Here is a 230686-nt window from a genome sequence, read left to right as displayed (position 1 = left end):
AAATGAGTCAGTATTTTCCGACTATCATACTTTTATTGAGCTAGCTGGCGGGAGTTTTCCTAGTAAAGTAGATAGATCAAAAGCTCTGGAAGCCATAGATTCGGATGCAATCGATTGGTTGCTAACCAGAAATATCATAAGTGTGAATGACGACACCACATATTCTGTTGTAGATGAGTTTCTCCGAGTACGTGTTGTACTAGACTTACAAGAAACCAAGCTAGATGAAGTCGAATTAGAACTAATGAATCACGGCGAACTTTCATTGCCAGGACAATCGTTTGAAATGCTATATGAGAATACTGGTAGGGAAAATGTGTAGGAAGCGAGTGTAACACACACAAAAACCTCAATTGACGCTTTAAGCTATAAAATCAGCTATTGGTAACAGCAGTATAATATCTACTTAGCTGTTTCGCTCTGACTCATAAAACCTACAGCTTAAACTTTCTACGGCATAAAGGATAAACATCAAATATGGCGATTAAGAGTGATAGTAAGCAGCCTATGTAACTTCTCTTACTACGGGTGGTAGGCTGATGGCTAAGGAGTAAGTCCCACCCAATCCCCTACAACACTCTCCTCTACAATAGCTATATTGCTTGCTGGTAGCATTGCTGGCGAAGCTCTCCCCCCCACAGTGATTTCTTTAATGTCACCAAAAGCGAGTAGATTCCTACCTGCTTTCGAGTATAAATCTACTCGTTAGCTGGTGAGCAAAAGGATTAGTCAACGGTAAGGGAACGGTAAGGGCTGTAAAATCCACCAACCCTCTTCGGTACTGTAAGCGTAACGGTAAAGAGATGCTGAATCAGCAATATCTAACCTAGCCGTATTTACTTAACTTATCCATTTATTTTCCTGGCCATGTAAAATCACTTTTAGGTTCCAAGATACAATCTGAATCATAAGCAAACTGTCCGTTAGCTTTATTACGGCACCTCCATGTCAGATCACCATTCAGATCGTAGAACTGATCCCAGGCAAAACCCTGATCACTATATGCTGCATTTTTACTACTTCCACTACCGCTTCCGCTTCGACCACCGCCTGCTGCTATAAGCGCAGCAGTAATAATTAGTAACGCGCCAACTCCTATCGCAGCTATATTTTGATCTTTGACAAGTTCACTGCATTTTTCCGGCGTAAGATCACGTTTTTGGACCTGTAAAATCAAAGCCTGTAAATAAACAAACTCTTCGTGGTTAATTTCCTGCTGATTACGTTTATTTAATAAATTTTGATAGTCATTGAGGTAGTTACGACACAACTTGGCGTCACTAAGGTTATCGCCATCACTTATGACCTGAGTGCTTGTTGCAGCGCATCCTGTGATAAGGGCAACGATGAGTATACCGCTGATGATTTGCTGAAATCCTTTCACTGTTATTCCTGAAATTATGATATTGACGGGGAAAACCCAAGAAGAGTATTTGTAACACGTCTTTTAGACAGAATACTGTGACAAGAATCATGTCATGTAAGATTTAAGAACTTAATACAGAGAGATAAATGGGAGGATCTAGAGATAGCCAAAGCAACTAAAATAGATAAAATCAAATATATAACAACGCTCAGCGAGGTGGTGCGCTTTGTACCTCCTTCTTGCTTGACTTGTTACGCGCTGGACCTTCTAGCAGTCTAATGCCAAACATGAAGACTACTATTGCAGGGAACCCCAATATTACACCAAAGAAATGCTTGTAGTCCGATGATGCTGGGCAGCAACCATAGGGCTCTACAACCCATAGGAAACTGAGACAACATAATGCCCAACCTGAGCACGCAACAACAAAGGACATCAATTTGTACACGCTTAATATGGAGACGTCTTCGGTTGGAATACCTTTTTGAAAACCAAAATATCCAATACCAAGAACTGCGCACACGGCGCTTACTATTCCCGTGATTCCGTTTATTAATTCCCAATCCATTAGATACTCTGATTTATTAGTGAATGTAACTTTTTAATAATAAGCGCACGTATTTCTAACAATGTAAAAAGCAGGCACAGCTATAACAACGACTGTCTTTGCGCATATGCCTACACAGAAGAACCTCTAATAGCCTAATATGTAACTGATTAATAAAAAAGACAAGGAATGGAAGCGAGTGGCCGTTGGCGAAAGAAGCTAATGAATAAGCCTTATCTGAAGGCATATTAAGCGGCGCTGCAATCGCAAAGGAAGGAAGGCTAGTGACATCATAGATGTTTATAAAAAGCCTATCGGCCCCCACCCAATCCCCTACAGCACTCCCATTTACAGTAGCTATACTGCTTGCTGATAGCATTACTAACTAATTACTTAATCCCCCACAGAACCCCCTAAAGAAGATCTCTTTAATACGATCAAAAGCGAGTAGAGTCTCACCCGATTTCAAGTAGAAATCGACTCGTTAGCTGGTGGGAAAAAGGATTAGTCAACGGTAAGGGAACGGTAAGGGGGCTACAGCCTGAGCGAAGCATCATTAACAACTATCAATGATGCTAAGCACTTATAATTGGTCCCTTATCCTGAATAGTCATGGCTTTCCAGACAGCTTATTTCGAATCACACCACCAGGTGGAAAAGTCGTTACAAACGCGCCCTCTCTAGTGAAAAAAGAAATCAAGTTACCAGAGTGCAAAATCAGTATTCCTTCGTACATCACTTTTCCATCACTTGAGAGTAATGCTTTACAAGGCCCCCAGCGCTTTCCTTCGAGGGCTGCACACCCCTTTTCCGGATCCAGATAATCATCAATTCGACTTTCAGCAGAAGACTTTCCTACGCTATACGCGGCATAGGGTATAAGCAGCCAGGCAAAGCCCAATACAATAAGAAGATAAAGAATTGATAGCACTACATATGAGCCAAGACCTGTAAGAACTAAAGCCTGTGTCAGCTTGTTGTTTTCCCAATGAAGATAGTTCCAAAGCTTGGTTAGCAGTTGCCCGAACCATCCTTCAAAAGAGGGTTTAGGCAAGTCTCTCCTTTTTGCGAAGATATAGAGCCCCCCTACGCTTAACAGCGGTATAGAAATGACTTCGAGAACTGAAAGGGATGTTAACCAAGCCCAGCCTTCAATAAACAACGCATCTATAATGTGTGTGGTCGCGTAATAGGCGTAAATGTATGCTTCATGAGCAGCTATTGGAAAGCTACTGTTATCTACTCCGAACTCGTACAACAGCCCCTGATAATAACGCAATCCAAATAGATAGATTGCCGGACCAAACAAACCGATAACGGCAATGTAGTGATGAAGCTTGAAGCCTCCTTTTTCCTGCTTTGTTTCTTTTACAGATTCCAATTCTTCTGACACCGTAGCCACCATGCTAAATACAATTTCGGTGAGTATATATGGAAGACTTTGAGCATCAAGTTAGTAACTGAAATCCGGCAGTCACTGGCCAAAACTCAATCAAGTAAAAAAGATAGAAACGGTAAGCATGTGTTAGACGGGGGCCTTTTGAGGGGCCTACACCAACAAACAAAACACAAAAACCCAACCAATACATACAGTTAAAAAAACTATTCAGTAGACGCCACCCCACCAAATGCATAAAAAAAAACGCCCCACAGGCGCTATTCCTGTGGGTCGTTTTTTTATGCATTGCTGTTATGGTTGGGTGGCTTTAAGCACCCGCGGACCGGGTTCGAACCGAGCGAAGCGACACATTGCTGCGCTTTTTGCAGCAACCCGAAGGGTGAGGCGCGAAGCAGCGAATAACACCTGCCACACAAGTCACCTGCAGAATATCTTTGTACTTCAGAGACCGCACAACCTGAAAAATCACCTGCTGTTCAAACTGAAATTATCTTTGAAAACATCACAACCGCAATAAACTATCGGTGTATGTGCCACATGATATACAGCAAACGGTCAGGCATTCAGTCTAACAGGCAGATATCCCAACAGCTTCGCATCAGGCAAACAAGATAAAGCCAACTCAGCTCGCTTTTTCCATTAACAGATTCCACTCAACATCCGTTACGGGCATGATCGACAGGCGGTGACCTTTTTTCACCAGGCCGATTTCAGTGATTTCAGGCATCGCTTTAATGGTTTTCAGGGGCAGAATCTTGCTGAACTTCTGCTTCAGCTTGATATCGACCATCATCCAGCGGGGGTTATCCGGCGATGACTTCGGATCATAGTACTTTGATTCAGGGTCGAACTGAGTGTGATCCGGGTAGCTTTCTCTCACGACCTCAGCGACACCAACGATTCCGACATCTTTACAGCTGGAATGATAGAAAAACACCTGATCTCCCAGTTTCACCTGATCCCGTAAAAAATTCCGCGCCTGATAATTGCGGATTCCGTCCCAGTGTTCCGTCTGGTCAGGCATTGCAGCCAGATCATCGATACCGAAAGCATCAGGTTCAGATTTAAACAGCCAGTATTGCATATGTATCGCCTCAACATTCACCCTTAATAAGCACCTTTAAGCTTATTTGGGGTCAGGCATATTGTACAGACATAACCCACCAGCCAGATGATTGAAGACGTCTGATAACGAATCTATCAAATAATAATTATTCTCATTTACATTAATTCACAAACCCGCTACTATCGCCCCTCAGTTTCTGATCAAAAAACAAACAGCGCCAGAATTGGCTTGATATCTTCCAGACAGTTTCAGTGAGATCTTTGCCGTGGCAACTCCAGCTTTTCTTCACAGCCCCCCTCAAATAGCCCGCATTCAGCAGGCTCTGAATTTTATTGAAGCCAATCTGGATCAGCCCCTGAATGTGGATACACTTGCGGAAAAAAGCTGCTGGTCACGCTGGCAGTTCCAGCGCGTGTTCATGAAGGAAACAGGCATGAGCGTCGCTCAGTATGTCCGCGGAATTCGTCTCAGCACTGCGGCAAGGTTACTGCTGACAACGCCTCGTCGCCATCTAGATATTGCCCTGACTTGCGGATTTGAGTCAGAGATCAGCTTTAACCGCAGCTTCCGGAAAGAATATGAATGCACCCCGGGAACATACCGGAAGCGGGGCGTATTTCAGGGATTACGCCAACCGCTGTCTCTGAGCCGGCCTGACCGGATTAAAGCGGAACTGCCGCCAAAATTATTACAGGTTAAAATTGAAACCCGCCCCGCATCTGAGTTGCACGGTGTACGCGGATACTTTAACGGGCTTTTCTCAGCAGCACCCAATTATGAAAAAGTTATCCCCGAAATCTGGATGAACCTGGCCCGTTATGTCCCGATGGATACGTTCTGCCGTTTCGACAACATAGGTGTCATCGATCTTAATACGGAAGAAACAGCCAATAATATTCCCTACTGGGCCTGCTTTGAGAATCCGGCTCCGGGCATTTGCTCAGTACTTCAGACGATCCGGATCCCAGAACAGACATACGCAGTGATTCCCTATAAAGGCCATATCAAGGACTTTGATAAAACCCTCGAGTGGTTCCTGTTTTACTGGCTGCCGGAATCCGGATATCAGGGTATCAATGGCTTTGACCTTGAACTGTACGGCCGAAACTTCGACCCCAGCAGTGATGATGCCTATATGGAATACTGGGTACCAGTCAGCCTGGCCAACGATACGCTTCAGTTCTGAACGGCAACTTGCACCAAATGGTTAAGTCCGAAGTGTCACAACTCACTACCATTCACCGAAATAAGAATCGTTTTCTTTTATATAAACATTTTCTGTGAATCAGGTAACACCATGCTGTCTACAGGCTCTACTCAACTTCCGTCCGTGCCGGTTGCACGTCACCTGCTCGTACTGGCAACCGCCGCAGCCCTGCCGGCATCGGTACAGGCGGCCGACGCCAACTCTGCTCAGGCACTGAAACAGCAGAATGACGTTGTCATCACTGCACAGACTTACCGTAACACTGGCACCAAATCATCACTGGAACCTGAAGAAACGCCACAGGGCATCAGTATTATTGATCGTGAAAAGCTTGATCTTCGTGGTGTCAGTTCAATCAACGAAGCAATGCGTTACACCCCCGGCGTTAATACCGAGCTTCGCGGTGGCAGTGTTGTAAGGATGGATCAGTTCACGATCCGCGGCTTTGAAAACGCGCAGAATTTTTATGACGGTTTACAGTTGCTGTATAACGACTGGAACCTGCAGCCACAAATTGATGCCGCGGCGATCGAACAGATCGAAATATTTAAAGGTCCGACCTCTGTTCTTTACGGTGCCATGCCTCCCGGCGGGATGGTCAATATCATTGCTAAACAACCGAGCCATGAAGAAACCGGCAGCATTTCCGCCACAGTCGGCAGTGATAACCTGCAACAAACAACAGTGAATAAAACCGGCAGCTTCGCCGGACGGGATGACCTGTCCTATACATTCACCGGGCTGACCCGTAAGAAAGACAGCCAGGCAGTCACCGCCGATGAAGAACGCTACCTGATAGCAGGTTCGGTGGACTGGCAACTGACGGATCAGACCCTTCTTAATTTAAACCTGTACCGGCAGAAAGACCCGTCAGCCGGTATCTACAATACCGTACCGGCCGCCGGCTCTGTCTTCAGCAACCCTAATGGCAAGCTCGCCACATCAAGCTACGCCGGTGATGCTAACTGGAACGTTTACGAGCGGGATGTAACCTTACTTGGCTACAAGCTCAACCATACCTTCAACGACAACTGGAGTTTCCTGCAGAATGCCCGCTTTATGGACGCCGACGCACTGCAGAAAAACACCTACAACACCGGTCTGGCAGCAGATAACCGGACCCTCAACCGGCGTGCCTACCTGACCGACGAAACATCCAGGGGCTATACCGTCGATAATCAGTTATCCGGTAACCTTCAGTGGGGCGAAGTTGAGCATAACCTGCTTGCCGGGGTCGATATTCAAAAACTCGAATCCAACATTAAATACGAAGATGACGCAGCGCCGTCAATTGACCTGTTTGCCCCTGATCATCATCAGATCAACCCGGGGATGTCACTGAGTAATACCGTTTATAGCAGTGACTTTGATATTGACCGTAAACAAATCGGGGTCTATTTGCAGGATCAGATGCGTCTGGGTAACTGGGTGGTCATCGCCGGCGGGCGCTACGACGACTATGAGTCGACTGAAAAAGGCCGTAAATATAATGCTGCCGTAGACAACAAAGTTGATCAGACCAACTTTTCAGGTCGCATCGGCGCATTGTATAACTTCGACAACGGCATCGCTCCGTTCATCAGCTACTCGGAAAGTTTTGAGCCGGTCAGCGGCAGTGACCGTAACGGCAAGACCTTCAGACCCGCCACCAGCCACCAGTGGGAAACAGGCTTTAAGTTTGCCCCTCTGGGCGGCGATACAAATATGACCCTGTCAGCCTTCCGGATCATAAAAGATAACGTCCTGACCCGTGACCCGTCCGGCGGACCAAACGACCAGATTCAGGCCGGTGAAGTACGCTCTCAGGGTCTTGAGTTCGAAATCAGCAGCGACCTGACTGACAAACTCAGCCTGGACTTCACCGCAACCGTTCTGGACATGGAGTTCACCAAGGATAACAAAGGCCTGAAAGGCAAAACCCCTGTTTGGGTACCGGAAAGTAAAGCCACACTGTGGACAAACTATCAGCTCAGCAACGCCGTGCGCCTGGGCTCCGGTATCCGCTATATCGGTAAGACTCAGCTGGATGAAACAAACACCCGAGAGTTGCCTTCATACACCCTGGTAGATCTGGCCGTTAATCTTGATCTGGGGGCTTATAACAGCAGCCTTCAGGGCACCAGTTTCAACCTGTCAGTCAACAACCTGTTCGATAAGCGCAATGTCAGTTGCTATGACGCTAATAACTGCTGGTTTGGCGCCGATCGGACACTGGAAGCCACGCTGAAATATGAGTTCTGAAGCAATCAGGAAACCTTCCGGCGGCCAACCGCCGGAAGATCTGCGCCAACAGCTGTTCAGTTTTACCGAACAGCTTAACCCCGCGTTGCGGGGCTATATCGACCCACCGGGAAGCTTTGTCATTGCCGGGCACCACACACCCCTGAACAGTTTACAGGCACTCCATGCTTACTGGCAGGCACACTTCCCGGAAGCAGGCCGCAGCTACTGGTCAGTACGCAGTTGGGAATTACTGATCTGGCAACCGGTACTGATTGCAGTCACGGCGGTATACGGCTTGGCAGCTATTCCCCCGCTACAGCAGCTGACCCAAAGGCTGGATAAAGGCATCGTAGCAGGCTATTCGCTACCGGCCAGTTGCTGGTTCAGGGGTAATCATGCGCAACTGATTGTCCGGGCGGGCCGGGAACTCAACGCACTGGTTACCCCGCTGCTGGAACAACTGCAGCAGGTATGCACATTACGCCCCAAACTGGCCAGAGCGCTGCTCAGTGATCAATTGGTCAGCGCCCTTGCCCGGATTCCGGCGGTTTCAGGCCTGATCAGTGAAACGGACATTCGCGCCCAACTGCCCCTCTGGCTGGAAGCCACTGAGCTGCCTCCCCGGGGCATGCAAACCGATGCGAACTTACACATCACCCGCCTGAGTTGCTGCATGCATTATCGCCGGCAGGATGGCGAACTGTGTATCAACTGCCCCCGACCGGCACCGCTTTCAGCGGCATGACTGTGGATAATGAATATGTTTGAACTGAACGCTATCCGGGTGCACCGCAATGGCCGGAACATTCTCGATATAGATAGCCTGCAACTGGATACAGACAGCTTTACACTGTTGCTCGGCCATAATGGCTCTGGCAAGTCCACGTTACTGAATTTACTCGCCCGACAAACCACGCCCGACGAGGGAACGGTTCAGTTTAACGGCGTCCCACTGAGCAGCCTGAAACAACGGCAGCTGGCAAGAGAAATAGCCTACCTGCCGCAGCATTTGCCGGAGGCTCCGGGCCTGACAGTCAAAGAGCTGGTCCGTCTGGGACGCTTCCCCTGGCGGGGCTTACTCGGCAGATATACCCCGAAAGATACGCAGACAATCAACCATGCCATAGAACAGACCGGTGTCACCGGTTTCGCAGATACTCTGGTTGACCAGTTGTCAGGCGGAGAACGTCAGCGCGCGTGGATAGCAATGTTGCTGGCGCAGGAGTCGCCGCTGCTGATACTGGACGAACCCACTGCAGCACTGGATCTCGCCCACCAGTATGAATTGCTGAGCATGCTGAAAAACCTGCATGTGCAACACAACCGCGGTGTCATTCTGGTCCTTCATGACATCAATCTTGCCTTACGTTTCGCCAGCCAGGTCATTGCGCTGAAAGAAGGCTACCCTGCCTTTCAGGGAGATATCGCCCAGTTTGCCGATCAGCAATCCTTAAGTGATCTGTTCAACATACATCTGGAATTACTTGAGCGTGATAATCATAAGGTGGCAATCGTATGCTGAAGCTTCTGCTCACTGGCCTGCTCAGCCTCAGCACCGCTCTTCAGGCAGCCGTCACGATTACTGACAGCCGCGGACCACAGCCTTTCGACACAGTCCCTCAACGCATCGCCAGCCTTAACTGGACACTCACCGAGCAATTACTTGAGCTGGATATTCAGCCACTGGCGATGACAGATAAGGCGGGCTACAAGGTCTGGGTGCGACAACCGGCATTACCGGCAGGCATAGAGGAACTGGGCAGCCGCAGTGAACCTAATCTGGAAAAGCTGATACAACTGGCACCCGATCTTATACTGATCAATGAAGTACACAGCAGTTTGCTTCCCCGGCTGGAAAAAATTGCTCCGGTGATCTATTTCAAGACCTTCAGTGCCGATCACAGTAACCCTCTGGCCGCGATCAGTGTATACCGCCAACTGGCCCATCTGTTTGGTAAAGAAACACTTGCTGAATCCCGGCTGGAGGCAATGAACCACACCTTTGGCCAACTGCGCCGGCAGCTGGAGCGTGCCTATCCGGAGCAACTTCCACGGGTCACAACAGTACGTTTTTCAAACCCTTCTTCTGTGTATATCTATGGTGATAACTCAATGAGTCAGTATGCGCTGAAACAGTTGGGGATAACCGCCGCACTGCCCCAGCCCAACAGCCAGTGGGGGCTGGTTCAGAAACGGGTGCTTGACCTTAGCAAAATCCAACAGGGTACGGTGCTGTATTTCGAACCCTTTGCCCAATGGCCAAAACTAGAAGCCTCAAGGCTCTGGCAGGCCATGCCCTTCGTCAGGAAAGGCCGCATCAGGGCAGTCCCTTCGACCTGGACATACGGCGGCGCCATGTCGCTGAAGTATCTGGCGCAAGCACTGACAGACAGCTTACTGGCAATCGCTCCTGAAAAGCCCCTGCGGAGCGTTCAATGAACTCAGGAATATCAGCAGTACCCTCCTTTCAGGGAGTGGCCTGGCAGGCGGTCCTTTTTCGGCAACGCTACCTGTTCAGCCTGTTAATCCTGTTGCTGACCGGCGCTGCCTATCTGCAGCTCGATACGCCCTTATCACTCCACCAGCAATGGTTGCTGATCGCTGGCCGGACACCCGAACAGTTTCAGGAGTTTGTTTACCTGTTCGCTACCCTGCCCCGCCTGGCGATGGCGCTGATGGTCGGCGCTTCTCTGGGGCTGGCGGGCAGCCTGTTACAACAGGTCACCCGTAATCCGCTGCTATCGCCACTCACGCTGGGCACGTCATCCGGTGCATGGCTGGCACTGATTATTGTCAGCGTCTGGTTTCCCGGGCTGACTCCGGATACCACTTCGTTGCTGGTCATGACAGGATCATTACTGTCGATGGGGCTGGTACTGACCATTGCCGGCATTCGCCAATTGGCAGGGTTACCGGTAATTCTTGCCGGTATGGCGGTCAACATACTACTGGGAGCAATCACCAGCGCCATCATCCTGCTGCGCGACCAGTATGCTAAACAGCTATTCATCTGGGGAGCCGGGGATCTGGCACAAAACGACTGGCAATGGCTTGGCTGGCTGGCACCCAAACTGCTGATCGCGTTACCCGTCCTGATTTTTGCACCACGCTTATTGCAGCTGCTAAAGCTGGGGCAACAGGGCGCAGGTGCCCGGGGCTTAAGTGTCACACCGGCCCTGCTGATACTGTTTGCAGCTACACTCTGGCTGGTATCGGCATCGGTAACGGCGGTAGGTATCATCAGTTTTATCGGTTTGATCGCCCCTAACATTACCCGCCTGTACGGTGCCCGGACGGCGAGAGATCAACTCTGGCTCAGCACGATCACGGGGGCGCTGTTACTCCTTTTTGCTGATCTGTTTGCCCGGCTAATCAGCCTCTGGACCATCGAAATCATTCCTACCGGCACCGCTACGGCTATTTGCGGTGCTCCTGTCCTCATCGCGCTGGCCCTGAAAAAAATGCGCGCGGAAGATCAGCTCAGTCTGCAGGCATTGCCCGTCAGGCGTATACAGGTAAAACACTGGCTGCTGCTGGTGTCCGTTGCACTGTGCAGTTTTATTGTGGCCAGTGTGTTCAGCAATAACGGTGAACACTGGCAATGGGCATTGCCAGACGACGCACAGTGGCAGCTTCGCTCCCCCCGCATTATCGCGGCACTTGCTGCGGGCATTGCCATGGCGGTCGCAGGTACCTTGCTGCAGCGTCTGATTTACAACCCGCTTGCCAGCCCGGATCTGCTGGGCGTTTCTGCCGGTGCCAGTGCAGCACTGGTTCTGTATACCCTTATTTTCGGCGAACCGCTCACCAGTGCAGGACCGTTAATCGCACTGGCGGGCAGTGCCGGCCTCCTGCTGATTCTATTAGTTCTCGCTAAACAACAGCAGTTTTCTCCCGCCGCCATTATCCTGCTGGGCATTTCGCTCACCGCGCTGGTAGAAGCTTTAATACAGTTTGCTCTGGCCAATGGTAACGAGAATGTCTATGCCATTCTGGCCTGGCTGGCCGGCAGCACTTACCGGGTTGAAGCAACTCAGGCCACGGTTTTACTGACCGGGAGTTTACTGATCCTGCTGGCGGCCCTGCTCTGTAGCCGCTGGCTCACCTTACTGAGCATCGGTAAACCTCTGGCACAGGGACGGGGCATGCCTGTCACCACCAGCACCTGGGTTCTGCTGGCGCTGGTTGCATTTTCCTGCGCACTGGTAACGGCTTTATTAGGGCCGATCGGATTCATTGGTCTGCTGGCGCCTCATCTCGCCCGGTTGTCCGGTGCTCAGTCAGCCCGCAGCCAGCTAATCACCGCGGCTTTACTGGGTGCCAGTCTGCTTATGCTGGCTGACTGGCTGGGGCGGAACCTTGTCTACCCTGGCCAGATTGCCGCCGGCACCCTTGCTTCTGCGTTAGGCGGCTGTTACTTCATTTTTCTCCTGTTACGCTCAAAAATGCGCGCTTAATTTGCGACCGGATAGCAACGGGATCTCCACCCGCTGCTACCCGGTCCCCCCCTCTGAAAAACCGGCTTTTTCCGCATCGCCGGATTTCCCGTTTTGACAATCCTGAAAACACGTTGGCTGTCCGCTAATAGCGACAACAGAACCGTGCTACATTAAGCATATATCGGGGAATATGAACGCATTACACAGCAATACCTTACCTTTTATAAGGTAAAAGGACGATCAATGGCGAAGCTTTTAAACACCAGTGCGACCAACTTTGTTCTGGAAAATTTAATCAGTAAAGCGCGTAAACACGTTGTGCTCATCAGTCCCTATCTGAAGCTTAACAAGCGCATTAAAAAGCTCATTGAAGACGCGATTCTGCGCGGCGTCTCATTCCATATTGTCTATGGTAAACAGGAGTTACATGCTGACGAGAAAAGCTGGCTACTGAGCAGTACCAAAATCAAACTGTTTTTTTGTGATGACCTTCACGCTAAGTGTTATCTGAATGAAGCGTACAGCATTATCAGCAGCATGAATCTGTACGAGTTCAGCCAGGTACACAACTATGAAATGAGCATTTTACTGTCCAAAAAGGATGATAATGATGCCTATACCGACTCAGTTAAAGAAGCTGAACGCCTGATCCGAATGGGGCAGGAGCAGTACCAGATACCGGTCCTCACAGAGACAGAATCGCCTGCATACCCGCTGACACATCAGCAATCAGTTGTAGTAAAGCACGTCGGACGTGCTATTAAACAGGAAGAGAATGGCAAAATCAGTACGAACCTGCTGGCTTCGAAGTACAAAACCAATGCACAACGGCTGTTGGTGTCGTTGCGGGCATCCGGTTTTATCAGTACAGAAAATGGCCGGGATGAACTGACAGAAAAAAGCATGGATATAGGTGCAGAATTCCACGAAAGCTCCGCCGGGCATTATTTTCTCTGGCCGGCGGACCTCAATCTCCACACGATGCTGAGTAACTGATCAGCATTTTTCAGGCAGCGCACCAGCTGCCTTTTTTTCGTCAGCCGTTTTGTCACTATTATTCAAAATCAAACGACACGGGGTTCATGCCGCATGATTCAGATAGGCTGAAGGTGCAACCCCATAAGCTTGCCTGAAAGCCCGGTTAAAGTGGCTCTGATCGTAAAAACCGACCGCCTGACTGACACCTGCAATAGAAACACCCGGAGCCCCCAGCAACAGGCATGCCCGTTCAAGCCTGAAACGGATTAACCAGGCGTGGGGCGTCAGCCCTGTTGTTCGTTCAAAACGCCGGAGAAACTGAAACCGGCTTAGCCCGCATAAGGCCGCTAACTGTTCCAGTTTAATTTTCTCGCAGAGGTGCGCATTACAATACTCCTGCACCCACTGCCAGTGTCTCTGACTTAACCCCCCTTTTATTTCCGCAAACTGTACCGGCTGCAACTGGCGAACCATAACCGCCAGCAGTTCCAGCCAGCTACTTTCAGCGCCAAGAGAAACACCTTCGCCCTTAAGCAGGTTCTGATGCAGTTGCAACAGACCGTTCGCCAGCCCCGGGGCTTCCAGCATATCCCCCGCCAGCTCAGGGGTAAACAGCCGGCCGGACACGTCACTCATATCATGACACAGCAACTGGGGTGCCAGCCGGAATGTCTTCATCCGGTAACTGTCATTATCTTCACCATGCCCGTCATGAATTTCCCCGGGAGGCATGACTGAAATACGCCCATGTCCCAGCAGAACACTTTGCCCCTGGAACCGCTGACGTTGCACACCATCAGTGACAAGCCCAATGTGATAATCCAGATGATAGTGCGGATCAAAGTGAAAGTCGGAATAGCAGCCATCTCCCAGCACCAGTCCAGGCATCTCACTTACATGCTGATATTCAATTCGGTCTTGCATCTGCTTTTATATCCACAGCAATGAGTACGTCGGTATCGGCTTATCCGGTCACACCAGGTTCAGCGCTATCTATAACAGTTTCCAGACAAACCGGCTTGTAAAAAATTGCAATTTCATTATAGCCGGCTATTTAAAAGCAATTCTCAGGATGAGGTAAACACTCATTTTTTCCTGTGGTTGAATACTTTTTGCACAACCTCTATGATTTTTCCCCAGTTCAACAGCAGTTTTCACCGGATGAATCCCGGTTTACCGGTGTTATCTTGAACGACTGCCCCAGCCCCGGGGTCCCGGGTGTCATGGGGCTTTTACCTCCGCGACAAAAAAGCCCGCTATCCAGCAGGCTTATCTTCACCCCCCTGCCCGTTATAAAGGCAGATAATGCTTACTCCATTCTGTGGCGGCAACACCCTGTGCCAGCATGTCATCGACCTGATCTGCAGTAAAGTTAAGTGCCATCAGTAACCGGCGGGTATCTGCACCATATTTTGGCATCGTCGCGGGCAGTATCACGGGGGCATCAGCGGACCGGATCGCATTGGGTGCGATTAAATCAACGGTATATCCACAGGGGTGTTGGGCATAACGCACAAAGGCCACACTGCTTTCCCCGGCTAGATTTACCGCTTTATCAGGCCCGTCTGCCAACATCAGCTGACGTTCACGCCACTGCCCCATACTCAGCAATGGCTGACAGGCAATGCCTGCCGTCCTGAAAAGCCCTTGCCAATCGGCGACAGACTGGCTCAGAAACAAAGCTTCCAACGCCTGTTCCAGCACGGACAGATTATTGTGTTCTACAGCCTGACCGGTCAGTTCTGTAAACGTTCCAAGCTGTGTCGCCCGGTTAACCGCAAGGAAGAACCAGCCATCTACTGCCTCATAACAGCGATACAGCGCATCCTGCCCTTTTATATACCGGCCACTGGGTTCATTAAAAGGCGCCCTTTCAGGATAATCATACATAAACGGCACCTGTATCAGCTGCCCGGCAGCAATCAGAGAACTGCGGGCCAGCGAACCGCCGTTGCCACGGGCACGGTTTACCAGCGCCACGCCAATCGCATGGGCTGCACAGTAACCGCCCAGCACATCTATCGTGCCAAAGTGTGCATGCTCTTCCGGCGTTTCCATGCCACCACCGAACCGACTCATAATGCCCGTGGTTGCCTGCACCAGATCATCATACCCGGGGTGATCGCTGCGCGGACCCCGAAGAGGCCCGCCATAAGCATCAAACTGACACAGTATCAGCTGTGGATTAATGGCTTGCAGTGCTTCCATGGATAAGCCCAGACGTTCTAACTGGGCATCACTGGCATTAACGGTAATGACATCAATATCCGGCAGTAGCCGGGCCAGCGCTTGCCTGCCCTGTTCACTCTTCAGGTCCAGCAGCAGACTGTGTTTGCCCTGATTTGCCTGCATCCCAAATACCGTACTGTTCCAGGGATCCAGTGCAGGCTCAGGAGGATCAACACTGATTACTTCTGCCCCAAACCGGGACAGGGTACCGGCAATTGTCGGGCCGGCAATTACGTTAGTCAGATCCAGAATTTTTATGCCGTCCAGCCAGCCGGTCACTGTGCTCTGCGATCCCAAGCCGGTCCGCGGATTACGTTGCCAGCTTTCAAGTAACTCAGATACCCTGCCGTTATCCTGCCCCGGCAAACGGGCAGGTTGTTTATCCACAATCTCAGAGTCGCCTCCTAACCAGCAGATATTGCCCAGTTGACGCATGTTTCCGTAACGGGGGTCTTTAACTTCCAGGATACTGCCACACGCCAGAGCATGCTCTGAATTCAGCCACTCCTGTGTTAACTGATGGGCGCATCCGGGTACACCGGCGTCTCCGAAAATTTGCTGCCACTCATGCGCAGGCTTGCTGGCAAATACCTGCTTCATCCGGGTTGAGACAAACTCTGCCCAGCCTTTACTGAGCGGATACGAAACCAGCGTGCACTCTGCTCCCTCCGGCCATTCGTCCTGATCCAGATAAGCACTGTGGGTAGGAATGCCCGCCGCCTGAACCTCATTCCACAAACCAAGCACTTCCAGACATGCTCTGGGGTGACGGGTATGGGAAGAACAGACCGCGTAGAACGGACGACCATCAGCACAGACATAGGTGCGGTAAAACGGGTCCAGAAATTCCTGTAAGTCCGGATATTCAAGATTCAGCGGTTCTCCTGTGCGCTGTCGCCGCTCAATTTCCAGCTCCCGGGGTGACTTGTAACGGTCCGGCAAACCGTGAATAAACATTGAGTTATACGCCAACCCTTCCATCAGGGCCGCTGATACCGGTACCTCAATGCGGTCCCCCTTACCGTGACGATAACGGGCAAACAACGCCAGTGTGACAGCCGTCGCCCCCAGCACAGCCGCATAGGCCGATGCCAGTGGCAACGGCGAAAATGAAGGATTAATGCCCATCAGAATACGGTTCAGCCCCATATCCGTATACTGGCCCACCGCCGCAGCAATCACACCTTCCCAGGCAGGGGTGTCTGCCATTTGCTGATCTTTTTCAGAAAATCCCGGCAGGGACAAATACACCAGAGCCGGATTCTGCTGCCGCATTTTCTCAGCCCCCAACCCCAGGCGGGACATCACACCCGGCCGGAAATTTTCAATCAGTACATCGGCATTCGCCACCAGTTGCTGAGCAACAGACAAATCTTCCGGGGACTTCAGATCCAGTGTAATCCGTTGTTTGCCACGATTCAGAATTGCATCGGCCGGGTTATCCCAGCGCGGGCCTTCAGGGGGATCAATGTGAATGACTTCTGCCCCCTGATCCGCCAGCATCATCGCGACCGCCGGGCCCGCGATATACTGGCCAAAATCCACGACGCGATAGCCCGCCAGCGGCCGCTGAGTTGAAATGCTCTGTGTCATACCCGTCTCCGGTAATTCTGATTATTTTCACCGATACTAGAAAAAATCAGGAACGGCAGATAGCGGATAATTCAACACTGGCTGTACAACTTTTTTTAACACGCAGGTAACACTATATTTCTGGACATTTTCTGGATTTAATCTGTTAATAACAACAGCAACAGCATTCACCTTGCATTACCCGATCCGGAGCTAGCCATGGATACCTGGTCTATTAAAACTTTTTTAACACTGGCCGAAGTAAAGCGCCTGAGCATCTGTGCGGAACGGCTCTGTATCACAAAATCGGCGGTAAGCTCACGGATAAAACAGCTTGAAAGCCAGTTAGACCAGTCGCTGTTTGAACGCAGTACACAGGGTATGACCCTGACACTGGCCGGTGAGCGCTTTTATCAGCATGCCCAGATCATGCAACAGCGCTGGGAGCACGCTAAGGCCGACGTAAAACGCAGCGAACAGAGTGCCGGTACTCTGCGGATTGCCACCCACAATACCCTCGCCAGTGACTTTCTGCCCCGCTGGGGGAGTGAACTTCGCCGGCATGATCCGCAGCTGACGCTGCATATGAGTGCCTACTATTCCAGCGAAATAGTTGCCCAGGTTGCGGCCGGCACACTGGATATCGGACTGATTTTTGTTGCGGATGCGACGGCCGGACTGATTGTCGAACAGGCCTTTGCCGACGACCTGATCATGGTCGCCAGCAAGCCCCTGCTGACGCACCAGATCACAGCGGAAGATTATCTCTATATCGATTGGGGCTGGGGTTACAACGCCGCCCACTCTGAACGCTTGCCACATTTACAGAACAGCCTGCAGACCTGCGGGCTGGGAGAAGCAGGGCTCCCCTGGTTACTCGCTAACGGTGGCTGTGCTTACCTGCCAAAACGAACGGTGCAGTCCTACCTGCAGAGCCGCCGACTGTATCAGGTAACCGATGCACCGGTTTTTGAACGGCCAGTCTTTGCCACTTATGCCCGCGAACCCCATAACCCGGCTCTGGTCCGTCAGGCCTCAGATGCTCTGAAAATATTTACCCGCTGATCAGGAACGCTGGGCAATAAACGCTTCTATCGCGGCAGGATCAAGCAAACCGGGCTGAATCGCCACCAGTTGCCCCTGTGGGTTAAACAGCATATACGTAGGCGTTCCCCGCAGGCCTTCTTCGGTCAATTGCTGAAAGCTACGTGCAACCGTCTGAATCTCGCCGATCAGCGATGGAAATGTCGGCTTATTTTCAGCAACAAAGCCTTCAGCCAGCGCTTTATTCCCGTAACCATCAATACTGACACCGATCACCTCTGCCTGAGCATCTTTGTTACGGTCATGAAACGCTGAAAGCCCCGGCACTTCCCGCTTACAAAACTCACAGTCATGACGCCAGAAAATCACCACAGCCCACTTGCCGTTACCCACCTGCTGTTGCAAGGAAGTATCTTCGCCATCCCAGCTTTTCAGCGCCATTGCCTGCGCGCTCAGAGAAAACAGCATCATTAACCAGACTGTCACCAGTAACCGGCATTTACGCATCGTTATTACTCCTGTTTATTATGTCACCTGACTCTGTGATAAACCTCTGCGGGTGAAGTTCAGGCACCTGTTAGATGGATTTCCTATATACAAAGAACCCGCCGTCAACGCTTCCGCCCTCTGTGCAGATAACATAGAATTGTCCTGACTAATCCTGCCGCCAAAAACCAGAGGATCCCCATGGACAGATCAGCCATCGTTGCCGCCATGCGCGTTCAACCTGAAATTGATGTAACCGCTGAAATTCAGCGCCGTACCGACTTTATCGTGCAACGGTTACAGGCATCCGGCTGTAAGCATCTGGTACTGGGCATCAGTGGCGGGGTAGACTCCAGCACCTGTGGCCGGCTGGCTCAACTGGCAGTTAATCAGTTAAACGAAGGCGGTGATCAGGGCTATCGCTTTATCGCTGTACGCTTACCCTACGGCACTCAGAAAGATGAAGAAGACGCCCAGGCTTCACTGGACTTCATCCAGCCGAGCGAAAGGCTAACCGTGAATGTTCAGCCCGGCGCAGATGGCATTCACAGCGCAACCGCGGAAGCATTAACCGCGATCGGCAATATGCCGGACGACACCGGCAGGGTAGACTTTGCCAAAGGTAACGTAAAAGCACGTACCCGCATGGTCATTCAGTATGAAGTCGCCGGACTGCTGAACGGCTTGGTGCTGGGCACGGACCATTCGGCTGAAAACATTACCGGCTTTTATACCAAATGGGGAGACGGTGCCTGCGATCTGGCCCCCCTGTTCGGTTTAAGTAAGCGTCAGGTACGGGGGCTGGCGAAACAATTGGGCGCGCCGGCTCTGCTTGTGGATAAAACCCCAACCGCAGATCTTGAATGTGAAGCTCCGCAGAAAGCGGACGAAGCCGCTCTGGGCCTGAGCTATGATGAAATTGATGATTTTCTGGAAGGACGTCCCGTATCTGCTGCGGTTGAGTCCCGCCTGATCAGCATTTATCAACGCACAGAACACAAGCGCCAGGCCATTCCTACTATCTACGACTAAACCACCGGATCTATAAAAAAAGGGTAGCCGGTCAGCTACCCTTTTTTGTCATCATTCCCTGCTTAATCAATCCACCAGCCGGCCTGATAGCGTGTATAGCTGAGGGTCAATAATTGGCCGGCGCTGCAGTAAAATATCAGCCATTAAGCGGGTTGAAGCCGGCGCCAGTACCAACCCGTTACGGTGCTGACCGGCATTTACAAACAGGTTTTCATAGCCCGGAGCCGGCCCGATAAACGGCACACCTTCCGGAGACCCCGGACGTAATCCTGCCCAGTGGAATTCCACCGGATAATCTTTCAGTTTAGGGCAAATAGACATGGCAGTGGCATACAGAGAGTCATAGGCTTCATCGGTCGTCTGCTTATCAAAACCTGCCCGCTCCAGCGTGCTCCCTACCAGAATTCGCCCGTCATTCCGGGGAATCAGATAACGCCCCCCCATCAGCACAACCCGGTTAATCAGGCCTGGCTCTGCCTTAAATACCATCATCTGCCCTTTGACCGGCTCTACCGGTAAGTTCAGATTCAACTGCCGAAGCAACTCACCGCTCCAGGCACCGGCGCAGATCACCACCTGATCCGCATGATAATCCCCTTTATGAGTACGTACGCCAACAACGGTTTCTCCCTGCAACAGAATTTCACTCACCCGGTGCTCTTCAAGCAAGGTAATGTTTTCATCCATTTCAATGGAACGGCGCAATGAACGCCCTAAACGGGGATTACGGATACTGCACACTTCAGGCATCCACAGAGCCTGTTCAACGCCGGGGGCTAAGTTCGGCTCTTTCTCATATAAGAAACGGGCATCCACCTGTTCCATTGGCCGGTGAAACTCCGCTGCCCAGTTAAGTGCCGCTTCGGCATCATCCACAGCGGCCATAAACATGCCTTTTTGCCGCAATTCAGGATCAAAACCGGTTTCTTCCAGCAGCTGTTGTGCCAGATGCACATAAGAACTCTGCGACCAGGTTGCCAGACGGGTGACCGGTTCAGAATATCGCCACGGATATAGCGGCGAAACAATACCGCCCCCTGCCCATGAAGATTCTTTTGCACAGGCATTCATATCCAGTAACTGAACACTCATTCCTGCGTGTGACAGTTCCCGGGCTGTCATCATACCGATAACACCACCGCCAACAATTAATACATCAGACATGCCAGAATTCCTAAACCGGTCGACAAAATGCAGCCGTAACGCTGCAGTTCCCAAAATAAACGCGAGTGTAGCAGGAAGCTCTGCCCTGAGTATTGAGCTGGACCAATAGAGACTGAAAAGACAAAAAAAAACCGCTACACCCAAATCAGTGTAGCGACAGGACACCGGACAACAATGGCCAAATCCGGATGATTGAAGGTGCCATCAGCAAACCGGGCACCGGCCCACAGGCTTACCAGCATTCGGGGGGTGTTTTTCGTCCCAGATTATCAATCGTCATATCACCACAACGGTCACCGGCCATGGCATTTGCAGGACGCGCCCGAATCGTAAAGGTATTAGCCGTTAAATCACCGGGCGGTAATGCAAGGGCATAAAATGCCACGGGACCATTTTGTGGGGAAAGCACATAGGGCAACACAGGAACCGCGCCACTGGCGGTCAGGTAAGTGCCATTTAAAGTGAACTGCCGCTCCATGTGCTGTGCCAGTGCAATCAGATTCCCCTGAGCATCAGCCCGCCTTCCGGCGGCGACATATTCAAGATAACTTGGGTATGCGATACCCGCCAGAACTCCGACAATCGCCACTGCGATCATCAATTCAATTAATGTAAACGCCCGCTGAAGCTTCCAGTTTCTCACCGTACTTCCCTCCAGCCTATGCGACCACTGTTATCCTGAGCATTTAACTTAAGACACGAAATGCTGTTCGTACCGCTGTTATTCGAACACAGCAGCTTCAGGGGCGATCCGTCTGCATCCCGACCTGTCAGAACAACCAAGTTATTCATACCGTTGTTTTTTCCGTTCGTACGGATAGCAGAAGGCGGTCGCAGCTCAACCCGTATGACATTGCCATTCGCATCTGTTATCGGCACTTCTACCAGATCGTCCTCTGTGAACTGACCATCACGGTTATAATCGAACACAATTTTGTTAAATCCGGCACCTGAATTGTAATCCAGTGAAAACTGCCAGCTACTGCCACCGCCGGGTACACAGGGATCGACAGAGGGTATAACCGTATCCACCAGTAACTTCTGACCGAACTGTAACGTTACCTGAGTGTTGATCAGTTCACCAAGCCCTCCCGGGCCCCGGCGAGCGGGTAGCCAGGCCAGATCAAGGTACCAGCCTTTATGCGCCGGACTGATAGCATTCTGGGTAACAAACCGGCTGTCATCGCCATTTAAGTGAGCCTCCCAGATTATTTCCTGCTGCAGCAACTGACTGCGGTCATTCACCGGTACACCGACATCCACAATACCGTACAGCGTTTGCACCTGAGGATTCGAACCTACCTCCGCATCACTGGTCAGATAGTAACTGCCGGTACCAAACAGCACCATCAGCCGGTTTCTGGCGTCAAACCCGGCATTTACAGGTGCGGTGACTGGCTGACGGTTTCCCGCCGCATCTTTAGCAATAAATAATGGCACTGGAAGCGTACCCACTTTCAGACTGGCCGGTACGCCCCAATGACTGACATCCGACTGACGGATATCCAGCCGCCAGATATTCCCCCGCGTATCCCCCACTATAATCCGGTCGGCAATTTTATCCCCGTTTAAATCAAGCAGTAACGGCTGTCCAAGACCACCGGCATCCGGCAGGGTAAAACGTTTCATCACCGCGCCGTTGGCAACATTTAATATCCAGACAGAACCCTCTCTTGCGAAATTATCCGCATGAAAGCCACTGCTCACGACCACACCGAACCTGCCATTATTAAAAGCAGTTATTGTGGGTTGCTGTATCATGGCCCCCATATCTTCGTGCGAAAACTCCCACAGCACATCTTCTTTGGTCATATCGGCAGGATCACTGATATCCAGTAGCGAAACCCCTTTGCCTCCCGCACCCGGGGTCACGGCGGCAACTGTTTTCCAGCCGTCCGGTACTCCCTGAGACGGTTCATCTGGCGCAAACCATGCGTCGGATACGGCCGCTGGCCCGTCCACATAATAGCGGTGGCGATAACCGGGATAGGTTAGTTCCGCCAACCTGCTAAAAACGCCATTTGGCACATAGGCAAAGAGTTCTTTGCCTCCATGGGCATCCAGCCGGGCATCAAAGGCATGCAGCATGCCATCGTTAGCGCCGGCCAACACAATTGGCGGTTTAGTCTGATAGATTTGTGACGCCCGGTAAGCTTTATAAGCTGTCCGTACCGAATCACCAAATGCCGACCCCAGCCGGTCAAACCGGTAGTTTTTCCGGGCAATATACTCTGGCGAGGAATTGGTAATCCCCCCTAAACGGCTGCCACGCTGGCGGAATGGTCTGGCGGTATTCGTCAGGCTTTGTTCCTGAGTACGGCTGCCCCGTAAATACGCCAGCCGCTCGCGGCCAACAGTATTTGTCGTTAGCCCACCGGAAGCAGAAGTTTTAAGCAGATTCTGCTGTTCTGTACTCAGGCCAAGCCACTTGAATTCGGTGCCTCCGGTATGCAGAGTTTCACCGATGCCGGTAGTTGGGGCCGAATATACACTGGTAAAGATTTTACGCGCGTCCAGCGCCTGCTCTGACAGGCCATCCATAATCTGTGCGGCACTCCAGCTTTTCTCCCGTACAGAGACGCTGACACTGTCCACTTTCCATGCCTCCAGGTCACCGGACCATCGCGAAGATTCCATCAGCCCGTTAAACAGTGCCGTACCAGCAGTCAGCCGTTTACTGGTAGACCCAAGGCCTGAGGCTGCCCCGGTAATTGAATCGGCTATATCAGCAAACGCAGCTGTCAGGCCATCCACCATTTTGCGGGCATCACTGGCAGTATAATAATTATCGGTTCTTTTAAAAAAGTCAGATTCGTCAGTGCCGGGCTCCAACACATCTGTATTGGTATACCACCACCATTCAGGTAAGGGTGCCGCAGGGTTAGCCAAAGGCCCTAAGGCCTGCTGATCTTCATCACATTCATTACCTGTCGGAGAATAGCCTGCATCAGAACAGCGAGGATCTTTACGGGGTACAAATCCACCATACTTCGCTGCCAGCCAGTATTGATTTATTTCTCTTTTCCTAAGTGCCTCACCTTCCAGCACATCCATCCAGTAAGTCCGCATCGTCTGCATACCGGGCAGATCCAGGCGGAGATCCTGAGTATTGGCATGATATGCCAGTCCGGCCATGAAGGCAGAGTTGTGATTGGTGGAAAAAGAATCAGCCCCCGTATCGATACTGATACCTTCAAGTTCAGCAACCTTATCCGTCAGAGTAACAACATTAACAGTGTCGTCTCTACTTACTTCCGGAGGTTTAGAGGAAGGCTCTTCTGTCGTATTCGTTGCCCCTGGGAGGTTCTTGTCTTTGTGGGTATAAATATCGCCGATGCCCAGAATGACATTCTTCTGACAGGAAGACTGTATAGGGTCACGCCACTGCTGAATCACCGGAAAGTTATCCACCCACTTGGTGATTTCCGTACGGCCAGGTGAACGATTATGTGTAGGAGACCGGGTGTAATAGGCCTCAACATTGCCCTGGTTTTTAACATAGCGCAGGGCGCTATAATACAGCTCGCTGACCGGATCAAACCCTTTAAGCTGATTATTATTTAACTGGCCAAATTTATTCAGATAATTAATGACACCACTGTCCGCAATGTTCGTACCGTAATACTGGTTAGTTGCCCGTACATCATCCGGATCAGGATTCTGAATGAAAACCCCGGTGGTCGGGTCCCATTCCCTGTTGTTATTCACATAATCAGAAACGTCCGGATCGGTCGGCCCCACCCACTTCTGACGCGCCCGCAGTACACCACCATCCCGCAAACGATGGCCATCATTTAAATAGCCAAAAATGCTGTAGCGCAACTGGTTTGCATAGCGCTGGATCAGCCCTTCAGGCTTCCAGTTTTCACCATATTGAACGCAGTTATTTTCAAGCCCCTGAGCCGCGTCACACACTTTCACCCGCACGGTAACTGCATAAGTATCCCCGGTTTTCACTCCAGTGTTATCAAACACCTCGCCAACGTACCGGTAAGCGCGATCCTCCACTCGTCCAACATACCCGACAGGAATTGTGAAGTGCATTTCATTGCCGTGTCCTCCCAGAACTGTTGAAAAATCCCCCCCATTAAAAGCGGCATCGAATGGTGTTGCATTATTTATAGCTGCGGTCTCAGTGATGCTTCGGGAAACATTGTTATATCGACCGGTGTGTCTGGCTTTCTCTAACCAGGTTTCAGTCGGGGTATCTTTCACCCGGTAACCACCGGTCAACGCCCAGCGAAACGGATCGATAGTTTGGGTTGCTGCCCAGTTGAGGAAATTGCCACTCCAGAGATCACTGCCTGAGCATTTATTATCAGTTGCAGCGCCTTGTGGATAAAAATGCCTCTGACTTTCATCCGCAGCATTGTAGTTGTAGCGATAACATTTACCGGAATCAAAATATCCGACACTTTCCTTTGTTTCATCATAAGTGCTGCCTAAGTTTGCAAACGTCAGCACTGTTGGGTATTCAACAGAAGGGGTTAAGATGAGATTCCCCGGGACACTGGTCTGCCCCAGTGATAACGGCACTTGGGCAATTGAGGCACCTGACACCCAAGCAGAATGAAGCAGCAAAGCGCCAACAATCACACAGCACATGATCCATTTACTGCCCGCTGTATTTACCTGCATCATAAGAGCGCCTCCCTGGCACAATTAAGTTACCCTAGTGTATTAAAATGTAGGTTGATTCAAGCTCAACGTCTGAACGGCCGGTAAACCCCGCCGACGAGGCGGTTACCCTGATCATAACGCCCACGTCATCAGCCGTGACTGAAGGGCTGTTGGTTATTGGCGGGTCAAGTACCACTGCGCGCCAGGTGGGTACTGCCGCCGAAGAAAACGCACCTGCCGTGTAACGGCCACTGATCGGCTGCTCCGAGGTTAACAGACCTGCTAAATAATCCCGCCCGGCCTGCTGTTCACCCTGCCGCAGCGCCGCTTCAGCCGCATTGAATGCCGAGTGCTGATCACGCAGGTTACCGGACATTTTTTCCTGCATGGTCGTGCCCTGCATTGCACTTACCCCCACCAGAGAAAGCATCAGCAACAAAATCAGTGCCACCAGCAGGGCGACGCCTTTTTCGTATTGCTGACCAAAACAGTTTTTATTCATAGCAAGCGATTCCTTAAGGCAACCGTGGTCGCAAACTGATACGAAAGATCCTGCTCCCCCTGTACCGTCATATTTACCCTCACGGAGACAACATCATCCCACTGACCTGCTGCAGTTACCTGTGCCGCGGTGCGCGTATAGCTCAGCGCTGCGCCGGCAGCTGGCCTCAGTGCATACAAAACACTCATCTCTGTGATACCTTCCACCAGCTCCTGATCATTGGCTACGCCATTGTTAAAACTGAGCCCCCGTAACGCACTGATATTTGCAACCCGGTCGGAAGCGCCGACATAAAACAGTGTGCTGGAATAACGGGTGATTCGGGTCATATCACCCGCATAGTAAACATGGCTCAGGGGCTGAGTAGTGGCTGACAGGTTATTCAGACTTTGTCCGGTTGTCCCCCGCTGCAGATCATTAGTATTCGTTCCAGCGGTGTTCTGAAACAGATCACAGCCACCGGCATCTGAAAACACAAGCAGTGCTCCCGCACGTTCGCCGCCGGTGATCAGAAAACTTGTCGCACCGGTATCAACATTGGCAGAGAGCACTGCTGTTGAAGGAACCGCCGCATGTTTCACCAGCAGCAGATCCGTACCGGGGCGGTAGCCGGTAAGGTTATCTGTAAAAAACTGGCCGGCACCGTCTCCCCAACCTCTTAGAGGATCATTAAGGTCATAAGCAGCGGCCTGATAATTCGCGCTGCCGGTATCCAATAAATTATCTATATTACGAAAACAGTCACCTCTGTAACCGGCATTGCGCAGTTCCCGGGCAACGATTTCCAGAGCAAACCGGCCATTTTCCTGTACTCTTGAAAGGGCCGTGTTAAACACAAAACTGTGGGAGCTGCTCACAAATACAACCATTACCCCACCAACAATGATCAGCCCCAGCACCAGCGCGATCATCAGCTCTATCAGGCTGAATCCACCCTGATCTTTAACAGGTAACTGAACCCGCATGGCTAAAACTCCATCCGATAATTAAACCGAACCGGACCTGCCTGACTGCCACCATTAACGCCCGTGATCCGTGCACGGTCGTCGTTCCAGCTAATGGTAATCAATACTTCCCGGTCAGTTCTGGCAACCTGACCGCTGGCACCGTTGCCCAGCAGCGTGATAACCCTGTTATTCCATTCCTGCCGGTCGCCGCCAGCCGAAGCATCATCATAATCGCCATTCAGGGCAGAGGCCGGTGCTGCCCGGATTCTGTCAGCAAGGTCATACGCCAGAAATGTCGCCTGAGAGCGCAGATAGGAGCCGTTGCTACTTTTTAAGGCGACCGCCTGCAACGCGGCAACCGACAATAGCCCCACCGAAATAATGACCAGAGTAATCAACACTTCAATCAGTGTTGTGCCCTGTTGTTCAGCGCTGAGCCGGTTCAGAGATTCAGTCATCATCAGGTACACCCGTCATTCGGATCGTCATCATCGTCGACAACGGAAACCCGCCCGCTGGTATTCACAAACAGGCAGCGGGTGGACGATCCATTATCCGAATCCAGTTGCCCTGCTACGGTTGCCCGGCCTGTTGGCGCAAACACCAGACCGTTCGCCACGCCACCCACCCTCAGGTTAACGGCTTCCCAGCGGCGGATGACTTCCACTTCAGCAGCTGCCTGTAAATTAGCTCCGGCCTGCCGCGCAGCGACAACAATCCAGCCATCCCGCCAGTTGGCAGCAAAGTTACAGGCCTGATTATTCGTGCCCGCCTGACAGACAGCCGTCGTCGTCCGCCGGTTCACGGCTTCCGAACGGGCCAGCTGGATAGCAGAGGTTAAATTATGCGTAACCGACCTCAGTCGGGATGAATCGGTGAGTGCAGCAAGACCGGGCATACCCACGCCCAGCAAAATGCTCAGGATCGCAATGGCAACCAGCAGCTCGATTAATGTAAAACCAGACACAGGCATTCCTGCCTGGTTATGTTGAGAGGAGTAATCCATTACATCTCAGCGTCAAAAACAATCCATTGTTTTATCAACAAACAGCACATTGCCACTGAACGGCAGTCTCTGTTTATTAACCTTCTATGCTGAATTTTAATCTGTTGATATGAACGTAAGCAAAACAGGGAGGAGGGAGTTGTCCGGCACGCTATTGCCAGCACATGTGTGTAACGATGCCTTCTTCCCTGACTGACAGTATGCAATCCACAAACAAAACTCTGTGTAACATATTAGGCTATTGCCGTTAAAGGCACAATATAACTGCACTGGCAGGCGTCTTAAACCCCGCAGGCTCTGTGTTCGGTCAGTAATATTGCGAACACTCTGACGACAGCGGGCTCTTTAATCAGAGCCCAGGTTACGATACGGCTAACGGACTAATTACCAGCTGTTTTCTCCGGCATCGTTGGTATCTCCGTCATTATTGACATCCCAGCGGCGCGCTCCGGTTGAGGTGATTTCAAGAAATCCATCCCCCACCTGACCGTTAATCGGACTTGCCCGCAAGGTAAACCCCAGAGAAGCCGCTGAAACAATGGTCAGATTATAAAACTTATCATTGCTGCTGAGCGGAGCCTGGCTGGGAAATACTGTTGCCGCTGGCGCACCGGTATCACCCCCACCGTTCGCTGCGCCGGCATATGTCACCTGTTCAGATTTAAACCGCTCCATCGCACTGGCAAAGCTTAACAGGGCGCTCTGGGCATCCGACCTGCGACTATCGGTTATAAACCCCAGATAACTGGGGTATGCAACCGCCGCCAGAATGCCGACGATGGCTACCGCAACCATAAGTTCTAATAACGTAAAACCGCGCTGATTATGCATTTTCTTAATCTGACTCCTTCTCATACCAGTAGGTTCTGATGATTTGTCTTCCGGTATCAACATCAGATACTGACTCAGGCCCAACCATTACTGTTGGCTTACCGTCGACGGTATCGGTCACTGTCGGCTTAGACGGAATGCTGCCATTCTTTAACTGAATCACCCGGTCTTCTTTGGTGGTGGAACCGTCGCCATTAATATCACTGTTCGGCGTCGCATCAAGAATATTGACGATATATGCCCGTGCAGTACCCACCGCAGGCTGACAGCTGGAAGTCACGGCAGCATAAGGCTGATAGGTTGTGAATACCAACTGTCCATTAAGGGTGACACTTTCGGCCAAGACCTTCTCGCCGGTGTTTGTCAGACGGATATACCAACCGTCTTTTTTATTGGCATCCGTACTGGACAGTGCCGCTCTGGCAGTGGCCTGCTCGGTTGACGTACCTTCAACAATCAGGTTCAGCGTCGCATCATACATATCCGCTTCGGTCCGCTTCACGTAAGTCGTCGGCGGCGTGTAAATGTTATTAAACTGTTTCAGCACGTAAAAACGGTCTTTGATCGCCTCATTCAGTGGGTGAGCCCGATAACCGGAACCGACTGAAACGCCCATAAAGCGGTGGGCCCCATCGGCATTAATAGAAATATCCGGCGGATAATAAAAGCGTCGGTTACTCGCCTGAGTGTTTCCTGCGAAGTCGGCAATGACACCGCCTTTCACGAGGTCAGCTTTATCATCCACATTCTTCTGGTTAACGTCGAAACGCCAGATCTGCCCACCCATGTCCCCAACATAGAACTGGTCAACATACCCGTCTCCGTCCAGATCCACGGAGCTTATATCTGAAGGAATACTGTACTTCATATCCGTCAGGGGCAGGTTACTGTTGGCATCAATCCCCGCTGACCAGAACAAACTGCCGTCTTTAGCGTTTACCATATAAATGGCACGGCCCATTGTGTCGACAGTCCTGACATTGACTGAATCCTGGGTAGGGTCATACCCGCCGGCGAACATCAGCAGATCGTACGAAACATCATCAAACTTAACTTTGATCTTTTTAGGGGTCGACCAGGTCTGTCCCAGCTCGCTGAAACCGGTTGTACCACCGGGGCCACCGTTGATCTGCCACAGGAACTCTGGCGCGTTTCTGTCGCTAACATCCAGCGCATAATAGTTCCGGCCGCCTCTTCGCATGCCTGAATAGAGATAGACATAATCATCGTCATCGAAGTAATCGCCATCTGCGTTGTCATCATGGCTGCGAATAGTAATTTCACCGTCCATACCGTATGGGCGCGGAGATACAGTCTGGTTAGTATAAAAAGTATTCAGGTTCGGCAACAATTCTTTCGGAATAAACGCAAACTTTTCAATGCCGGTATCCGCATCAATGGCGTGTATGTAGCCTTCATTCGTGCCAAAGAAAATTGTACTGTCGAAGGTCTTGGCAACGGCATCAGAGTCATAGGTCACAATGACCGGCTTGGAATGCAACGGATCACCCAGCTCATTCCTCGGAGTGGTACCGTCAGGCTTCAGACCAATGGTCCAGTTCAGTAACTTATTGCGGTAGGTTGTGGTTTCTGACGGAATACCCAGCACGGTTCTGTCAATATCAGTATTTGCACTGTTAACCGGATAGCCACTCAACAACTCTGTGCCGTCATTCACCACCGGCAAACTGCCCATATAGGTGTAAATTTTACGGTCTACCGGCGCAGGCAACCGGGAGGCAGCACCACCAAGTTCTACCTTGCTGCCATCCGGGTCTGTCGACCAGTAACTTCTGGCATCATTTTTAAAGAAACCGGATGCCGGATCAATGGCCGGCTCACCATCAACATCAACTATCGTGGTCTGGGCACCGGCCAGCCGGTATTTTTTCAGATTGCCTATCCACTTAGCCGTTTCCTGGGGCTTGAACAGTGAGTAGTAAATATCATCCCGGTGGCTGAACCGGTTAAACTGATTCACCGTCACACTGGGTTCAACAAATGATGCATCCGCCGCTTTTATCGATTTAAGAATGGTTTCAAACACATCCAGCAGCTCTGCTGAAGAATCAGCCTTGTGAAAGCTGCCGCCGCCACTCTGAGCCAGGTCCCGGATCCAGTCGCTCGAGAAATTAAAGCCAATGGTATAAGTCTGGACAGTCTGATCGCCGCCCAGGCCTGATATCTGGTCGCTGTTTTTCAGATAACTGACCAATTCTTCACCGCAGTTTTCGGCACTGCTACCGGTGCTCGAACAGGCCTCAGAACCGGTATAGCCAAGCATATTTTCTATTTTTGAAACAGAATCATTGCGGTTGGTTGAGCCATCCGTCAGTAACACGATGTAACTCTTCTGGCATGACTCGGTAACAGGAGAAATATACACCGGGCTGCCGGTAATCTTTTCTTCTTTACAGTCACTGTCGTTCAGGTTGTCACTGCTACACCCTGTAGGCTGCACCAGTGTGCCGCCGGTGTATGACAAGGGGTGAGATACCCGGTTAGTTCTGCGGTTATCATAATAATAATCGTAATAGCCCCTTGATTTACCGTAATCCACCGCCCCGCCACGGTAGTACAGTGCCGCTTCATAAAGGGTATCTACAACCGGCGTACTGCCCTCTGTCGGAAGATCATTCACAAGTTCAATTAACTTAGAACGTACAATTCCGCCTGTCCCGACAGGCACATCATCCTTCTGAGCCAGAAACACCAGCTTAGGCATATACAAGGCTGAACCATCAAACGCATGGGCTGAACGTTCCCCCGTACCGGAAATCGTTAAAACGATGCTGTTACCCGGCGCCCAGCCCGACCGTGCAACCACCTGTTCGATTAACCCGGAAATATCCGGTGTACGGTGGACTTCATTTTCAGTATCCCAGGTACTGGTAATCGTCCAGGAAACAGAATTGTTGCCCGCATATATCTGTGAAGGTTTATGTGAATTACTGAAAGCAGGTGCATTATCTACATTTTCCGCTTTGATCGTCAGTTCAGCGGTACCGGTGGGATCGGTCTCATCCGTATAGAATTCGATATAAGCATGATTGATATCAGCCCCCTGCTTCAGCTGAACATTATTAAACCGAAGACCGACGATCTGATTGCCACGATTGTCATCAGTATCTGCCACTAACTCAAGGTCGCTGCTGTCGTAGTACATGCTGCCACTGCCATACTCTTCGACATCGTCATCGCCATTGGTAATGGATACAGAGTATTTCTTCACATTACAGGCGTCATCAGACACAGAATTGACGTCATACCGCACATCCAGCTGCACAGACTCCGTACTGCTGCCTTCAAAAGCATAAGCAAAACGCTGGCCTGAGCCCTTTACCAGCAATGTCAGCGCGTTCCCGCCACACCAGCCAGAACGGTTGGTAACTGATTCAATGACTGCTGACAGATCCGGCGATTCATAGGTCGTTTCCGCCGTCCAGCCAGGCGGTGACCAGCTCACCGTAGAAAGTGTCTTTTGCCGGGCGCCCAGGTTATTGTCAGTCGCTTCAAAAGCGGCACTGTCATCGGAATTTTCCGCCTGAACAATTAAATTAGTCGTTGCCGCTACATCATTACTGGCAACAAAACTGAGCTTCGCCGATGTAATATCCGCGCCCTGAGGAATAGTTAGCCCCTCAAAACGTAAGCCAACATAATCATTGGTAGCTGCAGGGCTGGTATAGGTGTAGGTGATATGTAACTTGGGTGCCGCTGAAGGCTCGCCATCAAACGACTCAAAGCGGCGAATATTATTATTACTTGTACCGGGGTCATCTTTAAGTACAAACACCATCCGGTCCATCGCATCCCAGTCTGCACGGTCAATAATCGCCTGAACAACACTCGTTATATCCGGCGATGTAACCTTTCCGTCAACAGGTGGTTCCTCTGTCAGCGTCCAGTTAACCTTTTGAGACGTCAGTGTTCGTGAAAGAATCTTATGCGAATTTGAAAAACGTTGGGGATCAGATGAATCTTCGCCGTAAATATCGATATACACCGGTCCTCTGAGGACTTTCCCGACTTCGAACTCCAGCCGTGCATCAGTGACAATTGCTCCCCGGGGCACATCCACATTGTTAAACTTCAGGCCAACTACACCGTCATTATTACCCCGGCGAACATAGTGCATATTCTTGTTGTTCAGCCTTAAACGGTTATTGCTGACTTCCTCTTCTGCATCATCTTCAGCATGAGCTACCTGAACAGTGACCGTTTCCGTAACCGTGACCGAAGGATGGGTGATCAGACTTAACTGGTCATTATTCAGAATAACGGAATTATCGCTCAGCTGTTCGGCATCATTTGCACCGCTTTCGATACTGGCCTGCGCAACGCCGGTCAGTACATCGTCGCCAACAACTGCCCCAATAGGCTCATCAATATAGGTAACAGGGTAGATGACCGGCCCGCCGGGATTATTAAACTGCATAAGGCCGGCGTTAATATCCTGAACATTGGTGAGCATCGAATTCATCGCAGCCTTCATGCGATCCATACGGGTTACACTTGTGCCGTCAGTCCATCCCATCGAACCGGAAGTATCCAGAACGAACAACACATTGGGCCGAACACTGATGTTTGTGTTCCCCCCAAAGTAGATTTCGGTATCGTCCGCCAATGCAGGAAATGCAGCATAAAACGCAAGCAGAATGCCTAAGGTAAAACTTTTCTGTGAAGATCTCAGCGTACCCATGGATCACTCCTCCGTTACGTACGAAATGCGGTAGATTCCCTGCACCAGCTCTGTAGCGGCCTCGTCATCAGCATCACCAAATGTATCATTGTCATCGATATATCCCCGGCCATCTCCCTGAAATTTATAAGAGATGGTGGAATCCAGGGAATATCCAACCGGAATACCCTTCCCCTGATACAGCAGGAAGCTTTCTGAATTTAAGCGGTTAATATTCATATTGAAGGACTGCACAGAAGAACTGCCACCTTCCCCGGCATCAATGGCTTCAAACATGGCATCATCCGTTTCAACAATTTCGTTCAGGCTGCTTTCCGCAGCCTGAAACGTCTGTCCTGCAATATGGGCATTAAATGCCATTTTTTCTTCAGATGAAGAGGTCATCACCGATGCCGTTACCAACACCGATACCATCGCAATCGCCAGCAAAGTGACGACCAGAACGATGCCGGACTGATTTCTTTTAGGATGTTCTGCGTAACGCTTCATCATATGCTTAATTCCGCAACTGCAACGTGGCTGAAAATACTTTCCGGAGCCGCCTGTCCTGCTGATAAGTCGAAGCGGCACCTGATACTGTATTGGGCAACACATCTGTATCGAGCATGCTATAGCGGGTCGTGTCGTCAAACTCTTTAACCGCATCATTAGATGTCGCCATAACAGCAATTCGCAGCGCAACAACATTGTCCATATCCAGGTTCGCATCATCGGCAGCAACAAAACGAACAGCATCTGTTGGTAAACGTTCACCGTAGAGCACTATCAAACGCTCTATCCCTTCAACAACTTCAAACTCTGCGCGCAACTGCCGGTCATACTTGAACAGTGCAAAAATGTCATTTCCCTGTGTTGTATCCCGGCCGGTATCCTTGACGTAAAAGGCATTGGCGAGAAACCCCATAACCAGCACATCCTTACTGGCTGATTCCGTATATGAATTATTAAAATCTCCGGTTCCGGTATTAAGGGTTCCGTCATGCTCTAAAGAGAAGTTACCCGGCAGCTGCAGGGATAAATCATTCGTAATTCTGAACATGTCCGCACTGTCGCAGTCAGTCACGATAACCGTGCCACCCTGCCCAAGGCCCAAGTCCAGATTATCAACAGGTAACGCCTGGTTCGCAGCGCAAGTGCCAGCCGGACAGGTAACATTCGTTGAACTCGCCGTTGCATGCTGGATATACACAACATCAGAGTCGTTCAGTGGCCCGCCATTAATATTTAATTCATCAGCCTGTGCAGGTCTCGCCGGACTCCACACCCCGTCGGCAGCAACTCGGAACCCCTGCAAAGGAATAATATTAGTATTGATGTTGGCATTTACTGCCAGCACATTCACTTCAACCGAATTGGTATCAATACACCCCTGATAACCGGCCAACCTGAGATTCTGAATTAAATAATTCACGGCAAACCGGCCATTTTCCTGCAGCCTGGCAAGTGCGCTGCCGCTTCGCGCAGTATCATTCAGGCTGATATAGACCTGAAACACCCCCAGTAACAAAAACGTACTGATCGCCAGCGCTACCATCAGCTCAATCAGAGAGAAACCCGCAGACCTGCTTTTCATCATTGAACAACTCTGAAGTTAAGCCGAAGCTGATGCGTTTCGATACCTGACAAGTTATCCCCTACGACATTCCAGTCATTTTCCTGCCAACTGATTGTCACCGCTATATCGCCTGCAGACACAGCAACGACCCCGATAGCGTTAGGAATAGTGGCCTGGTAGCCAGCGCCATTAACACCTATACCGGCAACATCCCGAAAATGCTCAGTCCATTCCCGGATATCCTGAGCCGCTAAATCCGTTTCATCACACCCGGCAACCGTTGTAATACAGTTAACGGCAGCCGGCGTATTAGGAATACTTGATGTATCAAGGGCATAGTTACCATCATCTGCCAGGGCAAAGTCCTTGTTTATACGGATACGGGAGGCAATATCATAAGCAAGGAAACTGGCCTGACTTCTTATATATGCACTTTGATTTTCACTCAGGCTGGTTATCGCAAACGCAGCAACACCCAACATGACCACACTGATCAGCACGATTGAAATCAGCACTTCAATCAGGCTTACGCCGGCACTGAAAAACCTGGGGGTTAAGGAGGACACGATACATTCCCTCCTCCACCGGTATGGTCATTCAGAATACCGTCATTATTTTCATCCACAGCCATGCGCACCGAACCGGATAAATTAATCACGACTGCCCTTGCTTCCGCATCTACCCCGTTGCCGTCACACAGCACGAAAGATCCCGGCCGGGCATTCCCCCCTCTTAACTCTCCACGGGAATTAAACTGAATTCTGCCGGCCGCAAATGCAAAGCCACTTCTTCTCAGAGTATCCTGGCTCCCCAGCGCAGCAAAAACCTTCACGATACGGTCACCATCCCCTGCATCAACAACAGCATCCGCATCTGCGTCATTAAAAATAATCCAGCCATTTTCCCAGTTGGCCCCTGCGTTACAGCTGGTGCCGTTACTGGAAGAACAAATAGTCACTGCTGTTGACAGTTTGCCGGCCTCGGTTCGCCCTCTGGCCAGGCTGCCCATAAAAGTGTTAACAGATGACGCCAAACGGTTATTGCTGATAAGGGGTTCATAGCTGGCAGTCACCACCAGCAGTAACACAGAAAACACTGCTACAGTGATCAACAGCTCAACAAGCGTGAACCCTCGGGCAAACCGTGTTCCTGCTTCGTTTTTATGAAAACGCCCCATCACATCCAAACTCTGATAAAAGTTAAACCGCCCAGTCTAAAAACGAGTAAACACCATAAACAACGTGTTACATCATAGGTCAATAGCCCCTAGCACACAACAAGATCACTTTCCATCCCTAAAGCCAGTACAAACTCAGTATCAGTTGGTAAATTAAAACAGCGCTGTTTTAAAACAGCATATAAAAATCAGAAATTAACTGCCGAAAACCGGCAGGAATCAAACTTAAAAACGCAGACACTTAACACTCAATTTCTTGCAAGAAACCGATGAAAGGCTGATTTTATACTCCTCTAAATGGGCAGTAATCACACAGCACTCAGAGCGCCCTTCATGGGGTTCCCGTTATATCGCCATACCTCACCCGCCCAAGAATATTCACGACCAGTTCTTGCTTCAGGCTGCCGCAGACAACTGTAAAAGTGCCGTTGCCACCGCCCCGGAGTATGCCGTCAGGGGTAAAACTCAGGAAATCCCCCCTGCCACTGATTTCACAACCAGAAGCCGCACTCACACCTTGTTTGAGTAACCGGTCACTATCATCAAACCACTGGTTATTATCCGTATCAGCAAACAACAACCAGCCAATACTCCAGTTCCCCGCGCTGTTAATCCGGCTACCGGCACATTGCGACTGCTGATCATCATCCCGACGGCAGAGCACCACAAACTGCCCCAGCCGAATAGCATTCGCTTTGGCCGCAGCAACCAGCGCCACCAGTTGCCGGCTGCTCCCCTGAATATCAAAGTGTGCCTTGATACTCTGATAATTCGGAACAGCGACAGTGACCAGTAACGTGACAACACTCAGAATCACTAACAGCTCTATCAGGGTGAACCCCCGAACAAACCTGCCCGGTTGCTGTTTGCAATCTGAATACATACTCTCAGTCCCTGAGATATTCTGCAGCCAAAGAATCAAACAAATGTATTAAATCATCATCTTACATAGCAGAACAGTTTTTAAACAGATATTCCTTTATGTCCCGAACAGGAAAAACCAAAACCTCTGCTCTATATTTACATAGCTGAGCTGAACATCAGTAAAACGTAATCATGGATGAATACACAAGGATACCGTCATGAGCCCAAAAGGATTTACGCTCATTGAAGTACTGGTCGCCCTGAGCCTGGCCAGTATCACTTTAATTGCCATCAGCGCATCGCTGCTTTACTCAAACCGACTTGCACGATTTTCCTTACAGGAGGCCCAGGCATACAGCCTGATTCAGTTTATGGCCGGCCACATACAGTCAAATCCGGCAGCAGCTACCAGCGGTGTGTTTCAGCAAGCGGCCAGCCAGCATACTGCGTGCTATCAACTTAGCGGCTGTACAGCAGACGATATGGCAAAACATGCTCTGTATGACTGGCAACAGCGAATAACACAGACACTGCCCTCCGGGGCAGGAATTATATGTCCCACTCCACCGCCAACAAGCCTGCGCTGCAATCTGTCTGACAGAGCTCTGGTGTTAGCTATCCGGTGGCAGGCCCCTTCCGGAGAATACAGCGTATATCAGCCTGTCAGTTTCTGATATGCCCGGCAACAAACAACACGGGTTCAGTCTGGTTGAGCTGATGATTGCCACAGCACTCAGCTTACTGCTGATACTGCTCACCACTCAGTTTGCCCTGATCAGCCACCGCAGCTTTCAGATGAACAATGCTCATCAGGAATTAGCAGAAAGCGGCTGGACTGCCCTGCATTTTTTGCGTCAGGATATTCAGCAGGCAGACTACTGGGGCTGTATCGGAAACAGGAGCACTGTCTATAACGGATCCAATAACAGCGTTTACTCGCCGGCATTTGCCATTACCGGCGAAGATGATTCAGGCATTAACCGGAGTGATATCATCCGTATCATCAGAGTCACGGAACCGCCGGTGCTGACTGACCAGCGTATGCAATACACCGAAAGCCCGGTAAAACTCAGACGCACACACTTTCAGCGCCGCCAGACAGTGGTCATCACAAACTGTGTGAACAGTGACATATTCACCATCACTGACGCATCCGGCAACCAGCTTGGTCATGCGCAAAGCCAGGACACCCGGGGCAACATCTCTGCCCATCTTCAGCATGCTTATCCCATAGATTCCCGCATATACCGGGTTGTACGAATCACATACGAACTGCGGCTGAGCAACGGTATACCGACACTCTACCGTCAGCACGATACCGCCCGCGCCCAGGCACTCCTGGAAAATATTGAACAGCTGCAATTTCTCTATGGCGAAAATACGGACAACACTCCCAGGCCGGAGCGTTACCTGCCCATCAGTCAGATTACCGACCCGACACAAATTCAAAGCATACAGGTCACCCTGACCGCACGCTCCAACGACCGGATTCAGCACAATAACACCGAGCCGTTCAGACAAAGCTTTAGCGCAGTCATCCCGGTCTTTAACCGCTTACAGAATGAGTAACTGACATGAAAAACAGGCTTACCGGCTTCAGCTTTATTGAGCTGATGATTGCACTGACCATCATCAGCATACTTATATTGCTGGCTTATCCCTCATATATTCAGCACCGGCTTACCGCAAACAGAGAACAGGCAAAACAACTGCTTCAGGCCTGCGCGACAGAGCTCACCCTGTACCACAAAACCACGCAAAGCTATGAGGACATAGCCCTTCAGCCACTGCCATCACCGCTGCAGAACGTCTGCAACACTCCTCATATTCAGACACTGAAACATGAGAGCTATCAGCTAAAAGCCCTGTCTGCCAACCTGCATACTTACCAATTAATTGCACAGCGGCAGGGGTCGCAAAGCAACGATATCTGTGGCGACCTGACCATTGATCAGCACGGCAAAAAAACCTTACAGAACACGCAAGACGCATCACTTGAAGACTGCTGGTAAATGAACATTCGAACCACCCAACAGGGCGCCGTCCTGTTTACCTTACTGCTGTTTCTGCCAGTGATTGGCTGGCTGAGCAGCATCAGTTGGCAAAGCATTCAGCTTCATCTGGAAACCACTGACCGGCACAGCGAGCAGCAGCGCCTGATCACTCAGGCTCAGCAAGCTCTGTACCGCACGGAAAATATATTGGAAACAGAGTACCACCAGCCTTTTGACCGGCAATGCAATGCTGGCCGGTGTAACGCAGTTATATCACCAGATGAAAGCACTTTTCAGGTATTGAGGAACGGACAAAACCCCGTCACCACGCAGCATTATCTGCTGGAGAAAAACCGGCAAAGCAACCTGAGCAGCGGAGTAACGGACAACCGCTATAAGATCCACATACTGATCAAACACTCAGATACGCAGCAGAAAATACACTTGTCCGCGATATATAAGATCAGGCAAGGAGCAGCCATCAGACAATCATGGCTGCTGGAGAAAACAATCTGAAAAAGAAGGGGTGTTACTCTGCAGATTCCACAGCAACAATTTTGACGTCAAACAACAGTGTCTGGCCTGCCAGCGGATGATTGAAGTCCACCGTTACCTGTGCATCATTAAATTCACTGATCACACCTGGGAGCTCGCCGTTTCCGGCATCACTGAACGAGATCACCAGTCCTGGTTCAAGCTCCATGTCTTTAAACTGACTGCGGGGGAAGGTCTGCATATTGTTTGGGTTAGTCATCCCAAACCCTTGCTCAGGCAGAATCTCAAACTGCTGTTCATCGCCGCTGTTCAGCCCCAGAAGCACCCGCTCAAACCCTTCCAGCATTTGTCCGTCGCCCATTGAGAAACTTGCCGGTTCAGATTCGAAGTTAGAATCCACGACCTGGCCGTTCATCAGTTTAATTGCGAAGTGCAACGTGACCTGGCTGTTTTCAGCAATTGAACAAGAAGACATACACCACTCCAGTTTATAACGGCTTCAGTTAAGGAAACCGAACTATTTCGATTCCTGACGGAACATATCCACGATCAGCATGAAGGCACCGCAGGATATTGCCACGTCGGCAAAATTAAAGGCCGGGAAATACGTATTCTGATAATGGAAAGACAGGAAGTCGATCACATAACCATAGACAACCCTGTCAAACAGATTACCCAGAGCGCCGGCCATCACCAGTGCCAGCGCACAGCCCAGCCAAACCTGATTGCGGGGTGTACGGTACATCCACACCAGCAGCACACCGCTCATACCCACTGCCACAACAGTGAAAAACCAGCGCTGCCAGCCTCCGGCATCTGCCAGAAAGCTGAACGCAGCGCCCTTGTTGTATAACAGTGTCAGATCAAACACCGGCAGTTGCGGATGCGGTATGCCATAAGGCAACACCGAATCCGCCAGCGTTTTAGTCGCCAGATCAAAACCCAGCACCAGCAGAACCAGCCATAGCCATACCAGCGCTGTAGAACGAAACATTGTCATCCTGTGATCCTGTTATCTGTGCCCGAATTAAGCAAAGCTGCGCTGTTCGCCAGCGCCGCCGACATTCTCAACACAGCGGCCACACAGTGCTTCATGCTCTGCGTTCTGTCCCACGTCTTCACGGTGGTGCCAGCAACGGTCACACTTAGCCTGCTCAGACTTCACGACCTGAACACTCAGACCTTCCAGCTCAGTCGCGACGGCATCACCGGCTTCAGCCAGCGGACGCACGGCTGCCTGAGATGTAATCAGTACAAAGCGCAGTTCATCTTCCAGCTTATTCAGCTGAGCCTGCAGCTCAGGGGCACAGAACAGGGTAACCTCTGCTTCCAGACTGCCACCGACGTTACCGGCGCTACGCTGGTTTTCCAGTTCTTTATTCACCGCAGTTTTCACCGCCAGAACCTGTTGCCAGAAATCACGGCCCAGTTCAGCATCAGCATTCAGATCAGACAAACCTTCATACCAGGTCGTCAGCTGAACCGACTCAGCCCGCTCACCTGGCATCTGCTGCCAGATCTCATCAGCCGTAAAGCTCAGAATCGGCGCAACCCAGCGTACCAGCGCTTCCATGATGTGGAACAGTGCAGTCTGGCAGGAACGACGGGCAACAGAATCTGTCTTCGCGGTGTACTGGCGGTCCTTAATGATATCCAGATAGAAGCCACCCAGATCCAGTGAACAGAAGTGCGATACTTTCTGATACACCTGCAGCATCTGGTACTGATCATAATGACCAACCAGCTCTTCCTGCAGCTGTGCGGTGCGGTCCACCGCCCAGCGATCCAGCGCCACCATGTCTTCCGGTGCTACCAGATCCGTTTTCGGATCAAAACCGCTCAGGTTGGACAGCAGGAAGCGGGCGGTATTACGGATCCGGCGATAGGCATCCGCCGTACGCTTCAGAATCTCATCCGACACAGTCATCTCAGAGCTGAAGTCAGTAGACGCAACCCACAGACGCAGAATATCCGCACCGTACTTATTCATTACTTCCTGTGGCGAAACAACGTTACCCACAGACTTGGACATCTTACGGCCGTCACCATCCACAGTGAAACCGTGCGTCAGTACCTGCTTATAAGGCGCGGTACCTTTAATCGCAATCGCCGTTTTCAGGGAAGACTGGAACCAGCCACGGTGCTGATCAGAACCTTCCAGATACATGTTAGCCGGGTATTCCAGCCCTTCTGTACGGTCCAGCACAGAGTAGTGCGTCACACCGGAATCAAACCATACATCCAGGGTATCCAGTACTTTTTCATACTGATCCGCTTCAGCACCCAGCAGGGATTCAGCTTCCAGATCAAACCAGGCATCGATGCCGGTCTTTTCAACTTCCAGCGCCACCGCTTCAATCAGTCGCGGCGTTTCCGGATGCAGTTCACCGGTATTCTTATTTACAAACAGGGCAATTGGCACACCCCAGGTACGCTGACGGGAAACACACCAGTCAGGGCTTTGCTCAACCATCGCCTCAATGCGGTTCTGGCCCCAGCCCGGGAACCATTCAACCTGTTTGATAGCATCCAGTGCTTTGGTCTTCAGACCTTCCTTGTCCATGCTGATGAACCACTGTGGCGTAGCACGGTAAATCAGCGGCGTCTTAGTCCGCCAGCAATGTGGATAACTGTGATTAAACTTCTTCTGGATAACCAGACGGTTATTCGCTTCCAGCGCCGCAACGATCTTATCTTCTACTTTGTACACGTGCTCACCGGCAAACTCGCCTGCGGCCTCTACAAATACACCGTTACCGGCAACAAGATTCAGGGTACCGATATCGTAGGCACGGCCTACGTTAAAGTCTTCCACACCGTGATCCGGTGCAGTGTGTACTGCACCGGTACCGGCATCGGTGGTAACGTGATCACCCAGGATCACAGGTACCTGACGTTCATAGAACGGATGTGCCAGCATCTGACCTTCCAGCGCCTGACCTTTACAGCGGCCAACCACCTGATAATCTTCAATGCCATAGCGACCCATGGTGTCTTCAACCAGCGCTTCTGCCAGCAACAGACGCTCAGTACCGGCACCGGCATCACACTGTACCAGCACATAATCCAGCTCAGCGTTCAGAGAAACTGCCTGGTTAGCCGGCAGGGTCCACGGCGTTGTTGTCCAGATAACAACTGAAGCTTCACCTTCACCTGCTGGCTGACCAAAACAGCCAAGGAATGCATCAGCATCCAGTGGTGCAAAACGCACATCAATGGCCAGCGAGGTTTTATCCTGATATTCCACTTCCGCTTCGGCCAGCGCAGAACCGCCCACCACACTCCAGTAAACCGGTTTATAACCTTTTACCAAGTGGCCGTTTTCAGCAATTTTACCCAGCGCACGGATGATGTTCGCTTCGGTGCCGAAGTTCATCGTCAGGTACGGATTTTCCCAGTCACCCAAAACACCCAGACGGATAAAATCTTTCTTCTGGCCGTCTACCTGACGGGCAGCGTACTCACGGCACTTCTTACGGAAATCTGAAAAAGACAGCTTCACACCGGCTTTGCCGTGTTTCTTCTCAACGTTGTGTTCAATCGGCAGACCGTGGCAGTCCCAGCCCGGCACATACGGCACGTCAAAACCGTCCAACGTACGGGACTTAACAATGATGTCTTTCAGAATCTTGTTAACTGCATGACCAATGTGGATGTCACCGTTCGCGTACGGCGGGCCATCATGCAAAATAAATTTTTCACGACCTGCGCTGACCTGACGAATCTTCTGATACAGATCCATTTTCTGCCATTGTTTTAGCATCTGCGGCTCTTTCTGAGCCAGATTGCCACGCATCGGAAAGGCCGTTTCCGGCAAGTTCAAAGTCGCTTTGTAATCGGTCATCGTGGTATCGCTTCTGGATCTCTGTTTATTCTCGTCAGACCTTTACAGTCTGAATAAGATATCTGTTAATTCGGTTTTATTGGCTGCCGGCAAAAAATGCCCTGGCAGCATCAATATCTGCAAAAATCTGTGCTTTCAGTGCATCCAGACCATCGAACTTTTGTTCGCCCCGGATGAAATGTTTAAATTCTACGCTCAGCAGGCGGCCATACAGGTCACCGGAAAAATCAAACAGGTGCGCTTCCAGTACCGGCTTAGTACCGTTCACCGTCGGCCGCATGCCGACGTTGCACACGCCTTGCAGCGTCTTGCCATCACTGAGATGCGCATTGATGGCATACACCCCTCGCAGAGGGCAGGGAAACCGGTGCATCCGCACATTGGCGGTTGGCACACCCAACTGACGCCCCAGCGCCTGACCATGCATCACCCGCCCGGTAACCCGGTAATTACGTCCCAGTAAACGGCTGCTAAGGGCCAACTGGTTGTCTGCCAGCGCTTTGCGAATACGGGTGCTGCTCACCCGCTCACCATCTACGTCAAAGGTCGCCGTGTTTTCAACGCTAAAGCCGTGCGTCACGCCACTCTGGCAGAGCATCTGATAATCCCCGGCACGGTCGCAGCCAAACCGGAAGTCATCGCCCACCACCAGATGCTTGATCGCCAGGCCGTTCAATAGCAACTGCTGCACGAAAGCCTCTGCAGTCATTGCACGCAGGCGTTCATTAAACGTCAGGCACACAACCCGGTCGACGCCCTGCTGTTCCAGCAGGCGCACTTTCTCGCCAAAGCGTGTTACCCGGGGCAGCGCCTTATCACCACAGAAAAACTCCTGCGGCTGGGGCTCAAAAATTATAACCACCGACGGTAGCTGCAATTCAGCCGCTTTACGCTGCAACTGACCCAACACCTGACGGTGTCCCAGATGAACACCGTCAAAATTACCAATCGTCGCGACGCAGTCACGGTGCGTATCACGGAGATTGTGCAGGCCTCGAATCAGTTCCATAAACAGCGATCAACTCATCAGTAGCAAAAAAATCAGCGCGGAATTATACCTCAGATAGCGGCCCCGGAGTACTCCGATACCTGACTATTTTTTCGGCATTTTCAGGGCCGTAAATGGCGCATCCGCAAACCGGTCGCCAACAGGGCTACCAGATAAACCAGCCCCCCCAGCCCAACCAGCATAGCCATCTGTCCGACCCGCTGCCACAGGGTGAAGTCAAGCCACAGGAACGCATCGGCAGCCAGCCAGTACAACAGCCCGACCATCAGACCATTGGCCAGCAGAATCCGCACCGCCATCAGCCCCCAGCCCGCCTGCCAGACAAACACACCATCACGGCGCAGCCCTCTGAGCAGCAAACCGGCGTTCAGAAAAGCCGACAGTGTTGTCGCCAGCGCCAACCCGACGTGATCGAGCGGGCCGATAAGCGCCAGATTCAGCGCCATATTCACAACCATCGCGATAATCCCGATCCGCACCGGTGTTTTTGTGTCCTGACGGGAAAAATACCCCGGCGCTAATACTTTGATCAGCATGAATGCGATCAGACCACAGGCATAAGCCCGCAGACTCATCGCCGCCATCATGACATCCCGGTCCTGCATTTCACCGTAATGGAACAACGTCGCGATCAGCGGCTCAGCCAGTATCAGCAACGCCAGTGCCGCCGGCACACCAATCAGCAGTACCATCCGTACCGCCCAGTCCAGGGTTCGGGCAAAATGCTCAGTGGATTTTTCAGCATGCTTGCGGGACAGACTCGGCAAAATCACCGTCGCAATGGCGATACCAAACACCCCCAGCGGCAATTCTGCGAGCCGGTCAGAATAATACAGCCAGGACACACTGCCGGTTTGCAGGAACGACGCCAGCAATGTATCCAACAACAGGTTTATCTGGCTGACCGACACACCAAACAACGCCGGAATCATCAGCACCATAATCCGCTTTACACCTTCGTGCTGCCGGTCCACCCGCGGACGGGGCAACAACTGAAGGCGCCACAGAAACGGCATCTGGAACAGCAACTGCACACAACCGGCAATCAGCACCCCAAGCGCCAGCGCCATGACCGGCTGATCAAATACCGGCTGCAGCCAAATGGCCGCGCCGATCAGGGATAAGTTCAGTAATACCGGTGTAAACGCCGGAACAGCAAAACGCTCATAACTGTTCAGCACACTGCCCGCCAGCGCCGTCAGTGAAATCAGCAGCAGATACGGAAACGTCAGGCGCAACATATCGACCACCAGATCGTAACGCTCCCCGCCCTGCAGATAAAAACCTGGCGCAAACACCATCGCCAGAAATGGCGCCCCTAACACCCCCAGCGCCGTGACCAGCATTAACACCAACCCCAGCGTACCGGTTACCCGGTCAACCAGAGCCTTAACCGCCGCTTTATCCTGCTGAGAACGGTATTCCGACAGCACAGGTACAAATGCCTGGGAGAACGCCCCTTCAGCAAACAGCCGGCGCAGGAAATTGGGAATTTTGAACGCCACAAAAAATGCATCAGCACCGCTGCCCGCGCCAAAAAAATTTGCCACCACGACATCACGCGCCAGCCCCAGCACCCGCGATAACATCGTCATCAGGCCCACCACCGCACTGGATCGCAACAGACCCGGAGAAGTGTTTTTCTGTGCGGCTGAACCCTGCCTGCCCTTGCTGTTACTCAAGTTTTCGCCCTGTTGCGTCAAAAATTTTCCGTCCGATGATAACGCCTCAATAATTAAATTGCTGCATTTATTGACAGACGACCTACAAACAGGAATAATTTCGCGTCTCAAAAAACGATGCCGGCACCTCCCCTTTTAGCAGGGTTATTTGCCGGGTAATTTGAATTTATATATTAAAGGAGTCGGATCGTGGCAAATTCCGCAGGATCCCGCAAACGCGCTCGTCAAGCTGAGAAGCGCCGTCAACATAACGCTAGCCTGCGTTCCATGGTTCGCACCTACGTTAAGAAAGTAACTGCAGCTATCGAGTCTGGCGACCACGCTGCTGCAACTGCTGCTTTCGTTACTGCTCAGCCAATCATGGACAGCGCAGTAAACAAAGGCCTGTTCAACAAGAACCAGGTTGCACGTAACAAGAGCCGTCTGAACGCCCGCATTAAGCAGCTGGCTGCATAAGCGCTTTTGACGCATTCAAAAAAACCGGCTTTTGCCGGTTTTTTTATGCCTGCCATTTACAGCAGAGAATTACAAAATATCAGGCCAGCACCAGATTATCCCGGTGAACCAACTCTTCCTCACCCATAAACCCAAGCACTTCCACAATATCACCGCTCGGCTTACCGATAATTCTTACCGCATCTTCAATGCCGTAGTTCACCAGACCGCGCGCCATCACCATACCCGACTCATCCACCAGAACAACCATCTCACCACGGGAGAACTCACCCTCTACCGCTTTCACGCCGGCCGGCAGCAAACTCTTACCACCTGATACCAGCGCCTTCACAGCACCCGCATCCAGCGTCAGAATACCCCGCGCTTGCAAATGCCCGGCAATCCACTGTTTACGGGCCGCCATCGGCGTTTGTTCCGGCACCAGCAAGGTTCCCAGATCCTCAGCCGCTTTCAGCCGTAACAGCACTTCATCTTCACGACCGCTGGCAATAACCGTTAACGCTCCGGAGCGGGCCGCCAGCTTGGCCGCACGCACCTTGGTAGCCATTCCGCCACGCCCAAGCTTTCCGCCATCACCGGCCATCGCCTCGAGAGACTGATCACCGGAACGGGCCTCAGAAATCAGCGTAGCATCCGGATCATGACGGGGGTCTGCAGTAAACAACCCCTTCTGATCCGTCAGCAGAATCAGCGCATCCGCCTCAACCAGATTGGCAACCAGCGCCCCCAGCGTATCGTTATCACCGAAACGGATTTCTTTGGTAACCACGGTATCGTTCTCATTCACTACCGGCACAACCCCCATTGAAATCAGGGTCCGCAGGGTTGCCTGAGCATTCAGGTAACGCTTACGGTTAGAGTGATCCTCATGGGTCAGCAATACCTGCGCCGCATGCGTATCATGGCGTTGAAAATTCGACTCATACGCCTGCACTAAGCCCATCTGCCCCACAGCGGCTGCCGCCTGGAGCTTATAGACCTCATGGGGACGGTCAGGCCAGCCCAGCCGGGTCATACCTTCAGCAATGGAACCGGATGATACCAGCACAATTTCCACGCCATCGCGCTTCAACTGCGCTAACTGGTCAACCCAGCGTGAAATCGCTGCCTGATCCAGCCCTTCACCGTCATTGGTCAGCAGCGCACTGCCTATCTTCACTACCCAGCGACGTGTTTTACCAAGCTTACTGCGCGCCTCGCTCACCATTTACTCCCGCACGTATTCCACTTCAACATCGTAATCGTCGTCATCAAAGTCATCGTCATCCAGACCGTCATCATTACGGCGTCTGGCACGCGCTTCTTCACGCATCTGCTCAATGCGCTCACGACCTTCCCTATCAATCATCCGGCGAACGTCCGCCTCTTCTTCAGCCAGCTCCGGATTTTCAAGCAGTGCTTCAGCACGGGCATCCAGATAACGCTGAATATCCTGCACCAGCGCCTGAGTACCGTCTTTATTCAGTGCAGAAATCCGATACACCGGACCTTCCCAGCCCAGCGCATCAACTACCGCCTGACAGCGCTCTTCACGCTCATCTTCCGGCACCATATCCAGCTTATTCAACACCAACCAGCGCTCCTGATCCGCCAGAGTCGGGCTGAACTTCTCCAACTCATGCGCAATCACCTGCGCCGCTTCAGGCGGCGTCAGCTCATCCCAGGGCGCCATATCAACCAACTGTAAAAGAATACGGTTACGGGCCAGGTGCTTCAGGAAACGAATACCAAGACCCGCCCCTTCAGCCGCACCTTCGATAATCCCCGGGATATCTGCAATCACAAAGCTGCGATGCTTTTCAGTACGGACCACACCCAGATTCGGTACCAGCGTGGTAAACGGATAATTGGCTACCTTAGGCTTTGCCGCCGATACCGACCGGATAAAAGTCGACTTACCGGCATTCGGCAATCCCAGCAGACCAACATCTGCCAGCACTTTAAGCTCAAGCTTCACGTTACGCGTTTCACCCAGGCTACCATTCGTGGTCTGACGTGGCGCGCGGTTCACACTGCTTTTATAACGGGTGTTACCCAAGCCATGAAAACCACCCTGAGCAACCTTCTCAACCTGACCAATTTTAGTCAGATCCGCCAGCACCTCATCAGTGTCCACATCAACAATTGTGGTCCCCACCGGCACCTTCAGAATCAGGTCTTCGCCTTTCGCACCGGTACAGTTACGACTCATACCGTTCTGGCCGTTTTCTGCTTTATAACGGGGCTGAAAACGGTAATCGATCAGCGTATTCAGTGACTCATCCGCCTCCGCATACACCGACCCGCCATCACCGCCATCACCGCCGTCAGGACCACCTTTAGCAACGAATTTTTCACGGCGGAAACTCATGCAACCATTGCCGCCCTTTCCTGCTTCAATGGTTATACTGGCTTCATCTACAAACTTCATTATTCATCCCTCCGTTCAGGATCGGATGTCTCTCAACTCACTGTTGAAAACACTCCCTCAGAAGCCCTTTCAACAGCACGCCACCAGACATCATCATTACAATATACTGCCGCTCTTCCAATTAAGCAGCTAATTCGCTGTCCATACACACAAGACATAAAAAAAGCCCCGCCGCGGCGGAGCTTTTTAAATACGTTTAAAGCTCGATTAAGCGGTTTCGATCGTGATGTACTTACGCTTTTGCGGGCCTTTAACAACAAATTTCACAACACCGTCTGCTTTTGCAAACAGAGTGTGGTCTTTGCCGATACCTACGTTTTCACCAGCGTGGAACTTAGTACCGCGCTGACGAACCAGGATGTTACCAGCTGCAACAACCTGACCACCGTAACGCTTAACACCTAAGCGTTTCGACTCGGAATCGCGACCGTTACGCGTACTACCTGCTGCCTTCTTATGAGCCATCTGTCAGTCTCCTATCCAGGTTATTAGGCGTTGATGCCAGTGATTTTAACTTCGGTGAAGTGCTGACGGTGACCCATCTGCTTCATGTGATGCTTACGACGCTTGAACTTCATGATATGAACTTTCTTAGCGCGGCCGTGATCAACGATCTCACCAACAACTTTAGCACCAGCTACAACTGGAGCGCCGATTTTAACGTCGTCGCCATCTGCTACCAGTAAAACGCGATCGAATTCAACGTTTGCACCTGCTTCAGCGTGCAACTTTTCAACTTTCAGCGTCTGACCTTCTTGAACACGGTATTGCTTACCGCCGCTCACGATTACTGCGTACATTTCTTTCTCCGGTTTAAAACCCGCCCTGCTACTGTTTGTAAGAAGCCTATTTCTAATGGCAGCGCCATATAATAGGGAGCGAATTTGGATGGGTTAGGGCGCGAGATTATATACAAGTCAACTGACAACCACAAGCCCATTACTGCTTACCCAGAGGCTTTTCTTGACACTGCTATTCAACCCCCCTAGCATGCTGGCCTAACTTCCGTATCAATAATACTATGCGACATGCAGCCACATCAGCTAAACCCTCTTATTGAACCGCAGTTTGAAGCGGTAAATGACTACATAATCAACCACTTGCATTCGGGTGTTCCGCTAGTCGAAAAGATTGGGCACTACATTGTAGAAAGCGGTGGCAAGCGAATTCGTCCGCTGCTGGTATTACTGGCAGCCAATGCCGCCAATTATGAAGGCGAGCAGCACATTTCACTGGCCGCCGTCATTGAATTCATTCATACCGCCACCCTGCTGCACGACGACGTTGTCGATAATTCAGATTTACGTCGCGGCAACTCAACAGCCAACGCCAAGTGGGGCAATGCACCCAGTGTCCTGGTCGGTGACTTCCTGTACTCCCGCGCATTCCAGATCATGGTTGAGCTGAACAGCATGGAAATAATGAAAGTTATTTCCGACGCCACCAACATCATCGCAGAAGGCGAAGTATTGCAGCTGCTGAACGCGAAGAACCCGGACACCACAGAAGACGCCTACATGCAGGTAATTCTGGGCAAAACCGCCATGCTGTTTGAGGCTGCTACTGAATCCGGCGCCATTCTAGCCGGAGCAGACAAAGCACAACAGGAAGCGCTGCGACTGTTTGGCCGCCACATCGGCATCGCCTTCCAGATCATCGACGATGTGATGGACTATCTGAGCACCGCTGAAGAAATGGGTAAAAACGTCGGCGACGACCTGGCCGAAGGCAAAGCCACACTGCCACTGATTCACGCTATGCGCGAAGGCACTGACGAACAGCGCAAGCTGATCCGCAAAGCCATCCGTAAAGGCGGCCTGGACGACTTACAGCCGGTACTGGACATCGTTCACGCCACCGGTGCCATTGAATACGCACGCAGCCAGGCATATCAGCAGGCCGACCTGGCAATTGCAGCGCTGGATGCCCTGCCCGACACATCTTTCAAAGCAACCATGATTCAACTGGCAGACCTTGCCGTCAGACGGAAAAGCTGATCAGTTTCAGGCCTCCCTGCACAGGAGGCCTGATCTTTCTGACAGCAGCCTCCGGCAAGCACTTAATTGCAATAATAATTCTCATTTATGCTGCACAACAGCAATAATACGGATTTTAGCAATTCAACCCGTGATACTGGCGAGTTTAGCCGGTATAATCAGCCGATATTTTAGCTTCAATTTACGGATCTACAGTTCAAATGACTAAACCTTCTTCTTTTAACCGTGACGAACTGCTGTCATGTGGTCACGGTGAGATGTTCGGCCCAGGCAATGCCCGACTCCCGATTGACAACATGCTGATGATGGACCGCATCATCAATATCAGCTCCGAAGGCGGCAAATACGGCAAAGGCCAGATCATTGCTGAACTCGACATCCACCCGGACCTGTGGTTCTTCCAGTGTCACTTCCCTACCGACCCTGTTATGCCAGGCTGCTTAGGCCTGGATGCAATGTGGCAGCTGGTAGGCTTCTACCTGGGCTGGCGCGGCAACCTGGGTCGCGGTCGCGCACTGGGATCCGGCGAAGTAAAATTCACCGGCCAGATCCTGCCGACAGCTAAAAAAGTTACTTACACCATCGACCTGAAACGCGTCATCGAACGTAAACTGGTTATGGGCATTGCTGACGGAACCGTTTCAGTTGACGGGCGCGACATCTACAGCGCCACCGACCTGCGTGTAGGCCTGTTCACGTCTACCGACAATTTCTGATTGCGGATCACCAGCAACTCTTCACAGCCTGCTTTTTAACTGAAGGCAGGCTAAACACAATTTACGAGTAATACAGAGAGGCATCCTATGAGACGCGTCGTAGTTACCGGAATGGGTATCGTTTCTTGTCTGGGAACAGATAAAGAAACCGTCTTAGATTCACTGCAACAGGGCCGTTCAGGTATCAAGTTCCAGGAAGAATATAAGGAGATGGGCTTCCGCAGCCATGTCGCCGGTAGCATTGATCTGGATTATAGCGACCTGATCGACCGCAAACTGGTTCGCTTCATGGGTGATGCTGCTGCATATGCCTACCTTTCTATGGACCAGGCCATCAAAGATGCCGGCCTGACCGAAGAACAGGTATCCAACGTTCGTACCGGCCTGATCGCAGGCTCCGGCGGCGCATCTTCAGCTGATATCGTTGAAACTGCCGACGTTCTGCGCAGCAAGGGCGTACGCCGCGTAGGCCCTTACCGCGTAACCCGCACCATGGGCAGCACCGTATCTGCATGTCTGGCAACGCCGTTCAAAATCAAGGGCGTGAACTACTCAATCACATCCGCCTGCGCCACCAGTGCGCACTGCATCGGCAACGCGATGGAACAGATCCAGCTGGGCAAGCAGGACATTGTATTTGCCGGCGGCGGTGAAGAACTTCACTGGTCACTGAGTGTCATGTTTGATGCAATGGGCGCCCTGTCCAGCAAATACAACGACACGCCGGAAAAAGCTTCCCGCGCATATGACGCGAACCGTGACGGCTTCGTTATCGCCGGCGGTGGCGGTATGCTGGTACTGGAAGACTACGAACACGCCAAGGCCCGTGGTGCTAAGATCTACGGCGAACTGGTTGGTTACGGCGCAACGTCCGACGGTTACGACATGGTTGCCCCTTCCGGCGAAGGCGCACAGCGCTGCATGGAACAGGCAATGAGCACCGTTGAAGGCGACATTGATTACATCAACTCTCACGGCACCTCTACTCCTGCTGGCGACATCCAGGAACTGAAAGCCATGAAATCAACCTTCGGCGACAACATGCCTCCGGTCAGCTCCACCAAGTCACTGACAGGTCACTCTCTGGGTGCAACCGGTGTACAGGAAGCGATCTACAGCCTGCTGATGATGGAAAACAAATTCATCTGCGCATCCGCTAACGTAGAAGAGCTGGACCCTGCCGCAGAAGGCCTGCCAGTTGTTACTGAGCGCAAAGACAACGTTGACCTGCAACGCGTCATGTCTAACAGCTTCGGTTTCGGTGGCACCAACTCCACACTGGTATTCCAGAAGCTGGACAGCTAAGCACACCGAATCCTATAAAACGGGGCACATGCTCCGTTTTTTTTCGCCCTGAGTATTTCAGCCCTTTCCCTGAGACAACAGCTGCGGATACTTACGCAAATATGCCCGTAACTGATGATAAGTAAGCCCCAGACTCTCAGCCGTATGTTTTTGCTGAAAGTGATTAAACTGTAATGCCCTGCCGATCAGCCGCTGCTCAAAATGAGCCACCTGTTCTTTAATATTCCCCGCAGCCACTTCATACTCACCCTGACCGGAACCCGCCTCAGCAACTGAGTTAACAGACGGAACATGCACTGACTTATCCCCAGGCTCATCCCAGGGCGAAGCAAACGGATCCGTTACGATGTCTGACAGAGGCCGCTCATAATCCTGATGCCGGTAAACGCTACGCTCAACGGCATTCTTCAGCTCACGGATATTGCCGGGCCACTGATACCCCTGCAACTGCTGCTTTGCCGCCGCAGAAAAACCGGCAAACACAGGTCGGTCCAGCTCCCTGCACATTGCCATTGCAAAGCTTTCTGCTAACAACAGGGCGTCGCCTTCCCGCAACCGCAGCGGCGGCAAATGCAACACATCAAACGCCAGCCGGTCCAGCAAATCAGCCCTGAACTCACCGTTAGCAGCCATGGCGGGCAGATCCGCATTGGTCGCCGCCACAACCCGCACATTTACCTGCAAGGTTTCCTGCCCACCTAATCGCTCTATCTCACCATACTCAATTGCCCGCAACAGCTTTTCCTGCACCCTCAGCGACGCCGTTGCCAACTCATCCAGAAACAGCGTGCCTTCATCAGCCCGCTCGAAACACCCCTTCACCTGCTTGTTGGCACCGGTAAACGCCCCGGCCTCATGGCCAAACAGCGCTGACTCCAGCAACGACTCACTCAGCGCTGCACAATTCAGCTTTATAAACGCCTGATCCCAACGCTCTGACAAATAATGCAGACGCTGCGCCATCAACTCCTTCCCCGTCCCCCGCTCGCCGATTACCAGCACCGGCTTATGCAACGGTGCCACCAGACTTAACCGCTCCAGCACCTGATCCAGAAGCGCCGACTCACCAATAATCGCAGGAATATCCATAGTTAAAATAGCCAAACATATAGTTTATTTGACTTAATATTAGCCAATTTAACAAACAAATAACAGTCAAAAAATACCACCACACAACGCATATCTATTTATTTTCAATGAGTTAGAAGAATTCCTGAAGAATTGGCACGCTACTCGCTATATACAGACCAGAACTTATATTTCAGGCAACACAATTAAGGAGATAACCATGGGCATTTTTTCCCGCTTTCAGGACATCGTAAACGCCAACCTGACATCGTTACTGGACCGCGCTGAAGATCCTAAAAAAATGATCCGTCAGATGATTCAGGAAATGGAAGACACCCTGATCGAAGTACGCAGCACATCCGCGAAGATTATCGCCGATAAAAAAGAACTGGAACGCCGCATTCAGATGCTCCGTGAAGAAGCCGGCGACTGGTTAAGTAAAACCGAACTGGCCATCAGCAAAGGCCGTGAAGATCTGGCAAAAGGCGCGCTGATTGAAAAACGCCGGGCAGAAGAAGCGGTTGACGCCGGCAATGATGAACTCAGCTTCCTGAGCGAACAGCTGGATGTACTCAACGACGAAATCAGCCAGCTTCAGGAAAAACTGGCCAGCGCCAAAGCCAAGCAGAAAGAACTGCTGGTACGGGAACAAACCGGCAAATCCCGTTTGGAAATCCGTAAGAAAACCAACCGGGAAACCCTTAACCGCGCATTTGAGAAGTTTGAACAGTATGAGCGCCGCCTCGACGACCTTGAAGGCCAGGTAGAATCATATGATCTGGGCAAAACCCAGAAAGCCAGCCTGGCGGACGAAATTAATGATCTGGCAACCGCAGATGACATTGAACGTGAGCTGGACGCAATCAAGAGCAAAATTAAAAACACAGCTGAATAGGCGAATACACGATGACAGCAATGGCGTTTTTCTTTGTGCCCTCCGTCATTTTCCTCAGTATCGTCGCCCCTCTGTGGCTGATACTGCATTACTGGAGCAAGCACAAATCTAACCGGGGGCTTTCAGATGACGACCAGCGTCTGATGGAAAGCCTCACCCATACAATAGAAGGGCTGGAACAGCGAATCGACAGCCTGGAACGCATCCTCGACGACCAGCATCAAGGCTGGCGACGGGAAAAGCACTGATCAGGAGATCATTATGCAGGACAACACAGCAAACAAAGCTAACGGTTACAACCGTAACCTGTACCGCAACCCTAAACGCGGCCCGCTGGCCGGGGTCTGCACAGGGCTTGCTGAATACTTTGAGATTCCGGTCTGGGTAGCCCGACTGATTGCAATCAGCCTGTTTATCTTTGTCTCACAGCTGTTTGTAATCGCCTACATTGCAGGCATTTTCTTACTGGCTAAACGCCCTGAAAGCCACTCACATACGCGCCGGCAACCACATCATGACAACGGGCTGTTTAATTACCAAAAGCCCGCCAGCGACCGCCTGAAGGACATTCATGAACGTTTACAGGCACTGGATAAGAAACTGAGAGGCATGGAAGGATACGTAACCTCCAAGAAGTATCAGTTCAACCGGGAAATAAACGACCTGTAACGGTTTGCAAGACACAAAAAACCCCGCCAGAGCGGGGTTTATTTTTGTCTTCAGTCGACCACTTTCAGCGCTCTAAGCTGCGCCTCCATCCATTCCACCGAGGGATCATGCAGCGCATCAACGGTCGGCTCATCCAGCTCAACCGGCTTACCGATTATGACCTTCACCGTTCCCGGCCGTTTAACAAAGCTCTTACCCGGCCAGTACAAACCGGCATCATGCACCAGCGGGACCAGCGGCACATTATTCGCTGCTGCCAGCATGGCACCGCCCTTATTAAATTTCCCTAACTGACCAACCGGCAAGCGGGTTCCCTGCGGGAAGATGACAATATTAATCCCTTCCTGCAGCCGCTCTTTACCCTGGGTAATCAGCTGCTTCAGCGCACCGCGGCGCTTACTGCGATCCAGCGCGATTGGCTTTAACATACCCAGCGCCCAGCCGAACCCCGGAATGCGCAACAGCTCCTGCTTCAGCACAGTGCACTGCGGGCGGATCAGCGTCTGCAAAAAGAAGGTTTCCCACTCACTGGAGTGGTTAGCCACAACCACATAGGCACCGTCTTTTGGCAGGTTTTCGCGGCCTTCAATTTCAACTTTAACGCCACAGGTAACCCGCAACCAGAACATACAGAAGAAATTAATGACGGTAATCAGCCGGAAACGTGCCCGGAATGGCAGCGCCCAGCCCACACACACGCAAAACAGTGAATAAACAAACATCACCGGGTAAAACACAGCATAAAACAGGCCGGCACGGATATAGGATAAAACCGAAGCCGACTCGGTATGAGGCACTTGCTCAGCGGTCACGATAGTGAATTCCTTGAAAGATATTTAAACGTCAGCCTGCCAGTGTCCGCTTTTGCCGCCTTTCTTTTCCAGCAGCATTACATCAGACATGACCATGCCTTTATCGACAGCCTTACACATGTCATAGATAGTCAGACCCGCCACCGACGCTGCGGTCAGTGCTTCCATTTCGACACCGGTCTGGCCAGCAAGTTTACAGGTTGCATGAATAACGATGCAGCTGTCTTCCGGACGGGGCGTCAGCTCCACTTTAACCTTACTCAGCATCAGCGGGTGACACAGCGGAATCAGATCGGCACAACGTTTAGCTGCCTGAATACCGGCAATGCGGGCAACCGCAATGACATCGCCCTTTTTATGCTCACCGGCAGTGATCATATGCAGGGTTTCCGGGAGCATCTTTACCACCGCCTGAGCAGTCGCTTCACGGCTGGTTACTGCCTTTTCAGACACATCCACCATATTGGCGTGCCCGTTCTCATCAAGATGAGTCAAACCTGTCATACACCCTCCTGCAGGGTATGTTTATTCTTAACCGGGTTAGCATACATCTGACGCAGAATCTCTGCGGCCGTCGGCTCCAACCCCTGCAAACGCTCTTCGAACTGATTACGTTCCTGCGATGACGCTTCTGCGTTATCTTCACCGGCAGCAATCAAATTGGAAGGATGCAAATAATAGTTTTCAATAATCTGACGATCAATCTCTGCTGCCAGCTCTTCCGGGGTTTCCATGTCCCGGATCACGTTTCCGAAAGCAACATGGACATGCCCTTTATTCCCGGTGATGCCCTGCACAATGCTTTCAATGTCTTCGTACTGGCCTTTCTCGTAATTGCCGTCCTGCTGCTTGGCACACAGCTCATTCGCTTTTGCAGAATCGCAGGGATCGTACTCATATGAAATTGAAACCGGCACAATGTTAATCCGGTTCAGAAATTCTTTGAAGGAACGCTCTTTACGGTGTGACATATAGAACATTTTCAGGATCGCCGGATCAGTCGCATCGTTGCCGTCTTTCGCCCGGCCTTCACGCTGTGCAATCCACACACTGTGCTCGTCCTGCACCAGCGAATGATCAATATATGCTGACAGCTGCCCCAGCGCGGTTAATACCTCACGGCCTTTTGCTGAACGGTTCACAATAAAGCTTTTGTTCAGACGCATCAGGTCCGATACATAAGGCTTACGCAGCAGGTTATCGCCAATCGCAATACGAACTGTATTGCGGTCATTCTGATGCAGTACCCAGTTTACAAACGCAGGATCCATCGCTATATCACGGTGATTGGAGATAAACAGATAGGCTTCGTCACTGTCGAGATTCTCAAACCCGGAACAGCTCAGGCGAGTAGTGGTCCGGCTGATCATTTTTTCCATATAACCGGCAACCAGACCCTGAAAGTCCGCGATGGCTTTAACTTCATCAGTTTTCTGTGCCAGAAAAATACGGATAGCTGGCTTCAGCAGAAAACCCAGCCAGGATGCCAGCTGTGGAAACTGGTAGCGGGTAATTGCCGAAATAAACTCATCGTTACGGATCAGTTTATTCAGAACAAGATTTACTTCCCTGTCATGATACGGACGAATATTCTGATACGGATCATTCGGGGTGTTAGACTCGGCCATTAAGGCTCCTCAGCGAACTACAAACTTAAACAGTCTATTTTACCGCGAGACGCCAGAGATTTCAGTCCATTTCTTTCTTCTTTTACCAACCTTTCGTCATAAAATGCCCCGAACTCCCCGAAAATCCGCCTCTCAGACCTGCCGCCACTTCAAAGAGGGCCAGTTCGCATTCATCGCCGCTGCCGACAACAAAATTGCAGTCACACCCAGCCACTGAGAAACACTTAGCAACTGATCATAAACCAGATAATCCACCATGATGGCTATCGCCGGATACAGAAAGGCAAGAATGGCAATCAGCGCCACCGGCAACTTCTGATAAGCGGAATACAGAAAGATATACATCATGCAGGTATGCACCAACCCCAGCACCGCCAGATACCCCCACTGTTCAGCTAACACGGGTAACTCAGCGGTATTCAGTACCGGCCACAACAACAGAACACCAATAAATACATGCAACAGCGCGATCACTTCCGGCCGGACATCAGCAACCCGCCGGGTTAACAACGTCGTCAGGGCATATAACACAGCCGCCCCCAGCGCCATTAGAAAGCCCAGCAACTGCTCTGAATCAGCCAGCCCGCTCCAGCGAAACTCTATAATCAGCAACAATCCGGTGAACGCAAACAGATACCAGGGAAGTTTTTTCAGATCGAAGGTTTCCGCAAACAGAACCCGGGCCAGTAACAGTAAAAAAAATGGCTGGGTATGATACACAGTGGTCGCCAGCGAAATTGAAGCATACCGGTAGGACCCAAACAGCAACAACCAGTTAGCGACCAGCGCCACACCCGCCAGCGAAGCAAACAGCAGATTACGTCCTCGCAACGGCCACGGGCTGAGAAATCCCCGCCACCAGCAATAAAGCCCCAGCCCGAAAAGTGCAAATACACAACGAAAAAAAACGATATTCCAGACCGGCAGATCCGCCTCCACCACGAAGAATCCCAGTGTACCGGAAAGCCCCATCGCCAGAACCATCTCTGCAATCCCTGTTTGCCTGCGGCTTAAGTTCATCGCTCCCACCCAATACATTGCCTGAAAAGAATAAACAGTTTACGCCCAACAGAAAAATCATCTATAAATAAACACAGGCAAAATCAGCCCATAACCTTATTTTTAACGGACAAATCCACGATATGCCTTCATCTTCAAAGACATTCACACCTGATGGTATCGATATTGAAATTATCAGCATCCTTGCAGAGAATGCCCGCCTGCCGGTCAGCGCACTGGCCAGCCAGATCGGCATGTCTGCACCCAGCATCACTGAACGCATAAAAAGACTGGAAGAACACGGCGTGATCAGCCGTTACACCATCGAGGTTAATCTGGAAAAGCTTGGCTTTACGCTGACATCTCTCGTCAGGGTAAAACCCCTGCCCGGACAGCTACATCAGTTGGAAAAGCGCCTGACCGCCATGCCCGCCTGCATTGAGTGCGACAAAGTAACCGGTGAAGACTGTTTTATTATTCGTCTGGTATTACGTTCGATCAGCGACCTGGACGAACAGCTCAACCATATTGTGGAACTGGCCGAAACCAGCAGTGCAATTGTAAAGAAAAGCCCGGTACCGCGACGACTTCCGGCACTGGTACGCGGCTGAATCAGCCGCCGGTCATATTCATGAAACGGACGATCTGCGGCTCAGCTTCAAGATCAAAATAATGCCGTTCCGGCTTCAGATCCATCGACTCAATCAGCTTCTGCTTAAGGAGTTCGTTATCACCCGGATGACTGCGCATTACTTCCCGCAGATCCATCGAGTGCTCGTTCCCCAGACACAGTAACAAACGCCCTTCAACGGTTACCCGTACCCGGTTACATTCGCCGCAGAAGTTATGACTGTGGGGTGAAATAAAACCAATCTTACTGCGGCTGTCGCTCATCCGGTAATATTTGGAAGGCCCGCCGGTTTTTTCAGTACTGGAAAGCAGATCATATTCCTGGTTCAGCATTTCCAGAATTTCGTCGCTGGAACAGTATGACTCAGCACGGTCGTGCTCAGTAATTGCCCCCAGCGGCATCTCTTCGATAAAGGTGATATCGATTTCCCGGTCACGGGCAAACTCCACCAGATCGACCACCTCATCATCGTTACGCCCTTTGAGCACCACGGCATTGAGCTTAATGCCGTTAAACCCGGCTTCACAGGCCGCATCAATGCCCGCCAGCACCTGATGCAAACGGTCACTGCGGGTCAGACGCTGAAATTTATCCCGCTGCAGGCTGTCCAGGCTGATATTCAGACGATCCACGCCAAAACGCTTCAGGTCTTTCGCCATTTTCGGCAACTGAGAACCGTTGGTGGTGATCAACAACTCAGCCGGCAATTGACCCATTTTTTCAATCAACCCCAGAACACCTTTACGCACCAGCGGCTCTCCGCCGGTCAGACGCAACTTATTGACCCCCAGATCAGTAAAACTTTTCGCCAGATTATAGATTTCTTCCAGTGACAGAACCTGCTCACGGGGCAGAAACTCCATCTCTTCAGACATGCAGTAAACACAACGGAAATCACAGCGATCAGTCACCGACAGACGCACATACTCGACCCGGCGGCCGAACTTATCGATTAAAACTGGCTGAGAAGATGTCGATTCTGTCATAACTGCAATCCGCCATACTGGCTTCTGGTGAGTAAATCAGTGAGAATGGACCGCCTTCGTCAAAGAAGCGAAGCATTACTCACAAACCCGATTATACCTCTATATAGCGCTAAAACTCATACCATAACGCCATATATAGAGCTGCTTATTCTAAGAGTCAAACAGACCTATGTACATGCTATTAAAACATCTGCACATGACCTGTGCCATGCTAACCCTGATTTCATTCGCGATTCGCGGCTTCTGGATGCTGACTGATAACCGCCTGCTACAGCGTCGCTGGGTGAAAATTGCACCGCACATCATCGATACTTTACTGCTGGTGACGGCGGTTGGCCTGACGATCACACTCAGCCAGTATCCGTTCACCGATGCCTGGCTAACGGCTAAACTGGGTGCTCTGGTTGCTTATATCGTACTGGGAACAGTAGCACTGAAACGCGGTAAAACCAAAGCGGTACGCACCGTAGCGCTGCTACTGGCACTGGCTTGCTGGGGGTATATCTTTGCCGTGGCACGCAGCCACATGCCTTTCCCCTGGTAAGCCATTGTTCTGACTTACCTGATGAGCAGCTCCAGCCGGAGCTGCTGACAACCTTTAAGGCCGGATATCCTGTTCAACCACCGGCTGATACAGGGTTTTAACCACATTGATCAGCTCATGCCGCCACGGAATCTGCCGAATGCCAAATGCGTTCAGCAACTTCTTACAGACCAGTACGGAAGATGCCGGCCGCTCGGTATCCGTGCCGTAATCCTTTGACGGTACCGCCCGGATTTCCTGCGCACGAAATTCTTCATACTGACCGGCTGCTGCCAGCACCGCTTCACTGAATCCGTAACGGGAAGTCACTTCAGCGCCGCAATAATGATAAGTACCCCAGGCATCTGCACCGTTATGCACCTGCTTAAGCATGGCAACAATCACCCGCGCGATATCCGCAGCAGAGGTGGGACAGCCACGGCGGTCATCCGCAGCGTCTATCACATCCTGTTGCCGTGCCTGACGCAACGCCCGCTGCATATAGTTATCGCCAACCGGGCTGAATACCCAGCTAACCCGCAAAATCAGATGCCGTTCCAGTTGCTGACGCAAGGCTTCTTCACCGCGCCACTTACTGTCGCCATACACTCCCAGAGGTTTGGCTTCATCGGATTCCGCATAACCGCTGGCATAATGGCCATCAAACACATAGTCCGATGATAAATGCAGCACGGCGATATCCCGGGCAGCACAGCAGGCCGCCAGGGTTTCAACCGCTTTGGTATTGCGCCGGTAACACTCATCAGGATCACGCTCTGCCTGATCCACGTCGTTATAACCGGAGGTGTTGATCACATAGTCAGGCTGAACTTCATCAAGCCGCTGCTCCAGTGCCTGACGGTCGTTGATATCCAGCTCTGCGTCACTGAAGGGTACCGGAATATAAAATGCATCGGCCTGGGCAGCCAGATTCAGGAAATACCCGATCTGGCTGTCGGCACCAATAATGAGCAATTTAGCTGGCTGGGATATAAACGCCTTCAGCATAACTGACTATTACCTCACAACAGAAACAATGGATCAGAACGGGATGTCGTCGTCGAAATCATCCATGCCCGGTGCAGGCTGCGGGGCCGGAGCCTGCTGCTGAGGCGGCTTCTGGTATTGCTGCTGAGGCGCCTGTTGCTGAGGGGGTTGCTGATACTGCTGTTGCGGGGCCTGCTGCTGAGGCGGTTGCTGATATTGCTGTTGCGGTGCCTGTTGCTGCTGTGGCGCCTGCTGCTGATAGCCACCCTGCTGCTGATAACCGCCATTATTGTCGCCACGGCCATCCAGCATCTGCATTTCGCTGGCAACGATTTCGGTGGTGTAACGGTCCTGACCGCTCTGATCCTGCCATTTCCGGGTCCGCAGTGAACCTTCCAGATACACTTTAGAACCTTTACGCAGGTATTCACCGGCAATTTCTGCCAGACGGTTAAAGAACACCACACGGTGCCATTCGGTACGCTCCTGCTGCTGACCTGTCTGCTTATCTTTCCAGCTTTCAGACGTCGCTACAGTAATGTTGGTAACCGCGTTGCCGCTGGGCATGTACTTAGTATCCGGGTCATTACCCAGGTTACCAATCAGAATGACTTTGTTAATACCGCGTGCCATTGAATTCTCCACTCCCCCCAGCGTCCTGCGGGGCTATATTACATCTGTTGATCTTGGTTCGGCCCCGGACGGTGGCCGATTCATTTTCCTGGCGCCAAGCATAGCATATTTACCCCTCTGAACACTCATCAATTATCTGTATAAATAAACAGCTTTTTAGGGTGCTTTTATATAGCATCTGCCTCTATAATTGACTCCTTTTGCGCACAAGTCGGACATACTGATGGAACAAATCCTGGTTCGCGGGGCCCGTACCCACAATCTTAAGAATATCGATCTGGAAATTCCCCGCGATAAGCTGGTTGTTATCACCGGGCTTTCCGGGTCAGGCAAGTCATCGCTGGCATTTGACACCCTCTATGCAGAAGGCCAGCGCCGTTATGTTGAATCGCTGTCGACCTATGCCCGGCAATTCCTGTCGGTCATGGAAAAGCCCGATGTCGATCACATCGAAGGCCTGTCACCGGCAATCTCCATCGAGCAGAAGTCTACTTCTCATAACCCCCGTTCTACCGTGGGCACCATTACTGAGATTTATGATTACCTGCGTTTGCTGTTTGCCCGTGCCGGTGAGCCCCGCTGCCCGGACCACGACCTGCCACTTGCCGCCCAAACTGTCAGCCAGATGGTTGATCAGGTATTAGCCTTGCCGGAAGGCAGCAAGCTGATGTTACTGGCCCCCATTGTTCAGGGCCGCAAAGGTGAGCACTTACACACCATAAGCGAGTTGAAAACCCAGGGGTTTGTCCGTGCCCGTATCAATGGTATTGTGGTTGATATCGACAGCGCGCCGGAACTGGACAAAAACAAGAAACACGACATTGAAGCCGTGGTTGACCGGTTTAAAGTCCGCCCGGATTTACAGGCCCGTCTGGCGGAATCATTCGAAACCGCACTGAACCTGACCGATGGCATTGCCACCGTTTGCTACATGGACGGCGATGGGGAAGACATGGTGTTCTCAGCCCGTTTTGCTTGTCCGAAATGTGGCCACAGCATCCAGGAACTTGAACCGCGGATGTTCTCATTCAACAACCCTCACGGGGCCTGTTCTTCCTGTGACGGCCTGGGTGTAAAACAGTTCTTTGACCCGAAAAAAGTCGTCAGCGATTCAAGCCTGACACTTTCTGAAGGGGCAATCCGGGGCTGGGACCGCCGGGCACTGTATTACTTCCAGCAGTTAAAAGCCGTTGCCGCCCATTACGATTTTGACATCAACACCCCGTTTGGCGAGCTTAGCGCCAAGCAGCAAAAGGTCATTCTGCAGGGCAGCGGTAAAGACAATATTGCCTTTAAGTACCTGAATGACCGGGGCGATTCCATCAGCAAATCCCACCCGTTTGAAGGGGTACTGAACAACCTGGAACGCCGTTACCGGGAAACCGAATCAGAAATGGTCCGTGAAGACCTGTCCAAATACATCAATATGCAGTCCTGCCCGTCCTGTGACGGCAGCCGTCTGCGCCGCGATGCCCGCCATGTATTCATTGCCACCGAGACCCTGCCAGAAATCGTTGAGATGGCCATCGGTGACTGCTATGACTACTTTGAAACCCTCAAGCTAAGTGGCAAACGCGGTGAAATCGCCGACAAGATCGTCAAGGAAATCCGCCTGCGGCTGGCCTTTCTGGTCAACGTGGGTCTGGACTACCTGTCACTGGAACGCAGCGCCGAAACCCTGTCCGGCGGCGAAGCCCAGCGAATCCGTCTGGCCAGCCAGATCGGTGCCGGCCTCGTCGGCGTAATGTACATTCTGGATGAACCCTCAATCGGCTTGCACCAGCGGGATAACGACCGCCTGCTGAAGACTCTGGTTCATCTGCGGGATCTGGGTAATACCGTCATCGTAGTGGAACACGATGAAGACGCTATCCGTCTGGCGGATCATGTTATCGACGTGGGCCCGGGAGCCGGGGTACACGGCGGTGAAATCATCGCTCAGGGTACGCCACAGCAGGTAATGGATAACGTGAACTCCATTACCGGCGACTACATTTCCGGCCGCCGTAAAATTGAAATACCCAGCAAGCGCAACACACCGGATGGCCGCTGGCTGAAACTTCTGGGGGCTACCGGTAACAACCTTAACAAGGTGAATCTGGAGATTCCGCTGGGTCTGTTAACCTGTGTAACAGGGGTCTCCGGCTCCGGTAAATCCACCCTGATCAACGGCACGCTTTATCCGCTGGCAGCCACCGAACTGAACAAGGCGACTACCCTTGATGCCGCCCCGCATCAGGAGATTGACGGCCTGAAACAGATGGATAAGGTCATCGATATTGACCAGAGTCCGATTGGCCGAACACCGCGCTCAAACCCGGCAACCTACACCGGCATTTTCACTCCGATCCGGGAACTGTTTGCCGGCACCCAGGAAGCCCGTGCACGGGGTTACAAGCCCGGCCGCTTCAGCTTCAACGTCAAAGGCGGCCGCTGTGAAGCCTGTCAGGGTGACGGGGTCATCAAGGTAGAAATGCACTTCTTGCCGGACGTATACGTGCCCTGCGACGTCTGTAAAGGCAAACGCTATAACCGCGAAACACTTGAAGTGAAATACAAGGGTAAGAGCATCGACGAAGTACTGGAAATGACCGTTGAAGACGGCCGTGAATTCTTCGATGCAATTCCGGCACTGGCCCGCCGCCTGCAAACTCTGATTGACGTAGGTCTGAGCTACATCCGTCTGGGTCAGGCTGCTACTACTCTCTCCGGCGGTGAAGCCCAGCGGGTGAAACTGGCCAAGGAACTGAGTAAACGGGACACCGGCAAGACTCTGTATATTCTGGACGAGCCGACCACCGGCCTGCACTTCTATGATATTCAGCAGCTGCTGAACGTGCTGTATCGCTTACGGGATCACGGCAACACCATTGTGGTCATCGAACATAATCTGGATGTGATTAAAACCGCGGACTGGATTGTCGACCTGGGGCCGGAAGGCGGCACCAAAGGCGGCCACATCATCGCGACCGGCACCCCGGAAGACGTTGCCGCTACCGAGCACTCCTACACCGGCCAGTTCCTTAAGCCGTTGCTGGAACGCTAACCTCTGTCAGACCATGTTTCTGCATCGCCCCGGTCAGCCGGGGCGACAGAAACAGATAGTCGGAAACATTTCGCTCCACCAGCCCGTCCAAAAGCAAATCTGCTTTCAGAGATTCATCCAGCGTTGCAATCCCCCGCATCAGGCTCTGGCGGATCTCTCCGGCATAGCCGCTGACTCCGCTGATCATCGGCAGACAGGGCGTCGGCTCACTGAAACCTATCACCTGCAAGGTTTCCGCTGCCGGCTCATAACGCTGTGCCAGCGCCCAGCTCACTGCGTCTATTGTCGCGATATCTGCCTCTCCTGCTGCCAGCATCTGCACTGAACGGCGGTGGCTGCCGGAAACACTGAAACTCCCCAGAGATTCAGCAGCAAGGCTGTAAAGCAGCGCAGAAAAACCCGACTGAGAATCCGTTGCGTTCACTGCGGCCCGCAGCGGCACCGAAGGCTCTGCAAGCCTGCAACCACTGAGACAAACAGTATCGGCATTCACCCCCGGCGCTGCCACTATCACGCTGTTGTACTCCCCTGCACCGCAACCTTCCAACCGGTAAACGGGACTGCCCAGTAAAGAGGTCTGCTTATACAGCCCCTGCGCAAAGGGTAATCCACAGGTTTGTCCGATCAGTAAATCCGGTGAACACCATTGCTGCACAAGGTCACCGCCCCCGGTCAGTGTCTCAGGTACAGTAATTTCAGCGGCAAGATCCTCCCGCAATACCCCAGCCAGATGCTGCCACACAGCGGCATGCTGGTCCTGCAGTTCCGGCCAGTCATACATAGGTAAGCGGGCAATCATCCGACCACCTCGCCGGAATTCTGCTGAACCGGAGTATCCTGCGTAACCGGCATCTGCGGATGGGATACCGGCTCTTTAGCCTGCAAGAAATATTCTTTAAACACCTGACGATAATTGTCATACCGGTACTGCTGGTTATCCGCCAGAAACTGTTCACGCTGTTCCCGGTACAGCGCCGGCAAACGGTACCAGGCCACACCGGGACACTGGTGATGCACGGCGTGAAAATTATTGTTCAGAAACAGAAAGGCCAGCGCCCCCCGGTCTTCAACCACTACGGTACGGGCCGCCACCGCAAAGTGTGCCCGGTGTTCCAGAAAGGTACGAATCTTGAGAATCGACAACCCCCCGTAGGCACACAGTAAATATATCCAGAGACTCACCTGCGCCACTTCAGCCAGCCACCACAGCACCGGGAGCAACCCCAGCAGATGCATCAGATACGCGCGGATCACCGGCCAGTCACCGGACATCACCGCCCGCAGATCACTCCGGTAGAACAGCCACATAGACAACGCCGGACCAATCAGCATCCGCCCCAGCAAACTGTTATTAAAATTGTAAATATCCCTGACGGCCGTCGGCATCGCCTGCCACCGTTGCGGATCAACATAATGCGACTCCGGATCATCGTAGGGGTCCGTCAGATTTTCATCCTGATGGTGAATAAGATGGCTGTCCCGGAAGCGCTCATAAGGCAGAAAAATACCGATTGGCAGGAAGACCAGCAGCTCATTCAGCCAGCGCCAGCCGGTAGGATGATTATGTAACACTTCATGCTGTAACGAAGATTGCAATGCCAGAACCACCGGTAAACTCAGCCATACAAGAGCACTCCACTGCACCGCTGACATTGCCAGCCACCAACTGCCGTAACAGGCAATTATCAGCAATAAAGTTGGCCACTCAATCCGGAATCTGCATTTGGCAGGCATAACTATCTCCTTAAGTATCAATAAGAAAAGCATATGCCCTGACATTCGGTGAGGCTATTTGTGAATTTGTAATTTATGCATAATATTTACAGCATTAATGTTATTTTGTTGTATAAATACATAAATCGTTACTTTTACAAAACAACAGGTGATCAGCATGGATAAACGGGAAATTGCCCCTGTGTTTCGTGAGCGTCTGAAAGATTTGCTGGCACAGTCCGGCCTTAACCCGAGCGAGTTTGCCCGCCAGTGCCAGCTGGACCGCTCGGCCATGAGCCAGTTTCTTGATCCGGCGAACCTGCGCCTGCCCCGTGCCGAAGCACTGATGCGCATCGCCGCCGCCCAGGGTGTGTCAATCGACTGGCTGCTAGGTGTGACCGGTGCCAGCGATGCCAGCCTGCAGGTATCCAGCAGTGCTGAAATTGAACTGATACCGGATCAGGCCCAGCATTCCCCCCTCACCCAGTGGCGGGCAGAAATTAACGGCGGCAAAACCCGCTATGTGCCGGCTTATCTGCCGGACATGCTCAGCCTGCCGGAGCTGGTCAATCATGAGCTGGAGCCTCACAGAGCCTCAGCCCGGTACAACTTCGGGGAAGATTTACTGAAAACCGTTCAGGAACGGGGTAATGATCTGGAAATATGTATGCCAGTACAGGCCCTTCATGAACTGGCACAGGGTCAGGGCATCTGGCAGAACATTCCCAGGCCGTTACGGCTCGCCCAGTTTGATTACATGGCCCGGCTCATTGATGAACACTATCCGACCCTGCGGGTACATTTTTATGACCGGCTGAAACACTATTCCGCGCCATTAACCGTATTCGGCAACCAGCGGGCAGCGATTTATCTGGGCGGTACCTATCTGATGGTCACCGGCAGTGAGCAAATCAGCGGGCTGTCCAGACACTTCGATCATCTGGTGAGAGTTGCCGACATACTGCCCCATCAGGCCAGCCAGCTGTGTCTCGAAATTAAACAAACCGTCTAATGCTGCAGGGCATCCAGTAAGTGCTGGGTAATCTGCCGCAACAGCGGCTGCACATGGCACAGTTTTTTAGGGTCGATCTGATAGGCATCAAAACGCTTGGCAGTGAAGGCATCATCCGCCAGATAAGTACCCTGTGACAGTTCCAGTTGCAGGCTCTCAATACCTTCAGCCGGCTGACCGAAATGACGGGTGATAAAGCCGCCTTTAAAGCGGCCATCGGTTACACAGGTAAACCGGCCATCAGCACAGGCCAGTGCCTCCAACTGCGCCGTTAAGCCAAACCGGCAACTGGCACCGCTGTTGCTACCAAAATTGAAATCCGGCAAACGGCCATCGAACAGCATCGGCACCCGTGGTGCAATACTGTGCGCATCAAACAGCATCGCGTTGCCATGCACTGCCTTCAGTCGGTCCAGCTCGTTACGGATCTGCTGATGATAAGGCCGCCAGATCTGCTGCTTGTAGCGCTCCCGTTCATCTTCATCCGGTTCCTGTCCGGGTAAAAACAGGCTGTCATCGGTAAAGCTGATGGCCGGAAACAGCCCCGTCACCTTGCCCGTATACAAAGGCTTGTCATCCAGCGAACGGTTCAGATCAAGCACATAGCGGGAATAATTCGCACGGATTACCCCCACCCCCAACTCACTCAGAAAACTGTACAGTTCAGGGATAAACCAGTCGGTATCGGCCAGTTGCAGGGCCGATGCGGTCAGCCCACTGGCGACGGCATCGGTCAGTTGTAATCCTGAATGCGGCATGCTGACCAACAGCGGTGTTGTCCCCGGCGTAAACTCAAACGGATCAGATATCACGGCGTACACCTCGCTTCACTCTGGCTTTGTTAAGGCGTCCCCCTAACCAATAGCTTAGCTCAGCAGGTGATTCTATGTTCCAGCAGACGAAATCAGCCTGCTTACCCGGTGTTAGCGTACCGTGGGTTTTATCCAGCCCCAGCGCCCGGGCAGCGTGACATGTCACGCCTGCCAGCGCTTCTTCCGGTGTAAAGCCGAACAGGGTGCAGGCCATATTCATCATCAGCCGTAACGAGCGTACCGGCGATGATCCCGGATTGCTGTCACTGGCCAGTGCCATCGGCACATTATGATCCCTTAACAACTGCACCGGCGGTTGCCGGGTTTCCTTCAGCACATAAAATGCACCGGGCAGAATCACGGCCACGGTGTCATTTTCCGCCATTGCCGCAACATCTTCCGCGGTAGCATATTCCAGATGATCCACTGACAACGCGCCCAGTTCTGCAGCCATTTTGCTGCCCCCCAGGGCCGATAACTGCTCCGCGTGCAGTTTCAGGGGCAAGCCCAGCCCGGCAGCGGTTTGCAGATAACGTTTAATCTGTGCCGGCGAAAAGGCAATTTTTTCACAGAAACCATCCACCGCATCTGCCAGTTGCTGTTCGGCTATTGCCGGTAACAGGGTTTCGCACAGGTAATCAATGTACGCATCCCCATCACTGAATTCCGGTGGCATTGCATGGGCCGCCAGACAGGTCGTCAGTATTTCGACCGGCCAGTGTTCCTCCAGACGTCTGGCCACCCGCAGCATTTTGGCTTCGTTTTCCAGATCCAGTCCGTAACCGGATTTAATCTCCAGGGTCGTCACACCGTCCGCCATCAGGTCCTGCAACAGGCTTTCAGCACGCTGCTGCAGCTCTGATGCACTGGCCTGTCGGGTGGATTTAACCGTGTTAGCTATGCCGCCACCGGCCCGGGCAATTTCTTCGTAACTGGCGCCCTGTAAGCGCAGCTCAAATTCCCGGCTGCGGTTTGCGCCAAACACTATATGCGTGTGGCAGTCGATCATTCCGGGAGTCACCCAGCCACCTTCAAGGTCGGTTTTCTGTGCGGCCTCTCCGGCAAAGTCTGCATAACGCCCTACCCAACTTATGACGCCGTCATCGACCGCAATCGCGGCGTCTTCAATGGTGTTATAACAACCGTCAACCATGGTGACTGCATGAAAACCATGCCACAAATGCTGACACGTCTGGCTAGACATCCTGATACTCCTGTTTAGCTCTGTCCCAGTGAAGGCAACAGCTCTGCCGGCATAGATTCGTTATGCGGTGCTTCGGCAAGCAGGGCATTTGCCTGGGCGATATCCTCAGCAAAATACCGGTCCTGATCATAGAAAGGCACTCTGGCACGTAGTGCTGACTTGGCCTGTTCCAACCGCTCGGAGGTTTTTACCGGTGCCCGGAAGTCCAGCCCCTGCGCGGCACTGAGTAACTCAACCGCAAGAATCCCCCGGGTATTTTCAGCCATATCCCGTAAACGCCGGCCGGCAAAAGTAGCCATGGATACATGGTCCTCCTGATTGGCAGACGTCGGTAAACTGTCCACCGATGCGGGATGCGCCAGCGTTTTGTTCTCACTGGCCAGCGCCGCAGCGGTTACCTGCGCGATCATAAAGCCGGAGTTCACCCCGCCGTTATCCACCAGAAAGGGCGGCAGGCCGGACAGACCGCTGTCTATCAGCAGGGCAATCCGCCGCTCTGCCAGCGAGCCGATCTCAGCAATGGCCAGCGCCAGATTATCCGCCACCATCGCCACCGGTTCAGCGTGGAAGTTGCCGCCGGAAATAATGTCATTTTCAGCGGCACAGACTAAGGGGTTATCCGATACGCCATTCGCCTCGATAACCAGTACCTGCGCAGCATGCCGGATCTGATCCAGGCAGGCTCCCATTACCTGTGGCTGGCAGCGCAGGGAATAAGGATCCTGCACTTTTTCACAGCCCACATGGGAATCCCCCAGCTCGCTGTTATCACTCAACAGGCTGCGATAGGCCGCTGCTGTATCGATCTGACCAATCTGACCACGGGCGGCATGAATCCGCGGATCAAACGGCCGCCGGCTGCCCAGCGCGGCTTCCACCGACAGTGCACCACACACCACGCCGGACGCGAACAGATCTTCCGCATGAAACAATCCTTCCAGCGCAAAGGCAGTGGATGCCTGCGTACCATTGAGCAATGCCAGACCTTCTTTGGGGGCCAGTGTCAGCGGTTCGATACCGGCGATCGCCAGTGCCGCCTGACCGGAAATTTCTTCACCTTTATAACGCGCCCGGCCCTCACCCAGCAGCACTGCACTCATGTGCGCCAGCGGCGCGAGATCCCCTGAAGCGCCTACCGAACCTTTACTGGGAATGCAGGGAAACACTTCGGCATTCAGCAGGCTGATCAGCGCTTCAATCACGGTCAAACGCACACCGGAATAGCCCCGAGCCAGACTGTTAATCTTCAGCACCATCATCAGCCGGACGGTGGCATCATCCATCAGCACACCGATACCGGCAGCGTGGGACAGTACAATACTGCGCTGCAGGGTTTGCAGATCTTCACTGGCAATCCGGGTATTTGCCAACAGGCCAAAACCGGTATTAATGCCGTACACAGTACGGTCTTCTTCTATTACCCGGTTAACCACTTCAGTACTGGCATCAATCGCCGCCACCGCGGCAGTATTGAGCCCCATCCGCAAGCGCCGGCGGCTGATCTGCCGCAAATCCGTTAGCGTCAGGCTGCCGGGAATCAGTTGTAACTCAAACATGTTCAGTGTCTCCTATACCTGCCTGATGCTCCAGCGCCTGAAGCACCTCCGGATCAGCCAGTAATGCATCTAATTGCTGAATATCTTTTGCCACCCAGCGCTCCCGGGTGTAATGCGGAATATGCTGGCGAATACGCTGCCAGAGTAACTGGCCACCCCGGCTGAACAGATGCTTGTCCTGCGGGTGATCGGCAGCAATAAAATCAAAGGCCTGGGCAGCGCACATCAACTCAATAGCCAACACTTTCTGTAAGTTTGACTGCTGCTTAAATAACCTTAAAACCGCGCTGGTGCCAAAGCTGAGATGATCTTCCTGCAAGCCTGAAGTGACATAGTTATCCACCGATACTGGCTGCGCATGACGGCGATTCTCCGCACTCAGGGATGCACTGACATACTGCACGATCATTAAACCGGAGCTGATCCCGCCTTCATCGGTCAGATACCCCGGCAACCCGCTGATTTGTGGATTAAGTAAACGGTAAGTACGCCGCTCGCCCGCCGAGGTCAGTTCAGCCAGTGCCGGCGCCAGTCCGTCGCTGGCCAGCGCAAGGCTTTCTCCGTGAGGGTTGGCCTGAGAAACCACCCGGTAGCCGCCATCTTCCTCCAGAATCAGGGGATTATCCGTGGCAGCGTTCAGTTCCCGGTTAACCAGTTCACTGAAATGTTGCCACTGCTGACGGCAGGCGCCTTGAATCTGCGGAATGGAGCGCAGGCTGAGGGCATCCTGGGTCCGCTGGCCCTGCCGGGATTCCAACCAGCGACTGTCTTTAAGAAAACCACGTAAACGACGGCCCACAAGGCTGACCTGCGGCGAAGCCTTTAATGCCAGATTAGCTGCTCCCAGAGCCGCCAGTTGCCCGCCACAGGCTTCAAAGCTCAGTGCAGCACTGAGATCAGACCAACCCAGTAAATGCTCACTGTCGGCGGCCACCAGACACGCTAACCCGGTCATACAGGGGGTACCGTTCACCAGGCTCAGGCCGTCTTTCGGCCCGATTTCCGGTACTTGAATGTCCGCCTGCTGAAACGCCTCGGTTGCCGGTATCAGCTGCCCCTGGTACTCGACTTCGCCTACCCCCAGCAGCGGCAGGGCGATATGTGCCATATGGGTCAGATAGCCGACTGACCCCTGCTCCGGCACCTGCGGGGTCACGCCATTATTTAGCATTGCCAGCAGTGCCGTGACAATGTCCGGGGATATGCCGGAATACCCGTGACTGTAATTGGCAATGGCCGCGGCCATAATCGCCCGGACCTGACGCCGTTCCAGAACAGGCCCCACACCGCAGGCATGATTCAGAATCGTCCCCCGCGACATTTCGGCCAGCTCTGCCGGTGCCAGCAGATGATTACAAAGGTCTCCCAGCCCCGTCGTAATACCGTACGCCCGTTCACCGCGCTCAACCATATCTATGACGGCGCTGCGGGCACGCGCCATCCGTTGCCAGCGTTCCTCGCTGATGTCCAGCGTTGCACCATCAGCCACGGCCAGCAGGTCCTGCCAGCACAGCCGCTGATCAAATATCACCTTTGCCTGCATACTCATTCCATTATTATTGTTTTGTGCCTCACCGCTATCGGACCGGCACTTTTAATATAGATTTCAGAAACAAACAGTTACAGGTATTTAATCCAGCATTGGCAATTTCAGCCCCTGCTCCTTCGCACAGGCAATCGCTTCAGAATAACCCGCATCCGCATGGCGCATCACACCGGTGCCCGGATCATTGGTCAGCACACGGGCAATTCTTTCGTCCGCCTCTGCGGTGCCGTCGCACACAATCACCATGCCCGAATGCTGGGAAAAGCCCATGCCAACACCGCCGCCGTGATGCAGTGATACCCAGGTTGCCCCTGAAGCGGTATTCAGCAGAGCATTCAGCAAAGGCCAGTCTGATACCGCATCGGAACCGTCACGCATGGCTTCTGTTTCACGGTTAGGGCTGGCCACCGAGCCGGAATCCAGGTGATCACGACCAATCACTACCGGGGCAGACAACTCACCGCTGCGCACCATTTCATTGAAGGCTAAGCCCAGCTTTGCCCGCTGCCCCAGTCCAACCCAGCAAATACGGGCCGGTAGCCCCTGAAACTGAATCCGTTCACGGGCCATATCCAGCCAGTTATGCAGGAGTTTATCGTCCGCGATCAGTTGCTTAACTTTCGCGTCAGTTTTATAAATATCGTCAGGATCGCCGGACAGCGCCGCCCAGCGGAACGGACCTATGCCCCGGCAAAACAGCGGCCGGATATAGGCGGGCACGAATCCCGGGAAATCAAAGGCGTTATCCACACCTTCCTCAAGGGCCATCTGGCGGATGTTGTTGCCATAATCAAAGGTAGGAATACCCTGTTGCTGAAACGCCAGCATGGCACTGACCTGAACCGCCATAGACTGCTTGGCCAGCCGGGTAATTTCAGCCGGTTCGGTATCGGCCCGGCGACGATACTCTTCCCAGCTCATCCCCTGTGGCAGATAGCCGTTCAGCGGATCATGGGCCGAGGTCTGATCGGTAACCATATCAGGGCGTACGCCCCGTTTAACCATTTCCGGAAGAATGTCAGCGGCATTGCCACACAGGCCGACCGACACAGCACGCCCCGCAGCACAATGTGCTTTAATCCGGGCCAGCGCATCATCCAGATCCGTTGCCTGTTCATCCAGATAACGGGTCCGCAGGCGGAAGTCGATCCGGCTTTGCTGACACTCAATGGTCAGCGAACAGGCACCGGCCAGTGAAGCCGCCAGCGGCTGAGCACCGCCCATCCCGCCAAGCCCGGCGGTCAGAATCCAGCGGCCACGCAGATCGCCGTCGTAATGCTGACGCCCGGCTTCCACAAAGGTTTCGTATGTCCCCTGTACGATGCCCTGACTGCCGATATAGATCCAGGAACCGGCGGTCATCTGGCCATACATTGCCAGCCCGCGGGCATCCAGTTCATTAAAGTGTTCCCAGTTAGCCCAGTGTGGTACCAGATTTGAATTGGCGATCAGCACCCGGGGGGCATTTTCATGGGTTTTGAATACCCCAACCGGCTTACCAGACTGCACCAGCAACGTCTCATTAGCCTCCAGCTCTTTCAGGGTTGCCACCAATTTGTCATAGCTTTCCCAGTCCCGTGCGGCACGGCCAATGCCTCCGTAGACCACCAGCTCATGCGGGTTTTCAGCCACATCAGGGTGCAGATTATTCATCAACATCCGTAACGGCGCTTCTGTCAGCCAGCTCTTGGCATTCAGTCGGCTACCGGTCGGCGCGATAATATCCCCTTCACGGATTCGGTTAAGAGTGGTCATGGCATGCTCCTGCAACACGTAAACTGTTTATTTTAAAACTAGCATACATGTATATACAACTTAAAATCAAACACTGTCACTGCGCTTTTTAAGCATAGCGGATCAGAGAGATTTCAGGTGCTGCGTCCGAAATGGCCAAATAACTGGAAGCGACTCCCCGGAGACAGCAGCCGGGCACTGGCCACCAGCTCCCCACGGGACCAGGTGCGGCGCTGAATCTGCAGGCAGGGCTCAGCCACATCCATCTGCAGCCATACTGCCTGCTCAGCGGTCGCCAGCACCGCTTCCACCAAATGCTCACCTTCCGTTAAAGGGGCAATCCGGCTCAGATACGCCGATGGTGTGATGGCCGTAAAATCCTGTTGAAGGTATTCCGGTGCCAGCTCGGCATTAATCACCCGGGATTCAAGCTGGATCGGCAGCTGATTTTCAAAGTGCAGTAACAGAGAACGGAATACCGGGTGCCGGGTACGCACGCCTAACCCGGTTGCTTCCTGTTGCGAAGCCTGCGCCCGCTCCAGACACAGCACTTCAGCCCGGTGCTGATTACCCCGACTGGCTATTTCTTCTGCAATATCATGAATTTCCGATAAAGCGGACGGCAGCTTCTTTTCTGCAACAAAGGTGCCTACCCCCTGCTGGCGCTGCAGAATGCCTTCCGTCGTCAGCTCCCTTAACGCCCGGTTTGCCGTCATTCTGCTGACTTCAAGCGCTTTCACCAGCTCGGCTTCAGAAGGTACCCGCTGTAATGCTGCCCAGCTACCGTCCCGTACCCGGCTGGCAATTGCCTGCTTCAGTTGTTCATACAAGGGACCGTTCCCTTCTGTCAGGCTTGTTTTCAGTTCATCGGCTAAATGTTGAGACTGCTGGCGCATCCGTTACTCCGCTGGCGTTTTAACAGCACAGAATGAAAATCCATCACCCTCTGCCGGTTTAAGCATCACTGAATTATACGGCAAAAGCTTGCAACACCAAGACAAAAGGTTGTATATACAAGATAAACAATAAACAAATACGGATTTATCCGTCGCGGAGCCAGCATGTCTCACCAAAGGTTCTTTGCCCCTCTGGCCCTGCTGCCTGACGGCTGGCAGGAAAACGTTCTTATAGAAATCAGCCAGGGCCTGATTACCCGGGTGGCAGCAAATCAGCCCCAGCCAGCAGACGCCTCCCTGTTAAACGGCCCGGTATTACCGACCATGGCCAACCTCCACTCCCATGCTTTTCAGCGGATTATGGCCGGCCTGAGTGAGGTCAGTCTGGACCCGGATGATAATTTCTGGAGCTGGCGGGACACTATGTACAAGCTGGTTGCCCGGCTCACCCCGGATGATGTGGAAATCATTGCCACCGAGCTGTACATCGATATGCTCAAAGCTGGCTACGGGCAGGTAGTGGAATTTAACTATCTGCACCACGCGCCCGGCGGGCAACCGTATGCTGATCCGGCAGAAATGAATCTTCGCCTGCTACAGGCTGCAGACACAACCGGGCTTGGCATTACGCTGGCCCCGGTCCTCTACAGCTACGGCGGGTTCGCAGAGCAGCCCTGCAACGAGGCGCAACAACGCTTCCGGCACTCAACCGGTGAATATCTGAGATTGCTGGAAAACCTGTCCCGGCAAACAGCCTCTGCGCCCCTGACCCGGCAGCTGGCCCTGTGTTTCCACTCAATCCGGGCGGTTACCGCAGAACAGATCAACCGGGTACTCGGTGCACAGCAGCAACCTTTACCGGTACATATCCACATCGCCGAACAGCAAAAAGAGGTCCGGGACTGCCTGGATCATTATGGCCAGCGACCGGTGGAATGGCTGTTCAGCAACACGGACGTCACACCGGACTGGTGTCTGATTCATGCAACGCACCTGGACCCTGCCGAGATCAGCCAGCTGGCCCGCTCCGGCGCCGTTGCCGGCCTGTGCCCGACCACGGAAGCTAATCTGGGGGACGGTATATTTCCCGCCCAGAGCTTTTTCGCAGAACAGGGACGCATCGGCATCGGCTCAGACAGCCACGTGGGTTTATCGGTAGCAGAGGAGTTGCGCCTGCTGGAATACGGACAACGGCTTCAGGCGCGGCAGCGTAACCGGCTGTACACTTCTGAACAGCCCGCTGTCGGAGACTATCTGTTCAGCGCCTGTCTGGCAGGCGGCGCTCAGGCTGCAGGTATAGAAAGCGGCTTGCGTCCCGGTGCCCGGGCGGATTTCATGACGCTGGACAACGGACTGGCAGAAATCGCCGGCGCGCAACCGGCACAGTTACTGAACCGCTGGATTTTCGCCTGCCGGGAAAACCCGGTGAAAGATGTCTATATCGCCGGACAGCAAAGAATTTTTGCCGGACAACACCCCTTACAGCAACGCAGTCGCGAAAATTACATCGCCCTGCAGCGACGCCTGCAGCTCTGACGCCCGCTGATATCTCCCCGGCCGCCCTGCAAAGTTATCTTGCAGGCCGCTGTAACCTCATATAATGGGGACTTGGCCGCTATTAAAACAAACGATTGATGTGCTAAAACTTTATCTGTATGGCAGCGGCTGAACATCAGCCGCGACAGCCAGCTCAGGATGAGCGTAAGGGCAACCATGCCGGAAACACTGTTACAGCGCTTCCGGCCTGATCAGATAATTACTCACGGACTGCATCATGACCTCAACACTGAAGGCGACTCACCTGCTTAGCATCATGCTATATGCCTTCACTGTCGGCCTGACACAACCGGCTTACAGCCAGACCGACATGCCAACGTTTAATCAGGCGTTCGACCAACACCCTGCCACCATGCTGTTAATTGATCCGGACACCAACCGTATCGTGAATGCCAACGCCGCTGCGGCAAGCTTCTATGGCTACTCGGAAACCCGGCTGGAATCAATGACCGTGGCAGACCTGAACATGCTGACACCGGAACAGGTTGCTGCAGAAGTTAAACTGGCCCGGCAGGAAGGCCGGCGGTTTTTTATATTCCGGCATTCAATGTCCGATGGCAGCAACCGGAAAGTAGAAGTCCGTACCGTGCCGCTGAATATTGACGGGCAGGTTTTACTGTACTCCATTGTCACGCCGGTCACCGCAAATATGGACAAGGTCATCAGCCATTATCAGGATCAGCTGGAAGCCATGGTTGATGTCCAGACCGACCAGATAGCCTCAAAGAGCCGTCAGGTTATCTGGGCCATGGGAGGCTCAATTGCCTTACTGCTGATACTCATAGTCCTGCTCTATAAATCCATGCGCCGGGGCCAGCAAGCCCGCCGCAAGGCAGAAGAAAATGAAGCCACCCTGTCATCCATTTTTGACGGCATTTCTGACGCAATCATCTGTGCAACGCCGGACGGTAAAATATTTAACGCCAACCGGGGCAGCGAAGCCCTGTTCGGCTACCCCCTGAATGAGCTGATATCCGGTGATGCACAGATGCTGTATAAACAGGCTGCCGACGCCGATACCTATCAGGATCTGCAGTACTCAGAAGACAGTCATAACCCTGCTATTTACGAAACAGAGTACCGCCGCGCAACCGGCTCCTCATTCCGCGGCGAAACACTGGCGACCGTCATTGCCGACCCGCAGGGAAATCCGCTGGGATATATACGGGTCATCCGGGACATAACCGAGCGAAAAAAATCTCACGAAAAGCTGCGGCTGGCTGCCAGTGTGTTTAAACACACCAGCGAAGGCATCATGATTATCAGCCCACAGGGAACCCTGCTGGACACCAACGATGCCTACACCCGGATCACCGGTTACAGCCACAATGAAGCCATCGGCCAGAATATCCGTGATCTGTTCTGGGAATTTCACGATACCGATGATGCACAGCGGATGTACCAGTCACTGCAGGAACACGGCCACTGGGAGGGTGAGCTGGAAACAAGTCACGCAAGCAATGGCTCCCGCACCCTTAAGCTGACCATCAACGCCATCAGGGACTCAGAGAAAAGCCTGCGCCAGTATGTTGCGCTGTTTTACGATATCACCGATCAGAAGCTCAAAGATGAACAACTGCGCAGCATCGCGCACTACGACTCTCTGACTAACCTGCCTAACCGGCTGTTACTGGCCGACCGCCTTGAACACGGCATGTTGCAGATAAAACGCCGCGACCTCAGCCTGGCAATTGTATATCTCGACCTGGACGGCTTTAAGGCCGTGAACGATACCTGGGGGCACGAAGTGGGTGACCTGCTGCTGGTCGAAATTGCCCGACGGATGAAGTTCGCTCTGCGGGAAACCGATACCGTTGCCCGCCTGGGCGGGGATGAGTTCGCCGCCATCTTTGTTGACCTGCCCAAAGGGCTGCCTTACGAAATTTATCTCTTACGCCTGTTAAAAGCGACCAATGAACCGGTCTATATCAACAACCTTGAACTGAAGGTATCCGCCAGCCTGGGGGTGACGTTTTATCCACAGCAGGAAGACATTACCGCCGAGCAACTGCTACGTCAGGCCGATCAGGCCATGTATCAGGCCAAGCTGGCCGGCAAGGGCCGCTACCACATTTTCGACTCTGATCTGGCGCGGAATATAAAACATCAGCATGAAGAAATTGAACGCCTGAAACAGGCTGTCAGTAACAATGAATTTGTACTCCACTACCAGCCTAAGGTGAATATGCGCACCGCTCAGGTGTTCGGGGTTGAAGCGCTGATTCGCTGGCAGCACCCGACAAAAGGCCTGTTATTCCCGGCTGACTTCCTGCCCCTGACGGAAGAACATTCACTGGCGGTGGACATTGGCGAATGGGTAATCGACGCGGCATTACGCCAGCTCGCACGCTGGCACAGTCAGGGCAACATGCTGTCCGTCAGCATAAATGTCGGGCCCCGGCAGCTGCAACAGGACAACTTTACTGAACGGCTTGAAGCGCTTCTCGGCCGCTACCCGCAAATTGATCCGGGTTATATTGAACTGGAAGTGCTGGAAAGCAGCATTATCAGGGACTTGAACAAGGTATCCCGGACGATGCACCGGTGTATTAAGTTAGGGGTCAACTTTGCGCTTGATGATTTCGGTACCGGTTACTCATCCCTGCGTTATCTGAAAGACCTGCCCGCCAGTACGGTTAAAATTGACCGGGGCTTTGTTTTCGACATGCTCAGCGATACGGAAGACCTGACGGTTCTTAAGGGCATCATTCAGCTGGGTAAACTGTTCAATAAACAGCTGGTAGCAGAAGGGGTGGAAAGCGTCCGCCACGGTGAAGTACTGCTGTCACTGGGCTGCGATCTGGCTCAGGGCTATGCCATCGCCCGACCGATGCCTGCCGAAGAAATATCCAGCTGGATCGCCCAGTGGCAGTCGCCTGCCCAATGGCTGCCTGCGCCGGAAACTCCGCCGACAGACGTGTTACTGAAGTAACTTTTCAGCAACTTACAGGCACAAAAAAAGGCGCTGTCAGCGCCTTTTTTTATCAGCAGCGAATTAACGCTGAGGACCTGCCAGGATGATCGCTTCAGATACACCGTCAAACTTCTCAAAGTTTGCAGTGAACTGACCGATCAGGTCGTTGGCAGTTGCATCATATGCACCTTTATCTTCCCAGGTCTCACGTGGATTCAGCAGTGCGTTATCAACGCCCGGCACATCCTTAGGAATTGTCAGGTTGATACCTTCCAGGTGTTCAGTTTCTACGCCAGCCAGTTCGCCATTCTGGATGGCGCTGATAATGCCGCGGGTCGTCGGAATGCTGAAGCGGCTACCAACGCCGTAAGCACCGCCGGTCCAGCCGGTGTTAACCAGGTATACCTGGCTGTCAAACTCTTCAATACGCTTGATCAGCAGATCAGCGTACTCGCTTGCCGGACGCGGGAAGAACGGCGCACCGAAGCAGGTAGAGAAGGTAGACTTAATGCCACCGCCTGAACCCATTTCAGTAGAACCAACCAGTGCGGTGTAACCGGACAGGAAGTGGTAAGCAGCCGCTTCTTTAGACAGGATAGACACCGGTGGCAGTACGCCAGTCAGGTCACAGGTCAGGAAGACAATCGACTTAGGTTCGCCACCCATGTTGGTCGCAGAACGCTTTTCAACATGCTTCAGGGGATACGCGCAACGGCCGTTTTCAGTCAGGCTTGTATCGGCGTAATCAGCTACACGGGAATCATTCAGCGCAACGTTCTCTACGATCGCACCGAAACGGATTGCATCCCAGATGATAGGCTCGTTTTTCTGGCTCAGGTTGATGGTCTTGGCGTAGCAGCCACCTTCCAGGTTAAATACCACACCTTTGCCCCAGCCGTGCTCGTCATCACCGATCAGGTAACGGGACGGGTCTGCAGACAGGGTTGTTTTACCGGTGCCGGACAGGCCGAAGAACAACGTCGTGCTGCCGTCATCGCCGATGTTGGCAGAGCAGTGCATTGGCAGCACGTCTTTTTCTGGCAGGAGGAAGTTCTGAACAGAGAACATGGCCTTCTTCATTTCACCGGCGTAACGCATACCGGCCAGCAGAACTTTACGCTTAGCAAAGTTGATGATCACACAGCCTTCGCTGTTAGTACCATCGCGCTCAGGCATACATTCGAAGCCTGCAGCGTTAAAGATTTGCCATTCTTCTTTCGCTTTCGGGTTGTACTCTTCCGGACGAATGAACAGGTTCTGGCCAAACAGGTTCTGCCAGGCAGTCTCGGTGCTCATTTTTACCGGCAGATAATGATTAGGATCAGAACCTACGTGAACAGTAGAAACGAAGTGTTCGCGCTCGGCCAGATGCTCTTCCACACGGTTCCACAGTGCGTCGAACTTGTCGGCGTCGAACGGACGGTTAATCGGGCCCCACTGGATAGCATCAGAAGTGCTGGGTTCATCAACGATGAAACGATCCATCGGTGAGCGGCCTGTACGCTTGCCGGTCTTTACGACCAGAGCACCAGTATCAGCCAGGGTACCTTCTCCCCGCTGAATAGCTCGTTCTACTAACTGAGCCGGGCTCATATTGACGTGTACAGTGTTCACGGTGTCTTTGCTCATTATTGGATTCCCTTGGCCTTCAGCCAAAAAAAATAATTACCTGGAAAGTTATTCGTCTCCGTGCGCAATCAGTTGTTTTTACAACCAACTACCCCCATGCACAGAGGAGTAAAACGGTTTCGTCCACCTCGGACACTCGTGGGCGGATCTTATTTTTTATAGGACGCGTATTATGTCAAAAAAGAGTCTGAAAAACTATGACTGAGAGCCATTCCTATTTGCTTAATCGCAGGTCCATTAGTCGCTTTCTGTCAGCTTTAACGGGATGAGTTTTCACATCCCGGAATAAGCTGGCCAGCCTGTCAGTGCACCTGATCAGAAGGCTTTACATTGGCAGTCGCAGAAAACATTTGGGTGATATCGGCCTGATCAAACTGATAGTTTTCGTTACAGAACTGACAGTTAACTTCGATCTTGCCTTCTTCGCGGATAATATCTTCCAGTTCGTCCTGGGTGAGATACTGCAGCGCATGGCCGGTTCGCTCACGGGAACAGTCACAGTTAAAACGTAACAGTTCCGGCTCATATAAGCGGCATTCTTCTTCATGGAAGAGACGTCGTAAAATAGTCTCATTGTCCAGGTTCAGCAGCTCATCATCACTTAAGGTGGCCGCCAACTGGCTGAAATGCTCCCACTGATCTTCCCGGTCGCCTTCAACCGGCATCACCTGAATCAGGAATCCGGCCGCCTTGTCAGCCCCTGTTGCCAGATGAATCTGGGTTGGCAGTTGCTCAGAACGGGAGAAATACGCTTCCAGACACTGACTCAGATGATCACCTTCCAGCGGCACCACACCCTGATAGCGCTTGCCACCTTCAGGCTCAATGGTGATAACCAGCTGGCCGTCCTGAATCAGCTCTCTCAGATCGGCTTCTTCCGGCAACTCACCTTCAAACCGGGCAATGGCACGCAAATCACGCTGGTGATTACACTCAGCCATCAGCGCTTTCACACTGTGATTACCCTGCGCCTGCAGCGATAAACGCCCTTCAAACTTCAGGGTCGCGCTCAACAGGCTGACCGCCGCCATCATTTCACCCAGCACATTCCGGATAACCTGCGGATAGCCGTGACGCTGCATCGCTTCCTGAAATGAAGCTTCAACACCGGCCACAACACAGCGGATGTCGGCGTTATCAAAAAGGACCCGTTGAATCTGATCTGGATTGCTCATGTTACTCTCAAACAAACATACAATAATAAAGCTGACGTCGCGCAATCACCGGACGGATTACTGGCAGCCGGAAAAAAATAAGGGCGGCATTCTAACACATTACTGTACGAAAAATGTGCGGCTACTGATCCTTAAACTGCATTATCCGCCGGCGGTCACGCTTATTAGGCCGTACGTCAGGTCCCAGATTACCGCGCATGGCTTTACGCTGTTCAGCTGTCAGCTCACGTTTAGCCTGACTGTCCGGGGTTTCGCTGTAAAGTTTCTGGGCTTCCGGCGCACCCCGCCGCTGTCCTGAGATCTCCACAATAACAACCGTCTTCTCATCAAAGCCCTGACGAATCACCAGCTGCGCACCCACTTCTACAATCCGGCTGCATTTAGCCCGCTGGCCTTCATAGTGTACTTTGCCGCCTTCAACAGCCTGCTTGGCAACCGCACGGGTTTTAAAAAACCGTGCGGCCCACAGCCATTTATCCAGACGAACTTTTTCATCTGCACCTTTGTCGGCAGCCCCTTTAGTCTTTGCTGAAGTCTGTTTAGCCACGGAAAATCTCGTCAAAGTGATGGATGGCAGCGAAATCATCAATTTCGCGTTTCGGTTGCTGACTATCCGGCTGGTAAATACTCAGCAGGTAACCGATGCCGAACTGGCGGGCAGATTCCAGCACCTGCAGACTGTCATCCACCAACAGCGTCGTGGCCGGATTAAACGGCTCAACCTTTTGCATTTCGTGCCAGAACTGCGGATCTTCTTTCGGCAGGCGGAAATCATGGGAAACGATAATATCGTCCACCAGCGTATCCAGCCCGGTTTCCTGCAATTTCAGATTCAGCCCGTCACGGTGGGCATTGGTCACAATCAGTGTACGCATCTGCCGCGCCCGCAGGTGAGCCAGGAAATCTTTCACATGCGGCCTGAAGGAGATTTTTGCCCGAACTTCCTGCTTGAGCTCTGCGACATTGATCTTCAGCTCACTGCTCCAGTAGTCCAGACAGTACCAGTTCAGCGTCCCCCGTTCTTCGCGCAGGCGCTGAAGCAGCCATGCCCGGGTTTCAGCAGCATCGGTCTGATGCAGCTGGGCATAACGCATCGGTACATGTTCAAGCCAGAAATAGGTATCAAAGTGCAGATCCAGCAAGGTGCCGTCCATATCCAGCAGCACGGTGTCTATATTTTGCCAATCCATAGGAAAGTTACAGCCAGAGAGTTAATATTGTTGCCAGCAGCTATCAGTATAATCCACCATAGCTCACTCACGAAGTACCCGGTCAGCCCCGGTACCATTAAGGAAGCGCAAGAGTATGCCCGTAAAGCCTGAAATATTGAAGATCAGCCAGCCATCACAAAGCCGGTTATTCAAAGTCGAAGCGGTTGATTTACGTTTTTCGAACGGCGTGGAACGCACCTATGAACGTCTGGCAGTCCGTGGTAACGGCGCTGTTATGATCGTCGCCCTTGATGATGCCGACAATATTATCCTGATCAAAGAGTACGCGGTGGGCGTTGAAGATTATCTGCTCACCCTGCCCAAGGGTCTGATCGATCCGGGCGAAGATGCGATGATTGCCGCCGACCGGGAACTCAAGGAAGAAGCAGGCTTTGGCGCCCGCAACATTATCAGCATCAAAGAGATGACTTCCGCTCCGAACTATATGGGCCACAAGATCACCACCGTGCTGGCCCGGGATCTGTACCCGTGCAGACTGGAAGGCGATGAGCCCGAAGAAATGGAAGTGGTCCGCTGGCCGCTGGCGCAGCTGGATGAACTGTTTGCCCGGGATGACTTTTCCGAAGCCCGTACAATTGCCGCGCTTTATATGGTCCGTGACCGACTGCAAAAAGGCTGCTAAAGCGTCGCCATCAGGGGTTAAGGCACTGCTTTGACCCGACCCGGACAATGCCCTCTATTTTCTGCTGCATGGCAGGATCAGTCACCGTCTGGTTCATAATCTGCTGTACTTCACGGTCACTGAAGTGCTTATGAACATAATCTGCAAGGCAACTGCACTGAGCATCTGTCGCCCCCTCAGAGGTCATACAGGCATCTTTAAAAGGCTGCCAGGTGCTCGACGTCAGGTATTGGGTTTTCATGGTATACACCACTAAAAGTACCGCGCTGATCCAGAGAAAAATCTTACCCACACAAGCCACCGTTATTATTATTTTTTACATACAGTCAGGCGTCCTATTCTTTCAGAAGCACGCCCTTGCTGTGAGAAGACTTTAGTCTATACCGGCAAAACACTGTTACTCGACACAGATCTGTCTGACATCTATCCGGTAACCGTCCGGGTCAAAACATACCGGCGCTTCTGCTATCGTCTGATCCGTCAGCGCCAGCAGCCCCGCCTCATTCGTCACCAGTTCGATGCCAGCAAAACCGGTGTCGGCAGAGACATCATAGGCAAATGCATCCTGCAGTTCCGTGCCCCAGTTATGCTGTAACTCAATGAGTGTATAAGGCCGTTGCCAGAGCCATTCACGGTTACCCACCGCACAGACATCATCTTCAGGCAAAACCTCATCACTGTAGCCGAGGAAATACAGAGTAAAGCCGGCAAACTCAACGTCCTGACGGGACAGCAAACGCATCCCCAGCTGTTCATAAAATGCCACACTGGCCTGAGGATTTTTAACCCGGTAAGTAATCAGTGAGAACACCGCTTCGCCCCCCAGTGGGTAGCGGTTATCCCGGGAACCGGGCCGGTGATTAGCTTCAAAGTGATGCTGGATCAGCTCAACACAGTGACCGTCCGGGTCATTAAGGTGGCACAGATAAGCAACATCCGGGACCTGACGGGCCGGTGTCACCTCAATGCCTTTTTCTGTCAGACATGCCCGGGCAATATCCACATCCGCAACTGCCAGGGCAATTTTCCAGTAACCGGCCGGCAAAGTGCCGGGTAAACGCTTAAAGCCCTCGTTTTCAATCAGTTCCAGCAGAGTGGGCGGTGTACTTCCTGAGTCCCTCACATAGCCCAGCAAACAACAGCGCTGGCCTTGCTGCTGATACTGACTCACCAAAACCATGCCCAGACAGGCCTGATAGAACGCGGTGCTGCGGGCGAGGTTCGCCACCTGTAAACTGTGTTTATGAATATGACGCATAGCCGTACCTTGCTGAAACAGGGGATACTTGATCAGATATACAGCAGCAAACCGGGGCCGGCCTTGCCGTTAATGGGTAATGATATCAACCGGTTCCGTTACCGGAAGCGTCGCTGCCAGATGCCAGTCAGCCGCCTGCATAACCTGATGTAACATATGTTCAAACGAGTAACGCTGGCTGGGAGGCAGGGTCAGGGTCAGCCCTTCGCCGTCCGCCGGTAACATCACCAGCTTCACCACTTTACCATCAATCTTGACATCAATACGCTGAATGAGAATACCCTCTTCACCCAGCGGATAAAAATCTATAGCAGCCTCTTCGAAGGGGGTATCAAAGTCGGCGCTCTGAATCGCCCCCTGCTTCTCCATATCCCCCAACACCTGACGCTGATCCGGGGCAAGATGGCTGTCACTGTTCTCGGTCGGGAACTCCTGTTCAACAAACAGATTACTCATGCGTAACGCTAACCGGCGCGTCCACCAGGCACGGTATTCCCTGCCCTGATCGGTCGCCCGGATCAGAATCCGGTCTTCCGCCGAATCATAGGTCATGTTTATCTGGTTACGTAACTGGCCTGACATAAGTATCCCTTTTATTTCCGGCTACCGGCGTGTCCTACCCGCGGGTACGGATCGCGGCTACCGCATCAAACACCTCACTTAAACAGGTTACCACCTGATCAGCAGTTTCACCTGTTTTATGAGTCTGTTGCTGTAAATTCACCCAAATAGTCCGGATGCCCAACTGCTGGGCACCGGCCACATCATGATCGGGGTTATCTCCGATATGAATCACTTCAGCAGGCTGTAACTGTTCACTGGCAAGCATCTGCTCAAACATCGCAGGATGAGGCTTTTCATGGCCGACCATGTGCGCATTCAGCGCGAAATCAAACCATTCGCCAAGCCCTGCCCGGCCCACTTCTGCGTTACCGTTACTCAGAGCCCCTATCCGGTACTCCTGCTCTTTCAGCGCACTGAGCATGTCCGTCACATGCGGAAAGAAAGTCACTTCATTACGGGCTGCCAGAAATATATCAAACGCCGGAGGGACAAGCTTTTCTATTTCCGCCTCACTGTAACCGGCCTGACGCAGGCCGATTTCAAGCTGCCGCAAACGAATCAGCGTTACGCTGTGGGCGGTTTCAGGATAGGCTTCCAGCACCTGCTCACGCAGGGCAGGAAAGTCACTGACGGCATGCTGCCGGGTAAACCCCGGGGCATGCTCATCCAGCCAGCCATAAAGCGTGTTATTGGCATGGGTAATGACCGGATCAACCGCCCAGAGGGTATCGTCCAGGTCGAAAGTAATACATTTAATCATTGCTGTCCTGTTTGTGTTTTTGACGGGCAGACTGGCGCTTTGCCCGGGGATGCGCCTGATCGTAAACATCCAGCAAATGCTGAAAATCCAAATGGGTATACACCTGAGTGGTCGCGATATCCGCATGGCCCAGTAACTCCTGGACCGCCCTCAGATCACCGCTGGACGCCAGCATATCACTGGCAAACGAGTGCCGCAGACGGTGCGGATAGACCCTGCTGTCACTGCCCTGATACTCCCCCCAGCGTGCCAGCCGCAACTGCACACTGCGGGTCGAGATCCGGCCACCCCGCTGGCTGACAAATACCGCCATTTCTTCCGGTCTGGCCAGCTTATCACGGCATGCCAGCCAGTGCTCCAGCGCATCCATCGCCTTACGGCCAACCGGCAGCAAACGCTCTTTGCGTCCTTTACCGGTCACCCGCAGACTGGCATCCTGAAGATCAAGATCATAGAGATCCAGACTCACCAGTTCAGCCAGCCGCATGCCGGATGAATACAGTAACTCCACCATCGCATGATCCCGCCGGCTGAGGGGATCTCTCCCTAACGGTTTATCAAGTAAGCCGGTCAACTGGTCCGGATCAAGCACCTGAGGTAAACGTTTCGGGCTTTTCGGGGCACGGATTCCGGCTGTAGGATCAGCCTTGGCTAACCCTTCACGGTGCAGATATTTATAAAAGGTTCGGATCGCCGACAGGGCACGCTGAATGCTTTTCCCTCCCAGCCCCTGATGATGCACCGCAGCGACAAAACCACGGATGTGCAGGGGTAAAACCTTATGCCACGGGGATTCATTCAGGCTGAAAACCTGTTGCGACTGCAGGTATTCCCACAGCCTTTGAAGGTCACGCCGGTAGTTATCCAGCGTGTGAGGAGACAGCTGCCGCTCGGCGCTCAGATAGGCAAAAAAACCTGACCGCGCCTGATCCGGCAACTCAGCCGTCAAGCTTAGTCCCCGGTCCGGCGTAATATATGGGAAACAACCCGGCTCAGCACCTGACCAATGTAATCCAGAAACAGGGTTCCCTGATTACTCTGGAAGTATTCGCTGTCATAGCTGCCAATCGCCAGCAGGCCAATGGTTTCACCCTTCACCAGCGGTACCGCGGCAGCGGACTTCACTTTAAAGGCATGCTCTTTAAACAGCAGTTCATTCTGCAGTTCGGTCAGGTTGCCGCAGCTGGTCTGAGAGCTGTTTGCCAGCCCATCAATCACGGCAGCATCTTCACGGGGCATAATCCGCAGGTTATTCACATCGTCCCGGGCAGGGCCGAACAGCAGTAACGCGGTGGTATCACTGTGAAATTCTTCACACAGGCATTCTTCGACCGCCACTGCCACGTCATCCAGGGTTTCTGCTTCCAGTAAAGAAACCACCATCTTTTTGGTTTTCTTAAACTGGATTTCATTTTCCCGGGCGACCCCCACCAGATCACTCAGATAATCATACAGCTCACGGTTTTTTTCCCGTAACAGAGATGTCTGCCGCTCAACCAGAGAAACGGTGTTGCCCCGCTGATGGGGCACGTACAGTTTCTCCAGCAGTTGTTCATTTCCGGTAAAAAAATCCGGATGCTGCTTCAGGTAATCAATAACCTGCTGTTCAGATACTTCGCTCTGAACGTCGACTGCATCAGCTGTCATAAATAAATCTGCCCTTCAAATACCGTTGTTGCCGGTCCGGTCATCATTACCGATGAATTATTACCCTGCCAGGAAATACTCAGGCTGCCACCCGGCAGGTGCACCGTAACTGTTTCGTCCAGCAGGCCACGTAACTGCCCGGCCACCACCGCGGCACAGGCACCGGTTCCGCAAGCCAGAGTTTCTCCTGCGCCCCGTTCAAACACCCTTAAGCGCACTTCATCACGGGCAACCACTTCCATAAAACCGATATTGGCTTTCGCCGGAAAATGGGCATGTGCTTCCAGCACCGGCCCCAGCGTTTCAACCGGTGCGGTATCGACTGAATCGACCACCAGCACACCGTGAGGATTGCCCATAGATACCGCACTGATCTCATGAACCGAGCCGGCCGCTTCTATCGGATAAACAGCCGACTGCTCAGCAGACTGAAAAGGGACTTCTCCGGGAACCAGCACAGGGGCGCCCATATCCACTTCAACGTCCTGACTGTCAGTCACCGTCAGATAGATTTCACCTTTCTGGGTTTCAACTGCAATCCGGTCTTTAGCCGTTAAGCGCTTATCCCGTACGAACTTGGCGAAACAGCGGGCACCATTGCCGCAATGTTCCACTTCACTGCCATCGGCATTATAAATGCGGTAACGGAAGTCCATATCAGGATTCGTCGGCGGCTCAACAATCAGTAACTGATCAAAGCCCACGCCGAAATTACGGTCAGCCAGCTTTGCTACCAGCGCAGAATTCAGCCTGATCTTCTGGGTTACCATATCCAGCACCAGAAAATCATTTCCCAGGCCGTGCATTTTTGTAAATCGGACTAACATAGTGTTCTCTTACTTGGTGTAACTGCCCGGGGTCAGCCGGGCAACAGCAAACCGGTAGCAAACGGCCTTTATGGCAGTAACTGCTCGCCCCGTAACTGATCGGCCAGGGTTTCACGCTGACGGATTACATGGCTGCGGTTATCATCCACCATGACTTCTGCGGCACGGTTCCGGCTGTTGTAATTAGAGCTCATAGTAAAACCATATGCACCTGCAGAACAAACCGCCAGTAAATCACCTGGCTGAATATTCAGGTCCCTGTCTTTGCCCAGGAAGTCTCCGGTTTCACAGACAGGCCCCACCAGATCGTATACGCGGCTTTCACCTTCTTCACGGACCTGTGCAGGAATGATATCCATATAAGCACTGTAGAGCGACGGACGGATCATATCGTTCATCGCCGCATCTATGATCGCAAAGTTCTTATGCTCGGCACACTTCAGAAACTCAACCTTAGTCACCAGAATACCGGCATTCGCCGCAATAGAACGTCCCGGTTCAAAAATCAGCTTCAGCGGGCGGTCACCCAGCTTATCCAGTACTTCTGAGATATATGACTGCGGTGTCGGCGGCACTTCATCGGTATAACACACCCCCAGACCGCCGCCCAGATCAAGGTGCGAAATCGTAATCCCCTGCTCCGCCAGCGCATCTATCAGTACCAGCAGACGGTCAAGCGCATCAATAAAGGGCGCAGTTTCTGTCAGCTGCGAGCCGATATGGCAGTCCAGCCCCTGAATGTTCAGGTGGCTCAGGCTGTTGGCGTAGGCATAGATACGGGCCGCATCTTCAATGGCAACACCAAACTTATTATCTTTCAGGCCGGTAGAAATGTACGGGTGCGTGCCCGCATCCACATCCGGATTAACCCGCAGGGAAATCGGTGCAACCTTCCCCATCTGCTCAGCAACGCTGTTCAGACGGTCCAGCTCAGCTTCCGATTCGATATTAAAACAGTGAATACCGACTTCCAGTGCACGGCGCATTTCAGACTCACGCTTGGCCACACCGGAGAAAACAATCTTATCCGCCTGCCCGCCAGCCTGTAGCACCCGCTCCAGCTCACCTTCCGAGACGATATCAAAACCTGCTCCCAGTCGGGCCAGTACGTTCAGCACGGCGATATTAGAGTTCGCTTTCACCGCATAACACACCAGCGCATCCCGGCCTTCAAGTGCCTCGGCATATGCCAGGTAAGCACGCTCCAGCGCATCCCGTGAATAGATGTAGGCCGGTGTGCCAAACTCTTCTGCAATGGCACTGACTGCGACATCTTCTGCAAATAAAGCACCATTTCGGTATTCGAAGTTATCCATCTTATTTTTCTACTTCTGCTGCTTGCGTGTAGCCACGCAAAGAAATTTAGTTTTGCTCCGTCTGCGGAGCCTCATCCGGCAGATACAACGGTCCTTTCTGACCGCAGCCCGCCAATAAAATACAACTGATAAACACAGCAACCCAGCAATGTTTCATCGTCAGATATCTCTCTGGTGATTAGTCTTCCTTTACGCAGCCACAGATCCTGAAACAGGTTTCACCTGCCACCCCTGCCTTGCGCACAAATAACGCACGATTATACCCACAGCTACACCAGAAAAGTACTGCATAGCCCCTCTGCATGTGCAAATTTCCGCCCCTTATCCCTGAATGCAGCCCGCCGGCTTGCAGCCGGCATCCACTCCGCTCTAAGATGAAGCCGTATCACAGCTGTAGCCGCGGGACAGATTTTTATGAAAGACCCTGTACAAAATACCGTTTACGGTGATTTTAACTGTCCGTTTTGCTACGCACTCCACGAGCACCTCGCAGCACATGACTGGCTGACTGACGTCCGCTGGCAGTTAATCGAACACGCACCCGATGCACAGATCCGGGAATTCACACTGGATGAACAGGTTGAACTGGCCAGCGAAGTTGCGATCGTCCGGCACCGGGCGCCTGAGATACACATTGCACTGCCACCGATACGTTCCAATACCCGCCGGGCCAACCAGCTTAGCGCCAGCCTCGAACTGATATACCCGGAAAAAGCGCCGGCCTTTCGCCTCGCCGTTTACCGGGCACTGTGGCAGCAGGGCCGGGATATTGCTCAGGAACAGGTGTTACTGGAGATCCTTACCGAATGTGGCCTGACACCCAGCGAGATACAAAGCGACAATCTGGCACAACGTGAAGCACTGCTCCTGAAATGGCAAACAGGCTGGGAAGATCCTGCCTTTCAGCGACGGATTCCGATTTTGCAGCACCATAACCGCCGCGCCATGCTGGGCCTTTCCAGTATCACTGAAATACTGGCTTACCTGAGTGGTGACGAGAAAATGCTTTCCTGTGAAGTTGCCAGTTGCAGCTTCAAACTCCGACCGATAGTCGCCCTGCTGGGATCGCTGACCGAACACTGGCACTTTATTGAGCCACTGCGTAACGAATACGATATCCGGGTACTGGGCAGCTATCAGCAGCTTGCCGACCACCTGAACGGTCCGGAAAATCCTGACCTGATACTGCTCACCGGCACACCGGACAGCGACGCTAACCTTGCCTGTATTGAACTGATTCAGCAACGAAACCTGCAGCAACTCTCCGTTGTTTTTTTAGATACCGGTTATGTATCCACGACTGAAGCACTCAGTTACCGTCTCTGTTACAGCGACTACCTGTACCCCGAGTTACAGCCGGAAGTGTTTGCTGCCAGAGCCCGTCGGCTCATCACACTGAAGCAGCTTGCTGACCAGTATCAGCAACTCTCTAACCGGGATCACCTGACTCAGCTGTTTAATCGCCGGGAGTTCGAGCATCTTCTGGAACTTGAGTGGCTACGGGTTACCCGCGCGAAAAGACCACTCTCGGTGCTGATGATCGACATTGATCATTTTAAACGTTACAACGACCAGTACGGTCATCTGGCCGGCGACAACTGCTTGCGGGAAACAGCCAAACTGATCGCAAAATCAGCCAACCGCCCGGCGGATATGGCATTTCGCTATGGCGGAGAAGAATTTATCCTGCTGCTACCGGAAACGCCTCAGTCAGGCGCTATCAGAGTTGCTGAAAATCTGCAGCAGCTGCTGCGTGATGAAAACCCGCACAGGGATGACGACACCATTCGTAACATCACGGTCAGTATCGGCATCGCAACCTCTGCCAACGTTCATGATCCGTCACCTTACGACCTGGTGCAGCTGGCAGATGAGCAATTACTGGCAGCTAAAGCCGCCGGGCGGAACTGCCATCTGGCCACCGAGCAAAGTTAAGATATTCCGGGGGAACTCCTGGAATAATAATCGCTCTCAACAGAGCATCTGTATATAATCGGCCCACTTTACAATGCCAGGTAAATATCCATTATGAATGAATCCGAATTTAATCAGCGCGTCGACGATACTTTTGTAGCCATAGAAGAAGCACTGGATGAAGCCAGCACGGATCTGGATTATGAAAATAACGGCGGCGTGCTAACCGTTATCTGTGAAAACCAGACGCAGATTATTTTTACCCGCCAGACCCCTGTTACTCAGCTATGGCTGGCAGCCCGCAGCGGCGGCTTTCATTTCGACTATGCTGAAGACAGGCAAACCTGGGTGCGTGACAGCGATGGTGAAACCCTGCAGGCTGTACTGAACAGTGTGTTTGCCGAACAGGCCGGCGAAACTTTTGAATTTGATATCTGAACGGGATAACACATGTCTTTCAGCAACGCTCTGCAACGTCATCAGGAACTGTTTAATAAGCTGGACAGCATTCAGGCGGATACCGAACTGCTTGCAGAACACATCACCGCCACATTTGAAGCCGGTGGCAAACTGATCTTCATGGGCAACGGCGGCAGCGCGGCAGACAGCCAGCACCTGGCGGCAGAATTTGTCGTCCGGTATAAAGCAGAACGCCGGCCGCTGGCGGCAATTGCCCTGACAACAGACACATCCATTCTGACCGCACACGCTAACGACTACGACTTCAGCACCGTGTTTACCCGGCAAATGCAGGCGCTGTGTCAGCCAAAAGATCTGGTCATCGGTATTTCCACATCCGGTAACAGCGCCAACATTATTGATGCCATTAAAGCGGCACAGAGTATCGGTGCCACCTGCTGGGCCTGGACCGGCGCCAGCGGCGGAGAATTAAAAGATATTGCCGACCATTGCCTGTGTGTCCCCTGCAATGAAACCGCACGGATTCAGGAAGCCCATATTTTCATAGGCCACTGGCTCTGCGAAGAAATGGACCGGGTCAGCACTGAAATCTGACCGGCACAGCGCTGGAAACTACAACCCGGTAACCAGCGCTAACAGTCTGTCGAGGGCGCCGCGATTCGCATCCAGATACGCCTTCCCTTTTGCCCCCATTTCACGGGCCTGATCCGCATCCTCCAGCAAGGCGTTCAGACGTGATTCCAGCGCCTGCGCATCCGCTAGCACATTCAGGCCACCAGCATCAGCCAACTGATCCGTAATCTGCAGGAAATTGAAGTAATGCGGGCCGACCAGTACCGGCCGCGACAACAAGGCTGGCTCCAGCGGATTATGGCCGCCGCGTTCAATCAGGCTGCCACCGACAAAAACGATGTCTGAAGCGGCACAGAACCCCAGCATTTCACCTAAGGTATCCCCCACAAACACCTGCGTGCTTTCATCCGGGGTATCACCGCTGCTGCGCCGGCACACTTTAAGGCCAGCCGCTTCAGCCTGATCCCCCGCAACAGCAAACTGCTCAGGATGACGGGGCACCAGTACCAGCATCAATGCCGGAAACACGCTAAGTAACGCCTGATGAACGGCAATGATCTGACGGTGCTCATCGTCATGGGTACTGGCCGCCGCCCAGACCGGACGCTGCTCACCCCACTGACTGCGCAACTGACTGCCCAGCAGGGTTTTGCTCTGATCCATCTCAATATCAAACTTAATGCTGCCGGTTACCTGTAACTTGTCTTCCGCCAGCCCCAGCGCCCGAAAACGTTCACCATCCACCGCATTTTGTGCAGCAATGACCGTCAGCTTCTCCAGCATTGGCCGGGTCAGGCCGCTGAACCGCTGATAGCCTTTTGCTGACCGGGCCGACAGACGGGCATTCGCCACCAGCACCGGCACCCGATGGTGATGGCAGCTGTGAATCAGGTTCGGCCACAATTCCGTTTCCACAATGACACAGGCACGGGGCTTAAAGCGCTTGTGAAAACGGGCCAGTGCGTCCGGCAAATCGTAAGGGCAGTACACATGAGTAACCCGGTCACCAAACATCGACGTGACCCGTTCACTGCCGGTGGGCGTCATGGTCGTCAACAGCACGGGCATCTGCGGGTACTTCGCCAGAATACGCCCGACCATCGGGGCGATGGCAATGGTTTCGCCAACGGAAACACTGTGAATCCATAAAGGCGACGGCGGTACCTTTATATCATCCGGACAGAACCCGAACCGCTCCCCCCAGCGTTGCCGGTACGCGGGGGATTTCCGGCCCCTGCGCCAAAGCAGTAAAAGGATGACCGGTGTCAGCAGATAAAGCACCAAACTGTATAAAATACGTAGCATAAATCCCGCAACACCCCATCATATGCAACTGACGACAAATAAAGAGGTCAGATTCTATCAGCCCCGGCAGAATTAAACAGCGCACAGCGATCCGGCATTGCTACCTTCAGCCACAAAAAAGCAGATATAATCATTGCTATCACAGACTTCACTTAGCGACATCATGCAGACCATTCACACAGATCTGATCATACTGGGCGGCGGCATTGCCGGCCTCTGGTTATTAAACCGCCTCAGGACACAGGGCTATCAGGCCATTTTACTGGAAACAGATGAACTCGGCGGCGGTCAGAGCATTCGCTCTCAGGGCATTATTCACGGCGGTACCAAATATGCCCTCAACGGCGCGCTGACCCAGGCAGCTAACGCCATTGCTGATATGCCTGCCCGCTGGAAACAGTGTCTGCAGGGGAACGGGGAAGTCGATCTCAGCAGCGCAGAAGTTCTGTCTGAGGCACATTTCCTCTGGTCTAAAGGTTCACTGGCCTCCAAGATGACCACCTTTTTTGCCAGTAAAGCCCTGAAAGGCCGGGTAGATGATATCAGCCTGCAGGACCGGCCACAGGTATTCCAGCACAAACAGTTTCGCGGCAGCCTCTACAAGCTGAACGAACTGGTCCTGAATGTTCCCAGCGTGATCCGTGCCCTCAGCACGCCCCACGCGGATTACATATTCAGGGTGAACAGGGATGACCTGGACATCAGCTGCGACAAAGGTGAAATAACCGCCCTTGAATTGCCATCACAACAACTGCGCCTGACTGCACAGCGTTATATCCTGACCGCCGGCGAAGGCAGCGAACAACTGCTGAATGAATGGCAGATCAGCCAGCCGGAAATGCAGCGCCGGCCATTACACATGGTCATTGTCCGGCACAGTGCCAACCTGCCGGTCTTCGCCCACTGTATCGGCGCAGGCAGTAAACCGCTGGTGACCATTACCAGCCACCCCACCGACAATGGCGAACAGGCCTGGTATCTGGGCGGTGATCTGGCAGAAACTGGCGTGCAGCGCTCTGAAGATGAGCAAATCAGCTATGCTAAAAAACTGTTACAGGACTTGTTGCCTTGGGTTGAACTGCCAAACGCCCGCTGGGGCACCCTGCGGATTAACCGTGCTGAGCCTAAGCAATCAGCCCTGAGCCGTCCGGACAGCGCCTTTGCCCAGCCCGTCGCCAACGGCATCATTGGCTGGCCCACCAAGCTGGCACTGGCACCGGATATGAGTGATCAGGTGCTTAGCCTGCTGAATGAACAGGGCATTAAACCGACGGCAACCGAAACCGATATTCCGTTACCCCGACCTCAGATAGCCGCACCGGTATGGGAGACATTATTTTGATCAAAACCAGACTGGCAGGTACCGATCTGGACATCAGCCCGGTAGGGCTGGGTACCGTTAAAATTGGCCGTGATCAGGGCGTTAAGTACCCCAATGGATTCACGATTCCCGATGACCGGCAGGTCGCTGATCTGCTGGCCCTGTGCCAAGATCTCGGCATTAATCTGATTGATACCGCACCGGCGTACGGCACCAGTGAAACCCGGCTTGGCCCGCTGCTGCATGGCCAGCGGGACCAGTGGGTTATCTGCAGCAAAGCCGGCGAAGAGTTTGATAACGCCACCGGTGAGTCTGCCTACATTTTCACCCCTGAGCATATCCGCAGCAGTGTAGAGCGCAGCTTACGCCGGCTGGAAACCGATTATATCGACCTCCTGCTGATCCACTCTGATGGCAATGATATGCAGATCATTCATGAATTCGGCGCGCTGGATGTCCTGAATGATCTCAAGGCTGAAGGCAAAATACGTGCAGGGGGCATGTCTGGCAAAACCGTTGAAGGGGGTATTGAAACCCTGAAACGGTCTGACTGTGCCATGGTCACCTACAACCTTAATCAGCCGGATGAAGCACCGGTACTTGATTATGCCCACCAGCATCACAAAGGCATTCTGATCAAAAAAGCCCTGGCATCAGGACACCTGTGCCTGAACGAAGGCGAAGATCCGGTACAGGCCAGCTTTAATTTCATTTTCCGTCACCCCGGAGTACACAGTGCCATAGTGGGTACAATCAACCCCGATCATCTGCAAAAAAACATCGCGGCGGTCAAACGCGCGATAGAAACCATGGTATAAATAATCTGACCTGATACTTTTTTGCACAAAAGGAGCGCCGGCAATGATCATTACTCACAAAGATCCCCGGCAGTTCCATACCCGTTCCGTTGAACTGGCGCCCTACCGACACGGCATCAACATCACCGCCGTGGGAGAACGGATCAACTTTAATAGCCTGCAAAAACGGCGCAAACCCTGTCAGAGCAAAATCCCCGGAACATTCGCAAACCTGGGGGTATCGGCACAGGTTCACCTCCGGACAGATAACACCGACTATCTGATTCTGGTCAGACAGTTCAAAGACGATCACTGGCAACTGAAACTGCCTTCCGGCTATATCCCCGATGAGCAACTACACAACCCCTATCTGACACTGGCACAGGAAATTGCTGAAGAGTGCTTACTGGAAAACGGCCCGGCCTTTGCCCGCTGCCGCCTGAATAATGATCTGCTGGCCCCCGCCTATAAAGAGCTGACCTATTGCAGTGAAGTGTTACTGGAACTGCAGAGCAGCCCCTGGAACCCGTTACACCTGCCCCAGACAGACATCTACATGAACGAACGCCTGCTGCCCGGCAATCCGATGCTGTATATCCACAGCCAGACATGTTCTGCACAACTGGTTTATCCATTAGAAGTGACCCGGTTGCCGGATACACAACTGTCTCTGCTTCACGCCGAAGAAGAATATAACTGGGAAACGGAACAGCTGGACGTGGTTCTGAATCAGGAGTTATGGCTGGCTAAACTGGATAACCGGCAGATATATGCGCTGGGAAAATTTATTGACGGGCGTTATCAGCAACAGCCAACACCCGCCAACACCCGCCTGAGTGAAGTGTTTGCCCATCAGGGCTGACAGGATCAGTCGTCGTTGTTCTGAATTTTTTCAACAATGGCCGTGGTAGAACAGTTATCCAGGAAAGACAGCACTTTCACTTCACCGCCATAACTGCGCACAAACTCACCGCCAACAACCCCGTCAATGCCGTAATCACCGCCTTTCACCAGCACATCCGGACGTACCTGTTCCAACAGGCGCTCAGGGGTATCTTCATTGAAACTTACGACCCAGTCGACGGCCTCCAGCCCGGCCAGTACCGCCTTACGCCGCTCCACCGGATTAATCGGCCGGCCTTCACCCTTGAGACGCTTAACAGAATCATCATCGTTGATCGCCAGTACCAGCCGGTCACCCTGCGCCCTGGCCTGCTTCAGATAGCCCACATGCCCGGCATGCAAGATATCAAAACAGCCATTAGTAAAGACGATTTTCTCACCGCTGGCGCGAGCATCATCCAGCGCAACCAGTAACTGTTCATCACTGACCACACCCCGTTCTGCACCCAGCTCACGGTTTACGGTCCGGCGCAATTCCGGTGCACTGATCGCCGCAGTCCCCAATTTGCCGACCACAATGCTGGCCGCCATATTTGCCAGACCGGTCGCCACTTCCAGCGGCTCACCGGCTGCCAGCGCACTGGCCAGCGTGGAGATTACCGTGTCACCTGCGCCAGTCACATCAAAGACTTCCCGGGCACGGGCGGGAAAATGAACTTCCCCTTCACCGGCACGGATCAGGGTCATCCCCTGCTCGCTGCGGGTAACCAGCAGCGCCTCAAGCTCCAGATGCTGAATCAGTTGCTGCGCCTTACTGACCAGTTCCTGCTCAGACCCACAGGCCCCCACAACCCCTTCAAACTCACTTAAGTTAGGTGTCAGTAAGGTCGCTCCGCGGTAACGGTCAAAGTTACTGCCTTTTGGATCCACCAGTACCGGTACGCCGGCTGCTTTTGCCTGCGTGATCAGGGCCTGCGGATCACTCAGGGTACCCTTGTTGTAATCGGACAGAATCATCACGCCGACATTGTTCAGCAGGGGCCCTGTCTGTTGCTGTAGTGCGTCACTGTAATTCGCCGCGAAAGGCTCTTCAAAATCAAGCCGGATCAGTTGCTGATGACGGCTCATCACCCTGAGCTTGGTAATAGTAGGTTCACTGCTGCTGACACAGAACCGGCAGTTAACCCGCGCAGACGTCAGCTGAGTTTCCAGCGCGCTGCCGGCCTCATCTTCACCTACCAGACCAATCAGTGATACACCGGCACCCAGCGCTGATATATTCAGCGCCACGTTCGCCGCACCGCCGGGACGGTCCTCACTCTGTTCAACTTTTACCACAGGGACCGGTGCTTCCGGGGAAATCCGTGACGTCGGGCCATGCCAGTAGCGATCCAGCATAAGATCCCCTACCACCAACACCTGTGCCTTATCAAAACGAGGCATTACAAACTTCATGAATTTTCACCTTGTGTAAACTGATCCGAATGGCCGTCTTGCGCCACCGATTGCTGTTGTTCGCTGAACTGCATACTGTGCAGTTTTGCATAGACCCCGGCCTGCGCCAGCAGTTCCCGGTGCGAGCCCTGTTCGATGACCTGACCGGCATCCATCACCAGAATACGGTCCGCGGTTTCAATGGTTGATAACCGGTGTGCAATCACCAGCGTCGTACGCCCACGCATAACGTTTTCCAACGCATCCTGAATATGCCTTTCTGACTGGGTATCCAGCGCTGACGTCGCTTCATCAAGAATCAGAATGGGGGCATCTTTGAGAATGGCCCGGGCAATCGCAATGCGCTGGCGCTGACCGCCGGACAGCAGCATCCCGTTTTCACCGATCATCGTATCCAGACCATCAGGCAGGTTCCGGGCAAACTCCAGTACATGGGCAGCTTCAGCTGCGGCCAGTACAGCCTCTTCAGAATGTTCAGCCAGGGAGCCATACGCGATATTCTGCGCGATGGTCCCTTCAAACAGCACAACCTGCTGGTTCACCAGCGCAATCTGACGCCGCAGATCTGTCAGGGGAATGTCACCGATGGCCACGTTATCAATCAGTAATTCACCGCGGGTCTGATCGTAAAAACGCGGTAACAGGTTAGCCAGTGTGGTTTTACCGCTGCCTGACTTGCCAACCAGCGCAATGGTTTCACCCGGCTGAATATCCAGATTGATATTCTGTAAGATGTCCCGGGCGCTTTCTTCATACCGGAACCCCAGCCCCTTAAAGGTAATCCGCCCGCTGATACGTTCTACCGCATGCTGCCCGGTATCTTTTTCCGCATCAGTATCAATGACCTCAAACAGACTGTGCGCTGCCGCCAGACCTTTCTGTACCGTCGCATTAATCTCGGTCAACTGGCGTATCGGCTTCGCCATCAGTGAGGCTGCAGAGATAAATGCAATAAACTGTCCGGTGCTCATTTGTTCTACCAGACTCGGCTCCATCGCCAGAAAAGTAAGCACCGCAATAACACCGGCCACCAGCATCTGTACAATCGGGGTCGTCACCGACTGGGTCACCACCATTTTCATAAACTGCTGACGGTTGCGCTGACTGGCCTTTTCAAAGCGTTTTGTTTCCGACTCGGTGCCGCCAAAAATACGTACCACCTGATAACCTTTAATGGCTTCCGCTGCAGAGGCGGTAATATCTCCCACACTGCCCTGAACGTTTTTACTGATACGGCGCATGCGTTTCGAAGCATATCCCACCACCACGCCAACCACCGGGCCTATGACCACAAACAACAGCGTCAGCTTCCAGTTAAGATAGAGCATGTACCCGAACAGCCCGATGACGGTCAGGCCTTCCCGGATGGCAATCTTCAGGGCGTTAGTGGCCGCCCCGGTCACCTGCTCAACGTTATAGGTAAGCCTGGCCAGCAGGTCGCTGGAAGAGTTCTGATGGTAAAAACTGCTGGGCAATACCAGCAGTCGGTTAAACAGATCCCGGCGAAGAAAATGCACCACGTAGCGAGCCACATAGGTCAGACCGTAGTTACCCAGAAAGGCCCCGACACCCCGGACAAAAAACACCAGCAGAATGCCTAAAGCCAGATAGCCACGGTATTCATACTGTCCGTTTTCGATCGCATCGACGAACACTTCCAGCCATTTTGCAGCGGCTGTTTGGGTACCTGCATAAATCAGAAATCCGAAAACACTTAATAAAAAAGCCCAGATGTAAGGCTTAATGTAACTAAGCAAGCGCAGATAAATTTCAAGGCCACTCTGTTTATTCGCCAACGCGCAGATCCTTCACTCATAAAAACTGACGTATCGGCCAAAAAACCGGCACGCACTAGTGTTATTGACAGGCCAACTTTATAATAGTGGACCTTTTAATTTGCCAATTTTACAGTAACTGAGTGGTTTGTGGATAACAAAGAACTAACCTGGCGGAATTTTTTAGCCCCTAAGTACTGGCCGGTCTGGCTGATGATCGGTCTGCTGCGAATCACAGCGCTGTTACCCTTCTCTGCTGGTATTACCCTGGGCCGCTGCATGGGCAACCTGCTGTACCGGGTTTTGCCGAAACGAAGGCACATCACTGAAGTCAATATCCGCCTGTGTTTTAAGGAGCTGGACAAGCGCCAGCAACAGCAGATGGTCCGTGAAGTCTTTCAGAATAACGGCATTGGCCTGATTGAAATGGCCTGGGCCTACTGGGGCTCAAAAGCATTTTTCCGCAGCATCACAGCCCTGAAAGGGGCCGACATTCTGGATGAAGCCCTGTCACAGAACAACGGCGTAATTCTGATGGGCGGGCATTACTCACATATAGACCTGTGTGGTCTGTTGTTTTCATTTTACGGCCGCCCGGTGAGTACCCTGTACCGCAAGCATAACAACCCCTTACTGGAAATGTTTTTTTTCAACGGCCGGCAACGCTTCAGTGAGCCGCTTGAACGCTCAAAAACCCGCCTGATGTTGCGCCATATGCGTAAGAACAACTGCATCTGGTACGCACCGGATCAGGATATCACCAGTAAAGATAAAGTATTTGTGCCCTTTTTTGGTCAGACGGCGGCAACCATAACTGCAACGACTAAAATTGCCCGGTTAAACGGCTCTCCGCTGTTACTGCTGAGCTGCCTGAGAAACCCTGATGATAAAGGCTACACCCTGGAAGTCAGCCGGGTTGAGAACTTTCCTTCAGGGGATGAAACAGAGGATGCCCGGCTAATCAATGAAGCGCTGGAGTCCAGTATCCGTAAGGCCCCCAGCCAGTATATGTGGGTTCATAAACGTTTTAAAACCCAGCCTGACGGCAAATCGAAACTCTACAAGTAAACATTATGAAATTATTCTCTGGCAATACACCTCTGCAGCCGGCACAAAACAATCCGTCCCTGCCCCGTATTTTTTTGATTTCTGTGTTTGGCTTAACACTGCTGTCCAGCTTCATGCGGTTATGCTTTTACCTGCTCAATCAGGACACCTTCGCCCTCAGCAGTGTTGAAAATACAGCCCTGGCATTTGTGCACGGCATCCGCTTTGACCTTGTCAGCATTATGCTACTCCTCAGCCCGTGGCTGCTGGTTGCCATGCCCATGTATGTGTTCCGCTGGAACAGATTACTGCAGTTCAGCAGCCGGGCGTATATGCTCTTTGCCAGTTTGCTGGTCATCGCCCTGAACCTGATGGACAGTGTGTATTTTCCGTTTACCGGCCGCCGGTCAGGCATGGAAGTTCTCAGCTTTGCCAGCGACCTGCAGGATCAGACTGTCCAGTTGGCGCTCCAGTACTGGTACATGATCATCATCGGGCTGGTTATCCTGATCGCCAGCCAGTACTGCCTGCAACCGGCTCTCGGCAGAACAAAGAGCAACAGCCGCTGGTACTTACGTTTTACGTATTGCCTGATTCTGGTGCTGGTTACCGCAGCACTTGGCCGCGGCAGCACCGGCCCCAAACAGCTCAAGCCTATTCACGCATTTTCCTGGCCGGAAGCCTCTGTCGGTAATCTGGTCCTGAATACGCCATTCATGCTGATGCGGCAACGGCAGCGCAGTCTGGAGAAAGTGGACTATTTCAGCGATGACCGGCAAGCCTACGAGGCGCTGGACCGGGCAGTGCCGGCGCAGGCGAAAGCCCCCACTAAAGACAATGTGGTCCTGATCATCCTTGAAAGCTTTTCGATGGAATATCTGAACCTGGAAGACAACCCGCAGAATTACGCGCCGTTTTTACAGACGCTGATGGCAAAAGGGCTGGTATTTGATCAGGCCTATGCCAATGGCCGCCGTTCCATTGATGCATTGCCCTCAATCATTGCTGGCCTGCCTAATTTTACCAAAACTCCCTATGTCCGTTCCTCGTACCAGAGCAGCAACCTGATCGGTATTGGCAATATCCTGCAGCAGGAAGGCTACGACAGTGCTTTTTTCCATGGCGCCAATAACGGCAGCATGTATGTTGACTCCATTACCAAACGCTTAGGGTTCGAGCACTTCTACGGCCGCAGAGAATACCCTCATGAAGAAGATTTTGATGGCAACTGGGGTATCTATGACGAACCTTTCCTGCAGTTCTCCGCAGACAAAATCAACCAGTTACAGGCGCCTTTTATCGCTGGTATCTTTACCCTGAGCTCACATAATCCGTATAAAATGCCACCGCAGTATGAAGGTCAGTTCCAAAAGGGCGAACTGCCAATCCATGAGCTACTGGGTTATGTTGATTTTGCGCTGGAGAATTTTTTCAAAAAAGCATCCACCATGCCGTGGTATGACAATACACTGTTCGTGATCACCGCCGACCATACCGCCAAAGGCAGCAAACTGAAGTACAACACAGCACTGGGCCAGCACCAGGTACCGATTATTCTGTATCATCCGGCCGGCCATATTCAGCCAGAGCGCAGCCAGCGGATCGCGCAGCACACGGACATTCCTGCCACGATTATTGACTACCTGGGGCTGCAGAAAAAGTACTTCGGCCAGTTGCTGCCTTTCAGTACCAGTCTGATTTCACCGGTACAAAAGCCCTTTGCATTCTTCCAGGAAAATAATCAGTACTACCTTATCCGGGATAATCAGGTACTGGTCAGTTCGAAAGATTTTGCCCGGCAGGAGTTGCTGCCATTCAACGGTACCGCGGCAGATAGCCTTAAGAAAGCCCCCCTGACCGACTATACCAAGGCGCTTATTCAGTACTACAACAACGGACTGATAAACAACACCCTGTACGCACCGCTAAAACAGCCATAATACATGTCAGGCAATCATCATTACTGACATGTAGAATATCTTACCTTAGCGCTTTATTTTTAACTCACTATACATACTAAGTTTTATACGGCTGATCGAACTCAGGGTTATTAACAAGATAAAAAGAATTAAGCCAAAAAAGCATGGTAAGCTGCCCATGCCCAAAAGGGTTATCAGTCAATCCTGCTACCACATAAACCATAACCATCGAAAAGGATAGCAACCCACCCAGCGTCTTATATCTGACAAAGTAGTAGCAAAGATAAAACATCGGTAATAACAACAAGACCAGCCCTACCCAGCCTCTTTTAACCAGCGTTGTTAAAAACTGCATATGATAATGTGAAGGCTTAAACTCAACCAAAGGTTTCATGGTAGGATCATCAGTATCAGCATACTGCTTCAAAAACTCATCCATATATCCCTTACCCAAACCAAAAGCAGGAGACACTTTAGACAGTTCGATGGCAGCTGACCACATCTTAATTCGTAAACCGATAGAGCTACTATAATCACCATCAGCTATTCTCACAAACTCATTTTGAGTCTGAATTATCCGAGACTCAACCTTAGGATAAACAACAGCGCCTAATGAAAAAATCATAAAAATAGCAGCCAACGCATACCTTTTACTAAATTTTTTCCAGTCGAAAATAATTAAAAACGAAACAACACCTGACACCAGAAGAGCTAAAAAAACTCCTCTTGACTGACCTATCAATATAGATAGTAAAGCTAAAGAAAAACAAGAAAGATAAATTAGTCGCGTTACCTTATCAGTTTCAAAGCAAATCAGAACTAATGAAAAAGCAGCCAACACAGCTGAAAATGTAGTAAAAGGTATTACATTTATACCCCATCCACGCCTGCCTTCGCCTAAAATGATTGCAAAATAAACTGCAGATATAAAAACAAATACTGAGCCAATAACAACAAGCCACTTCAGATTGTTCTTCGTACAAATAGCCTTGGGCAAAAACAGCATAAATGTCAATATAAAGAGCATACTCACTAAATTACTATTGCTATACCCAATAGTAAAATAGCTACCAATGCCATACACAAAAGCAGCCAGCAAAAACCACAGTATTTTATTCTCTGTAAAGTTACTGACTATTTTTTTTCCGCCACCAAACCTATAACAAGCTAAGATAACAGATACAAGTATCATTACTCCGATTTGCTTTCGACCGCTGGAAGAAGCGAACAAGCCAGAAAATACCCACACACAAGGCAGAAAAACAAAAAAGCACACAAAATCAAAGCGTTTCATACTAAGCATAAAAAAACCTAAACAGCCTTAAAAAAGGATTTCACTTTCATTTTCAACAAAAACTTAACATTGAACAAAAACCGTCCCAAGCGATAAAATCCTCGATACGCTTCAGACCTTACCTTCATTAAAAACGTTGTGTTTTTCTTATCTTTCCTGTTACCAATAGTTGATTTAGTAACTCTGCGCGAAATGATACTTGGATAAACTGAATAAAGCGGAGTATTTGTCAACCACTCATTTTCCATCAAATCATCAACAGGTTGATAAAAACATGAGCTGCAATCCAGATAATGTTTAGCAACATCAGGAGAAATCATATAACCTGATGTGCCTGATGCCCCTTTCTTATATTTAACAATTTCAAATTCTTCATTTAATCTATGGACTGAAAAATAATCGTAATCAAATATACAGCCTAGTTTAATAATACCTAAACCTTCGACTCTTTTACCTAATAAACTTAAACTATTACGAATACTACTATTAAGCTGCAAGTTATCCTCTAAAATAAGCAAAGGCTCTTCTAAATCAACACATTTCTGCCATAACGCACGATGACTTGCAAAGCATCCTAACTCTGGATCGGTAAGAACATATCCCTTTTTCTTCAGAGTTTCCTCTTTATTATATCGGCTATATATATCACTAGTACTCAGATCAACCGCATCAAAAAACTCAAAAGAGACATCATCCTCATCAAGCATTTGACGTACAACTTCCCGCCTCTCTGTTGATTGCTTTAAGCTAATTACAAATACTTTCATCAAAAATTCTCAACTTACGATATATACTTTGACCCATCAGGCATATTAATAATGCGACTAAAAACCCGCTACTTTAATTGCATCTTCATATAAAGCCTCATAGGAATCCGCCATTGCGGTGACCGAAAATAACGGTAACTGCTGGCTGGCCTGCTCTGCCAGCAAACCGGACAGCGTTGCATCCCCCTGGAGACGCTGAATGGCCTGATTCAGCCCCCGGGAATCCCCCGGTGGCACCAGCAACCCGGTCTTTTCATGTGTCACCAGATCAGGAATGCCCCCGACATCCGAAGCGATAACTGGCACTTTCTGCTCCATCACATCCAGCAATACAGAACCTAACCCTTCATTCTGCGAAGGAAATACAAACAGATCCATACAGGCGATGTAGTCACCAACATTATTCACATAGCCCTCAAAAATGATGTTATCCATCCCTTCAGCCTGCTGCCGGTAAGCCTCTTCGTCCTTCCCTTTCCCCAGCAAAATCAGGCTGTAAGGCTCGTCTTCCGGCAGCTCTTTGAAGGCTTCGATAAGATACTTCTGACCTTTATGGGTATTATCCAGCTCACCGATATTGCCGATCAGGTAACGGCCGGCAAACCGTTCGCGGAGGGCAGCCACCTGATCCGGATCAGGAGAGAAATGGGTCGAGGCACTAGGGATGACATCCACCTGGGCATCCGGGGAACGCTCCAGAATCATATCCCGGATAACCGAAGACAGCGCCACACTTCTGCTGGCACGGGCATACATCATCCGGGTAAAGAAATTATCTTTTATCGTATTATCCACCCGGCGGGTAACGATGTACTTTACCCCGAACAGGCAATTCATCAGACAGGCAACCTGGGCTCCCTTGGTCTCATGCGCGTGCAATAAATCCGTATCCCGCAGCGCCCGCCAGCCGGCAATATACGGCTTACTCAACGCCACTATGGTCAGCCCTGGCACCGAACGGCAACGCTGCGCCAGTTCAGAATCGTGCCGGACAAACAGTTGCTGTGTATAGCCACGTGCAGCCAGTGTTTCAATCAGCAGCATGGTCTGACGTTCACCGCCGCGAAAACCTTTGGCGAAATTTAAATGAGCAATCCGTTTCACGCTATACCTCAGGCTTGCGCAGGTCTGCACGGTCTTTATTGGCTTCGTACAGTTTCAGATATTTATAAAAGTTGGTCACCATGTGTGACACGGAAATAACCAGACCGGGATAGCCATCAAGGAACCCCAGCTTAAACAGGTATTTTTTCAGGAAAGAAAACCAGGCGCTGATCACAGCCTTAACAGGAGAAGACTGCTTTTTCCCGCACCGCTCCTGTGCAAACAGCGTTGAATAGCGATCTGCTTTTTGCAGAAAATCGCCCAGGTTTGCATACGGATAGTGCTTCAGAATGCCATCCAGCACTACAACATCAAAACCCTCATCCAGCACGAACTCATGGACTTTATAGTCGTTAAAATTCGTCTTTCCCCGGTGATAAAGACGGGTCAGATGTTCCTGCTTCCAGCAATATCGGATTTCATGATCCCGGTAATAATTCACCCGCACAAGACGGTAAACTTTTTCCGGTTGCAATTCGACAGATGCAATAGCACTCAGTAACTCCGGGGTCACCACCTCATCTGCATCCAGCGACAAAATCCAGTCATGGCTGGCAAAGGAAGCGGCATGATTTTTGGTTTCACCAAAGCCGTAAAACTCACCGCACACCAGCTTCACATTGGCATACTGGCAGGCGATCTCTTTCGTAGCATCGGTTGAACCGTTATCGTATACTACTACCTCGCTGAAATCCGCCAACGAATCCAATGTTTTCGGCAGTGAGCCGGCGGCATTTTTAGCGATAATGACACAGGAAATGTTATTCACAGAGGGTTGCAACCAGGGAAGGAATGTAGTCCGGACAATACTAACCAATGACCCCAGGCATGACAACTCCGGGGCGATCAGAGTCCTAACATTGATACATCTCAGACACTCTCCCGTTCTTGGCCAGGGCTCCGAGCGCCGCTGTTACCTGCATCCGACTGACGACAGTAAAGTCATTAAAGTCGCGTTCAAAGGCGGGAAAAACAGAAAGCAAAACCGGATTGAAAGTGTCTATTATCAGCATCTGTTGGCAGCAAAAGCAGACCTGAGTATGCTCGCCGGCTACTTCGGACAAACTGAAACAGATCTGGGTCCAGGCCTCATTTTTGAGCGGGTATGCAACCATGACGGCAGCGACGCAGTCAGCCTGTTGGAAGCCCTTGAGCAGAAGCGCCTCAGTGAAGCACTTATCCGGACCTTACTTGAACGACTCGCGGGCTACCTGCATGAAAATTCAATCCTGTTTGTCGACGTTGGCTTTGCCAATATTTTATTACCCCTACAGGAAGACGGCAGTTACCGGATCAGTGTGATAGACGGGATCGGTTCACGGCATCCGGGCTTGAAGTTTTTCATTTACCGCCACTGCCGGCCACTGCGCACCTACAAAATCAGAAAGCAGTTAAACGTCATACAAGCCCGTTTACAGCAGCATCTGGAAAAATTTCCGGCCAGTTGATCCGGGATCACAACTTAACGGCACACCCGATATCTGAACGTTAACGCTTCATGATATTATGTGACCAATTTTTAGCCGTCAGAATTTTAAAAGAACATATGTATCAGTTACGTTACCGAGAGCTCAGCCGAACTATTTTTGAAACTGTTCTGGCGGCGGTCATTATTTTACTGCTGGCCCGCCTGGCCATGTTTATTGCCTTTGTGGATACCGACAAACTGGCAGGCAAAGAAGCCGATCTGATAAAACTGTTTACAACCGGTTTATTGTTTGACCTCAAGGCCAGTACTATTTTTATGGTCCCGGTGTATTTAGCCGGCCTGGCATTTGCCGCCTTTGGGAAATTCTGGAAAGGCTTCAGCGCCTTCGCCCGCGGCTACAGCCTGCTGGTCATTTTTGGCTTCACCCTGATTTCTATCAGTAATTATTATTACTACGAAACCTATCATAACCATTTTGATATTTTCATCTTTGGTCTGGCGGAAGACGACACCGCCGCCGTACTGGCAAATATCTGGCAGGACTATCCGGTTATCCGGGCACTTCTCGCAGCCATCATCGCCACCTTCCTGCTCCGGCTTCTGTCTGCCAAAAAGCCGGTCACGACGGTCTGGTCAAAAACCACAGCGATCAGTTACGGTCTGATATTCTTCAGCCTGTTTGCCGTAGCTTCCCGGGGGTCTGTAGATACATTCCCACTGCGCCGGAGTAACGCGCAGATTTCTGATCTGAACATCCTGAACAAACTGACCCCTAACGGTCTGATCGCCATCAGTTGGGCGAACAAAGATAAACGTAAAGATGCAAAGTTCGATGCCGTTGAGATTGCCGACGTTGAACAGCTGAACATGAAGCTCTTTGGCAATAAAGCGCTGCAACAAACCTCAGCCATCAATCCGTACCTTGAAGCGCAGCCACCACACGTCATTCTCGCGCTCATGGAAAGCATGGGGTCCAACATTCTTGAGTTGGACAATCCGCAGAATAATGACCTTCTTGGCTCACTGCGGCCACACTTCGAATCTGACTTTTTATATAAACGTTTCGTCTCTGCGGGTAATGGCACGGCACCGTCCCTGGCAGCTATTCTGTTCAACAGCCCGGTTCCCAGTATCAGTCATTCCTCTGCTCAGAAAACCCCGCTGGCCGGCAGCATTTTCCGCCCCTACAAAAAAGCCGGTTATAAAACGGTTTTTATTTCCCCCGGCAATATGATGTGGCGTAATCTGGTGAACTACCTGCCATTACAGGGCGTTGATAAGGTCTATGATCAGAATTTCCTGATGAAGGAATATCCTCAGGCCAAAGGTCAGCTAACCGCCTGGGGAGTACCGGATGAATACGCCTTTAAACTGGCCAAAAAACTGCTCGATGAATCAGAGCAACCGCTATTTATCAACATCCTGACAGTCAGTAACCATCCGCCTTATTTCACTCCGGATACCTACACTGCGGGCCCGGTTGAAGTATCAGCTGAATATCAGGCACGGGCCGGGGGCGGAGAGATTGAACTGGATAATATCCTTAACACCTTCCAGTACGCCGCGGACAGCCTCGGACGCTTTATCGGTGCCGTAAAAGCCAGCGATAAACTGGCCGATCACACCGTCATCGCAGCTACCGGCGACCACCAGATGCGCCGCTTTGAAGCAAAGCTGCCGGAAGAATCCATGCTGGACAGCGCCGTACCATTTTACCTGCGAGTTCCGGACAGTATCCTCAACAGCCGGGAATTTCTGTACGACAACCGACGAATTGGTTCACATAAAGATATTATGCCAACGCTTTACAACCTGAGTCTGAGCGGCAGGCAGTACTTCACTATTGGTGGCCGGGATCTGCTGATGACCCGGGACGACCCGCAACGTAACTTCGGTTATAACGAATCAATTTGGATAAACAGTGCAGGCACTGTCAACCTGTACGACACCAGTAAACTCTATCCATGGCACAACGACACTCTGATGCTTGATGCAGCGGTAAGTAACTCCCATCTGTCACAACAGAAAATTTCGATGTTCATCGACTTACAACGCACATTTATAAACTGGGAAGTAACACAGGCAAATGCCTTGTTATCAACACCTGTAAAACAATGAGCAATCTGAATGTTGTTACTGCAGGCCGCTATTACCTCAGTTTTGTCCTGAGTTTTTTTGTACTGGTCAGTGTCACCTTCGAAGGCAGCTATAACCTGGCCAGCCTGTTAATTCTCGCCAGTTATGTATTTTTTTTCAGCAAACAAGTGCGGCAGCAAATTAACCTGAGCCGCCCGGAAAAACTGCTCCTCATCATTTCTGCACTCTATGTGTTCAGCTTCATCATGGAAGTCGTCCTCCACGACGTGAAACCGAGAATACTGGATGCCCCGGCGAAAGTGCTTCTCTTAATACCGGCCCTGTTGCTGTGTAATGCCCTGCGTCCGGGCCGGCAACAACTGATTTACAGCTTTATGTTCAGTGCTGTCGTGCTGCTAATGCAGTCGGTGTACGAAAAATTCTATCTGGGCGTTCCCCGGGTGAACGGTGACGTCAACGCTATTCAGTATGGGGCGATTGCAATTGCAATCGGCACAGCCGGCATTGCTCTGTGTGCTACACGCAATACAGACTCCCACCGCCAGGTTATGCTGTATGTGCTGTGCTGCCTGCTCTGTTGCGGCGCTGTTTATGCGGGGATTTTATCTCAGAGCCGGGGCAGCATCATTGCCCTTCCTTTGCTGGCACTTTGCCTGATCGCCCTGCAGGTACATAAGTTCAGATTCAGCCTGAAAAAAACTGTTTTAGTGATTTTTGGAGGCTGCCTGTTAGCCAGTGTTACGTTACTACTGAATTCAACAACAACTGAACGGCTGGAACGTGCTATAGCAGAACTGTCAACTCATGATGCTCAGGCCAATACTTCAACCAGTATCCGCCTCAACCTGTGGCAGATTGCCGGTGAGGTTGCCGCAACATCGCCTGTAACAGGAGTGGGAAAAAACCGATTAATCGAATACAAAGCACTACAGGTTGATTCAGGGCGCTTCTCAGAGTCCATTACACAATATGACAGTTCGCATAATGCCTACATGAATACCGTCGCCCGCCGCGGGCTGATTGGTCTGGCGATTTTATGCGCCTTCCTGTGGCTACCGGTTTACATTGCTGCTGCAGCGATCCGCCGGGGCAGCGCTGAAGAAAAACCCTACGCTTATGCCCTGCTTTGCTTTGGACTGGTGTTCGCTATTGCCAACCTGACGCAGGATATGATCTTCCTGAATAACGGCATCATCATGTATACAGGCCTGCTGATTATCCTCAGCCAGATGCTGTTTCAGGTACAAAACCGGCCATCGGCCAGCGATTAAGCTGGCCCGATTAAACAGACCGGATCAAACAGACCGGACCAGATAAGCAGGGTCAGGACCCACCTGCAGGTCAGCACCTGCAGGCTCACCAAACAGATCAAACGCCGTCTCGCCAGGCCTAATCAGGCTTGCCACTGGCTGCTGTCCACATTCACTCCAGACCACACGGCCTTTGCAGCCCTGCTGAATAAACTCAAGAGAGTGCCAGCCATCAGCTTCCGTATAGCGAAGCTGTTCAGCACCGCTTAAACGCTGCAGCATCGCCTGATACACCTTAAACGCAGTGCGGTAGCGGATACCCTCCCGGTTATCGATCAGACCATAGCCCGGCGCAATTAACTGGTGCCAGTAAACCGTCTCGACCTTGCCGCTGGCCAGCGCCAACAGATGGTAACGCAATAAAAAGCGGGCGTAATCCTCTTCACCGACACACTCTGTCTCACTGGTCGGTGCCCAGGGTGCGGTGCCGGATAACGGCCAGTTCACTTCTGTGAGCAATATCCGCTCAGAGCTTTTCGGGCTTAACCGGCAGATACTGTGCAACAGGTGGATCTTGTTAACTGTATCGAAGATCCCCAACTGGGTATTTTCCGGAGCCCCCCTGCGGTCGACATAGAGCAGTGAAGAAACCTTGTCAAAACGCACATTGGCACGGCTGAACATCGCCCGGATAAGGTAGTGATATTCAAAGTCGATAACAGAAGGCCCAACTAAGGTCAGCTGCGGGTACTTCTCATCTTTAAGTTGCTGAGCAACCTGGTAAAAGTCCAGATACTGCCTGACCGAGAAAAAACCCCACTTGGTACGGTTGATGGTATTGCCCACCTGATACTCACTGCACAGACCACTGAAGGCGGAGAATACATCCTCCAGCACAGCCCGCAGCAACCGGTGGTCATTAATACAGTCAGCATCCTGTACCAGGGTAATGAGAATATGCCGTCCCTGACAGCGTTTCACAAAGGCCAGATACTCATCCTTGCGCCGGGTATAATCACTCAGGAAGACTCTGATCTGCACAGTCTGACAACCCAGCTCATCAAGCAGCCGGAACTGCTCTTCACCTTTATCCAGATTGACACACAGCCCAAAAAACGACTGATCAACCTGCTGCATGCCGGTTTTACGGTTAAAGAGAAAGTGCAGCAAAGCAATGGGAAACACCATTAAACTGGCGATAAAAAGCTTAATCAGATCTTTCCGGTGACGGCGTTTCATCCGTTTTTTGTATGCCCGGTCCCGTATAGGATAGGGCTGATCGGAATGATGATCCCAGGGATGCTTATCCATATGGCAGCAATCAGCCTCTAGTCGGTTACCGGCTTGCCCTTAAGCCGCTTCTTAAAGTTTTTAAAGGTTTTATTCTGCTCGGAAAACTTTACGACGTTATCCGCAAAGCGTTTACCCACCTTCATATGCAGGGCATATTCTTCGGCAATCACAGCCAGATCTTCCGGCGTTGCCCACAGTTTGGCAAAGCCCCTGGCACGGTCAGTATCCGACAATGCCGAAATACTCAGGCGGTTCACATCCACCACTTTAAAAACGAACTCATCCCCGTCCCGCTTCACCAGAATATTGCCCGGTGAATAATCCCGGTGGAAAAAACCATCGTTATGCAGTTTCAGCGAAAATCGCGCAAAGCCCCTGAGTATCTGATCCCGATCAGGGAAAGCCGCATCCAGTAAAGGCTCACGGATAGTAAAGTCGTAATCAAAGGCTTCGCTCAGATAATAACTTTGCTGCAACAAAACGCCCTGCCGCTGTTCCATATATGCCACCGGGCAGGGTGCGTAATCTTTAAGAAGAATGGAGTTATGGTAAGACTTATAGGCTTTGGATGCGCGCAACAGCCCATAAATCGCACTGGCAGGAAAACCCGGTACTTTAAAGGCCTTCAGCACATAGCGCTTATCCTGCAGCGTGACGATACGTAACTCATTGCGGGCTTTATGGATCGACTCTGCAGAGCCGGCAAACAACCCCTCAAGGTTCTCTATTTCAGTTTTCAGATCATTAAACTGCTGATTAATCTGTAATTTAATCCGCATCACACTTCCCCGGCCTGAGACTCACTCCGGCGGAGTGTTTCCTGTAAATGCTGCCATACAATATCTGCCGTCAAAGGCGCAAATACCTGAGGTTCAGCCTGAAGGTCCACTACAGGCTGCCTTTTAGCCTCCAGTGACAACTGGTTTTTTCCGTAGCCGCCCACCAGTCCGGGATCAGTCGGCCCGAATAAAGTAATGTTCGGCCGGTCAAGTGCCGCCGCCATATGTGACAAGCCGGTATCAACAGACACGCAGGCAGTTGCCCCGGCGATAACCGCAGACACATCGTGCAGATTCAGTTTCGGCAGAATATCCACAAACGGATTATCAGCCGCCAGGCGCTCTGCTCTGGCCAGCTCGTCAGCAGTCACCCAGGGTAATTTAACTCTGAAGCGCTCACCCGCTGCCAGCTCAATCAGTTGCTGCCAGTATGCTTCGGGCCAGTGTTTGTCTGCACGGGTGGTGCTGTGAAGAAAGACCAGATACGGCTGCTCATCCTGTGTCTCCTGCGAGAAGTGCTGACGAATGGCAAAATCACCCTTTGCATCCGGAAGGTCATACCCCAGTGATGAGGCAAATAATTGCCGGATTCGCTCGACCGCATGCTGCTGCCGGGCTACCGCGAAGGTGTTGCGGTAACAACAGGTTGCCAGTGACTCGGTCACCGACGCCTTGTCATAACCACAGGTGACACCCTTCGCTAAGCGGGTGACCAGAAACGCACTTTTGATCAGCCCCTGAGCATCAATTACATAATCATATTCCCGTGCTTGCAGTGCCTGCTTATAGGCTTGCCATTCACCGCTTTTCCAGGTCTTCAGAGGCTGCTTACGCCAGCGCCGGATTGCCACGGGAATCACTTTATCCACTGCGGCGTGCCAGCGGGGGATCTCAGCAAACCCTTCTTCAGCCACCCAGTCAAAGCGAATACCGGGAATCGCCTGCACTGCATCCGTCAGAGCTGGCAAAGTGTGAATGATATCGCCCATTGAAGAGGTTTTTACCACTAACACTCTCATGATAATTGCTGCTCAACCGCTTTAAATACCGATGCCGGGCTGATATCAATCATGCTCTGATGATATCCCTGATCAGCATCCCCTTTGCGAATTTTGATATAGCCATCAATCAGGCGGATAATTTCAACCTTATCCGTTAACGGCGGGGTAAAATCAGGGCTGGTCGGTCCATAAAGCGCCACCAGTGGAGTGCCTAAAGCTGCGGCCATATGCATCAGGCCGGAATCATTACTGACCACGGCCCGGGCACCTGCCAGCAAATCAATGGCCGCCTGCAGTGACGTTTTGCCGCATAAATCTACGCAAGCCTGTTTTTCCGCCTCATCCAGCTGGGCCAGAATCTGTTCACTGACCGCCTGATCATTGGCAGACCCGAAAATACACACCTGAAATCCCGCACTGATCAGTTGTTTCGCCAGCTCAGCATAGTGATAATCCGGCCAGCGCTTGGCCGGGCCAAATTCAGCGCCGGGGCATAAGCCGATATAGTTATTCGTCAGCCCATGGGTGACCTTCAGTTCTGCCTGAGCCTCATAATCAACCTGCAATTCAGGGCGCATGATATTCGACAACGCTTCACCTGTCGCACTGGGAGCCTGTGCCAGCGCAATGTACCGCTGCACCATCAGCGGAAACGCTTTCTTATCCAGCGGTCTGAGATCCGTCAGCAACCCGTAACGCAACTCGCCTTTCCAGCCGGTGCGCACAGGAATACCCGCCATCCACGGGATCAGCGCGGATTTCAGGGAATTCGGCAAAACCAGCGCCCGGTCATAACGGCCCTTCAGGCCTTCAGCAACCTGTTTACGTACTTTCCACTGTAACCGCCCGTGCCCAACCGGCATCGCCACCGTGTTATCTACCTCAGGCATACGCTCCAGTACCGCCCGGCACCAGTCCGGCGCCAGTACATCAATCTGGCAGTCTGGCTGCTGGGCCTTCAGTAAACGGTACAGAGACTGACTCATCAGCATGTCGCCTACCCAGGAGGGCCCTACTATCAGGATTTTTTCAGCCATCATTTGCGCCTTCTTGCTGCGGATTGAGGTAACGGTCAAATAAACGCCGGTAACTGTCCGGTAACCGGGTATACGGCACTACTTCACCACCTTCGGGCAAGATAGCGCTCTTACGTTCGAAATCGATATGCAGGTAACTGAGGTCCGGGAACACCAGTACTGCATTAGGGTCGTTATGCAGGGTTTTCATATACGCTGAAATCACTCTGAGCCGTTCAGGATCAATAGGTTCCCGTAAATTCTCACCATCAATATTACTCACTGGCCGGGTATCCATCAGCCCCAGAACGGTGGCAAAAATATCTGCACTGCTGACCGGCCGATCGGTGTTCACCTGCATTTTGTCTGCCTCCCTGGCAGGCGGCACAGCAAACATTGCATTATGTGTGGTACCCAGGCCATAGCCATAGTTGTATGGCGAATTCTTGGAATCGATATTCTGGCCGTGATCTGTTGAAAAGAAGATCCAGGCATCAGGATCATCCATCCTGACCTGTTTGATTAACTCACCGAAGTAATGATCACTGTAAGCCACTGAGTTGTCATAGGCATTCACCCCATTCTCATCCTCTTCCGGGAGGAACTTTTTGAACGCGTCCGGTGAATGTTTCGCATACGGGTAGTGATTGCCGTTCATCTGAATAACCAGCATATAAGGCTCGTCAGACTGTTTAGCCTGTTCAAGGAATGGCATCACCCCTTTCTCTAAAACCGTCATATCATCGGCGCCGATCGAAACCGAAATATTACTGCTGAAGTCAGTCCCTTCCTTAAAATAATCCAGATCACCGTCCAGGAACAACTGATCCACATTACGCCATTTAAAATCCTGCGCGGTGATCAGTGCGGTCTGGTAGCCCGCCGCCTTGGCGTAATTGAAAATCGTCGGTACCGAATACACTCTGCCGTGAGGATCAATCCCCTGCAGGCCTGTTAACATATAGGGCACAGAGCTCAGTGTCTTGGTACCAATACTCACCGCATTGTCATACAGAACAAGCTCTCCGGCATCCTTTAAACGCTGCAGGTTTGGCGTGGTATCACGGTCGTAGCCGTACACGCCCATCTGACTCTTGGTGAGGGACTCGCCCACCACAAAAATAATATTAGGCGCATCTTTTGCCGCTACCTGCTTTTCAAGCACCGGTTTTTCAACCAGCTTGGCGGCAAACACCTGCTGTTCGATCAATCCCGGAAACGTACCTATATACGCCAGACTGCTGAACTGGAATTTAGTGACGCCGTACCAGTTAAACGCCAGCAACAGAAACAGCAGGCTGCCAAATACGCCGGATATCCCCCGAGCCCACCAGCGGGGCTTCAGCGGTAAGCGCAACAGGATCAGCAACAGTGGCAGCTCCAGCGCAATCAGCAACAACGGCTTAAAGACTGCGGCGTTATCCACCCACAGCATCAGGGTCAGCAGCGGATCTTCGGCGACAAAGCGTAAATCAAAGACGGATACAAAATTCCGGTACACCGCAAAAAAGGATAACTGTATCAGCTGCGGAATCAGGATCAGCGCAATGATCACTGTCCGGCCCACGACGGTGCGCAGGGGAAGCAACAGAATAATCAGTAACACCAGCGCCAGGCTGCTCAGGCCGTAGTTAACCAGGAAGCGTTTCCCCTGGACGTTTTCAATCAGCCAGCCCAGGTCACGCACCAGCACTAAATCAAAAGCCAGAACCAGCAGCACAATGGCACAGAAGGCACGCTTAGGGGCAGCCATTGCCGCGGCAGAAAGTCGGGAGAAAATATTTTGCATAACGTCTGAAAAAGCCTGTGATTACCGTTTTTTCACACCGGAAATCTGTTTTGTAACATCTCAAAAATACCGTCTGATGCGATTATCAGAACTGAGCCGCAAATAATACTCGCTGACAGGCCAAGTTAACACCGATCTGCTGCGAAAACCCCGCTTTCAGCGGCTTTTAAAGGTATTTTTCAACTTCATGACGAAACAGCCCCCTTCAACAACTGGTTTCATGCATTTTTGTAAGCTGGCCAATTCCCTTTTTCAGCGCCGGTGTTACAATCAGGCTCTTTGTATTTAATCGAGGTTTTGCACGACGCCCTCGCCGGCAGCCGGCTAAATAGCAACGCCCATTCCCCGCACAGATGTAGCAGTTTTTGTGCAGGCATCCAGTATCCACTGAGGGCTTTACTCTCATACCGCGTGCATTCGCCTTAGCTTGTTAGACGTTTTAATTTTCCGAGGTAGTCAATGGCCGCGTTTGGTACTGTTTTTATGCCTGAAATGGCAATTTCACAATTCGATGGAACCCGCTGGAGCGATGCTGAAGTGGTCAGCAGCAACAGCATCCAGATGCACCCCGGCTCGCACGTATTACACTACTCAAGCACCTGCTTTGAAGGCCTGAAAGCGTTTCGTCACGCAGACGGTTCTATCCAGATTTTCCGTATGGATAAGAACATTGCCCGCTTCGCCCAGAGCAGCCGCCTGCTGGCAATGCCTGAGATTGATGAAGCAGCCACTGAAAAAATGATTCTGGATATCGTTGGCCGTTTCGCCAGCGACGTACCTGAACCGCCGGGTTCTATGTATATCCGTCCGACCCACGTGGGTACTGAACCGGCTATCGGTAAAGCGGCAGCCCCGACAGCCACCTCTTTACAGTATATTTTGCTGTCTCCGGTGGGTGATTACTTCTCCGGTGGCGATACTACTTTACGTCTGTTGCTGGAAGAAAACGGTGCCCGCTGCGCGGCCCATATGGGTATGATCAAGAGCGGCGGTAACTACGCCAGCGCCCTGAATCCGATTATGCGAGCCAGGCAGGACGTTCAGGCCGATCAGGTGCTGTTCTGCCCGAATGGTGATGTTCAGGAAACCGGCGCAGCAAACTTTCTGCTGATCGACGGTGACGAAGTAATCACCAAGGCACTGGATGAAAGCTTCCTGCACGGTGTTACCCGCGACTCGATTCTGACCCTGGCCCGCGACATGGGCATGAAGGTTTCAGAGCGCGAATTAACCGTAGAAGAGCTGCTGGAACGGGCTGCCAAGCCAGGCTGCGAAGCAGCGCTGTCCGGTACCGCAGCAGTACTGACACCGGTAGGCACCCTGATCCATAACGGTCAGGACTATAAGGTTGGTAACGGCGGTGTCGGCGCGACCACCGTGAAACTTCGTCAGGCACTGAATGCGATTCAGTGGGGCCAGGCTGAAGATAAACACGGCTGGCTGACTAAGGTGTAATACCTGCCTCTGAATATAAAAAAGCGAAGCTGGCAGCTTCGCTTTTTTTTGCGCTAAAGAAAGTTACAGCGGATGCTGCAGTGAAGTGCTTTCCAAGCCGGGAGGAATATCCTGCCCCATCGCCATCCGGGACAGTTCAGGCGCCATTTTACGGTCTTCACGGGGCGCCATGCCAAATACTGCCCGGTAGCGCCGGGAAAAATACTCCGGCGACCGGAAACCACAGGCAACCGCCACCTCGACCACGGTCATCTGAGTTTGCTTAAGCAGTTGTCTGGCACGCTCCAGCCGTAAACGCAGATAAAACCGTGTCGGTGTATCATGACAATGCTTACGGAACAGCCGTTCCAGCTGACGTAACTGTATACCGCTGAATGATGCCAGCTCGGAAGCGGTCAGCGGTTCTTCCAGATTCTGTTCCATCAGTTCAATCACTTCAGCCACATCCGCATGCCGGACGCCAAAACGTTCCACTGTCTGCATCCGCTGCAGCTGACCGGGCTGACGCATACCATCATGCATAAAGGCATCACATACCTGACTGGTGAGGGCGTCCCCGTGGCGGTTCTGGATCAGATGCAGCATCATATCCATGGCCGAAATACCGCCGGCACAGGTCAGCCGTTTATCGTCCGCCTGATACAATTGCTCTGACGTTTTCAGCCGGGGAAAACTTTCTTCGAACGCTGGCCGCGCTTCCCAGTGCAGCGCCACCCGGTGTTCATCCAGCAAGCCCGCATGGGCAAGGGCATAACAGCCGGTTTCTATCCCCCCCAGCACAGCTCCCTGACGGTCCAGCCGCCGCAGCCAGTTAAGCAGGGCTTTATTCAGCCCGGCTTCGGGCTCAAAGCTGGCGCAGACAAACATATTCGGAAATTCGCCGACCTGATCAATGCTGCTTTCAACCGCAACCGGAATACCGCTGCTGGACGTGACTGACTCACCGTTCAGCGAAAAGAAGTGCCAGCTGAACAGCTCACCACCAAAGCGATTAGCCACCCGCAGTGGCTCCAGGGCACTGAATAACGACAACATCGAAAACCGCGGTTGTAACAGAAAACCGATTTTTTCAGGTACAGCCTCTGCCGTCATATCAGCACCTCTTTACGCAATATCATTACCGCTCTTACTTACCCTGCCATACCGGATCGCGCTTTTCAGCAAACGCCCGGGGGCCTTCCTGGGCATCTTCCGAGTGCAAAACATCCGGATAATGTTTCAGCACACCGCTGCGAATATGAGCATAGCCCTCTTCAACCGTCATTTCAGCGGTTGTGCGGGTAATCTCCTTAATCGCAGCAATGGCCAGCGGTGCACTGGCGGCGACCTGCTCCGCCAGTTCACGGGCGCTGTCCATCAGCTGTTCACCGCTGACAACCTTATTCACCAGCCCCCAGCGGGCCGCTTCTGCCGCCTCCATGGCCCGGCCTGTCATCAGCATTTCATTGACAATTGCAGCCGGCAAACGCTTTGGTAAGCGCAATACCCCGCCACTGTCGGCAATGATCCCCAGCCCGGCTTCCGGCAATGAGAACATGGCATGCTCCGCACACACAATCATATCCGCCGCCAGGGCCAGTTCAAAGCCTCCGCCAGCGGCATAGCCATTCACCGCTGCGATGACCGGTTTATCAAGATCAAAAATTTCCGTCAGGCCGGCAAAACCGCCTTTGCCAAAATCAGCATCGGCCGCCTCACCTTCTGCCGCGGCTTTCAGATCCCAGCCCGCGGAAAAGAACCGCTCACCGGCGCCGGTAATAATCGCCACCCGCAGTTCCGGGTCATCCCGGAAGGCCAGAAAGGCTTCCCCCATTGCTGCACTGGTTTTGGCATCAATGGCATTCGCCTTTGGCCGGTTAAGGGTAATTTCCAGAATGGCGCCGTTACGCACCAGTTGTAATGCTTCACTCATTGCCTTTATTCCTCACAAATTCGGATGTAGGTATCCGCCGCATACGCCCCTAAACCCTCAGGTGCCACCAGCAACGGATTAATATCCAGTTCCAATAACGTATTCCGGAGCTGACCGGCGTATTCCGCTACCGCCATAACAGCGCTTACACAGGCCTCAATATCACCACGCTGCTTGCCGCGAAAACCTGTCAGCAACGGCGACATTTTCAGCCCACTGATCGCTGTACGCACCTCTGTTTCAGTGGTAGGCAACAGCAGGGTCGCGCTGTCTTTCAGCAACTCCACCATAATCCCGCCCGAACCGATCACCAGCGACGGTCCAAACTGCTGATCACGGGTCACGCCGATCAGCAATTCACCGACGGTTTCCGTCAGCATCTGTTCCACCAGAAACGCATCACTCAAATGGGCCATTCGCGATATCGCTTCCCGAACATCATCAGCAGACTGCAAAAACAGCTGTACAGCCCCCTGCTCAGTTTTATGCACGATGGTATCACTGACCGCCTTGATCACCACCGGATAGCCTATGCGCTCGGCACACCTGACCGCGTCGTCAGCATGGCTGACCAGCTCACCTGCCGGGATCTGCAGGCCATAACCGGCCAGTGCCTGCTTGCCCCGGTACTCATCAATGTTCCGTCCTGCCGGTTCGTCAGCAAAAGGGGCACTGCGCAACAGCGCTAAAGGGGCGGGTTGCTGATGTTTCAGTCCGATCTGATACGCGGCAGATAATGCTCGTAAGCAGGTGTCCAGACCTATCATTGGCACCACCCCGGCCTGCACACAGGTATCAATCGCCGACTGGGGCAGACATTCCGGCAAAGATGCCAGCAGAACCCCCTGATGACCGGTCGCCCGGCTGGCATTGATCAGCCCGTGCATGGCCGCATCCCAGGGGGCCGGATCGGCATCCGCAAAACTTGGCCAGTCCAGCAACAGCATGGTGGCATCGTAACCGGCGCTCATCATGGCACTGAAGGTTGCCGTTTTACGGGCCTCATCGCCCCAGATGAAGGTGTGATAATCCAGCGGGTTTTCCACCACCACGTATTCACTGAGGGTTTCCCGAACCCGCGCCTGATGTTCCGCCGTCATCGCCGGGAACGTCAGATCATGCCGTTCGATCAGATCGGCCATGACCCCGGCCTCACCGCCGGAACAGCTCATTGATGCGACCTTATTACCCTGTAATGGCCCCGCAATGGCCACCAGCTTCAGGGTTTCAATCAGCTCTTCCAGGGTATCAACCCGGGCTATTCCCAGGCGTTTGAACAGTGCATCAAACAGCTTATCTGAACCGGTCAGCGAACTGGTATGGCTCATGGCAATTTTAGCCGCTGCTTCACTGCGGCCGTTTTTAGCAGCCACCACCGGGATCCGTTTCTCCAGCGCCCGCCGGCACACCGCATCAAAATGATGGATATCAGACAGCCCTTCGATATGCAGTCCGATCGCGGTAATGCGCGGATCGTCCAGCAGCGCGTCCATCACATCCGCCACGCCAACATTTGCCTGATTGCCCATGGTAAACATGAAGGCCAGCGGCAGCCCGCGTCGCTGCATGGTGATATTCAAACCGATGTTACCGCTCTGGGTAATCACCGCGACGCCCTTATCCACCGCCTGGCTGCCATGCTGATCCGGCCAGAGCACCGCTTTATCCAGACAATTAAGCACACCGTAACAGTTTGGCCCTATCATCGGCATACTGCCGGCGCGTTCCACCAGCAACCGCTGACGTTCAGCACCTTCGTCGCCCACTTCAGCAAAACCTGAGGCATAAAGTACCGCCCCGCCGCAGCCAATCTCATTCAGCTGGCCGACGATACTCATAGCAGCATCAGCATTCACGGCGACATAGGCGGCGTCGGGCACGCCCGGCAAGTCGGCAATGCTGGGGTAACATTTAACACCGGCCATCTCAGTATGCGTGGGATGCACCGCCCAGATCTCACCGTCAAAACCCAACTTCTGACTTTCTACAATCGCATAGCGGGCACCTGCCCCGCCAAACACCACAATAGAACGGGGTTTGAGCAGGCGGGCAAAACGGCTCTTATCAATTTCAGACACAGACACCTTCCTTCTGCCGGGCAGTGTTAAGCTTCCAGCGGACGCAGCAGCGCACGGGAAATGATGTGACGCTGAATTTCACTGGTACCGTCCCAGATCCGCTCAACCCGGTGATCCCGCCAGATCCGTTCCAGTGGCAGTTCGTCCATCAGGCCCATGCCGCCGAGAATCTGAATCGCCTCGTCGGAGACCATACCCAGCATTTCAGTGGATTTCAGTTTTGCCATGGCTGCATCAGTATCAGACATATTGCCCTGATCCAGCTTCCAGGCGGCATGCATGGTCAGTAACTCTGCCGCTTTCAGTTCCAGCGACATATCCGCCAGCTTGAACGAAACCCCCTGAAACTTTCCGATCGTCTGGCCAAACTGCTTGCGTTCCGCCGCCCAGTCAGCGGCAATTTCCAGTGCGCGCTCGGCACGGCCCAGACACATCGCCGCCACCGACAAACGGGTGCCGCCCAGCCATTCATTGGCCACATCAAAGCCGTGATCCTCCACCCCCAGAATCTGGGACTCATGGATGCGGCAGTTATCAAAATTCAGAATGCAGTTCTGATAGCCCCGGTGAGAGACGCTGTTGTAACCCGGCTCAACGGTGAAGCCCGGCGTGCCCATATCCACCAGGAAGCTGGTAATTTTTTTCTTCGGTCCCCGTGGAGTGTCTTCCACACCGGTAGAGGCAAACAGAATCACGAAGTCCGACACATCCGCGTGGCTGATGAAATGCTTGCTGCCGTTAATGATGAAATGATCACCGTCCCGCTCCGCACGGCACTTCATTGAACGCACATCGGAACCGGCATCCGGCTCGGTCAGCGCCAGACAGTCCACCTTTTCACCGCGAATAGCCGGTTGCAGGTATTTCTCCCGCTGCTCACCTTCACAGGCCAGCAAGATGTTACTCGGGCGGGCAACAATGTACTGCAGGGCGAAGCTGGCGCGGCCCAATTCTTTCTCCAGCAGTGTCAGCGTTACCGCATCCAGACCGCCACCGCCCAGCTCTTCCGGCATATTGGCGGCATACAGACCGCAGTCCAGCGCGGCCTGTTTAATCTTTTCATGAATCTCATCGCTGACCACACCGGTCTGTTCCACTTCCGCTTCATGGGGATACAGTTCCTGTTCCACGAATGCTTTAACAGTGTCGATGATCATCTGCTGTTCGCTGCTGACGGAGAATTCCATAAGGGCACCTTCTGATATTTTTCGGTTAAGCGAACAGCAGCATCCCTCCGGCCAGGCGGATCAGACAATCATTCTATTCGCTGAAAACAGTTTGCCGCTTCTCACGGCAGGAAATTTGGGTTTTAAAGCAGGTCTTTTAATCAGACCTTTTCATCAGGATTTGTCATCAAGACTTTGCTTTCACGGCCATTACCCGGCCGACCTGCGCCGGTTTAGGCATGTCGGTGTGACGCTGCATGATTTTTTCAAGCACGGCATGTACTTCTGAGCGGATCGGTGCCGTTTTACCGGCCTTCATATCCACGTGCAGCAACATCTGCTCAGTGGTTGCCAGCAAGGCATCAGTCTCACCGTGATACATACTGTGGAAAAAATGCAGGCGTTTTTCATCCAGTCCCAGCAACTGGGTGGTGAAATACAGCGGCTCACCTTCTGAGGCTTCCAGAAAGTAATTGATATGGGTTTCAACGGTATAAAAAGAATTGCCTGAAGCCCGGTAGGTTTCATCGATTCCTACATACCGGAACAGAGCATCGGAGGCATCGCCAAAGGCAAACAGGAAGAAGGACTCACTCATATGGCCGTTATAGTCCACCCAGTCAGGGGATACTTCACAGCGGTAGAGCTGCAGCGGTGTGCCGATTTCGCTGCCTTCGGCATAGCGCTGGTATTCGCGGGTCAGATAAATTTCGTTATCCATGAGCGTCTCCGGAAAAGATATTCAGCCCGGAAGCTGTTCCGGCAATGCTGAATATCCGGTTTATTTTTGTTATCGGATATACGCCATTCTGGCTTCTGACAGCTTAGCCGACATGACTTAAATGTCACATTTACCTGAACTCAAACGACACTAAAACGTATCAGTCATGCATAAAAAAACCGCCGGTGGCGGTTTCATTGCAGCACTGAGGTGATCACAGACCGTCTGGCAGCGGCTCCCTGAATATTACGGCGTTCCTCTCCGGGCGGTGTGCCAAAAAAATCCCGGTAACATTTACAGAAATAGTTTTTATTAGCGAACCCGCACGCCAGCCCGATCTCAAGCAACACCATATTGGTCTGCCGCAATAACTGCTGCGCCCGCTGTAAACGTAACTGCAGATAAAACCGGGTAGGAGTGGTTTGCAAATATTTCTGAAACTGACGCTCCAGATGCCGGCGGGAGACGCCCACCAGTAACGCCAGCTCCGCCGTGGTAATGGGTTCTTCCAGATTGGCTTCCATCAGCGCCATGGCTTCGATCAGCTGCGGTTGTCCCACCCCCAGATAATTCTGCATAGGCGCCCGCTGGCTGTCCTGCTCATCGCGGATACGTTCACAGTTAAGCTGTTCTGAAATCGCCGCACACAGCTCGCCTCCCTGATGGTAACAAATCAGGTACAGCATCATATCCAGCGTAGCGGTCGCGCCGGCACAGGTAAAACGGTTACGGTCAAAGACAAACAGCTTGTTGGTGACCTCTACCTGAGGAAAGCTTTCCCGCATAACCGTCAGATAATCCCAGTGCACCGTACAGCTGTAACCGTCCAGCAAACGCATATGGGCCAGCACATAACTGCCTGCATCCAGCGCCCCCAGCTCCAGCGGATAGCTGCGCCGCTGTTTAAGACGCGCCAGCAACCAGGGCCGCAACAGATCCGTACAGGTCAGTTGCGGGCTCTCTCCCGCACAGATAATGACCGCATCAAAATCCGCAGCCGTTGCCAGCGGCGTATCCACCGGATACGGCATACCGTCAGCAGACAATACCCGCTCATCCGCCAGACTCAGGGTGGTCCAGTGATAAAGCTGTCGCCCGCTGATCCGGTTAGCGCTGTTCAGCGGTGTAATCACCGACGCCAGTGACATAATCGAAAACCCGGGCAGCAGTACTAACCCGACCCGGTAACAAGTGTCCTGACCCAGCGCACGTAGCATCAGCCTGACTCCTTCTGCAAACGCAGAGTTAGCACAATTAGCACCACCGCGATGACTCCCGCACTGAGATACACGGCGCTGAAGTTACCCAACAGGGTTTTACTCCAGCCGCCCAGAAAATTTCCCAGCATCGCGCCACCGGCCATGGCAAAATTTGCCCCGCCAAACAAACTGGTGGCCAGTGCTGCCGGGTATCTTTTGCCAATATACGCCGGAACCATGGCGAAATATCCGACATAAGCGCTGCCGAATAATCCCGCTGCGACATATAACCCCGGAATATCCGCATCGGCACTGACCAGCGCAGCAGCGATCAGAAAAGCCAGACACATCAGGGTGATGACCGGACGAATGCCCAACCGGTCAGCCAAAATGCCACAGATGACACCGGCAAACATCCCGACCGCACCGATGATCATCAGCAAATCACCGCACACTTGTACGCTCAGCTGCCGGTCATCCCGGGCATACATCGCCAGATAATTCATAAATGCGATGAAACTTATCCCCGCCAGAAACACCCCCGTCAGCAGCCCCCAGGGCCGGGCTTCCCGCAACAAAGGTAACTGGCTGAGAATTCCCGGCTGTTCAGCAGCAACCGGGGCTTTCTGCTGACGCAGCATCACCACGGCAGCCAGCAGAGTGATCAGTAAAGTTAAGCCTCCCAACACAAACCACACCGGACGCCAGCCATAATCCGGCAGTAACCAGGGCAGCACCAGCCCGTTAATGAAGATGCCATAACTGGTGCCGCTGCCAATCAGGCCCATCGCCTTGGCCCGGTGCTGATAATCAATGTAACGGGCGATCAGCCCGACCATAGGGGTCCAGGCCGCCGCGGCACAGGCTGCCAGCACCACCAGTAACAGCGCAATTAACCAGACCTCACTAGCAAGCCCTAACAAGAGCAAACTCACGCCACAGAGTGCTGCGGCGCTAAGCACAACCCGGATTTCCCCCCAGCGCGGTACCAGCGCACTGCTGCCCAGAGACGCCCCCAAAAACCCCAACTGCGCAAGGGCAATCATGCTGCCGACAGCGGTATAGCTGAAACCCAGATCCTGACGCATATCCGTCGCCAGCGCTGAAAACAGATAGAGCCCAAAGCCAAACGTCGCAATGATAATGGCGGTACAAAGCAGTACCAGCGCCAGCCGGAAACCGGCGCCGAAACTGTTGTCGCAGGATATTTCAGAAGCGGAAGAAACCGGCACGTACTACGTCTTTTTACGGGATGCAACGAAATCCGCCAGCGCCTGACGGGTCTCGGCAGACTGGAAACATTCCAGATCAAACCGGGCTTCCAGCGCCAGCGTGTCTTCAAAACCGGCTTCACTGGCACCGTAGAATGCGGCCTTGGTACGGGCCATGCCACCCCGGGACCAACTGGCTACTTTCGCCGCAAAGGCATGGGTATCCGCCAGAAACTCTTCGTCAGCCGTCACCCGGGTCACCAGACCGATGCGCTCGGCTTCTGCAGCACTGAGCGGTTCCGCATCCAGTGCCATATGCAGGCTGCGGCCAAAGCCGATGATCCGCTGTAACAGAAAGGTCAGACCGCCGGTAGGGCTGAAGCCCAGTGGCGCATCCGGCAGGCCCAGTTTTGCAGACGCCGCAGCAACCCGCACATCACACATACAGGCCACTTCCAGACCACCGCCCAGCGTCAGGCCATTCAGCGCAGCAATCACCGGTTTATCCAGTGCACGTAATTCCTGTGTCAGACGCTGATAATAATTAGCCGTCACATGGAACTGCTCATCGGTACTGCCATGCATTTCCTTGATATCACCGCCAACGCTGAATGCCCGGCCCGTGCCACAAATCACCAGCACGTGGACATCTGCATCGTTGCGGACCTTATCCACAACCTCCAGTAACCCTGTCAGATGCTCATCATTCAGCGCGTTCAACGCCTCAGGCCGGTTCAGTGTTGCCCAGGCCACCTTATCCTGAACCTTGTATTCAATTGTCATACTGGTCTCCTGCTCAGTAATTACGGATAACCCGTTTAGTTTTATGTTCCGAGGCGATTTCACCGGCTTTAACAAACTCAATGCTGGCGCTGAAGCCCAACTGTTTATACAACTGCAGGGCAACGTCTTCTGTCAGTTGCGGCAACGCGCTGGCGGGCTGATCAGAAGCCACTTCGATTTTCAGCACCGGCAGGTAATCAATCGGCGGCGCCTTATCCAGCACCATCTGGAATTCGCCGGTCAGGCGGGGCTGCATTGCCAGCAGGGTTTTCTGAATGGCCATCGGGAAAATATTCACCCCCTTAATGACCACCATATCGTCAGTACGACCACGGGTATGGAAACGGAAGCCGGTACGGCCGCAGGGGCACGGATCGGTGTACACCTCCACGTAATCATGGGTACGCATCCGGACCAGCGGACTGGCTTCACGGTTGATGTTGGTAAACACCAACTCACCGATCTGCCCCTGTTCCATGGGAATCACTTCTTCCGTATCCGGGTTTATCAGCTCAGCAATGACCTCTCCCGCACCGCTGAAATGCAACCCGGTATTATGCCCACACTCGGCACTCTGAACACCCAGTTCAGCCATCCCGTAAAGGTCATGGGCTTCCATCCCCCAGAGATTTTCGATCCGCTCCCGGTAGCCCGGCACCTGCATCCCCGCTTCACCGGAAAAGAAACCTTTTTTAACGTTCAGATCCCGCAGGTTAATGCCCATGTCCTCAGCAACAGTGGCCAGACGGACCGCATAAGAAGGCGTTGAATACAGCGCTTTGGCAACTTTCATATCTGCTTTCATATCCAACAACCGCCGGGAATTACCCACACCGTAAGGCAATACGGTCGCGCCCAGGGTTTCAAACGCCATATGGTCCGTCACACCGCCGGCATAAATGCTGTAGTTAAAGCAATTCACCACGAAGTCTGAGGGCCGGCACCCCATTGCCCACAGTGCCCGTGCGCCCATTTCGTTGTATCCCCGGACGTCATTCTGCGTCCAGGCAAGGCGCATTGGCTGGCCGCTGGTGCCGCCGGTGCCAACGATCCGGATAATGTCTTCCATGGAGGCACACTGGTTAGGCCCGATCAGCTCGCCGTCCCGCTGAGTTTGCGCCAGCTCGGTTTTTTCAGTGAATGGCAACTTAGCCAGATCTTCCTGACACTGGATGTCCGCAGGTTTCAGGCCAACGCTATCAAATTTTTTGCGGTAATAAGGACTGGTGGCATAGACGTACGCCATCTGTTTCTGCAAGGCAGCCGACTCAAGCTTACGCAGCTGCTCAGCGGGCAGCGTTTCCAGAGTTTCATTCCAGTAAGGGCGGGGCATGGCAGTCTCCTTATTATTTTTCTGCAAAGTACCACTGGGAGTCATACCCGCAGATCAATAAAAGCGACGGCCTGTTATAAAATTACGCCAGCCTCAGACAACCCGCTTTTGTACAAAGCCGGCCAGTAAGTTCAGCCCCTGCTCATAGGTTTCGTCATCCACACCATTAACACTGAGCCGGCAATGACTCAGAGGGTCGTCCAAAGGATTTACCGCGAAATGCCGGGCCTCAGCAACATCCACCCCGACAGCCTTCAGCCCCCGGATGTCCACCACGGTATTCGCCAGCCAGTGGTGCGGTGATGTCAACGGCAACTGCAGCCCCAACCGTTTATTCAGCAGAGAGTTACGCCGTTTCATTTCCGCCAGACAATGCTGAATCGCTTTATCGATCAGGCCATGTTCAATGGCGGTAATGATATGGCTGGCAGCACTGGCGGACACCAGCCAGGCGGTTTCGACGATATTCTCCCGTAACTTATGCAACACCGGATTGGCAGAAGCGATAAACGAGGCCCGGTGTCCGCCACTCAGGCACTTGCTGAAACCGGATACCAGCAGGCTGTGTTGCGGAATATACCCACTGACCGGTGCCGGCGTGTCGAACATGCCGTAAATGTCTTCTTCCACCAGCAACAGATCCAGACGGCGGATCTCATTCGCCAGTGCCCGGCGACGGGCTTCCGTCTGGGAAAACCCCAGCGGTGAATGATGGGAGGGAATCGTCACCAGCATACGGGCGCCGGTCTGCCTGGCTGCAGATACCAGTCCTTCCGGAGTAATCCCCTGCTCATCGCCTTTACAGGTAAACAGCCGCAGGCCCCGCTGCTTGGCTGCCGTGATAATGCCGGGTGCGGTAAATTCATCCACCAGAATGGCATCGCCGGCATTGAGTAACCGGGTAAAAATCATCTGTAGCCCATACTGACAACTGGGCAAAGCCAGTATCTGATCCCCATAAAACGTAACCTGCCGGCAGGCATACAGCCACTGGCTGACAGCACGCTGGAAACGTTGTACCAGATCATTGCTGATGTATTCGTAATACTGCGGGGTATTGGCCAGGGTGTTGGCCGCTTCAATCTGCTTATTAAGCTTCAGAATAACCTCATCACAGCGCAGCTTATTGATCGACAGATTAATCTTCAAACCGTCACTCACGCCAATTGCCTGCGCGAACATGGCCGCATTGCTGTTGCCCAGCACATAGGTACCACGGCCAATCTGCCCACCGACAAGGCCCTTCTGCGCGGCCCGCTGATAAGCACGGGAAACGGTTGTGGGATTCACCTCCAGTTTATATGCGAGGATTCGCTGAGGCGGCAGACGGTCCCCCACTTTCAGTTCATGCCGGGTAATTGCCTCTTCTATAGCAAAAACCAGTTCGTTCACGCCCATCCGGACGCCGGTGTTTTCGGGATACCACATATTGTATGTCATGCAATAAAAAAATTGTGTCATGCAATATAGCATGCCAGAATTTCTTAACACCACAGGACAATCAATACGCGGAGCACAATATGTCCCCCCGACAGATAAAAACATGGCTGTACTTCCTGACCCAGGGTATCGCGCTGACCTGTGGGGTCATTTCCGTTTCCGTGTCACCGATTGTCGGTAAAGCACTGGCACCAAGCAGCGAGTTATCCACGCTGCCCTACGGCATTCAGTTTGCCACCGTCATCGCCTGTTCCTATGTGCTGGCCATGCTGATGCAGCGTTTCGGGCGGCTGAAGATCTTTCTGGTCGGCAGCCTGACTCTGTTTCTGGCCGGCATTGCCGGCTACATATCAATCCTGCAGCAATCATTCAGCATCAACCTGCTGGCACACATTCTCTTCGGGGTCAGCCTGAGCACCTTCGCCTTCTTCCGCTTTGCCGCGACCGAGGGGCTGGATGATTCATTGAAGTCCCGGGCGCTGTCACTGGTAACTCTGGGCGGGATTCTGGCGGCATTCGTCGGCCCGGCCATCGCCAGTAACAGCCGCAGTTTTATTGTTGATCAGGAATTCGCCGCCAGTTATCTGTGTTTTTCAGCGCTGGGCATTTTTATGGCCCTGCTGCTGGGCGCTGTCGCACGGCTGTCTCGTCATGAACGCCACACTCCGCCGCCAACATCAGAGAAAGACAGCGAATCTGCAGCGCAGTCACCGGTAAAACAACCGGTTCCTTTACTGCCTTTACTGGTCGCCATCTACGCTTCCGGGTTCGGTTACATGATCATGGCAATGCTGATGATGCAGTCTTCTCTTAAACTCAACGCCCTGCAACTGCCCTTCAGCGATATTATGCAGGTCATCCAGTGGCACGTTATCGCCATGTTCCTGCCATCGCTGTTTATGGGCCGGGTCATTGCCCGTACCAGCGAAAGCACGGTTATTTTTATCGGCTACCTGGTGATGCTGGCTTCCATGCTGATTGCTATTTATCAGCCAACCTATAACGGTGTGCTGGCGGCGCTGATAGGCATCGGGCTGGGCTGGAACATGTTATATGTAGGCGGCAGCAGTCTGGTAGCCCGCCTGCCCGGAGATGCGCACCGCATGCAGGGAATCAACGAATCCGCAGTGGCGTTTCTGAATGCCAGCGGCGCATTTTCCGCCGGGGCACTGTTTGTCTGGATCGGCTGGGAAAACTCTAACTGGCTGGCCATATCATTACTGACACCCGGCATGGCTTTACTGGCGTGTCTGAAGTTGAAACTCCGCCAAAAACACGCCGTAACAATCGGCTAACGACTGACTCAGGAAGCACTATGTCTGACACCCAACATCCGCAGTTTGCCACCCAGGTTATCCACGCCGGCGAACAGAAAGACCCGGCCTACAACGCCATTATGCCCCCTGTGGTTACCGCCAGTTCATTCATCAAGGAGAACATTGGCGCCCAGCAGGATTTTGGCTACAGCCGTGGTGAAAACCCAACCCGGCATGCACTGGAAACCTGTCTGGCGGCACTTGAAGGCGGTGCCGGCGCCATCGCCTGTGCATCCGGTATGGCGGCAACGGCTTCAGTCATGGAACTGCTGCCCCGGGATGCCCATGTCATCGTCACTGCCAGCGTCTACGGCGGGACTTTTCGGCTGCTGGAAGAATGCCGCAGCAAAACCTCCGGGTTCACCACCAGCTATGTTGACCTGAACGATCTGGCAGCGGTAGAAGCCGCGATTCAGGAGAATACCGCCCTGATCTGGATCGAAAGCCCTACCAACCCTTTGCTGAAACTGGTGGATATGCAGGCACTGGCGGATCTGGCCAGAAAACATCAGATCCTGACCTGTGTGGATAACACCTTTTCATCGCCCTGGAACCAACAACCGATAAAGTTCGGCATTGATCTGGTGATGCACTCCACCAGCAAATACATTGGCGGACATTCGGATCTGATCGGGGGTGCCGTGGTTGCTGCCAATGCTGAATTACATCAGCGGTTGCAGTACATCGCGATGGCGGTCGGTGCCATTCAGGGGCCATTTGACAGCTACCTGGCCCTGCGCGGGCTGAAAACGCTGGATCTGCGTATGACCCGCCAGAGCAGCAACGCGCTAACCATTGCAGAACACCTGCAACAGCACCCGGCCATCGAAGACGTCATTTATCCCGGGCTGCCCAGCCACCCGCAGCATGCGCTGTGTAAACAACAGATGAAAACCGGCGGCGCGGTGGTAACGGTGCGTCTTAAAGGCGGCCTTGACGAAGCCAAAGCGGTTATCGGCCGGCTAAAATACTTCGTACTGGCAGACTCGCTTGGCGGCGTAGAGAGCATGATCAATCATGCCTTCACAATGTCACACGGCGGTATGCCGGTTGCAGAGAAGCATGCGATAGGCATTACCGAAGGCCTGCTACGCCTATCGGTTGGCGCGGAGGCAGTGGATGATCTGATCGCCGAACTGGATTATGCGCTGGAAGCAATTTCAGGCTGACAAACAAAAAAGCCCGTTGAACAAACGGGCTTTTTTCTTTTCAGGTACTTAACCGTGCCGGGCTTCCAGTAACTCCCGCAGCGGTGCGGGCAGGCAGCTTCGAACAGTGGCTGTAATACGCGTTTCATTCTTTTGCCAGAGAATCCCCAGATAAATAATCCCCAGACCAATAAAGGTCAGCGCAATCGGAAATAACCAGCTGTCTTTGAACACTTCGTTCGCCAAATGCCCCAGATACAGGCAGCAGCCTATGGCACCGAACACCACAAACACTTTGCGCATCAGCACGGCACCCAAGCCAATCATCAGGATGTTGATACAAAAATAGAGAAACTTATTCAGCTCGCTGTCGGAATGCTGGGCGGTTAACCCGCCCCAGAAAGCGATAACCCCGAACAGATACAGCCAGAAGGCATAATCCAGACTGCGGCGGGCACGGATATCCACCCACAGGGCAACAACGGTGATTCCCAACCCGAACCAACAGGTGAATAATCTCTCTGCCCGCCAGGGTAAATCACTGCCGAGCACCAGTTCCGCCAGATCCATAGACATGTACCAGAGCGTGACCGCCAGCGGCATCATCAGAAACGGAAAACGGTAGCGGAATAACAGCACGGCCGCCGCCAGCAAGGTTGCCAGCTCCATATATATCCACAACAGTTTTATATGCCGGTGGTATTCCTTATATACCGAGTCATCCGGCCACCAGCCTATACCCTGTTGAAAACCGTAAACCGCCAGCGGTGTCAGGGTCAGCACAAAGGCTGCACAGATACCGGCGGGAATCAGGTGACCGGTATTCCGGAAGCGATTGGTCAGTAACAAACCTGCCACTGCATATACCGCACACAGGGCGACAATGCCCCAGCCGCCAAATGCTTCCCAGCCCAGATTCATGAACAGGCTCATGGCCCCAATGGCAATCAGCCCTCCGAGATAATACAGCACATGGGTAAAATCAAACTTTGGCTGCTGACCATGTGCGGCATCCCACTCCCGCAGGTACTCCAGCAGGGGCGCCAGTTGCGCTTCCCGCAACAGCCCTTTGCTGACGGCATCTTTTAAGCCTGATGCTGAAACCGGCATAACCTTTCCTCCTGAATCAGATACATCAACAGTGTGGCACATACAGCTTGCCCATTACTGAATCGCAGGACCTTTTCCCCGGTACTGTTCGCTGTTTGCCAACGCTCAGTATTACTGACTGTCGGCCAGTAAATCCGGGCTGGCCTGACGCAGTACCTGCTGCTGCCAGAGTCCGGTCACTGCTTCACGGTAATCTTCCAGATCGTGATCACTTACCGTGTTGGATTTATCCTGCAGGGTCTGCCGATGCCCCAGCGCCCGAAAGGCTTTATAGGCCTCACGCAGGGTTTCTGCTTCCGCCGGGGCAATCACTCCACTGACTTCCATGGCGTCCAGAATGCGGATGTTGTCGGTGAACTCCATCAGGTTCGGATGTTGTTCCGAATAAGCCAGTGCTGAAAACTGCACCAGAAACTCGATATCCACAATGCCACCACGGTCCTGCTTGAGGTTAAATGCCTGCTCTGCTTCTTTCTCTGAAGAGCCCAGATGCGTGCGCATCTTTTCGCGCATTTTCACCACTTCATCCGCCAGCTCCCGAGCATTACGGGATTTTCCGATGATCTGTTCACGCACCGCTTCGAAGCGTTTTGCCAGTTCTTCAGAACCGGCAATGACCCGGGCACGGACCAGCGCCTGATGCTCCCAGGTCCAGGCTTCTTTCTGCTGATATTCTTCAAACGCCCGTAAAGAGCTGACCAGCAATCCGGAGTTACCGCTGGGACGCAGGCGCATATCCACTTCATACAGTTGCCCGCCCGCCGTAAAGGTATTCAGAATGTGGATAATCCGTTGACCCAGACGGGTGAAGAATACCGAGTTGGCAATAGACTTATCCCCGGGGGTAAACAGGTTCAGTTCTGCATCATGGACAAACACCAGATCCAGGTCGGAACCGTAGGACAGCTCTATACCGCCCATTTTGCCGTATCCCACGACGATGAAATCCGGATCACAGGGCACACCGGCAGTTTTGAAGGGCACGCCGTGTTTTTCGGTCATCAGACGCCAGGCCATATCCAGCACCACTTCCAGAATGGCTTCCGCCAGCCAGGTAAGGTAGTCACTGACCTTCATTAACGGCAGGGCACCGGTAATATCCGCCGCCGCCACCCGCAACGCGTGGGCGCTTTTAAAGTACCGCAGGGCTTCCATCAGTTGTTCGGTGTCTTCTTCGGGAATCCTCAGCAACTGCTGGCGCAGCTCCGCCCGCAGCTCATCTTTAGTGGGCGGGTTATACAACGCCCGCTGGTCGATCAGTTCGTCCAGCAGTACCGGTTGCTTGGTCAGGGTTTCCGCAAACCAGGCACTGGCGGAACACAGACGTACCAACTGTTTCAGCGCCCCGGGATTTTCCGCCAGCAGCACCAGATAAGCAGACCGGCGCAGCACGGCCTTAATCAGCTGAAACACCCGGCCGAGAGTTTCTGCCGAGTTTTCCACCAGGGCAACATCGTGCATCAGCCGGGGCAGTACCGCACATAAACGGTCCCGGGCAATCGCCTGCATCATCTGCACGCCTCTGCTGGATTTCAGGTCATTAAAATATTTGCAGGCTACTTCCGGCTCATCAAAGCCGTGCTCAGCGAAGACATGCAGCCTGCCGTCTTCTTCATCTTCAGCCTGCCAGAGCAGCAGCCATTCTTTATCCTGCTGGTGATCTTCCCCGTCATCGTCTTCCGCCGGGGTAATCACATGTCCGAAATGCTCGGTTACCCGGTCCCGGTGCTGATCCAGTTGCTGCAGAAAATCGTCCCAGCCTGAACAGCCCATGCTCCAGGCCAGCCGTTGCTGTCCGAGATCATCCTGCGGCAGTTCCTGGGTCTGTTTATCCGCCACCGCCTGAATACAGTGCTCAGCATTACGCAGGAAGGTGTAGGCGTCGGTCAGTTCGGTGACGGCCGGCTGCGGCATCCCCACAGACGCCGGCAGTAACGGCAGAATATTCAGCAACTCCCGCTGCTGTAGTCGCGGATCACGGCCCCCGCGGATCAGTTGAAACGCCTGAGCAATGAATTCCACTTCCCGGATACCACCGGCGCCAAGTTTTACATTGCCACTCAGGCCTTTACGCCGGACTTCCCGGTTGATCATTTCCTTCATGCTGCGCAGGGACTCAAAGGCGCTGAAGTCGATGTATTTGCGGTACACGAACGGACGCAGAATATCCTGCAGCTCCGCACCTTTTATTTTATCGCCGCCAACCACACGGGCTTTGATCATGGCGTAGCGTTCCCAGTCCCGCCCCTGATCCTGATAATACTCTTCCATTGCCATGAAACTGCATACCAGCGGTCCGCTGGCCCCGTAAGGGCGTAAACGCATATCGGTGCGGAACACAAAACCGTCGGCGGTAATATTGTCCAGCGCCTGAATCAGTTTCTGACCTAAACGGCTGAAGAAGTCCTGATTGGCCAGACAGCGGCGACCATCGCGGGTTTCGCCTTTTTCGGGGTAAGCAAAAATCAGATCAATATCCGATGACAGATTCAGTTCATGAGCTCCCAGTTTACCCATCCCCAGCACGATCAGTTGCTGCGGTTCGGCCGGATGACCTTCGGTAGCATAACTGTACGGCGTGCCCCAGCGGCGGCAACATTCGGCATGCAGCCATTGCAACGCCAGATCAATACAGGTATCAGCCAGATCCGACAAATCACCGGTGGTTTCCCGCATATCAGCAGCGCGGGTCAGGTCCCGCCAGATAATCCGTACCATCTGGCGCTGGCGAAACTTGCGTAACACCTGCTGCAACTGTTCTTCATTTTCCACAGTTTCCAGCTGAGCACTCAGTTGCTGCTGATAATCCGCCAGCTGAAATGAGCGGTACAGATCACCGCTTTCAAGCAGTTCAGCAAAAACAGCCGGCTGACGGGTAAACTGGTCCACGGCATAGTCACTGCCCACCACCACTGTCACCAGATCAGCTGTCTGAGCAGTATCCAGCTCCTCCAGCGCACAACGCTCTTGCAGTTGCTGCCAGCGGTTATGCACAAATTCCTGAAGGGCAGTCGGTAATGCATCTGTCTGCGGTATAGCCATGTTCCGTCACTCTTGTCGTTCTTTTCGGATAACCGTTACCGGCTAAACTAAAGTTTTTTGTATTTCTGTCAGTCAGATTCAATTTACCTGATATCGCTGCATCTGCCTAACGCTGATCCCGGCAAGCATGAGATAAGTCACTGATCCTCTGGCAGTTCTGCTCAGCCGGCAGAACTTTTACGGGAAATTTCAATAAATATAATTTTTTTTGACCTGATCACCTTTTAAGAAATTCTAATAAAAATCATTAGATTCATGCACTTACAATGAGGGTTCCAAAATTTGTCAATTTTAGCCTTCTCTAATGTGTCTATTTCGTGACATTTTTACTACAAAGCAATGAAAAGGCCGCGTATACTCGCGCCAATTTTGCCCTGAGCGAGAATAAAAAAGAGACCTGATATGGTTACTAACAATTCGATTTTTCAGCTGTTTGCCAGCTCCCCATTCAAGCCGATGCAGGAACACATTGCCAAAGCGCATGCCTGTGCCATTGAACTGATCCCATTCTTCGATGCTGTAATGGCAAACGACTGGGAAAAGGCTGAACGCCTGCAGCAAAATATCGCGCGTCTGGAAAATGAAGCCGATACTCTGAAAAAGGATGTTCGCCAGCAACTGCCCCGTGGCCTGTTCCTGCCGGTACCCCGTACCGATCTGCTGGATCTGCTGCGCATGCAGGACAAGATCGCCAACCGTGCGAAAGACATTGCCGGCCTGATGCTGGGACGTCAGATGAGCATCCCTGAAGCAATCCAGCCAATCATGAAAGAATATCTGGCAGTTTCTCTGAAAACCTCCGCTCAGGCGCTTTCTGCCCTGAACGGTCTGGATGAGTTGGTTACTTCAGGTTTCAGCGGTCATGAAGTGGATCTTGTGGAACAGATGATCCACGAAATCGACGACCTGGAACACAACGCAGACGAAATGGAACGTCAGGCCCGTTCGGCTTTATTCACGGTAGAAAAAGAACTGCACCCGATTGATGCTATGTTCCTGTATCAGGTAATTAACCTGGTAGGTGATCTGGCAGACAAAGCACAGCAGGTCGGCAGCCGTTTACAGCTGCTACTGGCCAAATAACATTTTCTAATTTTTCCCGATAGGAAATTTCCATGACCATTATCGCAGAATACGGTGACATCCTTGTCATCATGGCATGTATTTTTGGCTTCTTTATGGCCTGGGGCGTCGGTGCGAACGACGTTGCCAACGCAATGGGTACCTCAGTAGGTTCCAAAGCACTGACGCTGAAACAGGCGATCCTGATCGCTATTATCTTCGAGTTTGCCGGTGCCTGGCTGGCAGGCGGTGCAGTAACCTCTACCATCCGTAAAGGCATTATTGATCCTGCCTTATTATCCGGCACACCTGAATTGCTGGTGTACGGGATGCTCTCAGCCCTGCTGGCAGCGGGTATCTGGCTGCTGATCGCAACCTTCTTTGGCTGGCCGGTATCAACCACTCACTCTATCGTTGGTGCCATCGTGGGCTTTGCAGCGGTAGGTATCGGTGTTGATGCGGTTAACTGGGGTAAGGTATCCAAGATCGTTGCAAGCTGGGTGGTATCGCCGGTCACCGCCGGACTGATAGCCTTCTTCCTCTTCCGAAGTGTGCAACGGCTTATACTCGACACAGAAGAACCCTTTAAAAACGCTAAAAAGTACGTGCCTTACTATATTTTCCTGGTAGGTTTCATGATCTCTATGGTGACCTTCACCAAAGGTCTGAAGCACATCGGTCTGGACCTTGGCTTCGGCACCAGCTCCCTGATTTCTGTGGGTGTGGCACTGCTGACTATGTTCCTGGGCATCGCTATGCTGAAGAAAATCCATGCAAGCAAAGCCGATGACAAAGACTATCACTTCGCCAGCGTTGAAAAAGTTTTCGGCGTACTGATGATGTTCACTGCCTGCGCCATGGCATTTGCCCACGGCTCTAACGACGTTGCTAACGCCGTTGGCCCACTGGCAGCGGTTGTAGGTGTGGTAGCCTCTGCCGGTGAAGTGGCTCAGAAGACAGCCATGCCAGTATGGATCCTGCTATTGGGCGGCGGCGGTATCGTTGCCGGTCTGGTGATGTACGGCCACAAAGTTATCGCGACTGTGGGTAACAACATCACTGAACTGACACCAAGCCGTGGCTTCGCTGCCACGCTGGCAGCAGCGACTACAGTAGTATTTGCATCAGGTACCGGCTTGCCTATCTCCACGACCCACACTCTGGTAGGTGCGGTATTGGGTGTAGGTCTGGCACGTGGCCTGTCTGCCCTGAACCTGCGCGTGATCGGTACTATTTTCGCATCTTGGGTGGTGACTCTGCCTGCTGGTGCCGGTCTGGCGATCATGTTCTTCTTTATGTTCAAAGGCATGTTTGGCTGAGCCACAGTCTTTGGAGATTTAAAAAGCCGGCCTGTGCCGGCTTTTTTCGTTTCTGGACGCTCCGCTCTAAAGCCTGCACAATAGCCTGTACACGATCTTTCCCCTGCGACGGAGTTGCTATGTCTAATGTGCCTTCCCTGCTTACCATGCTGACCGAGCTGATCGGTACGCCCTCCGTAAGCTGCACCGCGCCGCATCTCGACCAGAGCAACCTTGGGGTCATTCACAAGCTCGAAGCCTGGCTGAGCGATTTAGGCTTCAGCACCGAAATCATGCCCCTCCCGGGCCATGAAGGTAAGGCCAATCTGATTGCCACCCTGGGCAGCGGTCCCGGCGGGCTGGTGCTGTCCGGCCACACCGATACCGTGCCGTACAATGCGGAACGCTGGAACAGTGACCCGTTTAAACTGACCGAAAAAGACAACCGCTTTTACGGCCTCGGCAGCTGCGACATGAAAGGTTTTATTGCCATCGCCATTGAAGCGGCCAAAAGCTTTGCTGACCAGCCCCTGCAGCAGCCTCTGATTATTCTCGCCACTGCCGATGAAGAAAGCTCAATGGACGGCGCTCGGGCGCTGGCGGAAGCCGGCTACCCCAAAGCCCGTTATGCAGTTATTGGTGAACCCACCGGACTGAAGCCAATCCACATGCATAAAGGCATGATGATGGAAGGTATAAAGATTACCGGTAAAGCCGGCCATTCATCTGATCCTTCGCTGGGGAACAACGCACTGGAGGCCATGCATTCTGTACTCGGCGAGCTGATCAGTTTCCGTCACGAATTACAGCAAAATTATCAGAACAGTGCCTTTCAGGTGACCGTTCCCACCCTGAATCTGGGGTGTATTCACGGTGGCGATAATCCTAACCGTATCTGTGGCAGCTGTGATCTGGAATATGATTTACGCCCTTTGCCGGGCATGAATATCGATAACCTGCGTGCCGCCATCGACCAGCGCCTGCAGCCCGTTGCGGAACGCTTTGGTGTCAGTATCCGCAATCAGCGTCTGTTTCCGGAGATACTGCCTTTTCAGAACGACAAACAATCTGAACTGGTCCGTTGTGCTGAACAGCTGACCGGCCACACTGCCGACACCGTTGCCTTTGGTACTGAAGCTCCGTTTCTGCAGGCATTAGGGATGGATACCATTGTCATGGGGCCCGGCTCCATTGATCAGGCCCACCAGCCGGATGAGTATCTGGCAATGGACCAGATCCGCCCCACCGTGGATATTTTGCGGCAGTTAATTGGCAAGTATTGCCTCTGAATCTTGCTTTTATCCACAGAACACTTAGCCTTACACACATAAACTGCTAACTGACTGATTTATCATTGTGATCGACGACCTGACCCAATATCTGAACTGGTTCCGCCACAGTTCCCCGTACATCAACGCACACCGGGGTAAAACCTTCGTGCTGATGCTGCCGGGCGATGCACTGGCGGATGACAACTTTGCGAACATTGTTCATGACATCACCCTGCTCAACAGCCTGGGGGTGAAACTGATTCTGGTTCATGGCTCGCGACCACAGTTACAGCAGCGCCTGGAAAGCCAACAGATTGATACCCGGATCCACCATGACCTGCGCATTACCGATGCACCGGTCCTTAAGTGCGTCATTGAAGCGGTCGGCTACCTGCGTACCGAGATCGAAGCAAAACTGTCTATGGGGGTGGCAAACTCCCCCATGCACGGTGCTCAGATACGGGTCTGTGGCGGTAATTTCGTCACCGCCAAACCGGCAGGTATCTATGAAGGCGTAGATCTGTGTAACACTGGTGAAGTGCGGCGTATCGATCACGAAGCGATCCGTTATCAGCTGCAAAACAATCACATTGTACTGCTCTCACATCTGGGCTATTCACCTACCGGCGAGATATTCAACCTTGCGGTGGAAGACGTAGCGACCCAGACGGCAATCGCCGTTAAAGCCGACAAGCTGGTTCTGTTCGGCGCGGATAACGGCGTCACCGACAGCAAGGATCAGTTACGCTCTGAATTACTGGCGGACACCGCCGAGCGCCTGGTCAATCAGTACCGGGCACGGCTAACCGACCCGTCAGAAACCTCTTCTGATATTTCCCGGCACCTTGCCGCTGCCGCTCAGGCCTGTAAACGCGGCGTTTCCCGCAGTCACCTGATCAGCTACAGAGAAGACGGCGCACTGGTCACTGAACTGTTCAGCCGTAACGGCACCGGTACCATGGTGATTGAAGAGTCGTACGAACAGGTTCGCCCGGCAAACATCGAAGATGTCGGCGGTATTCTGGAACTGATTCAGCCGATGGAGGAAGCCGGCGTGCTGGTGCGCCGTTCCCGTGAACGGCTGGAAGCGGAAATCAGCCGGTTTACCGTCATTGATCTGGACGGTGCCATCATCGGCTGTGCCGCATTGTACCCGTTCTCTGAAGAGCAGACCGGTGAACTGGCCTGCGTTGCGATAGCCACTGATTACCGCGGCGGGAACCGGGGTGAAAAACTGCTGGAAGGTATCGAACAGGCGGCGCGGGAACAAAAACTGGAGCGGCTGTTTGTGCTGACAACCCGGACCGCACACTGGTTTTTAGAGCGCGGCTTTATCCAGATGAACATTCAGGATCTGCCCGGTGAAAAGCAGGCGCTGTATAACTTCCAGCGTAACTCTAAGGTATTTGCCAAACAGCTTGTCTAGACTGACAGGCTGAGTAACTGATTTTAAAACCGCGCCGGCGAGGAGGCTGGCGCTACACAAGGAACGTTCCCCATGTCGCATAATATTCCCCAGCACCCAACGGTGCACCCCTTTGAATTTCATGGTAAAAGCGGTGAGTTCTTTAAAATCTGGATCGTAAACATCTGTCTGACAATACTAACTCTGGGCATTTATTCTGCCTGGGCGAAGGTCCGTACCAGTCAGTATTTTTACGGCCATACCACGCTGGCCGGTAGCAGCTTTGAATATACCGCGAAGCCGATGACAATCCTCAAAGGCCGGCTGGTCGCGTTCTTCGTGATTATTCTTTATTCACTGAGTACCAGTTTTTTCCCGCTGATTACCCCCTTATTTATTATCGCGTTCCTGATCATTCTGCCCTGGCTGATTTGCCGTTCCCTGAAGTTCCGGGCGGTTAACTCCCGTTACAGAAACCTCAACTTTAACTTTCATGGCACGTATGGACAGGCGTTCTGCAACTATCTGCTGTTCCCGTTACTCAGCGTATTCACGCTGTATCTGATTTACCCGCTGATCATTGCCATTCAGAACCGCTGGTATGTGAATAACAGCAGTTACGGCCAGACTAAATTCACCAGCAACCTGAGCGCCAAACCTATTTTCTTTGCCTGCTTCATTGCAGCACTGGTCATCATTGTCGCATTCGCCGGTTTCTTCGGCCTGATTCTGGGCGGCAATCTGATCAGTGATATTGAAAATAATCCACTGGCACCGTTTCTCGGGATAGCCCTGCTGCCCGTTTACTACGGCGTATATGTCTATGTTCATGCAAAAATCGTCAATGCCACCATGAACAGCACCAAACTGGATCAGCACAGTTTCGAAAGTAACCTGAAAGCCTCTAAACTCCTCTGGTTACTGATCACCAACACACTGGCTATTATGGTCAGCTTAGGCCTGCTGATTCCATGGACCCACATTCGCATGGCCCGTTACAAAGCGGATTGCACCCAATTTGTTGCCACCGGTAATCTGGATGAATTCACCCGTGACGCAGCAGGGCACCAGAACGCGCTGGGCGAGGAACTCGGCGACGTTATGGATCTGGAGTTTGGCATCTGATGCAACTTTCAGGCAGGCTCTTTGATGGCCACACATCAAAGAGTCATCCGGCGGAATTGTCGGTGACGGATCAGGGGGATGTCCGTATCGAGTGTCCCGAACTGAGTGTCAGTGGCTGTCACTGGTCTGAGCTGACGATCAGCCCGCGGATAGGCAGCACCGCCCGTTATCTGGACTTACCGAACGGGCTGCGCTTCGAAACCCGGGACAACGATCAGGTCGATCAGTTAATCGGCCAGTTTGCCGGAGATGACCGCCTCAGCTGGATTCACCGGCTGGAAAACAGCTATCGCTATGCGTTCCTGTCGGTCATTTGCGTGGGGCTGTTTATCTGGTGGGGCATTAATTACGGCCTGCCGTCTGCCGCCCGGCAGGTGGCTTTCCTGTTGCCGGTCAGCGTCAATGAAGAGGTCAGTAAGCACACCCTCAGCACGCTGGATAAGTATATCTTTGAACCCTCCGTGCTGGAGGCAGAACGCCGTGAAAAACTGCGCAAAAATTTTGCCACACTGGTCGCCAGCCGCGACGATGGTTTCAACTATCAGCTGCATTTCCGGAACGGCGGCATTGTCGGCCCGAATGCGTTTGCCCTGCCCGATGGCAGCATCATTTTCACCGATCAGATCATCGAACTGGCCGGTGACGATGAAGAACTGATTGCGGTGATGAGCCATGAGATCGGTCACGTTAATATGCGCCATGGCCTGCGCCGGGCACTACAGAGCAGTGCACTGCCACTGATCATTATTGTCGTGACCGGCGATATGAGCACCGCCAGTTCAGTGCTGGCGGCCCTACCGACGATTCTGGTGGAAAGCCAGTACTCACAGGCCTTTGAACTGGAAGCGGACGCCTTTGCGAAAGATCTGCTGCAACAGCATCAGCATGACCCCATGAGCCTTGGCCGGTTGTTGGAACGGTTAAGTGAGGAACATGAAGCAGGCACCAATGACTGGTTCTCCAGCCATCCGCCGACCCCTGAACGTATTGAAAAATTGCGTGACTGATCAGCTGTTCGGTCAATAACTCAGCGGCAGCATCAGGCAAAACAGTGCGCCGCCATACTGCGACTCAGAAATCCGCAGTTCACCGCCGTAACTGCTGAGAATATCCACCGCCACCGACAGGCCAATGCCCTGTCCGGGAGCGGATGTATCCGCCCGCTGACCACGCTTAAGAATGGTCTGGCGCAGTTCAGGTGAAATACCTGCACCGTCATCGGCAATGTCGATGCGCAGCATACCGTCAGCCTGTGACATACGGACACTCACCCGGGAATCGCCGTACTTGAAGGCGTTTTCCAGAATGTTTCCCAGCAACTCCATCAGATCCCGTTCATCCGCCGCTAACTGTAAATCTTTCAGTTGCAGCTCAACTTCAACACCCTTATCCCGGTAAACCTTCTGCAGGGCAGATGCCATCCGTTTGATCAGCGGCTCTACGGCAACCCGCTTTGCCAGCCGGCGTCCCTGACTCTTCACTGCACGGGCCAGCTGGTACTGAACAATCTGGTCCATCCGTACAACCTGATCATTGACCAGATTCTGGAAATCAACATAATCCAGACCTTCCTGCCGGGCCCCGCGGATAACCGCCAGCGGCGTTTTCAGACTGTGGGCCAGATCCCCCAGCGTATTCCGGTATCGCTCACGCTGTTTACGTTCGTTCTCAATCAGTAAGTTCAGATTGTCTGTCACCACCTGCACTTCGCTGGGATATTCACCCTGCAGGCGGTCACTGTGACCGTGCTCTATCGACTTCAGGTCCCTGGCTAAACGGTTCAGGGGCATCAGGCCCCAGCGCATGATAATGGCTTCGACGAGCAGGAATAAGACAATCGCCGCTCCCAGCCAGCTCCACAGCCGGGTGTTGAAGGCTTTCTGTTCTGCTTTCACGAAGCTGTTCGATTCCAGCACGGTAAACAGGTAACGCTTCCCGACGCCGTCAATATCCCAGAGCAACCCAAACTGATACACAAACAGGGCATCATCGCTCAGCTCATAAAACGACTCCATACCGGTCTCAAGTTCAGTCCGGCCCAGGCGCTCCAGCAAGTCATCACTGAGCAACTGGCTGGACTCTGAACGCCACATCAGGCTGTGACTGTCGCCATGAAGAACACCGTACAGGCCGGACGCTATCTGGTTATAGCGCGGCTCACGCAGGGTTGCCGGCATATTAATGCCTTCGGAGGTAGGTTCTGCAGCTCCCAGCAAGAGGTACAGCTGCAGCTTTAAGCGCTGTTCTTCAGCCGTTGCCAGGCTGTGGCTGAAAGCCTGCTGGAGCGCAAACCCCGTCAGGCCAAAGAAAACCGGCAACAGCAGAAGAGATGCGAGCAACAGACGTGCCCGCAAAGATTTTGGCATCATGCCTGATCGGAAGTTAACGTCAGATCAAAGCGATAACCCAGGCCCCTTACCGTCGCGATAGGTTGCAGGGTCTGATCCGGATCCAGCTTTTGCCTCAAACGACGGATAAACACTTCAAGCACGTTAGAGTCACGGTCAAAGTCCTGATGGTAAAGATGCTCTGTCAGCTCCGTCTTGGAGATCACTTTACCGGCATTCAGCACCAGATACTCAAGGGTACGGTACTCGTAGCTGGTCAGTTTAACGGTTTCGCCGTTAAGCTTAACAACCCGACCACTGGTATCCAGCTGTAACGGTCCGAATTCCATCATAGGTTTGGCATGACCGGCGGCGCGGCGCAGCAGGGCATTCAGACGGGCCAGTAATTCTTCCATGTGAAACGGCTTAACCAGATAATCATCCGCACCGGCTTCAAGCCCTTCGACCTTATCCTGCCAGTCACCACGGGCAGTCAGGATAATGATCGGAAAATTCACATCTTCGTCGCGCCATTTCCGGATAACTTCAACCCCGGAAAGGCTCGGCAAACCAATATCAACAACCGCCAGGTCATACGGAAACTCTGTTCCCAGATACACAGCTTCCTGACCGTCTTCCGCTTCTTCCACGGTATAGCCGGCATTCGACAGTGCGGTGACCAGCTGGCGTCTTAAATCACTGTCGTCTTCAACAACCAGAAGTTTCATCCATCACTCCTTAAAATAAATACCCGTTAGCGGGCTAAACAGAGGCAATATATACCAGAGAAGAGACCAGATTGCGCAGACAGATGCAAGTTACAGTTCTTTTCCTGAACTGGCATCAATATCAACATTTTTTACCCGACCATCAATCAGTAAGCGAATCTGATGTACCTTCCGCCCTTCTTTACTGACGGTTTCAGCCTTCACCACTTCGCCGCCATACTTAGTATTCACCTGCTTGGCAGCTGCCTGCAGACTGGTGTCAGCAGCCAGAACAACCACTGCGGTAGAGGGTACAAATAACTCTGCACTCGCCTGACCTGCCAGTATCCCCAGAAAAATAACCAGCATCAGGGATTGGAAAGTATTTTGCAGAGCTTGGTACATACTGTTTTCACCTTAATTCGATTCTTATCGGGACAGGCCCGCTATTGTTGGCTCGGTATCAGGTTCCATATGAGGCGCGTACTTCCTTATCTGTCAGCAATGATTATTTGCCGCGTAATAAATGCCCACGCATTATACCTGCGAAGCGGCGTGTTAAAACCCAAAATGGGTAACTCGGCCACCAATCAATAATATGACGATATCTGCACTCTGCGCCTGCCAGTAATTATCTTGCCGCACCACTTAATCAGGTATTAACTGGGTGCCTGTCCGCTTGTCCCGGACGACAATAAGCATTGCCTGATACGGTCAGGTTTCACTGATTCAGAAAACATTATTTTTTGTGCTACAACACATATAGCACATTATGAACCGGGCACAGATTGCCCCTTCAAACACAGACTGCAAAGAATCTCAGCGCACTTAAGCACCGGAGGAATTCAAACAAATGTCTGAACTAATTATCATTCATACCGGCCGCTTTTCTGGCCCGTAAAGACAGAATGACAAGACGAATGTTATACGCAAACCCCAGCCCTAAGGCAATCACCATTGTGACCAGAAATACACTCCCCAGAGCAGGGCTTTGCAGCCACCAGGCCAGCCAGAGAGACAATACACTGATAAGCGCAACCGGAATGCCGGTTTTCATCAGCCGCTGTAACCAGCGGTCTGCTGTCAGTTTCTGAACATCACTCATACTTCTAACCTCACGGTGGCTGCGTTTGCTATACAACTAAAAGACCTCTGATTATAACGGCTAAACCGGCATTTTTTTCAGCTATCTGTATGCGACTTTCTGGTATACTCCTGCAAAACAATAAGAGCCTGTGCCGTGCCTCTGACGTAGTCATACTGTTCTGGCCAGAGGCTCGCTACCACTGATTCGAGGATCTGTGCATGCCACAATACCGTTCCAAAACATCGACCGCCGGCCGTAACATGGCAGGTGCCCGCGCCCTGTGGCGTGCGACCGGCATGAAAGATGATGATTTCCAGAAGCCAATCATCGCGGTTGCTAACTCTTTTACCCAGTTTGTACCCGGCCACGTCCATCTGAAAGACATGGGACAGCTGGTTGCCCGCGAAATTGAAAAAGCCGGCGGTGTCGCCAAAGAATTTAACACCATTGCGGTGGATGACGGTATCGCCATGGGTCACGACGGCATGCTCTATTCCCTGCCATCCCGTGACATCATTGCCGACTCTGTTGAATACATGGTTAACGCCCACTGCGCCGATGCGCTGGTCTGCATATCAAACTGTGACAAAATCACACCGGGCATGCTGATGGCATCCATGCGTCTGAATATTCCGGTTATCTTTGTGACCGGTGGCCCGATGGAAGCAGGTAAAACCCGACTGGCAGAACACAAACTGGACCTGGTTGATGCCATGGTACTGGCGGTAGACCCGAACGCTTCTGACGAAATGGTTGACGAAGTAGAACGTTCTGCCTGCCCGACCTGCGGCTCCTGCTCCGGTATGTTCACCGCGAATTCCATGAACTGTCTGGCGGAAGCTCTGGGTCTGGCGTTGCCGGGCAACGGCACCGTGGTCGCTACGCACGCCGACCGTGAACAATTGTTCCTGCGCGCCGGCCACCGCATTGTTGAAATGGCCCGCAGCTACTACGAAGACGACAACGAGCGGGTACTGCCGCGCTCAGTTGGTTTCAAGGCTTTCGAAAACTGCATCACCCTGGACATCGCCATGGGCGGTTCCACCAATACAATACTGCACCTGTTGGCGATAGCTCAGGAAGCTGAAATCGATTTCACAATGAAAGATATCGACCGGCTTTCCCGGGTTGTGCCTCAGTTATGTAAAGTAGCACCAAACACTCCGAAGTATCACATTGAAGATGTCCACCGTGCCGGTGGTATCATGGCGATTCTTGGCGAGCTGGACCGTGCCGGCAAATTGCATACTGATACCCCGACCGTTCATTCCGACACTATGGCTGACGCGCTGGACGAGTGGGATATCATGCGTAACCCGTCCCCTGAAGTGGTGGAATTCTACAAGGCAGGTCCTGCCGGTATCCCGACTCAGCAGGCATTCAGTCAGGCAACCCGCTGGCCTACGCTGGACGGCGACCGTGAACACGGCTGTATCCGTTCTATCGAACACGCTTTCTCGCTGGAAGGCGGTCTGGCGGTACTGCACGGCAACATTGCTGAAGACGGCTGCGTGGTTAAATCTGCCGGGGTGGATGAGTCCATTCTGGTATTCGAAGGCCCGGCACATATTACTGAATCTCAGGATCAGGCCGTTGCCGACATTCTGGATGATAAAGTGAAAGCTGGCGACGTGGTTATCGTTCGCTACGAAGGCCCGAAAGGCGGTCCCGGTATGCAGGAAATGCTCTATCCGACCTCTTACATCAAGTCAAAAGGTCTGGGTAAAGCCTGCGCACTGCTGACCGACGGCCGTTTTTCCGGCGGTACTTCCGGCCTGTCTATCGGCCACGCGTCTCCTGAAGCAGCGGCTGGCGGCGCAATCGGCCTGGTACGCAACGGTGACCGGATCCGTATCGACATTCCAAACCGTACCATTGATGTTCTGCTGTCCGATGAAGAACTGGCTGCCCGCCGTGTGGAACAGGATAAGCTCGGCTGGAAACCGGTTGAAGATCGGCCACGCAAGGTATCAGCTGCGCTGAAAGCCTACGCTAAGCTGGCCACTTCAGCAGACAAAGGCGCAGTACGCGACCTGTCTCAGCTGGACTGATCAGGCATCACGAAAAAAGGCAGCCACCTGGCTGCCTTTTTTATTGCCCACATAAAAGTTATTCAGATAACGAAGCCAGCACCTGTTCGGCCCAGTCCAGGCTATGCCGGTAAGCCACTTCATAAAAACGCTTATCCAGCAGCCCCTGTATACTGTCCCACTCACCGCGCTCATAGGAAGCCACTTCTTCAAGGACGGTTCCCATCTGATTCTCACGGGTCAGAATTGCCTGCTTAATGTCATCCCGCAGCGGCACCTGATCCATCAGATAACCCATATCCATGTCCATCATGGCATCCAGCTGAGAAAGCAAGCCCACCATAAAGAAGTTGATCGGCGCTTCATAATTCAGCATTTCTGCCAGTAATTCGCACATCCGTCCACGGATCAGCATCATCCGGGTCAGTTCCGCCGGCTTACCGGACTGGCCGCTGAGCAGGAATAAGGTTGCCCACTTTTTCACCTGATTCATGCCTATCAGGGCAACGGCATGGGAGAGTGACTGAATTTCTTTGGGGGTCGAAAAGGCGGCAGAATTCACCAAACGCAGGATTTTATACGTCATGTTCGGATCATTGATCACGATCTGCTCAACCGAATCGGCACTGGCATTCGGATTTTCCAGTTCTGCCAGCAGCTGCATAATCATCGCTTTCGAGCTGCCCAGCGCCTTGCCTTTGATATCCACCGGCTTACACAGGAAAAACCCCTGAAAGAGTTTAAAACCCAGTTCCAGACAGCGGCGGAAATCGTCCTGGTTCTCAACCTTGTCGGCCAGTAAATCTACATGATAAGGACGTACAAACTGAATCAGCTTCTTCAGCTGTTCAGTGTTGTGTTTCTGAATATCAATCTTAACAACGGTCACCGCATCCAGCAGCGCGGTTTGCTCCTTATCTCCGTTGTAATGGGTCAGCGCCAGACGATAGCCCTGTTGCTTCAGTTCTTTCGCTTTTTTAATCAGCTCTTTAGAGGCGCCATCTTCCCGTAACAGTTCAAAGACAAAATGCTCTTTTGGCAACGCCGGAATTGCACCGGACAGCAGCATTGCTTCCGTTAACTTGATATAGAAAGGTAGCCGACGGTTTTCCCCGTCCTCAGTCGTCACAACTGCGTAGCTGTTCAGAATGACTGACGAGGTGGCTTTTTCATCGGTAAATTCAGCCGGCAACATGCCGTCTTCCGTCCGGTACAGCAGACCATAGGCTTCAACATCCTGATTTTTATTAAAAACCGGCTGCCGCGCCATCAGCACCTGAGAGCTTTGGCCGGTCTCATTCTGTGCATTCATCATTATCCCGCCGACATTCTTAAATTAGTCATATAGTTCCGCTTATGGTCCCGCTTTATCAGCACCAGTATACCCGGGGGAATTCCCCCTCATAAGAGATTAAATGCTTAATATTACTCAATTCATGCACTTTTTATTCACCTGACTCGAACAACACCGGGCAAGATTCCTCAGTTTGACAGCAAAGCTGTTCAGAGCGGTTGAAACCCTGAAGCCACTTCGACTACTCTGTGACCTCAGTTGAGCATATGCAGGACGCAATATCAGCAACCTAATACAGAGTGCTCCCACAGGCATTATTCCGACCTTAACGGCAACGGCGATCACTCAAAAAGATTTGTAAGCCGGCATTTTATATATGACATCTATTTCCCGACGTACCAACGTCCATTACCTGATCGCGCTGCTACTGTTCTCGTTTTACGGCATTCAGGTATGTCCGTTCCTCGATTCACTCTCACCACTGCAACTGTTACTGCCCATTCTTATAGTATTCAGCCTGCAATGGGGGGCCCGCCTGCTGCTGGAAAATACCGTAAACCGGCAACCTCTGAAACGACAGGTCAGTTATCAGTTCAAACTCGATATGGGACTCTTTCTGGCCGGATCACTGGCACTGGGTACCTATAATCTGGCGCGCTATAACTTCCCACTGGAAAGCGGTGGCAAAATTCTCATCGGCATGGGCATTCTGGGCTTTATGATTGCCTGCGATCTGGCGCTCGCCAGAGAACACAAAATCGCTGCCCGGCTGCAACAGACCGGTGAACATATCGAACCGGATGAAACCCCTTACCCGCTGACCCAAAAGTTTTCCTGGTTTGCCACGGTCTGTGCATTTTCAGTGGTCGGCGTCGTCTTTCTGGTCATCAATAAAGACCTTGAGTGGCTGATTCACACCGGCGATGCAATCCCGCTGCAAACATCCCAGCGTTACATTCTGGCTGAGATCTCTTTCATCGTTGCCATCATCATGGCGTACATTCTGACCATTATTACCGGCTATGCACGCAACCTTAAGTTCTTTATCAGTACAGAGAATCACGTGCTTGAACGGGTTTCCAAAGGTGAGCTGGATGTCGAAGTGCCGGTGACCAGCAACGATGAGTTTGGCCTGATGGCGATGCGCACCAACAACATGATCAGTGCCCTGGAAAGCCGGACCCAGGAATTAAATATTACCCGGGATGCCAGTATCCTCGGGCTCGCCAGCCTGGCGGAAACCCGCGACAACGAAACTGGCGGCCATATTCTGCGGACCCAGAACTATGTCCGGGTGCTGGCGGAGGCGTTGCGGAAAAACAGCCTTTACAGCGATGTGTTAGATGACTACACGATCGAACTCTATTACAAGTCCGCGCCATTACATGATGTGGGCAAGGTCGGCATTCCTGACCGGATTCTGCTGAAGCCCGGTAAGCTGACCGATGAAGAATTTGCCATCATGAAACAGCACCCGCAGATCGGTGCCGATGCTTTGGCGGTGGCGGAAAACAAGCTCGGCACCAACTGTTTCCTGAAGTATGCCCGGGAAATCAGCCTGACCCACCATGAAAAATGGGACGGCAGCGGCTACCCCAACGGCTTAAGCGGTACCGACATTCCGGTTTCCGGCCGTCTGATGGCCCTGGCAGATGTGTATGATGCGCTGATTTCTGCGCGGGTCTACAAACCTGCTTTCAGCCACGAAAAGGCGAAGCAGATTATTCTGGAAGGCAACGGCAGCCATTTTGATCCGGACGTCATAGACGCCTTTCTGGCCGCCGAACAGCAGTTTATTGAAATCGCGGATCAGTTTGCTGATAAAGCGATGAAGCAGGCCAGCTGATTAGCTGACCACCGCGATTGCCAGATCCATCACATTGGTATTGGTCGGGCCGGTAATAAAAATATCTCCGCAATTACGCAGATAAGTACCGGCATCAGCCCGCTGCAGCGCATCCCGCGCAACGGCGACATCGGTCACGGTTTTACCGTCGATAATGCCACCGGCGGCATCGGTCGGGCCGTCACTGCCATCGGTTCCGGCAACCAGTACATGAATATCATGACGGCCCCGGATACCCTTCGCCAGCCCCAGTGCCAGTGCCTGATTGCGCCCGCCACTGCCCGGATTCTCCGGTAATTCAACGGTCGGCTCACCGCCAAAGATGTACACGCCGGGAGAGGCATCCAGCAGCTCATCCGCCAGGTTCGCTGCCAGTTGATTCACATCCTGATACATACATTCACGGTTCGTCTTCACGGTGAAGCCCATGGCCACAGCCTTTGCTTCCACTGCATCACGGGCCACCTGATTGGTCCCGATCAGTGACACACTGGCGGTTGCAGTTGCCCGGTAAGTATCCCCGGTACCGGAACCGATCACTGCGATGTCGTCGCCTTCCACATCGGAAATTGCCAGCACCCGCACCTCAGCGCCGTTAAACGCCGCCAGTAACTTACCGTCCTTGATCAGCGAGGTTTCTTTACGCCGGGCATTAATCTGACCGATGTTATAACCCGCTGCCAGCATTTCACTGGTCAGCGCCTGCCACTGTTGCAGGCTGATATCCGCCGGCAGAGACTCCGCCAGCGCAGAGGTACCGCCGGAAACCAGCAACAACAACCTGCTGCCGGACGGCATCCCGGCAACCGTATCCAGCGCCGCCTGACCGGCAGCCAGGGATTGTTCATCCGGGACCGGGTGCGCGGCTTCCATCACGGTGACCTGCGGGTGCTCATGCATCGCCTGATCAGTATGCTGATATTTGGTTACCAGTAATGCCGGGCAGGGCTTTGTCAGTGCATCCAGTGCACCGGCACACATACCGCTGGCAGCCTTGCCCACAGCCACAATCTGATCCGGCTGAAAGTCAGCCATTTGCGCTACCGCGTTACGGGTAGCAGAAAATCCGGACACTGCATCCACGCCCGCAGTGAACATCGTCTGCAAGTCCTGTCTGATAGTGTTAGCCACGTCCTGTCTCCTGGCGATGTATATCAAATAAAACAAATAAGCCGCTTCAGGTGTCAGTCCTGAAACGGCTTGAGAATAACAGGCTGCAAAAGAATCCGCCTGTCAGCAGCAGCTATGTTTGTCACCGGTCAGCCGGAAAAACACAGCAACCGGCTGCCGGTAACAGCAGCCAGCGTAACTGCCGTTACTTACTGAACGGTCCCTGCAGGCCGTTCTGCTGCAAAACCGAACCATAGATGTTGGACTGCAGGACCATCTGCTCACTGTATTCAGCAATCAGTGCCGCACGGCGGTCAGCATCCTGAGTGGCATTAATTGCACCCCAGTAAGCTGCCATCATGTGCGCCGCATCGCTGAGCTGCTGCAGCTGGGCATCGTCCAGATTAGCCACGCTGCTGGCAGATACTTTGCCGACACCGTTAACAGTCTTTGCACCGGCATTGCTGTAACCTTCCGGCAGATCACCTTTCAGGTTAGTCACTTTCGCAAACTGGATCACACCGTAGATCTGATCCACTGCCTGCCTGGCACCTTCCACACGGGACATGTGCTCAGTATCGGCGGCAGCATGCGGCAGCAGTTCCATTTTGCCTTCGTGCTTGTGGTGAATGTTACGGTACGGCACCATAGGGCCGGACAGCTCACCGCTGGCAGGATCTTTAAACAGATCCGCATCAATCGCTGCATAGCTGATCTGGCCAGAGCTCAGAGCTGCATCCAGCGCATCAATATCAACCACTTCACCACGGTCGTAGTTAACCAGTACCGCACCCTGCTTCATGGCAGAGAATACGTCAGCGTTAATAATACCGGCATTGCTGAACACACCCGTGTCCGCATTCAGTGCACCCAGACCGGTGTGCGGGCTGATCACATCAGCATCTTTCGCTGCTTCAACAATCGTCGCGGCAAAGCTGAAACCTTCAGACTCAATCCACTGACGGTGCGCTTCACGGGCATATACAGTCACCTGCATTCCGAATGCGGCACCCAGCTTAGCCACTTCACGGCCGATATTACCGTAACCGATCACCGCCAGACGCTTACCTTCCAGCTTGGTCGTCGGGTATTCCGCCAGGTTCTTACCGGTATCAAACTCACCGGCAACAACCAACTCATGCATCTTCTCAACCTGCAGATCAGGCAGCACCTTCAGCAGCGCTTTCATCGCGGTCTGTGCAGTCGCACGGGAGTTAAAGCTCGGTGTGTTCATCAGCGGTGCAACACCGCCATCACCGTTACCGCCACCCCAACTTGCAGACCCCATGTTACCGGTGCCGGCACCGATACGGACGCCACCCAGCTCAAACTTAGCTGCCGCCGGCAGGAAGGTCGCCGCAGCAATTACTGCGTCGTACTGACCTTCGCTGGTCTGTGCCAGAAGCTCATCTTCACGGCTCAGTTCAGGCTGGTAGAAGAAGTGCAGCTTACCTTTCGCCAGTGCTGCTTCATCACCGACAGGACCCAGATGAAATTCACCGCCTTTGGATTCAATGTAGGCTTTAACTTCGCTGTAATCCGCATTGCCATCGGCATCGAAAACCATACCGATCAGGTCTGCAACCAGCACTTTGTAGGCACGGTTGGCATCATCCACACGGGCATTGCTGCCTGCCGCTGCAGCCACAGCGCTGTCATAGCTTTCACCGGCCGCGTCCAGCAGTTCTTCGATCACTGCAATTTTAGCGCGCAGGTAGCAGAACTGAATATTTTCCAGCAGGGCAGAAATATCGTCCTGTGGGCGGATGCCGCCGATCCAGGCACGATAATCCCCCGGAGAACCCGGGAATGCGTTTACATAACGGGCAACGTCCAGACCTTTTTCATGGCTGCCGTCACTGTGGGTAATACCTTCATAGCCCAGCATTTGCTTGGACTTCACGATGATACGCTCGTGCACCGCCGGATCATCGATATCAGAGTCCGTTACTTTCAGCAGGGTTACTGCAGCACCGCGGGCCGTTTCGTTTTCAACACCCAGCTGGAACAGGTCACTGGCAGCAATCCAGTTATTCACAATGTCACGGTTTGCACGGGAACGGTCGTTCAGTGTCTTAACATCACCGATATTCTTTTCGTTACGCAGAATCGCAAAAGTCGTTTCTGCAAACGCCAGGGTGCTGAACGTGTTGATGATACCGCCTTTCATGACGTCATTTGCAGCGTCATAGATCGGGCCCAGCTCAGTGGTTTTTTCACTGGTCAGTGGCATCTTGGCATCACGCGGTACCGCAATCTTCAGCTGACGCGGAATCGCCCAGGAAGGATCTTTCTGATTTTCATCAATCAGGTTAATGGCAGCCGGTGTCAGGGAAATAACGTAGTAACCGGACACACCGCCAATGGCTTTCTGGAACGGCATGAACATGTTGCACTTAACCATCATCTGCTCAACCACGTCATCCGCCCATGGCATCGCGCCCAGCAGGGAAGTCGCATCGATGATGGCATGGTGTTCAGCCGGATTCATGTCAATCCAGGCCAGCAGGTTACGGATTTCTGCTTCCGTATAGGTCGTCGCACCGGTCGTTTCATGACCCACACCGAAGAACAGCTTAACACCGCGTTCTTTCAGGAAATCTGCACTTGGGATGCTACCTTCACCTTCGGCGAAGATCAGTCGGTTTTCATCACCGTTTGTTGCAAAACGGTGCAATTCAGTCAGCTGAGTTCCCCAGGACTGACGGAAGAAGCCACCGGCTTTCGCTGCGTCAGACTCAGGCTTTGGCGTATCAACAAACACGATCTGATCAGGATCATTAGCTGTTACCATGTGGATAGCGGCAGCCGTAAAACCGCTGTGACCACCACCCAGACCTACCGCCATTTTATTCGACTTAGGGAAGCCGAAATAACGGTGAATCTCACGCATCATATCGTTAAGTACTTTATCCGCCGGATAACCACGGTGCATACCACGGCCAATTTCAGCAGTGGTGAAACTGCCGATACGGTTACCCTTGTCATCCAGTTTCGGATAGTTAGCTTCCAGCCAGGCATCAAATTCAAAACGCAGCAGACGGGCGTCGACTTCGTTCAGTGTCATATCAGTGATCGGGCCAACGCCGAAGAACTGGTTTTTAGTCGTTGGCGGCAGACCGTTACCGGTCAGTGAGATCGCCGTATCGCGTGCGCTTTTCAGCTGCTGGATAGAAGCCATATGTTTATTACCTGCTAAAACTGTGTATCAAAAACAACACAAAATCTCTGATTTTGTCCTGTTTCTGCCGTAAGTCTCGTTTGTGGGATTGGTACTTATAGCAAAAACATTTCCTAATGGGAAATAATGTTTCCTATAGTAAACAAAATTTATCAAATATGGCCGTAAGTGATTGTTACATGCTATGCCAGCCAATGAGCATCAGCACACTTAAATACGACGAAACGATAGTCAGTTACGACAACGCACCGATAAATGGCACAATTTACTTAACAGCACATAAGAATTTTTCAGGGTACAGACACTGAATGGTCAGACCAGTTTATGATAACGAGTATCGTTACCATTAAAACTTTGTTCTACTCAGACCATTACTCAGGACATCAGAGGCCACAATATGTCAGCCATTGTTGAAATTAACGATTTAAAAGAACTGGCCCGTAAACGGGTGCCAAAAATGTTTTTTGACTACGCCGACTCAGGTGCCTGGACAGAAAGCACCTACCGCTCGAATGAAGCGGATTTTCAGCAAATTCTGCTGCGCCAGAGGGTCGCTGTTGATATGACGAACCGCTCGTTACAGAGCACTCTGGTCGGACAAAACACAGCCATGCCAGTGGCTGTCGCCCCCACCGGGCTGGCAGGCATGCAACATGCCGATGGTGAAATTCTCGCCGCCAGGGCCTGCGAAGCAGCTGGTATCCCTTATACCTTATCCACCATGAGTATCTGTTCACTCGAAGACGTCGCTTCAGCCACTGAAAAGCCCTTCTGGTTTCAGCTGTATATGATGAAAGACCGCGGCTTCATTGAGAGCCTGATTCAGCGCGCAAAAGACGCCAGATGCTCAGCCCTGGTACTGACGTTTGACCTGCAGATCCTTGGTCAGCGGCATAAGGATCTCAGAAACGGTCTGTCTGCACCGCCCAAGTTTACTCCCAAGCACATCTGGCAGATGGCAACCCGGCCCGGCTGGTGCCTAAAAATGGCAACCACCCGCCGCCACGGGTTCGGCAATATCGTCGGCCATGTCAGCGGCGTGGACGACCTTTCATCCCTGTCATCATGGACCGCCAGCCAGTTCGACCCACGCCTTTCCTGGGATGATATTGAGTGGATCAAAGCCCGCTGGGATGGCCCGCTGATCCTTAAAGGCATTCTGGATAAAGAAGATGCCATCCGGGCCGCCGACAGTGGCGCCGATGCACTGATTGTTTCCAATCACGGTGGCCGGCAACTGGACGGAGCCCGCTCATCCATCCGGGCGTTACCGGAAATTGTGGCCGCTGTTGGGGATAAAATAGAAATTCATTTTGATGGTGGCATCCGCTCCGGCCAGGATGTACTCAAAGCCCTGTGCCTCGGTGCGAAAGGGGTGTATATCGGCCGCCCGCACCTGTACGGGCTGGGAGCCATGGGTCAGGCAGGGGTTACCAAAGCGCTGGATATCATCCGTAATGAGCTGGATATCACCATGGCCCTGTGCGGCGAACGGGACATTACCCGGGTCGGTATGCACAACATCGATCCGATATCCCCGCTGCTCAAAGACTGAACCCAAAGACAGCTTGTAAGCCAGTGCTGCCCATAAAAAAGAGTCCGCCCATAAAAAAAGAGTCCCGCCCATAAAAAAAGAGTGCCTCAGCACTCTTTTTTATGATCAGTCGATGCGGGTAAACATCAGGTCCCACACACCGTGGCCCAGCCGTTCACCACGGCGCTGGAACTTGGTTACCGGACGCCATTCCGGTTGCGGAGCATACTGTCCCTGACCTTCGGCATTTTCATACCCTGGCGCGGCACTCATGACTTCCATCATATGTTCAGCATAAGGCTCCCAGTCGGTTGCCATATGGAACTGACCTCCGACCCGTAACTTCTTACGGATGGTTTCAGCAAATGCAGGCTGCACAATACGGCGCTTGTTGTGCTTTTTCTTATGCCACGGATCCGGGAAGAACAGCTGTACGGTTTCCAGGCTGCCATCCGGAATGGATTTAGCAAGCACATCCAGCGCATCGGTACAGAATACCCGCATATTGGTCAGCCCGCCTTCGCTGGCATTATTCAGCAAACGGCCGACACCCGGGCGGTGCACTTCAACACCGATGTAGTTTTTCTCCGGCATCGCCTCCGCCATCGCCACCAGCGAATCGCCCATGCCAAAGCCGATTTCCAGCACCACCGGTGCCTCACGGCCAAACACTTCGGTCAGGTCCAGCATTCCCTGCTCAACGTCCAGCCCCATGGTTGGCCATACTTCGCTGTAAGCCCGCTCCTGGCCTTCAGTCATGCGTCCGCCACGAACAACAAAGCTGCGAACCGTACGCATGTACTTTTCACCTTGCTGAGTCTCATTCGGGGTGGAACCGGTTTGATTTTCTCCGGGATTTTGCGGGTCGTTGTGCTCTTGTGACATGCGTGCCTTCAACTAACTAAAATTCCGTATTGCTCTGAAGCAACACTGCGCTGGAAACAAAAACGCACGACCTGAGCCGTGCGATTAACTTTGCCATGAAGGATAAGCCTGAATCAGCCGACGATCAAGCCTTCCATCGGTGAAGAAGCACTTGCGTACGCTTTCTTCGGCATCCGGCCTGCCAGATAACCTTCCCGGCCGGCTTCGATGGCTTTTTTCATTGCGCTGGCCATCAGAATCGGATTCTGAGCAGCGGCAATTGCAGTATTCATCAGTACGCCTTCACAACCCATTTCCATTGCGAATGCCGCATCCGACGGTGTACCCACACCGGCATCAACCAGAATCGGCACATTGGCGTTTTCCATAATGATGCGAATATTATGCGGATTCAGAATGCCCAGACCGGAACCGATCAGCGAACCCAGCGGCATGACGGCTACGCAGCCCATCTCTTCCAGCTGCTTGGCAACGATCGGATCATCGTTGGTGTATACCATCACTTTGAAGTTATCTTTGACCAGCTCTTCAGCAGCTTTCAGCGTTTCAACAATGTTCGGATACAGGGTTTTCTGGTCACCCAGTACTTCCAGCTTCACCAGATCATGACCGTCCAGCAGCTCACGGGCCAGCTTACAGGTACGCACAGCATCCGGTGCATCATAGCAGCCGGCGGTGTTTGGCAGAATGGTGTACTTCTCCGGAGAAATCACATCCAGCAGATTCGGTTCATCAGGATTCTGACCGATATTGGTACGGCGTACCGCCAGCGTCACAATCTCAGCACCGCTGGCTTCAATTGCCAGACGGGTTTCTTCCATATCCTTGTATTTACCCGTGCCTACCAGCAGACGGGAGTTATACGTTGTACCGGCAATTACCAGCGAATCATTCTGTTGCTCAGCCATGTCAATTATCCTGACTTAATATTCTTATTAACACATTGCCCGACCAGCCGGCAGCAATGTCTGTTTATCGGTTACGACGCCTGTACGGATGTGGCTCAGCCACCACCGATCGCATGCACAATTTCAACCCGATCGTTCGCTGCCAGCGTGGTTTCTGCATGCTGGCTGCGGGGAATAATTTCCAGATTCAGTTCGATTGCCACACGACGCTCTCCCAGGTCCATCTGCGTTAACAGCGCGCCCAGGGTCATGTTGTCTTCAACGTCAATGATGTCGCCATTTACTTGGATTTGCATTGATCTTAGCCTAACAGTCATTAAGTTTTTCAGGGGCGCGGAACACAGCCAGCGCCAACATCAGCCAGCCTGCCAGAAACAGACCGCCGCCTAACGGAGTAATCATGCCCAGGGTTGTTATTCCGGTGAATGCCAGCATATATAAACTGCCGCAAAACAATAACATACCACCCGTAAACAACCAGGCTGCCAGACGCAGGCTCAGACGACTGTGCCGCTCCAGCATTATCCCGACCGCCAACAACGCCAGTGTATGAAACATCTGATACTGCACCGCAGTCTGCCAGATATCATAGTAACGTTCGCTCAGCTGACTGCGCAGTGCATGGGCAGCAAATGCCCCCAGCGCAACCGCCAGCATGCCACTGACAGCAGCAATCATCAGACTCAAACGGGCACTCATTTTTCGGCTCCTCGGTCGGGGCAGATATTCTAGCGGGAAAGTACTGCCGGTGCAGCAACCAGAAACGGGGAAGTGACTGATCCACACAGACAAAAAAGCCGCAAGCTCCTGAAAAGCTTACGGCTTATTGTTCATATTCTTGGACTAAAGTGGGTATCTTGCTTTGCAGAGTAACTAACGGCTCATACACGTCAGGCCTCCAGCATCGCCACCTTAATCTTTTTCATGGCATTCTTTTCCAACTGCCGGATCCGTTCAGCGGATACCTGATACTGGGCCGCCAGTTCATGCAAGGTGGATTTTTCTTCCGTTAACCAGCGCTGTGCCAGAATATCCTGACTGCGTTCATCCAGCTGTGACATCGCTGTCGCCAGACGGGTGTTGGAATCATTTTCCCAGTTTTCATCTTCAACCTGACGGGCCGGATCATTGGAGTGATCTTCCAGGAAATATGCCGGAGACTGATAAGCACGCTCATCATCATCCCCAACCGGCGCATCATAAGCCATGTCTGAACTGCTCATCCGGCCTTCCATCTCACGGACGACGGCCTGATCGACCCCCAGATCTTCAGCAACGGCTTTGACTTCATCGTTGGTCAACCAGCCGAGGCTCTTTTTCTTGCTGCGCAGGTTAAAGAACATTTTGCGCTGGGCTTTAGTGGTCGCAACTTTTACGATCCGCCAGTTACGCAGAATGTACTCATGCATTTCAGCTTTAATCCAGTGCACAGCAAAAGACACCAGCCGGACACCGACATTAGGATCGAAACGCTTAACAGCCTTCATCAGGCCCACGTTACCTTCCTGAATAAGATCTGCCTGAGCCAGGCCATAACCGGAATAGCTCTTGGCCACATGCACAACAAAGCGCATGTGTGACATTACGAGACGGCGCGCCGCCTCAAGATCATTGTTGTAATACAGACGTTCCGCCAGTTCGCGTTCTTCTTCCACTGACAATACAGGGATAGCGCTAACCGAGCGTACATATGCCTCGAGATTCTGACCCGGGGATAATGCTTCAACGACTTGCAGGCTTTTGCCCATTACACGACCTCAATTTCTATAAAACATCAGGGTTTAATAAAACTTCACTATACAGCTCCTAAGTAGACTTAACCCTGATGGAAAAGTTCAATGGCGCTGTCCGTCACTTTATCCACAAGACTGTGAGACAAAAACGGATGAGTAAAAATAGCGGTGCCCACTGTAAAAGGCAAGGGCCTGTGGACAGTTTCCGCCCTATTCTCAGTATTATTCCGGATACAGCCGCTGTCAGGTTGGCTGAATGGCCCGTAAATGTCGTCCGACAGCCAGCCAGGCACCCAGCGATCCGAGCAGTATACTGGTTAAAAGTAACCAGAATGTTTCAACAAACCCCAGCCCGGACAGTTCAAAGTTACTGCTATAGAGGGTGATCAGACGGGATACCGGTGCATCCAGTAACAGCAAACTGATCTGCACTAACAACCAGGCAAGAATTCCCCCGGCAATGCCAAACCAGAATCCGTCATACAAAAAAGGACGCCGTACGTAAGCATCAGTCGCCCCGACAAGCTTGGCAATGACAATTTCTTCCCGCCGGTTTTCAATGGTCAGGCGGATGGTGTTACCCACCACCAGCAATACCGCCAGGGCAAACAGACCGGATAATACCCAGACGCCCCGTTGCGCCAGCACCACGAAAGCCTCAAGACGCTGCACCCAGAGCATATCCACACTGGCTTCTTCCACCTCATCCAGCGCCTGTAACTGCGCCTGAAGTACCGGCACAATCGCAGTGGATAAATCTTTCGGCAGCACCATAATCACTGCCGGTAACGGGTTAATCTCAAGAAAATCAAACACCTCACCAAAGCCTGAGTTCTGTTTAAACTCCAGCATCCCCTGTTCGGCGCTGATCAGTTCGGTGGCGGCAACATTCTCCAGAAGTAACAACTCGCGGCTGAGCTGCTCAGCCCTGACCTCATCTACAGTTTCCTGCAGATACAGGGCAATGCGCGGATCCCCCTGCCAGCCATAACTCAGCGCCTGCAGATTTTTTAATCCGGTATACAAAGTCGCCGGTAACGCCAGCGCAATGGCCAGCACCGCCAGGGTCATGAGGGTGGTCAGCGGTGAACGCAGCAGCGAATCAAAAGATTCCCGGGCCACATCACCATGGTGACGCAGGTAACTGCGGCTTTTATCTTTTACTTTAAGGCGGTGCTGTTCCGCACCACGGGCGACCTTACCATCACGTTTCTGGGTGGGCTGCACCCGGGAAGCACCCTTAGGTACTCCGGTACGGGGTGTACGGGACTGATTAGCCATCGTTTACTAACCTCCCCCGCTGAAGCGTAAGTACCCGGTGCGGTAAACGGCCGATCAGCCCCAGATCGTGGCTGGCAATCAGTACCGTCGTTCCTACCTGATTAAATTGCTGAAACAGCCGCATGATTTCGACCGACAGTTTCGGGTCAAGGTTACCGGTCGGCTCATCCGCCAGCAGCAACTGGGGTTTATGCACAATCGCCCGGGCAATGCCGATACGCTGTTGCTCACCGCCGGATAACACCACCGGATTCATTTTTTCTTTGCTGAGCAGCCCCACTTTATCCAGTGCGGCGCGTACCCGGCGGGCAGCATCATCCGGATCGTATCCGCAGATGCGCAGCGGCAGGGCAATGTTATCGAAGACTGAGCGGTCAAACAGCAGCTGATGGTTCTGGAACACCACCCCGACTCGGCGACGGTGATAAGGAATCTGCCGGTGGCCTAAAGTAGCCAGATCCTGATCGCCCACTAATACCCGGCCATTGGTCGGCCGTTCCATCAGCATAATCAGTTTCATCAGGGTACTTTTTCCTGCCCCGGAGTGACCGGTCAGGAACGCCATTTCGCCCTGCTTCAGGCTGAAGTCCACCTGACTCAGAGCATCATAGCCATTCGGGTAACGCTTACTGACATTATCGAAACTGATCATGAAGCAGCCTTTTACTGTGCTATGTCACCGGATGAACGCTTAATCAAACAGCGCCTTAACAAACTCATCGGCCCGAAACGGACGTAAATCGTCCACCTGCTCGCCTACACCAATAAAACGGATAGGCAGCTCAAGCTGTTTGGCAATGGCAAAGATAATACCGCCTTTCGCGGTACCGTCCAGCTTGGTCAGGGTTATGCCGGTGACACCGACCGCATCTTTAAACTGGCTGGCCTGATTCATCGCGTTCTGGCCGGTGCCGGCATCCAGCACCAGCATCACTTCATGAGGGGCAGAAACGTCCAGCTTTTTCATGACGCGGACAACTTTTTCCAGTTCCTGCATCAGGTGATCTTTGTTCTGCAAGCGACCGGCAGTATCAGCGATCACCACATCAACATTCTTTGCCTGCGCTGACTGCAACGCATCATAAAGAACAGAGGCGGAGTCAGCACCGGTATGCTGTGCCACGACAGGTACATTGTTACGATCGCCCCACACCTGCAGTTGCTCTACCGCCGCTGCACGGAAGGTATCACCGGCCGCCAGCATGACCGACTTGCCTTCGGCCTGAAAACGTTTGGCAAGTTTACCGATGGTGGTGGTTTTACCCACACCGTTTACACCTACCATCAGGATCACGTAAGGCCCGTTGCTGTTATCCACAATCAGAGGTTGCTCTGCATCTGCCAGCAGAGAAGCAAGTTCTTCTTTCAGGGCAACATACAGCGCATCAGCATCAGCCAGCTGTTTACGGCTCACCCGGTCGGTCAGACGTTTGATAATCTCGGTTGTCGCTTCTACGCCAACATCGGCCATCAGCAACTGGGTTTCGATTTCTTCCAGCAGATCATCATCAATTTCTTTCGCGCCCAGGAAAATATTTCCAAGACCTTCGGTCAGATTCGCCTTGGTACGGGTCAGGCCACTTTTAATACGGGCAAACAGACCTTTTTTCTCAGCCTTAGGTTCCGGTGCTGGCTCTGGCTCTGGCTCTGGCTCTGGCTCTGGCTCTGGCTCTGGCTCTGGCTCTGGCTCAACAACAGTTTCGGCAACCACAGGCTCAGACGTGACTGGCTGCTCTGCCGCTTCCGCCGGAGATTCCTGCACCGGTTCTGCAACGTCAGCAACCTGCTCTGCCGCTTCCACCTGAGCATCCTGCGCTGGCTCAGCAACGTCAGCAACCTGCTCTGCCGCTTCCGCCGGAGCATCCTGCGCTGGCTCTGTAACAACAGTAACCTGTTCTGCCGCTTCCGCCGGAGCATCCTGCGCTGTCTCTGTAACAACAGTAACCTGTTCTGCCGCTTCCGCCGGAGCATCCTGTGCCGGCTCAGCAACATCAGTACCCTGTTCTGCGGGCTCCAGTGCCGGTTCAGGAACGTCAGCAATCTGGTCTGCAGATTCCGCCGGAGACGCCTGCGCTTCACGCACAGGCTCTGATATTTCAGCCGGTGCGGACTCACGGGCCTCGGCTTCCGGCTGCTGCAGCTTTTCTTCACTGGCAGTATCTGATGAAAATAATGACTTTAACTTTTTAAACATTGCTATTCCTGTCGGCAATCTTCAGGGCGACACCACAGTTGCGTGTCCCCCCGGGTAATTCTGATACTTCCGGAAATGTGCTGATCAGCATAAAGAATCTGATACCGGAAACAGCACCTCTGACTGAGAAAAAGCAGCATACTTCTGGCCGGAAACGGCCACTGTACTGCCTGCTGCATCAGGCGCTGAGAAAGTGCGCTATGTTACCATACGGTGCTTATTTAACCACGCCCCGGACCGACATTCCTGAAGCGGCATTTTCAATGCCATTATCCGCACCCGGCAAAAGCCTTGCAGGGCTGCGAAAAAAGCCAAAACATGTAACTATGCAGCACAATACTTAGCCTTCAGCCAGCAATAAAGGTGCCTCACGCAATGGCAGATACATACAAACCGATGTTCAACCGTACCTATCTCAAAGTACTGCTGTGGATAGTTGCCATCGCCATTGTTTTTTTGTCGGCCTCCGGACGTGATACTAACCGCTACCTGAACATTGAAAAAACCGAGAATAAGCCCGTTTATTTTACTGAACCGGACGACGCCGAAATACTGTCGGTACAGATGATTTTTGGCCTTGGACCGGCGCTCAGTGACGAACACAAACTGCTGCACAAACTGCTTTCCCGGCGTCTGCAAAACGTTCTGATCAGTCCATCGGTTACCCGCCTGCTGTCCCCTGTTCAGGCAAGTCTGCAACAGACGCTTCAGGACGACCGGCTTACCCTGCTGTTCAGTACCCGAACAACCGATACTGATCAGCTTAACCAGCTATTACCCCAACTGCTGCAAGCGCTGAATAACAGTGACATAACAACCGCCACCGACGCCGAATGGAACCGTTTGAAAGCGGAGTTATATCTGGAAAACCAGACCGCCGAAAACCGCCTGCTCAGCGCATTCACTGGTACCCTGAGCGACACCTCCTCCGTCCACCCGCTGCAACGTTTCCCCGCCTGGGCCCGTAACATATTCAGCAACCATAACCTGACACTGGTGATATCCGGTCCGGACGCTGCAGCCGCCGCCCGGATACTGGCTGAAGATCTGCCTTCCCAGGAACTGGCCAGGCAGACACTGAGCACACCCGCCAGCTTTCAGCAACGCCAGACGCTGCCGACAATCGGTAACGAAGCCTACGCACTGGCAGGGTTGTCATTACCCGGCAGGCAAAGTGACACTTTCATGGCGCAGCTGATCGCCGTTAAAAGCCTGCAACAAACCTTGCCGGCCCTGCAACCTGACGTATCAACCCGTTTACTGTGGAAATCACTGGATCAGCAGGGATATTTCGCCCTGTTACTTTATGGCCAGCGCCCCCCGGCAGACACATCAGCGCTGACCCAACTGAACCGGCGCCTGCTGGAAGCCACTGATTCCAGCGTCATCAGTGCTACCCGCGATAGCATTAAGGAAAGCTTCCTCGAGCGTATGAGCGAACAGCAGGCACAGCTGGGATTACTGAACACGCTGGCGTTTTACCGGCTGCCGACTGACTATATATCCGAATTTGCTGACCGGCTTGCCGACACCTCTGACGAAGCCGTTCTGGACCAGCTGCAGACCATGCTGAACACGAATAACCAGCAATTTTTTTATCTGCCCGCCCGTTAACGTATAATCCTGCGGCCCAATTATCAGATCAGGAAAATCAGCGCATGTCCCGACGAGCGCCTGGCCGGCGGCCAGCCACACAAAAAACCGGCACACCTAAAAACGGTCATCAGCAACTGCGGATCATCGCCGGTGAATGGCGGGGCCGAAAACTGAGCTTTCCGGCGATTGAAGGCCTGCGCCCAACCCCGGACCGGGTCAGGGAAACCCTGTTTAACTGGATTTCTGCCCACATTCCGGGGGCAAAATGTCTGGACCTGTTTACCGGCAGTGGTGCACTGGGTCTGGAAGCGCTGTCCCGCGGTGCCGGCCAGACCACGATGGTTGATCTGTCCGGTGTCGCCACCGGCCAGCTACAAAATAATTTACAAACCCTTAAAGCCACCAATGCCACCGTGGTGCAGGCAGACGTACAGCAGTGGCTCAGCCAGCAAACAGACAGCCTGCAATATGACCTGGTATTTATGGACCCGCCATTCCGTAAGGAACTGGCCGCCAGTTGCTGCGAAAAACTTGAAATGCAGGGATTACTGGCGCCCCGTGCGATGATTTACGTGGAAACCGAATCAGAACTGAGTGTGTTACAGGTTCCGGACAACTGGCACCTGCACCGTGAGAAACACGCCGGACAGGTGACATACCGGCTGTACATCAGAGAAGCGGCCGGGGCTTAACGCACCGGCAATGCATCATCCAGGTAATACTGGGTCTGCATCTGTTCCAGCTGATTCAGGGTCAACCCCTTATCCAGCATAAAACTGACGTTAAAACGCTGACCGGGGCGTAACACACCTTTGTGATGTCCGACAAAACGATAGGTTTTACCTTTGCTGTCCCGGGCGATAATTCCCACGACTACTTTATGCAAACTTACCCTGCCGGTGTAATGCCAGCGGGTCTGCCAGCTGCGGTCATTCAGACGGCGTTGCTCTTCCAGCCGCAGCTGTTGCTGCACTGACCGGACAAACTGCGCCTGCTGCGCCTGACGGTATTCTTCCTGTTTGGCCTGCTGATGCTCGGACATCACCCCCACAGCCGTCGACAGAATAGCAGCAAGCCCGCCGCCCTCTCCGGCACTTTCCCCGTGCCGGTTACTGCGTTTCTGCCACAGAACATTATTATCCAGCAACTGATGCGCCCGGGGGTTCACCTGACCGGAACGGTAATACTGCTTAACTTTATCGGCAACCGCCTTCGCTTCTGCGGCCCGCTCGGCATTTACCGGATGGTCATGAGCAAACAGACTGCGGGCATTTCCCTGCTGCTGATACTGACGCTGCCAGATATGGCTGGCTGCATAAGGATCGTAACCGGCCAGTGCCGAATACAGAATGCCAATACGGTCAGCTTCCCGTTCCCGCTCATGGGTAAATGCTGCCTGATAGCCCTGACGGCGCACAGCACTTGAAGAGGTCAGGACACTTAACTGCTGATGCGTCTGCCGTTCAGCCACATGATTCGCCACCGTATGCGCGATCTCGTGACCAACCACCGCCGCCACTTCGGCATCGTTTAACTGTTTCATCAGCCCAAGATGCACCACGATATAGGTGCCGCCGGTCGTAAAAGCGTTAAATGAATCCCGGTCAATCAGCACCGGCTTCCAGCGCTCCTGACGTAAATGAGAGATGGGATGAATACGGTCGAAAATACGCACCAGTCGCTGATACTGCCGGGCATCCAGTGCCGCATCAACCCGCCGGCCCTTTTGCCGTTCATCCTGCAGCATTTTGTCAACATACTGATTGCCCTGCGCTATTTGCTGGTTCCGGTTCGCGGTACTAAGCGCCCGCTGCCCGGTCACACGGTCAGTTTCGGTGACCGCCTCTGCAACGTCATACAAGCCTTTATCAATGCTCTGTAGCACCTGACAGCCACTTATCAGCAGCGAGCCCAGCAACACCATCAACACCTTCAGAGAACCGGCGCGACAGTTCAGGCTAAGATATTGAAATACTATCATTTAGAGAATCCCGTAAAGCAAACGCGGTTATTTCGCATTGGAATTAAAAAAACACTGCTTATAACCAATTATCAATTTTCCATTCCATTATTGTATTTGTGAACTCCCTTTAATTCAGCTAATATCGCGCACTTGCGGATTTGCTAAAATTCATTTATGCAGAACAGCTGTGAATTAAACATGAACACTGCGGTATACCCGGGTACTTTTGACCCGATTACAAACGGACACAACGACCTGATCGAGCGGGCTTCCCGTATATTCGACCGGGTAATCGTTGCGGTTGCGGCAAGCCCGAAGAAGGCACCATTACTGCCGTTAGATGAACGTGTTGAGTTAGCAAAGGTTGTTACCAGCCACCTCGACAATGTCGAAGTCGTTGGCTTCAACTGCCTGCTTGCAGAACTGGTCACCCAGCATGACGCCAATATTATCCTGCGTGGGTTAAGAGCAGTCTCTGACTTTGAATACGAGTTCCAGCTGGCCAATATGAACCGCCATCTGGCACCTGCCGCTGAGAGCCTTTTTCTTACACCGGCAGAACATTTATCTTTCATCTCCTCTACCCTTATAAGGGAAATCGCGAGCCTGGGAGGAGATGTAGAACAATTTGTGCACCCAACGGTTAATCAGGCACTGAAGAACCGTTTCGGGCACTAATACTAACAGCTAGTGAGGTAGCTACGATGTCATTAATCATCACAGATGAATGCATAAACTGTGACGTATGCGAGCCAGAGTGCCCGAACGAGGCAATCACTCCGGGCGACGAAATCTACGAAATCGATCCGAAGAAATGTACTGAGTGTGTCGGCCACTATGACACTCCGCAGTGTGTTGAAGTATGCCCCGTTGACTGTATCCCTAAAGATCCGGATCACGTTGAGTCTGAAGACCAGCTGATGGAAAAGTACAAGCAGCTGACCGGCCAGTAATTCACACACTGACCGCTTATGAGTACAAAAAAACCTGCCACTGGCAGGTTTTTTTTCGCCCCGGCTTATCTGCCACCCAGGACTTGCTGCAGCCAGCCAGTATATTCAGCATATCCCGCCGCAGAATAATTCACCGACGCCGGATTCATAAAACCGTGCAGATAAGGCGCACGGGATAAGCTGACCTGCGGATAAGCACTTAATGATTCAGCAAAATCAGCCACTGAAAAATGCCTTTCAGATGCCGGTATCACCAACGTCACAGGCCGCCGGGGTGCTGAGCCCAGAGCATGGCGAATCTGATTGCCGTAAAACCCGATAGCATAGCCCGCCTTATCCGCAACACCGCTTCCCAGCACCTGCCAAAGCGCTGCAGCGCCAACACTGAAACCTATAATGCTGACCGATTCATCAGCCGTCATCAGACAATCTGCTAACCGGGCCGCATAGACATCAATCCCGGACACACGCTGAAAGTGCGCATACGCCCGGGACTCATCCTCAAAGCACATTTCAGTGCCGTCGTAAGGGTCCAGGATCAACCAGTCGCCGGGCAGCTGATCCGCCAGTACCTGCAGGGCACTGGTATAGCCGAAAATATCAGACAGAATAATGTGCGACACAACCACTCCGTTTATCAGCATTACAGAATGGCTGCACTATGCACCTGACAAGCTGAAATCACAACGCCGCTGTGTACCGATAGCGCCGGACAGTATCAGCCGTCCAGATCCATCAGTACCCGCCTGCCTTCAACCTTTACAGGATAGGTTTTCAGGTTCACGCAGGCCGGTGCACTGAGGGCTTCGCCGGTACGAACATTAAAGCGCCCCTGATGTAACGGGCACTCGATGACATCATCAACCACCAAACCATCCTCAAGATGCACTTCTTCATGGGTACACAGGCCTGCTGTCGCAAAGTAGCCCTCCTCAGTACGGTAAATCGCAAAGGTTTCATCACCGTGATCGAACCGCATGACATCTTCTTCATCAATATCTTCAATGTCGCATACATCAATAAAATTCATATTCTGGCTCCGGGCTGATATTTACGCAGCGGACTGCACCGGCTCTGCGGCCAGTTTATTAACAAAATACCCCTGCTGGCTGCGCTGCATGCGGATGGCATGAACAATTTCAGCCATCACGGCATCCAGGCCATCAAGGGGTTCCGGCAACTGATCTTTCACCGCCGCGTGTAACTTCTTTAAATTATAGAAAGGCACCAGCGGGAACATGTGATGTTCCACATGATAATTCATATTAAAGTACAGAAATTCAAATAAAGGATGAGTATAGAAAGTGCGGGTTGTCATGCGATGATCCTGAATATCCATTGCCAGCCCGGCATGCTGGGTGACCCTGAACAGCCCCACCACAGGGCCACCGATCACCCGGGGCAACATCAGTAATAAAAACGGTAACCAGCTGGCCGACAGCAGCGACCAGCCAATAACCAGCACATAACCCAGCGCCATAAGGCAGGCGTTACGCTGCGCCTGTGGCATCTCCTGCTGAGGAATGATGCCGCGAATCCGTGCCACTTGCTTACCACAGCAAAGCATCAGTATTTCCGCATAGTAACGGTGCATAGCCCCCACTCCGCTCAGCTGAACAAGAAATTCCTTCCAGCTAAGGGGATTCGCCAGCGCCAGCTCACTGTCGCCTTTATTGAAATGGGTATAGGTATGATGCCCGGCGTGCCCCCAGCGGGCCGCAACCGGCTCCATCTGCATCATCCACCCGGTGATGAACAGACTCACTTCATTCAGCCAGCGGGTGCGGAATGGCGAGCCGTGACACAGTTCGTGAACCGCTGAAGTCGCAAAGGCAAACACGGCACAGTACAGCAAATAAAACAGCCACCACCAGCCGGTATCCCAACTGAGCACAACCGTGGCCGCCAGCCCTGCCAGCAGACCAAAGAACAAACCAAACTGCAGCAGCGCCGGCTTATTATCCCGGCGCATCAGCTGCTTCAGCACTTTCTTATCTATTTCAGGCTTATACCAGCCCTGCCCCTGGCTCATAAGAACATCCTCGTTTTTTATTGTTGTTACGGGATCAGATTGCAGAACAAATTTATGACAATCAACAAAGTTATGTCAATGAACATAATTATTATCATCAGCATATTTTTTCAGCAGGCAGGTTATAATGAACAGCATACAACACCGAAGAACTGGCGCAGACAACTGATATGCAAGCAATTTCCCGTCCACTTACTCAGGCAGAAAACCGCGAATACCGGCGTAAAAGTTTATTAGAAGCAAGCGTCAGAACGGTTGCTGAACAGGGTATTGAAGGGGCAACCATCGCAAAAATCTGTGCTGAAGCCGGTGCCTCCAGAGGCATGAGTGCTCACTACTTCAGCAGTAAAGAAGATTTGCTGGCAGCCTGTCTGAGCAAAATGTTTACTGACGCTTTGGACATCAAACGGGAGATCGGTGCAGATACAGACAGTGACCCACTGACACTGATCCACCGGTGCGCCGCCGCCAGCTTCCGACCACCAGGCTTTGATAAAAACGTTCTGGCGGCCTGGCAGGCGTTTACCAGCGCCAGCCGCTATACCCTGCGATACCGCGAGATTATTCAGGAAAACAGCCAGCAAATGATGGCGTTTTATCTGCGCCTTTTCGGTGAAGCCGCAAAGACAACGCCGCTACACCTGCCCGCTGAACAGGCAACCCGGGGGCTGCTGGCACTGCTCGACGGTTTATGGAGCAATATCGCGCTGAACAAGCATGCACTCAGCACCGATGACGCTATCCAGGCCTGTAACAGTTATATCCGCGGCTGCTTCAGGCAGTGATTCCGAACCATCAACAAGCACAAAAAAACCGGCATTAGCGCCGGTTTTTTATTGTCGGGTGAAGGTTACATTTTATTGATTTCAATGCTGCCTTCATTGGCGATGTAATCATCTTCATCCTGCAGCGAAAAGTTCATGGTATCATCTTCAGGCACTACTTCAGACTCAGTGGCATTCAGCTTGATCATCAGGCGCAGGTCGTTGGCTGAGTCCGCATGGGCCAGTGCCACATCATAATTGATAATGCCTTCCTTGTAGGTGTCGTACAGTGCCTGATCAAAGGTCTGCATGCCCAGATTAGACGACTTCTTGATAACCTCTTTGAGCTCATGCACTTCGCCCTTACGGATCAAATCCTGAATCAGCGGCGTATTGATCATCACTTCAATCACCGCCCGGCGACCTTTACCGTCACGGGTTGGCAGCAGCTGCTGGGCAACAATCGCCTTAAGGTTCAGGGACAGATCCATCCAGACCTGCGCATGGCTTTCCGGCGGGAAGAAACTGATAATCCGGTCCAGCGCCTGGTTAGCATTGTTAGCGTGCATGGTTGCCATACACAGGTGGCCGGTTTCAGCGAACGACAGACCGTACCCCATAGTATCGGAGCTGCGGATCTCCCCCATCAGGATCACATCCGGTGCCTGGCGCAGGGTATTCTTCAGTGCGACCTCAAAAGAGTCAGTATCCAGCCCAACCTCACGCTGTGTAATCAGGCTTTGTTTGTGATCATGGATATATTCAATCGGGTCTTCAATGGTGATGATATGGCCGCCGCTGTTGCTGTTACGGTAATCAATCATCGACGCCAGCGAGGTGGATTTACCGGTACTGGTGCCACCCACAAACAGAATAAGCCCCCGCTTGGCCATCGCCAGATCTTTAAGCACAGCCGGCAGGTTCAGCTCTTCCATGGTCGGTATGCGGGTATTGATACGCCGTAACACCATCCCCGGTGAGTTACGCTGATAAAACGCACTCACCCGGTAACGGCCTAATCCCTGAGCGCTGATCGCAAAGTTACACTCGCGGGTACTTTCAAACTCAACCAGTTGCTGGTCATTCATCGTACTGCAGGTCAGTTTACGGGCCTGATCAGGCTTTAACGCTTCCTTGGTTAACGGCTTCAGCGTACCATCGACCTTGATACTCGGCCTGGCACCTGCGGTCACAAACAGGTCTGAGGCACCGCGATCATTCATAATCTTTAAGAGCTGAGTAATATCCACCTGGTTCTCCAACCAAAAGTCGCAAAATACACGGCAGCCATCTATGCCTGTCAGCGCTTACAAACCTGCGCCCGTGCAGAAAAAATCAGTTAGCCGTCAACTACTACAGACTGTGACCAACACATCATTAAAAGTTCATTGGATTCATAGCCTTTTCGCGCGCGGCTTCGCGGCTGATCAGGCCTTTATTAAGCAGATCTGTCAGCGACTGATCCAGGGTAACCATACCAAATGCAGCACCGGTTTGTATTGCAGAATACATTTGTGCGATTTTGTCTTCCCGGATCAGGTTACGGATCGCCGGCGTGCCCACCATAATTTCATGGGCAGCGACCCGGCCACCCATCGGCTTTTTCAGCAGCGTCTGGGAAATAACCCCCTGCAGCGACTCTGACAGCATCGAACGTACCATGGCTTTCTCAGCTGCCGGGAATACATCCACAACACGGTCAATGGTTTTAGCGGCTGAGGTGGTGTGCAGGGTGCCGAACACCAGATGACCGGTTTCCGCCGCGGTCAGTGCCAGGCGAATGGTTTCAAGGTCCCGCATCTCACCGACGAGGATAACATCAGGGTCTTCACGTAAAGCAGAGCGCAGCGCTTCATCAAAGCCCAGAGTGTCGCGGTGTACTTCCCGCTGGTTAATCAGGCTCTTTTTACTCTCGTGAACAAATTCGATCGGGTCTTCAATGGTCAGAATATGATCCTGACGGGTTTCATTGATGTAATCGACCATAGCCGCCAGGGTGGTACTTTTACCGGAACCGGTCGGCCCGGTCACCAGCACCAGTCCGCGGGGTTTTTCTGCCAAATCCTGAAAGACCTTCCCCATCCCCAGATCTTCCATCGTCAGCACTTTACTCGGGATGGTCCGGAATACCGCCGCTGCACCGCGGTTCTGATTAAAAGCGTTAACACGGAAACGTGCCAGCTTAGGTACTTCAAAAGAGAAATCCGTTTCCAAGATCTCTTCATAATCCTTACGCTGCTTATCATTCATAATGTCATATATCAGCGTGTGAACCTGTTTATGATCCAGAGAAGGCAGCTTAATCCGCCGCACTTCACCGTCGACCCGGATCACCGGAGGCATACCGGCAGAAATGTGTAAGTCAGACGCGCCTTGCTGAACCGTGAATGAAAGTAACTCGGTAATATCCATAATGCCTCAGTACATCAACAGGGTGTAAACACTTGTAATATAAGTGTAGCTATTCAATCGCGACTCTATATGTAGCAGAATATAAACTTTCAAGCCAATTTTCCTTAAACGCCTGTATGATAAACATCACTGACAACCTGAATACGGTGCGCCGGCAAATTCAGCAAAGCGCTGAAAATGCCCGCCGTGAGCCCTCCGAAATATGCCTGCTTGCAGTCAGCAAAACCCGTCCGCCAGAGGACCTGCGTCAGGCTTACGAAGCAGGACAGCGGGATTTTGGCGAGAACTACCTGCAGGAAAGTCTGGAAAAAATTGAACAGCTTCAGGATCTGGATATCTGCTGGCACTTCATCGGTCCGATTCAGTCCAATAAAACCCGCCCTGTCAGTGAAAGCTTCAGCTGGGTCCACAGCGTTGATCGCCTGAAAATCGCCCAGCGACTCAGCAGTCAGCGGCCGGAGCATATGCCGCCCCTGAACATCTGTCTGCAGGTCAATATCAGCGGCGAAGACAGTAAATCAGGTATCCTGCCGGAAGACGTAGTCTCACTGGCCGGCCAGATACTTCAGTTGCCAAACATTCGTCTGCGCGGCCTCATGGCAATACCCAGCCCCTGCGAAGACCCAAATCAACAAGCTTTACCCTTTCAGAAGATGGCTCAGTTGCTGGCGGATATCCGTGCGGCTAACCCGGAAGCCCAACTGGACACCCTGTCGATGGGAATGACCGGTGATATGACAGCAGCAATCAGCGAAGGCTCCACCATGGTCCGGATTGGCACGGCGATTTTCGGTGCCCGCGACTACAGCCAGAAAGCCTGAATAACCGATTACAATTAAGCTGCGTAACAGCAGCCCGATAACAAGGATACATTTATGAGCGCGCAACCCACTCTGGCCTTCATCGGCGCGGGCAACATGGCCCGGGCAATCATTGGCGGACTGCTCAACAGCGGTTATCCGGCTGCCAGCATCTGGGCCACAGCAACCCGCACCGAAAGCCTTGCAGACCTCAGCGCACAGGGCCTGCAAACCACCACAGATAATCAGGCTGCATGCGCTGCCGCAGACATTGTCGTACTGGCGGTAAAACCGCAGATTCTCAAGGGCGTGGCACAGTCTCTGACAACAACGGTTCAGGCCAGCCAGCCGCTGATCGTTTCGGTGGCAGCAGGTATTCGCTGTGACAGCATGGACACCTGGCTGGGCGGCAATACAGCCATTGTCCGCTGCATGCCTAACACTCCGTCGCTGGTGCAAACCGGCGCCAGCGGCCTGTACGCCAACGACAAAGTTACCGCGGAGCAGAAGCAACAGACCGAAGCCATCCTGAAAACCATCGGCCTCGCCCTGTGGGTACAGCAGGAAACGGAACTCAGCGCCGTTACCGCAGTCTCTGGCAGTGGCCCTGCATATTATTTCTATGTCATGGAAGCTATGGCCGCCGCCGGTGAAAAACTGGGCCTGAGCCCTGAAGTCGCCCGCGAACTGACCCTTCAGACCGCGCTGGGTGCCGCTAAAATGGCCAGCCAGAGTGATGTCGATGCAGCAGAACTGCGCCGTCGGGTAACATCCCCTAAAGGCACCACCGAACAGGCGATCATGAGCTTTGAACGGCAAGGGCTGGAAGACATGTTCAGCACGGCTATGCAGGCCTGCTACGACCGTGCCGAAGCAATGGCAGAAGAATTAGCTAAATAGACAGCCCTATTCTGTTCATAGACAGCTATAAAGGCTCTATACTCGTATTCATACAAACAGATTTAACAGGAATTGAATTCATATGGGACAGGATCCGACCAGCTCCATCATCCAGTTGATCATACAGCTCTACGTCTTCATTATCGTATTGCGTTTTTTGCTGCAGGTAGCAAAAGCCGACTACTACAACCCGATCTCCCAGGCAGTCGTTAAACTCACCGCCGTGCCACTGGCGCCGTTACAGAAAGCCGTACCGCGGATTGCCAGCATCGATGTCACCCCGCTGATACTCGCGTTTGTCGTCAATGCTGCCGGCTGGCTGCTTATCCTGACACTGAAAGGCCACGGAGTAAGTGCAAACTTACCGGCTATTGCCGTTATCTCAGGTGTCTCAGTACTGAGCACTATACTGGATATCTATTTCTGGGCGGTGCTCGGATCAGTGATCATCAGTTGGGTGGCACCGGGCAGCTATCACCCGGGCCCGCAGTTGATCACCCAACTGACCGAGCCGGTATTCAATCTGGCCCGTAAAGTTGTCCCTTCACTGGGGGGGCTGGATCTGTCGCCAATCCTTATTTTCATTATCATTCAGATACTGAATTCCCAGCTAAAAAACCTGACAGCCATGGCCCTTTAAGCACACCGCCATCAGCCGCCGCAGCACCAACTGCGGCGGTGTCCTCTATAATGGAATAAAACGCCGGGAGCTTCTGACTGAAGTCACACGCAGTGAATCACCGGCGGAGCAGAACAGCAAAGGAACACCTCACCGGTAATCCGATGCGGGAATAAAGGTTACAACATGAAACACATCAACTACTTCAGAACCCTGGCCGTCACCGTACTGGCCCTTGGGCTTACCGTGTTCAGCCAGCAGTCACTGGCAGAACAGAAAGTTACCCAGGGAAAATACGAAGTACATTACAACGCCTTTAACAGCACATTCTTGCAGCCAAACGTCGCGCAGAGCTATGGCATCCAGCGTGGTAAAACCCGGGGTCTGCTGAATGTTTCAGTATTGGAAAAACAGGCCGACGGTTCAACCAAACCGGTTGTTGCCGTTGTCAACGGTAAGGCAACCAACCTGACATCACAGGAACAGGCGCTGAAATTCCGTCAGATCCGTGAAACCAATGCCCTGTATTACATTGCCGAATACGCATTCACAGACGATCAGGTATTACGCTTTAACCTGCAGGTGCAGGCTGACCCGGAAAGTGCCGCCACCAATATTAAATTTGAACAGCGCTTCTACGCCGACTAAACACAGCAGGGAATATTGCTAAATGACTCAGAAGATCGTGCTTGCCAGCGGCAATCAGGGAAAACTCCGAGAGTTCAATCAGGTACTGGGAGAACTGGGCGTTGAAGTCGTCCCCCAGTCTGAATTTAACGTAGAAGATGCGGAAGAAACCGGCCTGAGCTTTGTGGAAAACGCCATTATTAAAGCCAGGCATGCCTGTGAGATTACCGGCTTACCGGCACTGGCAGATGACTCCGGCCTGGAAGTGGACGCCCTGCTCGGGGCCCCGGGTATATACTCAGCCCGCTTTGCCGGCCCCGGTGCCACCGATGCCGACAACAACCAGAAGCTGCTACAGCAACTGGCCGTGCGGGACGAACCGCGCACGGCCCGGTTCCGCTGCGTCCTGGTCTATATGCGCCACGCCAAAGATCCGACACCGCTGATCTGTCAGGGCAGCTGGGAAGGTGAAATCTTGCGCAAACCCTCCGGCGATAACGGCTTCGGCTACGACCCGCTGTTCTATATTCCGGAACTGGACAAAGCCTCAGCAGAACTGGCACCGGCTGAAAAAAACAGCCTCAGCCACCGGGGTAAAGCGGTTCGGCAACTGATCGAAAACATACCCGCTTACCTGTAACCTCAATGCGGGCTGTACCGACAGGTAAGGCCCGCCGGAAATCCGATGTCACTGCAACTGCCCCCGCTCTCCCTGTACATTCACATTCCCTGGTGCATTCGCAAATGCCCGTATTGTGACTTCAACTCCCACGCGGTTAAACCCGGTGATAACAGCGGCACCCTGCCGGAAGCGGACTATACCGCCGCCCTGATGCGGGATCTGGAAACAGAGCTGGGCTATATCCAGGGACGGGAAATTGAAACCATCTTCATTGGTGGCGGCACGCCCAGCCTGTTTTCACCACAGGCGTTGCATGAAATCCTTCAGGGAGTGGCAGCCCGCACACCGCTGGCGGCCGGTGCAGAAATCACCATGGAAGCCAACCCCGGTACCTTTGAACAGGAACGCTTTGCCGGATTCCTCGAAGCGGGCGTTAACCGCCTGTCGATCGGCATTCAGAGTTTTAATGATCAGCACCTGCAAACCCTTGGCCGGATTCACAACAGCGACAATGCCCATCACGCGGTGTCTGCTGCACGTCAGATCGGCTTTACCAACATCAATACCGACCTGATGCACGGCCTGCCGAACCAGACCCCGGAGCAGGCACTGGAAGACCTTCAAACCGCCATTGATCTGGCACCGGATCACATATCCTGGTATCAGTTGACGATCGAACCCAACACCGAATTTCACAGCCGGCCGCCACGCCTGCCAGAAGATGAAACCCTCTGGGACATTCAGGAACAGGGGCAGGCACTGCTTGCAGCACATGGCTACCAGCAATATGAAATATCGGCTTACAGCCAACCCGGCCGCCGGGCCAGACACAACCTGAACTACTGGCAGTTCGGTGATTATCTGGGCATCGGTGCCGGTGCACACGGCAAACTGACACTGGCAGGCGAAGACCGGATAATACGACGCTGGAAGCAGCGCCAGCCCAGGGCCTATATGCAGGCAATTGACCCCATCAGCGGTCAGCAGACGATCGCCAGTGAAGAACTGCCCTTCGAATTTATGATGAATGCCTTACGCCTGCACGACGGCGTCAGCACGGATCTCTATACCCCGGCCACCGGCATGCCCCTCAGCCAGATCGACACAAAGCTGACAAAGCTTCGTCAAAAAGGTCTGTTAGTCGATAACCCCGGCCGCATCGCGCCGACGGAACAGGGTCGGCTGTTTCTCAATGATCTGTTAGAAAGCTTTCTGGAAGACTGAACCGGTGGCCCGGATACAGCTCATTTATGACCGTTCCTGCCCGGCCTGCGAGCATTACACCCGCTTGCTTCACATCCGTGAAGACATCGGAGCACTCGAGCTGATTAACGCCCGTGAACATCCTGAATGGGTAGCGACCCTCAGGCAACAGGGCATTGATCTGAACAACGACATGTTACTGAAGCTGGATGATCAGGAGTACCGTGGCGCTGAAGCCCTGCATATGCTGGCTCTGCTCGGAAGTGATTCAGGCCTGTTCAACCGCCTGAATCACTGGCTGTTTCGCTCGACATTCAGATCAAAGCTCTGTTATCCCGTCATGCGACTGGGACGCAAACTGTTACTCTTAATCTTACGACGCAAAGGCATTGAATAATGAACGGCCCTGATGGCAATCCTGAGATTTCGCTGGCCACCTCTTCAGACAGCCACCGCCTTGCGGATATCTTCCATGCGGCGGTACACGCCATCGACCCGGGCCTTTACAGTGAAGCTGCACAGGAAGCCTGGGCACCGACGCCACCGGATTACCCAATGTGGCAAAGCCGTATGCAGGCTGAAGATCAGCGCTGTACATTTGTTGCGCGCATTGCCGGTGAAATTGTTGCCTTTATGGAATACCTGCCGCCCGGTTCTCCGGCCAACCCGGCACCGCACACTGGCTGCGGCTATATAGACTGTACCTACACTCACCCGGACTATCAGGGTAAAGGCATTGCCGGTACTTTATATCGCCATCTGGAAGCACATGCACAAAAGCAGAAAACAAAGTTTCTTAAAGTAGACGCATCGAAAGCAGCGGAAGCGTTTTTCGTCAGAAGAGGCTTCACCGCCGGGCAGGAAAACCGGATTATCCGTTGCGGTCAGACGCTGACGAACGTCGCAATGCACAAAGCGCTTCAGGCCTGAACCTTATAACAGGCCATCCACCAGCTTGGCACAGACAAAGTCGTTATTCGACAGACCGCCGATTTTATGGGTGCTGTAGCGAACCAGACAATGGTTATACCCGACTTCCAGATCCGGATGGTGACCTTCCCGGTGGGCAATAAACGCCACTGCGTTTACGAATGCCATGGTCTGATGATAATTTTTGAACCGGTAGTCCCGGTAAATACTGACGCCTGCCAGATCAAGCTGCCACTCAGGCAAGACCTCATCAAGCAAACGGTTCGCCGCCTGAGCAGTTAAAGCCTCAGTCGTAGCACTGCAGGGCTCACAATGCCCTTCAAGGGTTATTTGAGTCACCATATTTCCCCTCAAGTGATCGCTCCGCCAGGAGCAGTCATAAACGGTTACCCCTTAAGTATAGCCCTGATTCAGCAAGTCATTGATACCAGTGGCAAAACCCGGAAACGCCCGGAAAGCGCCGCCAACCGTACGACTTAAGTCTGAAACCATCCTGCCAGGTACCCTGCCGACACCAACTTTCACAATATGAAAACGCCTGAATTCCCCGGAATATAAGGACTTAGCAACTCCGATCAGAAACAGCGTTTTACAATAGGAAACTTTTCTCATACCTTAGCACCACGGGTAAGGACAGTAAGCTTTGTTTCCTGTATCTTTACGCACTTGCAACATAGAAGCATCATTTGCCGGTAATAGCACTCACCCGGCCACATACACTGATGCTGCCGGTATCAGGCAATAATGTCGCCCAGCACAGCGACGCCGGATACCGATATAAAAAAATGATAACGACGGATCCGGCCGCCTCTCTCCGGAACCGGCACACATACAATGGGGCACATCCACATGACTCAAAGGGTTAAGGTTGGCGATCTAGACGTCGCTAAAGTTCTGTACGACTTCATTAACGAACGGGCACTTCCGGGCGCTCAGGTCAGCCAGGAACAGTTCTGGTCAAAGCTGGATGCTATCGTTCACGATCTGGCGCCGCGTAACCGTGAGTTACTGGCCAAGCGTGAAACTATTCAGGCGCAAATCGACGAATGGCACAAAGCCAACCGTGACAACGGTTTCGATTTCCCGGCCTATAAATCCTTCCTGCAGGAAATCGGTTACCTGCTGCCTGAAGGTGAAGACTTCTCAGCCACCACCGCGAACGTAGACCCTGAAATGGCCACTATGGCCGGTCCGCAGCTGGTTGTGCCTATCATGAACGCCCGCTTCGCACTGAACGCAGCTAACGCCCGCTGGGGCAGCCTGTACGATGCACTGTACGGCACTGATGCTATCAGCCATAAAGGCGGTGCTGAGCCGGGTAAAGAATACAACCCGGTCCGTGGCGAACGGGTTATTAACTATGCCCGTGAACTGCTTGATCAGGCTGCACCGCTGGCCGGCGCCAGCCATAAAGATGCGCAGGGCTACAGCCTTCAGGACGGTAAACTGACCGTCGCACTGTCAGAAGGCAGCGCTGAACTGCAGGACAACAGCCAGTTAGTGGGTTACCTGGGCGATACCGAATCACCGGACAGCATCCTGCTGGTGAACAACGGTATGCACATTGAAATCAAGATCGACCCGAGCAGCCAGATTGGTCAGCAAGACCCGGCCGGCGTGTGCGATCTGGTACTGGAATCTGCCCTGTCCACCATCATGGACTGCGAAGACTCCGTTGCCGCCGTTGACGGTGAAGACAAAGTCGTTGCCTACAGCAACTGGCTGGGCCTGATGCAGGGCAACCTGACCGAAGACGTTACCAAGAACGGCAAGACCTTCACCCGCAGCATGAACCCGGACCGCACCTTCAACGGTGTTGACGGTGCTGAAGTAACCCTGAAGGGCCGCAGCCTGATGTTCGTCCGTAACGTTGGCCACCTGATGACCAATGAAGCGGTACTGGACAAAGACGGCAACGAAATCCCGGAAGGCATTCTGGACGGTATCGTTACCAGCCTGATTTCCAGCCATGACATCAACGGAAACAGCGAACGCCGCAACACCACCACCGGCTCCATGTACATCGTTAAGCCTAAGATGCACGGCCCGGAAGAAGTGGCATTTGCCAACGAACTGTTCGCCCGCATCGAAGACGCGCTGAACCTTGAGCCACTGACCCTGAAAATGGGCATCATGGATGAAGAACGCCGCACCACAGTTAACCTGAAAGAATGTATCCGCGCCGCGAAAGACCGCGTGGTATTCATCAACACAGGTTTCCTTGACCGTACCGGTGACGAAATTCATACCTCCATGGAAGCAGGTCCCATGATCCGCAAAGCGGACATGAAAGGCACCAAGTGGATTCATGCATACGAAGACTGGAACGTAGACAACGGTCTGGGCTGTGGCCTGCAGGGCCGCGCACAGATCGGTAAAGGCATGTGGCCGATTCCGGATCAGATGTCCAACATGCTGGCGACCAAGATCGGCCATCCAATGTCCGGTGCGAACACTGCATGGGTACCCTCTCCGACCGCCGCAACGCTGCACGCCCTGCACTACCACAAGGTCGATGTATTCGCCCGTCAGAACGAACTGATGAGCCGCCCGCGCGCCAGTGTTGATGACATTCTCGACATTCCGGTTGCCCGTGATCCGAACTGGAGTGCAGAAGAAATTCAGCAGGAACTGGACAACAACGCACAGGGCCTGCTGGGCTACATGGTACGCTGGGTTGAACAGGGTATCGGCTGCTCCAAAGTACAGGACATCAACAACGTTGGCCTGATGGAAGACCGTGCGACCCTGCGGATCTCCGCGCAGCACATGACCAACTGGCTGCACCACGGTATCTGTACCAAAGAACAGGTCATTGAAACCCTGCAGCGCATGGCCGTTGTAGTCGACGGTCAGAACGACGGCGATCCGCTGTACCGTCCAATGGCTACTGACTTCGATGCCAGCGTTGCCTTCCAGGCAGCTCTGGAACTGGTACTGGAAGGCTGCACCCAGCCAAGCGGTTACACCGAGCCGGTTCTGCACCGTCGTCGCCTGGAATTCAAAGCCAAGCACCCGGCATAAGCTACCCGCTGACTGCAGACACCTAAACATCCCGCCCCGGCGGGATGTTTTCGTTTTAGCCCCCTTTTGCTGCCAATTTCCGCTATAATCCCGGAAATTATTTCCCCGGTGCACAAAGCACCCCGATTCTGAGATTCAAAACCTGTGACCGATACCCTGTTCAGCTCCCTGAAGCTGCCCAAACCCATGCTGGATAATCTGGCTGACCTTGGCTACAAAACCATGACGCCGATACAGGCGCAAAGCCTGCCACATGCACTGGACGGCAAGGACCTGATCGCCAAAGCCAAAACCGGCAGCGGTAAAACCGCCGCCTTCGCCATTGGCCTGCTGCTGCGTATCAAACAGCGGGACTTCGGTACCCAGGCCCTGATCCTTTGTCCGACCCGTGAACTGAGCACCCAGGTTGCCAAAGAACTGCGCCGTCTGGCCCGCTTCCAGTCAAACCTGAAAGTTGTCACCCTCTGCGGCGGCCAGCCTATCGGCCCGCAAATCGGCTCACTGGCCCACGGCGCGCACATTGTCGTTGGCACCCCCGGCCGCATTCAGGACCACCTGCGTAAAGGCACCCTGAATCTGGAACGCTGCCACACTCTGGTACTGGACGAAGCCGACCGCATGCTCGACATGGGCTTCAACGAACAAATCAATAAAGTCGCTGACTACACGCCCCGCAGCCGCCAGACGCTGCTGTTTTCCGCCACCTATCCGGACAACATCCTTAAGCTGAGTAAAAACCTGCAGCGTGATCCGGTCGAAATCAGCGTGGAAGCGGTTCACGATCAGGGCAAAATCAAACAGATCTTTTACTGCCTCGACGGCGTCGACAAACCATCCGGACTGACCAAATTGCTGGCCACTCACCCGGCAGACTCCATCGTGCTGTTCTGTAACACCAAGGCCCAGTGCAGCGACATTGAAGAATATCTGAAAAACCTTGGCTACTTTGCCAAAGCCCTGCACGGTGACCTGGATCAGCGCGACCGGGATCAGGTACTGGTTCAGTTTGCCAACCGCAGCTGTACCATTCTGATCGCCACCGACGTTGCCGCCCGTGGCCTGGATATCAGCGACCTGGAACTGGTGATTAACTACGACCTGCCTCGTGACCCGGAAATCTACACCCACCGGATCGGCCGTACCGGCCGGGCCGACAAGCAGGGCACTGCCGTCAGCCTCTACAAGCCATCTGAACTGTACAAGCTGGACGCCATCAGCGAATACCAAAACAAAGAACCGGTCTGCTTCAGCATTCCTGAACTGGAAGTGGTACATGCTGAACCGCCAAAGCCCGCCATGCGCACTCTGGCCGTTCAGGCCGGCCGTAGAGACAAGATCCGCCCCGGCGATATCCTCGGCGCCCTGACCGGCGACGCAGGCATCCCCGGCAGTGACGTTGGCAAGATCGACGTCAGTGACTACAGCACCTATGTGGCCGTCAAACGGAGCGAAGCCCGCAAGGCACACAGCCGTCTGCTGGACGGTAAAATCAAAGGCCGCCGGTTTAAAGTCAGAATGCTCTGATCCCCAAAACCGTCACATACCTGAATATTCAGTAATGCATCTGTAGCAATCATGCATGTATACTGTGAACGACAGCATGAAAATTTCCGACGTACGCCACTCAGGGCTGTCGGAACTTCACAGCTCGAAATTAAAGGAGGCATCCTATGAAACCGGCGAAGAACCAACATCCAAAGTTTATTGAAGCAATGCAAAAACTCTCTGCTATGACGGAGGAAGAACGCCTGTCTGAAGCCAACAAGGAACTGTTTGAACAAGCCATTGAATACGCGCCACTTGAAGCCCAACCGGCCCTGCTGGCAATTCAGAAAAAATACGATGCCTTAGCGCTGCACTAAGGATTAACCCGGCCGGTGAGAGTTGTTCACCGGCCACGCCCCCTCCGGTTCCGCCCACACTCTCAAACTCACAAATAAAACCCGTTAAGGCAATAATTCTGTTGCTTTTTTTAAGCTACACGTGTTTAATGTGCGCCGTTGCCCGGATAGCTCAGTCGGTAGAGCAGAGGATTGAAAATCCTCGTGTCCGTGGTTCGATTCCGCGTCCGGGCACCAACAAATTCTTAAAGAATCCCAGTCTTTCTTTTCACGAAGAACACTGGGATTTTTTTATGCCTGAAAATCACGCGTCGTGGTTCGGCTTATTCGACACCTGGCGTCCGGGCACCAACAAATTCTTAAAAAATCCTAGCTTCGTGCTGGGATTTTTTATGCCTGAAAATCACGCGTCGTGGTTCGACTTATTCGACACCTGGCGTCCGGGCACCAACACATTCTTAAAGAATCCCAGTCTTTCTTTTCACGAAGAACACTGGGATTTTTTATGCCTGAAAATCACGCGCCGTGGTTCGGCTTATTCGACACCTGACGTCCGGGCACCAACAAATTCTTAAAGAATCCCAGTCTTTCTTTTCACAAAGAACACTGGGATTTTTTATGCCTGAAAATCACGCGTCGTGGTTCGGCTTATTCGACTCCTGGCGTCCGGGCACCAACACATTCTTAAAGAACCCCAGTCTTTCTTTTCACGAAAAACACTGGGATTTTTTATGCCTGAAAATCTTCCTGCCGGAGGATGCAGTTTTATCCGGGTGCGGTCTGCCCTTTTATGCATCAGTGCGACGTTAAGCTCCTTCCCACAGCATCCTGCCTGCAGCTACAATTTACAACGCCCATTTGCTCAGTTGTCTGACCTGACCATCATTTCGCACACGGTCTTCATGCAGACTGATAATGAATTGCCCCCAAATTCTGTGGATAACCCTGTTCGCAAGATGAGTATGAACCTGATCCTAACTGAACAGGCATGACGATGGCGTTAACGGTCAATATCTGACCACAACAACTTCAACGTCTCTTAATCCAGAGTAAAAGCTGAAAAAGGGGCTGTTAGCCCCCTTCTCTGATCCTGTTATTTACTATGCGGCAGTTCATCACCTGCAGATACTGAACAAGCTCCTCAGGCAACTTCAGCGACTTTTTCGGCTATCAGTTGTCCGGTTGCATGCATCATGTTCTGATCATCAACCACCTTATCGCGGCCCGATGCTTTCGCCTGATAAAGCAGATCATCAACGCGCTTCAGGGTCAGCTCAATATCTTCACCTGTCTTATACTGGGTCACGCCAATACTCGAGGTGACATAAAGGCTCTCACCGTCATTCAGCGGAATAGCTTTATTACGAATGGAATCAGCGACACGCTGGGCAACCTGGGTGGCTTCCCCAAGTGACACCCCGGGTAAAACAGCGACAAATTCTTCGCCACCGAAGCGGGCAATAATATCTGTGTTACGTAATTCCTGCTTCATAATCCGGGCAACGGTCACCAGTACCTGGTCACCCACCGCATGGCCGTGGTAATCATTAATACGTTTAAAGCGGTCCAGATCAAACATCATCACAGAAAATGGCTGTAAATCCTCTGCCGATTTTTTTTGCTCCTGACTGGCCTGGCGTAGCAGCACTCTGCGGTTGATTAATTCGGTTAAGGGATCCACTGTCGATTCACGATACAGTTTCAGAAGCATCAGCAATTGCCCGGTCTGAAGCCACAGGCTGATACCGGCAAACAGAGATAACAGCCAGAGCGTATTGAACAACGCATAGTAATCGCCATTAAACCGGTTCGCTTCAAACAGCGCGACAGGGATGATAATCACGCCGGCCAGAAACAGGCCGCCACTCACTGTCAGGGGGAACAGCCCCAGCATTGCCATTATCAGGTAAGGCATCATGCTGAAAAACAGGGGGACACCAGCATCAGGAGTAATGCTGAAACTTTGCATGCTGCTGAGATAGAAAACCGTTGGCACCAGAAATGTCAGCGTGATGATGATGCGGATAACAGCAACAGAAACCTGACGGTGGAGAACATACACAAGCAAAAACAATGAGGCTGACAATGCGATACGGGCTTTAAGTAAAAACTGCGCCTGTTCAGATGGCAGGGTCAGAAAATCAAACAGTGCAAATACCGGCACCATAATGGCAAAAAACAAGCACATCAGCTTCAGACGAGCAGCGACGTAACCGTAACGGGTCTGGGTAAAATCTGCAGAATGAAACCGGCTTGAAACAGCATCCGCTCTGGCGTGACTTATGATGGATAAATACAGGCTTTGCTTTGCTGGCCGCTGACTGTGCTTGCGTCGCTCGGGCTCTTTTCTTTGAGTGTCTGTTTGTCCGGACATGGCAAGATAATTCCTTTTTTAACTCTTTTTCAGAGAGTTCTTATTTTTATTCAGAAATGAAGGCGTAGCAGCTATCTTTTGGAAACTGTTTTAAATCAGAACAGTTTAGAAACCGCCTTACTAAGCAGTTGATTTGAAACAGTTGTTTGCTTTTCTTTGCAACTGATACGCGCTACGCGTGTTGGATTCTAGCGTTCAGATAAGGCGTTTTCCCTGCCTTACATCAATCTTTCCTGACTCTTTAAAGCCTGTTGAATAAATCCATTCAGGCAGCCTACAGGATGATAAAAATAAGCCTTATACCATTGCGTTTCCGGAGTCACTGAACCCGTCTGTCCTGCCAACAGGGGTCTTCTCCAACTGACCGGTATAAACATCAGAAGACAACTGATCCGGATATCAGATCAGTATCCAGCCGGTAAAGTGAGTGCAAGGCCAGCGTCTTAAAATGATAAATCACCGACGCCTTACCTTTCAGTCTGATCTGGCGTGCAATTTCCCGGTAGGTCCCGGTGCTTAAGGCGGGGCTATAGCCGCCCTCTGACCGGGCCAGGATAAGAGTGCGCGATAGTTAAGAGCACAGAAAGCCGAATTATTCAGCGATGACGGGAGCGCTTTGCTGCACTCAGCTAAGATAGATAACCGGTTTCAGGCTTTCAGGAACTGAAAAGACTGATGTTCGTAATTCGGCTTAGCCGGAACCGGGCAACATCATTTCAAGCGTCCGCAAACTCATCCCGGTGATAGCCCTGTACATACAGCAGGGTTGTCAGATCCGTATGCCTGATACAGAGGTCCACAACCGGCTCCAGCACCTCTTTAGGCTGATAGCCGACGGCCAGCCCCGCATGAATTAGCATATCAATATCATTGGCACCATCGCCCACCGCACAGACCTGTGCCTGCTGTAACTGTTGTTCACGGATCAGCCTGAACAACGCAGCCTTTTTCCCCTGACTGTCAATCACCGGCTCAAGCAGCCGTCCGGTGAGTTGCTGCGCTTCTGTCTCCACCCGGTTAGCACTGCTGTGATCAAAGCCACATAATTCCATGACATGATCGGCAAAGATCTGAAAACCTCCGGTTACCAGAGCGGTATAAACCCCGTGTTTTCTGAGTGTTTTTATCAGGGTGACTGCACCGGGATTCGGCGTAATGCTGTGACACAACTCTTGCATTAAAGACACCGGCTGGCCTTTAAACGCTGCGATCCGCAACGCCAGCGAACGGCTGAAATCCAGCTGGCCGGCCATTGCCTGCCGGGTAATCGCTACAACGGTGTCTTCACAACCGATTACCCGGGCCATTTCATCCACCATTTCCTGACGGATAATCGTGGCTTCCATATCCGCCACCAACAGTTTTTTCCGGCGGTGTGCCGTTCTCTGCAGCAGACAATCCACTGGCCAGTGCTGCTGTTCCAGCCTCCCGGTCAGCAACTGTCCCGATGCTGCGGTGATGTCATTAAAGTAAAAGTCTGCGGCTTTATTCTCCGCCAGCCACTTAAACCCGGGAACGGCCAGACTCTCCGCAGCACTCACACGCCCGACCAGGGCTTTAATCTGCTGCCACAACTCAGGCTGTTCTGACCGGGTAACAACGGTTAATACCTGTGTAGATTCCACCTGCGGCTCCTTCTGCCTGTCAGCATCTGTCTTATTCTGATAGCCACCAGTGTGGCAGTGCCGCGCAGGATTTAACATTGCACTAAGGCCAGTAATTCACAGGCAGAAACACCCCTGACACGCACTAAAGTCATAGTAAACAGCCGCTTTCACCCCATCTCTATTCCTTAAGTTTTATAACTAAAGTCATAGCCAGCTATAAAGTCACAGGTCACTGTTAATATTAAGGTTTTGGTGGCATCCTAATCCTGCTTAAGTTGTTCTGTGAAGATACTGACCATGTTAAAAATTTTAGTAGCTGACGATCATGATCTGGTAAGAGAGGGGGTAAAGAATACCCTGACAGAACTGGATTCTGAGTTAATCCTGCTGGAAGCCGACAGCGTTGCCAGCGTTCTGCAACAACTGCCTGAACATGAAGATATCGATGCGATACTGCTGGATCTGGGCTTACCGGACGCCTCACAGTTTTCCGGTTTACTGGCCATCAAGCAGCAGTTACCCGATGTTCCCGTGGCTATCTTATCGGCGCATGATGATGAAGAATCTGTCCGGGGAGCTCTGGAAGCCGGGGCTGATGGTTATATCCCAAAATCCGGCAGTAAAAAAGTTATGCTCCACGCCCTGCGGCTGATGCTGGATGGCGAGGTGTATCTGCCGTCACTGCTCCTGCACAGCCAGCCTTTGACAGCCGCCCCCGTGGCGCCAGCAGACACCGACGTCAGGCGTGACACTGTCACCGGCTTAACCAGACGCCAGCTGGAAGTACTGGACCTGATCGCTCAGGGTTTATCCAATAAAGAAATAGCCCGGCAACTTTACTGCACCGAAGGCACAATCAAAGCCCACGTCACCGCTATTTTAAAAACCCTGGGAGTGAGCAGCCGGGCTAAGGCCGTTGTTGCTGTCAGGGAACTTTAAGCGCCTCATCCTGGCGCTGTGACTGGCGCAGCAACTGACGCAGTAATGCGGCCAGCTTCCCGGGCCTGACCGGCTTGGTCAGAAGACTGGCATTCAGCCGGGCGGCCGCCTCTCTGGGCTCGGATGCGGTATCAGCCGTCACAATAATCGCCGGAAGGTCCGCTGAAAATGCCTGCCGCACCAGCCCGACAACCTGCTCGGCAGTGGTATTTTTATCCAGATGAAAATCGGTAATCAGCGCCAGTGGCCCGGCCATTCCGGCAAGGCGCTGAGGTGTCAGGTCTTCCGGACCGTGGAAGGCTTCCACACAACATCCCCACCGGGACAACATCTGACTCATGGCCTGCAGCACCTGCGGGTCATTTTCCACCAGTATAAGGGTCTGCCCCTGCAGCGATGCTGCCCCTCCGGCAACCATTTCAGTACCACCGGCCGGCGTATCTGCCAGACCGGCCGGCACCCTGATTGAAAAGCAGGAACCGCGGCCCGCTTCTGAGACAAGCTGCACCGGAGACGCCAGCAACCGGGCCAGCTGATCCGTAATTGCCAGCCCCAGCCCCAGCCCCGAACGGCCGTGTTGCTGTGATGAGTCACACTGATAAAACTCACCAAAAATAACCTCCTGCTGATCCGCCGGAATACCAATGCCCGAGTCATGCACCTGTATACTGAGATGCGCGCCCCGGCGTCTGACACCGATCAGAATGCGCCCGGTCAGGGTATAACGGACCGCGTTCGCAATGAAGTTACGCAACACACGTTCAAGCATGGCCGGATCACTGTAAACCCGCACGGAAGTAGGCACGCTGCGCAAATCCAGCCCTTTTTCCCGGGCAGTCACAGAAAACTCACTGCTCAGCCGTTGCAGCAGACTGTTCAACTCAAAGTGCTGTAATTTGGGCGTCACCGCGCCGGCATCCAGCCGGGATAAATCAAGAATGTCGCCAAACATCTGACTCATGTTCTGGTGGGCACTGTAAATATTGGCCACCAGCCCGGCGAAATCCTGCTGCCGGGCTATCTGGGTCAGCTCATCCAGAAACAGCCCCATGGCGTGTAACGGTTGCCTCAGATCATGGCTGGCAGCCGCCAGGAATTTCGACTTTGCCTGATCGGCTGCTTCAGCTTTTTCCATGGCAGAACGCAGTACCTGCTCAGCAAGCTTACGCTCATTAATCCGGGTATGAATACCCACTGTCCCGCCCCGGTCGGTGCGTTTCTCCAGCAGCGACAGCCAGGTACCGTTCGCCAGCTTAAGGTCCAGACTGCTGATCCGGCCTTCTTTCAGCGCCTGTCTCTGCTGACGGTAATTTTCCGGTTCGGCAATCTGTTGCCCGTTAGTCAGTAAATCCAGTAACTGCTGCAGATTAGTGCCGGGTTTCACCTGTTCATCACTGAAACCGTACAGTGCCTGATACTGTGTATTACAGAGAATCAGGTTGTCATGCGGATCAAAGAGTACAAAACCCTCCGGCGCACTTTCAATGGCATCCATCAGCAGATCTTCCGCTTTTTTTGCCTGATTGCGGGTGCTTTTTAAAGCCTCTTCCCGGTCCTGAATGGTTTCCACAAAGATCCGCAGCGCCTGCGCCATATCGGTAATTTCATCGTTACCTTCCAGCGGAATCGGCTGATTGCTGCCCTCGGCATGGGCATACATATTATTTTTAAGGCGCTGCAGGCGGCTGATAACCGAACGGTCAATATACAGAAAGATAATGCCACCACCGGCAATACACAGCAGTGACACCAGCACCAGCAGGGTAATCCGGTTGGCAGCCTGCTCCTCTATGAGGCGGTTCTGCTGAACCACCCGTGCCTCGATATCCTTTACGATGGTGGAAATCGCCGCCCGAAAACGATGTGCAACAGTACGGTGATGACTGAACATACCGTACAGTTTTTCTTCATCAGCAAACTGCGCGGCGATGTTTGCAAAGATCCCCTCTTTGCCGGTAATCAGTGCCTCCACCGGTGCCAGTTGTTCACTGAGCAATCCGGCAACCTCTGCGGGCAGCGTCGCGGTGGTCATCTGCAGGTCACGCCACTGCTGCCGGTAAGTGCTGAGCTGGCGGCGTAATACCACTTTATGCTCAATGGAAGCGGTCTCATTGATCAGAATCACCAGCCCCTGAAACTGATTAACCCAGTGCTGCAACTGACGCGCCTGGTCACTGCTGAGGCCCCGGCCGGCCTCCTGAGGGTTTTGTAAACGGTCTGTCTGTTCATATATACCGGCCCTGAACTGTGCCAGCCGGCGTAACGCTCTTTGCTGCTGACCGTTACGTTCAATCTGCTGGCTGACGAGTTCACCCAGCTCCCTGAAACTGCCGTCAAGCTCACGCCGGTAACTGTTCAGGTGCTCGATCTGCTGGGCGGAAATACCCACCGCCGACAGCTTACTGATGGACCGGCTCATCAGCCCGTTCTGGTCCTGAATCTGTAACAGAATGGTTTCTTTCGCCTGCAGCGTCCGGGCCGCCAGCAACGAAGGGGCAAACGCCACCAGTGAAGCACTGTGCTGCCCCAGCTCTGAGGCCGTAATGATCGTCGGCAGGCCTTCATCGGTAACAAAGTCGAAACGCTGCTGGAAGCCGCGGAATGTATTCACCGAAATCAGGCTGACAATCAGGGTAAATACCATCATGGTGGCCAGTCCGGCAAACATCCGGATGGTAATACCGTAATGGCTCTTCCGGTCGGGAAAAGCCGGAGAAAGGCCCTTATCGGAGCGGAGGCGCATAGAGCAAACCTCCCTGGCTCCACAGGGCATTTTTCCCCCTTGGCATAGCAAAGCCTGAGCCACTGCCAAAATTACGCGCATATATCTCCGCGTAACTGCCAACATCCCGGATCACCCGGAACGCCCACCGGGCATCCAGCGCCAGCGCCTCTGCCGGCACGCCTTCCCCGGTGACCAGACGGCGTGCCTCAGGTGCCAGCACACTGATATCCAGCTGCTCAATATTGGTTCGGGATAACTGGTAATGTTCGGCTATCAGGGTGCTGGCGATTACCCAGCGCACCAGATCAAACCACTGGGGATCATCATCCCTGACCACCGGCCCCAAAGGTTCCCGGGATACCACCTCAGGTAAAATGACATACCGTTCGGGATCATCCACCAGCCCCAGTAAACCGCCCTGTAAATCAGAGCGTTCAGAGGTCATCAGATCACACTGTTGCTGTAAAAAGGCCTGCCAGCGGCCCGCCTGGGTTTCTACCGGCATAACGTCCAGCGCCAGGCCGTTAGCCGCGATAAAGTTTTGCAGGTTGCCCAGACTGGTGGTTCCCCGGGTAACGCACACCCGGCTGCCCGCCACATCATGAATACTGCTGAGGTTTAACTTTTTATGTGCCAGAAAGACTTGCTCGTCATGCAGGGTCGTCCCGGCAAAATGAACCTTAAGGCTGACATCCCGGGCAAAGGTCCAGGTGGTGGTACGGATGAGCAGATCGATTTCATTGTTGGCCAAAGCACGAAACCGGCTCTGGCTGTCCAGGGGGACAAACTGGACCGCTTCAGGGTCCTGCAGGGCAGCAGTGGCAACGGCACGGCAAAAATCGACATCAAACCCCTGCCAGATACCCTGTTTATTACGGGTAGCAAAGCCAAAGTCGTCGATACCTACGCCACATAGCAGGTAGCCTCTGTCACGGATATCGTCCAGCGTGCCGGCCTGAAGCGCCGGGCTGAATAAACCGGCACTGATGATAAGGCCTGTGAGCAGGCGGAAAAGTGTTTTAATCATCAGCATACATCCCGGCACAGATAAGCAATCGTAAGCGATAGCATAAACATAATCACGGCGGTGTAAATGGCCCTTCACCGCCGCTATCCCTGCAGCCGGCCGCCGACCAGAGTTACGGCCCGGCAGGTAACGGCTCAGCCCGGAGGTCAGTGGCCGAGTATCTGACTGAGGAAAGCCTGGGTACGGTCAACCTGAGGATTACTGAAGAAACTGTGCGGGTCATTTTCTTCAACGATTTCACCGCTGTCCATGAATATCACCCGGTCAGCCACTTCTTTGGCAAAGCCCATCTCATGGGTCACGCAGACCATTGTCATGCCGTCTTCAGCCAGCTCAACCATGACATCCAGTACTTCTTTGATCATTTCCGGGTCCAGCGCAGAAGTTGGTTCATCAAACAGCATAACCTTAGGGTTCATGCATAAAGACCGGGCGATCGCCACCCGCTGCTGCTGACCACCGGATATCTGCCCCGGGTATTTATGGCTATGCTCAGCAATTTTCACCCGGGCAAGGTAGTTCATCGCCATTTCCTCGGCATCTGCAAGGGGCATCTTGCGGACCAGCGTCGGCGCCAGTACCAGATTCTCAAGGATGGTCATATGCGGGAACAGATTGAAGTGCTGGAACACCATCCCCACATCACTGCGGATTTTTTCAATGTTACTGATGTTGTCGTTGAGCTCGACGCCTTCAATCACAATATTCCCCTGCTGATGTTCTTCCAGCCGGTTAAGGCAGCGGATCAGGGTAGACTTTCCTGACCCTGACGGCCCGCAAAGCACGATGCGCTCACCTTTATTGACATGAAAATCGATATTTTTCAAAACATGAAAATCACCGTACCACTTGTTCAGTTTACTGATCTGAATAATGGTCTCAGCGCTGTGCTGCTGCCCCCTAGGAGACATTTCAATAGCCGTATTCATAGCAAATCACCTGATGCGTTCAGACGCGTAAATTAATTGTTATTCTTTGGCCCGGCAGACTCTAAATGCTGGCCGTAACGGCTCATGCTGTAGCAGACCAGCCAGTAGACAAAGGCACCAAACACATAAGACTCCGCTTCAAAGCCCAGCCACTCAGAATCCTGAGTAGACGACTTAAGCATGCCCAGGAAATCCAGCAGGCCGACAATAAGCACCAGTGAAGTATCTTTAAACAGCGCGATACAGCGGCCAATCAGCGGGGGTAATACATGCCGCAACGCCTGCGGGATCACCACATAAAACATAATGTGCCGGTACGGCAGCCCCAGCGCTTTGGCAGCCTCGGTCTGGCCTCTGGGTACCGCCTGCAAACCGCCCCGTACCACCTCTGCCATATAGGCCGAGGAAAACAGAATCATGCCGATCTGGATACGCAGCAGGTTATTCACATCCATGCCTTCAGGTAAAAACAGCGGCAACATCACTGATGCCATAAAGAGGATCGTAATCAGCGGCACACCCCGAATGGTCTCGATAAAGCTCACGCAGGATATCTTGATCACCGGGGAATCCGAAAAGCGCCCCAGCGCCAGCAGGATGCCCAATGGCACCGAAACAATGATGCCCACCGCCGCCAGTAACAGGCTCAGCATCAGACCACCCCAGCGGGACTGATCCACTTCCGGCAGGCCTAAATAACCTCCCCCGATCAGCCAGTACGCGATAAACGGCAACACCAGCCAGAACGCCACCATGCGGATCCCCCGCACCCGGCGGCTGACGGTTAACCAGATGACCCCTAACAGCAGCAGAAAAGACAATACCGGCCGCCAGATTTCCTCAACCGGATAGATACCGACCATCAGAATCCGGAAATTGGCACCGATAAATGACCAGCAGGCCCCCACACCTTCAACCCGGCAGGCCTCACTGTCCCCCTGCCAGACCGCATCAAGCAGCCCCCAGCGAAGCAGCCCCGGTACCACACTGAAAATTAATAACAGCGACAGCAGCGTCAGCACTGTGTTAAGCCAGCCATCGAAAAGGTTCGTCCGGGCCCAGTGAACGGCACCTTTGAGCTCTTTCGGCGGCGCCAGTGCCGGCTGCGGGGTAAAGGTCCGCTGAGCGGTTTGAGTTATATCAGACATAGCAATCTCTCCTTTACCGCTCGACCATCTGAACACGTGCGTTCAGCCAGTTCATAAATGCTGAAATCAGCAGATTGATCGCCATATAGACCGCCATCCACATACCTATAATTTCAATCGCCTGGCCATTCTGCCCGATGATGGTACCGCCCACCGACACCATATCCGGATACCCGATTGCCACCGCCAGCGAGCTGTTTTTTACCAGGCTGGTGTAATCGTTCGTGGTCGCCGGAATAATGACCCGCAACGCCTGCGGCAGGACCACCCGCAACATCACTTTGCCCGGTTTAAGGCCCAGTGCCTGAGCCGCTTCAACCTGGCCTTTTGAGACGGACTGAATACCACTTCGGACGTTTTCACCGATGAATGCCGCGGTATAGAGCACCAGCCCCAGCAACAGCGCCAGAAACTCCGGCCGCAACGACAGACCACCACGGTAGTTAAACCCTTTCAGTTCCGGATTTTCCCAGAGCAACGGCTGCCCGGTGAGCAGGTAGGTCAGGGCCGGCAATCCCAACAGCAATACCAGAGAAATCCTGAAGCTGGCCAGCTCCTGGCCGGTACGCTCGGTATAACGCTTCGCCCAGCGACGGAATCCCCAGCAGAGAACCACCGCCAGTCCGACACTGAACAGCACCAGTCCAAAGCCGTCCTGCGGTAAGGGTTTTGGGAAATAAAAACCACGGATGTTAAGCAGTATGCCTTCCGTTAACAGCCAGCTGCTGCGGGCACTTGGCAGGCTTGATAACACCACCACATAAATAAAGATCAGCGTCAGCAGCAAGGGTACATTACGCAGTGTTTCCACATAGATGGCAGCCATCCGGCACACTAGCCAGTTACGTGACACCCTGGCAATGCCTATCAGCACACCGACAACCGTCGCCAGTATGATGGCAAAAAATGCCACATACAGGGTATTAACCACCGCGGTAAAAAACGCCCAGCCATAACTGTCTGTAGGGGTATAGCTGATCAGCGCATCACCGATGGGCAAGCCTGCTTCTTTATCGAGAAACTCAAACCCTGATTCAATACCCCGGTTTTCAAGGTTCACCTGAGTATTATGAAAAACTGAATATGCCAGATAAAAAATCAGCGCCAGAAAAACCGCCTGCAAAACCAGATCCAGCCGGAACCTGTTACTACCGGCACTTGCCGTAAGTTTATTTAACATGTGGTATTAACCTCAGAATACCCTGACGCCAACGGATATCCGGTTCCCTTGCAGGGTTGTGGATTCATGGCGGTTATCGCGTATAACCCGGGGATTACGATGCGGATGTATTGCAAATACCGAATACGGCGGGACAGCCGTACCCGGCAGGGACATTAGCCGTTCAGAGGCTTAGCGGATTGGCGGCGAGTAGAACAGACCACCCTGGCTCCACAGTGAGTTAATACCGCGGTCCAGTTTCAGACGGGTATTCTCACCCAGGTTACGGTCATAGATTTCACCGTAGTTACCGACAGCAGCAATCGCACGCTTCAGCCAGTCCTGATCCAGACCTATATAGCCGCCCATATCACCGGAAACCCCCAGCATACGCTGGATAGTCGGGTCCTGAGATGAACTGGCCAACTGATCAACATTCGCCTGAGTCACGCCCTTTTCTTCAGCTTCGATAAGGCCGTTAATCACCCAGGTAACTGCATCTTTCCACTGGTTATCCCCATGGCGTACCAGCGGCGACAGCGGCTCTTTCGAAATCACATCGTTTAAAATAACGTGATCATCACTGTTCGGCAGGGTTGAACGCCAGGAAGCCAGCTGGCTCATATCGGTTGTGAAAGCGTCACAACGGCCCTGTTTATAAGAATTGAACGCTTCTTTCTTACCTTCAAAGACCACCGCCTCGATGTTGATGCCGTTGGCCCGGGCGAAATCCGCCAGATTCAGCTCAGTGGTTGTGCCTGTTGTTACGCAGACTGAAGCACCGTCCAGCTCTTTCGCCGACGTCAGCCCCAGCGCCTTATTGACCATGAACCCCTGGCCGTCGTAATAAACGATTGCGGTAAAATCAACGCCCTCTTTGGTGTCGCGCTTCATCGTCCAGGTCGTGGTTCTGGAGGTCATATCAACCTGACCGGCAGCCAGGGCAACAATCTTTTGCTTGGACGCCAGTGGCACAAATTTAATTTTTTCCTGGTCACCCAGAACGGCGGCAGATACCGCACGGCAGATATCGACATCAAGGCCCACCCAGCGGCCCGACGCATCCGGGTTAGAAAAGCCCGGTGTGCCTTCACTGACACCGCAGGTCAGTTCATCTTTTTGCTGAATATCAGCCAGAGTGCCGGCGCTGGCCGGTAATGCGCCGCACAGTAGAAGTCCGAGCATGGCCGTTTTAATTTTCTGCATATCTGCCTCCCCAAAGGGTTATTATTTTTAAATGCTCCGCAACACACATGCGTAATCCCGAAGCCTTAAACTAGTCTCAGATAAGCGTCAGACAAAAAACATTGCACTCAAGTTGATAATTCAGCACCGGCACTGCCGAATAGTCGTATATCCCTGCTGAAAAGTTATATGACTAAAGCTATAGAAACCCGCCCCGGCAGCCGGCAACAGCCAGTGAAATAGCAGACAGGAAATTCACATCGTTGAGTGACCCGTCTGAGCAATCCCGGCCTGCCGGTAAAAATGGCCATTCCTGTCAGCGAAGGCTTGCAGGCTCAGGTGCCGTCGTCTGATAGTCCGGCAGGGCCTGGTAATACCCCTGTTTAAACGCCAGACTGCCCCACATGGCATTGGCGTGAGCGCGCTTAATATCCGCGTCACTGATGTTCGCCGGCGTTAAGCTGTCCGCCTGAGGATCATAGGCGTAGGTAGAAATCCCCTGCCCGGGCCGGATAACCACAACCTCATTATCCGCTTTCATCCAGCCAAAGTTTTTGCCCCGCTGCATAACCGCCCGCTGTTTACCCACAGGAATATCCCGGGTTAAATCATTGCCGATCATCGGGTTCTGGCTGCTGATCCCCGCCAGGGACAGCAAGGTTGGCGGTAAATCAATCTGTGATGCCAGCCGGTTATCCTGTCTGGCCTCAATGCCGCCGCCAAAGATAATGGCAGGAATCTTAAAATGCCCTACAGGCACCGGTAAGCTGCCCGAGGCTCTGGAATCATGATCAGCCACGGCGATAAAGACGGTCGAATCCCAGTAGTCTGACTGCTTCGCCTGTTCAACAAACTGCCCCAGTGCGTAATCCGCATACTTAACCGCATTCTCAACAGTGGCGGCAGGCTGGTTATAAGGGGTTATTTTCCCCTGCGGATATTCAAACGGCGTATGGTTGGAAGAGCTGAACACCAGACTGAAGAATGGCTGCTCCTGTTTCGACAGGCGGCTGAACTGCTGGTGAGCTTCTTTGTATAAGTCCTCATCCGACGCCCCCCAGGAGCCAACAAACTGAGGATTTTCAAAACGCGGTAAGTCCTGCATATCAGTAAAGCCATTCCCGAGGAAAAAGCTCTTCATGTTGTCAAAATGGCTTTCGCCACCGTAAACAAACTGAGTGTGATAACCGTTGGACTTCAGCACATCAGCAATCGTAAAGAAATTCGTCTGGCTGGCCCCTAACTTAACCACCGCCCGGGCCGGAGTTGGCGAAAAACCGGTCGTAATGGCTTCAATTCCCCGTACCGAGCGGGTCCCGGAGGCATACATCCGGGTAAAGCCCCAGCCCTCCTCCATCAGCTTATCCAGATTGGGAGACACATCGATCCCACCCAGACTTTTCACATAGCGGGCGCCATGACTTTCCAGCAACAGAATCACAATGTTTTTCGGCTTACCCTGATAGCTGGCATAGTGATTTGCCAGTGTCGGCCGGGAACCGGGTATAAACGCACCTTTATCCACAACCATTGAGGCTTTTATTTCTGCGATGATTTCCTCTTTCGGCATCCCCGGGTAATAGCTGAACGCACTGGCTTCGCTGCTCATCTGTTTCGCCGCAAATAACACCGAATACCCGGAATTCAGCACCAGATCATTCATCAGGGGGTCACTGGAAAACGACACCATCGCAGGGTTAAGAGGCCGGTGGCCTAAGGATGATCGCGCTCCCAGTGCCCCTATAAGCACCACCGCCACCAGAATCAGCGGCCGCCAGTACCACTTGGGATAACGCAGCCCCGATACCAGATAACCGCTGAACCGCCAGCCCAGCACAAGGCTAATAACGCTAACGGCCAGACTCAGTGCCAGCTCAAACTTATAACCGGTCCAAAGCATGCTGAACACTTCTTTGGGGTAAATCAGGTACTCAATAAACAGCCGGTTCGGTCGCAGATCGTATTCCAGAATAAACGTTGGCGTCGCCGATTCCATATAGGCAACAAACCACAGCGCGGCGGTTATCCAAATCCTTAACAGGTAATTCAAAACCCGGCCAGCAAGATGCTCACCACTGAACAGGCTGAGCAACATGGCCGGTATCAGCAACAGAATACAGACCGATGCGATATCAACCCGTAAGCCACTGGCAAACACCGTCAGCCAGCCATCCGTGGCGCTTACCCTTTCAGACAGCCAGAGCGCCAGCCCCAGCCGGGAAGCGGTTATCAGCAAAATTAAGACAAAACCCGCCATCACCACCGGGTACACCGGCCCCAGCGTGAACTTAAGTTTATTCATAGGAATGACCACACCCTTTACATACGGAATATGACGGCTGAACGATGTAAGCAGAGCCTGAAACAGCATCGCAGGACCAGACAGAAAGATCGGTAAGGTGTGTAATTCGGTACCGGAATCCGGGGCTGACTTACCCACCGGCGCCGATGTTAATCACCGGGGTGTGGAAATTTTGTGAACCGCAACCGGCGGCTCATACAGATGAAAGCAAAGACAAAAACGGCATATAAAGAGGGAGAAGTCAGACAAAGAACACTGAGAAACAGGCCGGCAAGAAACGGCAGGCACATCTGCAGATATGCCCGCCATGCAGCGTTATGATTTTGTGGTTACACGCTGCTCGGTATGGGAATAACTGTCACCACGAAAATGCAGGTACTGACCGTTGAACAGGTCATAAACCGTAAAGCACTTCTTTTTACCCGCGTTATAGCCTTCCCATGTACGGCAGACAGTATCGTCCTCCAGCCACCATTTACCCCTGGTTTTCTTACCCCGCCAGTCGGAGATGGCCTCACCGCCCTGCATATAGAGGGTCGTCCCCGGCTCGCCTTTATGAATCCAGCTGAAGGTACCGCCGGCAAAGGTTGATTGCAGCGCCGCTTCATCCAGTAATCCGGTATCGGGCTTTTCCGGTTTGGTCTGACAACCGCTGAGCAACAGGCTGATAAGAATTGAGAAATACATCAGAATTTTCATGACATCATCCTTCCTTGTCATTATGACCACAGCGGCCGGCTGAGTGCCGGTAGCGGGGTCTGTTACAGGGTCCATTCCTGCTCTTAAGCCTATCAGAAAATTTGGAGAATGCCGGTGCACAGGATATACCCGGTGAAGAGAACAATCACACTTGCCCACAGAAGCTGAGGATAACTCTGTGGGCAAGGTGAGCATGAATGGTTACAGCGCTGTTTCAGCGGGAAAAGCGCCGGTCAGGTTATATTTCAGCCATTCTGACTGCCGGCCGGTGCTAACAGCCGTTCATAGTGATCCAGCAGATAATTGCGCACCAGAAGCGGGTTCTGCTGCAGATATTCATTGGCGGTTTCCGGCAGTTCATTCAACTGTTGCTGGCGGGCACTGTATTGCTCCAGCACCAGCCGGTTATCCTGCCAGTACTGTTCAATCTGCTCAGCCTCTGGGTGCAAGGTACCGTTATCCAGAGTCCCCAGTGACCGGCCGGCAAGATGGTTATCCACCATATCCTGCAGGCTGAATCCCCCGGTACCTGAGGTCAGGGAAAAACGTCCGGAAAACTCACTGAACATATGGTTGGTCAGGGTTTGCATCTGCTGATACAGCGAAGCGCGCTGATCACTGAACATTTCCCGGGCAGCAATCTGATCCAGCCCGTCCAGATCCTCCCAGCTTCGGGCAGAATCGTCCATAATCAGCCGGATACTTTCACCCAGTTCAGGTTTGTACTGGGTCACGTCTTCGCGCTCAAGCTGCTCAACCGTACCTGTGCCGGTATCCCCAAAACCAACCGTTACCGGCCGGTACTCACTGCCCCGCTCTGCCGGGCCCGCCGCATACGCGTTTTTCAGTTTATCAATCACCTGATTTACATCATCGGCCGGTTGAATATCCTGGCTGCTGAGCCAGCCCTCCACCTCTTTCGGAAAGCTTTCCAGCGCCTGATAACTCTCCGTCATGGTATTAATCTGGGGCTGGTGTGCGCTAACAAAACTGTCGATAACATCACTGTCCGGATGCAGGCTGCCGTCCGGCATCTGAGCGGCCGGTTTACCTTCTTTAATGTTATCCAGCACCTGCTCAGCGCTGATTGCCGGACTGCCTTCGGGCAAGTCCACCTGACGGAACTGCTTTTGCAAGTTCAGAAAGCTGCCCAGATACTGGCTTGCCAATTGCTGGCGCTCGGTAACCATCTGCTGCTGGTATTCTGCCGCCTGATCCCCGGCGGCACTGCCTTCTGCGCGGTATGCCTGCCACTGGCTGTGATCTTTTTCGCTCCAGAACATGACTCCCGTCACGCCATAGAGTTCACCGTCGGCATTTTGCCGGAAGCTGCCGACAGTCATACTTTCCCGGCCAATTAAGCCATTAGCCTTAAGCTCATCCACTTCAGACAAGGCCTGAAAACTGGCCATATTGCTGCTGTTAACAACTTTTTTAACCGGCGGTAACTGATACGGATTCTGAGACGCCGTCTGCACGACGGCACTGTGTGTATTCATTGTCTGATTCCCTGACAAAGTAATGATTGGCTGATTCAGATGTTCAGAAACAGCAAAATTCATTCCATCAGCGTTCAGAACAGTACTCAGACTGAGCCCGGCAGCCGCCGGCCCCCTGCAGCACGCTTATTCAGAGGTCTGGAAAATATCCACCAACCATTCCCTGAATGCCCGGCCGTGTAATTTGCCCTCGCCGGCACGTGCGGGAACGGCAAGATAGTGCCGCTGAGTGATTGCCACCGGATCACCGACAATGCTCAGCGGCCGGCCACTGTCGATCGCCCCCCGGGCAAAGCGTTCGAGTACCACAGCACAGCCCAGATTATTCGCCACCAACTCTGCGGCCGCCACGAAAGTATCCACCTGTAAATGTACCTGACGGCTGTCCTGATGCAGCTGAAAAGGGCTCAGATAATGATCCCAGTGATCTTCATAGCCCAGAATGTGCACTGACGGACAGTTCAGCAGGTCGGCAGGCCCGTTAATCTGTCCGGCCATTTGGTGACCGCACACCGGCACTAAACGCTCCTCAGACAAAACCAGTGAAGCCTGACCGGCCGGCTCGGTGGCCGCCAGCACAATATCAATATCCACATCTTCCGCATCCAGCCCGTCCGGCCAGATGGAGGTAATGAACTTGATACTGACATCCGGGTACTGCTGCTTAAAACTGCCCAGCTTCGGGGCCAGCCAGACAATCAGCGCCACGGACGCCCGCACCACCAGAGTGTTACCCGTCTCCGTACTGAACAGGCCGTCTGTTGAAACCGAAAGATTACGCAGCGATTCACGTACCGCCGGCAAATACGCTTTGCCAATATCGGTCAGATCAAGGCTTTTCGGCCCCCGTATAAACAGCTTCTGCCCCAGCTTGGTTTCCAGCGATTTTATCTGAATACTCACCGCCGTCTGGGTCAGACCCAACTCTTTACTGGCCGCCGTAAAACTCAGATAACGGGCCGTCGCCTCAAAGGTTCGCAACCAGTTCAGATTAATATTTCGGTTCATCCTCACCCCGTCATTTCTTCTCGGTTCAGCACAGCCTTTACCAGATACCGGGCATAAAAAAATTATGCCCATTGGCCATGTTTTTTTCGTTGTTCATTTTTAACCGCTCTTCACATACTAACTGTATCACTCATTGCCAGTGAAGCCCTGATCCGGCCTGCTCCGTGCAGTCCGACATATAAAAATAAGCATAAACAGGAGATGCGGTATGACGGCCCAGCCTTTTATTCACAGTGACGACTTCATTCTTAGCCTGGTTGATCTTGAGCGTTACCCAATCGAAGACCTGACCCGGGGTGCCGGTGCTGAATTTCTTGCCGCCTGCCAGCAACAGATGGAACAGGTCGGCTGGTGCAGCTTTGCCGACTTCATTAAGCCAGAACGGCTGGAAGCTTTGGCAGCAGAAGCGAATAACCTTTTGCCGGCAGCGGAAGAACTGGTGATCAAACGTAACATTTATCAGGGCGCTGCCAATGCGAATCTAGCAGACGATAACCCCGCCAGTAAAGAATATACCCACAGGGCACTGCAACTGGCCGATGATCAGTTAGCGGAAGGCACCCTGATCAAGCAGTTATATAAATCCGACCTGCTCACTGACTTTATCCGGCAAGTGCAGAAGAAACCCACCCTGTACCGCTGTGAAGACGAATTTCAGGCCCTGAATGTTGTCGCGCTGGAACCGGGCAGCTGGCATGCCTGGCATTATGACACCACGGAGTGCACCGTCACACTGCTGCTGCAACCGGCAGAGAAAGGCGGTGAGTTTACCTTTCTGGCTAACTCCCGCACCGATGATGACGAAGACCATGAAGCCGTCGCCCGACTTCTCAGCGGCGACACTTCCAAAGCCAACACCCTCAGCAGGGGTGCCGGTACCCTGACACTGTTCCGCGGCGGCTACTCTCTGCACGGCGTCACTGAAATAGAAGGATCAAAACCCCGTATCAGTGCTATTCTGACGTACGCAGAAGAGCCCGGCGTGGTGATTGATGACGATATCAACATCCGGATTTACGGCCCGCGGGCGAAAAAAATTATTGAATCCCGTCAGGGCTAAACAGATTCCAAAAACAAAGAGATCCTAAAAAGGGACCCAACATGAATACAGCTCTACTTGTGATCGATGTGCAAATGGCACTTCTTGAAGACGACAATAACGGTGCCAAGCGCTCAAACCCTGCGGCAGCCGACAATATTACCCGGCTGCTGACCGCCTTCCGTGAAAAAGGCGACGCGATTGTGCACGTACATCATCATGGCACCGACCCGGAAGACCCGTTCTTTTCAGAAGCCCCCGGCGCAGCGGTGCAACCTTTTGCAGCCCCACAGGGGGATGAGCCGGTGGTCATTAAATTCGGCAGCAGTGCCTTTGTAGGTACCGAACTGGAACAGATGCTACGGGCACAGAATATTGATCAGGTGGTTATCTGCGGCGCAACCGCCAACCACTGTGCGGAATCCGCGGCACGCTCAGCGAGCAACCTTGGTTTTGACACCCTGTATACCGCCGACGGCGTATGGGCCTATGAAGCCACCGGCCCGGACGGCATCACCCACAGTGCGGAAACTATCCATTCTGTCAGCCTTTCTACCCTGCAGGGCGAGTTCGCAGACGTACTGACAACCGAGGAAATACTGGCAAAGGTCTGATCGGCCCCGAACAAAACAGGGGAGCATTATTCTTATCTCCCCTGCAGTTCATTCCCACAGAAGCCGGATAACGGGATACCGCCTGTCCGGCCCCGCAGTTCCGAATCAGCCAAACTGTTTCAGGATAGACATATACTTGCTGACTTCAGCCGAGGTACGCTGTTCCGGGCTGAGCTTGTCCGCAATGGTGAGTGCGGTCTGCACATCCTTCAGGGAGTCTTTCTCTTTATCCGTCAGAATATCGGCCTCATCACTCTTTAAAAAGCTCTCCAGCTCGGCAGCAGCCGTGGCCGGATCCACCGGGAAGGTTTTGCTTTTCGAACCGTCCAGGTTATCCAGAATTTCTTTGGAGTTTTCCAATAACTTCAGCAGCCCGGAAACACCGTCTTCATCTTTCACCCGCTCCGAGATGGCATCAATGGCACCTTTCAGCCCGCCAACCGTATCTGTTGAGCCGGTCACGGAATTCAGTCCGCCCGCCAGTTTAGACGCTTCGCTTTCGGTAATGAGGCCCAGCTCAGACAAGCGGCTGAGAAATCCGTTGGTAATCTTAAAATCCGAGCCGGTAATGTCGAACTCTTTATTCAGCTGGGCAAACTTTTCACCCCGGGAGCTGAAGACCTGCTTCTCTTCACTGGCTGCGGTAGCCGGTGCCGCTGTCGTGCCGGTTGTTTCGGTTGCTGTTGTCTGAGTGGCTGAACTGGCAGCGGTATCAGTCTGTGCCGGCTGGCTGGTTACCTGTGGAGAGCTCGTCAAAACCTGCATAATGTATGTCCTTATTGGTTACTGCCTGATGCTATACAAAATTAATGCCAGAAAAGCCTGCTCACGCCGTTTTCCCGGCAAACGGCTGTAGACCGCTACCTCGCCCTGAAAAGTCGCCGATAACAGCGGCATAAGTCACTGAAAACCGGCAAACCGGCGGCAAGATCAGGCCTCCCGGAACTGCAGTGCGGCCAGACGTTTATACAGCTCAGAGGTCTCCAGTAAGGTTTCATGGGTCCCTTTCGCAGCCACCCGCCCCTGATCCATCACCACAATCTGATCCGCATGCAGAATGGTGGATAACCGGTGGGCAATAATGACCGTAGTACGGCCCTCCATCAGGTTATCCAACCCCAGCTTGATGGCATGTTCGCTTTCAGTATCCAGTGCACTGGTGGCTTCATCCAGTAATAGAATACGCGGATCATTCAGAATTGCCCGGGCAATGGCGATCCGCTGCTTTTGCCCGCCGGATAACCGCACACCCTGCTCGCCCAGATCACTGCGATAGCCATCCGGTAAACGGCGGATAAACTCATCTGCATAGGCCGCCGTTGCTGCCGCCTCAACGTCTGCATCCGTGGCGTCCGGCCGCCCGTAACGGATGTTATCCAGTACGTTTGCCGTAAACAACGAAGGCTGTTGCGCCACCAGCGCGGTTTGCTGGCGTAATTGCTGCGGGCTCAGCTGCCGCAGATCCGTATCCGCCAGACAAACAGCCCCTGCCTGAGGATCATAAAACCGCAGTAACAATTCAAATACAGTAGACTTACCCGCCCCGGAAGGCCCCACCAGCGCAGTGATCTTACCTTCCGGAATGTGCAGGCTGAAATTCTCCAGCGCCGCCTGTTCCGGACGGGAGGGATACCTGAAGGTAACATCTTCCAGGCTCAGGCTGGCATCCAACCGGGCAGCATCTTGCGGCTCAGCCGGCGACGTGATTTCACTCTTGGCATGCAGCAATTCCATTAGCCGTTCAGTCGCCCCCACGGCCCGCTGCAGCTCGCCATACACTTCAGACAGCGTGCCAGCTCCCATGGCAACGATCAGTGCATAAAATACAAATGCTCCCAGATCACCGCCGCTCATCACCCCGGTAATCACATCGTAACCGCCGATCCAGAGCATGCCAGACAGAGCACTGAAAACCAGCACTATCACCACCGCCATCAGCAACGCCCGCTGGCTGATCCGCTGACGGGCAACCGTAAATGCGGTATCCACCTCCCGGGCAAAGGCGCGGCTTTCCTGCGCTTCCTGGGTGTAACTCTGCACGGTTTTAATCTGCTGAATCGCTTCACCGGCATAGGTGCCAACATCGGCAATGCTGTCCTGGCTTTTACGGGCCAGCGTACGGACCCGGCGGCCAAACAGCAGCACAGGCAACAGCACCAGCGGCACCCCGGCAACAATGATCAGGCTAAGTTTCACATTGGTGACGAACAGCATCACCAGCGCACCTAAGGTGGTCACAATGCTGCGCAGCGCCATCGAAAAAGAGCTGCCGATGATCGACTGTAACAAAGTGGTATCTGTGGTGAGCCGCGACATAATTTCGCCGCTGCGGTTAATTTCAAAATAACTGGTATGCAAGCGCATCAGGTTATCGAACACCGCCTGGCGGATATCCGCCGTGATCCGCTCCCCCAGCCAGGAAACCAGATAAAAGCGAACAAAGGTGCCGCCGGCCATCAGCAGCGCCATCACAATCAGCACGATGATGGCCTGATTCAGCTGCGCCACCGAGCCGGCAATAAAGCCATTGTCGATGACCAGCTTAACTCCCTGACCGATCGCCAGCGTTACCCCCGCGGTGAACAGCAGGGCCACTATCGCCCCCAGCCACTGCCGCCGGTAGGGCAACATGAACTGCACCAGTTGGAACAGTGTGGAAAGTTTGCGGATTTTACTCAAGATCTCAATCCTGTATTTATCTGAAAAGGCTTAACAGCCATAGGCGGCAGATTATCAGAAAACGCCCTGAATATACGTTCTCGGTTTATTCAATCAGCTAACCATTTATGAAATAAATACAAAATTCAATAATACTCCTTACTGCAACAACAGTGCAGAGCCCGAGCCTTTAGACATTCTTACGAACAGCTTAAAACTCCGTTTACTAACCGTGTCAGTTCCCCTGTATTAGCCGAATCAATTTCTACAGGCAGATACTTCTCAGGCACATCCTGATAACAAACAGGTCTCAGAAAACGCTGAATAGCAGCAGTCCCCACTGAAGTGCTGCGACTTTCTGAAGTCGCCGGATACGGCCCCCCATGAACCATCGCATGACATACTTCAACTCCCGTTGGATAACCATTAAACAGAACCCTGCCCGCCTTAAGTTCACAAAGTTTCAGCAAACTACTAACCAGCTGTTCCTGCTCGTTATCATGACACTGAACCGAAGTTGTCAGTTGCCCTTCCAGTTCTCCGGCAACTTTTAACATCTGCTCTTCATCCCGGCACCGAACCACCAGGGAACAACTGCCAAAAACCTCTTCACTCAAGCCTTTATTAGCAAAAAAAGTTTCAGCGCTGGTTGCCAAAAGTACTGTCTGACACTGATTTGGGCCTGTCTGGCACTGACCTTTAGACAAAACATCAACCCCGACAGTCTGTACCATACGTTCAACCCCCCTGACATAAGCCTGATGAATATCAGAGGTCAGCATAGTCTGACTGGAACTCTGCGATAGAAGAGCACAGCACTCTTCAATAAACTGTTGTAACGGTTGACCATCAACAGCGATAACTAAACCGGGATTAGTACAAAACTGTCCGGCCCCTGCTTGAAGGGAACCACAAAAGCCTGTAGCCAGCGCAACCGGATCAGAAGCGAGTGCTGCCGGCAACAGAAAGACCGGGTTAGCACTGCTCATCTCGGCATAAACCGGAATTGGTTCGGGACGTTCAAAAGCAGCTTTCATCAAAGCAGTGCCGCCAGTCCGTGATCCGGTAAAGCCAACTGCTTTTATACGTGCATCATTAACCAGCCCGGTACCAACCCTTGTACCGGAACCATACAATAGTGAGAACACTCCCGGATGCAACTGACACTGTTTGACCGCAAGCTGGATAGCACGGCCAACCAGTTCTGAAGTACCGGGATGAGCAGAATGGGCTTTAACCACCACTGGCGCTCCGGCAGCCAGTGCTGATGCTGTATCACCACCGGCAACAGAAAAAGCCAGTGGAAAATTGCTGGCGCCAAATACCGCAACTGGCCCAAGCGGAATATGACGCTGGCGCAAATCACTTCGTGGCAACGGCTGCCGTTCAGGAAGAGCAGGATCAATACGCGGAAAAAAACCTCTTCCCTCCCGCACAACACCGGCAAATAAACGTAGCTGCCCTATAGTTCTTCCTCTTTCGCCCTCAATACGGCCCCGGGGCAGACCTGTTTCAGCCATCGCACGCTCGAGTAAACTGTCTTCCAAGGCAAGAATATTATCAGCGATCTGCTCTAGAAAGGCGGCACGCTGCTCTGCACTGATACAACGATAACTATCAAAAGCAGCATCAGCCAGAGCACAGGCTTCTTCAACCTGCTGCTGATCGCCTCCGCGAAAAACCGGAGCCATCTGCTCTCCTGTAACCGGGTTGATAGCATAAATCTTTTCGTACGACCCCTGTTGCTCGCTCTGACCCAACAACATCTTCCCTGTAATTTTCATAGTCACATCCTGTTACAATTGTTTCACTCTGACTGGAGCTGTATCTTTTTCAAAGCTAAGACGGTTACGTAAAGCACGCCCAAACGTAGACGCTTCAATTTCAAATCTGTCCCCCGAAACGGTGCGTATACCATCAGCAAAACTCAGTGTTGCAGTTCCCATATAATGCACATGTAAATCCCCAACACGGCAAAACTGAGCATACTTAAAATGATGCGCTTCCAGATTTGCAATACTGTGCGACATATTGGCCTCACCCGTCAGGAACGGTTTACGCCACAGCACTTTGCCATCACGAATGATGCGGCTTTCACCTTCGATATAATCAGGCAGATCACCCAGCAACAGCTCAGGCCCTAAACTACAGGCCCGCAACTTAGAGTGTGCAAGCCACAGATAGTTAACCCTTTCAGTCACATGATCTGAAAACTCATTGCCTATCGCGAACCCCAACCGGAACGGCTGGCCATTGGGACCAATAAGATAGATACCAACCAATTCGGGCTCTTCACCAGCATCCTTTGCAAACCCGGGTACAGGAAGCGCGTCTTCAGGTGCAACAATGATGTTGCCGTTCCCTTTATAAAACCACTCTGGCTGAGCCCCTGTTTCTCCCGTGGCCGGTTTACCTGACTTCAGCCCCATTCTGAACATCTTCATTGAATCAGTCAGAGCAGTTTCATCAGCAAGTGTCGAGTGCATCGATGCGCGGGTATCAGCACTTCCAAGATGAGTCAGGCCGGTACCACTAACCAGACAGTAAGCAGGATCAGGATGACTGACCGGTACGCACAGGAGACCTTCATCAATCAATCGTTGATAATCAAGGACGTCATTGCTCAGCTGAAGCTCAACCTGTTGCTGTAAACTGTTCCCATTGCTGATAGCAGCTATCGCCAATGCATAGGTACCGCCTTGACCATTAACTAAGCGCACACTGCTTGCCGATTCAACGCAGGCGACACGGAGTTGTTGCCGGTAAATACACTGAATTAAACGCATGCCCGACTCCTTACTCAATGATATTGAACTGATCTATATATTTATCAGAGATGGTCAGGCCCAGCCCGGGGAGGCTTTCATCCAGATGAATAAAACCTCTTACAGGTTCAGGATCACCTTCGAAGATGTAGTAAAACAGTTCATTCCCCACCTCAACATCATAAACAGGGAAATACTCCGACATCGGTGATGCCAGAGTCGACATAGTCAGGTGATAATTATGCATCTGACCTGCATGTGGGATTACCGGTACGCCATAAACTTCTGCCAGAGCATTTATCTTATGTGCAGCAGTAATACCACCGACCCGGTTGGTATCATATTGAATGACCGAAACGGCGTCTCTGTCGAGCAATTGCTTGAAACCGTAACTGGTAAACTCATGTTCACCGCCTGAAATTGGTATATCGGTCAGCTTGTTCAGTGCTGCATAGCCGTCAACGTCATCAGCAATTACCGGTTCTTCAAGCCAGCGTGGTTCAAAACGTTCCAGCTTAGGTAAAATCCGTCTGGCGTATTCCAGACTCCAGCCCATATAGCACTCTAGCATCAGGTCAGTATCGTCACCGATCACTTCCCGGACAGCTTCAACGCTCCTAATGTTTTCCCGTATCCCCTGAGGGCCATGTTTCGGGCCATAACCAAAGCGCATCTTTACTGCGCTGAAGCCCTGATCCATATACATTTGTGCTTCTTGCTGCATTGCTGAGAGATCAGTACGGTAAAGTTTGGACGCGTAACAGGGAATTTTTTCTTTAGTACGACCGCCTAGCAGCTTAAATACCGGACGACCTGTGGCTTTTCCCATCAGATCCCAGAGCGCAATATCAATCGCTGAAATCGCAGCCATGCCAATTCCCTTTCGCCCCCAGGCCAAGGTTGAACGATACATTCTCTGCCACAGATATTCGTAATCAAACGGGTCCTGACCGATCACAAGTGGTGTCAGATACTGATCAATAATTGCCTTAGCGATACGTGGTGCCAGTGCTACATTACCGATACCGATAACACCATCATCAGTTTCAATTTCCACGACGGCCCAGCCATGAAAACGAAAAGCCCCCATTGAATCACCGTTGTCCCACAACTGATCCATCGCGTTAGAGCAAAAATGATCCTGTGGGGTAACAGTCTTACCCTTCCATTCAAAGACCCGGGCCCGCACACTGGTAATTTTCATCCTTTAACACTCCTTTGTTATTCAACAGGCTGAGCCCTGTAGTTTTCTCCCATACGGCAGGCAATATAAAACGCCTGTTCAGTCGCGCTCACTTTCGCTTTGTTCTGACCGGTAATATCGTATGCAGTACCATGAGCTGGGGTAGTAATGGGAACCGGCAGACCGCCATGCACCGTGACCCCTTTTTCAAAACCCAGCAGCTTAATCGCGATCTGTCCCTGATCGTGATACATGGTGACAATGGCATCATATTCACCATCGCGAGCTTTTATAAAAATAGTATCGGCGGGAAAAGGACCATTAACCGGCAGCCCCTCAGCATTGAGCTCATTCACTGCAGGCCCGATAATATCGAGCTCTTCCCGACCGCAAACCCCACCATCACCGCCGTGCGGATTAAGAGCAGCCACTGCGACACGGGGCAGTGCATAGCCGGCGGATTTTAGCGACTGGTATATCAGCCGAGCGGATTCTTTAATCCTGTCTTTAGTTATATAACTGACGATATCCTTCGCCGGTATATGAGACGAAACCCGTGAGGTCCACAGATGCCCCAGCGTATTAAATTCGCTATAAAAATTTGTCACTTTCAGGCGATCTGCAAAATACTGCAGCTCATCCTCGAACGGCATGCCTGACAGTTTCATTGCCTGCTTATTCAGCGGCGCAAAACAAATAGCATCAATGTCTCTGCCGATAACCGCATCAAGACACAAGTCCAGTACCTGTATAACCGAGCCCCCCCCCAGCAGCACTGGCAACTCCTGTTTCAACCTGCTCTGCACGGACAGTACTGATCTCCACCCGCAGAATCTGTTGGCACTCCTGATACTGTCTGGCATCGGCCAGCTTATCTATCTGTCGAGTAGAGACCCCGACACCGGCAATCCTTTGTCCTTGCTCCCAGAGCCACTGATCGCCAATCACAACTATATTGGCATGATCCGTCATACCGGGAATATCGAGTAACTTAGCAATCAGTTCTGCCCCGATACCGGCAGGGTCGCCTAAAGTAAGTGCTACGGTAGGTTTATTCATACAAACGTCCTTATTTGTACAGGGAAAGCAACTTAATAGCCGCCCCTTTAGGTGCACACAAATCGGTGCAGCGACGCATCATACAGCCGGCATAACATCGCCCCTGGTTATGACCGGCTATTCAGATTCAGGTTAATCATCTGGTGATGACCCCTGGCATTTTTTCTTACTACTATTAAGTATCACTTGTCAGTAATACTTATTCAGAAGCGGCAAGTATATCGTTTATCAGAGCATCGCCATTGGTTGCGATAAAGCGGTCCCAAACAGGCTTCGCAGCCTTCTGGAATGCTGCACGGTCAACATCCCGGTTCACAACCATCCCTTCACTTTCCAGATACTTAATTTTGTCTTCTTCTGCTGTCTGACTCGCTGAGCGCTGAAAAGATATCGCTTTGTCAGCAGCAGACAGAATGACCGATTGCTCCTTCTCAGTCAGACTGTTAAAACGGCTGGCATTCATAACCAGTGTCAGAGCGGAATAAGCATGCTGCGAAAGGCTCAGATATTTTTGTACTTCAAAAAACTTGAATGCTTCCACAACTGAAATAGGGTGATCCTGTGCATCAACAACACCAGTTTCCAACGCAGTGTATAACTCCGAGACAGGAATCTGTTGCGGGTTGGCCTTTAAAGCCTGGAACAGATCATTTAGCGCCTGGGAATTATTAACTCGCATTTGTAAACCTGCCAAATCAGCAGGTACACGTACCGGCCCTCGATTATTTGAAATATTACGGTAACCGTTTTCAGCAAACCCAAGCCCTTTCATACCAAACGTCTGTAAACTGTCTAAAACACTCTGACCAACTTTTCCGTCGAAAACTTTGTAAGCAGTGGTGCGGTCAGGAAACATAAATGGCAATGTAAATGCACCCGCTTGCGGGATCATACCGGTAAAGTTATTCAGACCTGAGAGCTCAAAATCAATAATTCCTGAACGAACGCCGTCTATCAACTGACTGTCAGAGCCCAATTGACCATTCGGATATACGTCGATGACAATAGAACCATTTGTCCCTTCCTTAACATCCTTTGCAAACATCAGAGCCATTTTATGCGACAAATCTGTGTCGGGAGCCGGATGACCAAATTTCAAGCGGATCTCAGCCTGAGCAGAAGCCACAAAGAAGGTTAAGGCAGAGGCTGCGCAGATTATTTTTAATAGCGTTTTCATACAGTCTTCCCTCCTGGAAGTTATCCAATGAGCAATTTCATTGGAACAATAATGATGCTTGGAAACACAACGAACAGTGATAACAGCATCAAATAAGCAAGGACAAAGGGCCAGATGCCTTTGACCGCCATGCTCATAGGTGTACGCGATACGCCGCACACAACGTTCAGGACATTGCCAACCGGCGGGGTAATCAAACCGATTGAAGCATTAATAATAAATAACAGTCCGAAATAAACAGGATCAATGCCCGCCAACTTGATAACAGGCATGAACAGAGGTGCAAGAATCAGAACCGAAGGACTAAGATCCATCACCATACCCACAGCAAACACAATCAGCATAATCATCGCCATAAGCAGCCGTGGAGAATCAATCAGAGAACTTAGGCTTGAAGCCAATTGCTGGGGCAGTTGAGCAACCGTAATAAGCCAGGCAGCCACCATGGCACAGCCGACTAAAAACATTACCATCGCGGTAGAACGTGCTGCGGAAACCAGAATCTTAAAAAAAATAGACCAGGTCATTTCACGATAAATCACAGTTGATACAAAAATTGCATACACGGCGGCGACCACAGCCGCTTCTGTAGGAGTAAAAACCCCAAAACGAATACCGCCAATAATAATAACCGGCAATAATAACGCCCACCCCCCGTCATAAAGTGCAGATAAGCGCTCTTTGGCCGAAGCTTTAGCCATCACTTCCAGGTCTTCGTTACGCACCAGCAATTTCCAGACAACTACCAGTGTCGCTCCCATCATAAGGCCCGGAACGATGCCACCAATGAATAATTTCGCAATAGAGATATTGCCGGCAACGCCAATCAGAATAAGCGGTAAAGAAGGCGGTATAACAGGCGCAATTATGCCTCCTGCAGCGAGCAACCCTACTGAACGACCCCGGGGATAGTTAGCCTTAGCCATCATAGGAAACAGCATGCTTGCAAGTGCTGCCGCGTCAGCCACAGCTGAACCGGACAAACCGGCCAGCAATACCGAAGTAAAAATAACGACAAAGCCGAGCCCGCCTTTGTGGTGCCCGAACATGCTGGACGCAAGCTGTACAATTCGCCTGGCCAGGCCTCCAGATGCCATCACTTCCCCGGCAACAAGAAAAAAAGGAATCGCAAGTAAAGGAAAGCTGTCAACACCATTAATCAGCGCCTGAGCCAGAATATCTGCACTGAAAAGGTCCAGATACAGCATCAGAGTGATCGCGCTGAGTAATAACGAAAACGCTACCGGAATACCAATCAAAATAGCACCAATAAGCACACCTAGAAACAGCACCAGAGTCATAATGAATTCCACTTAGCCGGTATCACCAATCGACTGACAGCCACTGAAAACATCAGTAATCCTGATAACGCACCAGAAAAATAGAATAGCCCTTTAGGTAATCCCGTTAGTTGTGAAATATTATTCCAGTTAGCCAGTGTCTGATTGAGCGAGCCCCAAAACAACATGGCGACACAAACAAGAATAACCAGCCAGATTATCCGACGTAAAACCGGAATCGCACGTGGCATTAAATGCTCAGAAATTTCACTAATAGCTAGATGCTCACCACGCTGTAGTACTGTGACAGTACCGAGCATAACGATCCAAACAAAACCAAGCCGTGAAAGCTCAACTGCCGGACGCAATCCCGATGAAAAACCATAGCGCATAACAACATTGATAAAGACCAGAATGAGCATCGCTGCCATTAGGCAAGCCAGAACTATATCAATGATATCCCAGAGTTTTTTAGCAAGTCCGTCCATGTGAAATGCCAACCTTTGGATTTTATTTTGCTTATAAAAACGGGCCAGCAGCCGACCCAGGTTTAACGATAACCCTAGTAACTCTTAAGCCGTTTTGCAAATAAATAAAACAGCTAATCTTCCAGATAAGATTTTTCTTGAAGACAGCCAAGGTTAACGATAACCTGAAAATAACAATCGCGGAGTTAAAACTGTAACACCAGCATCCCTATACATGGCTAGCATAAAACTGTGCATCATTTTTTTATAGGCTCTGATGACCAAGCGCTTTTTTCTTCAGAGTTCAATTAAGAGGTCAAGAACGAAAGAATGGGCGAAGCAAAGAAGAAAAAACTGGTCAAACTTGACGATGTTGCACAGTTGGCCGGTGTCAGTCAGATGACCGTATCAAAAGTCTTACGTGGTACCGGCAGAATATCGGAAAAAACCCGCACACGGGTCCATGCTGCTGCAGACGAGTTAGGGTATGTAAAAAACTTTCTGGCGGGATCACTCAGATCGCAAACAAGCTCATTTGTCGGTGTAATCATTCCTTCAGCCAGCAACGCAATTTTTGCCGAAATACTGAGTGGTATCAATGAACAGCTACGGCCTCATGGCCTGAACACCTTGATCGGTGAATCCTTATTTGACGGAAAGATCGAAGAAGAACTGATTAAAACCATGCTATCTATCCAACCGGCAGGTCTCATTATCTGCGGCGGACTGAAACATACAGAAAGCAGCATCAAATTACTGAATTTAAGACACTGCCCATCAGTCCAGCTCTGGAGTCCGGACAAAGGGTTCGGTGATACTAATATTGGCCCTTCTCACATTGAAGCTGGAAAATTGATGGCCCGGCATTTTTTAAAACGGGGCTTTAATCACATTGGCTATGTTGGTGCAGAACTGGAAAAAGACCTATGTGCTGAAATCCGCCACTCGGCCTTTACAGACACTTTACAAAAGGCCGGTAAAACAATCGTCGAAGCAATTGACCCGAATATGTCTCGACAGGCTGAATCCGGCCGAGAACTGACTCGGCAACTGATCACACAACATCCAAAGACGGATGCAATTTTCTACCTCAATGACGCGATGGCTATAGGCGGTATTACGTGGTTATACGAGCAGGGAATTTCAGTACCGGAACAAGTAGCTGTTGCAGGCTTTAACGGTACCTCTGTCAGACACAGTATCCGTACTCAGATCACTACGATTGATGTGCCACGCCATGAAATAGGGACTGCTGCCGGAAACGCGATTATCAACCTTGCTGCAGGTAAAGAAACCCCGGGCGCCATACTTTCGCCCATTAGTTTTATACAGGGCAACACCACTTAATCGGTCTTAAATATGTATGATCAGCATTGCGTCATAAATAAAGCAGAGCATTTAGAATTTTACGCCATTAAGCCCAAAAAACGTCCGGTAATATCTGAAGCTATAGCAACGATGAATAGTTTTCAGACAAATCCCGACCAACACCCAAACAGTAAAATACCCGGCCATTTATCAACACTCAAACAGGCAATACGGCTTTTTTAATTCACTAATAACTTACACTCAAAAAAATCAGCAGGATGCTGACACTGCCCAAACCAATGCACTATAGGGAAATAAGATGCGTTATATTCTGTTTTTGAACCAATACACTTCTCGCAAACTGATTTATCCCCAAACAAGCATCATCGGTTTCCGGTTAACAGCTGATTCACCGCAAAACCACTAACAGATCGGCTGGCCGTTCTGGCCTGCTGTGTTTTTGCTCACTCAACTATGACGACAGGAACGCCCCAATGCGAAACAATGAACTGTTACTGCTCAACCAGAAATGTGCTCATACATTAAGTTTTTACGACCTTGCAAGTGGTAAAGCAGTTAAACATATCCGGTTACCAGATTTTCCCCATGAGATGGTTGTGGATTCTAACAACCGTTTTGCGTACGTCGCTCATTACGGTATAGAAAGCATACACCATTCAGGAAATCAGGGAGGTTGCTCGGTATTTGTGATTGATCTTATAACAGGTGAACATGTCCGTACCCTCAACACCTGGCCTTTCTACCGTATTCACGGGCTGGCCATGGACAACCAGGACCGCCTCTACGCCATGAGTGAAGGCCACAGTACCCTGCTGATCTTTGATGACCCGGAAAATACTGATGAGGCGGACCGCGCCGTGCCATCAGGTGGTTACAAAACACATTTATTTGCTCTGAGCCGTGATGGCGAAACTGCTTTTGGTATTAACCTCCTAAGCCATACAGTGACACTGATCAAACCTCAGGACCCAACTTTTACGCCGGTCTCGGTTAATCCAGGCCGTAAACCTGAAGGCAATCGTTTCTCTGCTGATGAAAAAACATTATTTGTTGCCAACCGTACCGATAACAGCATTGTAGCGATCGACGTTGAAACGTTACAGATAACCCATATAGCACCAACTGGCGAAGATCCGACCCGTATCTATCTCGATCCATGTAACCGCCTGATCGTCACTAATTATGGTGAAAATTCCCTAGCATTATTTGATCAGCAGCTCGCATCACTCGGTTCAATAGAACTGGAATACCGTCCCGTCGCTTTAGCCTTCCATCCGGATGGAAAACACGCTTTTGTCACATTTGTGGGAGATAAGCTGGGCGTACTTAATCTGGATCGTCAACAAATTATTCGCTATTTCAATACCCTTGATACACCTGACGTTGTGACTTTTCTCCCGCCAATTTAAATAAGTTATCAATCACTAAAGAGAACATTGGCAATGAACAACCAACAATATTTAATCGACAGTCACCACCATCTTTGGCAACTTGATGGACATATACGCTATCCGTGGTTAAGCGATCAGGTCATCGATGATTTTTTTCTGGGTGATTATGTTTCCATTCGCCAGACGTTTCTCCCTACACACTTACAACAACTAATTCCCTCGGGCTACCGTTTACTCGGAAGCATTCACTGTGAAGCGGAAGCTGACCGGCAACAAAGCTGCGATGAAACAGCCTGGATTGATGCAATACAAATCAACAACAGATTACCCTGCGCACACATTGGCTGGGCACCGTTCGGTAAAGACCATTGTGCCAACTGGCTGGATCGGCAGATGCAATCGTCACTTTTTCGTGGGGTCAGAGTTAAACCGCTCACTGCAAAAACAGCAGAAGAATATGACCGGGTTAAAGGGTGTACCAACACCTTGCAGGACCCCGGCTGGTGCAGCGGCCTGGCATTACTTGAAGAACGTGACCTGTCCTGGGATCTTCGGGTGCCAGCCTGGCATCTAGCGGATGCGGCCAAAACCCTGAAAAAAACCCCCGGATTACGGGTAATACTTAACCACTGTGGCCTGCCCTGGGAACGTTCACAATCAGGCCTTGCCAACTGGCGACAACAGATGGAGATACTGGCCAGCAACCTAAACGTCTGCGTCAAACTCTCTGAGTTAGGGGTACCCGGGACTCCCTGGAATACCCAACAAAATTTTGAACTGCTCTGCCAGACTATCAGCATTTTTGGTACAAAACGCTGCCTTTTTGCCAGTAATATGCCTGTATCAGGGCTACAAGTCAGTTATGCAGATTGGTTAGCACTGGTCGAACAAGCAATACGGGCGGTTGACCCAACAGCACGCGACGATATTCTCTGGCGAAATGCTTTACACTGGTATCGGCTTGACACAAGTCTGACTGACACATCTCTGTTCAAGGCAAACTAACACGCTCACCCGATTACTCAACAATAAAACACCCATCACCCTACATTGTGACAATCCAGATAAATACGCACCTGCAACAACACGAACTGGCTAATCTTCAGTCACATGCTGGCGGGAATTCGCCAGTCCGAAATCTTCCAGAATGCTGTAACAGCATGGCACTACAAACAACACCAGCAGGGTTGAACTGGCAATACCAAACACAATACTGACCGTTAGCGGAATCAGTATCTGTGCCTGCAGGCTGGTTTCAAATAACAGCGGTGTCATCCCGGCAATCGTGGTCAGAGACGTCAGCAGGACGGCACGGAACCGGTCATGGCTGGCTCTCGCTGCTGCCGCGTGTACGCTCATGCCTTCGGCAATGCGCCGCTTAACAAACTCCACCAGCAGAATCGAGTCATTCACCACAATCCCCGCCAGCGACACAAACCCCAGCATCGACGGCATGGTAATATCCAGCCCCAGTAACCAGTGTCCCCAGATTACACCGATCAGCGCCAGCGGAATGTTGATCATCACGATGACCGGTTCCATATACGAGCGGAACTGGAAGCTAAGCAATATAAAAATGCCCGCCAGCCCCATCAGCATGGATTTACCCATCGAGCCCTGAGTCTCGCCGCCTTCGGCCACTTCGCCTTTGAAAACCAGTTTCACATCCGGGTAGCGCTCAGCAAACCCTGGCAAAAAGCTCTGTTTCAGGTCTCCCAGTACCGCATTGGTGTTATTCAGGTTGGCGTCGATATCCCCCAGCACGGTCACGGTTCTGAGGTTATCCACACGGTGAATCCGGGAGAAACTTCTCGTCGGTACTATCTCCGCCACATTGCCTAACGGAATCACCGCACCGTTGGCCGGATTAATAATCGGGAAGTTATCGAAGTCGGCCAGCTCATCCCGGGAAGCTTCATCCAGTTCAACGATGACTTCATAGTTTTCCAGCCCGATGCTGGACTCAATCACCTTACTGCCCTGAAAGGCTGCCCGCAGCTGCACCGCAATGCTTTGTGCGGTCATCCCCAGACTGTATGCACCATCCTTCAGGTGCAGGGTAAATTCAGGCTTGCCCGGGCGCAGATCATCCAGCAAATTATTCACACCGGGATACCCTGCCAGCCAGGCCTGCAAGTCATGAGATGCCACAGACAAACGTTCCAGATCGGCCCCCTGCAGACGAATTTCAATGGCCCGGCCGGCAGGTCCAAGCCCAGGCTCTTTAATGGCAATGCTCCAGGGGCCCTGAATACTGTCCGCCCGTTCCAGCCACTGCTGTTTCAGCGTGTGTATCGAGAAATGGCGCTGCTCTGCTGTCAGCAGATCCACGCTGATAGTTGCCAGATGCGGGCCGGATTCAAACGCGTCTGAATTAGTCCCGTAATTCACTGTTACGGCATTCACCACCGGCTCTCCCTGAGTATCACTTAACGGCCCGGCGACCTCCTCTAACTGCTGCTTCAGCTGAGCAACCACCTGTTCGGTTTTCTCAATGGGTGTGCCGGTCGGCATCAGAATTTTGGCCTGCAGAATGTCCCCTTCAATGGTCGGAAACGCAGAAAACTTCACGACCCCTGAGACCATCAGGCTGACCGAAACAATCAGCAAAGCAATAACGCCACCGACAAAGGCATAGCGGATACGAATCAGCGCGGTAACACCGGCATCGATCTTCAGCCGGAGCCGGTCAAACACCTCATCAACCTTTATGCGTAAAGCCGATGCCTTTTGCTTACCCGCATGTTCAAGAGAGTGATAAAGATGGCTCGGCAAGATAAAAAATGCCTCGATCAGGGACACCGAAATCACCGAAATCAGCACCACCGGAATGACCACCAGAATCTGCCCGATATCGCCGGTCAGGCTGAGCAATCCGCTGAAGATACATAAGGTTGTCAGGAAGGAAGAAAACACCCCTTTGGCCACCACTGAAGTACCGTCAATGGCTGCCTGCAGTGGCTTTTTACCGTGCCGCAACTGCTGACCGATACTCTCCGAGATCACAATGGCATCATCCATCAGAATCCCCAGCGCCAGCAGCAGCGCCACCATCGACAGCATATTGATGCTCATGCCCATCATACCCAGCACAAAGGCACTGGCCAGGAAGGAAACCGGCAGGCCCATCACCACCCAGAACGCATAACGGGTGCCGAAGAACAGCCACATCACCGCAAACACCAGCAACAACCCCTGCCAGGCATTCTTCGCCAACATGCTGATCCGGTCTTCAATGATACTGGTGGAATCCTGAGTCAGGGCCAGCGTCACTTCGCCGGGCAGACGCTGCTGCTCCTCTGTAATAAAGCCTTCTACAGCCGCCAGCACATCCAGGCTGTCATCCACTGTATTCTTGCTGACTTTTAAAAACGCCGCTGGCTGGCCGTTGTAGGTCACCTTGTTGGCATCGGTATCAAAGTCACTGCGAATGGTGGCAATGTCACCCAGACGCAGTTCATTACGCTGATCCCCACTGATAATAATCAGTTCAGCCATTTCCTCCGTGGTACGTTTTTCATCGCTGAAACGGATCTGATATTCCTGCTCTTTACCACTCAGTTCACCGGCGGGCATATCCACGTTCTGGCCGCTGATCTTATCGGCGATGTCCTGCAGGCTCAGGCCATACTGGCGCAGATTGTACTGCGCCACCTGAATCTGAAATTCCCGTTTACCGAAGCCCTGAATCTCCACCAGCGGAATACCCGGCGCCTGCAGCATCCGCTGCTTAAGCTGTTCGGCCAGGGTTTTCAGATCCCGCCTTGGCAGGTCTGCCGTCAGCGCAACAGTAACAACATCCTGAGTACGGCCGGTTTCAGCCACAACCGGTGTTTCACTGTCCTGTGGGAAATTATCCACACCGTCTACGGCGGAATTCACATCTTCCAGAAACTCACTGAAGTTACCGGCTTCGAGCATCTTCAGCGTCATAATGGCGCTGGAATCCCGCGCCTCACACCGCTTTTCTTCCATGAAACTGATACCGTCCATCGCATCTTCCAGCGGTTTACAGATCCCCAGTTCCACATCCGTCGCAGCCGCGCCCGGATACGCCACCGTCACCTGAACTTCATACTTATCGATTTCAGGAAAAGTTTCCCGCTTAATATCCGGCAGGGCCAGAATTCCCGCCAGCATGAACAGCCCCATCAACAGATTGGCCGCTGTCGGATGGGCAGCAAAGAAGCGAATCATCTCAGTGTGCCTCCAGCCAGTCCGCCAGCACCTGCTGTGCACCGGCATCGGTTTGCGGTGCCAGTAACATGCCGCTTACGGCCGGAAACAGATCCGAAGTAATCACCTGATCAGAAGGTAAACGTATTTGTTGTGGGTCCAGTAACAACATCTGCTGTTGCGCAAAACCTTCAACCGGCTGGCGTATCAGAGTTTGCCCTTCACCGGCCAGATACAGCTCACCTTCGTGCAACGCGGTGCGCGGCACGACCAGAAATGCCTGTGCCCGGCCCTGCAACTCAACCTGCATATACATACCGTCGATCAGCGGCGGCTTCAGCCCCGGCTCCACCTGTTCATAAGGCCGGGCAACACTGACAATCACGCCAACCGTCCGGGACGCCGGATCAAGGTTATTACTGATCCGCTCAACCTTCGCTTCCCAGTTAACCCGGGCATCATTGCCCACCAGACTGACACGGGCCGTCAGCCCCAGACGGCGCATCAGTGTATCGGTCTCTGCGCCTTCCTGAATAAACACATCCGCCTGCTCGGCCGGCAGATCAAACCCTTTGGATAACAGGCGCATTTGCGGCAGCGCAAACTGTGCATTAATCAGCACCTTATCAATGGTCTGAGCAGAAAACAGCGATGCATTCAGTCCCACGTACTGGTCCGTCTCAACCGACTGACTGGCAATGCGGGCATCAAACGGCAGGCGGATTTGAGTACGTTCCAGATTCAGTTCCTGAGCGGCCACTTCAGCTTCGGCAATTTCCAGCTGCGCCCGCAAAACCTCTGTGGTGTACGGCAAAGCATCCAGGCTGTTCTGTAAACTCTGCACTTCCTGACGGGCCTGTAATACCGCGTTTCGCTGGCTGTCTACCTGTGACTGGGCGACAGAACGCTTCTTAAGTAACTGCTCAAAACGGACCAGCTCCTTAGACGCCAGACTGAGCTTATCTTTCGCCAGTTTCAGATCCAGTTCCGCATCCTGACGGGTGATATCCTGTTCCGCCAGATTCGCCCGGTTCTGCGCCAGTGTCGCCTGTGCTTTTTTCAGCGCCAGTACGTAATCACTGTCATCGATCTGCACCACCAGTGTTCCCGCCGGCAGCAATACCCCCTGTTTCAGTTGCGGGTGAACATACACCACCTTACCGGCCACTTCGGCCCGCACATCCAGCAGGATATCCGGCTCCACTTCACCGTAGCCGGTCACCGTTGGCCGGACTTCATACTCCGCCACCTGCAGTGTGGTCACCGGCACGCCGGTTTCAGCACTGACCTGATGCTGCATCTGTGGCCGGGACTTAATAATCACCAGCGCAATGACAACCCCCATTGCCACCACCAGCGGCAATGCCCAAAACCGGCTCAGCCAGGATGTTTTATTGGTCTGGCTCATTGCACAGCCCCCTCTGTAAAAATACGGTATACATGTTCTGCCCAGGCATCGCTGGCAATCTCTTCATGACTGATCTGCCATACCTGTTCGCGGACAGGTACCGCAACAAACGGCGTGATGATCATATTAATCAGCGAGAACCCCAGCCACTTAGGATTCATATCCGCCCGGATACGGCCTGCAGCCTGTTCTGCAGCAATCAGCTTTGGCAGCATTTCGGCGGTCCGTTTCGGCAGAGTGGCGATGAAAACCTTCTTCAGTTCACTGTCTCCGGCAATGACCTCATCGGCAATCAGCCGGGTTACCGGCTGATTTTTTGCGAAAAACTTCACCGAGCGGTGAATAAACATTTTCAGGGGTTCATCCGCTTCCATCACGGCCTCAAAATCGGCCTGCTGATGTTTAGCAACCCGCTCCAGCAAAGCCAGAAACACGCCCTGTTTATCACTGAAGTAATACTTAATCATCGCCGACTGAGTATTCGCCTGGCTGGCCAGTTCCCGAATGGTAATGCTGCGGTAGCTCTTATGGCGCAGCAACTCAAAGGCGGCATCAAGCAGATCTTCACGGCGTTTTTCCTGCAAAGCAGGATCTGCCGGACGGCCCCGTTTGGGTTTTGCTGACTGAGTCATAAGGCTTAGTGCTCTTTAAATTATTATTTAATTAATCATTTGATAAGTTAAATAGTAAAGCTTATGACTGACTTTGCAAAGCCTTTCTTTCGCTGCACGGCAACACACCCCGCGGATAAGCCCGGAACGGCGCGCAGGAGTATGCCCCAGGCATTTGTTAACTTGGGTTAAGCTGTCGTAAAAATTTGCAAAGAGGTTATCTCGCACCGAAGAACCCGGCGCAGAAACAATCAGACCCCGGCGGGCCCGAGCGCGTTTAACGCTTCAAGATAGACAGGTTTCCAGGAAAGGCAGAACTCAGAAGGTTCACCGCCGGTATCGGTCAGTAAATCCAGTAATCCCGGAATCAGCAGGCCCTGTTCTTTATACATGCCCTGCTGCTCTGCAGCGATCAGCAACGCCGTCACCGCCGCCTGAAAAATCCGGTGGGTCAGCGGGCGCTGCGAAATCTGCCGGCCATCTGTCAGCGACTGTTCACAACTCTGAGCATTCTGTGAACTGAACATACGGCACACTAAAGGCCGGTGCTCATACACGCTGCAACTTTGTTCGTCTGTGAGTAACGGACAGGGCGCGCGCATAAACGCACCACTGCGCTGGCGGATATCCTGCTGCATGCGTCTGTTCAGATCTGCCAGTTCAGCATCACTGAGGCTGAGCTTAAGGTGCAGGGCTAACTGAACGATATCCTGAGGCGCAGCCTGTACCGGAAAGTGACAACAGTGACTGCAGCCCTGCTGACAGGCGGTTTGATAGTTATCCGGAAAGTTGGCAACAAAAATATGCTCGGCATGGACAATACTGTTGTTGCAGATTCTGAGGGTATCAGCCGGCGTGGCAGCGTCTTTAACGTCTTCATAAATCTGTCGGCAGAGCTTATTAAACAGATCATCATAAATAACGCCCGCCTTACGCATCGCTTCAGCGGCAAACTCGACTTCACTGTGATCAAAAAATTTATCCGTTTGAGACATAACCCCTCACCAGGCTGCTATTGCGGATTCAGCGCTGATTATACCCGCGAGGGCCTTCTTCCCGCCAACCGGATTCAGCGGAAATCTGTACCTGTCAGTTTTTTTTCGGCTGTACATATAAGAATGCTTTAAACGGCCGATATGAAGCTTATCAACATATCGAAGGAGGCTGCGCCACTCTGTATCCACATATAGGGATGATGTCTGAGGGCAGGCAAGGATGACACCATGAAACTCTATTCTGCAACGCTGACCACACAACCCCAAAACAGCCTGACAGGTTCCCGGACCACAGACACAAGCCAGCCGAACGCTCAGGCAGCACAGCAGCTAAAAAGCGCTCAGCAAGCCAGCCAGGATTCTCTGATTAAAAACGACGGCCCGGTGAACGCCCCCCGGGGTGAGAAATTCACCGTTACCGATCCCTCAGCAACGGTTAAAACCTACTTTGTGCTGGGCGATGAACGCAACGAACGCATCGAAAATGTCCTCAACCGGGTCAGTGAAGAACAGCGCCAGTCGCTGATTAATACCGAAATGATCCTGGATGAAAACTTTCTGGCACTGGCAGAATCGCTGGATGATACGGCACTCGGACATCTGGCCAGCAGCATTGATAAAATGCAGACCCCGGCGACGGTGCATATGGCCCCTAACTTCGGGCTGGCAACAGCCCGGCTGGCCAAAGAGTTTGTCGCGGATCTGACGGCGATGTCATCCGACACCCAGCTACGGGTACTGGAACGGGCAGCGGGTTATGCGGAGCAGGTCATCAGCCGCCCAACTGATTCCACCTACAGTGCCAGCGGCACGCTGCCGTTTGCACAGCCTTCGCCTTCAGCTAACAACCTGTATAACTTCGTCAGTGCTGTTCACAAAACCGATGAACCGGATACCATGCTGGATTCCCTGCAGCCCTTCACCGAATCCCAGCAAGATACTTTGTTACTGATTTTTGGCGCCGATAACCAGTTAGGTCAGGATGTGGTTGAAGGCCTGGCAGAACGCTCTGAACAAACCACCGATTCATTCCTTAACTATCTGGGCGGATTAGCCGAGAAGGCACGGCCGGGATTCGAATACGGTTTCAATAAACCGGTTGGATATGAAGAGCCTGACCAGGCCAATATCGATTACGACAATGACATGCTCTGGGTCGTCAAAGACATGCTGGATACCACCATGAGCTTTATTTCTGACTACCAGTTCAGCGATGAGCAGCTGTCCGCCATGACCGATAAGCTCAGTTACATGGAAACCACCCACCAGCGCAGCTATCTTGAGATCACCGAAACAGGCCTTGAAACCCTGGTCGGCGATGAAGCAGAAACACTGCAACTGGAAGACAACCCTGAAATCATCGAAACCCTCGACCAGTTACGTGAAAACCATCAGACCCGGGAAGGCATTGCCCTGAGCCGGATGGGTGATGACACCGGCGACCCGAAATCCCGTTACGCAATCAAAGACGATTACGAGAGTAAACGGGATCAGAAAAACATGATCCGCCTGATGGTCACCGATGCCTGGCTCAACCAGGATGACATCAGCCGCAGCACCGAGCTAAACACGACTTTCTCTGAGCTCAACGCCGAACAGCGCGACCAGCTGGTGCAGGATGTTAATCAGCTGAACCCTGCATCTGCACCGCTGGCGCTGCAGGATACAGAGGAACTGAATCAGCAATTCTCCCGCTTCCTGACCCGTACCAATACACTGGCTGAAACGGATAATCCGGCCGCGCTGTTACAGGCCGAAGAACAACAGCCCGGCGAGCAGACAGAAAACTTCTGGCAGGCCGCTGAGTTTGCCGGTGATCAGGTTGATGCGCTGGTTGGCGTACTGTTAACCAGCAGTGAAGCGGTCGGGGCACAGTTACTGGACAACCTGACCAGCAGTGCAGCCAGTGTTCAGGCAGGGGAAACCGGCGCGCTGCAGGCCCGGACTGAGCTGATCGAAACCCTGAGTTTCTTCAGCGAACCACACCCGGAAGAAGAGCAGCTCGAATACCTGCAGAAGATTGCCCGGTAAAACAGCTGAGCAGAAGATCAGGTCTTCAGACCTGATCTTCAAGGATCATAGCAGCGCCCTTTTCCGCCACCATCATGGCCGGCGCATTGGTATTACCGGACGTGATATTAGGGAAAATGGATGCATCCACCACCCTTAATCCATCCACCCCGTGCACCCGTAAACGGGCATCCACCACACTGTCGGCAAGACCCGGTCCCATCCGGCAGGTGCCGCAGACATGATAAATTGAGCCGGCATTCTCACGGTAATACGCCAGCAGCGCCTGCGCATCATCCGCCTGATTCGCGGGCATTACCTCAGTTTCAGTCACCGCCTGTAATGCCGGTGCCTGCATCAGTGCCCGCACCAGCTTATGCCCCTGCTGAACTTCCGCCAGATCTTTCTCTGTTGACAGATAGTTAAAGGTAATTGCCGCCGGCGCCGCCGGATCAGAAGACGCCAGCATCACACTGCCCTTACTGGTCGGCCGGCAGGGATTAAACGCCACCAGAAAACCGGAATACGGCTCCGGCTTAAGC

General features: G+C 52.5%; 207 protein-coding genes, 1 tRNA gene and 1 other RNA gene (2 of these 209 only partly in view). 78 read left to right on the top strand and 131 right to left on the bottom strand.

The window, feature by feature from the left end; all coding sequences use genetic code 11:
• Window positions 1-322, top strand: partial view of an nSTAND1 domain-containing NTPase gene (locus tag PCI15_RS02815; RefSeq protein WP_271272853.1) — the end only. The gene continues 932 nt to the left of window position 1, outside the view; the window shows 322 of its 1254 coding nt (coding positions 933-1254); the start codon falls outside the window, past its left edge; its stop codon occupies window positions 320-322.
• 531 nt (window positions 323-853) lie between these two features.
• Here the strand turns inward: PCI15_RS02815 and PCI15_RS02810 are convergent.
• Together PCI15_RS02810 and PCI15_RS02805 are read right to left on the bottom strand one after the other, a co-directional pair.
• Window positions 854-1384, bottom strand: a complete 531-nt coding sequence (locus PCI15_RS02810; protein ID WP_271272852.1) for a hypothetical protein — start codon at window positions 1382-1384, stop codon at window positions 854-856.
• A gap of 1139 nt (window positions 1385-2523) precedes the next feature.
• Window positions 2524-3306: a hypothetical protein gene (locus PCI15_RS02805; protein ID WP_271272851.1), complete on the bottom strand. Its 783-nt coding sequence runs from the start codon at window positions 3304-3306 to the stop codon at window positions 2524-2526.
• A 291-nt stretch (window positions 3307-3597) separates the two neighbouring features.
• On the opposite strand from PCI15_RS02805, the gene PCI15_RS02800 reads away from it, so the two are divergent.
• Window positions 3598-3735: non-coding RNA, RtT sRNA (locus PCI15_RS02800), on the top strand.
• A gap of 199 nt (window positions 3736-3934) precedes the next feature.
• On the opposite strand, the gene PCI15_RS02795 is transcribed toward PCI15_RS02800, so the two are convergent.
• Window positions 3935-4396, bottom strand: a complete 462-nt coding sequence (locus PCI15_RS02795) for an EVE domain-containing protein (RefSeq protein WP_271272850.1) — start codon at window positions 4394-4396, stop codon at window positions 3935-3937.
• Window positions 4397-4643: 247 nt separating this feature from the next.
• Here PCI15_RS02795 and PCI15_RS02790 point away from each other — a divergent pair, with 247 nt between their 5' ends.
• The 7 genes from PCI15_RS02790 (at window position 4644) to PCI15_RS02760 (ending at window position 13243) form a co-directional block, all read left to right on the top strand.
• Complete coding sequence (locus PCI15_RS02790) at window positions 4644-5564, top strand: helix-turn-helix domain-containing protein (RefSeq protein WP_271272849.1); 921 nt, start codon at window positions 4644-4646, stop codon at window positions 5562-5564.
• 111 nt (window positions 5565-5675) lie between these two features.
• On the top strand, window positions 5676-7826 hold the full coding sequence (locus PCI15_RS02785; RefSeq protein WP_271272848.1) for a TonB-dependent siderophore receptor: 2151 nt from the start codon (window positions 5676-5678) through the stop codon (window positions 7824-7826).
• Complete coding sequence (locus tag PCI15_RS02780; protein ID WP_271272847.1) at window positions 7816-8553, top strand: siderophore ferric iron reductase; 738 nt, start codon at window positions 7816-7818, stop codon at window positions 8551-8553. Before PCI15_RS02785 ends, PCI15_RS02780 begins: the two co-directional genes overlap by 11 nt.
• Window positions 8554-8568: 15 nt before the next feature.
• Window positions 8569-9330, top strand: coding sequence for an ABC transporter ATP-binding protein (locus tag PCI15_RS02775; protein ID WP_271272846.1), 762 nt, complete (start codon window positions 8569-8571; stop codon window positions 9328-9330).
• Window positions 9324-10247 carry an iron-siderophore ABC transporter substrate-binding protein gene (locus PCI15_RS02770; protein WP_271272845.1) on the top strand — a complete coding sequence of 308 codons (924 nt, stop codon included), beginning with the start codon at window positions 9324-9326 and terminating at the stop codon, window positions 10245-10247. Before PCI15_RS02775 ends, PCI15_RS02770 begins: the two co-directional genes overlap by 7 nt.
• Complete coding sequence (gene fhuB / locus PCI15_RS02765) at window positions 10244-12265, top strand: Fe(3+)-hydroxamate ABC transporter permease FhuB (RefSeq protein ID WP_271272844.1); 2022 nt, start codon at window positions 10244-10246, stop codon at window positions 12263-12265. The genes PCI15_RS02770 and fhuB overlap by 4 nt, the downstream gene beginning before the upstream one ends.
• A 225-nt stretch (window positions 12266-12490) precedes the next feature.
• Window positions 12491-13243 (top strand): phospholipase D-like domain-containing protein, encoded by a 753-nt coding sequence (locus tag PCI15_RS02760; protein WP_271272843.1) that lies wholly within the window; start codon window positions 12491-12493, stop codon window positions 13241-13243.
• Window positions 13244-13327: 84 nt separating this feature from the next.
• On the opposite strand, the gene PCI15_RS02755 is transcribed toward PCI15_RS02760, so the two are convergent.
• A complete protein-coding gene (locus PCI15_RS02755) occupies window positions 13328-14149 on the bottom strand; it encodes a helix-turn-helix transcriptional regulator (protein ID WP_271272842.1) in 822 nt (273 codons plus the stop codon).
• 366 nt (window positions 14150-14515) lie between these two features.
• Window positions 14516-17047 carry a CoA transferase gene (locus PCI15_RS02750; RefSeq protein WP_271272841.1) on the bottom strand — a complete coding sequence of 844 codons (2532 nt, stop codon included), beginning with the start codon at window positions 17045-17047 and terminating at the stop codon, window positions 14516-14518.
• A gap of 198 nt (window positions 17048-17245) precedes the next feature.
• Here PCI15_RS02750 and PCI15_RS02745 point away from each other — a divergent pair, with 198 nt between their 5' ends.
• On the top strand, window positions 17246-18091 hold the full coding sequence (locus tag PCI15_RS02745) for a LysR family transcriptional regulator (RefSeq protein WP_271272840.1): 846 nt from the start codon (window positions 17246-17248) through the stop codon (window positions 18089-18091).
• Here PCI15_RS02745 and PCI15_RS02740 read toward each other — a convergent pair whose 3' ends face one another.
• The gene (locus PCI15_RS02740) at window positions 18092-18577 is read right to left on the bottom strand and encodes a TlpA family protein disulfide reductase (protein WP_271272839.1); all 486 of its coding nucleotides are present in this window, start codon (window positions 18575-18577) and stop codon (window positions 18092-18094) included.
• Window positions 18578-18757: 180 nt separating this feature from the next.
• Here PCI15_RS02740 and nadE point away from each other — a divergent pair, with 180 nt between their 5' ends.
• The gene (gene nadE / locus PCI15_RS02735; protein WP_271272838.1) at window positions 18758-19588 is read left to right on the top strand and encodes an NAD(+) synthase; all 831 of its coding nucleotides are present in this window, start codon (window positions 18758-18760) and stop codon (window positions 19586-19588) included.
• Between the two features lie 66 nt (window positions 19589-19654).
• On the opposite strand, the gene thiO is transcribed toward nadE, so the two are convergent.
• The 14 genes from thiO to PCI15_RS02665 all read right to left on the bottom strand — a co-directional run bounded on the left by thiO (window position 19655) and on the right by PCI15_RS02665 (window position 36975).
• The gene (gene thiO / locus PCI15_RS02730; protein WP_271272837.1) at window positions 19655-20752 is read right to left on the bottom strand and encodes a glycine oxidase ThiO; all 1098 of its coding nucleotides are present in this window, start codon (window positions 20750-20752) and stop codon (window positions 19655-19657) included.
• 232 nt (window positions 20753-20984) lie between these two features.
• Window positions 20985-21395 (bottom strand): type IV pilin protein, encoded by a 411-nt coding sequence (locus tag PCI15_RS02725; RefSeq protein WP_271272836.1) that lies wholly within the window; start codon window positions 21393-21395, stop codon window positions 20985-20987.
• Window positions 21392-25393 (bottom strand): pilus assembly protein, encoded by a 4002-nt coding sequence (locus PCI15_RS02720; protein WP_271272835.1) that lies wholly within the window; start codon window positions 25391-25393, stop codon window positions 21392-21394. Before PCI15_RS02720 ends, PCI15_RS02725 begins: the two co-directional genes overlap by 4 nt.
• A gap of 31 nt (window positions 25394-25424) precedes the next feature.
• Window positions 25425-25874, bottom strand: a complete 450-nt coding sequence (locus PCI15_RS02715; RefSeq protein WP_271272834.1) for a pilus assembly PilX family protein — start codon at window positions 25872-25874, stop codon at window positions 25425-25427.
• Window positions 25871-26839: a PilW family protein gene (locus tag PCI15_RS02710; protein ID WP_271272833.1), complete on the bottom strand. Its 969-nt coding sequence runs from the start codon at window positions 26837-26839 to the stop codon at window positions 25871-25873. The genes PCI15_RS02715 and PCI15_RS02710 overlap by 4 nt, the downstream gene beginning before the upstream one ends.
• Window positions 26840-26841: 2 nt before the next feature.
• Window positions 26842-27282, bottom strand: a complete 441-nt coding sequence (pilV, locus tag PCI15_RS02705) for a type IV pilus modification protein PilV (protein ID WP_271272832.1) — start codon at window positions 27280-27282, stop codon at window positions 26842-26844.
• Entirely contained in the window at window positions 27282-27788 is a 507-nt protein-coding gene (locus PCI15_RS02700) for a GspH/FimT family pseudopilin (RefSeq protein ID WP_271272831.1), read from the bottom strand. Before PCI15_RS02700 ends, pilV (PCI15_RS02705) begins: the two co-directional genes overlap by 1 nt.
• 423 nt (window positions 27789-28211) lie before the next feature.
• On the bottom strand, window positions 28212-28658 hold the full coding sequence (locus PCI15_RS02695) for a type IV pilin protein (RefSeq protein ID WP_271272830.1): 447 nt from the start codon (window positions 28656-28658) through the stop codon (window positions 28212-28214).
• 4 nt (window positions 28659-28662) lie between these two features.
• Complete coding sequence (locus tag PCI15_RS02690; protein WP_271272829.1) at window positions 28663-33360, bottom strand: PilC/PilY family type IV pilus protein; 4698 nt, start codon at window positions 33358-33360, stop codon at window positions 28663-28665.
• 3 nt (window positions 33361-33363) lie between these two features.
• On the bottom strand, window positions 33364-33852 hold the full coding sequence (locus PCI15_RS02685; protein ID WP_271272828.1) for a pilus assembly PilX family protein: 489 nt from the start codon (window positions 33850-33852) through the stop codon (window positions 33364-33366).
• 4 nt (window positions 33853-33856) lie between these two features.
• Window positions 33857-34936, bottom strand: coding sequence for a PilW family protein (locus PCI15_RS02680; RefSeq protein WP_271272827.1), 1080 nt, complete (start codon window positions 34934-34936; stop codon window positions 33857-33859).
• Window positions 34933-35481: a type IV pilus modification protein PilV gene (pilV, locus tag PCI15_RS02675; protein ID WP_271272826.1), complete on the bottom strand. Its 549-nt coding sequence runs from the start codon at window positions 35479-35481 to the stop codon at window positions 34933-34935. The genes PCI15_RS02680 and pilV (PCI15_RS02675) overlap by 4 nt, the downstream gene beginning before the upstream one ends.
• Complete coding sequence (locus PCI15_RS02670; protein WP_271274573.1) at window positions 35469-36092, bottom strand: GspH/FimT family pseudopilin; 624 nt, start codon at window positions 36090-36092, stop codon at window positions 35469-35471. The genes pilV (PCI15_RS02675) and PCI15_RS02670 overlap by 13 nt, the downstream gene beginning before the upstream one ends.
• Before the next feature lie 331 nt (window positions 36093-36423).
• A complete protein-coding gene (locus PCI15_RS02665) occupies window positions 36424-36975 on the bottom strand; it encodes a GspH/FimT family protein (RefSeq protein ID WP_271272825.1) in 552 nt (183 codons plus the stop codon).
• Between the two features lie 199 nt (window positions 36976-37174).
• On the opposite strand from PCI15_RS02665, the gene PCI15_RS02660 reads away from it, so the two are divergent.
• The 4 genes from PCI15_RS02660 to PCI15_RS02645 are packed head-to-tail and all read left to right on the top strand — an operon-like array spanning window position 37175 to window position 39466.
• Window positions 37175-37630 (top strand): prepilin-type N-terminal cleavage/methylation domain-containing protein, encoded by a 456-nt coding sequence (locus PCI15_RS02660; RefSeq protein ID WP_271272824.1) that lies wholly within the window; start codon window positions 37175-37177, stop codon window positions 37628-37630.
• A 1-nt stretch (window position 37631) separates the two neighbouring features.
• Window positions 37632-38525: a PilW family protein gene (locus PCI15_RS02655; protein WP_271272823.1), complete on the top strand. Its 894-nt coding sequence runs from the start codon at window positions 37632-37634 to the stop codon at window positions 38523-38525.
• A gap of 5 nt (window positions 38526-38530) precedes the next feature.
• On the top strand, window positions 38531-38968 hold the full coding sequence (locus PCI15_RS02650; RefSeq protein WP_271272822.1) for a type IV pilin protein: 438 nt from the start codon (window positions 38531-38533) through the stop codon (window positions 38966-38968).
• Complete coding sequence (locus PCI15_RS02645; RefSeq protein WP_271272821.1) at window positions 38969-39466, top strand: hypothetical protein; 498 nt, start codon at window positions 38969-38971, stop codon at window positions 39464-39466. It begins immediately after the preceding gene.
• Window positions 39467-39479: 13 nt separating this feature from the next.
• Here the strand turns inward: PCI15_RS02645 and PCI15_RS02640 are convergent, their stop codons facing one another.
• The 5 genes from PCI15_RS02640 to murJ form a co-directional block, all read right to left on the bottom strand.
• The gene (locus PCI15_RS02640; RefSeq protein WP_271272820.1) at window positions 39480-39920 is read right to left on the bottom strand and encodes an FKBP-type peptidyl-prolyl cis-trans isomerase; all 441 of its coding nucleotides are present in this window, start codon (window positions 39918-39920) and stop codon (window positions 39480-39482) included.
• A gap of 42 nt (window positions 39921-39962) precedes the next feature.
• A complete protein-coding gene (gene lspA, locus PCI15_RS02635; RefSeq protein WP_336296728.1) occupies window positions 39963-40439 on the bottom strand; it encodes a signal peptidase II in 477 nt (158 codons plus the stop codon).
• A 33-nt stretch (window positions 40440-40472) separates the two neighbouring features.
• Window positions 40473-43289: an isoleucine--tRNA ligase gene (gene ileS, locus PCI15_RS02630; RefSeq protein WP_271272818.1), complete on the bottom strand. Its 2817-nt coding sequence runs from the start codon at window positions 43287-43289 to the stop codon at window positions 40473-40475.
• Window positions 43290-43365: 76 nt separating this feature from the next.
• Window positions 43366-44298: a bifunctional riboflavin kinase/FAD synthetase gene (gene ribF, locus PCI15_RS02625; RefSeq protein ID WP_271272817.1), complete on the bottom strand. Its 933-nt coding sequence runs from the start codon at window positions 44296-44298 to the stop codon at window positions 43366-43368.
• A 101-nt stretch (window positions 44299-44399) separates the two neighbouring features.
• Complete coding sequence (murJ, locus tag PCI15_RS02620; protein WP_376787838.1) at window positions 44400-45893, bottom strand: murein biosynthesis integral membrane protein MurJ; 1494 nt, start codon at window positions 45891-45893, stop codon at window positions 44400-44402.
• Between the two features lie 276 nt (window positions 45894-46169).
• On the opposite strand from murJ, the gene rpsT reads away from it, so the two are divergent.
• Window positions 46170-46436, top strand: coding sequence for a 30S ribosomal protein S20 (rpsT, locus tag PCI15_RS02615; RefSeq protein ID WP_271272815.1), 267 nt, complete (start codon window positions 46170-46172; stop codon window positions 46434-46436).
• A gap of 79 nt (window positions 46437-46515) precedes the next feature.
• Here the strand turns inward: rpsT and proB are convergent, their stop codons facing one another.
• From proB to rplU, 4 genes are all read right to left on the bottom strand, one after another.
• Window positions 46516-47643, bottom strand: a complete 1128-nt coding sequence (gene proB, locus PCI15_RS02610) for a glutamate 5-kinase (protein ID WP_271272814.1) — start codon at window positions 47641-47643, stop codon at window positions 46516-46518.
• The gene (cgtA, locus tag PCI15_RS02605) at window positions 47644-48846 is read right to left on the bottom strand and encodes an Obg family GTPase CgtA (RefSeq protein ID WP_271272813.1); all 1203 of its coding nucleotides are present in this window, start codon (window positions 48844-48846) and stop codon (window positions 47644-47646) included.
• Window positions 48847-49053: 207 nt separating this feature from the next.
• A complete protein-coding gene (gene rpmA, locus PCI15_RS02600) occupies window positions 49054-49311 on the bottom strand; it encodes a 50S ribosomal protein L27 (protein ID WP_205657677.1) in 258 nt (85 codons plus the stop codon).
• Window positions 49312-49334: 23 nt separating this feature from the next.
• Window positions 49335-49646: a 50S ribosomal protein L21 gene (gene rplU / locus PCI15_RS02595; RefSeq protein ID WP_205657676.1), complete on the bottom strand. Its 312-nt coding sequence runs from the start codon at window positions 49644-49646 to the stop codon at window positions 49335-49337.
• A gap of 228 nt (window positions 49647-49874) precedes the next feature.
• Here rplU and ispB point away from each other — a divergent pair, with 228 nt between their 5' ends.
• From ispB to fabB, 3 genes are all read left to right on the top strand, one after another.
• A complete protein-coding gene (gene ispB / locus PCI15_RS02590) occupies window positions 49875-50843 on the top strand; it encodes an octaprenyl diphosphate synthase (protein ID WP_271272812.1) in 969 nt (322 codons plus the stop codon).
• A 200-nt stretch (window positions 50844-51043) separates the two neighbouring features.
• Window positions 51044-51559 carry a 3-hydroxyacyl-[acyl-carrier-protein] dehydratase FabA gene (gene fabA / locus PCI15_RS02585; protein ID WP_205657674.1) on the top strand — a complete coding sequence of 172 codons (516 nt, stop codon included), beginning with the start codon at window positions 51044-51046 and terminating at the stop codon, window positions 51557-51559.
• An 87-nt stretch (window positions 51560-51646) separates the two neighbouring features.
• Window positions 51647-52864, top strand: coding sequence for a beta-ketoacyl-ACP synthase I (fabB, locus tag PCI15_RS02580; protein ID WP_271272811.1), 1218 nt, complete (start codon window positions 51647-51649; stop codon window positions 52862-52864).
• A gap of 57 nt (window positions 52865-52921) precedes the next feature.
• Here the strand turns inward: fabB and pspF are convergent, their stop codons facing one another.
• Window positions 52922-53968: a phage shock protein operon transcriptional activator gene (pspF, locus tag PCI15_RS02575; protein ID WP_376787829.1), complete on the bottom strand. Its 1047-nt coding sequence runs from the start codon at window positions 53966-53968 to the stop codon at window positions 52922-52924.
• A gap of 184 nt (window positions 53969-54152) precedes the next feature.
• Here pspF and pspA point away from each other — a divergent pair, with 184 nt between their 5' ends.
• From pspA to pspC, 3 genes are read left to right on the top strand one after another with little or no spacing between them, the layout of a single operon-like run.
• Window positions 54153-54827: a phage shock protein PspA gene (gene pspA / locus PCI15_RS02570; protein ID WP_271272810.1), complete on the top strand. Its 675-nt coding sequence runs from the start codon at window positions 54153-54155 to the stop codon at window positions 54825-54827.
• 11 nt (window positions 54828-54838) lie between these two features.
• Entirely contained in the window at window positions 54839-55075 is a 237-nt protein-coding gene (gene pspB, locus PCI15_RS02565) for an envelope stress response membrane protein PspB (RefSeq protein WP_271272809.1), read from the top strand.
• Between the two features lie 13 nt (window positions 55076-55088).
• Entirely contained in the window at window positions 55089-55496 is a 408-nt protein-coding gene (pspC, locus tag PCI15_RS02560) for an envelope stress response membrane protein PspC (protein ID WP_271272808.1), read from the top strand.
• 50 nt (window positions 55497-55546) lie between these two features.
• On the opposite strand, the gene PCI15_RS02555 is transcribed toward pspC, so the two are convergent.
• From PCI15_RS02555 to PCI15_RS02540, 4 genes are all read right to left on the bottom strand, one after another.
• Window positions 55547-56308, bottom strand: a complete 762-nt coding sequence (locus PCI15_RS02555; RefSeq protein ID WP_271272807.1) for a lysophospholipid acyltransferase family protein — start codon at window positions 56306-56308, stop codon at window positions 55547-55549.
• A 24-nt stretch (window positions 56309-56332) separates the two neighbouring features.
• On the bottom strand, window positions 56333-56812 hold the full coding sequence (gene moaC / locus PCI15_RS02550) for a cyclic pyranopterin monophosphate synthase MoaC (RefSeq protein ID WP_205657668.1): 480 nt from the start codon (window positions 56810-56812) through the stop codon (window positions 56333-56335).
• Complete coding sequence (locus PCI15_RS02545; RefSeq protein WP_271272806.1) at window positions 56809-57936, bottom strand: lysophospholipid acyltransferase family protein; 1128 nt, start codon at window positions 57934-57936, stop codon at window positions 56809-56811. Before PCI15_RS02545 ends, moaC begins: the two co-directional genes overlap by 4 nt.
• 132 nt (window positions 57937-58068) lie before the next feature.
• Complete coding sequence (locus PCI15_RS02540; RefSeq protein ID WP_271272805.1) at window positions 58069-58956, bottom strand: DMT family transporter; 888 nt, start codon at window positions 58954-58956, stop codon at window positions 58069-58071.
• A 122-nt stretch (window positions 58957-59078) separates the two neighbouring features.
• Between PCI15_RS02540 and PCI15_RS02535 the strand changes: the two genes are divergently transcribed.
• The gene (locus PCI15_RS02535) at window positions 59079-59546 is read left to right on the top strand and encodes an Lrp/AsnC family transcriptional regulator (protein ID WP_271272804.1); all 468 of its coding nucleotides are present in this window, start codon (window positions 59079-59081) and stop codon (window positions 59544-59546) included.
• Between the two features lies 1 nt (window position 59547).
• Here PCI15_RS02535 and moaA read toward each other — a convergent pair whose 3' ends face one another.
• Window positions 59548-60552, bottom strand: coding sequence for a GTP 3',8-cyclase MoaA (gene moaA, locus PCI15_RS02530; protein ID WP_271272803.1), 1005 nt, complete (start codon window positions 60550-60552; stop codon window positions 59548-59550).
• Window positions 60553-60727: 175 nt separating this feature from the next.
• On the opposite strand from moaA, the gene PCI15_RS02525 reads away from it, so the two are divergent.
• Entirely contained in the window at window positions 60728-61096 is a 369-nt protein-coding gene (locus PCI15_RS02525) for a SirB2 family protein (RefSeq protein ID WP_336296727.1), read from the top strand.
• 54 nt (window positions 61097-61150) lie between these two features.
• Here the strand turns inward: PCI15_RS02525 and rfbD are convergent, their stop codons facing one another.
• Together rfbD and ssb are read right to left on the bottom strand one after the other, a co-directional pair.
• Window positions 61151-62083 (bottom strand): dTDP-4-dehydrorhamnose reductase, encoded by a 933-nt coding sequence (gene rfbD / locus PCI15_RS02520; RefSeq protein ID WP_271272801.1) that lies wholly within the window; start codon window positions 62081-62083, stop codon window positions 61151-61153.
• A 33-nt stretch (window positions 62084-62116) separates the two neighbouring features.
• On the bottom strand, window positions 62117-62695 hold the full coding sequence (ssb, locus tag PCI15_RS02515; RefSeq protein ID WP_271272800.1) for a single-stranded DNA-binding protein: 579 nt from the start codon (window positions 62693-62695) through the stop codon (window positions 62117-62119).
• A gap of 223 nt (window positions 62696-62918) precedes the next feature.
• Between ssb and uvrA the strand changes: the two genes are divergently transcribed.
• Complete coding sequence (uvrA, locus tag PCI15_RS02510; RefSeq protein ID WP_271272799.1) at window positions 62919-65741, top strand: excinuclease ABC subunit UvrA; 2823 nt, start codon at window positions 62919-62921, stop codon at window positions 65739-65741.
• Here the strand turns inward: uvrA and PCI15_RS02505 are convergent.
• Both PCI15_RS02505 and PCI15_RS02500 read right to left on the bottom strand, forming a co-directional pair.
• Entirely contained in the window at window positions 65719-66540 is an 822-nt protein-coding gene (locus PCI15_RS02505) for a phosphate/phosphite/phosphonate ABC transporter substrate-binding protein (RefSeq protein ID WP_271272798.1), read from the bottom strand. The genes uvrA and PCI15_RS02505 overlap by 23 nt on opposite strands.
• Window positions 66537-67475 (bottom strand): fatty acid desaturase, encoded by a 939-nt coding sequence (locus PCI15_RS02500; RefSeq protein WP_271272797.1) that lies wholly within the window; start codon window positions 67473-67475, stop codon window positions 66537-66539. The genes PCI15_RS02505 and PCI15_RS02500 overlap by 4 nt, the downstream gene beginning before the upstream one ends.
• A gap of 157 nt (window positions 67476-67632) precedes the next feature.
• Between PCI15_RS02500 and PCI15_RS02495 the strand changes: the two genes are divergently transcribed.
• On the top strand, window positions 67633-68466 hold the full coding sequence (locus PCI15_RS02495) for a helix-turn-helix domain-containing protein (protein WP_271272796.1): 834 nt from the start codon (window positions 67633-67635) through the stop codon (window positions 68464-68466).
• On the opposite strand, the gene hutG is transcribed toward PCI15_RS02495, so the two are convergent.
• The 6 genes from hutG to hutC form a co-directional block, all read right to left on the bottom strand.
• The gene (gene hutG, locus PCI15_RS02490) at window positions 68463-69278 is read right to left on the bottom strand and encodes an N-formylglutamate deformylase (RefSeq protein WP_271272795.1); all 816 of its coding nucleotides are present in this window, start codon (window positions 69276-69278) and stop codon (window positions 68463-68465) included. The two genes, PCI15_RS02495 and hutG, sit on opposite strands and share 4 nt — an antisense overlap.
• Window positions 69268-70482: an imidazolonepropionase gene (gene hutI / locus PCI15_RS02485; protein WP_271272794.1), complete on the bottom strand. Its 1215-nt coding sequence runs from the start codon at window positions 70480-70482 to the stop codon at window positions 69268-69270. The genes hutG and hutI overlap by 11 nt, the downstream gene beginning before the upstream one ends.
• A gap of 14 nt (window positions 70483-70496) precedes the next feature.
• Window positions 70497-72038, bottom strand: coding sequence for a histidine ammonia-lyase (gene hutH, locus PCI15_RS02480; RefSeq protein WP_271272793.1), 1542 nt, complete (start codon window positions 72036-72038; stop codon window positions 70497-70499).
• On the bottom strand, window positions 72031-73581 hold the full coding sequence (locus PCI15_RS02475) for an HAL/PAL/TAL family ammonia-lyase (protein ID WP_271272792.1): 1551 nt from the start codon (window positions 73579-73581) through the stop codon (window positions 72031-72033). The genes hutH and PCI15_RS02475 overlap by 8 nt, the downstream gene beginning before the upstream one ends.
• Window positions 73582-73668: 87 nt before the next feature.
• On the bottom strand, window positions 73669-75339 hold the full coding sequence (gene hutU / locus PCI15_RS02470) for a urocanate hydratase (protein WP_271272791.1): 1671 nt from the start codon (window positions 75337-75339) through the stop codon (window positions 73669-73671).
• Window positions 75340-75452: 113 nt separating this feature from the next.
• Window positions 75453-76214, bottom strand: a complete 762-nt coding sequence (gene hutC, locus PCI15_RS02465) for a histidine utilization transcriptional repressor HutC (protein ID WP_271272790.1) — start codon at window positions 76212-76214, stop codon at window positions 75453-75455.
• A gap of 165 nt (window positions 76215-76379) precedes the next feature.
• Here hutC and PCI15_RS02460 point away from each other — a divergent pair, with 165 nt between their 5' ends.
• Window positions 76380-77750, top strand: a complete 1371-nt coding sequence (locus PCI15_RS02460) for a formimidoylglutamate deiminase (RefSeq protein WP_271272789.1) — start codon at window positions 76380-76382, stop codon at window positions 77748-77750.
• A gap of 238 nt (window positions 77751-77988) precedes the next feature.
• A complete protein-coding gene (locus PCI15_RS02455; RefSeq protein ID WP_271272788.1) occupies window positions 77989-80703 on the top strand; it encodes a sensor domain-containing protein in 2715 nt (904 codons plus the stop codon).
• 63 nt (window positions 80704-80766) lie between these two features.
• Here the strand turns inward: PCI15_RS02455 and PCI15_RS02450 are convergent, their stop codons facing one another.
• The 4 genes from PCI15_RS02450 to yrfG all read right to left on the bottom strand — a co-directional run bounded on the left by PCI15_RS02450 (window position 80767) and on the right by yrfG (window position 84679).
• Complete coding sequence (locus PCI15_RS02450) at window positions 80767-82314, bottom strand: phosphoenolpyruvate carboxykinase (protein WP_271272787.1); 1548 nt, start codon at window positions 82312-82314, stop codon at window positions 80767-80769.
• Between the two features lie 302 nt (window positions 82315-82616).
• Window positions 82617-83489, bottom strand: coding sequence for an Hsp33 family molecular chaperone HslO (gene hslO, locus PCI15_RS02445; RefSeq protein ID WP_271272786.1), 873 nt, complete (start codon window positions 83487-83489; stop codon window positions 82617-82619).
• Between the two features lie 121 nt (window positions 83490-83610).
• Complete coding sequence (locus PCI15_RS02440) at window positions 83611-84036, bottom strand: Hsp15 family ribosome-associated heat shock protein (RefSeq protein ID WP_271272785.1); 426 nt, start codon at window positions 84034-84036, stop codon at window positions 83611-83613.
• Complete coding sequence (gene yrfG, locus PCI15_RS02435) at window positions 84029-84679, bottom strand: GMP/IMP nucleotidase (RefSeq protein WP_271272784.1); 651 nt, start codon at window positions 84677-84679, stop codon at window positions 84029-84031. The genes PCI15_RS02440 and yrfG overlap by 8 nt, the downstream gene beginning before the upstream one ends.
• A gap of 115 nt (window positions 84680-84794) precedes the next feature.
• Between yrfG and nudE the strand changes: the two genes are divergently transcribed.
• Window positions 84795-85343 carry an ADP compounds hydrolase NudE gene (nudE, locus tag PCI15_RS02430; protein ID WP_271272783.1) on the top strand — a complete coding sequence of 183 codons (549 nt, stop codon included), beginning with the start codon at window positions 84795-84797 and terminating at the stop codon, window positions 85341-85343.
• Window positions 85344-85353: 10 nt separating this feature from the next.
• Here nudE and PCI15_RS02425 read toward each other — a convergent pair whose 3' ends face one another.
• The 9 genes from PCI15_RS02425 to lptM form a co-directional block, all read right to left on the bottom strand.
• On the bottom strand, window positions 85354-85635 hold the full coding sequence (locus tag PCI15_RS02425) for a hypothetical protein (RefSeq protein ID WP_271272782.1): 282 nt from the start codon (window positions 85633-85635) through the stop codon (window positions 85354-85356).
• Window positions 85636-85740: 105 nt separating this feature from the next.
• Window positions 85741-86601: a VOC family protein gene (locus PCI15_RS02420; protein WP_271272781.1), complete on the bottom strand. Its 861-nt coding sequence runs from the start codon at window positions 86599-86601 to the stop codon at window positions 85741-85743.
• A 69-nt stretch (window positions 86602-86670) separates the two neighbouring features.
• The gene (locus PCI15_RS02415; protein WP_271272780.1) at window positions 86671-87183 is read right to left on the bottom strand and encodes a hypothetical protein; all 513 of its coding nucleotides are present in this window, start codon (window positions 87181-87183) and stop codon (window positions 86671-86673) included.
• Window positions 87184-87217: 34 nt separating this feature from the next.
• Entirely contained in the window at window positions 87218-87925 is a 708-nt protein-coding gene (locus tag PCI15_RS02410; RefSeq protein ID WP_271272779.1) for an HAD family hydrolase, read from the bottom strand.
• Window positions 87918-88874: a tyrosine recombinase XerC gene (xerC, locus tag PCI15_RS02405; protein ID WP_271272778.1), complete on the bottom strand. Its 957-nt coding sequence runs from the start codon at window positions 88872-88874 to the stop codon at window positions 87918-87920. Before xerC ends, PCI15_RS02410 begins: the two co-directional genes overlap by 8 nt.
• A gap of 2 nt (window positions 88875-88876) precedes the next feature.
• Entirely contained in the window at window positions 88877-89572 is a 696-nt protein-coding gene (locus PCI15_RS02400) for a DUF484 family protein (RefSeq protein WP_271272777.1), read from the bottom strand.
• Complete coding sequence (gene dapF / locus PCI15_RS02395; protein WP_271272776.1) at window positions 89569-90399, bottom strand: diaminopimelate epimerase; 831 nt, start codon at window positions 90397-90399, stop codon at window positions 89569-89571. Before dapF ends, PCI15_RS02400 begins: the two co-directional genes overlap by 4 nt.
• 68 nt (window positions 90400-90467) lie before the next feature.
• Window positions 90468-91715 (bottom strand): diaminopimelate decarboxylase, encoded by a 1248-nt coding sequence (gene lysA / locus PCI15_RS02390; protein ID WP_271272775.1) that lies wholly within the window; start codon window positions 91713-91715, stop codon window positions 90468-90470.
• 46 nt (window positions 91716-91761) lie between these two features.
• Window positions 91762-91872 carry an LPS translocon maturation chaperone LptM gene (lptM, locus tag PCI15_RS02385; RefSeq protein ID WP_205657636.1) on the bottom strand — a complete coding sequence of 37 codons (111 nt, stop codon included), beginning with the start codon at window positions 91870-91872 and terminating at the stop codon, window positions 91762-91764.
• 257 nt (window positions 91873-92129) lie between these two features.
• Between lptM and PCI15_RS02380 the strand changes: the two genes are divergently transcribed.
• The 3 genes from PCI15_RS02380 to PCI15_RS02370 all read left to right on the top strand — a co-directional run bounded on the left by PCI15_RS02380 (window position 92130) and on the right by PCI15_RS02370 (window position 94643).
• Window positions 92130-93650, top strand: coding sequence for a diguanylate cyclase (locus PCI15_RS02380; RefSeq protein WP_271272774.1), 1521 nt, complete (start codon window positions 92130-92132; stop codon window positions 93648-93650).
• 93 nt (window positions 93651-93743) lie between these two features.
• On the top strand, window positions 93744-94067 hold the full coding sequence (gene cyaY / locus PCI15_RS02375) for an iron donor protein CyaY (RefSeq protein WP_271272773.1): 324 nt from the start codon (window positions 93744-93746) through the stop codon (window positions 94065-94067).
• 12 nt (window positions 94068-94079) lie between these two features.
• Window positions 94080-94643: a D-sedoheptulose-7-phosphate isomerase gene (locus PCI15_RS02370; protein ID WP_271272772.1), complete on the top strand. Its 564-nt coding sequence runs from the start codon at window positions 94080-94082 to the stop codon at window positions 94641-94643.
• An 18-nt stretch (window positions 94644-94661) separates the two neighbouring features.
• Here the strand turns inward: PCI15_RS02370 and waaA are convergent, their stop codons facing one another.
• Entirely contained in the window at window positions 94662-95927 is a 1266-nt protein-coding gene (waaA, locus tag PCI15_RS02365; RefSeq protein WP_271272771.1) for a lipid IV(A) 3-deoxy-D-manno-octulosonic acid transferase, read from the bottom strand.
• Window positions 95928-96060: 133 nt separating this feature from the next.
• Here waaA and PCI15_RS02360 point away from each other — a divergent pair, with 133 nt between their 5' ends.
• The 3 genes from PCI15_RS02360 to PCI15_RS02350 are packed head-to-tail and all read left to right on the top strand — an operon-like array spanning window position 96061 to window position 98907.
• Window positions 96061-97269 carry an FAD-dependent oxidoreductase gene (locus PCI15_RS02360; protein WP_271272770.1) on the top strand — a complete coding sequence of 403 codons (1209 nt, stop codon included), beginning with the start codon at window positions 96061-96063 and terminating at the stop codon, window positions 97267-97269.
• Window positions 97251-98066: an aldo/keto reductase gene (locus PCI15_RS02355; protein ID WP_271272769.1), complete on the top strand. Its 816-nt coding sequence runs from the start codon at window positions 97251-97253 to the stop codon at window positions 98064-98066. The genes PCI15_RS02360 and PCI15_RS02355 overlap by 19 nt, the downstream gene beginning before the upstream one ends.
• Before the next feature lie 43 nt (window positions 98067-98109).
• Entirely contained in the window at window positions 98110-98907 is a 798-nt protein-coding gene (locus PCI15_RS02350) for a hypothetical protein (protein WP_271272768.1), read from the top strand.
• Window positions 98908-98912: 5 nt separating this feature from the next.
• Here the strand turns inward: PCI15_RS02350 and hldE are convergent, their stop codons facing one another.
• Together hldE and msbA are read right to left on the bottom strand one after the other, a co-directional pair.
• Entirely contained in the window at window positions 98913-100343 is a 1431-nt protein-coding gene (gene hldE, locus PCI15_RS02345) for a bifunctional D-glycero-beta-D-manno-heptose-7-phosphate kinase/D-glycero-beta-D-manno-heptose 1-phosphate adenylyltransferase HldE (RefSeq protein ID WP_271272767.1), read from the bottom strand.
• Entirely contained in the window at window positions 100340-102148 is a 1809-nt protein-coding gene (gene msbA / locus PCI15_RS02340; protein ID WP_271274571.1) for a lipid A export permease/ATP-binding protein MsbA, read from the bottom strand. Before msbA ends, hldE begins: the two co-directional genes overlap by 4 nt.
• 120 nt (window positions 102149-102268) lie before the next feature.
• Between msbA and PCI15_RS02335 the strand changes: the two genes are divergently transcribed.
• Together PCI15_RS02335 and PCI15_RS02330 are read left to right on the top strand one after the other, a co-directional pair.
• Window positions 102269-103186: an LpxL/LpxP family acyltransferase gene (locus PCI15_RS02335; protein WP_271272766.1), complete on the top strand. Its 918-nt coding sequence runs from the start codon at window positions 102269-102271 to the stop codon at window positions 103184-103186.
• A 5-nt stretch (window positions 103187-103191) separates the two neighbouring features.
• Window positions 103192-105105 carry an LTA synthase family protein gene (locus PCI15_RS02330; RefSeq protein WP_271272765.1) on the top strand — a complete coding sequence of 638 codons (1914 nt, stop codon included), beginning with the start codon at window positions 103192-103194 and terminating at the stop codon, window positions 105103-105105.
• Between the two features lie 76 nt (window positions 105106-105181).
• Here the strand turns inward: PCI15_RS02330 and PCI15_RS02325 are convergent, their stop codons facing one another.
• The 4 genes from PCI15_RS02325 to PCI15_RS02310 are packed head-to-tail and all read right to left on the bottom strand — an operon-like array spanning window position 105182 to window position 109018.
• Complete coding sequence (locus PCI15_RS02325; RefSeq protein ID WP_271272764.1) at window positions 105182-106387, bottom strand: O-antigen ligase family protein; 1206 nt, start codon at window positions 106385-106387, stop codon at window positions 105182-105184.
• A gap of 8 nt (window positions 106388-106395) precedes the next feature.
• On the bottom strand, window positions 106396-107145 hold the full coding sequence (locus PCI15_RS02320) for a glycosyltransferase family 25 protein (RefSeq protein WP_271272763.1): 750 nt from the start codon (window positions 107143-107145) through the stop codon (window positions 106396-106398).
• A 57-nt stretch (window positions 107146-107202) separates the two neighbouring features.
• On the bottom strand, window positions 107203-108249 hold the full coding sequence (locus PCI15_RS02315; protein WP_271272762.1) for a glycosyltransferase family 4 protein: 1047 nt from the start codon (window positions 108247-108249) through the stop codon (window positions 107203-107205).
• A 1-nt stretch (window position 108250) separates the two neighbouring features.
• A complete protein-coding gene (locus tag PCI15_RS02310; protein ID WP_271272761.1) occupies window positions 108251-109018 on the bottom strand; it encodes a glycosyltransferase family 2 protein in 768 nt (255 codons plus the stop codon).
• A gap of 91 nt (window positions 109019-109109) precedes the next feature.
• Here PCI15_RS02310 and PCI15_RS02305 point away from each other — a divergent pair, with 91 nt between their 5' ends.
• The 3 genes from PCI15_RS02305 (at window position 109110) to PCI15_RS02295 (ending at window position 113046) form a co-directional block, all read left to right on the top strand.
• Complete coding sequence (locus tag PCI15_RS02305; RefSeq protein WP_271272760.1) at window positions 109110-109697, top strand: YrbL family protein; 588 nt, start codon at window positions 109110-109112, stop codon at window positions 109695-109697.
• A gap of 98 nt (window positions 109698-109795) precedes the next feature.
• Window positions 109796-111796: an LTA synthase family protein gene (locus PCI15_RS02300; RefSeq protein ID WP_271272759.1), complete on the top strand. Its 2001-nt coding sequence runs from the start codon at window positions 109796-109798 to the stop codon at window positions 111794-111796.
• Window positions 111793-113046, top strand: coding sequence for an O-antigen ligase family protein (locus PCI15_RS02295; protein WP_271272758.1), 1254 nt, complete (start codon window positions 111793-111795; stop codon window positions 113044-113046). Before PCI15_RS02300 ends, PCI15_RS02295 begins: the two co-directional genes overlap by 4 nt.
• 24 nt (window positions 113047-113070) lie before the next feature.
• Here the strand turns inward: PCI15_RS02295 and PCI15_RS02290 are convergent, their stop codons facing one another.
• Genes PCI15_RS02290 through PCI15_RS02270 form a run of 5 tightly spaced genes read right to left on the bottom strand, consistent with a single transcriptional unit; the run spans window position 113071 to window position 118903 of the window.
• The gene (locus PCI15_RS02290; protein WP_271272757.1) at window positions 113071-114336 is read right to left on the bottom strand and encodes a hypothetical protein; all 1266 of its coding nucleotides are present in this window, start codon (window positions 114334-114336) and stop codon (window positions 113071-113073) included.
• Between the two features lie 17 nt (window positions 114337-114353).
• The gene (locus tag PCI15_RS02285; RefSeq protein ID WP_271272756.1) at window positions 114354-115097 is read right to left on the bottom strand and encodes a lipopolysaccharide kinase InaA family protein; all 744 of its coding nucleotides are present in this window, start codon (window positions 115095-115097) and stop codon (window positions 114354-114356) included.
• A complete protein-coding gene (gene rfaC, locus PCI15_RS02280; protein WP_271272755.1) occupies window positions 115097-116116 on the bottom strand; it encodes a lipopolysaccharide heptosyltransferase RfaC in 1020 nt (339 codons plus the stop codon). Before rfaC ends, PCI15_RS02285 begins: the two co-directional genes overlap by 1 nt.
• Window positions 116113-117138 (bottom strand): lipopolysaccharide heptosyltransferase II, encoded by a 1026-nt coding sequence (waaF, locus tag PCI15_RS02275; protein WP_271272754.1) that lies wholly within the window; start codon window positions 117136-117138, stop codon window positions 116113-116115. Before waaF ends, rfaC begins: the two co-directional genes overlap by 4 nt.
• A complete protein-coding gene (locus PCI15_RS02270) occupies window positions 117128-118903 on the bottom strand; it encodes a phosphoethanolamine transferase (RefSeq protein ID WP_271272753.1) in 1776 nt (591 codons plus the stop codon). Before PCI15_RS02270 ends, waaF begins: the two co-directional genes overlap by 11 nt.
• A gap of 459 nt (window positions 118904-119362) precedes the next feature.
• Between PCI15_RS02270 and PCI15_RS02265 the strand changes: the two genes are divergently transcribed.
• Window positions 119363-120358, top strand: a complete 996-nt coding sequence (locus tag PCI15_RS02265) for a branched-chain amino acid aminotransferase (RefSeq protein WP_271272752.1) — start codon at window positions 119363-119365, stop codon at window positions 120356-120358.
• A gap of 63 nt (window positions 120359-120421) precedes the next feature.
• Here the strand turns inward: PCI15_RS02265 and PCI15_RS02260 are convergent, their stop codons facing one another.
• From PCI15_RS02260 to PCI15_RS02215, 10 genes are all read right to left on the bottom strand, one after another.
• Window positions 120422-121450: a GlxA family transcriptional regulator gene (locus PCI15_RS02260; RefSeq protein ID WP_271272751.1), complete on the bottom strand. Its 1029-nt coding sequence runs from the start codon at window positions 121448-121450 to the stop codon at window positions 120422-120424.
• 34 nt (window positions 121451-121484) lie between these two features.
• Window positions 121485-122270 (bottom strand): carnitinyl-CoA dehydratase, encoded by a 786-nt coding sequence (locus PCI15_RS02255; RefSeq protein WP_271272750.1) that lies wholly within the window; start codon window positions 122268-122270, stop codon window positions 121485-121487.
• A 5-nt stretch (window positions 122271-122275) separates the two neighbouring features.
• Window positions 122276-124348 carry an acetate--CoA ligase family protein gene (locus PCI15_RS02250; RefSeq protein WP_271272749.1) on the bottom strand — a complete coding sequence of 691 codons (2073 nt, stop codon included), beginning with the start codon at window positions 124346-124348 and terminating at the stop codon, window positions 122276-122278.
• A gap of 26 nt (window positions 124349-124374) precedes the next feature.
• Window positions 124375-125535: an acyl-CoA dehydrogenase family protein gene (locus tag PCI15_RS02245; RefSeq protein WP_271272748.1), complete on the bottom strand. Its 1161-nt coding sequence runs from the start codon at window positions 125533-125535 to the stop codon at window positions 124375-124377.
• Between the two features lie 166 nt (window positions 125536-125701).
• Entirely contained in the window at window positions 125702-126235 is a 534-nt protein-coding gene (locus PCI15_RS02240; RefSeq protein WP_271272747.1) for a thioesterase family protein, read from the bottom strand.
• A gap of 194 nt (window positions 126236-126429) precedes the next feature.
• Window positions 126430-127452, bottom strand: coding sequence for a GlxA family transcriptional regulator (locus PCI15_RS02235; RefSeq protein WP_271272746.1), 1023 nt, complete (start codon window positions 127450-127452; stop codon window positions 126430-126432).
• The gene (locus PCI15_RS02230) at window positions 127452-128666 is read right to left on the bottom strand and encodes an MFS transporter (protein WP_271272745.1); all 1215 of its coding nucleotides are present in this window, start codon (window positions 128664-128666) and stop codon (window positions 127452-127454) included. The genes PCI15_RS02235 and PCI15_RS02230 overlap by 1 nt, the downstream gene beginning before the upstream one ends.
• 3 nt (window positions 128667-128669) lie before the next feature.
• Window positions 128670-129428, bottom strand: a complete 759-nt coding sequence (locus PCI15_RS02225) for an enoyl-CoA hydratase/isomerase family protein (protein ID WP_271272744.1) — start codon at window positions 129426-129428, stop codon at window positions 128670-128672.
• 13 nt (window positions 129429-129441) lie between these two features.
• Entirely contained in the window at window positions 129442-130761 is a 1320-nt protein-coding gene (locus PCI15_RS02220; RefSeq protein ID WP_271272743.1) for a phenylacetate--CoA ligase family protein, read from the bottom strand.
• 93 nt (window positions 130762-130854) lie between these two features.
• A complete protein-coding gene (locus PCI15_RS02215) occupies window positions 130855-132189 on the bottom strand; it encodes an aminotransferase-like domain-containing protein (protein ID WP_271272742.1) in 1335 nt (444 codons plus the stop codon).
• 92 nt (window positions 132190-132281) lie between these two features.
• On the opposite strand from PCI15_RS02215, the gene PCI15_RS02210 reads away from it, so the two are divergent.
• A complete protein-coding gene (locus PCI15_RS02210; protein WP_271272741.1) occupies window positions 132282-133496 on the top strand; it encodes an MFS transporter in 1215 nt (404 codons plus the stop codon).
• A gap of 20 nt (window positions 133497-133516) precedes the next feature.
• Complete coding sequence (locus tag PCI15_RS02205; RefSeq protein ID WP_271272740.1) at window positions 133517-134686, top strand: trans-sulfuration enzyme family protein; 1170 nt, start codon at window positions 133517-133519, stop codon at window positions 134684-134686.
• A gap of 48 nt (window positions 134687-134734) precedes the next feature.
• Here the strand turns inward: PCI15_RS02205 and PCI15_RS02200 are convergent, their stop codons facing one another.
• A complete protein-coding gene (locus PCI15_RS02200) occupies window positions 134735-135775 on the bottom strand; it encodes a DUF2157 domain-containing protein (protein WP_271272739.1) in 1041 nt (346 codons plus the stop codon).
• Window positions 135776-135886: 111 nt separating this feature from the next.
• Window positions 135887-138817 (bottom strand): bifunctional [glutamate--ammonia ligase]-adenylyl-L-tyrosine phosphorylase/[glutamate--ammonia-ligase] adenylyltransferase, encoded by a 2931-nt coding sequence (gene glnE, locus PCI15_RS02195; RefSeq protein WP_271272738.1) that lies wholly within the window; start codon window positions 138815-138817, stop codon window positions 135887-135889.
• A gap of 402 nt (window positions 138818-139219) precedes the next feature.
• On the opposite strand from glnE, the gene PCI15_RS02190 reads away from it, so the two are divergent.
• From PCI15_RS02190 to PCI15_RS02165, 6 genes are all read left to right on the top strand, one after another.
• On the top strand, window positions 139220-139900 hold the full coding sequence (locus PCI15_RS02190; RefSeq protein ID WP_271272737.1) for a TIGR00153 family protein: 681 nt from the start codon (window positions 139220-139222) through the stop codon (window positions 139898-139900).
• A gap of 32 nt (window positions 139901-139932) precedes the next feature.
• Window positions 139933-141198: an inorganic phosphate transporter gene (locus tag PCI15_RS02185; protein WP_271272736.1), complete on the top strand. Its 1266-nt coding sequence runs from the start codon at window positions 139933-139935 to the stop codon at window positions 141196-141198.
• A gap of 119 nt (window positions 141199-141317) precedes the next feature.
• Entirely contained in the window at window positions 141318-142466 is a 1149-nt protein-coding gene (gene argE, locus PCI15_RS02180; RefSeq protein WP_271272735.1) for an acetylornithine deacetylase, read from the top strand.
• Between the two features lie 67 nt (window positions 142467-142533).
• A complete protein-coding gene (argA, locus tag PCI15_RS02175) occupies window positions 142534-143874 on the top strand; it encodes an amino-acid N-acetyltransferase (RefSeq protein ID WP_271272734.1) in 1341 nt (446 codons plus the stop codon).
• Between the two features lie 72 nt (window positions 143875-143946).
• Entirely contained in the window at window positions 143947-144978 is a 1032-nt protein-coding gene (locus PCI15_RS02170; RefSeq protein WP_271272733.1) for a YjgN family protein, read from the top strand.
• Window positions 144978-145985 (top strand): M48 family metallopeptidase, encoded by a 1008-nt coding sequence (locus tag PCI15_RS02165; RefSeq protein ID WP_271272732.1) that lies wholly within the window; start codon window positions 144978-144980, stop codon window positions 145983-145985. The genes PCI15_RS02170 and PCI15_RS02165 overlap by 1 nt, the downstream gene beginning before the upstream one ends.
• A 12-nt stretch (window positions 145986-145997) precedes the next feature.
• Here the strand turns inward: PCI15_RS02165 and PCI15_RS02160 are convergent, their stop codons facing one another.
• From PCI15_RS02160 to PCI15_RS02145, 4 genes are all read right to left on the bottom strand, one after another.
• Window positions 145998-147347 carry an ATP-binding protein gene (locus PCI15_RS02160; protein ID WP_271272731.1) on the bottom strand — a complete coding sequence of 450 codons (1350 nt, stop codon included), beginning with the start codon at window positions 147345-147347 and terminating at the stop codon, window positions 145998-146000.
• On the bottom strand, window positions 147344-148033 hold the full coding sequence (locus PCI15_RS02155; RefSeq protein WP_205657595.1) for a response regulator transcription factor: 690 nt from the start codon (window positions 148031-148033) through the stop codon (window positions 147344-147346). Before PCI15_RS02155 ends, PCI15_RS02160 begins: the two co-directional genes overlap by 4 nt.
• A gap of 90 nt (window positions 148034-148123) precedes the next feature.
• Window positions 148124-148417 carry a PepSY domain-containing protein gene (locus PCI15_RS02150; RefSeq protein ID WP_271272730.1) on the bottom strand — a complete coding sequence of 98 codons (294 nt, stop codon included), beginning with the start codon at window positions 148415-148417 and terminating at the stop codon, window positions 148124-148126.
• A 457-nt stretch (window positions 148418-148874) separates the two neighbouring features.
• The gene (locus PCI15_RS02145; protein WP_271272729.1) at window positions 148875-149117 is read right to left on the bottom strand and encodes a hypothetical protein; all 243 of its coding nucleotides are present in this window, start codon (window positions 149115-149117) and stop codon (window positions 148875-148877) included.
• A gap of 200 nt (window positions 149118-149317) precedes the next feature.
• Between PCI15_RS02145 and ilvD the strand changes: the two genes are divergently transcribed.
• Complete coding sequence (gene ilvD, locus PCI15_RS02140) at window positions 149318-151150, top strand: dihydroxy-acid dehydratase (RefSeq protein ID WP_271272728.1); 1833 nt, start codon at window positions 149318-149320, stop codon at window positions 151148-151150.
• Window positions 151151-151208: 58 nt separating this feature from the next.
• Here the strand turns inward: ilvD and PCI15_RS02135 are convergent, their stop codons facing one another.
• The gene (locus PCI15_RS02135; protein WP_271272727.1) at window positions 151209-152444 is read right to left on the bottom strand and encodes an EAL and HDOD domain-containing protein; all 1236 of its coding nucleotides are present in this window, start codon (window positions 152442-152444) and stop codon (window positions 151209-151211) included.
• A gap of 355 nt (window positions 152445-152799) precedes the next feature.
• Here PCI15_RS02135 and PCI15_RS02130 point away from each other — a divergent pair, with 355 nt between their 5' ends.
• On the top strand, window positions 152800-154269 hold the full coding sequence (locus tag PCI15_RS02130) for an HD-GYP domain-containing protein (protein WP_271272726.1): 1470 nt from the start codon (window positions 152800-152802) through the stop codon (window positions 154267-154269).
• On the opposite strand, the gene PCI15_RS02125 is transcribed toward PCI15_RS02130, so the two are convergent.
• Complete coding sequence (locus PCI15_RS02125) at window positions 154270-155400, bottom strand: glycerate kinase type-2 family protein (protein WP_271272725.1); 1131 nt, start codon at window positions 155398-155400, stop codon at window positions 154270-154272.
• A gap of 184 nt (window positions 155401-155584) precedes the next feature.
• Window positions 155585-158560 carry an NAD(P)-dependent oxidoreductase gene (locus tag PCI15_RS02120; protein ID WP_271272724.1) on the bottom strand — a complete coding sequence of 992 codons (2976 nt, stop codon included), beginning with the start codon at window positions 158558-158560 and terminating at the stop codon, window positions 155585-155587.
• A gap of 397 nt (window positions 158561-158957) precedes the next feature.
• Between PCI15_RS02120 and PCI15_RS02115 the strand changes: the two genes are divergently transcribed.
• Window positions 158958-160115 carry an alpha-hydroxy acid oxidase gene (locus PCI15_RS02115; RefSeq protein WP_271272723.1) on the top strand — a complete coding sequence of 386 codons (1158 nt, stop codon included), beginning with the start codon at window positions 158958-158960 and terminating at the stop codon, window positions 160113-160115.
• Between the two features lie 105 nt (window positions 160116-160220).
• On the opposite strand, the gene trmB is transcribed toward PCI15_RS02115, so the two are convergent.
• The 8 genes from trmB to ftsY all read right to left on the bottom strand — a co-directional run bounded on the left by trmB (window position 160221) and on the right by ftsY (window position 167095).
• Entirely contained in the window at window positions 160221-160892 is a 672-nt protein-coding gene (trmB, locus tag PCI15_RS02110; protein WP_271274570.1) for a tRNA (guanosine(46)-N7)-methyltransferase TrmB, read from the bottom strand.
• A gap of 200 nt (window positions 160893-161092) precedes the next feature.
• Window positions 161093-161887, bottom strand: coding sequence for a thiazole synthase (locus PCI15_RS02105; protein WP_205657587.1), 795 nt, complete (start codon window positions 161885-161887; stop codon window positions 161093-161095).
• A gap of 95 nt (window positions 161888-161982) precedes the next feature.
• Complete coding sequence (gene thiS, locus PCI15_RS02100; protein WP_271272722.1) at window positions 161983-162183, bottom strand: sulfur carrier protein ThiS; 201 nt, start codon at window positions 162181-162183, stop codon at window positions 161983-161985.
• Between the two features lie 10 nt (window positions 162184-162193).
• On the bottom strand, window positions 162194-162586 hold the full coding sequence (locus tag PCI15_RS02095) for a DUF423 domain-containing protein (protein WP_271272721.1): 393 nt from the start codon (window positions 162584-162586) through the stop codon (window positions 162194-162196).
• Between the two features lie 191 nt (window positions 162587-162777).
• On the bottom strand, window positions 162778-163635 hold the full coding sequence (rpoH, locus tag PCI15_RS02090; protein ID WP_271272720.1) for an RNA polymerase sigma factor RpoH: 858 nt from the start codon (window positions 163633-163635) through the stop codon (window positions 162778-162780).
• Between the two features lie 228 nt (window positions 163636-163863).
• The gene (gene ftsX / locus PCI15_RS02085; RefSeq protein ID WP_271272719.1) at window positions 163864-164901 is read right to left on the bottom strand and encodes a permease-like cell division protein FtsX; all 1038 of its coding nucleotides are present in this window, start codon (window positions 164899-164901) and stop codon (window positions 163864-163866) included.
• Entirely contained in the window at window positions 164894-165553 is a 660-nt protein-coding gene (ftsE, locus tag PCI15_RS02080; protein WP_271272718.1) for a cell division ATP-binding protein FtsE, read from the bottom strand. The genes ftsX and ftsE overlap by 8 nt, the downstream gene beginning before the upstream one ends.
• 39 nt (window positions 165554-165592) lie before the next feature.
• A complete protein-coding gene (ftsY, locus tag PCI15_RS02075; protein ID WP_271272717.1) occupies window positions 165593-167095 on the bottom strand; it encodes a signal recognition particle-docking protein FtsY in 1503 nt (500 codons plus the stop codon).
• 375 nt (window positions 167096-167470) lie between these two features.
• On the opposite strand from ftsY, the gene PCI15_RS02070 reads away from it, so the two are divergent.
• Window positions 167471-168709 (top strand): hypothetical protein, encoded by a 1239-nt coding sequence (locus PCI15_RS02070; protein WP_271272716.1) that lies wholly within the window; start codon window positions 167471-167473, stop codon window positions 168707-168709.
• Window positions 168710-168753: 44 nt separating this feature from the next.
• A complete protein-coding gene (gene rsmD / locus PCI15_RS02065) occupies window positions 168754-169383 on the top strand; it encodes a 16S rRNA (guanine(966)-N(2))-methyltransferase RsmD (protein WP_271272715.1) in 630 nt (209 codons plus the stop codon).
• Here the strand turns inward: rsmD and PCI15_RS02060 are convergent.
• Window positions 169380-170672: a M48 family metallopeptidase gene (locus PCI15_RS02060; RefSeq protein ID WP_271272714.1), complete on the bottom strand. Its 1293-nt coding sequence runs from the start codon at window positions 170670-170672 to the stop codon at window positions 169380-169382. The genes rsmD and PCI15_RS02060 overlap by 4 nt on opposite strands.
• A gap of 180 nt (window positions 170673-170852) precedes the next feature.
• Between PCI15_RS02060 and coaD the strand changes: the two genes are divergently transcribed.
• Together coaD and PCI15_RS02050 are read left to right on the top strand one after the other, a co-directional pair.
• Window positions 170853-171332: a pantetheine-phosphate adenylyltransferase gene (coaD, locus tag PCI15_RS02055; RefSeq protein ID WP_271272713.1), complete on the top strand. Its 480-nt coding sequence runs from the start codon at window positions 170853-170855 to the stop codon at window positions 171330-171332.
• A 26-nt stretch (window positions 171333-171358) separates the two neighbouring features.
• The gene (locus tag PCI15_RS02050) at window positions 171359-171607 is read left to right on the top strand and encodes a YfhL family 4Fe-4S dicluster ferredoxin (RefSeq protein WP_271272712.1); all 249 of its coding nucleotides are present in this window, start codon (window positions 171359-171361) and stop codon (window positions 171605-171607) included.
• A 65-nt stretch (window positions 171608-171672) separates the two neighbouring features.
• Here PCI15_RS02050 and PCI15_RS02045 read toward each other — a convergent pair whose 3' ends face one another.
• The 3 genes from PCI15_RS02045 to PCI15_RS02035 all read right to left on the bottom strand — a co-directional run bounded on the left by PCI15_RS02045 (window position 171673) and on the right by PCI15_RS02035 (window position 173639).
• A complete protein-coding gene (locus PCI15_RS02045; RefSeq protein ID WP_271272711.1) occupies window positions 171673-172230 on the bottom strand; it encodes a dienelactone hydrolase family protein in 558 nt (185 codons plus the stop codon).
• A gap of 95 nt (window positions 172231-172325) precedes the next feature.
• A complete protein-coding gene (locus PCI15_RS02040; RefSeq protein ID WP_271272710.1) occupies window positions 172326-172637 on the bottom strand; it encodes a MocE family 2Fe-2S type ferredoxin in 312 nt (103 codons plus the stop codon).
• A gap of 21 nt (window positions 172638-172658) precedes the next feature.
• The gene (locus PCI15_RS02035) at window positions 172659-173639 is read right to left on the bottom strand and encodes a fatty acid desaturase (RefSeq protein ID WP_271272709.1); all 981 of its coding nucleotides are present in this window, start codon (window positions 173637-173639) and stop codon (window positions 172659-172661) included.
• 170 nt (window positions 173640-173809) lie between these two features.
• On the opposite strand from PCI15_RS02035, the gene PCI15_RS02030 reads away from it, so the two are divergent.
• On the top strand, window positions 173810-174424 hold the full coding sequence (locus PCI15_RS02030; protein ID WP_271272708.1) for a TetR/AcrR family transcriptional regulator: 615 nt from the start codon (window positions 173810-173812) through the stop codon (window positions 174422-174424).
• A 65-nt stretch (window positions 174425-174489) separates the two neighbouring features.
• Here the strand turns inward: PCI15_RS02030 and PCI15_RS02025 are convergent, their stop codons facing one another.
• Window positions 174490-175653 (bottom strand): PilT/PilU family type 4a pilus ATPase, encoded by a 1164-nt coding sequence (locus tag PCI15_RS02025; protein ID WP_271272707.1) that lies wholly within the window; start codon window positions 175651-175653, stop codon window positions 174490-174492.
• 127 nt (window positions 175654-175780) lie between these two features.
• Entirely contained in the window at window positions 175781-176815 is a 1035-nt protein-coding gene (locus PCI15_RS02020) for a type IV pilus twitching motility protein PilT (RefSeq protein ID WP_271272706.1), read from the bottom strand.
• Between the two features lie 116 nt (window positions 176816-176931).
• On the opposite strand from PCI15_RS02020, the gene PCI15_RS02015 reads away from it, so the two are divergent.
• The 8 genes from PCI15_RS02015 (at window position 176932) to PCI15_RS01980 (ending at window position 182516) form a co-directional block, all read left to right on the top strand.
• Entirely contained in the window at window positions 176932-177636 is a 705-nt protein-coding gene (locus tag PCI15_RS02015; RefSeq protein ID WP_271272705.1) for a YggS family pyridoxal phosphate-dependent enzyme, read from the top strand.
• Window positions 177637-177690: 54 nt separating this feature from the next.
• Window positions 177691-178515 (top strand): pyrroline-5-carboxylate reductase, encoded by an 825-nt coding sequence (gene proC, locus PCI15_RS02010; RefSeq protein ID WP_271272704.1) that lies wholly within the window; start codon window positions 177691-177693, stop codon window positions 178513-178515.
• An 82-nt stretch (window positions 178516-178597) separates the two neighbouring features.
• The gene (locus tag PCI15_RS02005) at window positions 178598-179155 is read left to right on the top strand and encodes a YggT family protein (protein WP_271272703.1); all 558 of its coding nucleotides are present in this window, start codon (window positions 178598-178600) and stop codon (window positions 179153-179155) included.
• A 165-nt stretch (window positions 179156-179320) separates the two neighbouring features.
• Window positions 179321-179782 (top strand): DUF4426 domain-containing protein, encoded by a 462-nt coding sequence (locus tag PCI15_RS02000; RefSeq protein ID WP_271272702.1) that lies wholly within the window; start codon window positions 179321-179323, stop codon window positions 179780-179782.
• 22 nt (window positions 179783-179804) lie between these two features.
• Entirely contained in the window at window positions 179805-180401 is a 597-nt protein-coding gene (rdgB, locus tag PCI15_RS01995; RefSeq protein WP_271272701.1) for an RdgB/HAM1 family non-canonical purine NTP pyrophosphatase, read from the top strand.
• 45 nt (window positions 180402-180446) lie between these two features.
• Window positions 180447-181607, top strand: a complete 1161-nt coding sequence (gene hemW / locus PCI15_RS01990) for a radical SAM family heme chaperone HemW (protein ID WP_271272700.1) — start codon at window positions 180447-180449, stop codon at window positions 181605-181607.
• A 4-nt stretch (window positions 181608-181611) separates the two neighbouring features.
• On the top strand, window positions 181612-181983 hold the full coding sequence (locus PCI15_RS01985) for a DCC1-like thiol-disulfide oxidoreductase family protein (protein ID WP_271272699.1): 372 nt from the start codon (window positions 181612-181614) through the stop codon (window positions 181981-181983).
• A complete protein-coding gene (locus PCI15_RS01980) occupies window positions 181983-182516 on the top strand; it encodes a GNAT family N-acetyltransferase (RefSeq protein ID WP_271272698.1) in 534 nt (177 codons plus the stop codon). The genes PCI15_RS01985 and PCI15_RS01980 overlap by 1 nt, the downstream gene beginning before the upstream one ends.
• A gap of 3 nt (window positions 182517-182519) precedes the next feature.
• Here the strand turns inward: PCI15_RS01980 and PCI15_RS01975 are convergent, their stop codons facing one another.
• On the bottom strand, window positions 182520-182858 hold the full coding sequence (locus tag PCI15_RS01975) for a 4a-hydroxytetrahydrobiopterin dehydratase (protein ID WP_271272697.1): 339 nt from the start codon (window positions 182856-182858) through the stop codon (window positions 182520-182522).
• Window positions 182859-183365: 507 nt separating this feature from the next.
• On the opposite strand from PCI15_RS01975, the gene PCI15_RS01970 reads away from it, so the two are divergent.
• The 6 genes from PCI15_RS01970 to PCI15_RS01945 all read left to right on the top strand — a co-directional run bounded on the left by PCI15_RS01970 (window position 183366) and on the right by PCI15_RS01945 (window position 188373).
• On the top strand, window positions 183366-185540 hold the full coding sequence (locus tag PCI15_RS01970) for a malate synthase G (RefSeq protein WP_271272696.1): 2175 nt from the start codon (window positions 183366-183368) through the stop codon (window positions 185538-185540).
• A 144-nt stretch (window positions 185541-185684) separates the two neighbouring features.
• Window positions 185685-187064, top strand: a complete 1380-nt coding sequence (gene dbpA, locus PCI15_RS01965; RefSeq protein WP_271272695.1) for an ATP-dependent RNA helicase DbpA — start codon at window positions 185685-185687, stop codon at window positions 187062-187064.
• A gap of 146 nt (window positions 187065-187210) precedes the next feature.
• Window positions 187211-187402 carry a hypothetical protein gene (locus PCI15_RS01960; protein WP_271272694.1) on the top strand — a complete coding sequence of 64 codons (192 nt, stop codon included), beginning with the start codon at window positions 187211-187213 and terminating at the stop codon, window positions 187400-187402.
• A 140-nt stretch (window positions 187403-187542) separates the two neighbouring features.
• A tRNA-Phe gene (locus PCI15_RS01955) sits at window positions 187543-187618 on the top strand.
• A 56-nt stretch (window positions 187619-187674) separates the two neighbouring features.
• Complete coding sequence (locus PCI15_RS01950) at window positions 187675-187956, top strand: hypothetical protein (protein WP_271272693.1); 282 nt, start codon at window positions 187675-187677, stop codon at window positions 187954-187956.
• Window positions 187957-188112: 156 nt separating this feature from the next.
• On the top strand, window positions 188113-188373 hold the full coding sequence (locus PCI15_RS01945; protein WP_271272692.1) for a hypothetical protein: 261 nt from the start codon (window positions 188113-188115) through the stop codon (window positions 188371-188373).
• A gap of 149 nt (window positions 188374-188522) precedes the next feature.
• On the opposite strand, the gene PCI15_RS01940 is transcribed toward PCI15_RS01945, so the two are convergent.
• Together PCI15_RS01940 and serB are read right to left on the bottom strand one after the other, a co-directional pair.
• The gene (locus tag PCI15_RS01940) at window positions 188523-189755 is read right to left on the bottom strand and encodes a GGDEF domain-containing protein (RefSeq protein ID WP_271272691.1); all 1233 of its coding nucleotides are present in this window, start codon (window positions 189753-189755) and stop codon (window positions 188523-188525) included.
• A gap of 716 nt (window positions 189756-190471) precedes the next feature.
• Window positions 190472-191380, bottom strand: coding sequence for a phosphoserine phosphatase SerB (serB, locus tag PCI15_RS01935; RefSeq protein WP_271272690.1), 909 nt, complete (start codon window positions 191378-191380; stop codon window positions 190472-190474).
• Window positions 191381-191659: 279 nt separating this feature from the next.
• On the opposite strand from serB, the gene PCI15_RS01930 reads away from it, so the two are divergent.
• On the top strand, window positions 191660-192301 hold the full coding sequence (locus PCI15_RS01930) for a response regulator (protein ID WP_271272689.1): 642 nt from the start codon (window positions 191660-191662) through the stop codon (window positions 192299-192301).
• Here PCI15_RS01930 and PCI15_RS01925 read toward each other — a convergent pair.
• From PCI15_RS01925 to PCI15_RS01880, 10 genes are all read right to left on the bottom strand, one after another.
• Window positions 192288-195044, bottom strand: a complete 2757-nt coding sequence (locus tag PCI15_RS01925; protein ID WP_271272688.1) for an ATP-binding protein — start codon at window positions 195042-195044, stop codon at window positions 192288-192290. The genes PCI15_RS01930 and PCI15_RS01925 overlap by 14 nt on opposite strands.
• Window positions 195025-196053 carry an amino acid ABC transporter substrate-binding protein gene (locus PCI15_RS01920; RefSeq protein ID WP_271272687.1) on the bottom strand — a complete coding sequence of 343 codons (1029 nt, stop codon included), beginning with the start codon at window positions 196051-196053 and terminating at the stop codon, window positions 195025-195027. The genes PCI15_RS01925 and PCI15_RS01920 overlap by 20 nt, the downstream gene beginning before the upstream one ends.
• A 146-nt stretch (window positions 196054-196199) precedes the next feature.
• Window positions 196200-196964 carry an amino acid ABC transporter ATP-binding protein gene (locus PCI15_RS01915; RefSeq protein ID WP_376787837.1) on the bottom strand — a complete coding sequence of 255 codons (765 nt, stop codon included), beginning with the start codon at window positions 196962-196964 and terminating at the stop codon, window positions 196200-196202.
• A 50-nt stretch (window positions 196965-197014) separates the two neighbouring features.
• Entirely contained in the window at window positions 197015-198130 is a 1116-nt protein-coding gene (locus PCI15_RS01910; RefSeq protein ID WP_271272685.1) for an amino acid ABC transporter permease, read from the bottom strand.
• Between the two features lie 13 nt (window positions 198131-198143).
• Window positions 198144-199310 carry an amino acid ABC transporter permease gene (locus PCI15_RS01905; protein ID WP_271272684.1) on the bottom strand — a complete coding sequence of 389 codons (1167 nt, stop codon included), beginning with the start codon at window positions 199308-199310 and terminating at the stop codon, window positions 198144-198146.
• A 171-nt stretch (window positions 199311-199481) separates the two neighbouring features.
• The gene (locus tag PCI15_RS01900; protein ID WP_271272683.1) at window positions 199482-200495 is read right to left on the bottom strand and encodes an amino acid ABC transporter substrate-binding protein; all 1014 of its coding nucleotides are present in this window, start codon (window positions 200493-200495) and stop codon (window positions 199482-199484) included.
• 295 nt (window positions 200496-200790) lie between these two features.
• Window positions 200791-202776, bottom strand: a complete 1986-nt coding sequence (locus tag PCI15_RS01895) for an LTA synthase family protein (protein ID WP_271272682.1) — start codon at window positions 202774-202776, stop codon at window positions 200791-200793.
• A gap of 315 nt (window positions 202777-203091) precedes the next feature.
• Window positions 203092-203475, bottom strand: a complete 384-nt coding sequence (locus PCI15_RS01890) for a hypothetical protein (RefSeq protein WP_271272681.1) — start codon at window positions 203473-203475, stop codon at window positions 203092-203094.
• 245 nt (window positions 203476-203720) lie between these two features.
• Entirely contained in the window at window positions 203721-204974 is a 1254-nt protein-coding gene (locus PCI15_RS01885; RefSeq protein WP_271272680.1) for a hypothetical protein, read from the bottom strand.
• Window positions 204975-205100: 126 nt separating this feature from the next.
• A complete protein-coding gene (locus PCI15_RS01880; RefSeq protein ID WP_271272679.1) occupies window positions 205101-205982 on the bottom strand; it encodes a LysR family transcriptional regulator in 882 nt (293 codons plus the stop codon).
• A 208-nt stretch (window positions 205983-206190) separates the two neighbouring features.
• Between PCI15_RS01880 and PCI15_RS01875 the strand changes: the two genes are divergently transcribed.
• Both PCI15_RS01875 and PCI15_RS01870 read left to right on the top strand, forming a co-directional pair.
• Window positions 206191-207042 (top strand): HalD/BesD family halogenase, encoded by an 852-nt coding sequence (locus PCI15_RS01875; RefSeq protein ID WP_271272678.1) that lies wholly within the window; start codon window positions 206191-206193, stop codon window positions 207040-207042.
• Window positions 207043-207083: 41 nt separating this feature from the next.
• A complete protein-coding gene (locus PCI15_RS01870) occupies window positions 207084-207635 on the top strand; it encodes an isochorismatase family protein (protein ID WP_271272677.1) in 552 nt (183 codons plus the stop codon).
• A 105-nt stretch (window positions 207636-207740) separates the two neighbouring features.
• On the opposite strand, the gene PCI15_RS01865 is transcribed toward PCI15_RS01870, so the two are convergent.
• The 10 genes from PCI15_RS01865 to PCI15_RS01820 form a co-directional block, all read right to left on the bottom strand.
• Window positions 207741-208400: a hypothetical protein gene (locus PCI15_RS01865; RefSeq protein WP_271272676.1), complete on the bottom strand. Its 660-nt coding sequence runs from the start codon at window positions 208398-208400 to the stop codon at window positions 207741-207743.
• A 165-nt stretch (window positions 208401-208565) separates the two neighbouring features.
• On the bottom strand, window positions 208566-210314 hold the full coding sequence (locus tag PCI15_RS01860) for an ABC transporter transmembrane domain-containing protein (protein ID WP_336296726.1): 1749 nt from the start codon (window positions 210312-210314) through the stop codon (window positions 208566-208568).
• A gap of 179 nt (window positions 210315-210493) precedes the next feature.
• Window positions 210494-212077 (bottom strand): aldehyde dehydrogenase (NADP(+)), encoded by a 1584-nt coding sequence (locus tag PCI15_RS01855; protein ID WP_271272675.1) that lies wholly within the window; start codon window positions 212075-212077, stop codon window positions 210494-210496.
• A gap of 12 nt (window positions 212078-212089) precedes the next feature.
• Window positions 212090-213079: an AraD1 family protein gene (gene araD1, locus PCI15_RS01850; protein WP_271272674.1), complete on the bottom strand. Its 990-nt coding sequence runs from the start codon at window positions 213077-213079 to the stop codon at window positions 212090-212092.
• A gap of 10 nt (window positions 213080-213089) precedes the next feature.
• On the bottom strand, window positions 213090-214262 hold the full coding sequence (locus PCI15_RS01845) for an L-rhamnonate dehydratase (RefSeq protein WP_271272673.1): 1173 nt from the start codon (window positions 214260-214262) through the stop codon (window positions 213090-213092).
• Window positions 214263-214279: 17 nt separating this feature from the next.
• Window positions 214280-215017: a 4-hydroxythreonine-4-phosphate dehydrogenase PdxA gene (locus PCI15_RS01840; protein ID WP_271272672.1), complete on the bottom strand. Its 738-nt coding sequence runs from the start codon at window positions 215015-215017 to the stop codon at window positions 214280-214282.
• Window positions 214968-215300 (bottom strand): 4-hydroxythreonine-4-phosphate dehydrogenase PdxA, encoded by a 333-nt coding sequence (locus tag PCI15_RS01835; RefSeq protein ID WP_271272671.1) that lies wholly within the window; start codon window positions 215298-215300, stop codon window positions 214968-214970. The genes PCI15_RS01840 and PCI15_RS01835 overlap by 50 nt, the downstream gene beginning before the upstream one ends.
• A 199-nt stretch (window positions 215301-215499) precedes the next feature.
• Window positions 215500-216477, bottom strand: a complete 978-nt coding sequence (locus PCI15_RS01830) for a DctP family TRAP transporter solute-binding subunit (RefSeq protein WP_271272670.1) — start codon at window positions 216475-216477, stop codon at window positions 215500-215502.
• A gap of 20 nt (window positions 216478-216497) precedes the next feature.
• Window positions 216498-217778, bottom strand: coding sequence for a TRAP transporter large permease subunit (locus PCI15_RS01825; protein ID WP_271272669.1), 1281 nt, complete (start codon window positions 217776-217778; stop codon window positions 216498-216500).
• Window positions 217775-218245 carry a TRAP transporter small permease gene (locus PCI15_RS01820; RefSeq protein WP_271272668.1) on the bottom strand — a complete coding sequence of 157 codons (471 nt, stop codon included), beginning with the start codon at window positions 218243-218245 and terminating at the stop codon, window positions 217775-217777. The genes PCI15_RS01825 and PCI15_RS01820 overlap by 4 nt, the downstream gene beginning before the upstream one ends.
• A 309-nt stretch (window positions 218246-218554) precedes the next feature.
• Here PCI15_RS01820 and PCI15_RS01815 point away from each other — a divergent pair, with 309 nt between their 5' ends.
• The 3 genes from PCI15_RS01815 to PCI15_RS01805 all read left to right on the top strand — a co-directional run bounded on the left by PCI15_RS01815 (window position 218555) and on the right by PCI15_RS01805 (window position 221949).
• Window positions 218555-219571, top strand: a complete 1017-nt coding sequence (locus tag PCI15_RS01815) for a LacI family DNA-binding transcriptional regulator (RefSeq protein WP_271272667.1) — start codon at window positions 218555-218557, stop codon at window positions 219569-219571.
• A gap of 455 nt (window positions 219572-220026) precedes the next feature.
• Window positions 220027-220962 carry a YncE family protein gene (locus PCI15_RS01810; protein WP_271272666.1) on the top strand — a complete coding sequence of 312 codons (936 nt, stop codon included), beginning with the start codon at window positions 220027-220029 and terminating at the stop codon, window positions 220960-220962.
• A 33-nt stretch (window positions 220963-220995) separates the two neighbouring features.
• Window positions 220996-221949, top strand: coding sequence for an amidohydrolase family protein (locus PCI15_RS01805; protein WP_271272665.1), 954 nt, complete (start codon window positions 220996-220998; stop codon window positions 221947-221949).
• A gap of 90 nt (window positions 221950-222039) precedes the next feature.
• On the opposite strand, the gene PCI15_RS01800 is transcribed toward PCI15_RS01805, so the two are convergent.
• The 4 genes from PCI15_RS01800 to PCI15_RS01785 all read right to left on the bottom strand — a co-directional run bounded on the left by PCI15_RS01800 (window position 222040) and on the right by PCI15_RS01785 (window position 228134).
• Entirely contained in the window at window positions 222040-225141 is a 3102-nt protein-coding gene (locus PCI15_RS01800) for an efflux RND transporter permease subunit (RefSeq protein ID WP_271272664.1), read from the bottom strand.
• A 1-nt stretch (window position 225142) separates the two neighbouring features.
• Complete coding sequence (locus PCI15_RS01795) at window positions 225143-226528, bottom strand: efflux RND transporter periplasmic adaptor subunit (protein WP_271272663.1); 1386 nt, start codon at window positions 226526-226528, stop codon at window positions 225143-225145.
• Entirely contained in the window at window positions 226525-227160 is a 636-nt protein-coding gene (locus PCI15_RS01790; RefSeq protein WP_271272662.1) for a TetR/AcrR family transcriptional regulator, read from the bottom strand. Before PCI15_RS01790 ends, PCI15_RS01795 begins: the two co-directional genes overlap by 4 nt.
• Window positions 227161-227390: 230 nt before the next feature.
• Window positions 227391-228134, bottom strand: coding sequence for a YkgJ family cysteine cluster protein (locus PCI15_RS01785; RefSeq protein WP_271272661.1), 744 nt, complete (start codon window positions 228132-228134; stop codon window positions 227391-227393).
• 228 nt (window positions 228135-228362) lie between these two features.
• Here PCI15_RS01785 and PCI15_RS01780 point away from each other — a divergent pair, with 228 nt between their 5' ends.
• Entirely contained in the window at window positions 228363-230165 is a 1803-nt protein-coding gene (locus tag PCI15_RS01780; protein ID WP_271272660.1) for a hypothetical protein, read from the top strand.
• Window positions 230166-230190: 25 nt separating this feature from the next.
• Here the strand turns inward: PCI15_RS01780 and PCI15_RS01775 are convergent, their stop codons facing one another.
• Window positions 230191-230686, bottom strand: partial view of a GMC family oxidoreductase gene (locus tag PCI15_RS01775; RefSeq protein WP_271272659.1) — the final stretch only. It continues 1121 nt past the right edge of the window; 496 of the gene's 1617 nt are visible here — the last part of the coding sequence; its start codon lies off the right edge, out of view — the gene reads right to left on this strand; the stop codon is at window positions 230191-230193.

Source organism: Aliamphritea hakodatensis, assembly GCF_024347195.1.
In the GTDB taxonomy this organism is placed as follows: Bacteria; Pseudomonadota; Gammaproteobacteria; order Pseudomonadales; family Balneatricaceae; genus Amphritea; species Amphritea hakodatensis.
The sequence above is the reverse complement of the archived record's forward strand: the minus strand, read 5'-3'. Positions and strand labels throughout refer to the sequence as shown.

Bases quoted from the DNA above. Each gene is read 5' to 3' on its own strand.
- PCI15_RS02755 (WP_271272842.1), bottom strand. From the start codon at position 14,149: ATGCAAGACCGAATTGAATATCAGCATGTAAGTGAGATGCCTGGACTG.
- PCI15_RS02495 (WP_271272796.1), top strand. From the start codon at position 67,633: ATGGATAAACGGGAAATTGCCCCTGTGTTTCGTGAGCGTCTGAAAGAT.
- PCI15_RS02245 (WP_271272748.1), bottom strand. From the start codon at position 125,535: ATGGAATTCTCCGTCAGCAGCGAACAGCAGATGATCATCGACACTGTT.
- PCI15_RS02260 (WP_271272751.1), bottom strand. From the start codon at position 121,450: ATGACGGCAGAGGCTGTACCTGAAAAAATCGGTTTTCTGTTACAACCG.
- PCI15_RS02525 (WP_336296727.1), top strand. From the start codon at position 60,728: ATGCTATTAAAACATCTGCACATGACCTGTGCCATGCTAACCCTGATT.
- PCI15_RS02210 (WP_271272741.1), top strand. From the start codon at position 132,282: ATGTCCCCCCGACAGATAAAAACATGGCTGTACTTCCTGACCCAGGGT.
- PCI15_RS02220 (WP_271272743.1), bottom strand. From the start codon at position 130,761: ATGCCCCGCCCTTACTGGAATGAAACTCTGGAAACGCTGCCCGCTGAG.
- PCI15_RS02655 (WP_271272823.1), top strand. From the start codon at position 37,632: ATGCCCGGCAACAAACAACACGGGTTCAGTCTGGTTGAGCTGATGATT.
- nudE (WP_271272783.1), top strand. From the start codon at position 84,795: ATGCCCGTAAAGCCTGAAATATTGAAGATCAGCCAGCCATCACAAAGC.
- PCI15_RS02005 (WP_271272703.1), top strand. From the start codon at position 178,598: ATGGGACAGGATCCGACCAGCTCCATCATCCAGTTGATCATACAGCTC.
- PCI15_RS01795 (WP_271272663.1), bottom strand. From the start codon at position 226,528: ATGAGCCAGACCAATAAAACATCCTGGCTGAGCCGGTTTTGGGCATTG.
- PCI15_RS02740 (WP_271272839.1), bottom strand. From the start codon at position 18,577: ATGCGTAAATGCCGGTTACTGGTGACAGTCTGGTTAATGATGCTGTTT.
- hutH (WP_271272793.1), bottom strand. From the start codon at position 72,038: ATGTTTGAGTTACAACTGATTCCCGGCAGCCTGACGCTAACGGATTTG.
- PCI15_RS02665 (WP_271272825.1), bottom strand. From the start codon at position 36,975: ATGTATTCAGATTGCAAACAGCAACCGGGCAGGTTTGTTCGGGGGTTC.
- PCI15_RS01945 (WP_271272692.1), top strand. From the start codon at position 188,113: ATGCCTGAAAATCTTCCTGCCGGAGGATGCAGTTTTATCCGGGTGCGG.
- PCI15_RS01820 (WP_271272668.1), bottom strand. From the start codon at position 218,245: ATGGACGGACTTGCTAAAAAACTCTGGGATATCATTGATATAGTTCTG.
- rplU (WP_205657676.1), bottom strand. From the start codon at position 49,646: ATGTACGCAGTAATCGTGAGCGGCGGTAAGCAATACCGTGTTCAAGAA.
- pspA (WP_271272810.1), top strand. From the start codon at position 54,153: ATGGGCATTTTTTCCCGCTTTCAGGACATCGTAAACGCCAACCTGACA.
- PCI15_RS02640 (WP_271272820.1), bottom strand. From the start codon at position 39,920: ATGTCTTCTTGTTCAATTGCTGAAAACAGCCAGGTCACGTTGCACTTC.
- PCI15_RS02215 (WP_271272742.1), bottom strand. From the start codon at position 132,189: ATGTGGTATCCCGAAAACACCGGCGTCCGGATGGGCGTGAACGAACTG.
- hutC (WP_271272790.1), bottom strand. From the start codon at position 76,214: ATGCGCCAGCAGTCTCAACATTTAGCCGATGAACTGAAAACAAGCCTG.
- murJ (WP_376787838.1), bottom strand. From the start codon at position 45,893: ATGACGATGTTATCGCGGGTGCTGGGGCTGGCGCGTGATGTCGTGGTG.
- proC (WP_271272704.1), top strand. From the start codon at position 177,691: ATGAGCGCGCAACCCACTCTGGCCTTCATCGGCGCGGGCAACATGGCC.
- trmB (WP_271274570.1), bottom strand. From the start codon at position 160,892: ATGCGTACGGTTCGCAGCTTTGTTGTTCGTGGCGGACGCATGACTGAA.
- rpmA (WP_205657677.1), bottom strand. From the start codon at position 49,311: ATGGCTCATAAGAAGGCAGCAGGTAGTACGCGTAACGGTCGCGATTCC.
- PCI15_RS02330 (WP_271272765.1), top strand. From the start codon at position 103,192: ATGAAATTATTCTCTGGCAATACACCTCTGCAGCCGGCACAAAACAAT.
- PCI15_RS01920 (WP_271272687.1), bottom strand. From the start codon at position 196,053: ATGATTAAAACACTTTTCCGCCTGCTCACAGGCCTTATCATCAGTGCC.
- PCI15_RS02690 (WP_271272829.1), bottom strand. From the start codon at position 33,360: ATGGGTACGCTGAGATCTTCACAGAAAAGTTTTACCTTAGGCATTCTG.
- PCI15_RS02035 (WP_271272709.1), bottom strand. From the start codon at position 173,639: ATGAGCCAGGGGCAGGGCTGGTATAAGCCTGAAATAGATAAGAAAGTG.
- PCI15_RS02785 (WP_271272848.1), top strand. From the start codon at position 5,676: ATGCTGTCTACAGGCTCTACTCAACTTCCGTCCGTGCCGGTTGCACGT.
- PCI15_RS02350 (WP_271272768.1), top strand. From the start codon at position 98,110: ATGATCATTACTCACAAAGATCCCCGGCAGTTCCATACCCGTTCCGTT.
- PCI15_RS02505 (WP_271272798.1), bottom strand. From the start codon at position 66,540: ATGATTGCCCGCTTACCTATGTATGACTGGCCGGAACTGCAGGACCAG.
- PCI15_RS01885 (WP_271272680.1), bottom strand. From the start codon at position 204,974: ATGAATACACACAGTGCCGTCGTGCAGACGGCGTCTCAGAATCCGTAT.
- PCI15_RS01970 (WP_271272696.1), top strand. From the start codon at position 183,366: ATGACTCAAAGGGTTAAGGTTGGCGATCTAGACGTCGCTAAAGTTCTG.
- PCI15_RS02020 (WP_271272706.1), bottom strand. From the start codon at position 176,815: ATGGATATTACCGAGTTACTTTCATTCACGGTTCAGCAAGGCGCGTCT.
- PCI15_RS01790 (WP_271272662.1), bottom strand. From the start codon at position 227,160: ATGACTCAGTCAGCAAAACCCAAACGGGGCCGTCCGGCAGATCCTGCT.
- PCI15_RS01825 (WP_271272669.1), bottom strand. From the start codon at position 217,778: ATGACTCTGGTGCTGTTTCTAGGTGTGCTTATTGGTGCTATTTTGATT.
- PCI15_RS02030 (WP_271272708.1), top strand. From the start codon at position 173,810: ATGCAAGCAATTTCCCGTCCACTTACTCAGGCAGAAAACCGCGAATAC.
- PCI15_RS01910 (WP_271272685.1), bottom strand. From the start codon at position 198,130: ATGTCTGATATAACTCAAACCGCTCAGCGGACCTTTACCCCGCAGCCG.
- nadE (WP_271272838.1), top strand. From the start codon at position 18,758: ATGGACAGATCAGCCATCGTTGCCGCCATGCGCGTTCAACCTGAAATT.
- PCI15_RS02475 (WP_271272792.1), bottom strand. From the start codon at position 73,581: ATGCAGGCAAAGGTGATATTTGATCAGCGGCTGTGCTGGCAGGACCTG.
- rpoH (WP_271272720.1), bottom strand. From the start codon at position 163,635: ATGGGCAAAAGCCTGCAAGTCGTTGAAGCATTATCCCCGGGTCAGAAT.
- yrfG (WP_271272784.1), bottom strand. From the start codon at position 84,679: ATGGATTGGCAAAATATAGACACCGTGCTGCTGGATATGGACGGCACC.
- PCI15_RS01830 (WP_271272670.1), bottom strand. From the start codon at position 216,477: ATGAAAACGCTATTAAAAATAATCTGCGCAGCCTCTGCCTTAACCTTC.
- hldE (WP_271272767.1), bottom strand. From the start codon at position 100,343: ATGAAGTTTGTAATGCCTCGTTTTGATAAGGCACAGGTGTTGGTGGTA.
- ftsY (WP_271272717.1), bottom strand. From the start codon at position 167,095: ATGTTTAAAAAGTTAAAGTCATTATTTTCATCAGATACTGCCAGTGAA.
- PCI15_RS02500 (WP_271272797.1), bottom strand. From the start codon at position 67,475: ATGCCTGCCAAATGCAGATTCCGGATTGAGTGGCCAACTTTATTGCTG.
- hslO (WP_271272786.1), bottom strand. From the start codon at position 83,489: ATGAGCAATCCAGATCAGATTCAACGGGTCCTTTTTGATAACGCCGAC.
- PCI15_RS02545 (WP_271272806.1), bottom strand. From the start codon at position 57,936: ATGGCCGAGTCTAACACCCCGAATGATCCGTATCAGAATATTCGTCCG.
- ssb (WP_271272800.1), bottom strand. From the start codon at position 62,695: ATGGCACGCGGTATTAACAAAGTCATTCTGATTGGTAACCTGGGTAAT.
- dapF (WP_271272776.1), bottom strand. From the start codon at position 90,399: ATGTTAGTCCGATTTACAAAAATGCACGGCCTGGGAAATGATTTTCTG.
- PCI15_RS01895 (WP_271272682.1), bottom strand. From the start codon at position 202,776: ATGAATAAACTTAAGTTCACGCTGGGGCCGGTGTACCCGGTGGTGATG.
- coaD (WP_271272713.1), top strand. From the start codon at position 170,853: ATGAACACTGCGGTATACCCGGGTACTTTTGACCCGATTACAAACGGA.
- thiS (WP_271272722.1), bottom strand. From the start codon at position 162,183: ATGCAAATCCAAGTAAATGGCGACATCATTGACGTTGAAGACAACATG.
- PCI15_RS02450 (WP_271272787.1), bottom strand. From the start codon at position 82,314: ATGAGCAAAGACACCGTGAACACTGTACACGTCAATATGAGCCCGGCT.
- PCI15_RS02720 (WP_271272835.1), bottom strand. From the start codon at position 25,393: ATGATGCAGGTAAATACAGCGGGCAGTAAATGGATCATGTGCTGTGTG.
- ftsE (WP_271272718.1), bottom strand. From the start codon at position 165,553: ATGATCAGTTTCGATAATGTCAGTAAGCGTTACCCGAATGGCTATGAT.
- PCI15_RS02710 (WP_271272833.1), bottom strand. From the start codon at position 26,839: ATGCGGGTTCAGTTACCTGTTAAAGATCAGGGTGGATTCAGCCTGATA.
- PCI15_RS01870 (WP_271272677.1), top strand. From the start codon at position 207,084: ATGAATACAGCTCTACTTGTGATCGATGTGCAAATGGCACTTCTTGAA.
- PCI15_RS02135 (WP_271272727.1), bottom strand. From the start codon at position 152,444: ATGATGAATGCACAGAATGAGACCGGCCAAAGCTCTCAGGTGCTGATG.
- ispB (WP_271272812.1), top strand. From the start codon at position 49,875: ATGCAGCCACATCAGCTAAACCCTCTTATTGAACCGCAGTTTGAAGCG.
- PCI15_RS01805 (WP_271272665.1), top strand. From the start codon at position 220,996: ATGAACAACCAACAATATTTAATCGACAGTCACCACCATCTTTGGCAA.
- uvrA (WP_271272799.1), top strand. From the start codon at position 62,919: ATGGAACAAATCCTGGTTCGCGGGGCCCGTACCCACAATCTTAAGAAT.
- PCI15_RS02645 (WP_271272821.1), top strand. From the start codon at position 38,969: ATGAACATTCGAACCACCCAACAGGGCGCCGTCCTGTTTACCTTACTG.
- PCI15_RS02120 (WP_271272724.1), bottom strand. From the start codon at position 158,560: ATGGCTTCTATCCAGCAGCTGAAAAGCGCACGCGATACGGCGATCTCA.
- PCI15_RS02285 (WP_271272756.1), bottom strand. From the start codon at position 115,097: ATGCGGATTAAATTACAGATTAATCAGCAGTTTAATGATCTGAAAACT.
- PCI15_RS01785 (WP_271272661.1), bottom strand. From the start codon at position 228,134: ATGTCTCAAACGGATAAATTTTTTGATCACAGTGAAGTCGAGTTTGCC.
- PCI15_RS01960 (WP_271272694.1), top strand. From the start codon at position 187,211: ATGAAACCGGCGAAGAACCAACATCCAAAGTTTATTGAAGCAATGCAA.
- PCI15_RS02380 (WP_271272774.1), top strand. From the start codon at position 92,130: ATGAAAGACCCTGTACAAAATACCGTTTACGGTGATTTTAACTGTCCG.
- PCI15_RS01855 (WP_271272675.1), bottom strand. From the start codon at position 212,077: ATGAAAATTACAGGGAAGATGTTGTTGGGTCAGAGCGAGCAACAGGGG.
- PCI15_RS02295 (WP_271272758.1), top strand. From the start codon at position 111,793: ATGAGCAATCTGAATGTTGTTACTGCAGGCCGCTATTACCTCAGTTTT.
- thiO (WP_271272837.1), bottom strand. From the start codon at position 20,752: ATGTCTGATGTATTAATTGTTGGCGGTGGTGTTATCGGTATGATGACA.
- ilvD (WP_271272728.1), top strand. From the start codon at position 149,318: ATGCCACAATACCGTTCCAAAACATCGACCGCCGGCCGTAACATGGCA.
- lptM (WP_205657636.1), bottom strand. From the start codon at position 91,872: ATGAAACATTGCTGGGTTGCTGTGTTTATCAGTTGTATTTTATTGGCG.
- PCI15_RS01905 (WP_271272684.1), bottom strand. From the start codon at position 199,310: ATGTTAAATAAACTTACGGCAAGTGCCGGTAGTAACAGGTTCCGGCTG.
- moaA (WP_271272803.1), bottom strand. From the start codon at position 60,552: ATGACAGAATCGACATCTTCTCAGCCAGTTTTAATCGATAAGTTCGGC.
- PCI15_RS02455 (WP_271272788.1), top strand. From the start codon at position 77,989: ATGACCTCAACACTGAAGGCGACTCACCTGCTTAGCATCATGCTATAT.
- PCI15_RS02535 (WP_271272804.1), top strand. From the start codon at position 59,079: ATGCCTTCATCTTCAAAGACATTCACACCTGATGGTATCGATATTGAA.
- PCI15_RS02265 (WP_271272752.1), top strand. From the start codon at position 119,363: ATGGCCGCGTTTGGTACTGTTTTTATGCCTGAAATGGCAATTTCACAA.
- PCI15_RS02070 (WP_271272716.1), top strand. From the start codon at position 167,471: ATGGCAGATACATACAAACCGATGTTCAACCGTACCTATCTCAAAGTA.
- lysA (WP_271272775.1), bottom strand. From the start codon at position 91,715: ATGGATAACTTCGAATACCGAAATGGTGCTTTATTTGCAGAAGATGTC.
- PCI15_RS02300 (WP_271272759.1), top strand. From the start codon at position 109,796: ATGTATCAGTTACGTTACCGAGAGCTCAGCCGAACTATTTTTGAAACT.
- PCI15_RS02095 (WP_271272721.1), bottom strand. From the start codon at position 162,586: ATGAGTGCCCGTTTGAGTCTGATGATTGCTGCTGTCAGTGGCATGCTG.
- PCI15_RS02170 (WP_271272733.1), top strand. From the start codon at position 143,947: ATGTCGCATAATATTCCCCAGCACCCAACGGTGCACCCCTTTGAATTT.
- PCI15_RS01800 (WP_271272664.1), bottom strand. From the start codon at position 225,141: ATGATTCGCTTCTTTGCTGCCCATCCGACAGCGGCCAATCTGTTGATG.
- PCI15_RS01930 (WP_271272689.1), top strand. From the start codon at position 191,660: ATGTTAAAAATTTTAGTAGCTGACGATCATGATCTGGTAAGAGAGGGG.
- PCI15_RS02410 (WP_271272779.1), bottom strand. From the start codon at position 87,925: ATGATTAAATGTATTACTTTCGACCTGGACGATACCCTCTGGGCGGTT.
- PCI15_RS01815 (WP_271272667.1), top strand. From the start codon at position 218,555: ATGGGCGAAGCAAAGAAGAAAAAACTGGTCAAACTTGACGATGTTGCA.
- cyaY (WP_271272773.1), top strand. From the start codon at position 93,744: ATGAATGAATCCGAATTTAATCAGCGCGTCGACGATACTTTTGTAGCC.
- PCI15_RS02670 (WP_271274573.1), bottom strand. From the start codon at position 36,092: ATGGGGCGTTTTCATAAAAACGAAGCAGGAACACGGTTTGCCCGAGGG.
- PCI15_RS02050 (WP_271272712.1), top strand. From the start codon at position 171,359: ATGTCATTAATCATCACAGATGAATGCATAAACTGTGACGTATGCGAG.
- PCI15_RS01940 (WP_271272691.1), bottom strand. From the start codon at position 189,755: ATGTCCGGACAAACAGACACTCAAAGAAAAGAGCCCGAGCGACGCAAG.
- proB (WP_271272814.1), bottom strand. From the start codon at position 47,643: ATGGTGAGCGAGGCGCGCAGTAAGCTTGGTAAAACACGTCGCTGGGTA.
- PCI15_RS02205 (WP_271272740.1), top strand. From the start codon at position 133,517: ATGTCTGACACCCAACATCCGCAGTTTGCCACCCAGGTTATCCACGCC.
- PCI15_RS02420 (WP_271272781.1), bottom strand. From the start codon at position 86,601: ATGCGTCATATTCATAAACACAGTTTACAGGTGGCGAACCTCGCCCGC.
- PCI15_RS02415 (WP_271272780.1), bottom strand. From the start codon at position 87,183: ATGTCAGGCCAGTTACGTAACCAGATAAACATGACCTATGATTCGGCG.
- PCI15_RS01975 (WP_271272697.1), bottom strand. From the start codon at position 182,858: ATGGTGACTCAAATAACCCTTGAAGGGCATTGTGAGCCCTGCAGTGCT.
- cgtA (WP_271272813.1), bottom strand. From the start codon at position 48,846: ATGAAGTTTGTAGATGAAGCCAGTATAACCATTGAAGCAGGAAAGGGC.
- hutI (WP_271272794.1), bottom strand. From the start codon at position 70,482: ATGTCTAGCCAGACGTGTCAGCATTTGTGGCATGGTTTTCATGCAGTC.
- PCI15_RS02105 (WP_205657587.1), bottom strand. From the start codon at position 161,887: ATGGCTGAGCAACAGAATGATTCGCTGGTAATTGCCGGTACAACGTAT.
- PCI15_RS01780 (WP_271272660.1), top strand. From the start codon at position 228,363: ATGAAACTCTATTCTGCAACGCTGACCACACAACCCCAAAACAGCCTG.
- PCI15_RS02650 (WP_271272822.1), top strand. From the start codon at position 38,531: ATGAAAAACAGGCTTACCGGCTTCAGCTTTATTGAGCTGATGATTGCA.
- pspC (WP_271272808.1), top strand. From the start codon at position 55,089: ATGCAGGACAACACAGCAAACAAAGCTAACGGTTACAACCGTAACCTG.
- PCI15_RS02660 (WP_271272824.1), top strand. From the start codon at position 37,175: ATGAGCCCAAAAGGATTTACGCTCATTGAAGTACTGGTCGCCCTGAGC.
- PCI15_RS02000 (WP_271272702.1), top strand. From the start codon at position 179,321: ATGAAACACATCAACTACTTCAGAACCCTGGCCGTCACCGTACTGGCC.
- PCI15_RS02155 (WP_205657595.1), bottom strand. From the start codon at position 148,033: ATGAAACTTCTGGTTGTTGAAGACGACAGTGATTTAAGACGCCAGCTG.
- PCI15_RS02225 (WP_271272744.1), bottom strand. From the start codon at position 129,428: ATGACAATTGAATACAAGGTTCAGGATAAGGTGGCCTGGGCAACACTG.
- PCI15_RS02685 (WP_271272828.1), bottom strand. From the start codon at position 33,852: ATGATGAAGCGTTACGCAGAACATCCTAAAAGAAATCAGTCCGGCATC.
- argE (WP_271272735.1), top strand. From the start codon at position 141,318: ATGTCTAATGTGCCTTCCCTGCTTACCATGCTGACCGAGCTGATCGGT.
- PCI15_RS02015 (WP_271272705.1), top strand. From the start codon at position 176,932: ATGATAAACATCACTGACAACCTGAATACGGTGCGCCGGCAAATTCAG.
- PCI15_RS02145 (WP_271272729.1), bottom strand. From the start codon at position 149,117: ATGAGTGATGTTCAGAAACTGACAGCAGACCGCTGGTTACAGCGGCTG.
- PCI15_RS02040 (WP_271272710.1), bottom strand. From the start codon at position 172,637: ATGAATTTTATTGATGTATGCGACATTGAAGATATTGATGAAGAAGAT.
- PCI15_RS01900 (WP_271272683.1), bottom strand. From the start codon at position 200,495: ATGCAGAAAATTAAAACGGCCATGCTCGGACTTCTACTGTGCGGCGCA.
- PCI15_RS02270 (WP_271272753.1), bottom strand. From the start codon at position 118,903: ATGCAAAATATTTTCTCCCGACTTTCTGCCGCGGCAATGGCTGCCCCT.
- PCI15_RS02190 (WP_271272737.1), top strand. From the start codon at position 139,220: ATGGTTACTAACAATTCGATTTTTCAGCTGTTTGCCAGCTCCCCATTC.
- PCI15_RS01875 (WP_271272678.1), top strand. From the start codon at position 206,191: ATGACGGCCCAGCCTTTTATTCACAGTGACGACTTCATTCTTAGCCTG.
- fabB (WP_271272811.1), top strand. From the start codon at position 51,647: ATGAGACGCGTCGTAGTTACCGGAATGGGTATCGTTTCTTGTCTGGGA.
- PCI15_RS01880 (WP_271272679.1), bottom strand. From the start codon at position 205,982: ATGAACCGAAATATTAATCTGAACTGGTTGCGAACCTTTGAGGCGACG.
- PCI15_RS02320 (WP_271272763.1), bottom strand. From the start codon at position 107,145: ATGAAAGTATTTGTAATTAGCTTAAAGCAATCAACAGAGAGGCGGGAA.
- PCI15_RS01835 (WP_271272671.1), bottom strand. From the start codon at position 215,300: ATGAATAAACCTACCGTAGCACTTACTTTAGGCGACCCTGCCGGTATC.
- moaC (WP_205657668.1), bottom strand. From the start codon at position 56,812: ATGACAGGTTTGACTCATCTTGATGAGAACGGGCACGCCAATATGGTG.
- PCI15_RS02160 (WP_271272731.1), bottom strand. From the start codon at position 147,347: ATGATGCCAAAATCTTTGCGGGCACGTCTGTTGCTCGCATCTCTTCTG.
- rfbD (WP_271272801.1), bottom strand. From the start codon at position 62,083: ATGCTGAAGGCGTTTATATCCCAGCCAGCTAAATTGCTCATTATTGGT.
- PCI15_RS02760 (WP_271272843.1), top strand. From the start codon at position 12,491: ATGGCGAAGCTTTTAAACACCAGTGCGACCAACTTTGTTCTGGAAAAT.
- PCI15_RS02770 (WP_271272845.1), top strand. From the start codon at position 9,324: ATGCTGAAGCTTCTGCTCACTGGCCTGCTCAGCCTCAGCACCGCTCTT.
- PCI15_RS02185 (WP_271272736.1), top strand. From the start codon at position 139,933: ATGACCATTATCGCAGAATACGGTGACATCCTTGTCATCATGGCATGT.
- PCI15_RS02780 (WP_271272847.1), top strand. From the start codon at position 7,816: ATGAGTTCTGAAGCAATCAGGAAACCTTCCGGCGGCCAACCGCCGGAA.
- PCI15_RS02255 (WP_271272750.1), bottom strand. From the start codon at position 122,270: ATGAGTGAAGCATTACAACTGGTGCGTAACGGCGCCATTCTGGAAATT.
- fhuB (WP_271272844.1), top strand. From the start codon at position 10,244: ATGAACTCAGGAATATCAGCAGTACCCTCCTTTCAGGGAGTGGCCTGG.
- pspB (WP_271272809.1), top strand. From the start codon at position 54,839: ATGACAGCAATGGCGTTTTTCTTTGTGCCCTCCGTCATTTTCCTCAGT.
- PCI15_RS02460 (WP_271272789.1), top strand. From the start codon at position 76,380: ATGTCTCACCAAAGGTTCTTTGCCCCTCTGGCCCTGCTGCCTGACGGC.
- glnE (WP_271272738.1), bottom strand. From the start codon at position 138,817: ATGGCTATACCGCAGACAGATGCATTACCGACTGCCCTTCAGGAATTT.
- PCI15_RS02750 (WP_271272841.1), bottom strand. From the start codon at position 17,047: ATGACACAGAGCATTTCAACTCAGCGGCCGCTGGCGGGCTATCGCGTC.
- PCI15_RS02355 (WP_271272769.1), top strand. From the start codon at position 97,251: ATGGGAGACATTATTTTGATCAAAACCAGACTGGCAGGTACCGATCTG.
- PCI15_RS02795 (WP_271272850.1), bottom strand. From the start codon at position 4,396: ATGCAATACTGGCTGTTTAAATCTGAACCTGATGCTTTCGGTATCGAT.
- PCI15_RS02060 (WP_271272714.1), bottom strand. From the start codon at position 170,672: ATGATAGTATTTCAATATCTTAGCCTGAACTGTCGCGCCGGTTCTCTG.
- PCI15_RS02325 (WP_271272764.1), bottom strand. From the start codon at position 106,387: ATGCTTAGTATGAAACGCTTTGATTTTGTGTGCTTTTTTGTTTTTCTG.
- PCI15_RS01890 (WP_271272681.1), bottom strand. From the start codon at position 203,475: ATGAAAATTCTGATGTATTTCTCAATTCTTATCAGCCTGTTGCTCAGC.
- PCI15_RS01810 (WP_271272666.1), top strand. From the start codon at position 220,027: ATGCGAAACAATGAACTGTTACTGCTCAACCAGAAATGTGCTCATACA.
- PCI15_RS02695 (WP_271272830.1), bottom strand. From the start codon at position 28,658: ATGCATAATCAGCGCGGTTTTACGTTATTAGAACTTATGGTTGCGGTA.
- lspA (WP_336296728.1), bottom strand. From the start codon at position 40,439: ATGTTTCGTTCTACAGCGCTGGTATGGCTATGGCTGGTTCTGCTGGTG.
- PCI15_RS02200 (WP_271272739.1), bottom strand. From the start codon at position 135,775: ATGCCGGTTTCAGCATCAGGCTTAAAAGATGCCGTCAGCAAAGGGCTG.
- PCI15_RS01845 (WP_271272673.1), bottom strand. From the start codon at position 214,262: ATGAAAATTACCAGTGTGCGGGCCCGGGTCTTTGAATGGAAGGGTAAG.
- ftsX (WP_271272719.1), bottom strand. From the start codon at position 164,901: ATGGCTAATCAGTCCCGTACACCCCGTACCGGAGTACCTAAGGGTGCT.
- PCI15_RS02680 (WP_271272827.1), bottom strand. From the start codon at position 34,936: ATGATGAAAAGCAGGTCTGCGGGTTTCTCTCTGATTGAGCTGATGGTA.
- PCI15_RS01980 (WP_271272698.1), top strand. From the start codon at position 181,983: ATGAACGGCCCTGATGGCAATCCTGAGATTTCGCTGGCCACCTCTTCA.
- hemW (WP_271272700.1), top strand. From the start codon at position 180,447: ATGTCACTGCAACTGCCCCCGCTCTCCCTGTACATTCACATTCCCTGG.
- hutU (WP_271272791.1), bottom strand. From the start codon at position 75,339: ATGACCACTCTTAACCGAATCCGTGAAGGGGATATTATCGCGCCGACC.
- PCI15_RS01915 (WP_376787837.1), bottom strand. From the start codon at position 196,964: ATGTCTCCTAGGGGGCAGCAGCACAGCGCTGAGACCATTATTCAGATC.
- PCI15_RS02290 (WP_271272757.1), bottom strand. From the start codon at position 114,336: ATGGATAAGCATCCCTGGGATCATCATTCCGATCAGCCCTATCCTATA.
- PCI15_RS02745 (WP_271272840.1), top strand. From the start codon at position 17,246: ATGGATACCTGGTCTATTAAAACTTTTTTAACACTGGCCGAAGTAAAG.
- PCI15_RS02715 (WP_271272834.1), bottom strand. From the start codon at position 25,874: ATGAATAAAAACTGTTTTGGTCAGCAATACGAAAAAGGCGTCGCCCTG.
- PCI15_RS01865 (WP_271272676.1), bottom strand. From the start codon at position 208,400: ATGCAGGTTTTGACGAGCTCTCCACAGGTAACCAGCCAGCCGGCACAG.
- PCI15_RS02370 (WP_271272772.1), top strand. From the start codon at position 94,080: ATGTCTTTCAGCAACGCTCTGCAACGTCATCAGGAACTGTTTAATAAG.
- PCI15_RS01925 (WP_271272688.1), bottom strand. From the start codon at position 195,044: ATGCGCCTCCGCTCCGATAAGGGCCTTTCTCCGGCTTTTCCCGACCGG.
- PCI15_RS02775 (WP_271272846.1), top strand. From the start codon at position 8,569: ATGTTTGAACTGAACGCTATCCGGGTGCACCGCAATGGCCGGAACATT.
- rsmD (WP_271272715.1), top strand. From the start codon at position 168,754: ATGTCCCGACGAGCGCCTGGCCGGCGGCCAGCCACACAAAAAACCGGC.
- PCI15_RS02130 (WP_271272726.1), top strand. From the start codon at position 152,800: ATGACATCTATTTCCCGACGTACCAACGTCCATTACCTGATCGCGCTG.
- PCI15_RS02235 (WP_271272746.1), bottom strand. From the start codon at position 127,452: ATGCTACGTGCGCTGGGTCAGGACACTTGTTACCGGGTCGGGTTAGTA.
- rdgB (WP_271272701.1), top strand. From the start codon at position 179,805: ATGACTCAGAAGATCGTGCTTGCCAGCGGCAATCAGGGAAAACTCCGA.
- waaF (WP_271272754.1), bottom strand. From the start codon at position 117,138: ATGATGGCTGAAAAAATCCTGATAGTAGGGCCCTCCTGGGTAGGCGAC.
- ileS (WP_271272818.1), bottom strand. From the start codon at position 43,289: ATGACCGATTACAAAGCGACTTTGAACTTGCCGGAAACGGCCTTTCCG.
- fabA (WP_205657674.1), top strand. From the start codon at position 51,044: ATGACTAAACCTTCTTCTTTTAACCGTGACGAACTGCTGTCATGTGGT.
- PCI15_RS02400 (WP_271272777.1), bottom strand. From the start codon at position 89,572: ATGACAGCTGATGCAGTCGACGTTCAGAGCGAAGTATCTGAACAGCAG.
- PCI15_RS02240 (WP_271272747.1), bottom strand. From the start codon at position 126,235: ATGGATAACGAAATTTATCTGACCCGCGAATACCAGCGCTATGCCGAA.
- PCI15_RS02540 (WP_271272805.1), bottom strand. From the start codon at position 58,956: ATGAACTTAAGCCGCAGGCAAACAGGGATTGCAGAGATGGTTCTGGCG.
- waaA (WP_271272771.1), bottom strand. From the start codon at position 95,927: ATGCTACGTATTTTATACAGTTTGGTGCTTTATCTGCTGACACCGGTC.
- PCI15_RS02115 (WP_271272723.1), top strand. From the start codon at position 158,958: ATGTCAGCCATTGTTGAAATTAACGATTTAAAAGAACTGGCCCGTAAA.
- ribF (WP_271272817.1), bottom strand. From the start codon at position 44,298: ATGGAACTGATTCGAGGCCTGCACAATCTCCGTGATACGCACCGTGAC.
- PCI15_RS01950 (WP_271272693.1), top strand. From the start codon at position 187,675: ATGCCTGAAAATCACGCGTCGTGGTTCGGCTTATTCGACACCTGGCGT.
- PCI15_RS02165 (WP_271272732.1), top strand. From the start codon at position 144,978: ATGCAACTTTCAGGCAGGCTCTTTGATGGCCACACATCAAAGAGTCAT.
- PCI15_RS02150 (WP_271272730.1), bottom strand. From the start codon at position 148,417: ATGTACCAAGCTCTGCAAAATACTTTCCAATCCCTGATGCTGGTTATT.
- araD1 (WP_271272674.1), bottom strand. From the start codon at position 213,079: ATGCGTTTAATTCAGTGTATTTACCGGCAACAACTCCGTGTCGCCTGC.
- pilV (WP_271272832.1), bottom strand. From the start codon at position 27,282: ATGATGACTGAATCTCTGAACCGGCTCAGCGCTGAACAACAGGGCACA.
- rfaC (WP_271272755.1), bottom strand. From the start codon at position 116,116: ATGAGAGTGTTAGTGGTAAAAACCTCTTCAATGGGCGATATCATTCAC.